194 protein-coding genes, 2 pseudogenes and 3 riboswitches (1 of these 199 running past the window's edge) are annotated in these 190,529 nt (G+C 70.4%); of the genes and pseudogenes, 67 read left to right on the forward strand and 129 right to left on the reverse strand.

Annotated features, from left to right (window positions below; genetic code table 11):
• The 6 genes from dinB to ACFOY2_RS10195 all read right to left on the reverse strand — a co-directional run.
• Positions 1–706: the 5' portion of a DNA polymerase IV gene (gene dinB, locus ACFOY2_RS10170; protein WP_379527703.1), read on the reverse strand. 536 nt of this gene lie to the left of the window's left edge; 706 of the gene's 1,242 nt are visible here — the first part of the coding sequence; its start codon is at positions 704–706; its stop codon lies off the left edge, out of view.
• Positions 707–756: 50 nt separating this feature from the next.
• A complete protein-coding gene (locus ACFOY2_RS10175) occupies positions 757–1,440 on the reverse strand; it encodes a methyltransferase domain-containing protein (protein WP_379527887.1) in 684 nt (227 codons plus the stop codon).
• A gap of 238 nt (positions 1,441–1,678) precedes the next feature.
• Entirely contained in the window at positions 1,679–2,026 is a 348-nt protein-coding gene (locus ACFOY2_RS10180) for an MmcQ/YjbR family DNA-binding protein (protein ID WP_379527704.1), read from the reverse strand.
• A gap of 145 nt (positions 2,027–2,171) precedes the next feature.
• The gene (gene nusB, locus ACFOY2_RS10185; RefSeq protein WP_379527705.1) at positions 2,172–2,582 is read right to left on the reverse strand and encodes a transcription antitermination factor NusB; all 411 of its coding nucleotides are present in this window, start codon (positions 2,580–2,582) and stop codon (positions 2,172–2,174) included.
• 1 nt (position 2,583) lies between these two features.
• Entirely contained in the window at positions 2,584–3,144 is a 561-nt protein-coding gene (gene efp, locus ACFOY2_RS10190) for an elongation factor P (RefSeq protein WP_379527706.1), read from the reverse strand.
• Between the two features lie 243 nt (positions 3,145–3,387).
• Entirely contained in the window at positions 3,388–4,968 is a 1,581-nt protein-coding gene (locus tag ACFOY2_RS10195) for a serine/threonine-protein kinase (RefSeq protein ID WP_379527707.1), read from the reverse strand.
• Positions 4,969–5,112: 144 nt separating this feature from the next.
• Between ACFOY2_RS10195 and ACFOY2_RS10200 the strand changes: the two genes are divergently transcribed.
• Positions 5,113–5,718 (forward strand): DUF2975 domain-containing protein, encoded by a 606-nt coding sequence (locus ACFOY2_RS10200; RefSeq protein WP_379527708.1) that lies wholly within the window; start codon positions 5,113–5,115, stop codon positions 5,716–5,718.
• Positions 5,718–5,960: a helix-turn-helix domain-containing protein gene (locus ACFOY2_RS10205; RefSeq protein WP_379527709.1), complete on the forward strand. Its 243-nt coding sequence runs from the start codon at positions 5,718–5,720 to the stop codon at positions 5,958–5,960. The genes ACFOY2_RS10200 and ACFOY2_RS10205 overlap by 1 nt, the downstream gene beginning before the upstream one ends.
• Before the next feature lie 9 nt (positions 5,961–5,969).
• On the opposite strand, the gene ACFOY2_RS10210 is transcribed toward ACFOY2_RS10205, so the two are convergent.
• The 3 genes from ACFOY2_RS10210 to ACFOY2_RS10220 form a co-directional block, all read right to left on the reverse strand.
• A complete protein-coding gene (locus tag ACFOY2_RS10210; protein ID WP_379527710.1) occupies positions 5,970–7,253 on the reverse strand; it encodes a dicarboxylate/amino acid:cation symporter in 1,284 nt (427 codons plus the stop codon).
• A gap of 111 nt (positions 7,254–7,364) precedes the next feature.
• Positions 7,365–7,463, reverse strand: a complete 99-nt coding sequence (locus tag ACFOY2_RS10215; RefSeq protein ID WP_379527711.1) for a putative leader peptide — start codon at positions 7,461–7,463, stop codon at positions 7,365–7,367.
• A gap of 36 nt (positions 7,464–7,499) precedes the next feature.
• Entirely contained in the window at positions 7,500–8,540 is a 1,041-nt protein-coding gene (locus tag ACFOY2_RS10220; RefSeq protein ID WP_379527712.1) for an LLM class F420-dependent oxidoreductase, read from the reverse strand.
• A gap of 93 nt (positions 8,541–8,633) precedes the next feature.
• Between ACFOY2_RS10220 and ACFOY2_RS10225 the strand changes: the two genes are divergently transcribed.
• The gene (locus tag ACFOY2_RS10225; protein ID WP_379527713.1) at positions 8,634–9,521 is read left to right on the forward strand and encodes an endonuclease/exonuclease/phosphatase family protein; all 888 of its coding nucleotides are present in this window, start codon (positions 8,634–8,636) and stop codon (positions 9,519–9,521) included.
• On the opposite strand, the gene ACFOY2_RS10230 is transcribed toward ACFOY2_RS10225, so the two are convergent.
• The 34 genes from ACFOY2_RS10230 to pyrR all read right to left on the reverse strand — a co-directional run bounded on the left by ACFOY2_RS10230 (position 9,507) and on the right by pyrR (position 45,967).
• Positions 9,507–10,073, reverse strand: a complete 567-nt coding sequence (locus ACFOY2_RS10230; RefSeq protein WP_379527714.1) for a nucleotidyltransferase family protein — start codon at positions 10,071–10,073, stop codon at positions 9,507–9,509. The two genes, ACFOY2_RS10225 and ACFOY2_RS10230, sit on opposite strands and share 15 nt — an antisense overlap.
• Positions 10,070–11,161 (reverse strand): XdhC family protein, encoded by a 1,092-nt coding sequence (locus ACFOY2_RS10235; protein WP_379527715.1) that lies wholly within the window; start codon positions 11,159–11,161, stop codon positions 10,070–10,072. Before ACFOY2_RS10235 ends, ACFOY2_RS10230 begins: the two co-directional genes overlap by 4 nt.
• Complete coding sequence (locus ACFOY2_RS10240) at positions 11,154–12,233, reverse strand: vWA domain-containing protein (protein ID WP_379527716.1); 1,080 nt, start codon at positions 12,231–12,233, stop codon at positions 11,154–11,156. The genes ACFOY2_RS10235 and ACFOY2_RS10240 overlap by 8 nt, the downstream gene beginning before the upstream one ends.
• Positions 12,226–13,092, reverse strand: coding sequence for an AAA family ATPase (locus ACFOY2_RS10245; RefSeq protein WP_379527888.1), 867 nt, complete (start codon positions 13,090–13,092; stop codon positions 12,226–12,228). The genes ACFOY2_RS10240 and ACFOY2_RS10245 overlap by 8 nt, the downstream gene beginning before the upstream one ends.
• An 86-nt stretch (positions 13,093–13,178) precedes the next feature.
• Complete coding sequence (locus ACFOY2_RS10250; protein ID WP_379527717.1) at positions 13,179–13,631, reverse strand: PH domain-containing protein; 453 nt, start codon at positions 13,629–13,631, stop codon at positions 13,179–13,181.
• 19 nt (positions 13,632–13,650) lie between these two features.
• Positions 13,651–14,118, reverse strand: coding sequence for a 6,7-dimethyl-8-ribityllumazine synthase (gene ribH, locus ACFOY2_RS10255; RefSeq protein WP_357806049.1), 468 nt, complete (start codon positions 14,116–14,118; stop codon positions 13,651–13,653).
• Positions 14,115–15,332: a bifunctional 3,4-dihydroxy-2-butanone-4-phosphate synthase/GTP cyclohydrolase II gene (locus tag ACFOY2_RS10260; protein ID WP_379527718.1), complete on the reverse strand. Its 1,218-nt coding sequence runs from the start codon at positions 15,330–15,332 to the stop codon at positions 14,115–14,117. The genes ribH and ACFOY2_RS10260 overlap by 4 nt, the downstream gene beginning before the upstream one ends.
• Positions 15,329–15,988: a nicotinamide mononucleotide transporter family protein gene (locus tag ACFOY2_RS10265; RefSeq protein WP_379527719.1), complete on the reverse strand. Its 660-nt coding sequence runs from the start codon at positions 15,986–15,988 to the stop codon at positions 15,329–15,331. Before ACFOY2_RS10265 ends, ACFOY2_RS10260 begins: the two co-directional genes overlap by 4 nt.
• Positions 15,985–16,575 carry a riboflavin synthase gene (locus tag ACFOY2_RS10270; protein WP_379527720.1) on the reverse strand — a complete coding sequence of 197 codons (591 nt, stop codon included), beginning with the start codon at positions 16,573–16,575 and terminating at the stop codon, positions 15,985–15,987. Before ACFOY2_RS10270 ends, ACFOY2_RS10265 begins: the two co-directional genes overlap by 4 nt.
• A complete protein-coding gene (gene ribD / locus ACFOY2_RS10275) occupies positions 16,575–17,813 on the reverse strand; it encodes a bifunctional diaminohydroxyphosphoribosylaminopyrimidine deaminase/5-amino-6-(5-phosphoribosylamino)uracil reductase RibD (RefSeq protein WP_379527721.1) in 1,239 nt (412 codons plus the stop codon). The genes ACFOY2_RS10270 and ribD overlap by 1 nt, the downstream gene beginning before the upstream one ends.
• Before the next feature lie 110 nt (positions 17,814–17,923).
• Positions 17,924–18,054, reverse strand: a riboswitch (FMN riboswitch).
• 74 nt (positions 18,055–18,128) lie between these two features.
• Entirely contained in the window at positions 18,129–18,890 is a 762-nt protein-coding gene (locus ACFOY2_RS10280; protein WP_379527722.1) for an oxygenase MpaB family protein, read from the reverse strand.
• A 78-nt stretch (positions 18,891–18,968) separates the two neighbouring features.
• Entirely contained in the window at positions 18,969–19,625 is a 657-nt protein-coding gene (gene rpe / locus ACFOY2_RS10285) for a ribulose-phosphate 3-epimerase (RefSeq protein WP_379527723.1), read from the reverse strand.
• 12 nt (positions 19,626–19,637) lie between these two features.
• The gene (locus ACFOY2_RS10290; RefSeq protein ID WP_379527724.1) at positions 19,638–20,615 is read right to left on the reverse strand and encodes a phosphatase PAP2 family protein; all 978 of its coding nucleotides are present in this window, start codon (positions 20,613–20,615) and stop codon (positions 19,638–19,640) included.
• Between the two features lie 389 nt (positions 20,616–21,004).
• A complete protein-coding gene (locus tag ACFOY2_RS10295; RefSeq protein ID WP_379527725.1) occupies positions 21,005–22,456 on the reverse strand; it encodes an RsmB/NOP family class I SAM-dependent RNA methyltransferase in 1,452 nt (483 codons plus the stop codon).
• A gap of 15 nt (positions 22,457–22,471) precedes the next feature.
• Positions 22,472–23,140 carry a hypothetical protein gene (locus ACFOY2_RS10300; RefSeq protein WP_379527726.1) on the reverse strand — a complete coding sequence of 223 codons (669 nt, stop codon included), beginning with the start codon at positions 23,138–23,140 and terminating at the stop codon, positions 22,472–22,474.
• A 41-nt stretch (positions 23,141–23,181) separates the two neighbouring features.
• Complete coding sequence (fmt, locus tag ACFOY2_RS10305; protein WP_379527727.1) at positions 23,182–24,108, reverse strand: methionyl-tRNA formyltransferase; 927 nt, start codon at positions 24,106–24,108, stop codon at positions 23,182–23,184.
• A 4-nt stretch (positions 24,109–24,112) separates the two neighbouring features.
• The gene (def, locus tag ACFOY2_RS10310; RefSeq protein ID WP_379527728.1) at positions 24,113–24,661 is read right to left on the reverse strand and encodes a peptide deformylase; all 549 of its coding nucleotides are present in this window, start codon (positions 24,659–24,661) and stop codon (positions 24,113–24,115) included.
• 28 nt (positions 24,662–24,689) lie between these two features.
• Positions 24,690–26,024, reverse strand: a complete 1,335-nt coding sequence (locus ACFOY2_RS10315) for a hypothetical protein (RefSeq protein ID WP_379527729.1) — start codon at positions 26,022–26,024, stop codon at positions 24,690–24,692.
• 37 nt (positions 26,025–26,061) lie between these two features.
• Complete coding sequence (locus ACFOY2_RS10320; protein WP_379527730.1) at positions 26,062–27,531, reverse strand: hypothetical protein; 1,470 nt, start codon at positions 27,529–27,531, stop codon at positions 26,062–26,064.
• A 49-nt stretch (positions 27,532–27,580) separates the two neighbouring features.
• Positions 27,581–29,845: a primosomal protein N' gene (locus ACFOY2_RS10325; RefSeq protein WP_379527731.1), complete on the reverse strand. Its 2,265-nt coding sequence runs from the start codon at positions 29,843–29,845 to the stop codon at positions 27,581–27,583.
• A 281-nt stretch (positions 29,846–30,126) separates the two neighbouring features.
• Positions 30,127–31,320, reverse strand: a complete 1,194-nt coding sequence (metK, locus tag ACFOY2_RS10330) for a methionine adenosyltransferase (protein ID WP_379527732.1) — start codon at positions 31,318–31,320, stop codon at positions 30,127–30,129.
• A 128-nt stretch (positions 31,321–31,448) separates the two neighbouring features.
• Positions 31,449–31,691 carry a hypothetical protein gene (locus ACFOY2_RS10335; protein WP_379527733.1) on the reverse strand — a complete coding sequence of 81 codons (243 nt, stop codon included), beginning with the start codon at positions 31,689–31,691 and terminating at the stop codon, positions 31,449–31,451.
• Positions 31,692–32,033: 342 nt separating this feature from the next.
• Positions 32,034–33,356: a bifunctional phosphopantothenoylcysteine decarboxylase/phosphopantothenate--cysteine ligase CoaBC gene (gene coaBC / locus ACFOY2_RS10340; protein WP_379527734.1), complete on the reverse strand. Its 1,323-nt coding sequence runs from the start codon at positions 33,354–33,356 to the stop codon at positions 32,034–32,036.
• A gap of 8 nt (positions 33,357–33,364) precedes the next feature.
• On the reverse strand, positions 33,365–33,634 hold the full coding sequence (gene rpoZ / locus ACFOY2_RS10345) for a DNA-directed RNA polymerase subunit omega (protein ID WP_043638590.1): 270 nt from the start codon (positions 33,632–33,634) through the stop codon (positions 33,365–33,367).
• A 5-nt stretch (positions 33,635–33,639) separates the two neighbouring features.
• Positions 33,640–34,254, reverse strand: a complete 615-nt coding sequence (gmk, locus tag ACFOY2_RS10350) for a guanylate kinase (RefSeq protein WP_379527889.1) — start codon at positions 34,252–34,254, stop codon at positions 33,640–33,642.
• Between the two features lie 94 nt (positions 34,255–34,348).
• On the reverse strand, positions 34,349–34,672 hold the full coding sequence (mihF, locus tag ACFOY2_RS10355; protein ID WP_020541698.1) for an integration host factor, actinobacterial type: 324 nt from the start codon (positions 34,670–34,672) through the stop codon (positions 34,349–34,351).
• Positions 34,673–35,824: 1,152 nt separating this feature from the next.
• Positions 35,825–36,517: an orotidine-5'-phosphate decarboxylase gene (gene pyrF, locus ACFOY2_RS10360; protein ID WP_379527735.1), complete on the reverse strand. Its 693-nt coding sequence runs from the start codon at positions 36,515–36,517 to the stop codon at positions 35,825–35,827.
• 439 nt (positions 36,518–36,956) lie between these two features.
• The gene (locus ACFOY2_RS10365) at positions 36,957–37,934 is read right to left on the reverse strand and encodes a dihydroorotate dehydrogenase (protein WP_379527736.1); all 978 of its coding nucleotides are present in this window, start codon (positions 37,932–37,934) and stop codon (positions 36,957–36,959) included.
• Positions 37,924–38,790 carry a dihydroorotate dehydrogenase electron transfer subunit gene (locus ACFOY2_RS10370; protein WP_379527890.1) on the reverse strand — a complete coding sequence of 289 codons (867 nt, stop codon included), beginning with the start codon at positions 38,788–38,790 and terminating at the stop codon, positions 37,924–37,926. The genes ACFOY2_RS10365 and ACFOY2_RS10370 overlap by 11 nt, the downstream gene beginning before the upstream one ends.
• 24 nt (positions 38,791–38,814) lie before the next feature.
• The gene (carB, locus tag ACFOY2_RS10375; RefSeq protein ID WP_379527737.1) at positions 38,815–42,102 is read right to left on the reverse strand and encodes a carbamoyl-phosphate synthase large subunit; all 3,288 of its coding nucleotides are present in this window, start codon (positions 42,100–42,102) and stop codon (positions 38,815–38,817) included.
• Entirely contained in the window at positions 42,089–43,195 is a 1,107-nt protein-coding gene (gene carA, locus ACFOY2_RS10380) for a glutamine-hydrolyzing carbamoyl-phosphate synthase small subunit (protein WP_379527738.1), read from the reverse strand. Before carA ends, carB begins: the two co-directional genes overlap by 14 nt.
• The gene (locus ACFOY2_RS10385) at positions 43,192–44,508 is read right to left on the reverse strand and encodes a dihydroorotase (RefSeq protein ID WP_379527739.1); all 1,317 of its coding nucleotides are present in this window, start codon (positions 44,506–44,508) and stop codon (positions 43,192–43,194) included. Before ACFOY2_RS10385 ends, carA begins: the two co-directional genes overlap by 4 nt.
• A complete protein-coding gene (locus ACFOY2_RS10390) occupies positions 44,505–45,425 on the reverse strand; it encodes an aspartate carbamoyltransferase catalytic subunit (RefSeq protein WP_379527740.1) in 921 nt (306 codons plus the stop codon). Before ACFOY2_RS10390 ends, ACFOY2_RS10385 begins: the two co-directional genes overlap by 4 nt.
• The gene (gene pyrR / locus ACFOY2_RS10395) at positions 45,422–45,967 is read right to left on the reverse strand and encodes a bifunctional pyr operon transcriptional regulator/uracil phosphoribosyltransferase PyrR (protein ID WP_379527741.1); all 546 of its coding nucleotides are present in this window, start codon (positions 45,965–45,967) and stop codon (positions 45,422–45,424) included. Before pyrR ends, ACFOY2_RS10390 begins: the two co-directional genes overlap by 4 nt.
• Positions 45,968–46,215: 248 nt before the next feature.
• Here pyrR and ACFOY2_RS10400 point away from each other — a divergent pair, with 248 nt between their 5' ends.
• The 3 genes from ACFOY2_RS10400 to bldD all read left to right on the forward strand — a co-directional run bounded on the left by ACFOY2_RS10400 (position 46,216) and on the right by bldD (position 49,375).
• The gene (locus ACFOY2_RS10400) at positions 46,216–47,460 is read left to right on the forward strand and encodes an arginine deiminase (protein WP_379527742.1); all 1,245 of its coding nucleotides are present in this window, start codon (positions 46,216–46,218) and stop codon (positions 47,458–47,460) included.
• Between the two features lie 29 nt (positions 47,461–47,489).
• Positions 47,490–48,425 carry a carbamate kinase gene (gene arcC, locus ACFOY2_RS10405; protein ID WP_379527743.1) on the forward strand — a complete coding sequence of 312 codons (936 nt, stop codon included), beginning with the start codon at positions 47,490–47,492 and terminating at the stop codon, positions 48,423–48,425.
• Between the two features lie 455 nt (positions 48,426–48,880).
• Positions 48,881–49,375: a transcriptional regulator BldD gene (gene bldD, locus ACFOY2_RS10410; RefSeq protein ID WP_026214021.1), complete on the forward strand. Its 495-nt coding sequence runs from the start codon at positions 48,881–48,883 to the stop codon at positions 49,373–49,375.
• 517 nt (positions 49,376–49,892) lie between these two features.
• On the opposite strand, the gene ACFOY2_RS10415 is transcribed toward bldD, so the two are convergent.
• The 3 genes from ACFOY2_RS10415 to ACFOY2_RS10425 form a co-directional block, all read right to left on the reverse strand.
• The gene (locus ACFOY2_RS10415) at positions 49,893–50,279 is read right to left on the reverse strand and encodes an SAV_6107 family HEPN domain-containing protein (protein WP_379527744.1); all 387 of its coding nucleotides are present in this window, start codon (positions 50,277–50,279) and stop codon (positions 49,893–49,895) included.
• A gap of 569 nt (positions 50,280–50,848) precedes the next feature.
• Positions 50,849–51,040, reverse strand: a complete 192-nt coding sequence (locus tag ACFOY2_RS10420) for a ferredoxin (protein ID WP_357805982.1) — start codon at positions 51,038–51,040, stop codon at positions 50,849–50,851.
• 6 nt (positions 51,041–51,046) lie between these two features.
• A complete protein-coding gene (locus tag ACFOY2_RS10425) occupies positions 51,047–52,234 on the reverse strand; it encodes a cytochrome P450 (protein WP_379527745.1) in 1,188 nt (395 codons plus the stop codon).
• Between the two features lie 95 nt (positions 52,235–52,329).
• On the opposite strand from ACFOY2_RS10425, the gene ACFOY2_RS10430 reads away from it, so the two are divergent.
• Positions 52,330–52,947, forward strand: a complete 618-nt coding sequence (locus tag ACFOY2_RS10430; RefSeq protein WP_379527746.1) for a TetR/AcrR family transcriptional regulator — start codon at positions 52,330–52,332, stop codon at positions 52,945–52,947.
• A 62-nt stretch (positions 52,948–53,009) separates the two neighbouring features.
• The gene (locus ACFOY2_RS10435) at positions 53,010–53,555 is read left to right on the forward strand and encodes a hypothetical protein (RefSeq protein WP_379527747.1); all 546 of its coding nucleotides are present in this window, start codon (positions 53,010–53,012) and stop codon (positions 53,553–53,555) included.
• A 3-nt stretch (positions 53,556–53,558) separates the two neighbouring features.
• Here ACFOY2_RS10435 and ACFOY2_RS10440 read toward each other — a convergent pair whose 3' ends face one another.
• Both ACFOY2_RS10440 and ACFOY2_RS10445 read right to left on the reverse strand, forming a co-directional pair.
• The gene (locus tag ACFOY2_RS10440; RefSeq protein WP_379527748.1) at positions 53,559–55,184 is read right to left on the reverse strand and encodes a hypothetical protein; all 1,626 of its coding nucleotides are present in this window, start codon (positions 55,182–55,184) and stop codon (positions 53,559–53,561) included.
• 139 nt (positions 55,185–55,323) lie between these two features.
• The gene (locus tag ACFOY2_RS10445) at positions 55,324–56,154 is read right to left on the reverse strand and encodes a L,D-transpeptidase family protein (RefSeq protein WP_379527749.1); all 831 of its coding nucleotides are present in this window, start codon (positions 56,152–56,154) and stop codon (positions 55,324–55,326) included.
• A 98-nt stretch (positions 56,155–56,252) separates the two neighbouring features.
• Here ACFOY2_RS10445 and ACFOY2_RS10450 point away from each other — a divergent pair, with 98 nt between their 5' ends.
• Both ACFOY2_RS10450 and ACFOY2_RS10455 read left to right on the forward strand, forming a co-directional pair.
• The gene (locus tag ACFOY2_RS10450) at positions 56,253–56,729 is read left to right on the forward strand and encodes a YbaK/EbsC family protein (RefSeq protein WP_379527750.1); all 477 of its coding nucleotides are present in this window, start codon (positions 56,253–56,255) and stop codon (positions 56,727–56,729) included.
• Positions 56,730–56,739: 10 nt separating this feature from the next.
• Positions 56,740–57,312, forward strand: coding sequence for a GNAT family N-acetyltransferase (locus tag ACFOY2_RS10455; protein ID WP_379527751.1), 573 nt, complete (start codon positions 56,740–56,742; stop codon positions 57,310–57,312).
• A 329-nt stretch (positions 57,313–57,641) separates the two neighbouring features.
• Here ACFOY2_RS10455 and metF read toward each other — a convergent pair whose 3' ends face one another.
• Positions 57,642–58,562, reverse strand: a complete 921-nt coding sequence (metF, locus tag ACFOY2_RS10460) for a methylenetetrahydrofolate reductase [NAD(P)H] (protein ID WP_379527752.1) — start codon at positions 58,560–58,562, stop codon at positions 57,642–57,644.
• Positions 58,563–58,651: 89 nt separating this feature from the next.
• Here metF and ACFOY2_RS10465 point away from each other — a divergent pair, with 89 nt between their 5' ends.
• Complete coding sequence (locus ACFOY2_RS10465; protein WP_379527753.1) at positions 58,652–59,719, forward strand: polyprenyl synthetase family protein; 1,068 nt, start codon at positions 58,652–58,654, stop codon at positions 59,717–59,719.
• Between the two features lie 60 nt (positions 59,720–59,779).
• Here the strand turns inward: ACFOY2_RS10465 and thiE are convergent, their stop codons facing one another.
• The 3 genes from thiE to ACFOY2_RS10480 are packed head-to-tail and all read right to left on the reverse strand — an operon-like array spanning position 59,780 to position 61,967.
• Entirely contained in the window at positions 59,780–60,421 is a 642-nt protein-coding gene (thiE, locus tag ACFOY2_RS10470) for a thiamine phosphate synthase (RefSeq protein ID WP_379527754.1), read from the reverse strand.
• The gene (locus tag ACFOY2_RS10475) at positions 60,399–60,773 is read right to left on the reverse strand and encodes an Rv2175c family DNA-binding protein (protein ID WP_379527755.1); all 375 of its coding nucleotides are present in this window, start codon (positions 60,771–60,773) and stop codon (positions 60,399–60,401) included. Before ACFOY2_RS10475 ends, thiE begins: the two co-directional genes overlap by 23 nt.
• A gap of 30 nt (positions 60,774–60,803) precedes the next feature.
• The gene (locus ACFOY2_RS10480; protein WP_379527756.1) at positions 60,804–61,967 is read right to left on the reverse strand and encodes an NAD(P)/FAD-dependent oxidoreductase; all 1,164 of its coding nucleotides are present in this window, start codon (positions 61,965–61,967) and stop codon (positions 60,804–60,806) included.
• Positions 61,968–62,024: 57 nt separating this feature from the next.
• A riboswitch (TPP riboswitch) is annotated at positions 62,025–62,140 on the forward strand.
• Here ACFOY2_RS10480 and thiO point away from each other — a divergent pair.
• The 4 genes from thiO (at position 62,130) to pknB (ending at position 66,433) form a co-directional block, all read left to right on the forward strand.
• The gene (thiO, locus tag ACFOY2_RS10485) at positions 62,130–63,407 is read left to right on the forward strand and encodes a glycine oxidase ThiO (RefSeq protein WP_379527757.1); all 1,278 of its coding nucleotides are present in this window, start codon (positions 62,130–62,132) and stop codon (positions 63,405–63,407) included. (Overlaps the previous riboswitch by 11 nt.)
• On the forward strand, positions 63,404–63,604 hold the full coding sequence (thiS, locus tag ACFOY2_RS10490; protein ID WP_379527758.1) for a sulfur carrier protein ThiS: 201 nt from the start codon (positions 63,404–63,406) through the stop codon (positions 63,602–63,604). Before thiO ends, thiS begins: the two co-directional genes overlap by 4 nt.
• The gene (locus ACFOY2_RS10495) at positions 63,597–64,352 is read left to right on the forward strand and encodes a thiazole synthase (RefSeq protein WP_379527759.1); all 756 of its coding nucleotides are present in this window, start codon (positions 63,597–63,599) and stop codon (positions 64,350–64,352) included. Before thiS ends, ACFOY2_RS10495 begins: the two co-directional genes overlap by 8 nt.
• A gap of 158 nt (positions 64,353–64,510) precedes the next feature.
• Entirely contained in the window at positions 64,511–66,433 is a 1,923-nt protein-coding gene (pknB, locus tag ACFOY2_RS10500) for a Stk1 family PASTA domain-containing Ser/Thr kinase (RefSeq protein ID WP_379527760.1), read from the forward strand.
• Here pknB and alc read toward each other — a convergent pair whose 3' ends face one another.
• The 11 genes from alc to ACFOY2_RS10555 form a co-directional block, all read right to left on the reverse strand.
• Entirely contained in the window at positions 66,434–67,381 is a 948-nt protein-coding gene (gene alc, locus ACFOY2_RS10505) for an allantoicase (RefSeq protein ID WP_379527761.1), read from the reverse strand.
• A complete protein-coding gene (gene allB, locus ACFOY2_RS10510; RefSeq protein ID WP_379527762.1) occupies positions 67,382–68,692 on the reverse strand; it encodes an allantoinase AllB in 1,311 nt (436 codons plus the stop codon).
• Positions 68,689–69,825 carry a glycerate kinase gene (locus ACFOY2_RS10515; protein WP_379527763.1) on the reverse strand — a complete coding sequence of 379 codons (1,137 nt, stop codon included), beginning with the start codon at positions 69,823–69,825 and terminating at the stop codon, positions 68,689–68,691. Before ACFOY2_RS10515 ends, allB begins: the two co-directional genes overlap by 4 nt.
• A gap of 167 nt (positions 69,826–69,992) precedes the next feature.
• Complete coding sequence (locus tag ACFOY2_RS10520) at positions 69,993–70,205, reverse strand: EF-hand domain-containing protein (RefSeq protein ID WP_379527764.1); 213 nt, start codon at positions 70,203–70,205, stop codon at positions 69,993–69,995.
• Positions 70,206–70,278: 73 nt separating this feature from the next.
• Complete coding sequence (locus tag ACFOY2_RS10525) at positions 70,279–71,649, reverse strand: 8-oxoguanine deaminase (RefSeq protein ID WP_379527765.1); 1,371 nt, start codon at positions 71,647–71,649, stop codon at positions 70,279–70,281.
• Complete coding sequence (locus ACFOY2_RS10530) at positions 71,646–72,119, reverse strand: (2Fe-2S)-binding protein (protein WP_357805946.1); 474 nt, start codon at positions 72,117–72,119, stop codon at positions 71,646–71,648. Before ACFOY2_RS10530 ends, ACFOY2_RS10525 begins: the two co-directional genes overlap by 4 nt.
• A complete protein-coding gene (locus ACFOY2_RS10535) occupies positions 72,119–72,979 on the reverse strand; it encodes an FAD binding domain-containing protein (protein WP_379527766.1) in 861 nt (286 codons plus the stop codon). The genes ACFOY2_RS10530 and ACFOY2_RS10535 overlap by 1 nt, the downstream gene beginning before the upstream one ends.
• Positions 72,980–72,987: 8 nt before the next feature.
• Positions 72,988–73,848: a factor-independent urate hydroxylase gene (gene pucL / locus ACFOY2_RS10540; RefSeq protein ID WP_379527767.1), complete on the reverse strand. Its 861-nt coding sequence runs from the start codon at positions 73,846–73,848 to the stop codon at positions 72,988–72,990.
• Complete coding sequence (uraH, locus tag ACFOY2_RS10545; RefSeq protein ID WP_379527768.1) at positions 73,849–74,148, reverse strand: hydroxyisourate hydrolase; 300 nt, start codon at positions 74,146–74,148, stop codon at positions 73,849–73,851.
• Positions 74,145–74,648, reverse strand: coding sequence for a 2-oxo-4-hydroxy-4-carboxy-5-ureidoimidazoline decarboxylase (gene uraD, locus ACFOY2_RS10550; protein ID WP_379527769.1), 504 nt, complete (start codon positions 74,646–74,648; stop codon positions 74,145–74,147). Before uraD ends, uraH begins: the two co-directional genes overlap by 4 nt.
• Positions 74,649–74,748: 100 nt before the next feature.
• The gene (locus ACFOY2_RS10555; RefSeq protein WP_379527770.1) at positions 74,749–75,687 is read right to left on the reverse strand and encodes an NADP-dependent oxidoreductase; all 939 of its coding nucleotides are present in this window, start codon (positions 75,685–75,687) and stop codon (positions 74,749–74,751) included.
• Positions 75,688–75,829: 142 nt separating this feature from the next.
• Between ACFOY2_RS10555 and ACFOY2_RS10560 the strand changes: the two genes are divergently transcribed.
• A complete protein-coding gene (locus tag ACFOY2_RS10560; protein WP_379527771.1) occupies positions 75,830–76,669 on the forward strand; it encodes a deoxyribonuclease IV in 840 nt (279 codons plus the stop codon).
• A 340-nt stretch (positions 76,670–77,009) separates the two neighbouring features.
• Here ACFOY2_RS10560 and ACFOY2_RS10565 read toward each other — a convergent pair whose 3' ends face one another.
• The 5 genes from ACFOY2_RS10565 to ACFOY2_RS10585 form a co-directional block, all read right to left on the reverse strand.
• Positions 77,010–78,503 carry a sodium:solute symporter family transporter gene (locus tag ACFOY2_RS10565; protein WP_379527772.1) on the reverse strand — a complete coding sequence of 498 codons (1,494 nt, stop codon included), beginning with the start codon at positions 78,501–78,503 and terminating at the stop codon, positions 77,010–77,012.
• A gap of 28 nt (positions 78,504–78,531) precedes the next feature.
• Positions 78,532–78,831, reverse strand: coding sequence for a hypothetical protein (locus ACFOY2_RS10570; protein ID WP_379527773.1), 300 nt, complete (start codon positions 78,829–78,831; stop codon positions 78,532–78,534).
• A 244-nt stretch (positions 78,832–79,075) separates the two neighbouring features.
• Positions 79,076–79,816 carry a LytR/AlgR family response regulator transcription factor gene (locus ACFOY2_RS10575; RefSeq protein ID WP_379527774.1) on the reverse strand — a complete coding sequence of 247 codons (741 nt, stop codon included), beginning with the start codon at positions 79,814–79,816 and terminating at the stop codon, positions 79,076–79,078.
• A 66-nt stretch (positions 79,817–79,882) separates the two neighbouring features.
• Positions 79,883–81,028 carry a sensor histidine kinase gene (locus ACFOY2_RS10580; protein WP_379527775.1) on the reverse strand — a complete coding sequence of 382 codons (1,146 nt, stop codon included), beginning with the start codon at positions 81,026–81,028 and terminating at the stop codon, positions 79,883–79,885.
• Between the two features lie 55 nt (positions 81,029–81,083).
• Positions 81,084–81,716, reverse strand: coding sequence for a molybdopterin-dependent oxidoreductase (locus ACFOY2_RS10585; protein WP_379527776.1), 633 nt, complete (start codon positions 81,714–81,716; stop codon positions 81,084–81,086).
• A 130-nt stretch (positions 81,717–81,846) separates the two neighbouring features.
• Between ACFOY2_RS10585 and ACFOY2_RS10590 the strand changes: the two genes are divergently transcribed.
• Positions 81,847–82,134 (forward strand): YiaA/YiaB family inner membrane protein, encoded by a 288-nt coding sequence (locus ACFOY2_RS10590; RefSeq protein ID WP_379527777.1) that lies wholly within the window; start codon positions 81,847–81,849, stop codon positions 82,132–82,134.
• 6 nt (positions 82,135–82,140) lie between these two features.
• Here the strand turns inward: ACFOY2_RS10590 and thiI are convergent, their stop codons facing one another.
• From thiI to macS, 3 genes are all read right to left on the reverse strand, one after another.
• Positions 82,141–83,337, reverse strand: coding sequence for a tRNA uracil 4-sulfurtransferase ThiI (thiI, locus tag ACFOY2_RS10595; RefSeq protein ID WP_379527778.1), 1,197 nt, complete (start codon positions 83,335–83,337; stop codon positions 82,141–82,143).
• A 63-nt stretch (positions 83,338–83,400) separates the two neighbouring features.
• Positions 83,401–84,042 (reverse strand): response regulator, encoded by a 642-nt coding sequence (locus ACFOY2_RS10600; protein ID WP_379527779.1) that lies wholly within the window; start codon positions 84,040–84,042, stop codon positions 83,401–83,403.
• 49 nt (positions 84,043–84,091) lie between these two features.
• Entirely contained in the window at positions 84,092–85,210 is a 1,119-nt protein-coding gene (gene macS / locus ACFOY2_RS10605) for a MacS family sensor histidine kinase (RefSeq protein WP_379527780.1), read from the reverse strand.
• A 112-nt stretch (positions 85,211–85,322) separates the two neighbouring features.
• Here macS and ACFOY2_RS10610 point away from each other — a divergent pair, with 112 nt between their 5' ends.
• Both ACFOY2_RS10610 and ACFOY2_RS10615 read left to right on the forward strand, forming a co-directional pair.
• A complete protein-coding gene (locus ACFOY2_RS10610; RefSeq protein ID WP_379527781.1) occupies positions 85,323–86,168 on the forward strand; it encodes an MHYT domain-containing protein in 846 nt (281 codons plus the stop codon).
• A 138-nt stretch (positions 86,169–86,306) separates the two neighbouring features.
• Positions 86,307–87,047: an MHYT domain-containing protein gene (locus ACFOY2_RS10615; RefSeq protein ID WP_379527782.1), complete on the forward strand. Its 741-nt coding sequence runs from the start codon at positions 86,307–86,309 to the stop codon at positions 87,045–87,047.
• A 135-nt stretch (positions 87,048–87,182) separates the two neighbouring features.
• Here the strand turns inward: ACFOY2_RS10615 and ACFOY2_RS10620 are convergent, their stop codons facing one another.
• On the reverse strand, positions 87,183–88,208 hold the full coding sequence (locus tag ACFOY2_RS10620; protein ID WP_357805910.1) for a 6-phosphofructokinase: 1,026 nt from the start codon (positions 88,206–88,208) through the stop codon (positions 87,183–87,185).
• A 252-nt stretch (positions 88,209–88,460) separates the two neighbouring features.
• On the opposite strand from ACFOY2_RS10620, the gene ACFOY2_RS10625 reads away from it, so the two are divergent.
• Complete coding sequence (locus ACFOY2_RS10625; protein WP_379527783.1) at positions 88,461–89,231, forward strand: Clp protease N-terminal domain-containing protein; 771 nt, start codon at positions 88,461–88,463, stop codon at positions 89,229–89,231.
• Here the strand turns inward: ACFOY2_RS10625 and ACFOY2_RS10630 are convergent.
• Together ACFOY2_RS10630 and ACFOY2_RS10635 are read right to left on the reverse strand one after the other, a co-directional pair.
• Complete coding sequence (locus tag ACFOY2_RS10630) at positions 89,228–90,547, reverse strand: N,N-dimethylformamidase beta subunit family domain-containing protein (RefSeq protein ID WP_379527784.1); 1,320 nt, start codon at positions 90,545–90,547, stop codon at positions 89,228–89,230. The genes ACFOY2_RS10625 and ACFOY2_RS10630 overlap by 4 nt on opposite strands.
• A gap of 64 nt (positions 90,548–90,611) precedes the next feature.
• Positions 90,612–91,511 carry a lactonase family protein gene (locus tag ACFOY2_RS10635; RefSeq protein WP_379527785.1) on the reverse strand — a complete coding sequence of 300 codons (900 nt, stop codon included), beginning with the start codon at positions 91,509–91,511 and terminating at the stop codon, positions 90,612–90,614.
• A 93-nt stretch (positions 91,512–91,604) separates the two neighbouring features.
• On the opposite strand from ACFOY2_RS10635, the gene ACFOY2_RS10640 reads away from it, so the two are divergent.
• On the forward strand, positions 91,605–92,465 hold the full coding sequence (locus ACFOY2_RS10640) for a bifunctional helix-turn-helix transcriptional regulator/GNAT family N-acetyltransferase (RefSeq protein WP_379527786.1): 861 nt from the start codon (positions 91,605–91,607) through the stop codon (positions 92,463–92,465).
• On the opposite strand, the gene ACFOY2_RS10645 is transcribed toward ACFOY2_RS10640, so the two are convergent.
• Positions 92,422–94,602 (reverse strand): MMPL family transporter, encoded by a 2,181-nt coding sequence (locus ACFOY2_RS10645; protein ID WP_379527787.1) that lies wholly within the window; start codon positions 94,600–94,602, stop codon positions 92,422–92,424. The genes ACFOY2_RS10640 and ACFOY2_RS10645 overlap by 44 nt on opposite strands.
• Complete coding sequence (locus ACFOY2_RS10650) at positions 94,602–94,763, reverse strand: hypothetical protein (protein WP_379527788.1); 162 nt, start codon at positions 94,761–94,763, stop codon at positions 94,602–94,604. The genes ACFOY2_RS10645 and ACFOY2_RS10650 overlap by 1 nt, the downstream gene beginning before the upstream one ends.
• A gap of 90 nt (positions 94,764–94,853) precedes the next feature.
• On the opposite strand from ACFOY2_RS10650, the gene ACFOY2_RS10655 reads away from it, so the two are divergent.
• On the forward strand, positions 94,854–95,447 hold the full coding sequence (locus ACFOY2_RS10655; RefSeq protein ID WP_379527789.1) for a TetR/AcrR family transcriptional regulator: 594 nt from the start codon (positions 94,854–94,856) through the stop codon (positions 95,445–95,447).
• A 79-nt stretch (positions 95,448–95,526) separates the two neighbouring features.
• Here ACFOY2_RS10655 and ACFOY2_RS10660 read toward each other — a convergent pair whose 3' ends face one another.
• Together ACFOY2_RS10660 and ACFOY2_RS10665 are read right to left on the reverse strand one after the other, a co-directional pair.
• Positions 95,527–96,552, reverse strand: a complete 1,026-nt coding sequence (locus tag ACFOY2_RS10660) for an alkaline phosphatase PhoX (protein WP_357805897.1) — start codon at positions 96,550–96,552, stop codon at positions 95,527–95,529.
• 342 nt (positions 96,553–96,894) lie between these two features.
• Positions 96,895–97,362: a Dps family protein gene (locus ACFOY2_RS10665; RefSeq protein ID WP_379527790.1), complete on the reverse strand. Its 468-nt coding sequence runs from the start codon at positions 97,360–97,362 to the stop codon at positions 96,895–96,897.
• 121 nt (positions 97,363–97,483) lie between these two features.
• On the opposite strand from ACFOY2_RS10665, the gene ACFOY2_RS10670 reads away from it, so the two are divergent.
• The 3 genes from ACFOY2_RS10670 (at position 97,484) to mmuM (ending at position 101,578) form a co-directional block, all read left to right on the forward strand.
• Positions 97,484–98,278, forward strand: coding sequence for a helix-turn-helix domain-containing protein (locus tag ACFOY2_RS10670; protein WP_379527791.1), 795 nt, complete (start codon positions 97,484–97,486; stop codon positions 98,276–98,278).
• Positions 98,275–100,596 (forward strand): VIT domain-containing protein, encoded by a 2,322-nt coding sequence (locus ACFOY2_RS10675; protein ID WP_379527792.1) that lies wholly within the window; start codon positions 98,275–98,277, stop codon positions 100,594–100,596. The genes ACFOY2_RS10670 and ACFOY2_RS10675 overlap by 4 nt, the downstream gene beginning before the upstream one ends.
• Positions 100,597–100,711: 115 nt before the next feature.
• The gene (gene mmuM / locus ACFOY2_RS10680) at positions 100,712–101,578 is read left to right on the forward strand and encodes a homocysteine S-methyltransferase (protein ID WP_379527793.1); all 867 of its coding nucleotides are present in this window, start codon (positions 100,712–100,714) and stop codon (positions 101,576–101,578) included.
• Between the two features lie 127 nt (positions 101,579–101,705).
• Here the strand turns inward: mmuM and ACFOY2_RS10685 are convergent, their stop codons facing one another.
• On the reverse strand, positions 101,706–102,134 hold the full coding sequence (locus tag ACFOY2_RS10685) for a DoxX family protein (protein ID WP_379527794.1): 429 nt from the start codon (positions 102,132–102,134) through the stop codon (positions 101,706–101,708).
• A gap of 82 nt (positions 102,135–102,216) precedes the next feature.
• On the opposite strand from ACFOY2_RS10685, the gene ACFOY2_RS10690 reads away from it, so the two are divergent.
• Positions 102,217–102,675 (forward strand): MarR family winged helix-turn-helix transcriptional regulator, encoded by a 459-nt coding sequence (locus ACFOY2_RS10690; RefSeq protein WP_379527795.1) that lies wholly within the window; start codon positions 102,217–102,219, stop codon positions 102,673–102,675.
• Positions 102,676–102,687: 12 nt separating this feature from the next.
• On the opposite strand, the gene ACFOY2_RS10695 is transcribed toward ACFOY2_RS10690, so the two are convergent.
• On the reverse strand, positions 102,688–103,398 hold the full coding sequence (locus ACFOY2_RS10695) for a lysophospholipid acyltransferase family protein (protein WP_379527796.1): 711 nt from the start codon (positions 103,396–103,398) through the stop codon (positions 102,688–102,690).
• 147 nt (positions 103,399–103,545) lie between these two features.
• Here ACFOY2_RS10695 and ACFOY2_RS10700 point away from each other — a divergent pair, with 147 nt between their 5' ends.
• The gene (locus ACFOY2_RS10700; protein WP_379527797.1) at positions 103,546–104,304 is read left to right on the forward strand and encodes an alpha/beta hydrolase; all 759 of its coding nucleotides are present in this window, start codon (positions 103,546–103,548) and stop codon (positions 104,302–104,304) included.
• A 46-nt stretch (positions 104,305–104,350) separates the two neighbouring features.
• Positions 104,351–104,806 carry a hypothetical protein gene (locus ACFOY2_RS10705; RefSeq protein WP_379527798.1) on the forward strand — a complete coding sequence of 152 codons (456 nt, stop codon included), beginning with the start codon at positions 104,351–104,353 and terminating at the stop codon, positions 104,804–104,806.
• Here the strand turns inward: ACFOY2_RS10705 and ACFOY2_RS10710 are convergent.
• From ACFOY2_RS10710 to ACFOY2_RS10740, 7 genes are all read right to left on the reverse strand, one after another.
• Entirely contained in the window at positions 104,803–105,912 is a 1,110-nt protein-coding gene (locus ACFOY2_RS10710; RefSeq protein ID WP_379527799.1) for a hypothetical protein, read from the reverse strand. The genes ACFOY2_RS10705 and ACFOY2_RS10710 overlap by 4 nt on opposite strands.
• A 37-nt stretch (positions 105,913–105,949) precedes the next feature.
• Positions 105,950–106,597: an endonuclease/exonuclease/phosphatase family protein gene (locus tag ACFOY2_RS10715; protein ID WP_379527800.1), complete on the reverse strand. Its 648-nt coding sequence runs from the start codon at positions 106,595–106,597 to the stop codon at positions 105,950–105,952.
• Positions 106,598–106,641: 44 nt separating this feature from the next.
• Positions 106,642–107,574, reverse strand: coding sequence for an ROK family glucokinase (locus ACFOY2_RS10720; RefSeq protein WP_379527801.1), 933 nt, complete (start codon positions 107,572–107,574; stop codon positions 106,642–106,644).
• Positions 107,575–107,589: 15 nt separating this feature from the next.
• Complete coding sequence (locus ACFOY2_RS10725; RefSeq protein ID WP_379527802.1) at positions 107,590–107,979, reverse strand: DUF5304 family protein; 390 nt, start codon at positions 107,977–107,979, stop codon at positions 107,590–107,592.
• A 45-nt stretch (positions 107,980–108,024) separates the two neighbouring features.
• Positions 108,025–109,221, reverse strand: coding sequence for an ArsA family ATPase (locus ACFOY2_RS10730; RefSeq protein ID WP_379527803.1), 1,197 nt, complete (start codon positions 109,219–109,221; stop codon positions 108,025–108,027).
• Position 109,222: 1 nt separating this feature from the next.
• On the reverse strand, positions 109,223–109,660 hold the full coding sequence (locus ACFOY2_RS10735) for an SRPBCC family protein (RefSeq protein ID WP_379527804.1): 438 nt from the start codon (positions 109,658–109,660) through the stop codon (positions 109,223–109,225).
• Between the two features lie 72 nt (positions 109,661–109,732).
• Entirely contained in the window at positions 109,733–110,500 is a 768-nt protein-coding gene (locus tag ACFOY2_RS10740; protein ID WP_379527805.1) for a metallophosphoesterase family protein, read from the reverse strand.
• 159 nt (positions 110,501–110,659) lie between these two features.
• Between ACFOY2_RS10740 and ACFOY2_RS10745 the strand changes: the two genes are divergently transcribed.
• Together ACFOY2_RS10745 and ACFOY2_RS10750 are read left to right on the forward strand one after the other, a co-directional pair.
• The gene (locus ACFOY2_RS10745) at positions 110,660–112,393 is read left to right on the forward strand and encodes an AMP-dependent synthetase/ligase (protein WP_379527806.1); all 1,734 of its coding nucleotides are present in this window, start codon (positions 110,660–110,662) and stop codon (positions 112,391–112,393) included.
• Between the two features lie 235 nt (positions 112,394–112,628).
• Positions 112,629–113,033 (forward strand): hypothetical protein, encoded by a 405-nt coding sequence (locus ACFOY2_RS10750; protein WP_379527807.1) that lies wholly within the window; start codon positions 112,629–112,631, stop codon positions 113,031–113,033.
• A 257-nt stretch (positions 113,034–113,290) separates the two neighbouring features.
• Here the strand turns inward: ACFOY2_RS10750 and ACFOY2_RS10755 are convergent, their stop codons facing one another.
• Positions 113,291–114,061: a DeoR/GlpR family DNA-binding transcription regulator gene (locus ACFOY2_RS10755; protein WP_357805863.1), complete on the reverse strand. Its 771-nt coding sequence runs from the start codon at positions 114,059–114,061 to the stop codon at positions 113,291–113,293.
• 184 nt (positions 114,062–114,245) lie between these two features.
• On the opposite strand from ACFOY2_RS10755, the gene ACFOY2_RS10760 reads away from it, so the two are divergent.
• The 3 genes from ACFOY2_RS10760 to ACFOY2_RS10770 are packed head-to-tail and all read left to right on the forward strand — an operon-like array spanning position 114,246 to position 117,321.
• A complete protein-coding gene (locus tag ACFOY2_RS10760) occupies positions 114,246–115,532 on the forward strand; it encodes an ABC transporter substrate-binding protein (protein ID WP_379527808.1) in 1,287 nt (428 codons plus the stop codon).
• Entirely contained in the window at positions 115,532–116,407 is an 876-nt protein-coding gene (locus ACFOY2_RS10765; protein WP_379527809.1) for a carbohydrate ABC transporter permease, read from the forward strand. Before ACFOY2_RS10760 ends, ACFOY2_RS10765 begins: the two co-directional genes overlap by 1 nt.
• Positions 116,404–117,321, forward strand: a complete 918-nt coding sequence (locus tag ACFOY2_RS10770; RefSeq protein WP_379527810.1) for a carbohydrate ABC transporter permease — start codon at positions 116,404–116,406, stop codon at positions 117,319–117,321. Before ACFOY2_RS10765 ends, ACFOY2_RS10770 begins: the two co-directional genes overlap by 4 nt.
• Here ACFOY2_RS10770 and ACFOY2_RS10775 read toward each other — a convergent pair.
• The 5 genes from ACFOY2_RS10775 to ACFOY2_RS10795 form a co-directional block, all read right to left on the reverse strand.
• Positions 117,318–118,403, reverse strand: coding sequence for a glycosyltransferase family 4 protein (locus tag ACFOY2_RS10775; protein ID WP_379527811.1), 1,086 nt, complete (start codon positions 118,401–118,403; stop codon positions 117,318–117,320). The two genes, ACFOY2_RS10770 and ACFOY2_RS10775, sit on opposite strands and share 4 nt — an antisense overlap.
• On the reverse strand, positions 118,400–119,848 hold the full coding sequence (locus tag ACFOY2_RS10780) for a M48 family metallopeptidase (protein ID WP_379527812.1): 1,449 nt from the start codon (positions 119,846–119,848) through the stop codon (positions 118,400–118,402). Before ACFOY2_RS10780 ends, ACFOY2_RS10775 begins: the two co-directional genes overlap by 4 nt.
• 10 nt (positions 119,849–119,858) lie before the next feature.
• Positions 119,859–120,422 carry a hypothetical protein gene (locus tag ACFOY2_RS10785; RefSeq protein ID WP_379527813.1) on the reverse strand — a complete coding sequence of 188 codons (564 nt, stop codon included), beginning with the start codon at positions 120,420–120,422 and terminating at the stop codon, positions 119,859–119,861.
• Between the two features lie 465 nt (positions 120,423–120,887).
• Positions 120,888–121,286 carry a C40 family peptidase gene (locus ACFOY2_RS10790; RefSeq protein WP_379527814.1) on the reverse strand — a complete coding sequence of 133 codons (399 nt, stop codon included), beginning with the start codon at positions 121,284–121,286 and terminating at the stop codon, positions 120,888–120,890.
• Positions 121,287–121,485: 199 nt separating this feature from the next.
• Positions 121,486–121,650, reverse strand: a riboswitch (cyclic di-AMP (ydaO/yuaA leader).
• Positions 121,651–121,939: 289 nt separating this feature from the next.
• Positions 121,940–122,632, reverse strand: coding sequence for a class I SAM-dependent methyltransferase (locus ACFOY2_RS10795; RefSeq protein ID WP_379527815.1), 693 nt, complete (start codon positions 122,630–122,632; stop codon positions 121,940–121,942).
• Between the two features lie 71 nt (positions 122,633–122,703).
• On the opposite strand from ACFOY2_RS10795, the gene ACFOY2_RS10800 reads away from it, so the two are divergent.
• Positions 122,704–123,780 carry a LysR family transcriptional regulator gene (locus tag ACFOY2_RS10800; RefSeq protein WP_379527816.1) on the forward strand — a complete coding sequence of 359 codons (1,077 nt, stop codon included), beginning with the start codon at positions 122,704–122,706 and terminating at the stop codon, positions 123,778–123,780.
• A 234-nt stretch (positions 123,781–124,014) separates the two neighbouring features.
• Here ACFOY2_RS10800 and ACFOY2_RS10805 read toward each other — a convergent pair whose 3' ends face one another.
• Positions 124,015–125,337 carry an NYN domain-containing protein gene (locus ACFOY2_RS10805; RefSeq protein ID WP_379527817.1) on the reverse strand — a complete coding sequence of 441 codons (1,323 nt, stop codon included), beginning with the start codon at positions 125,335–125,337 and terminating at the stop codon, positions 124,015–124,017.
• 144 nt (positions 125,338–125,481) lie between these two features.
• Between ACFOY2_RS10805 and ACFOY2_RS10810 the strand changes: the two genes are divergently transcribed.
• Positions 125,482–126,543, forward strand: a complete 1,062-nt coding sequence (locus tag ACFOY2_RS10810) for a phosphotransferase family protein (RefSeq protein ID WP_379527818.1) — start codon at positions 125,482–125,484, stop codon at positions 126,541–126,543.
• Here the strand turns inward: ACFOY2_RS10810 and ACFOY2_RS10815 are convergent, their stop codons facing one another.
• A complete protein-coding gene (locus ACFOY2_RS10815) occupies positions 126,544–127,191 on the reverse strand; it encodes a response regulator (RefSeq protein ID WP_379527819.1) in 648 nt (215 codons plus the stop codon).
• Positions 127,192–127,228: 37 nt separating this feature from the next.
• A complete protein-coding gene (locus tag ACFOY2_RS10820; protein WP_379527820.1) occupies positions 127,229–128,452 on the reverse strand; it encodes a sensor histidine kinase in 1,224 nt (407 codons plus the stop codon).
• A 110-nt stretch (positions 128,453–128,562) separates the two neighbouring features.
• Here ACFOY2_RS10820 and ACFOY2_RS10825 point away from each other — a divergent pair, with 110 nt between their 5' ends.
• The 3 genes from ACFOY2_RS10825 to ACFOY2_RS10835 are packed head-to-tail and all read left to right on the forward strand — an operon-like array spanning position 128,563 to position 130,804.
• The gene (locus tag ACFOY2_RS10825; RefSeq protein WP_379527821.1) at positions 128,563–128,790 is read left to right on the forward strand and encodes a hypothetical protein; all 228 of its coding nucleotides are present in this window, start codon (positions 128,563–128,565) and stop codon (positions 128,788–128,790) included.
• Positions 128,787–129,281 carry a PH domain-containing protein gene (locus ACFOY2_RS10830; RefSeq protein ID WP_379527822.1) on the forward strand — a complete coding sequence of 165 codons (495 nt, stop codon included), beginning with the start codon at positions 128,787–128,789 and terminating at the stop codon, positions 129,279–129,281. Before ACFOY2_RS10825 ends, ACFOY2_RS10830 begins: the two co-directional genes overlap by 4 nt.
• Positions 129,278–130,804 carry a PH domain-containing protein gene (locus ACFOY2_RS10835; RefSeq protein ID WP_379527823.1) on the forward strand — a complete coding sequence of 509 codons (1,527 nt, stop codon included), beginning with the start codon at positions 129,278–129,280 and terminating at the stop codon, positions 130,802–130,804. Before ACFOY2_RS10830 ends, ACFOY2_RS10835 begins: the two co-directional genes overlap by 4 nt.
• A gap of 213 nt (positions 130,805–131,017) precedes the next feature.
• On the opposite strand, the gene ACFOY2_RS10840 is transcribed toward ACFOY2_RS10835, so the two are convergent.
• The 3 genes from ACFOY2_RS10840 to ACFOY2_RS10850 all read right to left on the reverse strand — a co-directional run bounded on the left by ACFOY2_RS10840 (position 131,018) and on the right by ACFOY2_RS10850 (position 135,596).
• The gene (locus ACFOY2_RS10840) at positions 131,018–132,571 is read right to left on the reverse strand and encodes a hypothetical protein (protein ID WP_379527824.1); all 1,554 of its coding nucleotides are present in this window, start codon (positions 132,569–132,571) and stop codon (positions 131,018–131,020) included.
• Between the two features lie 78 nt (positions 132,572–132,649).
• Positions 132,650–134,104: a serine/threonine-protein kinase gene (locus ACFOY2_RS10845; RefSeq protein ID WP_379527825.1), complete on the reverse strand. Its 1,455-nt coding sequence runs from the start codon at positions 134,102–134,104 to the stop codon at positions 132,650–132,652.
• On the reverse strand, positions 134,094–135,596 hold the full coding sequence (locus tag ACFOY2_RS10850) for a serine/threonine-protein kinase (protein ID WP_379527826.1): 1,503 nt from the start codon (positions 135,594–135,596) through the stop codon (positions 134,094–134,096). Before ACFOY2_RS10850 ends, ACFOY2_RS10845 begins: the two co-directional genes overlap by 11 nt.
• A gap of 133 nt (positions 135,597–135,729) precedes the next feature.
• Here ACFOY2_RS10850 and ACFOY2_RS10855 point away from each other — a divergent pair, with 133 nt between their 5' ends.
• Positions 135,730–137,454, forward strand: a complete 1,725-nt coding sequence (locus ACFOY2_RS10855; RefSeq protein WP_379527827.1) for a DEDD exonuclease domain-containing protein — start codon at positions 135,730–135,732, stop codon at positions 137,452–137,454.
• Positions 137,455–137,471: 17 nt separating this feature from the next.
• A complete protein-coding gene (locus ACFOY2_RS10860; RefSeq protein ID WP_357805824.1) occupies positions 137,472–137,759 on the forward strand; it encodes an Lrp/AsnC family transcriptional regulator in 288 nt (95 codons plus the stop codon).
• A 90-nt stretch (positions 137,760–137,849) separates the two neighbouring features.
• Here ACFOY2_RS10860 and qcrB read toward each other — a convergent pair whose 3' ends face one another.
• From qcrB to ctaE, 4 genes are read right to left on the reverse strand one after another with little or no spacing between them, the layout of a single operon-like run.
• Entirely contained in the window at positions 137,850–139,517 is a 1,668-nt protein-coding gene (gene qcrB / locus ACFOY2_RS10865; RefSeq protein WP_379527828.1) for a cytochrome bc1 complex cytochrome b subunit, read from the reverse strand.
• Positions 139,514–140,626: a cytochrome bc1 complex Rieske iron-sulfur subunit gene (gene qcrA / locus ACFOY2_RS10870; protein WP_379527829.1), complete on the reverse strand. Its 1,113-nt coding sequence runs from the start codon at positions 140,624–140,626 to the stop codon at positions 139,514–139,516. Before qcrA ends, qcrB begins: the two co-directional genes overlap by 4 nt.
• On the reverse strand, positions 140,623–141,435 hold the full coding sequence (gene qcrC, locus ACFOY2_RS10875) for a cytochrome bc1 complex diheme cytochrome c subunit (protein WP_379527830.1): 813 nt from the start codon (positions 141,433–141,435) through the stop codon (positions 140,623–140,625). Before qcrC ends, qcrA begins: the two co-directional genes overlap by 4 nt.
• A gap of 14 nt (positions 141,436–141,449) precedes the next feature.
• Positions 141,450–142,103, reverse strand: coding sequence for an aa3-type cytochrome oxidase subunit III (gene ctaE / locus ACFOY2_RS10880; RefSeq protein ID WP_357805819.1), 654 nt, complete (start codon positions 142,101–142,103; stop codon positions 141,450–141,452).
• Between the two features lie 208 nt (positions 142,104–142,311).
• Here ctaE and ACFOY2_RS10885 point away from each other — a divergent pair, with 208 nt between their 5' ends.
• Positions 142,312–142,710 carry a hypothetical protein gene (locus ACFOY2_RS10885; protein ID WP_379527891.1) on the forward strand — a complete coding sequence of 133 codons (399 nt, stop codon included), beginning with the start codon at positions 142,312–142,314 and terminating at the stop codon, positions 142,708–142,710.
• 7 nt (positions 142,711–142,717) lie between these two features.
• Positions 142,718–143,767: an anthranilate phosphoribosyltransferase gene (gene trpD / locus ACFOY2_RS10890; RefSeq protein ID WP_379527831.1), complete on the forward strand. Its 1,050-nt coding sequence runs from the start codon at positions 142,718–142,720 to the stop codon at positions 143,765–143,767.
• A gap of 184 nt (positions 143,768–143,951) precedes the next feature.
• Here the strand turns inward: trpD and ACFOY2_RS10895 are convergent, their stop codons facing one another.
• The 4 genes from ACFOY2_RS10895 to ctaC all read right to left on the reverse strand — a co-directional run bounded on the left by ACFOY2_RS10895 (position 143,952) and on the right by ctaC (position 148,220).
• Positions 143,952–145,148, reverse strand: a complete 1,197-nt coding sequence (locus ACFOY2_RS10895; RefSeq protein ID WP_379527832.1) for a L,D-transpeptidase — start codon at positions 145,146–145,148, stop codon at positions 143,952–143,954.
• A gap of 170 nt (positions 145,149–145,318) precedes the next feature.
• A complete protein-coding gene (locus tag ACFOY2_RS10900) occupies positions 145,319–145,732 on the reverse strand; it encodes a cytochrome c oxidase subunit 4 (RefSeq protein ID WP_357805813.1) in 414 nt (137 codons plus the stop codon).
• A complete protein-coding gene (gene ctaD / locus ACFOY2_RS10905) occupies positions 145,732–147,393 on the reverse strand; it encodes an aa3-type cytochrome oxidase subunit I (protein ID WP_379527833.1) in 1,662 nt (553 codons plus the stop codon). The genes ACFOY2_RS10900 and ctaD overlap by 1 nt, the downstream gene beginning before the upstream one ends.
• The gene (gene ctaC, locus ACFOY2_RS10910) at positions 147,390–148,220 is read right to left on the reverse strand and encodes an aa3-type cytochrome oxidase subunit II (protein WP_449290132.1); all 831 of its coding nucleotides are present in this window, start codon (positions 148,218–148,220) and stop codon (positions 147,390–147,392) included. Before ctaC ends, ctaD begins: the two co-directional genes overlap by 4 nt.
• Before the next feature lie 151 nt (positions 148,221–148,371).
• Here ctaC and ACFOY2_RS10915 point away from each other — a divergent pair, with 151 nt between their 5' ends.
• From ACFOY2_RS10915 to ACFOY2_RS10925, 3 genes are all read left to right on the forward strand, one after another.
• The gene (locus ACFOY2_RS10915; RefSeq protein ID WP_379527835.1) at positions 148,372–149,502 is read left to right on the forward strand and encodes a cysteine desulfurase family protein; all 1,131 of its coding nucleotides are present in this window, start codon (positions 148,372–148,374) and stop codon (positions 149,500–149,502) included.
• Positions 149,499–149,744, forward strand: a complete 246-nt coding sequence (locus tag ACFOY2_RS10920) for a sulfurtransferase TusA family protein (RefSeq protein WP_357805805.1) — start codon at positions 149,499–149,501, stop codon at positions 149,742–149,744. The genes ACFOY2_RS10915 and ACFOY2_RS10920 overlap by 4 nt, the downstream gene beginning before the upstream one ends.
• Before the next feature lie 62 nt (positions 149,745–149,806).
• A complete protein-coding gene (locus ACFOY2_RS10925; protein WP_357805804.1) occupies positions 149,807–150,241 on the forward strand; it encodes a CBS domain-containing protein in 435 nt (144 codons plus the stop codon).
• A 33-nt stretch (positions 150,242–150,274) separates the two neighbouring features.
• Here the strand turns inward: ACFOY2_RS10925 and ACFOY2_RS10930 are convergent, their stop codons facing one another.
• Entirely contained in the window at positions 150,275–151,261 is a 987-nt protein-coding gene (locus ACFOY2_RS10930; protein WP_379527836.1) for a carbohydrate kinase family protein, read from the reverse strand.
• Positions 151,262–151,359: 98 nt separating this feature from the next.
• Positions 151,360–151,713, reverse strand: coding sequence for an iron-sulfur cluster insertion protein ErpA (gene erpA / locus ACFOY2_RS10935; RefSeq protein ID WP_357805798.1), 354 nt, complete (start codon positions 151,711–151,713; stop codon positions 151,360–151,362).
• Positions 151,714–151,869: 156 nt separating this feature from the next.
• Here erpA and nadA point away from each other — a divergent pair, with 156 nt between their 5' ends.
• Entirely contained in the window at positions 151,870–153,027 is a 1,158-nt protein-coding gene (gene nadA / locus ACFOY2_RS10940) for a quinolinate synthase NadA (RefSeq protein ID WP_379527837.1), read from the forward strand.
• On the opposite strand, the gene ACFOY2_RS10945 is transcribed toward nadA, so the two are convergent.
• From ACFOY2_RS10945 to ACFOY2_RS10975, 7 genes are all read right to left on the reverse strand, one after another.
• Positions 153,024–153,854: an alpha/beta fold hydrolase gene (locus ACFOY2_RS10945; RefSeq protein ID WP_379527838.1), complete on the reverse strand. Its 831-nt coding sequence runs from the start codon at positions 153,852–153,854 to the stop codon at positions 153,024–153,026. The genes nadA and ACFOY2_RS10945 overlap by 4 nt on opposite strands.
• A gap of 19 nt (positions 153,855–153,873) precedes the next feature.
• Positions 153,874–154,476 (reverse strand): SIMPL domain-containing protein, encoded by a 603-nt coding sequence (locus tag ACFOY2_RS10950; RefSeq protein WP_379527839.1) that lies wholly within the window; start codon positions 154,474–154,476, stop codon positions 153,874–153,876.
• Between the two features lie 62 nt (positions 154,477–154,538).
• On the reverse strand, positions 154,539–155,891 hold the full coding sequence (locus ACFOY2_RS10955) for an alpha/beta fold hydrolase (protein WP_379527840.1): 1,353 nt from the start codon (positions 155,889–155,891) through the stop codon (positions 154,539–154,541).
• Between the two features lie 47 nt (positions 155,892–155,938).
• Positions 155,939–156,496, reverse strand: coding sequence for a PspA-associated protein PspAB (gene pspAB / locus ACFOY2_RS10960; RefSeq protein ID WP_379527841.1), 558 nt, complete (start codon positions 156,494–156,496; stop codon positions 155,939–155,941).
• Positions 156,497–156,502: 6 nt separating this feature from the next.
• Complete coding sequence (gene htpX, locus ACFOY2_RS10965; RefSeq protein WP_379527842.1) at positions 156,503–157,405, reverse strand: zinc metalloprotease HtpX; 903 nt, start codon at positions 157,403–157,405, stop codon at positions 156,503–156,505.
• 4 nt (positions 157,406–157,409) lie between these two features.
• Positions 157,410–157,688 carry a PspA-associated protein PspAA gene (pspAA, locus tag ACFOY2_RS10970; protein ID WP_379527843.1) on the reverse strand — a complete coding sequence of 93 codons (279 nt, stop codon included), beginning with the start codon at positions 157,686–157,688 and terminating at the stop codon, positions 157,410–157,412.
• A complete protein-coding gene (locus tag ACFOY2_RS10975; RefSeq protein WP_379527844.1) occupies positions 157,685–158,485 on the reverse strand; it encodes a PspA/IM30 family protein in 801 nt (266 codons plus the stop codon). Before ACFOY2_RS10975 ends, pspAA begins: the two co-directional genes overlap by 4 nt.
• Before the next feature lie 125 nt (positions 158,486–158,610).
• Here ACFOY2_RS10975 and ACFOY2_RS10980 point away from each other — a divergent pair, with 125 nt between their 5' ends.
• Positions 158,611–159,222, forward strand: coding sequence for a DUF3043 domain-containing protein (locus ACFOY2_RS10980; RefSeq protein ID WP_379527845.1), 612 nt, complete (start codon positions 158,611–158,613; stop codon positions 159,220–159,222).
• A 221-nt stretch (positions 159,223–159,443) separates the two neighbouring features.
• Here ACFOY2_RS10980 and ACFOY2_RS10985 read toward each other — a convergent pair whose 3' ends face one another.
• Positions 159,444–160,397, reverse strand: a complete 954-nt coding sequence (locus ACFOY2_RS10985; protein ID WP_379527846.1) for an SMI1/KNR4 family protein — start codon at positions 160,395–160,397, stop codon at positions 159,444–159,446.
• Between the two features lie 57 nt (positions 160,398–160,454).
• Here ACFOY2_RS10985 and ACFOY2_RS10990 point away from each other — a divergent pair, with 57 nt between their 5' ends.
• Entirely contained in the window at positions 160,455–161,453 is a 999-nt protein-coding gene (locus tag ACFOY2_RS10990) for an aldo/keto reductase family protein (RefSeq protein WP_379527847.1), read from the forward strand.
• Positions 161,454–161,516: 63 nt separating this feature from the next.
• Here ACFOY2_RS10990 and ACFOY2_RS10995 read toward each other — a convergent pair whose 3' ends face one another.
• Entirely contained in the window at positions 161,517–161,723 is a 207-nt protein-coding gene (locus tag ACFOY2_RS10995; protein ID WP_379527848.1) for a hypothetical protein, read from the reverse strand.
• A 181-nt stretch (positions 161,724–161,904) separates the two neighbouring features.
• Between ACFOY2_RS10995 and ACFOY2_RS11000 the strand changes: the two genes are divergently transcribed.
• Positions 161,905–162,960, forward strand: a complete 1,056-nt coding sequence (locus ACFOY2_RS11000; RefSeq protein ID WP_379527849.1) for a bifunctional adenosylcobinamide kinase/adenosylcobinamide-phosphate guanylyltransferase — start codon at positions 161,905–161,907, stop codon at positions 162,958–162,960.
• Between the two features lie 9 nt (positions 162,961–162,969).
• On the opposite strand, the gene ACFOY2_RS11005 is transcribed toward ACFOY2_RS11000, so the two are convergent.
• Positions 162,970–163,770: an ABC transporter ATP-binding protein gene (locus tag ACFOY2_RS11005; RefSeq protein ID WP_379527850.1), complete on the reverse strand. Its 801-nt coding sequence runs from the start codon at positions 163,768–163,770 to the stop codon at positions 162,970–162,972.
• A gap of 34 nt (positions 163,771–163,804) precedes the next feature.
• Here ACFOY2_RS11005 and ACFOY2_RS11010 point away from each other — a divergent pair, with 34 nt between their 5' ends.
• A complete protein-coding gene (locus tag ACFOY2_RS11010; protein ID WP_379527851.1) occupies positions 163,805–164,749 on the forward strand; it encodes an adenosylcobinamide-GDP ribazoletransferase in 945 nt (314 codons plus the stop codon).
• Between the two features lie 79 nt (positions 164,750–164,828).
• Here the strand turns inward: ACFOY2_RS11010 and ACFOY2_RS11015 are convergent, their stop codons facing one another.
• From ACFOY2_RS11015 to ACFOY2_RS11025, 3 genes are read right to left on the reverse strand one after another with little or no spacing between them, the layout of a single operon-like run.
• Positions 164,829–165,749, reverse strand: a complete 921-nt coding sequence (locus tag ACFOY2_RS11015; RefSeq protein WP_379527852.1) for a CPBP family intramembrane glutamic endopeptidase — start codon at positions 165,747–165,749, stop codon at positions 164,829–164,831.
• The gene (locus ACFOY2_RS11020) at positions 165,746–166,708 is read right to left on the reverse strand and encodes a hypothetical protein (protein ID WP_379527853.1); all 963 of its coding nucleotides are present in this window, start codon (positions 166,706–166,708) and stop codon (positions 165,746–165,748) included. Before ACFOY2_RS11020 ends, ACFOY2_RS11015 begins: the two co-directional genes overlap by 4 nt.
• A complete protein-coding gene (locus ACFOY2_RS11025) occupies positions 166,705–167,052 on the reverse strand; it encodes a GntR family transcriptional regulator (protein ID WP_379527854.1) in 348 nt (115 codons plus the stop codon). Before ACFOY2_RS11025 ends, ACFOY2_RS11020 begins: the two co-directional genes overlap by 4 nt.
• 97 nt (positions 167,053–167,149) lie before the next feature.
• On the opposite strand from ACFOY2_RS11025, the gene ACFOY2_RS11030 reads away from it, so the two are divergent.
• The 10 genes from ACFOY2_RS11030 to ACFOY2_RS11075 all read left to right on the forward strand — a co-directional run bounded on the left by ACFOY2_RS11030 (position 167,150) and on the right by ACFOY2_RS11075 (position 179,048).
• A complete protein-coding gene (locus tag ACFOY2_RS11030; RefSeq protein ID WP_379527855.1) occupies positions 167,150–168,619 on the forward strand; it encodes a leucyl aminopeptidase in 1,470 nt (489 codons plus the stop codon).
• A 51-nt stretch (positions 168,620–168,670) separates the two neighbouring features.
• Positions 168,671–170,035, forward strand: coding sequence for a dihydrolipoyl dehydrogenase (lpdA, locus tag ACFOY2_RS11035; RefSeq protein WP_379527856.1), 1,365 nt, complete (start codon positions 168,671–168,673; stop codon positions 170,033–170,035).
• 37 nt (positions 170,036–170,072) lie between these two features.
• Complete coding sequence (gene sucB / locus ACFOY2_RS11040; RefSeq protein WP_379527857.1) at positions 170,073–171,518, forward strand: 2-oxoglutarate dehydrogenase, E2 component, dihydrolipoamide succinyltransferase; 1,446 nt, start codon at positions 170,073–170,075, stop codon at positions 171,516–171,518.
• 126 nt (positions 171,519–171,644) lie between these two features.
• Entirely contained in the window at positions 171,645–172,538 is an 894-nt protein-coding gene (locus ACFOY2_RS11045; protein WP_379527858.1) for a TIGR01777 family oxidoreductase, read from the forward strand.
• 103 nt (positions 172,539–172,641) lie between these two features.
• A complete protein-coding gene (locus tag ACFOY2_RS11050; protein WP_379527859.1) occupies positions 172,642–173,379 on the forward strand; it encodes a Type 1 glutamine amidotransferase-like domain-containing protein in 738 nt (245 codons plus the stop codon).
• 37 nt (positions 173,380–173,416) lie between these two features.
• On the forward strand, positions 173,417–174,112 hold the full coding sequence (gene lipB, locus ACFOY2_RS11055; RefSeq protein WP_379527860.1) for a lipoyl(octanoyl) transferase LipB: 696 nt from the start codon (positions 173,417–173,419) through the stop codon (positions 174,110–174,112).
• A 75-nt stretch (positions 174,113–174,187) separates the two neighbouring features.
• Entirely contained in the window at positions 174,188–175,117 is a 930-nt protein-coding gene (gene lipA / locus ACFOY2_RS11060) for a lipoyl synthase (protein WP_379527861.1), read from the forward strand.
• A gap of 82 nt (positions 175,118–175,199) precedes the next feature.
• Positions 175,200–177,536 carry a beta-glucosidase family protein gene (locus tag ACFOY2_RS11065; RefSeq protein WP_379527862.1) on the forward strand — a complete coding sequence of 779 codons (2,337 nt, stop codon included), beginning with the start codon at positions 175,200–175,202 and terminating at the stop codon, positions 177,534–177,536.
• A 67-nt stretch (positions 177,537–177,603) separates the two neighbouring features.
• The gene (locus ACFOY2_RS11070) at positions 177,604–178,284 is read left to right on the forward strand and encodes a DUF4191 domain-containing protein (RefSeq protein ID WP_379527863.1); all 681 of its coding nucleotides are present in this window, start codon (positions 177,604–177,606) and stop codon (positions 178,282–178,284) included.
• Positions 178,284–179,048, forward strand: a complete 765-nt coding sequence (locus ACFOY2_RS11075; RefSeq protein ID WP_379527864.1) for a class I SAM-dependent methyltransferase — start codon at positions 178,284–178,286, stop codon at positions 179,046–179,048. The genes ACFOY2_RS11070 and ACFOY2_RS11075 overlap by 1 nt, the downstream gene beginning before the upstream one ends.
• Here the strand turns inward: ACFOY2_RS11075 and ACFOY2_RS11080 are convergent.
• The 3 genes from ACFOY2_RS11080 to ACFOY2_RS11090 are packed head-to-tail and all read right to left on the reverse strand — an operon-like array spanning position 179,029 to position 181,106.
• A complete protein-coding gene (locus tag ACFOY2_RS11080) occupies positions 179,029–179,967 on the reverse strand; it encodes a hypothetical protein (RefSeq protein ID WP_379527865.1) in 939 nt (312 codons plus the stop codon). The two genes, ACFOY2_RS11075 and ACFOY2_RS11080, sit on opposite strands and share 20 nt — an antisense overlap.
• Positions 179,964–180,605 carry a TetR/AcrR family transcriptional regulator gene (locus tag ACFOY2_RS11085; protein WP_379527866.1) on the reverse strand — a complete coding sequence of 214 codons (642 nt, stop codon included), beginning with the start codon at positions 180,603–180,605 and terminating at the stop codon, positions 179,964–179,966. Before ACFOY2_RS11085 ends, ACFOY2_RS11080 begins: the two co-directional genes overlap by 4 nt.
• A 39-nt stretch (positions 180,606–180,644) precedes the next feature.
• A complete protein-coding gene (locus ACFOY2_RS11090; RefSeq protein ID WP_379527867.1) occupies positions 180,645–181,106 on the reverse strand; it encodes an RDD family protein in 462 nt (153 codons plus the stop codon).
• 77 nt (positions 181,107–181,183) lie between these two features.
• Between ACFOY2_RS11090 and ACFOY2_RS11095 the strand changes: the two genes are divergently transcribed.
• Together ACFOY2_RS11095 and glnA are read left to right on the forward strand one after the other, a co-directional pair.
• Entirely contained in the window at positions 181,184–182,194 is a 1,011-nt protein-coding gene (locus ACFOY2_RS11095; RefSeq protein ID WP_379527868.1) for a hypothetical protein, read from the forward strand.
• A gap of 126 nt (positions 182,195–182,320) precedes the next feature.
• The gene (glnA, locus tag ACFOY2_RS11100; RefSeq protein WP_379527869.1) at positions 182,321–183,745 is read left to right on the forward strand and encodes a type I glutamate--ammonia ligase; all 1,425 of its coding nucleotides are present in this window, start codon (positions 182,321–182,323) and stop codon (positions 183,743–183,745) included.
• 325 nt (positions 183,746–184,070) lie between these two features.
• Here the strand turns inward: glnA and ACFOY2_RS11105 are convergent, their stop codons facing one another.
• The 3 genes and pseudogenes from ACFOY2_RS11105 to ACFOY2_RS11115 form a co-directional block, all read right to left on the reverse strand.
• The gene (locus ACFOY2_RS11105; protein WP_379527870.1) at positions 184,071–185,009 is read right to left on the reverse strand and encodes an RNA ligase family protein; all 939 of its coding nucleotides are present in this window, start codon (positions 185,007–185,009) and stop codon (positions 184,071–184,073) included.
• 67 nt (positions 185,010–185,076) lie between these two features.
• Positions 185,077–185,443: pseudogene (locus ACFOY2_RS11110) on the reverse strand (IS30 family transposase); the annotation flags it as partial.
• A 170-nt stretch (positions 185,444–185,613) separates the two neighbouring features.
• Positions 185,614–185,898: pseudogene (locus ACFOY2_RS11115) on the reverse strand (hypothetical protein); the annotation flags it as partial.
• A gap of 183 nt (positions 185,899–186,081) precedes the next feature.
• Here ACFOY2_RS11115 and ACFOY2_RS11120 point away from each other — a divergent pair.
• The 3 genes from ACFOY2_RS11120 (at position 186,082) to ACFOY2_RS11130 (ending at position 187,083) form a co-directional block, all read left to right on the forward strand.
• Positions 186,082–186,534: a hypothetical protein gene (locus tag ACFOY2_RS11120; RefSeq protein WP_379527871.1), complete on the forward strand. Its 453-nt coding sequence runs from the start codon at positions 186,082–186,084 to the stop codon at positions 186,532–186,534.
• A gap of 73 nt (positions 186,535–186,607) precedes the next feature.
• On the forward strand, positions 186,608–186,880 hold the full coding sequence (locus tag ACFOY2_RS11125) for a hypothetical protein (protein ID WP_379527872.1): 273 nt from the start codon (positions 186,608–186,610) through the stop codon (positions 186,878–186,880).
• Complete coding sequence (locus ACFOY2_RS11130; RefSeq protein ID WP_379527873.1) at positions 186,835–187,083, forward strand: hypothetical protein; 249 nt, start codon at positions 186,835–186,837, stop codon at positions 187,081–187,083. The genes ACFOY2_RS11125 and ACFOY2_RS11130 overlap by 46 nt, the downstream gene beginning before the upstream one ends.
• A gap of 102 nt (positions 187,084–187,185) precedes the next feature.
• Here ACFOY2_RS11130 and ACFOY2_RS11135 read toward each other — a convergent pair whose 3' ends face one another.
• Complete coding sequence (locus ACFOY2_RS11135) at positions 187,186–187,980, reverse strand: YwqG family protein (protein WP_379527874.1); 795 nt, start codon at positions 187,978–187,980, stop codon at positions 187,186–187,188.
• A 455-nt stretch (positions 187,981–188,435) separates the two neighbouring features.
• Between ACFOY2_RS11135 and ACFOY2_RS11140 the strand changes: the two genes are divergently transcribed.
• Both ACFOY2_RS11140 and ACFOY2_RS11145 read left to right on the forward strand, forming a co-directional pair.
• A complete protein-coding gene (locus tag ACFOY2_RS11140) occupies positions 188,436–188,936 on the forward strand; it encodes a SigE family RNA polymerase sigma factor (protein WP_379527875.1) in 501 nt (166 codons plus the stop codon).
• Position 188,937: 1 nt separating this feature from the next.
• On the forward strand, positions 188,938–189,810 hold the full coding sequence (locus ACFOY2_RS11145; RefSeq protein ID WP_379527876.1) for a hypothetical protein: 873 nt from the start codon (positions 188,938–188,940) through the stop codon (positions 189,808–189,810).
• Positions 189,811–190,529 lie beyond the last annotated feature (719 nt).

A 190,529-nucleotide genomic window follows, 5' to 3' on the forward strand; every position in this document is an offset into this window, starting at 1 on the left:
GCCCGAGCTCGCGCTGCAGCGTCGTGGCAGGCACCCTGGCCAGGTCTCCGACGGTACGGATGCCGAGCCGTACGAGGGACTGCTCGGTACGCTCGCCGACCCCCCACAGCGCCGACACCGGCAGCGGATGGAGGAAGTCGACGACCTGGTCGGCGGGCACCACGAGCAGGCCGTCGGGCTTGCACTGCTTGGATGCCAGTTTTGCCACGAATTTGCTGCTGGCCACGCCGACGGAGCACGTGATGCCGTAACGGTCGAGGACCTGCTCCCTGATCAAGGCGGCGACGGCGGCGGGCGGGCCGAGCCTGCGCCTGGCGCCGCCGACGTCGAGGAACGCCTCGTCGGAGGCGATGGGCTCGACCAGCGGGGTGATCGTGTGGAAGATCTCCATGACGCCCTTGGAGACCTCTGAGTACTTGCCGTGGCTGGGCGGGATGATCTCGGCCTGCGGGCAGAGCCTGCGCGCCCTGCTCATCGGCATCGCCGAGTGCACGCCGAAGGCCCTGGCCTCGTAGGTGGCGCTGAGCACGACGCCGCGGCCCGCGGGCGAGCCCACGATCACCGGCCGGCCGCGCAGCTCGGGACGGTCGAGCAGCTCGACGCTGGCGTAGAAGGCGTCCATGTCGACGTGGAGGATCGGGCAGCCGCTGTCATCGACCCCGGTACGCGGAGCGGGGCCGATGCCGGTGATCTGCTTGCGAGACACGCAGCCGATTCTATCCGAACAGGGGTTCTATACCCAGGGGGACGGCCACCTCAGCTCCTGTGCCCGAGGACGTGGAGCTGCGTGGCGATGTCGCGCAGCACGGGGTGGGTCGCGGCGACCTGTTCGAGCGCCACCATGGCCTCGGCGGCGCCGGGCTCCCCGTCGACGAGCCTGCTCGGCACCAGGTCGGCGAAGACCCGCACACCGTGGACGGCGCCGATGGCGAACCCGGTCGCCGACAGCAGCTCGACGAGCGTCTCGGCGGCGAAACGCCGCGGCGTGGGGTCGCGATCGCCCCAGGTGCCGCCGGGGTCGTCCAGGACGGCCCTGGCCTCGTCGAAGTGGCCGATGAGCGCGCGGTGGATGGCGCTGGCGACCGGGTTGGCGGCCAGCACGCTCACCGCGCCGCCCCTGCGCAGCACCCCCGCGACGGCGGTCAGCGCGCTGATCGGGTCTTCGACGTATTCGAGCACGCTGTGGCAGAGCACCAGGTCGGCGCTGTCGCGGCTGAGCAGCTCGCCCAGGTCGGCGGCGTCGCCCTGCAGACCCCGGACGGCCACCCCCTGCTCCTTGGCGCGGCGCTCCAGCGCGGCCAGCGAGTCGGGGCTCGGATCGACGACGGTGACGTTGTGGCCCAGCAGGGCCAGCGGCACGGCGAACCCGCCGGTACCGCCGCCGGCGTCGACGATGTCGATCGCCTCGCGGCCGGTCACCGCCGTCCGCTCGGCCAGCATGGCCCGCAACGCGTCCCAGACCACGGCGGTCCGCACCGCCGGGGCCCTCGTGACGCCTTCAGCACGCAACGTCGGCTCGCCTCCCTCTGTCTCGCGAACGCGCACCTCGCGAACGGCTCTGTCCGCGAGTTCGCGCGCGGCCTTCGCCGACGCCCCACCGCGGACGGCCCCAGCCTACGCCGTGCGCGTCGCCGCCCGCCTCCCCACCGGCCAGAACGCTCGAAACCCTGCCCGGCGCTCAGCCCGTCCGGTCCTCGAACGCGGCCGCCAGCCTCTTCGGCGCACGCAGCAGCCACGCGTCCGTGAGCAACTCGCCCATCTCCCGGGCGTCCACCGCCCCGAACCGCACCAGCACGATGGCGTGCCCGTCGTAATGCGGGGTGGTGAAGAACGCGCCGGGCTCGGCCGCGATCAGCTCGGCTTTCTCCTCTTCGCCGGCCACCGGCAGCACCAGCACGTCGCCCTCCTCACGAACCCGGGCGAACCACTTGTTTCGCACGTAGAAGGCGGGCGTGCCGTACATGGTCTTCTCGCTCGTCTCGGGCAGCCTCAGCGCGATCTCGCGCACGTCGTCCTCGGTCACCATGCACACGATGCTCACACGAAACGGCGCGTGCATGAAAAGGGGCGCGTCGCGGCTGGTGACGCGCCACTTCTCCAAGGGCGAGATGCGCCTCGCGATGATTGGAACGTACCCCGAACAGGCGGTGCCGCCCCTCCAAAAAGGGTGTCTAAAGGGTGAGGCTTGGCTTGAGTTGCTTGAAGCGGGCCAGCAGGCCGTTGATGAACTGGGGAGACTCGTCGGTCGACAGCTCTCCCGCCAGGTGCACCCACTCGCTGATGACCACGCCCTCAGGCACGTCGGGTATCCACAGCAGCTCGTAGGTGCCGCCACGCAGCAGATTACGGTCGACCGCGGGCATGCGGTCGAGCGTCCACCCCTCGGCGTAGGTGGTGATCAGCTCATCGATGCGCGCGTGGTGCCTGGCGACGCCCTCGACGAGGGTCGAGGTGTACTCGTTGACCGGCGGCTCCCGCCGCTCCACGCGCTCGGCGAGGATCTTCAGCGGATCCTCGCCGCGCAACTCGGCCTCGAAGAGAATGTCGAGCGCCCGCCTGCGTGCTTTGCCGCGTGCCGACACCTCAGGCCCGGCCGAGGTATTCGCCGCTGCGGGTGTCGACCTTGACCTTCTCGCCGGTGGTGATGAACAGCGGGACCTTGATCTCGGCGCCGGTCTCCAGCGTGGCGGGCTTGGTGCCGCCGGTGGAGCGGTCGCCCTGCAGGCCGGGCTCGGTGATGGAGATGGTCAGCTCGACGGCGGCGGGCAGGTCGACGTAGAGCGCGGAGCCCTCGTTGAACGCCACCGTGGCCAGGGTGTTCTCCAGCATGTAGTTGGCGGCGGTGCCGACCGTGCCCGCGGGCACGTTGACCATGTCGTAGGTCTCGGTGTCCATGAACACGAAGTCGTCGCCGTCCTTGTAGGAGAACTGCATCTCGCGCTTGTCGACGTTGGCCACGTCGACCTTGACGCCGGCGTTGAAGGTCTTGTCGACGACCTTGCCCGACAGGACGTTCTTGAGCTTGGTGCGCACGAACGCGCCGCCCTTGCCGGGCTTGACGTGCTGGAACTCGACCACGCTCCAGAGCTCACCGCCGTCGAGCTTCAGCACGATGCCGTTCTTGAGGTCGTTGGTCGTCGCCACTCGTTCTTCTCCCGCGTGCGGCCGCTCTAAAGGGCGAGCAGCTCCTTGGTCGTCTTCGTGAGAGTTCCGGCCCGCGCTCACGTGTCACGAGGATGCCCTCGATGCCTCCGCCGCGTGTCAGCGCCGCGGACCCGCCCCGGCCCGGCTGTCAACCCCCAGGCTCAACGGTGATCGGAACTCGATCCTCTAGTCTACCGGTCCGCGAGGGGCTCAGGAACGGCACCGCGCGGATCTCCCGGCCGCCTAATCGTCGTCGCCCCAATCCCCCTTCTTACCCGGCCCCGCGGGCATGCCGGACGGGAGCCGCCAGTCGCCCATCATCTCGGCCAGCGGCCCGGTGCTGCCCATGTCGCCCTTCTCCTGCGCCTTGCGCAGGTCGCGGTAGACGCCGGAGATCTCCTTGATCGTCGAGTCGACCTCCCCTTCCTGGAACTTCCTGCCGGCCTTCCTGATCTTGTCGCGCGCCTTGGCGGCCACCGACGGGTTGATCTGCCCCATGCTCTGCTGGTACGTCAGCGCCGCGTCGAACTGCTCCAGCCACCTGCCCCACCCGCCGGTCGGGACCGCCTCGCCGAGCAGGGTGCCCTTGGGGGCGGCCGTCTCGCGCAGCAACGTCGGGTCGGGCCCGGTGGTGACCGCGGTCTCCGGAGAGGTCTCGATCAGGGAGGGCGGCGAGGGCGAGACGGCGAAGGACGTCGTGTCCAAGGGCGTCGGCGTGGGCGCGGCCGCGCGCTCGTCACCCGCGCCCGCCATCAGCACCATGCCCACGGTCACCGCCGCGATGACCGCCACGGCCGCGCCGAGCTGCAGGAACAGCTTGCGGTTGGAGGAGGCCGCCGGCTCGATGTCGCCCGCCTGGTAGATCGCGGTGTCACCGGCCCGCGCGCCCCCACCGGGCCCGCCGAGCGGCAGCACCTCGGTCGCCCCGCGCCCGCCACCGGGCCCACCACCGGGCCCGGCCGGGAAGTGACCGGCCTGAGAGGGCCTGGCCTGGGTGGGGCCGGTCGGCGCGGTCGAGAGGCCGCCGTCCCGCAGGGAGACGCCCGTCACGGGCGCGGCGGCCGGGTTGGCGCGGGGCCTGGCGATGGCCGCCAGCGACCGCCTGATCGCCTCGCCGCTGGCCGGCCGCTTGGCGGGAGCCTCGGAGATCATGGCCAGCACCAGCCGGTCCAGCTCCGGCGACACCTCGGGCCTGAACGCGCTGGGCGGCGCGGGCGCCGAACCCTGCTCGCCGTCGAAGGGCAGCCGCCCGGTGAGCAGCTCGTAGCAGACGCATCCCAGCGAATAGAGATCCCCGGACGCCTCGGCGGCCCCTCCGGCGGCCCGTTCCGGCGCCGCGTACCGTCCGTCGCCCGACGGCGCGCTGCGCGCGTCCATCCCGAACCCGACGACCTTGAGCACCCCGCTGCCCGCCCGCCGGAAACTGTCGGGGTCCACCCGTCCGTGCACGATCCCGGCGCGGTGGGCCGCGTCGAGGCCCGCGGCCGCCTGGCCGACGAGGTCGCAGATCTCCACGACGTTCATGGGCCCCTGCGCGGCGGCCCGTTCCTCGCCGAGGCTGAGCCCCGTCAGGTGCTCCATCACCAGGAACGGCGCCCCGTCCTGCTCACCGACGTCCAGGACCATGGCCACGTTCGGGTGGATCACCCGGGCCACGGCCTGGGCGTGCTGCCTGAGCACCTCCCGGGTGGCGGCCCCCGCGGCCTTCGCGCCGAGCACCTTCACGGCCACGACCCAGTCGGCCCGTGTGTCGTACCCCCGCCACACCTCGCCCATCGGCCCGGCGCCGATGCGCTCGTCGAGCCGGTACCGGTCTGCGACCAAGGACGGCGTCGTGTCGGACATATCCCCGCCAATTACTCGAAGTCACGATTCCGACCCACCATAGGGCCCCGCGGCCCCCGGTCGCCCGCCATCCCGCACAGCCGGCGCTGGACATAACGACTTTCGTTATTTACGATTATCGATATGCGAACACCATGGATCACCAGACTCGAAATCCTGCTGAGCATCGCGCTCGTCCTCGGCTGCCTGGGCGCCCTGGGCGGTTTGCTGATGAGCGTCGTGATCGCCTTCTTCGACGTGCCCAACGGCATCGGCATCCCGCTGCGCGTCTTCGACGTGCCGACGGGAGGCATGGCCGCGGACGGGGCGCTGATCGACAGCGCGAGCGCCGAGGTGACGATCCGCCCCGGCGGCGCCGCGCCGCTTGCGGCCCTGCTCTTCCTGCTGATGTGGGCGCCGGCCACGGCGACGGGCCTGATGGCGCTGTTCACGCTGGTCCGCGCGCTGCACAGGGCGCGCCTTGGCGACAGGGCGCTGTTCTCGGCCGCGACGGCGGGCGATCTGCGCTGGCTCGGCTGGATTCTGATCGGGGGCTCGCTCGCGTCGGCCGCGATCGGGATGGTCGCGGAGGCCATACTCTCCTCCATGCTGCTGACCACGAGCTACCCCATCTACATGCCGCCGGGCACGCTGCTCTGGGCCGCCGTCGCGGGGGTCGCCGCGCTGAGCGTGTCGGAGATCGTCCGCCGGGGCGTCGCCCTGCTCGAAGAGGTCGAGGCCACCATCTGATGGCGGAGCACGGCATCCGGGTGCGGCTGGACGAGCTGCTCCTGGAGCGCGGGATGACGCTCACCGAGCTGTCGCACCGCGTGGAGATCACCGTGGTCAACCTGTCGATCCTGAAGAACGGGCACGCCAAGGCGATCCGCTTCTCGACTCTGTCGCGCCTGTGCGAGGCGCTGGGCTGCCAACCGGGCGACCTGCTGGCCTATGAGCAGGTCGCCCAGGAAACGCCCGATCCGGCCGGGTAGGCCGCCCGCTCAGGCGGGGACGGGCGCGGGACGTACGGCGGGGGCGTCGTCGAGCGACTGGGGCGGCGCGTCGAAGACGGCCTCGTCCAGGCGGCCCTCCGAGCGCGCCACCAGGACGGGCACCACCATCTGGCCTGTCACGTTGGTCGCGGTGCGGATCATGTCCAGGATGGGGTCGATCGCCAGCAACAGCCCGACGCCCTCAAGGGGCAGCCCCAGCGTGCTGAGCGTGAGCGTCAGCATGACGACCGCGCCGGTCAGGCCGGCCGTGGCCGCCGAGCCGACCACCGAGACGAACGCGATCAGCAGGTAGTCGCCGACCCCGAGCTGGACGCCGAACACCTGGGCCACGAAGATCGCGGCCAGCGCCGGGTAGACGGAGGCGCAGCCGTCCATCTTGGTCGTGGCCCCGAACGGCACCGCGAAGGAGGCGTAGTCGCGGTCCACGCCGTTGCGCTCGATCGTCACCCGCTGCGTCAGCGGCAGGGTGCCGACCGACGAGCGCGAGACGAAGGCCAGCTCGATCGCCGGCCAGGCGTTGCGGTAGAACGTGACGGGGTTGACCTTGCCCCAGACCGCCAGCAGCGTCGGGTAGACGGCCAGCAGCACGATGAGGCAGCCGGCGTAGACGCCGGCGCTGAGCTTGGCCAGCGGGGCCAGCAGGTCCCAGCCGTAGGTGGAGACGGCCTTGCCGATCAGGCCGGCCGTGCCGATGGGCGCCAGCCTGATGACCCACCACAATGCCTTCTGGACCAGCTCCAGGACGGAACGGGCGAGGTTCAGGAACGGCTCGGCCTTCTCGCCCACCGCCAGCGCCGCGGCGCCGAGGACGACCCCCAGGAAGACGATCTGGAGGACGTTCACCTCGGTGAAGGCGGTGACGACGTTCGCGGGCAGGATGCCGGTGACGAAGTCGAGCCAGGTGCCGGCGCCCTCGGTGTCGACGGCCTTGGCCGCGCCGGTGTCGAGGGTGACGCCCTGGCCGGGGTTGATGATCAGGCCGAGCCCGATGGCGAACGCCACGGAGACGAAGGCGGTGACGAGGAACCACAGCAGCGTCTTGGAGGCGAGCCTGGCTGCGCCGTTGACGTTGCGCAGGTTGGCCACGCTGACCAGCACGGCGGTGAACACCAGGGGCGGCACGGCGAGTTTGAGCAGTTGGACGAAGAGCTGGCCGACGCGGGTCAGCGTCTCGGCCAGCCAGGCCACGTCCCAGATCTTGGCGACGAACCCGAGCGCGATGCCGGCGGCGAGCCCGAGCAGCAGTTGCAGGGAGAACGAGAATCTCTTCACGAGGAGGAAGCTCCGATTTCACGGCATGCGTGACCGGCCCGGGGCCTTGGAGGCTCCCGGGATGCGGTACGGGGCACGCCTGAGTGAGGGGTGGACGGACGCGGGCGGTGGTCAGCGACAGAGCGATCCGTGCAAGCGGCACAGATCGATGTGCAGCCGCTCAACGAGCCACACGAACACCGGAGAAAACCTCACGAGCTCCAACAACACCCGTCAAACCGGGCGCATTTCACCAAAGGGCGTGATCTAGGCCACTATGTCCTTGATCTTCTCGATGAGCCGGACGCGCTCCTCGTGCGTCCTGGCGATGGGCGTCACGTTCAGCGTGCTCACCCCCGACTCCCGCAGCGCCCGCACGCGGTCGCGGACGAACCCCTCGCTGCCGACCAGCGACATCTTCTCCAGCAACTCGGCGGGGACCAGCGCCGCCGCCTCCTCCTTCTTGCCCTCCAGGTAGAGGTCCTGGATCCGCTCGGCCTCCTTCTCATAGCCGTAGCGCCTGGCCAGGTTGTTGTAGAAGTTCTTGCCCTTGGCGCCCATGCCGCCGATGTACAGGGCCGCCATCGGCCGCCCGAGCTCCAGCAGCCCCGCCACGTCGTCGCCGATCGCCAGCGTCGCCTGCGCGATCACGTCGAGCTCGCCCAGCTCGGGGTCGCGCTTGGCGCGGCCGGCCGCCAGCGAGGCGCCCCACACGTCGGCGGCCTTCTCCGGGACGTAGAAGATGGGCTGCCAGCCCTCGGCCAGCTCGGCGGCCAGCTCGACGTTCTTGGGGCCGATGGCGGCGACCACGATCGGGATGCGGGAGCGGACGGGATGGTTGATGATCTTCAAGGGCTTGCCGAGCCCGGTGCCCTGCTCCGGCGGGAGCGGCACCGTGTAGTGGCGGCCCTCGTGCCGCAGGCGCTCACGCCGCCACACCGTGCGGCAGATCTCGATGACCTCCCGCATGCGGCCGAGCGGCGCGGTGTACGGCACCCCGTGGAATCCCTCGATCACCTGCGGCCCCGAAGCGCCGAGGCCGAGCGTGAAACGCCCGTCGGAGACGTAGTCCATGCCCGCCGCCGTCATCGCCAGCAGCGCCGGCGTGCGCGAGTAGATCGGCAGGATGCCCGAGGCGATCTCGAGCCGCTCGGTCTTGGCCGCGAGGTAGCCCATCTGGCTCACCGCGTCGAAGCTGTAGGCCTCGGGGACGAAGACGATGTCCAGCCCGGCCTTCTCGTAGTCGCCCAGCTCAGCCGCGGCTCCCTTGAAGTCGCCCGAATAGTTGAGTGCCATCCCGATGCGCATGCCTGGCTCCCGCTCAACCGAATGATGTTCCGTTCGAATGCCGACAGGTTATCGCGTCGGCGTGTCGGGCCATGAGCCGCTAGCCTGGGGCAGGTGCTGAGTCGGGTCGTCGTCATCGTGTCCGTCGTCGTGGCCGCGGGCCTGGCGGGGCACCAACTGGTCCCGGCGTTCGGCGGGTTCACTCCGGTGATGGAGAGCCTGCTGCCGTGGGCGGGGCTGCTCGTCCCGGTGCTGCTGCTGGGCGCCGCGCTGGCACGTTCCACCGTCGCCGCCGTCGCGGCGCTGGTGCCCGGCGTGGTGTGGGCGCTCATGTTCGGCTCCATCATGTTCCGCCAGCCGCCCGGCGGCCCCAGCGACCTGGCCGTCGGCACGGTCAACGTGGGCGTGCGCAACAGCGCGTCCGGCGAGGCGGTGCGGCAGATCGCCAAAGACCTCGACCTGCTGGCCGCCCAAGAGCTGACCAGCGGCGGGCCCGCGGCCAAACAGCTCAACAAGATGTTCAAGTACCACTACCCGGTCAGCACGGTCGGCCTGTGGAGCCGCTACCCGATCAGCCAGACCCAGCCGCTCGACGTCGGCATGGGCTGGCCGAGGGCGCTGCGCGCGGTGATCAACACGCCCAAGGGCAAGGTGACCGTCTACGTCATGCACCTGGCCTCCGCCAGGCCGGGCCACACGACCTCGCGCGACGCCTCGCTCGCGCAGGCGCGCAAGCTCATCGACGACGACTCCAGCAAGCGCATCCTGCTGCTCGGCGACCTCAACACCGCCACGACCGACCGGGGCATGCAGGGGCTGACCCCGCCGTTGACCGACGCGCAGAGCGTGGCGGGCGACGGGTTCGGGTTCACCTGGCCGTCGGAGTTCCCGGTCACCCGTCCCGACCACATCCTGTACAAGGGCATGACGGCGACCAAGGCGGGCGTGGCCCCCGCGACCGGCAGCGACCACCGGGCGGCCATCGCCTCACTCCGGCTGTAGCAGCGCGAGGTCCTCGGGCGTGTCGATGTCGGCGGGGTCGCCGAACTCGTCGCACGGCACCTCGGTGACCAGCTCGCGATGCGCCTTCAGGTACGGCCGCGCGCCGACGTCGCCCACGGCCAGCTCGCTCACCCCGGCGAAGTGCTCGCGGGCGATCAGCACGGGGTTCCTGCGCCGCCCGCCGTAGGTGGCGACCGCCAGCCCGCCGTCCGCCGCGATCAGGGCCCGCACCGCGCCCGGCCTGATCAGCGGCTGGTCGACCAGCGCGACGACCACGCACTCCGCCTCCTCCGGCAGCGCCCGCAGGCCGACGCGCAGGGACGAGCCCATGCCGGAGGCCCAGTCGGGGTTGCGCACGCTCACGGCCCCGCGCACCTGGACGGTGGCCGCGCCCAGCACGACGACGACGGGGTGACAACCGCCGTCCTCCAGCAGCCGCACGCCGCGGTCGACGAGCCGCTCGCCCTCGTACTCGAGCAGGGCCTTGGGCGTGCCCAACCGGCTGCCCCGCCCCGCGGCCAGCAGCAGCCCCGCCACCCGTGCGCCCCTCATGGCGCCTCGTGGTGGATGCGGCCCTCGGTGCTGGACAGCGGCCGGCCCGTGCCGCCCCAGCGGAGCTGGATCAGCTCGGCGGCGATCGACACAGCCGTCTCCTCGGGGGTGCGCGCGCCGAGGTCGAGTCCGATGGGCGAGCGCAGCCTGGACAGCTCGGCCTCGGTGAGCCCGGCCTCGCGCAAGCGCGCCATGCGATCGTCGTGGGTGCGGCGCGAGCCCATGGCGCCCACGTAGCCGGCCTCGGTGCGCAGGGCCACCTCCAGCAGCGGCACGTCGAACTTGGGGTCGTGGGTGAGCACGCAGATCACCGTACGCTCGTCCACCTGAACGGAGGCCAGATAGTTGTGAGGCCACTTGACCACCACCTCGTCGGCGTCGGGGAAACGCTTGGAGGTGGCGAAGACCGGCCGAGCGTCGCAGACCGTGACGTGATAGCCCAGGAACTTGCCCACCCTGGCCACGGCGGCGGCGAAGTCGATCGCGCCGAAGACCAGCATGCGCGGCGGCGGCGCGAACGACTGCACGAACACCGCCAGGTCGTCCAGCCGCCGCTCCCCCTGGCCGCCGTAGTGCCTGATGCCGGTCAGGCCCTGGGCGAGCATGCCGCGCGCGTCGTCGTCGACGGCCTCGTCGAGGCGGTCGAGGCCGAGACCGCCGGACGAGCGGTCCTGCCAGATGATCCTGCGGGTGCCGACCTCGCCGGGCCCCGAGATGATGGTGGCGACCGCGACCGGCTCGTGGGCCTCCACGGAGGCCGCGATCTCCCCCAGTTCGGGGAAGGTCTCGATCGAGATCGGCTCGACGAGGATGTCGATGATGCCGCCGCAGGTGAGGCCGACGGCGAAGGCGTCGTCGTCGCTGACGCCGTACCTCTGCAGGACGGGCGTGCCGACCTCGGCGGCCAGCTCGAACACCGCACCCTCGACGCACCCGCCCGACACGCTGCCGACCACCTCGTCGCCGTGCACCGCCATGGCCGCGCCCGGCGGCCGGGGCGCGCTGCTCCACGTGCCGACGACCGTCGCCAGCCCGAACCTGAGCCCGGACCTCCACCAGCGCATGATCTCCGGCAGCACGTCACGCATGGGCGAGCCTTTCGCTGAGTTGCTCGTAAGCGGCCAGGCTGTGCCCGGCCACCAGGTCGTCAAGGTAGGGCAGGGCGGCCCGCATACCTCCCGTGAGGGGCTGATAATCCTCATACCCCTTGTGCGGGTTGACCCAGATCACCCGGTGCGCCTGCCTGGCGAGCCTGGCCATCTGCGTGCCCAGGAGCGCTGGATCGCCGCGTTCCCACCCGTCAGAGGCGATCACCGCGATCACCCCTCTGGCGCTGTAACGGGCCAGATATTCCTTGAGTTCCTCGCCCAGCCTGGTGCCGCCGCTCCAGTCGGGCACGGCCTTGGACACCTCGTTCAGCGCGGTGCCGGGGTCTCTGTGCCGCAGCTCGGCCGTGATCGGGGTGAGCCGGGTGCCGACCGAGAACACCCTGGTGGCTCTGGGCTCGCTCCTGACCAGCGCGTGGGCGAAGCGCAGGAGCGTCTCGGCGTAAGGGGCCATCGAGCCGCTGACGTCCACGAACAGCACGACCATGCGCGGCCTGGTGGTGTGCCTGCGGCGCCGCAGGCGGGCGACCTCGCCCTTCCTGAGCGCCTCACGGATGGTGCGGCGCTGGTCCAGCACGCCCCTGTGGGCGCTCTCGAACCGGCGCGAACGGCGCCGCGCCCGGCCGCCGCTCAGCATGGCCAGCATCCGGTGCACCTCGGCCCGCTCGGCCTCGCTCAGCGTGGCCACGTCGCGGTGCCGCAGCACCTCGGCCCGGCTGGCCGTGGCGGGGGCGGCCGTCCCGTCGTCCTGACCGCTCCCGTCGTCCTCGCGATCGTCGGCGGCCAGGTGCCGGGTGAGGCTCGTGGTGCTCCTGCGGGTCTCGGCCGCCCGCCGGCCGCCGAAGAACGCGGCGAAGCACCGGTCGTAGCGCGGCAGGTCGTCCGGTGTGGCGCACAGCGTCAGCCGTCCGGCCCAGTAGACGCCGCCCGGGTCGGTGACGTCGAGGTGGTCCAGCGCCTTGAGCAGGTTCTGGGTGCGCTCGTGGTCGGCCGCGACGCCCGCCGCCCGCAACGTCCTGGCGAACCCCGTCATGGTGGCGGCCAGCTCATCCATGCGTCAGCAGTCCGTTGCCCAGCACGGTCGCCACGTCCTCGCGGTACTTCAGCGCCGCCCCCAGCGTGGCCGCGGCCCGGCCGGGGTCGAGCTCCTTGGCGCCCAGCGTCAGCAGCGCCTCCGTCCAGTCGAGCGTCTCGGCCACGCCGGGCGGCTTGACCAGATCGGCCCGCCGCAGCCGCTCGGCCGCCCGCGCCACCTGCGTGGCCAGCGTCTCGGTGCAGCCGGGCAGGCGGCGCAGCAGGATGGCGACCTCGCGCTCGAAGCTCGGGTGCTCCAGCCAGTGGTACAGGCAGCGCCGCTTGAGCGCGTCGTGCACCTCCCGCGTGCGGTTGGAGGTCACCACGACCACCGGCGGCGTGGCCGCCCTGACGGTGCCCAGCTCGGGGATCGAGATCGTGAAGTCGGACAGCACCTCCAGCAGGAACGCCTCGAACTCGTCGTCGGCCCGGTCGATCTCATCCACCAGCAGCACGCTGGGCTGGGTCTCGACGGCCTTCAGCAGCGGCCTGGCGATCAGGAAACGCCGGTCGTAGATCTCCCCTTCGAGCCTGCTCACGTCGGTGATCCCGGCGGCCTCGGCGGCTTTGAGGTGCAGGAGCTGGCGGGCGAAGTCCCAGTCGTACAGGGCCTGGGCCGCATCGAGCCCCTCGTAGCACTGGAGCCTGATCAGCGGCGCTTCGAGCAGCGCCGCCAGGGTCTTGGCCAGCTCGGTCTTCCCGACCCCCGCCTCCCCTTCCAGGAACAGCGGCCGCCCCATCTTCAACGCCAGGAAGGCGGCCGTGGCCAGCCCTTCGTCGGCCAGGTAGGCGTGCCGGTCGAGGAGCTCGATGAGCTTGTCGGGCGACTCGATGTCCATTGCCTTGATTGTCCGCCGCAGCACGCTACCCAGGTTACGTCGATACCCGGTTCGACGACATTCTCCCTCCGCCGACCGTTCTTCGGCTAATCCTCGCGGGCTTCCCCGCGTTCCCTGATCAACGCGGCCAGTTCGGCCGTGGCCTGGCGTGCGCGGGGCTTCTCCGAGCCCTGGATCCCCATGGCCCCGATGGTGCGGCCGTCCGAGAAGTCGATCTTCGGCCACGGGTCTCCGACCAGCAGCGTGACGTCGAGGATCTCCGGCCAGGTGTAGCGGTGGGTGCGGACGGCGTTGACGATCGTGATGCCCTCATCGTCGGCCTCCACCCGCACCCGTCCCAGCAGATGCAGCACGAACGCCACCGCGCACCCGAACAGCACGATCGCCACCCGGTCCGGCAGTTTGAACGGCTCGGAGATGAAGATCGCCATGACCACCGCCCCCGCCACGATCAGTACGGCGAAGCCGTAAGGGACGATCCTTCCCCGGCGCGGACGCCAGGTGACGGGCAAGGGCGGAGGCGTTACGGGCACTGGCACGAAGGAAACCTACATCAGGTCACTGGAGGTTCCTCAGGAGGAGTGCGGTCTCGAGCGCGGCGATGGCTGATTCATACCCCTTGTCCTCTTTGCTGCCGGGTAGGCCCGACCTGTCGAGTGCCTGGTCGAGGGTCTCACAGGTGAGCACGCCGTTCCCGACCGGCGTCTCCTCGTCCAGGGCGATCCGCGTCAGGCCGGAGGTGACCGAGTCGCAGACGTAGTCGAAATGGGCAGTCTCGCCCTTGATGACCGCGCCGAGCGCCACCACCGCGTCGTGGCGGCGGGCCAGCGCCTGGGCGACCACGGGGATCTCCAGCGAGCCGGGCACGCGTACCACCGTCGCCGTGGCACCGCTGTCGTCGCACGCCTGCACGGCCCGCGACACCAACTGGTCGGTGATCTTGGCGTGCCAGCTGGCCGCCACCACCCCGACCGTCAGCCCCGACGCGTCGGGCGCGGCGACGCCCGGCCGTCCTTCCCCGCTCATGACGCCTCCGAGATGTCGTGGCCGAGCCGGTCGCGCTTGGCCCTCAGGTAACGCTCGTTGTGGGGGTTCATGGCCACGGGCATGGGCTCGCGGCCGAGAACCTTGATGCCGTAGCCGTCCATGCCCTTGAGCTTGGCCGGGTTGTTGGTGAGCAGCCGCACGGACCTGACGCCGAGGTCGGCCAGGATCTGCCCCGCGTTGGAGAACTCCCGCGCGTCGATCGGCAGCCCCAGCTCCACGTTGGCGTCGACGGTGTCGCTGCCGTTGTCCTGCAGGCTGTAGGCCCTGAGCTTGGCCAGCAGCCCGATGCCCCGGCCCTCGTGGCCGCGCAGGTAGACGACCACGCCGCGGCCCTCCTTGGCGATGGCCGACATGGCGCTGTCGAGCTGAACCCCGCAGTCGCAGCGCAGCGAGCCGAACACGTCTCCCGTCAGGCATTCGGAGTGGGCCCTGACCAGGACGTTCTCGCCGTCGGACAGGTCGCCGAAGACGAGCGCGACGTGCTCGCCGCCGTCCAGCGCGCTGGCGTAGCCGAAGGCCCGCCACATCCCGTACACATTCGGCACCCGTGTCTCGGCGACCCTGGTGACCATGCTCTCGGCTCTGCGGCGATAGTCGACGAGCTGCTCGATGGAGACCAGCGCCAGGTCGTGCTCGTCGGCGAAGCGGCGCAGCTCGGGCAGCCTGGCCATGGTGCCGTCGTCGTTGACGACCTCGGCCAGCACCCCCGCGGCAGGCAGCCCGGCGAGCCTGGCCAGGTCGACGGCCGCCTCCGTGTGGCCGCGTCTGGCCAGCACACCGCCCTCGCGGTAACGCAGCGGCAAGATGTGCCCGGGGCGTACCAGCTCGTCGGGCTCGGTGGCGGAGTCGGCGAGCGTGCGGATCGTCTGGGCCCGGTCGGCGGCCGAAATGCCGGTGGTGACGCCGTCGCGGGCGTCGACGGTGATCGTGTACGCCGTGCGCAGACGTTCCTTGTTGTGCGCCACCATGAGCGGCAGCCCGAGCCGGTCGAGCTCCTTGCCCTCCATGGGCACGCAGATCATCCCGCTGGAGTGCCTGATCGTGAACGCGCACAGATCAGGTGTGGCCTTGGCCGCGGCGAAGATGAGGTCGCCCTCGTTCTCGCGGTTCTCATCGTCGACGACCACGACGGCCTTGCCGTCGCGGATGTCCTCTATCGCCCGCTCGATCGGGTCGAGCTTGATCTCGTTCATTGCGCCACCGCCACACTCAGGCTGGCGGAACGGTACTCCCGCAGCCACTTCACGAATCCGATCAACACCAGCACGAAGAAGATCCCGTAAACGGCCCCGGAGACGACCAGGCCCGAACTGAACGCCAGCGGCACCCCGACCAGGTCCACCGCCACCCACACGATCCAGAAGTCCACCAGCGCCCTGCCCTGCGCCCAGGTCGCCGCCGCGCTGCCGACGAAGATGTAGGCGTCGGCGGCCACCAGGAAGGCGCCCTCAGGCAGCGGCACCGCAGCGCCCCACGACAGGCCCGTCACGAAGAACAGCAGCCCGACCACGACGGTGCCCACCAGCATGACGCCGATCAGCACGCACCGCTCCCACCACTGGGCCGGGCGGACGGCCAGTCGCTCGCCGTTCTGGGTGCCGCGCCGCCACGCCCACCAGCCATAGATCGCCAGGCCCGCGAACAACGCCTGCTTGAGCGCGTTGCCGGTGATGTGGGCGTTGATCGAGGCGACGAACAGCAGCGCCGACCCGGCGAACTGCACCGGCCACGTCCACATCGACTTGCCCATGGCGAGCAGGACCGTGGACAGGGCGGCGAGGTTGCCGACCAGGTCCGTCCAGAGCACGTGTGTGCCGAATACCTCGAATCCGGCATCCGCCCAGTTCACTGCCTGACCACCAGCCTCTCCACGTACTTCGCGATCACGTCGACCTCGATGTTCACCACGTCGCCCACCTGGCGATCGCCCATCGTGGTCAGCTTCAGCGTGGTCGGGATGAAGCTCACGCCGAAGCTTTCGTCGTCAACCGTCGTGACCGTCAGGCTGATTCCGTCGATCGCGATCGAGCCCTTCTCCGCGACGTACCGGCTGAGGGAGCCGGGCAGCGAGAAGCGCACGTCGTCCCAGCTCTCGCCGGGTTCCCTGGACAGCACCACGGCCGTGCCGTCCACGTGGCCCTGCACGATGTGGCCGCCGAGGCGCTGGTCCGCGCGCACGGCCCGCTCCAGGTTCACGGGGGATCCCTCGGTGAGCCCGCCGAGGGAGCTGCGGTCGAGCGACTCCTTGATCACGTCAACGGTGAACACCTCGCCCTTGACCTCCACGACCGTGAGGCACACGCCGTTGACCGCGATGGAGTCGCCGTGCCCCGCGTCGGAGGTGACGACCGGGCCGCGCACCGACAGCAGGGCTCCGCCGCCCGCCTGTTCGATGGCCACCACTTCGCCCTTTTCCTCAATGATTCCGGTGAACATCACTTCTCCCTGCCTGGTTGGGTGGTGGGCCGGGCGATCAGCCGTACATCCGGCCCGATGGGGGCAATCTCGTCGAACGTCATTCGGTGGATCTGGCCGATCGTCCGCACCCCGGCCGCGCCCAGCGCCGCCCGGCCCGAGCCGAGCACCGCGGGGGCCAGGTAGGCGACCACGCGGTCGACCAGGCCCTGCCCGATGAAGGAGCCGGCGAGCGTGGGGCCGCCCTCCAGGAACACGCTGACGACCTCGCGTGCCGCCAGCTCCCGCAGGAGGGCGCGCAGGTCCAGGCCGCCGCCTTCGTGGCGGGGCAGGCGCAGGAGATCGGCTTTGAGATCGGTCCGCACGTCTTCCGCAATGGCGATGAGGGCGGGGGCGCGGTCGTCGAGGACTTTGGCGGACTGGGGGGTACGGGCCTCGGTGTCGATCACCACCCGTACCGGGGCGCCCCTCCGGACGTCGCGCCCCTCCGCCTTGTCCCCTCCCGTCCGATGGCCGACGCCCACACCGTGCCGCCGCGCCTCGGCTCCCGTGTCATCACCTGACCCGGCCCCACCGAGGCGACCTGCGCCGCCCTGCGACTCCAGGCCGGGCTCCCGGGGGTGAGCAGCGGCAGCGGGGCGGGCCGTCAGGCTGGGGTCGTCGGCGAGGACGGTGCCGATGCCCGCCACGATCGCGTCGGCACGGGCCCGCAGCCGATGCACGTCCCCCCTGGCCTCGGCCGAGGTGATCCACTGGCTGGTCCCGTCCTCGGCGGCCGACCGGCCGTCAAGCGTGGCGGCGAACTTCCAGGTCACGTGCGAACGCCCGAGCCGCACGTAGGTGAGCCACTCCTCGTTGACCCGCTCGGCCGCGTCCCGCAGCACCCCGGAGGTGACGGCCACCCCGTGGGCGCGCAGCCGCGCGGCCCCGCCGGCCGCCTTCGGGTTGGGGTCGGGCACCGCGATCACGACCCGCGCGATCCCGGCACGCAGCAGCGCCTCGCTGCAGGGCCCCGTGCGCCCGGTGTGGTCGCAGGGTTCGAGGGTCACGTACGCGGTGCCGCCCCGCGCCCGCTCCCCCGCCTGCGCCAGTGCCACGACCTCGGCGTGTGGTCCGCCCGCGTACGCGTGGAAGCCCTCGCCCGCCAGACGTCCGCCGGCGTCCAGGACGACGCAGCCCACGACGGGGTTGGGGCTGGTGGTGCCGTGGCCGAGCCCGGCCAGCTCGACGGCGCGCGCCATGTGCGCGGGTATCTCCACCCCGGGTCTCCTACTCGCCAGTAGCTCCAAGCCACGGCGGGCCCCGGGGGACTTCTCCATGGTGCCGGCATATGCACCACAGAAGGCGCCCGGCTGTGATGCCGGACACCTCGCGTGCTACCTCCCATCCGGACTTTAACCGTCGGTCCCGGAATTTCACCGAGTCAACCGGCCGATGGCATCGGCCGGGTCGCGGACTATCACCGCCGGTTCGGACTTTCACCGACCCCGGAGCACGCTTGCTCTTCCGTTACCAGTGTGCCATGCCGCTGTCGGGGCACGCGACCACCCCACCCAATTTGACCAAGCGCTCGTTCAAGCGGCCATGAGCTTGTGCGCGCGGCGCGCCGCCGGGGCGTAGCGGACCTGGGCGGGAACCAGCCCGATCCCGGTGTGCAGGGTACGCAGCGTCGCGGTCGCCCACAGGTCGCCGACCGGTGTGGCGGGCAGACCATACAGCCGCCTCGCCCAGCGCGGCAGCGTGGCGAAGGCCAGCAGCGTCAGCGCGGGCAGCGCCGGCTTGAGCGGGGTCAGCAGGCGCGGCAGCGGGGCGTTCAGCGACAGGCGCAGCGGATGGGCGGCCTCGGGGACGAAGCGGAGCCCGGGGCGTTCCGCGTCGATGTAGTCGCGCAACTCCGCCACCGAGCCCGGGACCTCCTCCGCCCTCAGCCCCACCACCTCGGCGGCCCGCCGCCACTCCGCGACGAACGCATCGGCCTCGTCGTCGGTCAGTCGCACCCCGGCCCTGCGGGCGACGGACAGGTAGGAGTCGACCTCGCCGACGTGAACCCAGCGCAGCGAGGCCGGGTCGTCGAGCCGGAAGGTGCGGCCGGTGTCGGGGTCGTGGGCGGTCAGGTTCGCGTGGATCTTGCGTACGCGGCGGCCCGCCCGCTCGACCTCCTCGTCGGTCCCGTACGTGCGCACGCGGACGAACTCCGTCGTCCGCACGAAACGCGACCAGGCCTCGTGCGGATCCATGAGCGCGGAGTTCTGCAGCACACCGCGCATCGCCCGTGGGTGCAGCCCCTGCATCAGCAGCGCCCGAATACCGCCCACCAGCAGGATCGGCTCACCCATGACCCGCCACGTCACCGAACGGGGCCCGAAGATCCCATGGTCGCCCATAAGTAAATGGTTACCCGGGTAAAGGGTGATTCATACCCGTTCGGCGGCGGCGCGCAGGGCGCTGACGGCGGCCACCGGGTCGGAGGCGCCGTAGACCGCGCTGCCCGCCACGAACACATCGGCCCCCGCCTCCGCGCAGCGCCCGATGGTGTCGAGGTCGACTCCCCCGTCGACCTGCAGCCGGACCCGGCCGCCATGCCGCTCGATCAGCGCCCGCGCCCGCCGGATCTTCGGCAGCACCCCGTCGAGGAACTTCTGCCCGCCGAACCCCGGCTCCACGGTCATCAGCAGCAGCATGTCGACCTCGGCCAGCAGGTCTTCGTACGGCTCGACGGCCGTGGCCGGGTTGAGCGCGAGCCCCGCCCTGGCGCCGAGCGAGCGGATCTCGCGCAGCGTGCGGATCGGCGCCCTGGCCGCCTCGGCGTGAATGCTCACGCTGCCCGCCCCCGCCTCCGCGTACTGCGGCGCCCACCGGTCGGGGTCGGCGATCATGAGGTGGCAGTCGAGCGGCGTGGCGGTCGCCTTGCGCAGCGCCTCGACCACGGGCAGCCCCAGGGTGAGGTTGGGCACGAAGTGGTAGTCCATGACGTCGACGTGCAGCCAGTCGGCGTTGGGCACGGCGGCGGCCTCGTCGGCGAGCCTGGCGAAGTCGGCGGCGAGGATGCTGGGCGAGATCTGTACGGCCATGATTGGTCAAGTCTAGTGAACGGCCCGCACCTTCCCCGCCCGGGACATCAGCCCGAGCCTGATGAACGCCAGTGGCGCGCCGAGCTGCACCCACAGGGCCAGCAGCGCGTACCCGACGTACCTGACGACGGGGGTCTGCGGCAGCACTTCGCGCTGGGCGTACCAGATGGCCAGGGCCACCGCCATCCCCAGCAGCCAGCGCACGGCGCGCACGCCACGCGGCCCGCCCGCCTCGAACCATCCGAGCCGATACATCACCGACGTCCCCGCCAGGGTGCCCATCAGCACCCCGGCCGAGGCGACGACCGTATCCAGGCTCTCGGGCGCGATCGTGCCCGCCGCGCGCCAGGCCTCCGGCACCGACCATCCCGCGTACGGGGCGTTGGCCAGCACGGCGGCCGCCACCACCGCGCCGGAGACCGCCGCCGAGGCGGCGAACTGCGCCCACAACGGCTGCCCCCGCCACCACTCGGTGACCGGGCGTTCCAGCTTCGCGGACAGGGCAAGCACGGCCAGACCGAGCAGCACCCCGGCCACCACGTCGGAGATGAAGTGCACGCCCAGGTACACGCGGCTGAGGCACACCAGCGCGACCAGGCCCGCCGCCGCCCACCACACCCACCGCCGTCCCGCCGTCATCGCCAGCCGCCCCAGCCCCACGGTGCTGTTCTGGGCGTGTCCCGACGGAAGCCCGAAGGACCGCTCATGCGAGAACGGGCGGATGCCGGCGTCGATCCAGTACGGCCTGGGCTGGTGCGCGGCCAGCTTGGCGATCGTGTTGACGGCGGCCGACATCAGAACCGTGAGGCCAAGGCGCAGGCCGAGGGCGGGGTTGACGCACCAGTACAGGAAAGGCAGGCACAGGAGGAAGAAGGTGTCCGTTCCGAACACCGACACCAGCTCCATCACCGGCCGGACGGCGTCGGGCCACTGCTGGAGCCAGATGACAGGCCCGAGCTCCGCCAGATGCAGTTGATCCAGAAAATCCACGTTCGTGATCGGATCACATCTACGGCCTAAGGAGAAACCACCACCACGTCAGGCACCGTCACTTGGCCGTCGCAGCACGCCCCTCGGCGGCCAGGCACCCTCAGCCGTCCTGACCCATACCCGCACCCCTGGCGTCGTAGCGGGTACATCCACCCCACCACCGCTCAGCCACCGAAACACCCCTGGCGTCATAGCGGGCCCTCCACCCCACCGACGTACGCGCACCTCCACCGCAGTATCCCCTTCGCCCACGGACGTGCGCTGGCGGCGCGACAGGCGGAGCACGCCAAGGAGCACCCGTCCCGCCGCCGTCACTCAACCCTTCGCCATGCCGGGGTCAAGAGCCCTTGAAACCGTCGCCCCTGATCGCGGTGGCAAAGGCCCCGGCATCAGGGGCGTTTGCGGAGCAGGGCCAGGAACATGGCGTCGGTGCCGTGCCGGTGCGGCCAGAACTGGGCGTGCGGACCGTCTCCCAGACCGTCCACCTCGGGCAGGAAGGCACGGGCGTCGAGTTGCTCGGCATCGTCGCGCCGCCTGAGGACATCATCGACCACGACCCGGGTCTCGGCCAGGTGGGGCGAGCAGGTCACGTACGCCACCACACCGCCAGGACGCACCGCGTCGAGCGCCGTGCCGAGCAGCCGCCGCTGAAGCTTGCCCAGTTCGGCGATGCCCGAGGGGTCGCGCCGCCACCGTGCCTCAGGCCGCCGTCGCAGCGCCCCGAGCCCGGTGCAGGGTGCGTCGAGCATGACCCGGTCGAACACGCCAGGCCGCCACGCGGGCTCGATGCCGTCGGCCGTGACCACCGACGCGTCCCTGGTGGTCTGCCAGACCAGCCGAGCCCGGTGGTACTGAACGTCGGCGGCCACCAGCCTGGCCCCACCGGGAAAGCAAGCCCCCGGCTCGGCCCCGGCCGTTGGCTCGGCCAGATCGCCGTACGTGGCGATGGCGTCGAGCAGCCCCGCCTTGCCGCCGGGCCCTGCGCACATGTCGAGCCACAGCTCGTCGTCTGCGGGCCGGTCGACCGGCACCCGGGTCAGGGCGAGCGCGACGAGCTGACTGGCTTCGTCCTGGACGGCGGCGCGTGTCTCGGCCACGGCCGCGATCTGCCCGGGGTCACCCTCGCGCAGGTAGGCGGCATACGGCGAGTAGCGCGCGGGGTCGGCCCCCGCCTCTTCGAGCTCGCCCACCGAACTGCGCCCCGGCCTGGCGACCAACGTCACCAGAGGCCGGGCGTTGTCGGCGTCGAGCAGATCGGCCAGATCGTCCGACCCGCCCAGAGCGTCGCGGAAGGCCGAGACGATCCACCGGGGATGCCCGTGGGCGATGGCGAGGTGGCCGACGGGATCGTCGGCCGGGTCGGGCGCCACGATGGGCACCCACTCCTCGATCGTCCTGGACCCGATCCTGCGCAGCACCGCGTTCACGAACTTGGCCGCGCCCGCGCCGATGCGCAGACGTACGAGATCGACGGTGGTGCCGACGGCCGCGTGCGGCGGAACGCGCATGCGCAGGAGCTGGTGCGCCCCGAGCCGCAGGGCGTCACGCACGTCGGGATCCGGCGTACGGTCACTGCACATCTCGATCACCGCGTCGTAGGTGCCGAGCCCGCGCAGCGTCCCGTACGCGAGCTCGGTCGCCAGTGCGGCATCACGTCCTGTAATACCGCGCTCGCGCAGGAGACGTGGCAGGAGCAAGTTGGCGTACGCGTCACGCTCGTCGACCGCCCGCACGACGTCGAAGGCCGCGTTGCGTGCCTGGTCGCGCGTCGGTTTACCTGGCCTGCGCGTACGGCTTCCGCCGCCCCTGCCTCCGGCTTCCTGGTCCCCCCTCGTTTTCATCCCCTCAAACTTTCCTTATGCCTTGGCAGGCAACCTTTCGAGCACCTCACCGAGCAGCGCGGTCACGTTGACCATGCCGGTGTTGAGCTCCTTGACGCCGGTCGAGAGTCCCCTGACCTCGGTATTGACCCCGGCGATGTCCGACTTCACCTCAGTGATGTCCGACTTGATCTCGGCGACATCGGTCTTGAGCACCGCGACGTCCGTCTTGAGCACCGCGACGTCTGCCTCGACTACAGCTACGCGACCGTCCAGGACGACCACCTTGTCGTCCAGAGCAGCGACCCGACCGTCCAGGACGACCACCTTGTCGTCCAGAGCAGCGACCCGACCGTCCAGGACGACCACCTTGTCGTCCAGGGTGGTGACCCGGCCGTCCAGGGCGACGACCTTGTCGTCCAGGGAGGCCATCTTGTTGTCCAGGGTGGTGACCCGGCCGTCGAGGACGTCCAGCTTCTGCCCGAGCTGCACGGTGACGCCCAGAGCCTTGTCGCTCTTGATCTCGATCCGCGACGCCTTCCCCTCCAGCTTCCCGTTCGACCCGATCAGGCGACGAGTCCAGTGGGTGATCTCGCGAATGTCGTCTTGGATCTTGCAGATGGCCATGAACGTGACGTTCTGATCCTCGCGGAGGTTGTCCATCCGCGAGACGATCGCTTGGGCATCAGTTTGTGTTTTAGTCATGGCGCCAATGTTACCGGCCGCGACATGATCGACACGCTCAGTCATTTGAAGTTCTCTTTGCCCTCTGGGCGAACGCCTCGGGCCCACTCCACGGCCCCCATCAACCGCTTGCCCTGGGGCTGCACCTCGCCCAGCTCGACCGCGTCGGTGGCCGTCCCGACCAGCACCGACGTCTTCGTGGCGGCGATCTCGCCGGGCGCGAGCCGCTCCCCTGAGCGGACGCGCACAGGGCCGAGCTTGATCCGCTGCCCGCGGAACTCGGCCCACGCCCCCGGGTTGGGCGTGCAGCCGCGGATCAGCCGGTCGATGTGCATGGCCGGGGCGGCCCAGTCGACGCGGGCGTCGAGAACGTTGATCTTGGGGGCGATGCTCACCCCGTCGGCGGGCTGCGGCCGGGCCTCCAGTGTGCCGTCCTCGACGCCGTCGAGGGTGGCGGCCAGCAGCCCCGCGCCCGACACCGACAGCCGCTCCAGCAGCGACCCGCTGGTGTCGGACGGGCGGATCTCCTCGGTGACCACGCCGTAGACGGGCCCGGCGTCGAGCTCTTTGACGATCTGGAACGTCGTCGCCCCGGTGATCTCGTCGCCGTGCAGGATCGAGTGCTGCACGGGAGCCGCGCCGCGCCAGGCGGGCAGGATCGAGAAGTGCAGGTTGATCCAGCCCTGCCGGGGCACGTCGAGCGCGGACTGCGGCAGCAGCGCGCCGTAGGCGACCACGGGGCAGCAGTCGGGCTCCAGGGCGCGCAGCCGGTCGAGGAAGGCCGGATCGCCGGCCTTGAGCGGGCGGAGCACCTCGATGCCCGCCTCCTCCGCGAGCTCGGCGACCGGCGAGGGGTGAACCTTGCGGCCCCGCCCTGACTGGGCGTCGGGGCGGGTGACGACCGCCACCACGTCGTGCCGCGGCGAGTCGATCAGCGTCCGCAGCGACGGCAGAGCCGTCTCGGGTGTGCCCGCGAAGACCAGACGCATGCTCTCAGATCGCCCTTCCGCCGGTGACGTGCGGCGAGACCTTGATCACGGGGGCGGCCAGGCCGCTCCATTCGGCCTCGCGGACGGCTTTCATGGCGAGCTTGCGCTGCTTGGGGTCCATCCGGTCGATGAACAGGATGCCGTCGAGGTGGTCGGTCTCGTGCTGGAAGCAGCGGGCCATCAGGTCGGTGCCCTCGAGCGTGACCGGCTCGCCGTGCAGGTCGAAGCCCTTGGCGACGGCGCGGATGGCGCGCGGCGTCGGGAACGACAGCCCGGGGAACGACAGGCAGCCCTCCTCGCCCTCCTCGTCGAGATCGGAGGACAGGTCGAGGTCGGGGTTGATGAGGTGGCCGAGCTGCTCGTCGACGTAGTAGGTGAACACCCGCAGCCCGACGCCGATCTGGGGCGCCGCCAGACCCGCGCCCGGGGCGTCCATCATCGTGTCGGTGAGGTCCTTGACCAGCTTGCGGAGCTCCTTGTCGAAATCGACGACCGGGGCCGCCGGGGTGCGCAGCACCGGGTCTCCGAACAGCCGGATCGACTGGATCGCCAAGGGGGTCACTCCGTTTCTCTGGTGTGGATCAACCCAGTTTAGTGCTCTCCAGCGACCGCGCCTTCATTGCCGCTTTGCGCGCCGCCTTGACCACGGCCCGGTCGTCGTGGGCGGTGGCGAGCATGTCGAGCACGGCGATCGTGTCGGGGTGGTCGACCGCGGGCATCTCGCCGACCAGTTTGATCAGGTCTTCCCCCGGCTCGGGCGTGTCGAGGCGGCCGGTGGCGGGGCCGGACAGGTGCATGAGGGCCGCCAGGGAGTCGACGGCGATCCAGGTGTGGTCCTGCGGGCTGAGCGCGGGGGCCTCGAGGTCGCGGATGTGCAGCCAGGAGGCGGCGTAGCGGCGCATCAGCGGGTGCCCGAGCGCCTGCCGGACGGGTGCCTCGGCCTCCGGCCCGAGCTCTTCGAGGATGGCGCCGACCGCGCCGCGCTGGCCTGCGGTGCCGGAGGCGGCGATCTCGACCAGGTCGCGGGCGGCCGACTCGGGCGGGCGGCGTTCGAGCCACCCGGCGACGGCGCTCTGCGTGGCGGCGCCCTTGACCAGGGCCTCCACCAGCTCGGCCGCCGACAGGTCGGCGAACACCTCCACCTCCGCCGCCGTCGGCGCGTCATGCCCCTCGCGCAGCAGATCACGCCGGATGGCCCAGACGCCGAGCGGGGTCAGCGCGGTGCGGCCCGCGGCGGTCTGCTCGACCAGGCCGCAGTACGCCAGCAGCGCGAGCGCGTCGAGGAGTTCGGCCGGCAACGCGGCGGCGAGCCTGCGCATCTCGATGGGGCCGGGCGCGCAGGCGACCTCGTGGGACTGGAGGATGCCGCGGGCGAGGTTGGCGGTGGCGACGCCGGAGCGCACGGAGTAGATCGTCGCCAGCATCTCGGCCAGGTGGTCGTCGACCACGGCGGAGCCCGTCAGGCCCTCGTCGGCGCGGTCGAGGACGTCCATGACCACGCCGTCCCAGAACTCCAGCGTGGCCTCCACGGTGAGCTGCATCGACAGCGGCCCCCTTGAGGCCCGGCCGCCGACGATCTGCACCAGCGCCGTGTTGACGGCGACGATCCAGATCAACCGGAGCCGGCTCTCGGCAAGGCCAAGCGTCTCGGCCGCGGCGCGCACGTCGGCCTCGCTCAGGTGCCCGTCGGGGCCCACCTGGCGGGCGCCTGTCCAGGCGGTGAGCCTGATGGCGTCGGCGACGAGCGGCACCGTGGGGACCGCCGCGGCGAGCTCGGCGTCTCCCGCCAGCAGGACCGGCGGGAACGTCAGCGCCTCGTGCTCCACGGGAGTCTCCTGCGGGGGCCGTGGAGGCACGACTGCCTGCTCATCGATCAGCTTGCGCAGCTCGGCGAGGTCGAAGACGTTGTTGGCCACTCACGAAACTTACTGCACACCGGTCCCATGAGCGTACTCAACGGATGGCTCTGGAACGGGCTTTGAACGCGGCCTTGCGCGCCGCCTTGGCGACCGTGTCGTCGGGGATGGAGCGTCCGAGCAGTTCGAGGACCTCGACGACGTCGGGATGGTCGACCCGCCACATTTCCTCGATCATGTGGGCGGGCGGGCCGGAGGCCGCCATGTTCTCGGCGAAGATCTCGGGGTCCTCCTCGGCCGCGGGCATGGCCAGGGCGAGCATGTCGACGCTGACCCAGAGCAGCTCGTCCTGGGTGAGCGGCGGCGCGGGCAGCTTCCTGGCGGCCAGCCAGTGGATGACGTGCGGCCGCAGCTCCTGGTCGTCGAGGTGGTCGCGGACCTGCGGCTCGGCCTCGGCGCCGAGGCGGTCGACGATGGTGATCGCGATGCCGCGGGCCACGGCGGGCGCGCCGGAGGCGGCGGCCAGCAGTTCGCCCGCGGCCTCGCCCGGCGTCCTGCCGGTCAGCCAGCCGTTGATGTCCTGCTCGGCGAGCTCGCTGGGCACGCCTTCGAGCAGCCCTTCGATGAGGCCGAGCGCGTCGGCCTCGGCCAGGTCGGGCGCCTCGGGGGCGTCGATGCCGAGGGAGAGGTAGTGTTCGCGCAGGGCCCAAACCGCCAGGGGCGTGAGCTCGGCGGTGTCGCCGGTGACCGTGACCAGGCCGCACCAGGTCAGCCGGTCGAGCACGGCGGCCAGGTCGATCTCGTCCTCGTCGGCGACCTCGTCGAGGTAGTCGCCGATGACGCTGAGCGGCACCCGCACCTGCAGCCGGTAGAGCATGTCGAACAGGTCGTAGAGGGCCTCGTCGAGCGCGGGAGAGCCGGTGACGGGCTCGCCGGGATCGTGTTCGAGTATGCGGGCCACGGCCCGCGCCCACGCGGGCAGCGGCTCGGCGTCGCCGGGCAGCGGGCGCTCCGACAACATCGGGACGGTCGCCAGCGCGGCGATCAGCTCCTGGTCGGGGGCCAGCCTGGCGGCGGGCAGCGGAGTGCAGCCCGGGCAGTCGCAGGGCGCCTCGCCCAGGTCGGGCATCTCGCCGGAGGGGATGGCGATCGACTGCTCCAGCGACTCGGGGCCGATGGAGCTGAACAAGCTCTTGGCCATGCCGAAGTTGGAGGTGTCGGCGAGCGCCTCGGTCATGCGCGGCTCGATGTCGTCGAGCCTGACGCGCATCAGCGCCGCCGTCGACTCGGGCACCGCGCCCGCCTCACTGAGGTAGTCGACCAGGGTTCGGGCGCCGGCGACGGTCTCCGGCGCGCTCTCCGGCGGCGCGATGACCTTGCGCGGGTAGATGGACAGCAACAGCTCGTCAAAGGTCTCCGGGGTGAAATCACCCAGTTCATTGACGTTGAGGTAGTCACTGGCGTAGTCGCAGAGCAGGCGGACCTCGTCCGCGTCGACTTCGACTTCCCGCATGCGACCCCAAGCACGCAGGTCGTCGATGGCCTGGTTCACCCATTCGATCGACACAGGGGCACGCTAACGGCTGGCCCACGGATGAGCGAATCGGGGAAACGGCTTAAATCAGGTCGAGTGGGTCGACACTCACCCTCACGACATCCGGCGTCTTACGCGCCGCACGCACCCCACTGGCCCCTTTGAGCGCGGCTGACAGAGCGGCCCCTCCTGCGCGGCGCACCCGGATCATGGCGCGTTCCTGACCGGACTCGTCCACGGGGACGGGGCCGAGAACCTGCGCGTCGGCCGGGAGGCGTACCTCGTCGAGCATCTGCCTGACCGCGGTGGCCGCGCCGGTGAGCGTCGCCATCCGCACCGCGGGCGGGAACCCGAGCTCGGCGCGGTCGCCCAGCTCGCGCTCGGCGTGCGTGATGGGATCCCACCTCAGCAGCGCCTGCACGGCCGGCAGCCCGGCATCTCCGAGCACCACCAACTCGGCGGCGGGGCGGAGGAGGGCGGCGGCGTTCATCCAGCGGCGCACGGTCTCCTCGGCGGCGCGCAGGTCGGCCCTGCCGAGCAGCGCCCACCCGTCCAGCAGCACGGCCGCCGCGTACCCGTCCTGCGCGACCGGCTCGGCGCCGGGGGTCGCGACGACGAGCGCGCGGGTGGCCGGCACGGTGGTCAGCACGCCGTCGCGGCCGGAGGTGCGCACCGGCACCGAGGGGAAGGCCCTGCCGAGTTCCTCGGCCGTCCGGCGGGCGCCCGTGACCACGGCACGCAGCCTGGGGCTCCCGCAGGAGGGGCAGCGCCAGTCGGCGTCCACCCGGCCGCACCAGCGGCAGTAGGGGGCCGCGTGGCCGCCTCTGAGCGCCAGCGGGCCGTGACAGGCCAGCCCGGCGCCCACCGGGAGCGCCGATTCGCCGTTGTGGGGGATCGTGCGGGTAGGGGGCAGGACGCAGCGGGCCGGAGTACGGCAGTGGTGGCAGGCCAGCGCGGGCAGGTAGCCGCGTCTGGGGACCTGGACGAGCACGGGGCCCCGCTCCAGCCCGTGACGCAGCGCCCGCCAGGCGATGCTGGGCAGCCGCGCCTGCCGGGCGGCCTGGTCCTTGGCCAGCTCGGCGTCCTCGCCCGCGGGGCGCACCCGGGGAGCCAGGCCCCTGATCAGCGTGCGGGCGGCCACGATCGGCCTGGCCCACTGACTGGCGACGAGCTGAGTGGCCTCGGCCGTCCGCGCGTATCCGCCGATCAGCATCGCCGCGCCCGTCCTGTGGGCGCGCAGCCCGAGAACCTCACGGGCGTGCGGGTACGGCGCCAGGCGTTCGGCGTGCAGGTCGTCGCCGTCGTCCCAGATGGCCACCAGGCCGATACCGGTCACGGGGGCGAACATGGCGGCCCTGGTGCCCACGACGGCCCTCACCTGGCCTCTCAGGACCTGCAGCCAGCGCCTGTAACGCTCGGCAGGGCCCAGATCGGCGGTGAGCGCCACGTGCCTGCCCTCGCCCAGCACCCGCAGGAACTCGCCGTCGGCCAGCGCCACGTCCTTGCCGTCGGGGACCACGACGACCGCTCCCCTGCCGCCGTCCAGCGTCGCCCGCACCACCTCCGCCATCGCCCCCGCCCAGCCTCTGGCGCCGGGCAGGGCCGACCAGACTGCGCGGGGGGCGCGGCCGTCGCGCAGGGCCTCCAGGAAGGAGGGGCCGGTGGGGTAGGCGTCCCAGGCGCTGTCCTGGCGCTGGAGGGCCGGCGTCTGCGCGGGAACGCCCGGCTCACGCGCCCCTCGCGCCGAAGGGCCGGGCTCGGGCCGCGCCTCCGGGACGTCCGGCTCCGGCCGGGTCGCCGCGACATGGGGTTCCCCGGACGCGCCTCGCGTCTCCGGGACATCGGGCTCGCCGGGTTCGGAGCGTGTCGGCGCCGTGGCGGCCGGCTGGTTTTCCTCAGGCGCCTTGGGGGTCTCCGACTCGGCCTTGGCGTGGCGGGGCGGGATGGCCAGGCGCAGGACGTCGGTCAGGGTGCCCGCGTACCGGTCGGCGACTGCCCTGGCCAGCCCCGCGATCTCCGGCGTGAGCACCCGTTCCGGGGACACCACCCGCTCGAGAGGCATCAGCTTGCCCCCGTGGTCGCTCTCGTCGGCCCGCTCCAGCAGGAATCCGTCCACGAGCTTGCCCGCGAACCGCACCCGCACCCGCACCCCCGGCTCGGCCGTCTCGTGCATGGAGGCGGGCACCAGGTAGTCGAACGGCCGATCCAGGTGCGGCAGCGGGCTGTCCACCACGACCTTCGCGACGGGCCGCTCGGGAGCGGGAACCGGCGCCCCCTTGGTGTCCTTCGACGACGCTGGGGGCCGCACGGCGTCGAGCGGCAGAAGGGCGTCGTCGGAGTCGGTCACGCACAACGTCTACCAGACCTCATCCCCGGAAACGCCCACCGCCGGAGAGACCCAGAACCCCAACCTCGACAGCACACCGCACGGCCACCGAATGGGCAGCACAACCACACGCTCCGAACGGCCACACCGACGGCCGGCGGACTCCGCCACCGATCGGCTCACGCTCAAGGCCGCGAAAACCACCCAGAGCACGGCACCAGCGCCACGGACGATAGCGCTGTCAGGGCACAGCGAAGACAGACCGGGCGGAGGCGGAATCGTCACCCCCGCCCGGGATCAGATCACAGCCCCGCGGCGGTCCTCAGGGACTCGGCGCGGTCCGTCGACTCCCAGGAGAAGCCCTCGCGGCCGAAGTGCCCGTACGCGGCCGTCTCCGAGTAGATCGGGCGCAGCAGGTCGAGGTCGCGGATGATGGCGGCAGGACGCAGGTCGAACACCTGGAGCACGGCGGTCTGGATCTGCTCGACCGGCAGCTTCTCGGTGCCGAAGCACTCCACGAACAGGCCGACCGGCTGAGCCTTGCCGATCGCGTACGCCACCTGCACCTCGCACCGATCGGCGAGCCCGGCGGCCACGACGTTCTTGGCGACCCAGCGCATCGCGTAGGCGGCCGAGCGGTCGACCTTGGACGGGTCCTTGCCGGAGAACGCGCCGCCACCGTGGCGGGCCATGCCGCCGTAGGTGTCGATGATGATCTTGCGCCCGGTGAGGCCGGCGTCGCCCATCGGGCCGCCGATCTCGAAGCGGCCGGTCGGGTTGACCAGCAGGCGGTAGCCCTCGATGTCGAGGTCGAGGCCGAGGTCGGCGAGCACCGGGTCGACCACGTGCTCCTTGATGTCGGGCGTCAGCATTTCCTTGAGGTCGATCTCGGCGGCGTGCTGCGTCGAGACGACCACGGTGTCGAGACGGACGGGCGTGTCGCCGTCGTACTCGATCGTGACCTGGGTCTTGCCGTCGGGACGCAGGTAGGGCACCGCGCCGGACTTGCGCGCCTCGGACAGGCGCTGGGCCAGCCGGTGGGCGAGCGTGATCGGCAGCGGCATCAGTTCGGGCGTCTCGCGGCAGGCGTAGCCGAACATGAGGCCCTGGTCACCGGCGCCCTGGCGGTCGAGCTCGTCGCCGTCACCGCCGACGCGGTGCTCGTAGGCGTCGTCGACGCCCTGGGCGATGTCGGGCGACTGCGCGCCGATGGACACCGACACGCCGCAGGAGGCGCCGTCGAAGCCCTTGTGGGAGGCGTCGTAGCCGATCTCCAGGATCTTCTCCCGGATGACGCCGGGGATGTCGACGTAGGTCTCGGTCGTGACCTCGCCTGCGACGTGAACCTGGCCGGTAGTGATCATCGTCTCGACGGCGACCCGGCTCCTGGGGTCGTCCTTGAGCATGGCGTCGAGAATCGCGTCACTGATCTGGTCGGCGATCTTGTCCGGGTGGCCCTCGGTGACCGACTCGGAGGTGAACAGGCGACGTGACAACTCAGTGGCTCCTCATGCAGCGGCTGCTGACGGATTTAAGGCCCGGGACGGATGGGCGTGTCCGGGCCTCGCCGAAGTCTAGCCCTACACGACGCCAGGTCGCGAAACTGTCCACTATCTGACTCCCATCACAGATCCGGCAGGGGATCGGGTGGCAGCGTCTCCGGCGCGAAGATCTCCGCGTCGGCGGCCGCGACCACGGCGGCGTACTCCTCATCGAACTCGAACACCATCTCACCCAGTTCGATGACCCGCCCGGGCATGATCGGCCCGAGCCGGGTGTGTCGCGGGAACGCCGCGACCACAGAAACCGGACGATCACTCCTGAGCGTTCTGGTGGCCAGCACCGATATAGACATGTCGGTGACCACGACGAGGAAGCTCCCCGTATCCGTCGGCCCCGCGGACGATGCGGGAAAGACGTAGTGAATCTCCCCTTGGTCGCCTAGCACTGTTCTACAACGATCTCGGACGGCAGAACCCACCGGCATCCCATCCCCCTTTGCCCCCAAGTATCCGCAGGCGTCCGGGGTGTAGCAACAGGTGATTGGGTAATCCGTCTTGCATAGTTTGTACGGTGCAGGGTTTTTAAGACCAAATTTCCCCATCGGTACGTTTTTGCGCGCCTTGTATGGGTATTCAGGTCGGCCGCTTCGACGAAGATCTGCCTGTCCCCACCTGGCCCGGTCGGTCGACGGGCGGGCACTCGCCGCTCAGGACAGGCGGGCGGCCACCAGGTCCCACACGGCGTCGGCGACGTCCTCCTTGGGCCCGAGCGGCACCTCCACCGGATCTCCGCCCGCCACCAGCACCGTCGCCGCGTTGTCGGGCGTCCCGAAGGCGCGCCCCTCCCCCACCTGGTTGACGACCAGGAGATCGCAGCCCTTGCGGGCCAGCTTGGCCTGCCCGTTGGCGAGCACGTCGTGCGTCTCGGCCGCGAACCCGACGATCACCTTCGGGGACGCCCCGCTTCGGGACCCCCGCCCCGAGGCGCTCCCAGACTCCACCACCGGGCCACCCGCGGCACCGGTGTCCGCTGAACCACCGCTCTCCGCAAACCCCGAAGCCGACCCAAAGGCGGCTTGGCGGCGGGCGCCGAGTTCGGCGAGGATGTCGGGATTTTTCGTCAAATAGATGGGATCGGGCTCCCCATCCGTCTTCTTGATCTTCGCCTCGTGCCGCGTCTCGGGCCGGAAGTCGGCCACGGCCGCGGCCATGACCACCACGTCGGCCCCCTCGGAGGCGTCGAGCACCGCCTCGCGCAGCTCGGTCGCCGACTCCACCCGCACCACCGTCACCCCGGCGGGATCGGGCAACGCCACGTTCGCCGCCACGAGGGTCACCTCGGCGCCCCTGGCGACGGCCGTGCGAGCCAGGGCATACCCCTGCAGTCCTGATGAACGATTGCCGATGTAGCGAACCGGATCGATCGCCTCGCGCGTGCCCCCGGCGGAGACGACGATCTTCTGTCCGGCCAGGTCGCGCGGGCGGCCCCGCAGCACGCGCAGGCAGACCTGGAAGATCTCGGCGGGATCGGGCAGGCGTCCGGGGCCGGTGTCGGCGCCGGTGAGCCGCCCGACGGCGGGATCGATCACGACGGCGCCCCGCGAGCGCAGCGTCGCGACGTTGGCCCGGGTGGCCGGGTGCTGCCACATCTCGGTGTGCATCGCCGGCGCGAACACGACCGGGCAGGTGGCGGTGAGCAGCGTGTTGGTCAGCAGGTCGCCGGCCAGCCCGTGGGCCGCCTTGGCCAGCAGGTCAGCGGTCGCCGGCGCCACCACGACGAGATCGGCCCGCTTGCCGATCCGCACGTGGGGCACCTCGTGCACGTCGTCCCACACCTCGGCCGCCACGGGATTGCCCGAAAGGGCGGCCCAGGTGGGCGCGCCCACGAACTTCAGGGCTTCGCGGGTCGGGACGACCCGCACCTCGTGTCCGGACTCGGTGAACAGCCGCAGCAGCTCGCACGCCTTGTACGCGGCGATGCCCCCGCTGACGCCCAGGACGATGTTCTGTCCGCTGCGCGTTGGCGTCATCGAAGGGGTCAGACCGCGCCTTCGATGGGCTCGGCGTTGAGCAGGCCCTCGGAGACCTCGCGCAGCGCGATGGACAGCGGCTTCTCCTGAGCATGCGTCTCGACCAGCGGCCCGACGTACTCCAGCAGGCCCTCGCCGAGCTGGGAGTAGTAGGCGTTGATCTGGCGGGCGCGCTTGGCACCCATGATCACCAGGGAGTATTTGCTGTCGACGATGTCGAGCAGCGCGTCGATCGGCGGGTTGGTGATGCCCTCCGCGGCCGGGGTGGTGCCTGCCACGATTGTCAGACCTCTCGGTTGGTGGTTGTCTTGACCCCCTGAGGGTCAGTCATCAAGGCTATCAGCCGCCGGCACACATCATCGACGCTCGTGTTCACGAGTGTGAGATCGAACTCCGACTCCGCGGCCATTTCGATCCGCCCCGCCTCCAGGCGGCGCGCGATGACGTCCTCCGGCTCGGTGCCTCGGCCGCGCAACCGCTTCTCCAGCTCCTCCCACGTGGGCGGGGCCAGGAACACCAGCAGCGCCTCCGGCATGCTCCGCCGCACCTGCCTCGCGCCTTCGAGGTCGATCTCCAGCAAGGTGGGGACGCCCGCGGCGAGCTTTCGCAGTACGGGCTCACGCGGCGTGCCGTAGCGGTTGCCCGCGAACTCCGCCCACTCCAGCAACTCGCCCGACTCGACCAGCCGGTCGAACTCGTCGCCGTCGACGAAGAAGTAGTGGACCCCGTTCACCTCACCGGGCCGGGGCCTCCTGGTGGTCACCGAGACCGACAGCCACACCTCGGGGTGCGCACGTCGGAGCTCGGCGACAACCGTGGACTTACCGACGCCCGACGGCCCAGAAAGGACCGTCAGGCGCCGTTCGCTCAGGGGCAGCAAGTCGACCTCCACTCCCAGTCCGACCGCCTCGTGGGCACTGACTTCGCCGGACCAGGACCTGTCGGTCACTTTCTACCCCCTGTTGAACCTGCGCTTTCTTGTGGAACAGAGATTAGCTCTCGTTGCCACCGAACTCGCGCTCGAGGGAAGCCCTCTGGTTCGCGCCGAGACCCCGCACGCGGCGGGACTCGGCAATGGCGAGCCGCTCCATGAGCTGCTTGGCGCGGACCTTGCCGACACCAGGGAGCGATTCCAACAAGGCCGACACCTTCATCTTGCCGATGACGTCGTCGGTCTGCCCATCCTTGAGCACCTCAGCCAGAGAAACCGCGCCATGCTTAAGCCGGTTCTTGACCTCGGCACGCTCTTTACGGGCCTTGGCAGCCTTCTCCAGGGCTGCGGCGCGCTGCTCAGGGGTCAGTGGAGGAAGAGCCACGCCGGGTCACCTCGAATTTCTGTCGATGTACTCGGACGGGAAGGGAAACTAGCTGGTCATCGCCCCCTAAGCAACGTCAAAGGCAGTTTCTCTGCCCACAAAATCCACTTCATCACTCTCCGTGATCGTAAAATCACATTGTGCTGATCAAATCGCCCTCACTTCCCGGTTCGCTCGTCGGGCCGCGTCGGTGTCGCGAAACGCAATGAAGATCACATTCGGCTCACGCACTCATGTCCGAAAACCCATCCACACCAGGGCCGAAACCCATAACCGGGATGACGTGCAACCTCCCGTCCGGATGCATTACGATCTTGTGAGTGGGGTCCGGCGCGACGGGGGATCCGGCGACTCCCCGTCACGGCCCTCCGCATCGCACCCACGACGGGGAGTGACAATCGGGGCGGTACTCACACCCCGCTCCGGCGATACGGCCTGTCAATGGCGCCTTCAGCCAATGGCAGGCACAAAGGGGACATGGCCGACAATTCGCCACGCCTCCGGTAAAGCATGCGCTCGTCACGGCGAGCGCCCCGTGAGCCTTCACAACCGGCCATGACAGACGGAAAGCAGCGTCGGCGCGTGCGGGCAAGTCGGCTTGCCGTAAAGAATGGCTTCCCACCGGCACGCCGGGAAAGGCCCGCACGACCGGAGAGCCCATTTGGCGGGGCGAAGGGTTTTCTCCAGGGAAAGGCCGCACCAACGCAAAGACACACCCGGACGACGCACGGGCACTGGAGCCCCACGACAACACCGCAGGCAGCCGCACGTCGGCACGGCAAGACCCAGAAGCACCACACCCGGCAAAACGTCGCCCAGACGGACGCGGAGACGCGACACACCGCAGACGGACGGGCCAGACGCGGCGCGGACACGAAGACACGGTCGACGGCGAGCAGAGGCGCGGAGACGCGACACGCCGCAGACAGACGCGGCGCGGACGCCGAGACGCCGCAGGAACACCGCCCAGACGGGCACTCACTCACCTAGACGAGTGCCTCAGAGGCGCGACAGACATCAAGCGGACACCCGGCGGCGACACGACATAGCGAGGCGACGCGGCGGAGGCTGGGGCGAACAGAGGCTGGTCAGGTGGCACGGCGGAGGCGAACAGGCTGGTCAGGTGGCACGGCGGGGGCGAACAGAAGCTGGTCAGGTGGCACGGCGGAGGGAGGCGGCGATGGCGGCGGCCGCTGCGCCCGGGTCTGCGGCGTCCGTGATGGGCCGGCCGATCACCAGCAGGTCCGCCCCGTCGGCCAGCGCCTGTTCGGGGGTGGCCACCCGCGCCTGGTCCTGCGTGGCGGCCCCCGTGGGTCGCACGCCCGGCGTGATCAGCGTGATCCCGTCCCCCACCTCGGCGCGCACGGCTGAGACCTCGTGGGGCGAGCACACCAGCGCCGTGGCCCCCGACTCCACCGACAGGGCCGCCAGGCGGCGTACGGCGTCGTCGGCGGGCCCCATGAGCCCGATGCGGCCCAGGTCGTCCTCGGTCAGCGAGGTGAGGATCGTCACGGCGGCGATCATGGTGTTGGGCGCGGCCTCCACTGCCGCGCGGATCATGGCGGGCCCTCCGGCGGCGTGCACCGTGAGGATCGCGGGACGCAGGCGGGCCACCGCACGGGAGGCGCCGGCGACGGTGTTCGGGATGTCGTGCAGCTTGAGGTCGAGGAACACCTGCACGCCGCTGGCTCCCCGCACGGAGGCGATCACGTCGGGGCCGTAGCGCATGTAGAGCTCCAGGCCCACCTTGACCGTGCTGACATGGGGCGTCACCAGGGCCGCCCAGTGCGCGGCGGTCTCCAGGTCGGGGGCGTCGAGAGCGACGGCGATGGGTGCGGGGGTCAAGGCGTGCTCTCCTGAATTTCGAAGGCCGCGTCGAGAACGACGGCGGTGGGTGCGGGTGTCACGGGGGCTTCGGACGCGCGCGCCGGGATGGGCACGGAACTCGAAGCGGGTCCTGAAGCGGGCGCCCGAGAGGGCCCGGCGTTCAGGGCGGTCGCAGGCGGAAAGACCATTCCAAGAGCTGAGCCGAACGCTGACGCCGGGACGGGCCCAGAGGCCGGGACGAAAGCGGGCGTCCATGCGGCGGCCGGGGCCTGGACGAAAGCGGGCCCCCGGACGACAACGGGGACCGGGACAAGAACGGGGGCCGAAGCGAGAGCGGGGGCCGAAGCGAGAGCGGACGCCGAGGCAAGAGCGGACGCCGAGGCGAAAGCGGGCGCCGGGGCGAGCCGGGGGACGGAGACGAACGCCCGCGCGGGCCGAGTGGCGGGGACGGGTGCGGTCACGGGGTGCTTTCCTCGGTGTCGACGAGAAGGTGCCGGGGGGCGCTTCCCGGCGGCCGGTGGGCCAGGCCGACGGCGTCGGCCAGCCGCTGGAGGCCGCGGGCCCTCAGCAGGTCTTCGAGCTCGCGTTCGATGCGCAGGCAGGCGTACGGGTCGTGGAAGAGCGCGGTGCCGACCCCGACCACGCAGGCTCCGGCCAGGACGAGCTGGAAGGCGTCCCGGCCCGTCATGACCCCGCCCATGCCGATCAGGGGCACCCCGGGCAGGGCCGCGTGGACCTGCCAGACGCACCGCACGGCCAGCGGCAGGATCGCGGGCCCCGACAGCCCTCCGGTCACGGCGGCCAGCGAGGGGCGCAGCGCCTCGGTGTCGATGGCCATCCCCAGCGGGTTGTTGATCATGGACAGGGCGTCGGCTCCGGCGTCCACGCAGGCCCGCGCGACCGAGACGATGTCGGCCACGTCGGGGGCGAGCTTGGCGACCACCGGCACGTCGTAGCGCATGATGGAGCGGACCGAGGCGATGACCTCGGCGGCGGCCGAGCCTTCACGGGCGAAGACGCGTCCTCTGTCTTCCATGTTCGGGCAGGAGAGGTTGACCTCCAGCGCCGTCACCCCGGGCGCGTCGGCGAGCCGGCGGGCGAGTTCGGAGTATTCGGCGACGGTGCCCCCGCCGATCGAGACGATGGTCTTGATGCCGCGCTGGGCCAGCCAGGGCAGCTCCCGTTCCAGGAACGCCTCGATACCCGGCCCTTGCAGTCCGACGGCGTTCAGCATCCCCGAGGGGGTCTCGGCCATGCGGGGTGTGGGCCGCCCGGCCCGGGGCGCCATGGTGATCGAACGGGTGGTCAGCGCCCCGAGCCGGTGCAGGTCGAAGAACTGGGCGAGTTCGCGTCCTGAGGAGGCGCATCCGGCGGCTGTGGTGATCGGGTTCGCGAGCTCCACATGCGCCAGAAATGTCCGCATATCAACTGACATGTCGTGCACCGCCCCCGGGGGCGCCGAGCGCGTCGAACGGGATCGTTCCCACGTCCTCGAAGCGCACCCGCTCCCCCCGGAACACCGGCCCCTCAGCGCACGCCCTGACCATCCTGGTCGCCCCGTCGTCACCGATGACGGGCAGCACGCACGTCATGCACACCCCGATCCCGCAGGCCATCGACTCCTCGACCGCCACCTGGACCGGGATGTCGAACTCCATCGCCACCGCCGTCACCGCCCGCAGCGTCGCCATGGGCGCGCAGGCGTAGACGGCGTCGGCCCGCGTGTCGGCGATCACCGAGGGCAGCGCGTCGGTGACCTTTCCGCGCAGCCCGAGCGAGCCGTCCTCGGTGGTGAGCGTCGTGGTCTCGGCCATCCTGCGCGCCCGCATCGCCCCGAAGACCCGCTCCGCCCCGGCCCCGCCGAGCACGAAGTCGACCCGGCAGCCCCGCGCCAGCAGCGCGTCGGCCAGCGGGAACAGCACGGCGGAGCCGTACTCGGAGCCGACCAGCACGCAGTGGGCGGGGTCGCGTGGCAGCGGGAAGGGCCTGCCGAGCGGCCCGACCAGGTCGAGCGTGTCACGGGCGCGCCGCTCGGCCAGCCAGGCCGTGCCGGGCCCCCGGGTGGTGAAGACCAGTTCGACCGTGCCTCCGTAGTCGGACTTGACGTCGTGGATGGTCAGCGCGCGGCGCGTCACCATCGACGTGTGGGCCCCGCCGACCGCCACGGAGACGAAGTGACCGGGGCGGTAGCGCTCGGCTATGCCGGGCGCCACCACCGTCAGCGCATGGTAGGCGTCGACCCGGCGCGTCGTCAGCACCGTGCCCGTCACCTGCACCGGAGTGCCGGCCAGTCGTCTTCACCTCCCGCGCCGGGGTCAGCCCCGGAGTGCCTGTGCGTGCTCCTGCAGTGACCGTACGCCGACATCGCCGCGCACGATCGCCTGGATGCCCGCCGCCGCCGCGGCGAGCCCTGAGACCGTGGTGATGCACGGGATGCCGCGCAGTACCGCGGCGGTGCGGATGTCGTAGCCGTCGAGCCGGGGGCCCGACTGCCCCGGGCCGCCGAAGGGCGTGTTGACGATCAGGTCGACCTCACCGTCGAGAATGGCCTGCACACTCGTGGGCTCACCTCCGGGACCCGTCCCCTCGCTGTGCTTTCGCACGATCTTGGCATGGACGCCGTTACGGCGCAGCACCTCGGCGGTACCCTCTGTGGCCAAGATCTCGAAGCCGAGATCGGCCAGCGCCTTCACAGGGAAGATCATGGCACGCTTGTCCCTGTTGGCCACGGATACGAACGCGCGTCCCTTGGTCGGAAGTTCTCCGTAGGCACCCGCCTGCGACTTGGCGAAGGCGATCCCGAAGAACTCGTCGATGCCCATGACCTCGCCCGTGGAGCGCATCTCCGGCCCGAGCACGGTGTCCACGCCCCTGAACCGGTTGAACGGCAGCACCGCCTCCTTGACCGCGATGGAGGCCTCCAGCGGCAGCGTGCCGCCGTCGCCGTCGGCGGGCAGCATGCCCTCCTGCCGCAGCGAGGCGATGGACGCGCCGAGCATCACCCGGGCCGCCGCCTTGGCCAGCGGCACCGCGGTCGCCTTCGACACGAACGGCACCGTGCGGCTGGCGCGCGGGTTGGCCTCCAGGACGTAAAGGACGCCGGCCGACATCGCGTACTGAACGTTCAGCAGCCCGCGCACGCCCACCCCGTGGGCGATGGCGTGGGTGGCGGCGCGGATGCGCGTGATGTCGTTGCCGCCGAGCGTGATGGGCGGCAGCGCGCACGCCGAGTCGCCGGAGTGGATCCCGGCCTCCTCGATGTGCTCCATGACGCCGCCCAGGTAGAGCTCCTCGCCGTCGTAGAGGGCGTCCACGTCGATCTCGATGGCCTCGTCGAGGAACTTGTCGACCAGCACCGGGTGGCCGCCCTCCTGGGCCGCCATGTAGGTGGTGAGCGTGCTGTCGTCGTAGACGATGGCCATGCCGGCCCCGCCGAGCACGTAGGAGGGCCGTACGAGCACGGGGTAGCCGATCTCCTCGGCGATCTCCAGGGCCTCCGACACGGTCAGCGCGGTGCCGTGTTTGGGCGCGGGCAGGCCCGCCTCGGCCAGCACCCGCCCGAACGCGCCGCGCTCCTCGGCCAGGTGGATCGACTCGGGCGTGGTGCCCACCACGGGCACCCCCGCATCCTTGAGCGCCTGCGCGAGGCCGAGCGGCGTCTGGCCGCCGAGCTGCACGATCACGCCCGCGACCGGGCCGGTCTCCTGCTCGGCGTGCACGACCTCCAGGACGTCCTCCAGGGTGAGCGGCTCGAAGTAGAGCCGGTCGGAGGTGTCGTAGTCGGTCGAGACGGTCTCGGGGTTGCAGTTGACCATGACGGTCTCGAACCCGGCCCTGGCCAGCTCGAACGAGGCGTGCACGCAGGCGTAGTCGAACTCGATGCCCTGCCCGATGCGGTTGGGCCCGGAACCGAGGATGATCACCTTCTGGCGGTCGCCGTAGGGGACCTCGTTCTCCTCGTCGTAGGTCGAGTAGAGGTAGGGCGTCTTGGCGGCGAACTCGGCGGCGCAGGTGTCGACGGTGTTGTAGACGGGGCGCAGCCCGAGCGCGTGGCGCAGGTCGCGGACCCTGGCCTCGTCGATGCCGCGGATCTCGCCGATCTGCACGTCGCTGAACCCGTGGCGCTTGGCCCGCTGGAGCACCTCGGCGGTCAGCTCGGGCGCCTCGGCGACCGCGCCGGCCTCCTCGTGCAGCAGGTGGAGCTGGTCGAGGAACCACGGGTCGACGCTGGTCGCCTCGAACAGCTCCTCGACGGTCGCACCGGCCCTCATGGCCTGCTGCATCGTGTACAGCCGCCCGTCGTGCGGCGTCCTGCAGGCTTCGAGCAGCTCGGCCTTGTCGCCCGGCTCGCCCGCCCAGCTGAAGGAGGAGTCCTTCTTCTCCAGCGAGCGCAGCGCCTTCTGCAGCGCCTCGGGGAAGGAGCGGCCGATGGCCATGGCCTCGCCCACCGACTTCATGTGGGTGGTGAGCGTCTGGTCGGCGCCCCTGAACTTCTCGAAGGCGAAGCGCGGCACCTTCACCACGATGTAGTCGAGCGTCGGCTCGAAGGAGGCCGGGGTCTGTTTGGTGATGTCGTTGGGGATCTCGTCGAGCGTGTAGCCGATGGCCAGCTTGGCGGCGATCTTCGCGATCGGGAACCCGGTCGCCTTGGACGCCAGCGCCGACGAGCGCGACACGCGCGGGTTCATCTCGATGACGATCATGCGCCCGGTGCGCGGGTCGACCGCGAACTGGATGTTGCAGCCGCCGGTGTCGACGCCGACCTCGCGGATGACGGCGATGGCGACGTCGCGCATGTTCTGGTATTCGCGGTCGGTCAGGGTCAGCGCGGGCGCGACGGTGACGCTGTCGCCTGTGTGGACGCCCATCGGGTCGATGTTCTCGATGGAGCAGACGATGACCACGTTGTCATGCTTGTCGCGCATGACTTCAAGTTCGTACTCCTTCCAGCCGAGGATCGACTCCTCCAGGAGCACCTCGGTGGTCGGAGAGGCGTCGAGCCCCGCGCCGGCGATGCGCCGCAGGTCGCGCTCGTCATAGGCGAACCCGGAGCCGGCGCCGCCCATGGTGAACGAGGGCCGGACCACCAGCGGGTAGCCCAGCTCGCCGGCGGCGGCCAGGCAGTCGTCCATCGAGTGGCAGATGAGGGACTTGGCCGACTCGGCGTTCAGCCCGTGCTCGCGGGCGACCTTGGCGACGATCTGCTTGAACCGCTCGCGGTTCTCCCCCGCCTGGATCGCCTCGAAGTCGGCGCCGACCAGTTCGACCTCGTACTTGTCCAGCACGCCGGACTCGTGCAGCGCGACCGCGGTGTTGAGCGCGGTCTGGCCGCCCAGCGTCGGCAGGAGCGCGTCGGGGCGCTCCTTGGCGATGATCTTCTCGACGAACTCGGGGGTGATCGGCTCGACGTAGGTGGCGTCGGCGAACTCGGGGTCCGTCATGATCGTCGCCGGGTTGCTGTTGACGAGGATCACGCGGAACCCTTCGGCCCGCAGCACCCGGCACGCCTGGGTGCCGGAGTAGTCGAACTCGCACGCCTGGCCGATCACGATCGGCCCCGAGCCGATCACCAGGACCGACCTGATGTCCTCACGCTTGGGCACGGCTCATGACCTCACAGAACTCGTCAAAGAGATAGGCGGCATCATGGGGCCCCGCGGCGGCCTCCGGGTGGTACTGGACGCTGAAGGCGCGCCCGTCGAGCAGGCGCAGCCCTTCCACGCAGCGGTCGTTGAGGTTGACGTGGCTGACCTCGGCCTGTCCGTACGGGGTGTCGAACGGCCCGTCGAGCGGCGCCTCGACCGCGAACCCGTGGTTGTGCGCCGAGATCTCGACCTTGCCCGTGCGCACGTCCTGGACCGGCTGGTTGACCCCGCGGTGGCCGTAGCGCAGCTTGTAGGTGGAAAGGCCCAGGGCCCGCCCGAAGAGCTGGTTGCCGAAGCAGATGCCGAAGAACGGCACCCGGGCCTCCAGCACCTTGCGCAGGGCCGTGACGTCGGCCGTGGCGGGGTCGCCAGGGCCGTTGGACAGGAACACGCCGTCGGGCTCGACGGCCATGATCTGCTCGTAGGTGGCGTCGGCGGGCAGGACGTGCACCTCGCAGCCGCGTTCGGCCATCCGGTGCGGCGTCATGCCCTTGATGCCGAGGTCCACGGCCGCGACCGTGAACCGCTTGGCCCCGATCGCCGGCACCACGTAGGGCTCGGTCGTGGCCACCTCGGCGGACAGGTCGGCGCCCTGCATGCGGGGCGCGCTGCGGACCCGCTCGACGAGTTCCTCGACGCTCTCGGTCGGCGCGCTGAAGATGCCGGCGCGCATGGCGCCGCGCTCGCGCAGGTGGCGGGTGAGCGCGCGGGTGCCGGCGATGGCGATGCCGACGACCCCCTGCTCCTTGAGGTAGTCCTCGAGCGAGCGGTTGGCCCGCCAGTTGGAGACGATCCTTGAGGGCTCGCGCACGACGTAGCCCGCGACCCAGACCCGCGAGGACTCGGGGTCCTCGTCGTTGACGCCGGTGTTGCCGATGTGGGGCGCCGTCATGGCGACGATCTGCCGGTGGTAGGAGGGGTCGGTGAGGGTCTCCTGGTAGCCGGTCATGCCGGTGTTGAAGACCATCTCGCCGAACGTCTCGCCGTCGGCGCCGTATGGATTGCCGTGGAAGACTCGGCCGTCTTCCAGGACGAGCACCGCTGTGTTCAAGCCAGCTTCCCTTCGAGAACGGTCGGCCTGCCGCGCAGGAACGTGGCCACCACCCGGCCCGGCAGCGTCATCCCCTCGTAGGGGGTGTTCCTGCTCTTGGAGGCGAAGGCGGACGGGTCGACCTCGGTACGGGCGGACGGGTCGTACAGCGTGATGTTGGCCGGTGCGCCCACCTCCAGCGGCTGCCCCTGACCGGCCAGGCGGCCGATGCGGGCGGGCGCCACGGACATGCGCTGGGCGAGGCCCGCCCAGTCGAGCAGGCCGGTCTCGACCATCGCCTCCTGCACCACGCTGAGTGCGGTCTCCAGGCCGACCATGCCCATGGCCGCGGCCGACCACTCGGTCTCCTTGTCCTCGACCGGGTGGGGGGCGTGGTCGGTGGCGACGATGTCGATCGTGCCGTCGGCCAGCGCGGTGCGCAGGGCCTGGACGTCGGCCTCGGTGCGCAGGGGCGGGTTGACCTTGTAGATGGGGTTGTAGGCGCCCACCGGGGAGTCCTCGACGAGGGCGTCGGTGAGCAGCAGGTGGTGCGGGGTGACCTCGGCGGTGATGTTCCAGCCCTTGGACTTGGCCCAGCGCAGGATCTCCACCGAGCCCGCCGTGGAGACGTGGCAGACGTGCAGCCTGGAGCCGACGTGCGCGGCCAGGAGGCAGTCTCTGGCGATGATCGCCTCCTCGGCGACCGCGGGCCAGCCGGTCAGGCCGAGCCTGCCGGAGACGACGCCCTCGTTCATCTGGGCGCCGCCGGTGAGCCTGGGCTCCTGGGCATGCTGGGCGATGACGCCGTCGAACGCCTTGACGTACTCCAGGGCGCGGCGCATCAGCACGGCGTCGTCGACGCATTTGCCGTCGTCGGAGAAGACGCGCACGCGGGCGGCCGAGTCGGCCATCGCGCCCAGTTCGGCCAGTTGCCTGCCCTCCAGGCCGACGGTCACGGCGCCGACCGGGTGCACGTCGCAGTGGGCGAACTCGCGGCCGAGCCGCCACACCTGCTCCACCACCCCGGCGGTGTCGGCGACGGGCGAGGTGTTGGCCATGGCGTGCACGGCGGTGTAGCCGCCGCGGGCCGCGGACTGGGTGCCGGTCTGGACGGTCTCGGCGTCCTCTCTGCCGGGCTCGCGCAGGTGCGTGTGCAGGTCCACGAGGCCGGGCAGCGCGATCGCCCCCTGACCGTCGAGCACGAGATCGTCCTCGGGGTGCGCCTGCGAGCCCGCGCTCTGGGGGTCGGCGGGGGTGATCGCGGCGATCACCCCGTGCGAGACCCGGATGTCGACGGGCTCCCCGCCGAGAATCCTGACATTTCGAATAATCACGTGGTGGTCTCTCCCCCGAGCAGCAGGTAAAGAACGGCCATGCGGATGGTCACACCGTTGGCGACCTGCTCGACGATCGTGGACCGAGCCGAGTCGGCCACCTCGGCCGCGATCTCCATCCCCCGGTTCATCGGCCCGGGATGCATCACGATCGCGTCGTCGGGCATCTTCGCGAAGCGATCGCGGTCGAGCCCGTACCGGCGCGAGTACTCGCGCTCGCTCGGGAAGTAGGCGGCGCCCATCCGCTCCTTCTGCACCCGCAGCATCATCACCACGTCGGACTTGGGCAGCACCGCGTCGAGGTCGTAGGAGACCTCGCACGGCCAGGTGCCCACGGAGACGGGCAGCAGCGTGGGCGGGGCGACCAGCGTCACCTCGGCGCCCAGCGTGTCCAGCAGCAGCACGTTGGAGCGGGCGACCCTGCTGTGCAGGACGTCGCCGACGATGGTGACCTTGCGCCCTTCGAGGCTGCCCAGGCGGCGCCGCATGGAGAAGGCGTCGAGCAGCGCCTGCGTGGGGTGCTCGTGGGTGCCGTCGCCGGCGTTGACGACGCTGCCGTGCACCCAGGTGGCCAGGCGGTGCGGCGCGCCGGAGGCGCCGTGGCGGATCACGACCGCGTCGGCGCCCATGGCCTCCAGGGTGAGCGCGGTGTCCTTGAGCGACTCGCCCTTGGACACGCTCGACCCCTTGGCCGAGAAGTTGATCACATCGGCGGACAGCCGCTTGGCCGCCGCCTCGAACGAGATGCGCGTGCGGGTGGAGTCCTCGAAGAACAGGTTGACCACCGTGCGGCCGCGCAGCGTGGGCAGCTTCTTGATGGAACGTTCCGAGACCCTGGCCAACTCCTCGGCGGTGTCGAGAATGAGGAGCGCGTCGTCCTTGGCGAGATCGCCGGCGGAGATCAGGTGCCGGTTCACTTGGCGTCCCCCTTCATGAGCAGCACGGCGTCGCGACCGTCGATCTCCCGCAGATAGACCTTGACCTTCTCGCTCTTGGCCGTGGGAAGGTTCTTGCCGACGTAGTCGGCGCGGATGGGCAGCTCGCGGTGGCCACGGTCGACCAGCGTGGCGAGCTGCACCGCGGTGGGCCTGCCGAGATCGTTGAGCGCGTCGAGCGCGGCGCGGACGGTGCGGCCCGAGTACAGGACGTCGTCGACGAGCACGACGACCCTGCCGTCGATGCCGTCGGACGGCAACTCGGTGCGGCCGAGCGGGCGTACGGGGCCCCTGCGCAGGTCGTCGCGGTACATGGTGATGTCGATCGAGCCGACGGGGATCTTGACGCCCTCGAACTGCTCGATGCGCTCGCCGAGCCGGTGGGCCAGCGTCGCGCCGCGGGTGGGGATGCCGAGCAGGACGACGTCGTCGGCGCCCTTGGTACGCTCGAGAATCTCGTGCGCGATCCTGGTCAGCGCACGGTGGATGTCCGGGGCCTCAAGCACGGCCCTGGATTCGGACATGGCGAATCTCACCACCTTTCCCGCCTCACGGGACGGGTCTTAAAAGGGTGTTGGTCGGGACACACAGTACCAGGGCCTACCAGGAACAACACGAGTGGCTCCGCGTGGCGCTCCAGGGTTCTTGATCGGGTAATTTCCCGTTCCGCCCCCGTGTCAAGGCGTCCGAGGCGGGGCACGTCATCGACGTTCGGCCTGCGACTTGTCCCCGGCCCGCGTGCTATCCGCCGTTTCGAGGGGATAAAGCGACGATGACGTTCCATGTCGACTCCGAGGTCGGACGGCTGCGCCAGGTGCTGCTGCACAAGCCCGAGTTGTCCCTCAAGCGGCTGACCCCGACCAACAAGGACGAATTCCTCTTCGACGACGTCTTGTGGGTGCAACGGGCGGTGGAGGAGCACGAGGCGTTCCAGCGCGTGCTCCGCCAGCACGGCATCATCGTGCACCTGCTGTCGGACCTGCTTGAAGAGACGGTCGCCATCCCCGAGGCGCGCAAGCACATCCTGGACGCGGTCGTCGACGAGCGCTGGCTGGGCCCCGGGGCCATCGACGACATCCGCAACACCCTCGACGGCATGGACTCCGCGGCGCTGTCGATCTACCTGACGGGCGGCATCACCAAGCGCGAGATGGTGGCGATGGGCTGCGACCCCAACTCGGTGACCTTCCACACCACGCCTCTCGACGGGTTCGTCCTGCCGCCGCTGCCCAACCACCTGTTCACCCGCGACACCTCCTGCTGGATCTACAACGGCGTGTCGATCAACGCGATGAAGAAGAGGGCCCGCATGCGAGAGACGGTCAACATGGAGGCCGTCTACATGTATCACCCGAAGTTCGCCGACGGCTTCAACCGGCCGGGCCAGGGCGGCTACCACTGCTGGATGCCGGGCCAGTCGGTGGCCCCTGCCACCATCGAGGGCGGCGACGTGCTGGTGATCGGCCGGGGCGCGGTGCTGATCGGGATGAGCGAGCGCACGCAGCCGCAGGCGGTCGAGATGCTCGCGCAGCGGCTGTTCAGGGCCGGGGCGGCGCGGCGGATCGTGGCGCTGGACATGCCGAAGGCGCGGGCGTTCATGCATCTCGACACGGTGATGACCATGCTGGACACCGAGGTTTTCACCAAATACGCGGGCCTGGGCATGCTGCCGGCGTACACGATCGAGCCGGGCCGCACGGACAAGGAGCTCCTGGTCACCGACCACCCGCCGCAGGACATGCACAAAGCCATCGCCCACGCCCTTGACCTGCCCGATATCACGGTCCTGACGCCCACCCAGGACGTCTACGCGGCCGCGCGCGAGCAGTGGGACGACGGATGCAACGGCCTGGCGCTGGAGCCCGGCCTGGTCGTCGCCTACGAGCGCAACACCACCACCAACAACTACCTGCGCGACAACGGCATCGAGGTCATCACGATCCCGGGCAGCGAACTCGGCAGGGGACGCGGCGGGCCGCGGTGCATGAGCTGCCCGCTCGAACGAGAGGGCCTGTAAGGGCTCCGGGAACCGGCTGGGAGGCTGACATGCGGGTGATCGTCGCGCTGGGCGGCAACGCGGTACTCAAGCGCGGGCAGCGGCTGGACGTCGACGTCCAGCTCCGCAACGTCCGCGCGGTCGCCATCACCCTCGCCCGTCTCGCCCGCGACCACGAGCTGATCATCACCCATGGCAACGGCCCGCAGGTCGGCATGCTGGCCGTGCAGAGCGCCGCGGATCCCGAGCTGGGCGGGCCGTATCCGTTCGACACGCTCGGCGCCCAGACGCAGGGCATGATCGGTTACTGGCTCCAGCAGGCGCTGCAGAACGCGCTGCCGGGCCGGCAGGTCATCGCCATCGTCACGCAGACGCTCGTGACGGCCGTGGACCCGGCATTCGAGGCGCCGGCCAAGTTCGTCGGCCGGGTTTACGAGCGGGAGGAGGCGCAGAAGCTGGCCGGCGAGTACGGCTGGACGGTCAGGCAGGACGGCCCCCACTGGCGGCGGGTCGTCCCCTCCCCCGCCCCTCAGCGGGTCGTCGAGACCCGGCTGATCCGCAAGATGGTCCGCGAGGGCGTGGTCGTGATCTGCGCGGGCGGGGGCGGCGTCCCGGTCGTCCGCGACGAGCACGGCCGGCTGGCCGGTGTCGAGGCGGTCGTCGACAAGGACCTCACCGCCTCGATGCTGGCCGAGGCGCTGGAGTGCGACGCGTTCCTGATCCTGACCGACGTGCCGCGCGTCATGCGCGACTTCGGCACCCCGCGCCAGACGGAGATCGCCCACACCACGCCGCACGAGCTGCGCGCACTGGACTTCCCCGCGGGGTCGATGGGGCCGAAGGTGGAGGCGGTGTGCAGGTTCGTGGAGACGACGGGCGACATGGCCGCCATCGGCCGCCTGGACGAGGCCGAGCGCGTACTCCACGGCTCCGCGGGCACGATCGTGACACCCAACGGCAGGTGGCCGCTGACGAGCACGCTGTAGATGCGCCGTTCGCCCCCTCGGCGCTCCCCCGGCGAGATGATCATATGCGCTTCCAGCACCGCGGGGCCACTCAGGGGTGTTCCCCGGTGACATCTTGATCAAGATCGCACGGGCGGCGATCTTTCCTGTCATGATTCTCATCAGGCAGACCTGATCGGGAAGAATCCCTCGTCAAACTATGACGAAGTACTGTTATCAGTGGGACATGAGGGGCTTTTGCGGCGATCCCTGCCGGACCGGATTCGGCATCTTTTTTCCAATCAGCTTGACCTTAGGCGTCCACCCCTTTACCGTCACTGTGCGTAACCACACCTCGCGGCGTTCTGGGGTAAACCCAGGGCCATGGCTACCGTTGGTGCCGAGCTCGGCACCTAACCCCCCGGTGGTCCGGGCATACGCCGCAAGGGAGCACAATCTACTGAGAGCGATACATACGAGAGCCGGGGGGCCACACGATGCCGTCTGAGTACGCAAAGTCGCTGGGTGCACGACTCCGCGCCATCCGCACCCAGCAGGGCCTGTCCCTGCATGGAGTCGAAGAGAAGTCGCGCGGCAGGTGGAAAGCCGTGGTCGTCGGCTCCTATGAGCGTGGCGACCGAGCGGTGACCGTGCAGAAGCTTGCCGAGCTTGCCGACTTCTACGGGGTGCCCGTATCCGAGCTGCTGCCGGGCGGAGCCGCCCCCAGCCCGCTCGGGCCGACACCCAAGCTTGTGATCGACCTGGAGCGCCTGGCCACGCTGCCGAAGGAGAAGGCGGGGGCCCTGGCCCGCTACGCCGCCACCATCCAGAGCCAGCGCGGCGACTACAACGGCAAGGTCCTGTCGATCCGCCAGGAGGACCTGCGCTCGCTTGCCGTGATCTACGACAAGTCGCCGAGCGAACTGACCGAGGAGCTCATCAGCTGGGGCGTCCTCGACGCCGAGGCCCGCAGGGCCGTCGAGTCGTTCTGAACCCTCGTCACCGAGGTCCCGCCGGTTTGACGTGACCCGGCCTGCGTCCTCGCTCGCCGGGCCCCGTTCCCTCGGCCCGCCCACCCGGCGGGACCTGCCCGCTCCCGGCCGTCTCCAAGCTCGACCCCGGCCGGGACCGGGCGCCTGCACGTTTCCGTCCGGAGCTCCAAGACCGCCCGCGTCGGAGCCGAGGCCCCTCCCCTGGACCTGAGCATCCGCGCCGTGTGTTTCAGCCCTCCGGAATGCGGGATTTGGGCTCCGATTCCCAAGGCGCGACCTTGCGGCGTCCCGACCACCGCTACGGCCCCGAGAACCCGCTCTGGGGCAGCCTCCCGTCGAGAGGCGTGGCTTGTCGCCCGCTTGGCCTGGAAAACGGCCTGCCGCGGGATTGGGGAGGCCGCGGCGGGCGCGACCTTCTTGTCGCCCCCGTCCAGGGCATCGTCGTCGATCCACCGTTGAACGGGCAGCCTCATGCCTCGGGCCGCGCCCGGGGAGGAGAGGGCGCGGGGATCAGGGGTCAGCCCGCCAGCGGGACGTTCACCGGGAGCTGGGACTGAGCCGGGATCCCGAGGAGGTCTTCGATCGTGGAGACGAACGTCTCCGCCTCGGCCAGGATCTCTTCGGCGTCGGCCTTGCTGACCCCGCGGACCATGCCCGCCTCCGCGGCGGCGCGCTTGGCGGCGCTCACCGAGAAGTAGGCGGCCCACTCGGCCAGGTGGGGCTCGGCCTCGGGCAGCAGCTCCCACGCGCTACGCAGGCGGCGCCTGCGGCCCTCCATGGGGCGCGGGCGGGCGGCCAGGATCGCCGCCGCCGCCCGAAGGGCCGCCAGATGCGCTGCCACATATCGGGATGCCGGGGTGCGGGCGTTCGCCGCCTCCGCCAGGCAGGAGCGTGAATCGGTCAAGTGTGCCCGAACCGCAGGCGACAGCCGGGGCCCGGGCGTTTCTCTAGGCCGTGGTGCCATCTCTTGCGCGCCTCCTTGGAGTCGTGGGCGGCAGCCGGCGTCTCCGCCGGTGGAGCCAACACTCGCAGACGCCACCGACATTTCCGCCGGGCTGGCCGGACGAGGAGCTTCCCCTCACCCCGTCCGGCCAGGACATGCCCACTCGTCTCCGCCGACGACGAGGACGTGTCCTTCGCCCGTGGACCTGGCCGCGGGGCTCGCTTGGGGAAGCGAATGGCCCGCGACCAGGTCCTTGGTGACGCTGAGCCGCGAGCCTCACCGTCACTACGTCGAACATAATTTCGATCAGGATCGGTGTCAACTACTTCCACGAACATAGGTTCGATGACCATGAGAACGAGCGAGCCCGAGAAGGCGAGCCGTGGCGCCAAGGCGGGGCAGAGTGCCGCAGAGGGCCGGCGGCGCGGGGTTGCGGCCGTATGGGCCGGCAGAGGCCGTCGCCGCCGAGTACGGGTGCGGCGACGGCCGGTGTTCACAGGGCTGTCAAGGCGCGCTACGGCGAGCGTTCGTCACGAGACGGAAAGGGCCCCTGACGGGCACAGGGTCACGGCGCGGCGGACCGCGTCCTCGAGCTCCGCAGGAGGCACCTCCTGCAGGAGCACGACCGTGCCCTCATCCTCGCTCTGGTCGAACACTTTCGGCACCGTCAGCGCGCACATGCCCGCTCCGATGCACACCGATGTATCTGCCTTGATTTCCATGGTGACCTACCAAGTGACAGGGAGGCGATGCACCCCGTAAGCGGCCGCGTCCGTGCGCATCGGCACCTCCTCGGGTGTTACGGCCAAGCGTAGGCCAGGAAAGCGGCGCAGCAGCGCAGGGAGGGCGATGCGCATTTCGACGCGGGCGAGCTGCTGGCCCAGGCACTGGTGGATGCCGTGGCCGAAGCTGATGTGCCCGCTCGTCGGCCTGGTGACGTCGAGGCGGTCGCCGTCGGGGAAACGGGAGGAGTCGCGGTTGACGGCGGGCACGTTGACGGCGACCGTCTCGCCGGCCTTGACGAGGGTGCCCTCGATCTCGATGTCCTCCAGCGCGGTGCGGGCCGGGCCGAGGTGGATGATCGAAAGGTAACGCAGCAGTTCCTCGATGCCGTTGTCCACCACGGACGGGTCGTCGCGCAGGGCGGCGAGCTGGCCGGGGTTGGTCAGCAGCGCGTACGTCCCCAGTCCCAGCATGTTGGCGGTCGTCTCGTGCCCGGCGATCAACAGCAGGAACGCGATGGTGGTGAGCTCCTCGTCGGTGAGCTCGCCGGTCTCGATGAGCCCGCTGATCAGGTCGTCGGCGGGCTCCTCGCGCTGGCGCAGGACGAGGTCGAGCAGGAACGCCGCGATCCGCCCCATCGCCGCATCCACGTCGGCGCGGCCGGTCTCCAGGTTGGCCAGCGCCTTGGAGTCGTCCTGGAACTGGGCGCGGTCCTCGTAAGGAACCCCGAGCAGTTCGCAGATGACCAGCGAGGGAATGGGCAGCGCGAACTCCTGGACGAGGTCCAGCGGGCCGCCGGCGGCGGCCATGGCGTCCAGGTGCTCGTCCGTGATCTCCGCGATCCTGGGGGTGAGCAGCTTCATTCTGCGCACGGTGAACTGCCCGGTGAGCAGCTTGCGGTAGCGCGAGTGCTCCGGCGCGTCCATCCGCAGGAACATCCCGGGCGGCACGGCCATGGGCATGCCGGACTGATTCCTCTTGAGCGGGATCAGCGGGTGCATGTGCTCCGGCCGGGCGCTGAAGCGGTCATGGGCCAGCACCGCGCGGGCGGCGGCGTGGCCGGTCACCAGCCAGCCCTGGTGGCCGTCGGCGTAGGTCAGGCGGTGTATGGCGCCCTGTTGTCGCAGGTGCGTGACCTCGTCGGGAGGGTCGAACGGGCGCTGCCTGGCCATGGGATAGGTCAGTTCGGACATGTCGCGGCTCCTTTCCGAGCTGATCCCATAAAATCTCATTCATTGCAATTTTTCAACAAGCGCAAAACTCGTCTCGGTGCGATATAGTGCCGGGCATGGTGGGACTGCGGGAGCGCAAGAAGCAGCGCACGCGCCAGGCGCTGGTCGAGGCTGCGCTCAAGCTGTTCGACGAGAAGGGGTATGAGGAGACCACGCTGGCGGAGATCGCGGCGGCGGCCGACGTGTCGACGCGCACGTTCTTCAGCTACTTCGCCGGCAAGGAGGACGTGATCTTCGGCGACCTCAAGGGCTGGCTGGACGCGGCCATCGCCGAGTGGGCGGTCCTGGCCCCCGATGAGTCGCCCGCCGACCTGCTCCTGCGGATGATCGACGAGAGCCACGAGCGGCTCGCCGTGCACAACGAGGTCACGGCCAAGGACGCGGCGCTCCTGACGCGGCTCGTCATGTCGGAGCCCGCGTTGCAGGCCAAGGCGCTGCACCTGCTGTTCGACAGCCAGCTCACGCTCGCGCGGGGGCTGCACGAGGCGTACGCGGGCGAGCTGGACCTGATCGACGCGGCCGCGGCGGTGGGCGCGGTCGTCGGCGCGGCCAAGCTGGCCGCCTTCGCCAGCCTGGACGGCGACCCGTCGCCGGAGGAGGTCAGGCGGGCGGCCCGCCGCGCCGCCGAGCTCGCGGCGTCCGGTCTGCGCACCCTCGGCCGTCAGCCGTCCTGACGGGTTGGCGGACGGGGCGCCGCTTTTGAGAAACTGGCTGCCTTGAGGCGAAGGGAGCGCGGATGGCGGGCAACGGCCGACGATGGCCGATCGGACTCATCCTGCTGGTGTTGGGGCCTGTCCTGACGGCGGTGTACGCGGGCGTCAACCACGTGGCCATCCGCATGGCCTCCAAGGCGCAGGTCACGGGGCCCGAATGGCAGGGCGGCCGGGGCCGGGTCGGGGCCGATGGACTGACCTCAATGGGCGTGGACGCCTGGCGGCTGACCTGGTGGATCGCGGCGTTCGCCGGCGTCCTGGCGGTGGCGTTCGTCGTCATCGGCCTGCTGCTGCGCCGTCGTTCCCGGGGCCGCACGGTCCTGCTCGTCTTATCGGGCGTGCTCATCGTGCCGTACGCGTTCGCGTTCTTCGTCGCGCTGTACAACCCCATGCGGCTCCTGGCGGGGCTGTACGACCAGGCCGACTTCGAGAACGGCATACCCTCGTGGCAGTCGGGCACGGCGCTCCTGCTACTCGCCGCCGGCTTGTCCCAGGCGATCGGGCTGTCGATGGCGGCCGGGGAAGGCAAGCGCGCCCGGCAAGCGGCCGACGCGCCGCCGGCCCCGTGACCGTCACGGGCAGTTCGGGTTCGACCAGGTCGTCCAGCCCTGCGCGGCGCCGCCCTCGCCGGTCGCCACCCAGCCGGGCGGCGGGGCCGCGTCCGGAGGGACGACGGCGGTGCAGGCGTCCTGCGGCGGCGAGCCGTCGAAGCGGCGGAGCTCGGTCCACCAGATCCGGTACGACAGCGGCACCCAGACGTTCCACTTGACCCGCTTGTCCAGCGCCACCGCCTGCCCAGGACGCGGGGCGGGCAGCCAGTCCCGGCCACCCGACGGCGGGCTGGGCGCCAGGTGGGCGGTGAAGGCGATGTTGATCAGCGCCAGCCCGCCCGCGACCAGGAGCCGCGCCCGGCCCGCGGTGAGGAAGGCGGCGGCGACCAGACAGGCCAGCAGGATCAGCGCGCACAGGGACGTGCGGACCATGTCGAGCTTGTCCGGCACACCCGTGAGAAAGATCACTTCGGGGAAGTCGAAGGCGATGAAGCCGTAGCGGTCCAGCCGGTCGCCCGCGTACCACGCGGCCACGCCGCCCGTCACGGCCAGCAGCCCCGTGGCGGCCGCCGCGTACCTGAGCACCGCCGGGCGTCCGACGCGGATCAGGGCGAGCGCGCCGGCCAGTGTCCAGGCCACCGCGACGCAGGCCAGGTAGCGGCCGTAGACGTAGTTGCCGACCCGGTGCTCGTCGGGCAGGGCGGCCGAGGAGGCGTAGGCGATGCCCAGGGTCGTCACCAGCAGGATCCCGGCCAGTACGCGGTGCGCGAACGGCGCGGCCCGCCGCATGAGCAGCACGACGGCCCCCGCCATCCCGACGCCCGCCAGCCCCCATGTGCCCACGATCAGGTACCAGAGCTGCCCGGCCGCACCCGACAGCGCCCACGCCTGCCCGTCGGCGCTCGTGAGCCGCGACACCAGCATGCCCGTCAGGTCGCGTGCCCCACTCGGATACAGCGCGGCCGACAGCGCCCCGTTGAGCACCTTGCCCACCGCGAGCGTCGCGCCCGCCGCCAGCAGCGCCCCCGCCGCCGCCCGCGGCGGCACCCGCCGGAACACCACCGCGACGGTCAGCGCGAACACCGCCAGGACGACCATCCCCCGCAGGTGCACCCCCATCGCGAACCCCGAGATCGCCCCCGCGGCCACCGCGGCCCTGACGGATCCGCGCGCGACGAAATCGTGCGTGGCGACCAGCCAGCCCAGCACGAGCGCGGGCAGGATCGCGTCGGCCAGTGCCAGCCCCGAGAACAGCAGCAACGCCGGCGACAGCCCGGCCACGAACGCCAGCACCAGCGACGCCCTGCCACCCAGCCCCATGCGCCGCAGCAGCAGGTACGCCAGCGGGAACGCCCCGGCCGCCGCCATCGACCCCACGACGACCACCAGCCGGTAGGCCGTCACCGGGTCCGCGACGAACCAGAAGATCGGGACGAGCACGGAGGCGTACCCGGCCTGGTAGAAGGTCGAGCCGCTCAGGTCCGCGCCCGGACCGCCGGCCAGCCAGCGGGCGGCGAGGAGGTAGCCGGTCTCGTCCGGGTTCGCGACGGGCCCCGTGTGGTACCGGTACAACCACAGCCGCAGCGCCACCTGCGCGATCCAGCCCGCTGCCAGCACCCAGCCCAGCCGCGACCGGCTTCTTCGCACCTGCCGGACGGGCGCTCGATCTGTACACGCCGTTGTCATGGGATCCCCCCTGAATGTCAGGAGGGATCCCAGCAAGAGATCGATAACCCGGCCGTCACCACATCCGGTTATGCGGAGGTTATGCCGGGCTTGGGATCATTCAGACGCGCTTGAACTTGCCCCGTACGTGCACCGGCACGCCCTTGCCCAGCATCCCCGGCAGCACCTGGGCCACGTTCATCGGCATTCGCACGCATCCGTGCGAAGCCGGATACAGCGGCACCGACAACGCCCCGTGGAAGGCGATCCCGCCGTTGAAGAAGATCGGGTTGTACAGCTCGCCCAGGTAGGACTTGTGCCAGCCGCTGGCCCGCCACGTCGTCTTGTAGTTGCCCGTCGGCGTGCTCGCGGATCCGCAGAACCGCTGCCGCTTGCCCTGCCACGTGGCCGTCTCGCAGTAGGGGACGTTGCTGCCGGACGACACGTGGGTGATCAGCTTGGCCTGCCCGTCGACGTACAGGACCATGATCTGCTTGGTGAGATTGACCTCGGCCCGCGTGGCTTTGCCGTTCTTGACCAGCACCTTGGGGGCCTGCGGACTCTCCAGCGCGTCCCACGTGCGACTGGCGATGGTGCTGCTCGGTTTGATGCCGTTGACCTTCTGGAACGCCCACACGGCCGTCAGCGTCGTGCCGCCGTAGCGGCCGTCGGCCTTGCCCGGCCGGTAGCCGAGTTCGGTCAGGCGCCGCTGCACCCACTGGACGGACTTGCCCTTGGTCCCGAGCTTGAGCGTCTTGCGCGGCGCCACGACAGGGTCGGCCGTGACGGCCGGGCCGGCCAGCGCGCCGGCGGCGGCCGGCCTTTCCGAGGCCGCTAACGCCTTGCCAGGTGACCAGGACGGTGTACGTTGCGTTGCCTGAGTGCCGCACCCCGAGACGACGACGGCTCCCGCCGTCAGGAGAGCGGCTATCGCGGGCAGTCGAGCCCCCACCCGTACCACTTCACATACCTCCCAAATTTAGATCAGAGGACCTTACACTACTCACCGTAAACCAGTAATCACCGGGTCAATCTGTTTAGATTGTCGTCATGTCTGAGAAGTTGCCGGCCAACGCCGTCGTCGTGGAGTCAGCGCTGCGTGAGCTGGGCGCGACCGGCGAGATCGTGGTGCTGCCGGAGAAGGCGCCCACTGCCGCCACCGCCGCGGCCCAGGTCGGGTGCGAGGTCGGGGCCATCGCCAACAGCCTGGTCTTCGACGCCGACGGCGAGCCGCTGCTCGTACTGACGAGCGGGGCGCACCGCGTGAACGTCGAACTCGTCGCCCGCACCGCGGGCGTGGGACGGGTACGCCGGGCCACACCGGAGTTCGTCAGGGCGGCCACCGGCCAGCCGATCGGGGGCGTGGCCCCGGTCGGACACCCCGCACCGCTGCGGACCCTGGTCGACAACTGGCTGAGCAAGCACGAGGTGGTGTGGGCGGCGGGAGGGCATCCGCTGACGGTGTTCCCGACGACGTTCGACGAGCTCGTCCGGATCACCGGGGGCACCCCTGTGGACGTCGAGTAGGGTGCGACGGGTGATCGAGTTTCGCGGGGCGGGTCCCGCCGAGTTCATCGAGCGCCTAGACACGGTGATCGACATATACACGGCAGCCATGAACCCGCCCCGGGATCAGATCACCGGCCGCAAGACCATCATGCGAAACCACGGGACATATCCCCATTTTCAGTGCTATTTCGCTGAATTGCGCGATATATCCCCCGCGACCGGCCGCCCGGAACCCCGCATCGTCGGTTTCGCCTACGGTTTCCGCGGCGCCCCCGGCCAGTGGTGGCACGACGTGGTCAGCCGAGCCCTCACCGAACGCCTGGGCCAGCAGGCCGCCGACGCCTGGCTCGGGTACGCCTTCGAACTGGCCGAGATCCACGTCCACCCCGACCACCAGGGCAAGGGCGTCGGCCGCGCCATGATCAGAACACTCTGCGCGGGCCGCGGGGAACGCTCGGCCGTCCTGTCGACGCACGACCAGCCCACGGCCGCCCGCCACCTTTATGCCAGCATGGGCTTCACGGACCTGCTGACGAAATTCGTCTTCCCCGGCGGCTACGAGAACTACGCGATCGCGGGCCGCCCGCTCCCCTTGACCTGAGCGTTACACCTGATGAAAACGTGACTCCTGGGTTTGCCGAGGATGACTCCGGGCACCATTCCTGACAGAAAGTAACCGCACCTTTACCCGTCGGCTACTATCCCCCGGCCCGTCACCCGCCCGGTCCCCCTGCGAGCGGGTGACGGGCCTCTTCATCATCAACCCCTTCAAAATCATCATTTTGTACGGCAGGCCAACGGCACCCACCCACCGGCCAGAGCTGGGGGCCTCCAGGGAGACGGTGTCTGACCCGCACGAGTCCGGCACCGTTACGGCGGAACATGGGCCCGCCAAGTGGTTCACAACAGCCCTGGGCGGGGGGGATTAGATCATGCGGACATTGGGACGGCATCGAGGCGTTGGAAGACCTCGCGGCTGGCGCTGGAGCGGTTGAAGGTGATGAAGTGGATGCCCGGCGCGCCCTCGTCGAGCAGGCGCTGGCACAGCTCCGCGCCGTGGTCGATGCCCAGCCGCCGCACCGCCGCCGGGTCATCGGCGACGGCCTCGAAGCGCGCCGCCACGTCCGGCGGGAACGGCGCCCCCGACAGTTGTTCGGACCGCGCGATCGTGCTCATCTGCGTGACCGGCATGATGCACGGGATGATCGGCGTCTCGCACCCCTGCGCCGCCACCCGATCACGCAGCCGGAGATAGTCCTCGGCACGGAAGAACATCTGGGTGATCGCGTAGTCGGCCCCCGCCCGGCACTTCTGGACGAAGTATTCGGTGTCGGACTCGATGGACGGCGAACGAGGGTGCTTGTAGGGGAAGGCGGCCACGCCGACGCAGAAGTCGCCCGCCTGCCGGATCAGCCGCACCAGCTCCTCGGCGTAGAGCACGCCCTCGGGGTGCTGCACCCACTCGGCGCCCGGGTCGCCGGGCGGGTCGCCGCGCACGGCCAGGATGTTGCGCACCCCGGCGTCGGCGAAACGCCCCACGAGGTGGCGCAGCTCGCGGACCGAGTGGTCGACCGCGGTGAAATGCGCCACAGGGGTGAGGGTCGTGTCGTGGGCGAGCCGCTCGACGATGTCGACCGTGCGGTCGCGGGTGGAGCCGCCGGCGCCGTACGTCACCGACACGAACGTCGGCCGCAGCGACTCCAGCTCCCTGATCGCCCGCCAGAGCTGCCGCTCGCCTTCGTCGGTCTTCGGCGGGAAGAACTCGAAGGAGAACGACCTGCCCCCGGAGGCGAGCATGTCGCGGACGGTGGGAACACGATCGGGCCGGATGGAGGGTCGACCAAGCGCCATGGGTGCAAGGTTACAGGTTCATTGCCGCGACGAGCCGCCCAGTCGAACCGCAGATCCGATCTCGCCCACCCGCCCACTAGTCTCAAGACATGACCACTGACGCCGCCGGTCTGAACACGCTGCGCACGCACGTGGAGCGCGCGCTCGGAGAGTTCGTCGACCGGCAACTGCCCGCCTCCGGCGATCTCGAGCTAGAGCCGCTGCGCACGGCGGCCGACGAACTGTTGTCCGGCGGCAAGCGGCTGCGGCCCGCGTTCTGCTACTGGGGCTGGCGCGGCGCGGGCGGCACGGACGTTCCCGAGATCTTCACCGCGGCAGCCTCGCTGGAGCTGCTGCAGGCCAGCGCGCTCGTGCACGACGACGTGATGGACAGGAGCGATCTGCGCAGGGGCATGCCGGCCGCGCACCGCCGTTTCCAGGCGCTGCACGAGAAGTCGTCCTGGCACGGTTCGGCGGAGCAGTTCGGCGAGGGCGCGGCGATCCTGCTGGGCAACCTGCTGCTGATCTGGTCGGGCGAGATGTGGCGCACCAGCGGCCTGCCGCCCGAGTCGCTGGAGGCGGCCCAGGCCGTCCACGACCACATGCGCACGGAACTGATGTGCGGGCAGTACCTCGACCTGCTGGAGCAGGCGCACGGCGAGAACACGTTCGAATCCGCGCTGCGGGTGGCGCTGTTCAAGAGCGGCAAGTACTCGGTGGAGCAGCCGCTCAGGCTCGGCCTGGTGCTGGCCTCGGGGAAGCTCGCGCCGTGGATGGACGAGCTGTGCACCGGATACGGGCGGCGGGTGGGGATCGCCTTCCAGCTCCGGGACGACATCCTGGGCGTGTTCGGCGACCCGGCGCAGACGGGCAAACCCGCGGGCGACGATCTGCGGGAGGGCAAGCGGACGATGCTCGTGGCCCGAGCGCTGGCCGCCGCCTCCCCCGAGGACGCGCAGACCGTTCGGCGCCTGCTCGGGGATCCGGCGCTGGATGAGCGCGGGATCGAGACGCTGCGGCGGATCATCGACGGCAGCGGGGCGCTGCGGGAGTGCGAGGAGCTCATCGGCGACTACCTCGGCCAGGCGCTGGCCGCGCTGGAGGAGGCTCCGGTGACGGACGGCGCGCGGGCGGCGTTGACGGAGCTGGCCATCGCGGCGACGTCCCGCACGACCTGACCGGCGAGGCGCTCGCCGTCCAGCCGAACACCTCGAACGGGCGTTCGGCTGGACGTTCGATCAGCCGGACGCCTGGAGGCGCTTGGCGAATTCGGCCGCCGCCGCCCCCGGGTCCTCGGCATCCGTGACAGCCCGCACCACCACGACCCGCCGCACCCCGTGCGAGATGACCTCGTCGAGGTTGTCCAGGTCGATACCGCCGATCCCGAACCACGGCCGCGACGTCGCCAGGGACGCCGCGTGCCGCAGCAGCGGCGGCCCGGGGGCGGGACGGCCCGGCTTGGTGGGCGTGGGCCAGATGGGGCCGCAACAGAAGTAGTCGACGCCCTCCTCCACGGCCGCGGCGGAAGCCTCGGCGGCGGAGTGGGTGGACCTGCCGATGACGATGTCGTCGCCGAGTATCTCTCGCGCGACCGTCACAGGAAGGTCGTCCTGCCCCAGGTGGAGCACGTCGGGCCGGGCGGCGTAGGCGATGTCCGCCCGGTCGTTGACGGCCAGGAGTTTGCCGTGCCGGTCACAGGCGTCGCGGAAGACTTCGAGGAGGGCGAGTTCGTCGCGAGCCTCCAGGCCCTTCTCCCGCAGTTGGATGATGTCCACACCGCCGGCCAGCACCGCGTCGAGGAACTCTGCCAGATCGCCGCGGTCGCGGCGGCCGTCTGTGCAGAGGTAGAGGCGGGCCTCAGAAAGCGAGGGCTTGGGCACGCCGCTTCACCTCGGTGTGACGGCCGGCCCTGATCGCCTCGATGGGCGAGCCGGGCAGGGAGTCATCTGGGGTGAAGAGCCAGCGCAGCGACTCGACGTCGTCGTAGCCGGCGTCGAGGAGCACGGTCAGCGTGCCCGGCAGGCCCTTCATCACGTCCTTCCCGTCCAGGAACACCGCGGGCACCTGTGGCCCGCCGCGCTCCCGGCGCACGCCTAGAAGCTTGTGGTCCTTGAGGAGTTGCTTGGCCCGGCCCAGCGGAAGCTCGAGGCGCGTGGCCACTTCGGGGAGAGTCAGCCACTCGTCTACGAGCCGCTCGGTCTCCCGGTCGATCTGTGCAACAGAAAGCGTCACGAAACCACAACTACCACATGCCGTGCTTGCTCAAACAACACAATCCCGTAGGGGGACATCTGGATCTACCAGGCGTTCCGTGTCGAGACGGTGTCCGGCGTCGATGATTTTACGCCCCTGGACGAGGTCTCGCGGCCGATCGACGGCGAGCACGGCGGCGAGGGTGTCGCCCGCTGTCAGCCAGACGGCCGACCACTTGCCGTCGAGGTCGCCTCGGTAGAGGAGGCGCTCGCCCGCCGGGTGGTGGCCGGCGTACTGGAGCATGTGCCCGAACTGCTCCGACCAGAAGTACGGGACCGGGTCGTAGACGGCCTCCTCGCCCATCAGGGTGGCGGCGGCGACCTCGGGGGCGTTGATCGCGGTGTCCCAGTGTTCGACCCTCAGCCGGGTCTGCCAGCGGCGCGACCACCACGCGGCGCAGTCGCCGACGGCGACGGTGTCGGGCAGGGAGGCGCGCAGGTGTTCGTCGGTGACGACGCCGTTGTGGAGGTCGACGTCGGCGCCGGCCAGCCATTCGACCGCCGGGCGTACTCCGATGCCGGTCACGACCACGTGAGCGTCGACGAACTCGCCCCCCACCAGCCGCACGCCGCCCTCGTCCACGGAGTCGACCATGGTGTCGAGCCGCAGGTCGATGCCGTCGTACCAGCGCTCGGTGCGGGCGCCGATCTCGGTGCCGACGGCGGTGGCCAGCGGCGCGGAACCGGCCTCGATCACCGTCACCTCGCACCCGGCGCGGCGGGCCGCGGTGGCGACCTCCGCGCCGATCCACCCGGCGCCGATGATCGCGACGCGGGCGCCGGGCACGAGCATGGCCCTGAGCTCGTGCGCGTCGTCGAGGGTGCGCAGCACGTGCTGCGGGCCGTCGCCGGGGAGCATGATCGGCTCGGCGCCGGTGGCGATGACCAGGCCGTCGTAGCCGAGTTCGCCTTCGGTCGTCTCCACGACGCCCTTGCGCAGCGACTTGGCGCTGACGCCCGCCCAGAAGTCCACGTCGAGGGCGGCCAGGTCGGTGTCGACGAAGCTGTTGTCGGCGTTGCCGAGCAGCACCGCCTTGGACAGCGGCGGACGGTCGTAGGGCCGATGGCGTTCCTGGCCGATCAGGGTGATCCGGCCGCCGAATCCGCGTGCGCGCAGGGCCTCCACCGTGCGCACACCGGCCAGGCCCGCTCCTACCACCACGACATGGTTCACGATGATGACCATAACCGGGCTCGTGCGCCGGCGTGACACCGAGGCCGTAGGCTGTGGATGTAGACGCGCGGGAGTCCGGCCGTAACCGGGCTGAGAGGAAGGCTTGACGGGCCTTCGACCGCAAGACACCTGATCCGGATCATGCCGGCGAAGGGAGCGCAGGTGGATGTGATCGTGGGCGGCGGGGTCGTCGGGCTCTGCGTCGCCTGGCGGGCGGCCCGTGCGGGGCTTGCCGTCACCGTCGTCGATCCGGCCCCGGGCTCGGGGGCCTCTCACGCGGCGGCCGGGATGCTGGCCCCGGTGAGCGAGGTCGCCTACACCGAGGGGCCGTTGCTGCGGCTGGGGGTGGCCTCGCTGAGCCGCTGGCCGGCCTTCGCCGCCGAACTGGCCGCCGAGAGCGGCCATGAGCTCGATCTGCGTACGGACGGGACACTCGACGTCGCCTTCGGGGCCGACGACCTGGCCGTGCTGGACGAGTTGGCCACGTACATGGACAAGCTCGACCTGCCGGTCGAGCGGCTGACCGGGCGCCAGTGCCGCCGTCTGGAGCCGATGCTGGCGCCCTCGGTGCGCGGGGGGTTGCTGGCTCCCGGCGACGCCTGGGTCGATCCTCGGCGCGTGACGGCGGCGCTGCTCGCGGCGCTGGAGCGGCTGGGCGTGCCGGTGGTGCGGGCGCGCGTGCGCGAACTGCTGCGCTCCGGCGGGCGGGTCGCCGGGGTGCGTCTGGAGGACGGCGGGCGGCTGCCGGCCGACCGCGTGGTCGTGGCGGCCGGGGTGTCGAGCGCCGAGCTGGCCGGGGTTCCTGTGCGGCCGGTCAAGGGGCAGATCATGCGGTTGCGTTCGCCTGGGCCGCTGCTGTCCCGCTGCGTGCGCGGCACTGTGCACGGCACGCCCGTCTACCTCGTTCCGCGCGGCGACGGAGAGCTCGTGGTGGGGGCCACGCAGGAGGAGCTGGGGTTCGACACCAGGGTGACGGCGGGCGGCCTGTATGAGCTGCTGCGGGACGCCAGGGAGCTGGTCCCGGGGGTCACCGAGCTCGAACTGTCCGACGTCGTGGCGGGGCTACGGCCGGGGACGCCGGACAACCTGCCGCTCATCGGCCCCACCAGAACACCGGGCCTCACCCTGGCCACGGGGCACTTCCGGGCCGGCGTGCTGCTGGCCCCGCTGACGGCGGACCTCCTCATGGCCGAGCACATCGGGGACGACGGCGGCCCGGTCGAAGGCACGGGCCCAGGGGAGCGCGCGGGCCCGATGGGCGTCGGGGGCCCGGGAGACGGCGCAGGCCCCGGAGATTTTCGAGGCCATGAAGACGACCGAGGCCCCGGGAACGGCGCAGGCCCTCAACGCCACGAGGGCCTGCGCGATAGTGGCCATAGGGCGGAGTTGAGGGAGTTGGCGGTGTTGTGCTCGCCGGAGAGATTTCGGGAAATTTCATGATTGTGACGATCAACGGGGCCGCGCACGAGGTGGCCGACGGCACCACCGTGGCGCAGGCCGTACGCACATTGACCACGGCCTCCACCGGGGTCGCCGTGGCCGTGAACGACGAGGTGGTCACGCGCAGTTCGTGGGAGACGACGGCGCTCAGCGACAGCGACCGCATGGAGGTGCTGACGGCGGTGCAAGGTGGATGATCTGATCATCGCCGGTGACAAGTTCTCGTCCCGGCTCATCATGGGCACAGGAGGAGCGCCCTCGCTGGAGGTGCTCGACCAGGCGCTGGTCGCGTCCGGGACCGAGATGACCACCGTGGCCATGCGGCGGCTCGACCCCGGCGCCCGCGGTTCCGTCCTCGACGTGCTGCGCGAACGCGACATCAAGGTGCTCCCCAACACGGCCGGCTGCTTCACGGCGGGCGAGGCCGTGCTGACGGCGCGGCTGGCCAGGGAGGCGCTCGGCACGAACTGGGTCAAGCTCGAAGTCATCGCCGACGAACGCACCCTGCTGCCCGACCCGATCGAGACCTTCGACGCGGCCGAGCGGCTGGTGGCCGACGGGTTCGTGGTGCTGCCCTACATCGGCGACGACCCGGCGCTGGCCCGGCGGCTGGAGCAGGCGGGGTGCGCGGCCGTGATGCCTCTGGGGGCGCCGATCGGGTCGGGGCTGGGGATCCGCAACCCGCACAACATCGAGCTGATCGTGGAGGCGGCCTCCGTCCCGGTGATCCTGGACGCGGGCATCGGCACGGCCAGTGACGCGGCCCTGGCCATGGAGCTGGGCTGCGACGCCGTCCTGCTGGCCACGGCGGTCACGCGGGCGCAGCGGCCCGACCTCATGGCGACGGCCATGAAGGGCGCCGTGACGGCGGGCCGCCTGGCGCGCCTGGCCGGCCGCATCCCCCGCCGCCGCTACGCCGAAGCCTCCTCCCCCATGACCCCCTGACACCCGCTCCTCGTGGCGCGAGCGACCCCAGAGCCCAGGGGCGCAGGTGAGGCTGTGTCCGCTTCACGATGAGCTGGGCCGTTCCGAGAAGCACGGCTCAGCATCGGTTTCGGGCGGTCGGGCCCTGCCAGTGGCAAAACGCCCGTAAACTCAGCCGGGTGGAAAGGACGACTGCGGACCCCTTGGTCGGGCGGCTCCTCGATGGGCGCTACCGCATCGAGAGCCGTATCGCCGGGGGCGGCATGGCGACCGTCTACCTCGCGCTGGACATCCGGCTCGACCGGACGGTGGCGCTGAAGGTCATGCACCGCTCCCTCGCCGACGACCCCGCGTTCGTCAGGAGGTTCATCGGCGAGGCCAAGTCGGTCGCCAGCCTCTCTCACCCCAACGTGGTGCACGTCTTCGACCAGGGCACCGACAACGACGTGGTCTACCTGTCGATGGAGTACGTGCCCGGCAGGACGCTCCGCGACATCCTGCGCGAGCGCGGCAGGCTGCCCGCCCGCGAGGCGCTGGAGCTCATGATCCCGGTGCTCGCCGCCCTGGGCGCGGCCCATCAGGCCGGGATGGTGCACCGCGACGTGAAGCCCGAGAACGTCCTGATGACCGACGACGGCCGGGTCAAGGTCGTCGACTTCGGCCTGGCCAGGGCGATCGAGGCGACGAACCAGACGCGTACCGGCGTGATGATCGGCACGATCGGCTACATGGCGCCCGAGCAGGTCACGCTCGGGGCGGCCGACGTGCGCAGCGACGTCTACGCGGCCGGGATCATGCTGTTCGAGCTGGTGACGGGCCAGCAGCCGTATGACGGGCAGACGCCGATGGCGGTGGCCTACCGGCACGTCCACGACACCGTGCCCGCCCCGTCGTCGGTGGCCCACGACGTGCCGCCGCTGATCGACACGCTGGTGGCGCACGCGACGGCCCGCGAGCCCGACGACCGTCCGGCCGACGCGACGGCGATGCTGGTCGCGGCCGTGGACGCGCATCGCATGTTGCCGCGGACGACGAACCCGCCGACGGGCCGCCACTCCCGGGCCCACCCGAGCGGGGCCGCCTCGATGCCCATGGGCGGCTCGGTGCCGCAAGGCGCCTCGATGCCGCAGGCCGCGCCCGCCCACACGCTGATCCAGCCGAGGGCGGAGGTGCCCGCCAGAAGAAACGGGTTCAAGCCCAACTGGTTCCTGGTGGTCCTGGCGGCCGTGATGGTGGTCGCGGTCGGGCTGACGGGCTGGTTCTTCTCCCGGCCCGAGTACGTCGCCGTCCCCGACCTGATCGGCAAGAACCTCGCCCTGGCCGAGCAGAACGCCGACGGGCTCGGGCTCATGGTCAAGAAGGTCGAGGGCCAGTACGACGAGGACGTCGCCGAGGGCCTCGTCCTGTCAACCGACCCGGTCGCCAAGGCCGAGGTGGAGAAGGGCACCACGATCACGCTGGTGCCCTCGCTCGGCCCCAAGCGCGTGGTGGTGCCCAAGACGGCGGGCATGACGGGCGACGACGCGCGGGCCGCGATCGCGGGCGCCGGGCTGACCGTGGGCGCGGTCAGGCGCCTGGCCAACCCGCAGGTCGAGCGCGACAAGGTCATCCGCACCTCGCCGCAGGTGGGCGAGAAGGTGAAGGAAGGCTCGAAGGTCAACATCTACGTCAGCGCCGGGCTGACCATGCCCGACGTGGCCGGCATGCCGAAGGACGAGGCCGCCCGCTTCCTGGGCGAGCAGGGCTTCCCCGTGCAGGTCAACGAGGTGGACGACGACGCCGAGCCGTGCACGGTCATCGCCCAGTCGCCGAAGGCGAAGTCCGAGGTGAACAGTGGCACGCCGACCATGATCACGGTGGCCCGCTGCGCGACGGACTTCTGGAACTGGTTCCGCGGCGACAACGAGGCCCGCGACGACCAGCAGTTCAGCCTGGTGCCCGGGGTGATCGGCAAGAACGTGAACGACGCCAAGCGCGACTTGGAGGCGCTGGGGTTCAAGGTGAAGGTGCACCGCCTGGGCAACGGGGGCGTGGTGCGCTTCCAGCGCCCGCTGCCCAACAGCGAGCGCCCGCCCGGCACCGAGGTGTTCCTCTGGCAGTGATCAGGGTGTCAGGTGCCCGTGGAGCCGGACTCTGGCCAGGCCGCCGTCGGGGTGGATGTCGACCCGGACGTGCGTGACCGGCTCCGTGTCCGCCAGCCGGAAACGGTGGGGTGTGTCGGGCTGGAGCCTGGTCCTGGGCAGCAGTTCGATCTCGCGGGTGCCGTCGATGCCCGTCAGCGCGACCGCTGCCGGGGCGTTGAACAGCAGGTTCGTGGTGTCAATCTCGGCCAGCGCGATCACCCCTCGGCCCGCCAGCCTGATGACGAGCCAGTCGTTGCCCTCGTCCCTGCGCCGCGCGGTCTCCCAGCCCTCCGCCTGGTGGCGGGCCAGTCCGGGGGCGATGACGTTGTTGGGGGCGGAATAGAACTCGTTGGAGCAGGCGGTGACGAGGGCGCCGTTGGCGAGCGCGGCCAGGTCGAGGCCGAGCCCTTCGTGGACCGACAGGTCGGGGCGGGCCTGTCCGTGCACGCGCAGGCGGGCGACGCCGCCGTCGGGGAAGATGTTCAGGCGTACGTGGGTGTAGCGGGCGTCGTCGGTCACGGCGAAATGGTGTTCGGCGTCGCCTGTGAGCTCGGCCGCGGGAACGATCTCCGTCCACTCGGCGGCCAGCACCTCCTCCGGTGACGGGTGGCCGTCCACGTGGGCGGCCTCGACGGAGGCGCGCGGCGGGTAGTTGCCCTTGAACCAGGCCGTGTCGATGACCACGCCGCGGATCACGCCGGGGATCCCGAGCCGGACCATCGCCCAGTCGTGGCCGGGCGAGCGTCTGCGGCGGGTCTCCCAGCCGTCGTACACCTGCCCCTTGTTGCCGAACGTCTCCGCCTGGAAGCCGGGGCGTCCCGGTCTGATCAGGCTCTCCTTTTCGGCGAACGACTCGTCGCTGGCCAGCACGACGCAGCCGCCGAGGGTGCGCAGGGCGAGGTCGGGCAGGGCGGTGAAGCGGGACATCTACTGCTCTCCCAACAGGAATCGTCCGTGCGGGACGCCGTCCACGGGCCGGCCGCGCAGCCAGGTGGTCAGGACGGTCCCCTTGAGCGTGCAACCGTGATAGGGGGTGACGGGGTTCTTGTGGTGGAGGAGGGAGGCGTCGACCGGGTTGTCGGCAGCGGGGTCGAAGGCCACGAGATCGGCATCATTGCCGGGCTTTATCCCGCCTTTTCCCGAAATATTGGCGAACGTTGCCGGATTTGTGGACATCCAGCGAACCACGTCCCCCAGGCTGTGCCCCCGCCGTGCGGCCTCCGTCCAGACCGCCGGCAGGCCGAGTTGCAGCGAGGCGATGCCGCCCCAGGCGGCGGCGAAGTCGGGCACCTTGAGATCGGCCGTGGCCGGCGAGTGGTCCGACACGACGCAGCTCAGCACGCCTCTGGCCAGCCCGTCCCAGAGCAGGTCGCGGTTGGCCGCGCCCCTGATGGGCGGGCAGCACTTGAAGGAGGTGGCCCCCTCGGGCACCCGTTCGGCCGTCAGCGTCAGGTAGTGCGGGCACGTCTCGGCCGTCACGGCCACGCCCCGCGCCCGCGCCGCCTCCAGCACCTCCAGGCAGGAGGCGCTGGAGACGTGCAGGATGTGCACCCGCGCGCCGGTCTCCTCGGCCAGCCGGACGACCTCCGCGACGGCGCTGCGCTCCGACTCCCCAGGCCGCGAGTCCAGAAACTCCTGGTAGGTCGGGCCGCCTGGCTCCGTGAGCAGCGCCGGGTCCTCGGCGTGCACGACCACGACCCCGCCGAACCCGGCGACCTCCTCCAGCGCGAGCCGCAGCTCGGCAGGCCCCAGCGGCGGGAACTCCGCCACCCCTGACGGCGACATGAAGCACTTGAACCCGAACACGCCCCGCTCCCGCAGCGGCGCCAGGTCCTTGACGTTGCCCGGCACGGCCCCGCCCCAGAACCCGACGTCCACGTGGCACTGGCCCTCGGCGGCGCGCAGCTTGGTCTCGAAGGCGGCCACGTTCACGGTCGGCGGGAGCGAGTTGAGCGGCATGTCCAGGATCGTCGTGACGCCTCCGGCCGCCGCCGCCCTGGTCGCCGAGTCGAACCCCTCCCAGTGGGTCCGGCCCGGCTCGTTGACGTGCACGTGCGTGTCGACCAGGCCGGGGAGCAGGGCCAGGTCGCGCAGGTCGATGTCCTCGGCGGCGTCGAGGGGCGCGGCGTGGTCGTACAGGGCCGTGATCTTCCCGTCCCGTACGGCGACCGCCGCCGCCCGCTCGCCCTCCGGCGTGATCGTCCTGCGGGACCTGACGACCAGGTCGAATCCGGTCATCCCGCGCTCTCGGGGAGCTGCTCCGCGGCCACCCGGGCGGCCAGGCGTTCGAGCAGGGGCCCGGCCTCGGCCATGCAGCGGGCCGGGTCGGGCTCCAGGTCGCTCAGCGCGTACGCGGCCCTGATGCCGGCGGCCCGCAGTTCGGCGTCGCCCAGCGTGCGGCGACCGCAGACGGCCACCACCGGGACGCCCGCCCCGGCCGCCGCCTGGGCCACGCCGATCGGCGCCTTGCCGCGCAGCGACTGCTCGTCGAGCGAGCCCTCACCCGTGATCACCAGCCGTGCGCCCGTCACGTGCTCGCCGAACCCGAGCAGGTCGAGCAGGTAGCCGATGCCGGGCCGGAGCTCGGCGTGCAGGAACGCCAGCGCCGCGAACCCGACTCCGCCGGCCGCCCCCGCGCCCGGCGCCCCTGCCACGCCCATCGCCCGGGGGGTGTCGTCGTGCTCGACGGCGCCCATGAGGCCGTGGGTGGCGGTGGCGACGGCGGCCAGGCGGGACAGCGCGGACTCCAGCGCCTTGACGTCCTCGGGCGTGGCGCCCTTCTGCGGCCCGTAGACGGCGGCGGCGCCGTGTGGGCCGAGCAGGGGGTTGTCGACGTCGCTCGCCACCACGAACTCAACCCCAGAAACATCCATAAATCCGGACATGTCAATGCGGGACAGCGCCTTCAGCGCGGCACCACCCCGCACCAGCTCGTTCCCGTCCTCGTCCAGCAGCCGGGCCCCGAGCGCCTGAGCCATCCCGGCTCCCCCATCGGTGCACGCGCTCCCGCCCAGGCCCAGCACCACCCGCTTGGCCCCACGGCGCACCGCGTCGGCGATCAGCTCGCCGGTGCCGAAACTGGTCGCCGTCAACGGCTCGTGCCCGCCGGGAAGCCGGCGCAGCCCGGACGCCTCGGCCAGCTCGACCACGGCCGTGCCCGCCTGCCAGGCGTAGGAGGCCGGGACGCGCTCGCCCGTCGGCCCGGTAACCTCGATCGTGACCCGGCCGAACCCGCAGGCCACGGCGGCGTCCACGGTGCCGTCGCCGCCGTCGGCGACAGGCAGCTCCACGGTCGGCACCCCGAGCCCCGCCGACACCCGTGAGGCCACCTCCGCCGCCGTCAGCGACCCCTTGAACTTGTCAGGGGCCACCAGAACATGCTGAACCACTACGAACTCCCACACGATGGTGAACAATGTCCTGACGCGCCTTCCTGCCCGGTGCGAGCGGGCAGGAAGGCGTGCCTCATCATCCTGACATTGAGGGGCCCCGGCGAACCACGCCGGTAGACCGCTCGTGAGGTCGCGGGAAGAAGCGGCTAGGACAGCACCCGGATGAACTCCTCCAGCGAGTACCGGCCGTCCTGGTCGAAGTCGGCCTCCTGGCTCATCGCCCCCAGCGCCTCGGCGGGGAGGTCGGGGAAGTGCCGCTTCAGCTCGATCTCGCTGATGTAGCCGTCGCCGTCGGTGTCGATCGCGGCGAAGGCGCTCTTGAGCTCCGCCAGCCGCCGGTCTGAGAGTTCCGCCGACACGAGAGAACCACCTTCCTGGTCGTTTCCGGACATTATCCACCCTGCGGAACGACGACCTCATTGGGGTGCGACGCTAGACGACGCCGGCCCCGCGCTCGCGTGCCAGCCTCGTCAGCCGGCGACGGGCCTCGGCGCCCGCGCGGCCGGCGGCGTCCTGGGAGACGGTCTTCAGCTCCCCGTCCTCGACCACGCTGCGCCCGCCGACCAGCAGCCGGGCCAGGGGCGGTGGGGGGCCGAACACCAGCGCGCACACCGGGTCGGCCACGGCGGAGGTGAAGGGGCCGTCGATCCGCCACAGGGCGATGTCGGCGAGCTTGCCGGGTTCGAGGGAGCCGAGTTCGTTCTCGCGGCCGAGGTTGCGGGCCCCGCCGAGGGTGGCGATCTCGAGCGCCCTGCGGGCCGGCAGGGCCTCGGGGCCGTAGCGGGCGCGCTGGAAGAGCAGGGCCTGCCGCATCTCCCCGGCCAGTGACGTCAGCTCGGAGGAGGCGCTGCCGTCCACACCGAGGCCGACGTTCGCGCCGCGGCGCAGCATCTCCGAGACCCTGGCGATGCCCGCGCCGAGCCGCCCGTTGGAGGAGGGGCAGTGGGCGGAGCCGGTGCCGGTGGCGGCGAGCTTGCCGATGTCGGAGTCGCTGAGGTGCACGGCGTGCGCGAACCACACGTCGGGCCCGAGCCAGCCCAGTTTGTCCATGTAGTCGACGGGCCGCAGCCCGAACTGGGCCAGGCAGTGCTCGTCCTCGTCGAGGGTCTCGGCGACGTGCGTGTGCAGGCGTGCCCCTTTGGCCCTGGCCAGGGCGGCGGCCTGGGTCATGAGTTCGCCGCTGGCCGAGAACGGCGAGCACGGCGCGACCACGACGCGCACCATCGAGGAGAAGGACGGGTCGTGGTAGGCGTCGATCGCCTCGGCCGTGGCGGCCAGGATGTCGTCCAGCTCCTCGACCACCTCGTCGGGCGGCAGCCCGCCGGACGAGGCGCCCCGGTCCATGGAGCCGCGCGCGGGGTGGAAGCGGATGCCCACCTCGCGGGCGGCCTCGATCTCGGCGGCGAGCAGGTCGCCCCTGCCTTTGGGGAAGACGTAGTGGTGGTCGCTGGAGGTGGTGCAGCCCGACAGCGCCAGCCAGCTCAGCCCGGCCCCGGCCGCGCCCTTGACGACGTCGGCGTCCATGGCGGCCCACACCGGGTAGAGCGCCACGAGCCATTCGAACAGCGTGGCGTCCTGGGCGAGCCCCTGCGAGGCCCACTGGTACAGGTGGTGGTGGGTGTTGACCAGCCCGGGGGTGGCCAGGCAGCCGGAACCGTCGATGCGGACCGCGCCGGGCACGTCGGGCGCGGGACCGGCGGCCACCGCGACGATCCGATCCCTCTCAATCCTGATATATCCGGATTCGATCTCTTGGCCGACGACCGGGGCGACGTGAACGTCGTGGATCACGATCGTGCTCAACGCGACTCCGCCTTCCTGGCCGCGGCCAGCCGTACCGCGTCGAGAATCTTCTCGTAGCCCGTGCAGCGGCACAGGTTGCCCGCCAGCGCCTCCCTGATCTCCGCGTCAGACGGCCGCTCCACGCGTTCGAGCAGGTCGTGGGCCTGCACCAGCAGGCCGGGCGTGCAGAAGCCGCACTGTACCGCGCCGCACTCCACGAACGCCTCCTGCACCGGATCGAGCCGGTCGCCCTCGGCCAGCCCCTCGACGGTGCGGATCTGCCGCCCCTCGGCCTGGCCCGCCGCGACCAGGCACGCGCAGACCGGCACGCCGTCGAGGTAGACCGTGCACGAGCCGCATTCCCCCTGCTCGCAGGCGTTCTTGGAGCCGGGCAGGCCGAGGCGCTCGCGCAGCACGTACAGCAGGCTCTCGCCCTCCCAGACGTCGTCGGCGCGCTCCTCGCGGCCGTTGACCGTGAACGTGACGCGCATCAGGCGGCCCTCCTTCCCAGGTGGTCGTTCCACGCCCAGGTGAGCGTGCGGCGGGCCATCACGCCGATGGCGTGCACCCGGTAGGAGGCGGTGCCGCGCACGTCGTCGATGGGCGCCGCGGCGGACGCGCACAACTCGCCGAAGCGCCGCAGCAGCGCGGGGTCGAGCGGGGCGTCCCAGTCGAGCTCGCGTGCCAGCAGGTCCTCGGCCGCAAGGGCCCGGCGCGGCGTGGGCGCGGCGGAACCGATCCCCGTGCCGACCCGCCGCTCCCCCGGATGCAGGGCGATCGCGAACGAGCACACCGCGATCACCATGGCGTTGCGGGTGCCGACCTTGGAGAAGTACTGCGGCCCCGTGGCCGGCGGGACGCGCACGGCCCTGATCAGCTCGTCCGGCTCCAGGGCGCTGCGCTTGACCCCCAGGTAGAAGTCGGCGGCGGGGATCATCCGCACGCCGCGCTCGCGCGACTCCACCTCGACCACCGCGCCGGCGGCCAGCAGCGGCGGATGGCTGTCGCCGGCGGGCGAGGCCGCGCCCAGATTCCCGCCGACGGATCCGCGGTTGCGGATCTGCGGCGAGCCGACCGTCCGCGCGGCCTGGGCGAGCGCCGGCAGCGGCCCGCCCAGTTCCTCGATGACCGTCGTGTACGGCACCGCGGCCCCCACCCGGCACACCTGGCCCGCCATGCTCCACTCGTGCAGTTCGGCCACCCTGTTGAGGTCGAGCAGCGCGGCGGGCCTGCGCACGTCGAAGTTGATCTCGACCATCACGTCGGTGCCGCCCTGGATGGGCACCGCGTCGGGCCGGTCCGCCTTGGCGGCCAGCGCCTCTTCCCACGTCGTGGGCCGCAAGAAATCCATCGTCGCGCTCACTCCCAGGCGAATCCGGCGTCGGGCGCGTCCTCGCGCAGCACGCCGCCCTCGATGAGACCATAGGGGCGGTCGGCGGCGTGGAAGACCTCGTTGTCGTTGTCCAGGCCGAACGGCGACAGGTCCACCGCGAAGTGGTGCTTGTTCGGCAAAGTGAGCCTGACCTCGCAGATCTCGGGGCAGGTGGTCAGGGCGCGCTCGCCCATGGCGTACAGGGTCTGCTGCAGCGACAGGCTGTGCGTGCCGGCGAACGCCTCCAGCAGGGCGCCGCGCACCTGCTCGTACGACTTGGCGTAGGAGGGGGTCTGGCCGGTGTGCCGCCAGCGGGCCGCGACGGCGGTGGCCAGGACGCGGTCGTCGGTCGGCTGGAGCGTCGTGTACGGATCCACGATGTAGCCGTGGAACTCCGACCCGGTCGAGTTCAGCACGACCAGGTCCTTCAGCCCCGACACCACCGTGGTGCGGCCGTCCCTGTCGTGGTGGACGACGCACGTGCGCACCTCGCCGCCGTCGCGGACGAACGAGTGCGGCCCCCGGCGGTTCCACGCGTACTCCTCGACCTCCACCCTGGCGTGGTGGACGGTCGGCCGCGTCTCGACGAAGTGCCTGGCCAGCAGGAGGGCGAACGTCTCGATCTCGGCCACGCCGTGCTCGCGGGCGAAGGCGAACACGGTGTTCTTCTGCGAGTCGGTCGGCAGGACGGCGGCGTTGTCTCCGCTCAGGTGGGCGGCCTCCATGTCGCCGGACAGCGCGGTGCTGACGTTGACGTCCTTGATGTGGTGCACCGGGCCGTCTTTGACGACGCGGACGAGCCTGGTCTCCGCCTTGCCGTAACGGTTGGCCCCGAGCTTGACGGTCATCTAGCTCCCTCGGTACGTGGAGTAGGCGTACGGGCTGAGCAGCAGCGGAACGTGGTAGTGCCCGCCGGGGTCGGTCACGGTGAAGGTGATGACGACCTCGGGGTAGAAGGTGTCCTTCAGGTAGGCGCCGGTGTCGAAGACGACGCGGTGGACGCCGGCGCCCGGGGTCCAGCCCTTGATGCGGCCGTCGTCGTCGGTGCGCCCCTCGGCGACGACCCGGCCGTCGTGTTCGAGCCGTACCCGCAGGCCCTCGGCCGGCCGTCCGGTGACCGCGTCCAGCACGTGCGTGGAGAAGCTCATCTCCCCTCCTCCATGAGCTTGACCAGCCGCAGCCGGGTGATCGCGGCCAATTCTCCGCGCACCACGTTCCGCTCGGCCGCCTCGTCGTTGCCCAGTCGCCCGCGCAGCATGGCCAGCATCTCCGTGCCGCTGAGCCCGCTGGCGCACACCAGGTACACGTGCCCGAACCGCTCCTCGTAGGCGCGGTTGCCCTCGGCGAGCGCCGCGCGGACCTCGTCCTCCACCCCGGACTGCTCCTGCCGCGACCACGCGGCCTCCCGGCCGCCGCCGGCCCGCTCCCCGATGCGCGGATGCGCGCCGAGCGCCTCCAGCACCTCACCCCACCCCAGCCGCCGCACGGCCCTGCCGGCAGCGTCCAGCAGCCCCTCCACCTCCGCGAACGGCCGCAGGGCCGCCACGCCGGCGGCGAAGGCCCGCGAGGCGCAGCACCTGAGCAACTCCGCCTCGGCGTCGGGTCTCGGGCGGGCGTTGAAGGCCGCCAGATTGGATGTTTCGGACATATCAGAAGTACACACATGTCCTTCGTGCCCGGTCCATCCGCGAGAACTCCGAACTCCGGGGGCGGGCGGCCCACGATTTTCGTGTCATGCTCCAACGGGGTCAGATCGTGAAGACGGTCTTTCCCCGGGCGCCGCCCCTGGTCAGGTCGCGCAGGGCGGCGGGCGCCCGCTCCAGGGGGACCAGCGACTCGACGATCACACGCAGGGCGCCGCTGTCGATGGTGTCGGCCAGGGTCGTCAGGATCGGGCGGGTGACGTGGTTGACGACGTTCACGCCGCGCAGGCTGCGCGCCGCCAGCGCCTGCGGGTCGAGGGCGTGGATGGCGCTGCAGATGACGCCGCCGGGACGGAGCAGGTCGGCCATGGCGTCGATCGCGTCCGGCGGGGTGACCAGGTCGAGCACGACGTCGACGCCCTCGGGGTGGGCCGCGTGCACCTGGTCGGTCACGGAGCCCTTGGCGCGCTCGACGATTTCCCCGGCCCCGAGTTCACGCATGAGGTCGGCGGCGTCGCGGGCGGCGGTGGCGATGACGCGGGCGCCGCGCAGGGCCGCGAGCTGGACGGCCGACTGGCCCACGCCGCCCGTCGCGCCGACGATCAGGACCGTCTGGCCGTCCTGCGGGCGGGCGGCCTCGATCAGGTCGAGGGCGGTCACGGTGGCGGTGGGGACGGCGGCGGCCTGGTCGAAGGTCATGCCCTTGGGCATGCGGGCCACGGGGCCGTCCTGGGCCACGACCCCGTACTCGGCGTAGGCCCCCAGGCCGCGATCGGGGTGGGTGAAGCGGCCGTACACCTCCTCGCCCGGGCGGAAGCCGGTCACCTCCGGGCCGATGGCCGCCACAACCCCGGCCCCGTCCTGGCCCATGATCAGGGGGAAGCTGGGCGACAGGCGCATCGCGCCGCTCGCGATCTTGCTGTCGATCGGGTTGTAGGCGGCCGCGCGCAGCCGCACCAGCAACTCCCCCGGGCGCGGCTCAGGCCGGGGCGCCTCGATGAGTTCCGGGTCGGCCCCGAAGCCGGAAATGGCGATCGCGCGCATCCGCCCGTCCCCCTCGTGTGAGCTGCGTCGATGACGAGGTAGGCCTTCCCTCGGCCCGGCGCGGGGCCACCTGACTTGAAGCAAGCTTTGAACGCAGGACGCGGCGGAAGTGTCGGCCGCCCCGCCTAAACTGAGAGCCATCATGACCCCTACATCCCTCATCGGCGGACACGTGTCCGTGGCGGGCGGCCTGGCGACGGGCGGCCTCAAGTACATGGCCGAGATCGGCGCCGAGATGATCCAGGTGTTCGTCACCAACCCGCGCGGCTGGGCGCTCACGGAGGGCAAGCCCGACGAGGACGCCAAGCTGGCCGCCTCGGGCGTGGAGACGTTCGCCCACGTGCCCTATCTGGCCAACTTCGGCTCGCCCAGCCCCGAGACGCTGGCCAACTCCATCGCGATCGTCCGCCACACGCTGCGGCGCGGCGTGGCGATCGGCGCCAAGGGGGTCGTGGTGCACACGGGCTCGGCGGTGACGCAGTCGCGCGACGACGCGCTGCGCCAGGTGCGCGAAAACCTGCTGCCGCTGCTCGACGAGATCCCCGACGGCGGGCCCGATCTGCTGCTTGAGCCGATGGCGGGGCAGGGCGCGATGTTGTGCGCCACCGTCCAGGACCTTGAGCCCTATCTGGCGGCCCTGGAGTGGCATCCGAGGGCAGGGATCTGTCTCGACACCTGCCACGCCTTCGCCGCCGGTCACGACCTCGCGGCCGAGGGCGGGGTGCGGGAGACCTTCGACGCCCTGCACGCGATCGCGCCGGGGCGGCTCAAGCTGATCCACGCCAACGACTCAAAAGACGTGTGCGGCGCCAAGAAGGACCGCCACGAGAACATCGGGGCCGGCCACATCGGCGCCCAGCCGTTCGCCGACCTCATGCGGCATCCGGCGGTGGCGGGTGTGCCGATCTGCATCGAGACGCCGGGCAAGGCCCCCAAGCACGCCGAGGACATCACCCAGCTGAAGAAGCTGCGCGAAGGCTGATGCCAAGGGGCTGACGACAAGGGGCAGGGGCGCCCGCCTGCGCGATCCGACCGCCCCCGAGGGCCGGATCGCGGGGCCGGCTCTGCCGGCCTCAGCGGGCGCCCCTTCACATGTCGGCATGGCGGGCCCTACCCCCCGGTCAAGGGCCCGACAGCCGTGGCGACCTGTGCGGTCGCCGTGAGGCCGGCGCATCAGACCTGCTCCGGGCCGTGCGGCCCGCCCCCCGATGCGCCGGTAGTGGCTCTCCGATGCCGAAACACTACGGTCGCGATCTTGCGGGAGAAACCCTCTTCAAGTACAGCTCGTCGAACGGTCCGTAGTCAGCGATATACGGAGAGTGCTAATGCGACGAGTGGTTGCCGGGAAGCGACGAGCGGTAGGTTCCGGGGTTCGACAGGTGCTCGGGCAGGTGCATCCTGGCCATCATCCGCCCCACGCCACGGGGGATCCGACCCGGTGTGACCAGGGAAGTCGCCACCATCGAGGCGAAGGCGACGGGCACGGCGACGGGCACGGGGTTGGAGGTGAGCGCGCCCATTTTCACGCCCGCCTGTTCGCAGGCGACGAGCGCCGCCGTCACTCCCCCGCCCAGCGCGAACCCGGCCGCCGCTCCCACGTCCGTCAGCCGCCGCCACCAGATCCCGAGCACGAGCAGCGGGCAGAAGGTCGCGGCTGAAAGGCTGAAGCCGAGCAGGACGAGCGCCACCGACGCCCTCGGCGCGGTGCCGGCGGTCAGGGCCAGCGCCGCCAGCAGGACCACGGCCACGCCCAGGCGGAAGGAGCCGCCGCCCGCCCTGGTCAGGCAGGCCGACATCGCGCCGCCGACAGCCACCAGCACGCCCCCCGTGGTGGCCAGGAAGGCCGCGAACGCTCCGGCGGCCAGCACCCCGGTGAGCGCCTCCCCCGCAGTCCCCGGGAGCATCCTGGCGGGCAGCAGCAGCACGACCTCGTCCGCCGCCGCGCCGGACACGTGCGCCTGCCCCAGGATCCCGTACAGCGGCGGCACGAGGCAGAAGACGGCCAGCATGACCTGGGTCGCCACGATGGACCGCCTGGCGCTGCGCCCGTCCCTGTTGGTGTAGAGGCGCACGATCACGTGCGGCAGTCCCATGGTGCCCAGCGCGCAGGCCAGCAGCACGCTCAGCACCCCGGGCAGCGACGGGTCGCCGGCCCCCGCCGTCCCGCCCTCCCCGGCCCGGTAGACCCCTTCGAACCAGGCCAGCGGCCGCGAGCCGGACGTCCACCAGCAGACCGCCCCGACGCCCAGGAACACGATCAGCTTCAGCCAGAACTGCGCGGCCTGCACGCTGGTCACGCTCCCGAGGCCGCCCGCCAGGGCCACGGCCAGCGCCGCCCCCGCCACGGCCGCCCAGCCCAGCCAGGGCGGCAGGCCGGTCAGCAGCCGCACCGCGACCCCGGCCGCGTGAAGCTGCGCCACCAGGAACGTCAGCCCGATGACGAGCACGAAGCAGGTGGTGAAGCGGCGCAGCCGGGCCGACCTGAGCCGCCACTCCGCGAAGTCGGGCAGCGTGTACGTGCCCGCCCGCCGCAACGGCGCGACCACGAGGGCGAGGATGACGACGAACCCGGCGGAGGCCCCCATGGGGTACCACACCATCGGCCCGCCACGGGTGGCGATGAGCCCGGCCGCGCCCAGGCAGGCGGCGGCCGAGGTGAACTCCGAGGTGATCGCGGCGCCGTTCCACCAGGCGGGCACGACCCTGGCCGCGACGTAGAAGTCGGAGGCGCCGCTGGAGCGGCGTGGTCGCGCGGCGCCCACCATGACGCCCAGAACCAGCACGAAGGCGATCCCGGTCAGCACCGCGACGTTCATCCGGCCGGCCACCCCGGCCGAGGCGCGCTCATGTCTCCAGCCGCTCCGCCCGCCGCAGGTGCAGCACGGCCAGCCCCACCCAGGCGCCCTGCACGCCCAGCGACAGCGCCGCCCAGGCCCAGGGGACGGGCGCCCAGGCGGCGGCCACGGGCACGCCCACCAGCAGCCCGGCGACGGCGCCCACCGTCAGCAGCGCCTGCCGTGACTGCCGCCCGACGATCGCCGGCACGTCGGGCACGCCCCCGTCCGGGTCGAACCGGTCGCGGGCCCGCCCGAGCGCGGCCGGGCTGCGAGAGACCACCACCCGGCGCTCCGGGTGCGCACTCACGAGCCCTCCTCCGTCGGCCTCATGATTCCCTGCTCACTGATGACCTCGACAAGCTCGGTCATGAACCCTCCTCCGTCGGGCCCATGTTCCCCTGCTCACCGATGACCTCGACAAGCTCGCTCATGAACCCTCCTCCGTCGGGCCCATGTTCCCCTGCTCACCGATGACCTCGACAAGCTCGCTCATGAACCCTCCTCCGTCGGGCCCATGTTCCCCTGCTCACCGATGACCTCGACAAGCTCGGTCAAGAGATCACGTCCCTGTGCTGGAGTACGAGCTGCTCGCGCACCTGTCTGCTGTGCCGGCGGCTGACCTGCAGGGTTTCCGTGCCGACCGTGACCGTCACCCGCCCGCCCTCGAACCGCAGCTCGCTGACGTGCCGCCCCGCCACCAGCGTGCTGCGGTGGATCCTGATGAATCCGGCCGCCGACCAGCGCCGCTCCAGCGCCGCCAGCGACATGCGCACCAGGTAGCTGCCGTCGACGGTGTGCAGCCGCACGTAGTCGCCCTTGGCCTCGGCGTACCAGACGGCCTGCTGCGGCACGAACCGGGTGCGCCCGCCCAGCTCGACCGGGATGACGTCGTCGTGTCCCGGCTCGGGGGTGGGCGCGGTGGCGACCTCAAGCCGGCGTACGGCCTCCGACAGGCGTTCGGCCCTGACCGGTTTGAGCAGGTAGTCGACCGCCTCCAGCTCGAACGCCTGCACCGCGCACTCCTCGTGGGCCGTCACGAACACCAGCCTGGGCGGGGCGGGGAAGCCGCCGACCAGCCTGGCCAGGTCGAGCCCGTCCAGGCCGGGCATCCTGACGTCGAGGAACACCCCGTCGAGCCGCTCGCCCCCGCCGATCATCTGGACCATGTCCTGCAGGGCCGTGACGCCGTCGGCGGCGGTGGTGACGTGTTCGATCCGTTCGTCCTGGCGCAACAGGTAGGCGAGCTCCTCCAGAGCGGGCACCTCGTCGTCGACGGCCAAGACTCTCAGCATGTTCACCACGCTGCCGCATGAAGGCAAAGGTCACAAGCGACACGCCAGCAGAGCGTAAGGACATGACTACAATGAGATGAGTTGGGTCTTGGGCACGCGCAGCCGCACCTTGGTGCCGGCGCCGAGCGCGGTCTCGACCACCAGCCCGTAGCCGTCGCCGTAGATCTGGCGCATCCTCAGGTCCACGTTCGCCAGGCCGATGCCGCTGCCTTCGCGGGCGGGGTCCTCGTCGAGCATGCGGCGGGCGCACTCCGGGTCCATGCCCGTGCCGTCGTCCTCGACCGTGATGTGCGCCTCGGGTCCGGCGTCGCGGACGACGACCCGCACCTCGCCGGTGTCGCCCCGGCCGCGCATGCCGTGCTTGATGGCGTTCTCGACCAGGGGTTGCAGGCACAGGAACGGCACGGGCACGGGCAGCACCTCGGGCGCCACCTGCACGCTGAAGCGCAGCTTGTCGCCGAAGCGGGCCCGCTCCAGCAGCAGGTAGCGGTCGACGCAGGTCAGCTCGTCGGCCAGGGTGGTGAAGTCGTGGGCCCTGCGCAGGGCGTAGCGGGAGAAGTCGGCGAAGTCGAGCAGGAGTTCGCGGGCGCGGCCCGGGTTCGTGCGGACGAAGGAGGCGATCGTGGTCAGCGCGTTGTAGACGAAGTGCGGCGAGATCTGCGCCCGCAGCGCGCGCATCTCGGCCTCCAGGGCGCGCCGCCGCAGGGAGTCGAGGCCGGCCAGTTCGAGCTGGCCGGAGACCCACCTGGCGACCTCGGTGACGGTGCGCACCAGGGCGGCGCTCACCTTGTCGTCGAAGGCCGCCAGCGCCCCGACGACCGTGCCGTCCACGATCAGGGGCACCACGACCGCCCCGCGCGGCTCGCCCGCGAACACCTGCGTCCGCCCTGCCGACAGCGCCGCGCGGGCGTAGGCGAGCACTTCTTCCGCGCGCGGCCCGGCCCAGGCCAGCGCGGCGTCGGTCGAGGTGATCGCGACTGCCTGGGTGCCGAGCAGCGCGTGCAGATGCCGTACGGCCTTGCGGGCGGAGTCGCGGGTGAGCCCGCCGCGCAGGGCCGGGGCGGCCATCGCGGCCAGGTGCAGGGTGGTGAACGCCGCCTCGTCCGCCCGGTGGTCTTCGCTCACCCCGTCGCGGCACCACGGAGCCCGGGAGACCCAGAAGCCGAGAAGGAAGGTCAGAAGGGGCAGCACCACGCACACGGTGGTCAGCATGCGGGCAACCGTAGCGGGCGGCGGACCGTGTTCGGGGGAAGACCCGCCGTAAGGCCTAGGCAGGGCCCTCGCCGGGTTCTTCCTGGTAGGAGTAGCGCTGTTCGCGCCAGGGGTCGGCGATGTTGTGGTAGCCGCGTTCCTCCCAGAAGCCCCGGCGGTCTTCGAGGAGGTATTCGATGGCGCGGACCCATTTGACGCTCTTCCACGCGTACAGGTGGGGCACCACGATGCGCACGGGGAAGCCGCGGTCGGGGCTGAGCGGCTTCTCGTCGAGCTCCATGGCGAACAGCGTGTCGGGCGCGAGGAAGTCGGACATGCGCAGGTTGGCGCCGTAGCCGTACTCGGCCCAGATCATCACGTGGTGCACGCCGGGGTCGGGCGGGGCCGCCTCCATGATCGTGGCGGGGGTGACGCCGCGCCACTCGTTGCCCATGAGGGAGAACTTGGTGACGCAGTGGAAGTCGGCCAGGCACGTCGTGCGGGGCAGCCGCTCGAACTCGGGCCAGGCCAGGCAGTGTTCCTCGCCCGAGGCGGTGGCCCCGAACACGCGGAAGTCCCAGCTCTCGGGTTTGAACTGGGGGACTCTGCCGTAGTGGATCACAGGTCGGCCGCGCGGGACGTACTGGCCTGGAGGCAGGCGCGGCTCCTCCACGATCACTCCCCTCACGGTTGTCGCGTCTTGGGCCATCCTGCCACCGGATCTCCGGCGCCTTGCGGGCGGGTACGGCCCGCCCGCGCCGACGCGCGGTTGCTACTCAGCGGTAACTTGAGTATCCGGCCTCATGCGGCGGCCCATCGCCCGGACCGACGATGGCCGCATGACAAAAACCATTCAACCCACGCAGACCACCGCGTACTACGTACAGGCCGTCCTGTCGTTCGTCGTCTCGCTGTCCGCCGTGGCCATCGCGCTGTTCTATCTGCCCACCGCCGGGTGGATCAGGGCGTTCCTCGGGCTCGGGCTGCTGTACGTCGTCACCTCGACCATCACGCTGTGCAAGGTCGTGCGCGACCGGCAGGAGCTGGCCGAGGTCAGCAACCGCGTCGACCAGGCCAGGCTGGACAAGCTGCTGGCCGAGCACGACCCGTTCAAGGTCGACGCCTGACCTCGGCTAGAGCGTGTACTCCTGGATCGAGTCGGCGAGTTGCACGCACAGCTCCTCGGCGTCGAGCCGCTTCTCGATCTGCTTCAGATCCTCGATCTTGGCCCGGGTCTCGGCTCGCTTGGGGGCGAGCAGGGTGCAGCAGTCTTCGTCGGGCAGCTCCGAGATCTCCAGCGTGCCGATGCGCCGGGCCTCGGCCATGATCTCGGTCTTGTCCCAGCCCACCAGCGGGCGCAGGATCGGCAGCTCCACCGCGTTGTCCTGGGCGGTGATGTTGGCCAGGGTCTGCGAGGAGACCTGGCCGAGCGCGTCGCCGGTGATCAGCGCGGAGGCGCGGATGCGGTGGGCGACCTCCTCGGCCGTCTTGAGCATGAGCCGCCGCTGCGCGATCACGGCCAGGCGGTCCTGGCCCGAGTTGCGGATCGACTGCTGCGCCTTGCCGAACGGCACCACCCACAGCCGCGACCTGCCCTGGAACCTGTCGAGCTTCCTGACCAGCGCGTAGGCCTTGTAGATCGACTCGGAGGTGGTGAACGGGATGCCGGAGAAGTGCAGGAAGTCGACGTGCAGGCCGCGCCGCATCATCCGGTAGGCCGCCACCGGCGAGTCGATCCCGCCCGACATCAGCACCAGCGCCCGGCCGCTGCTGCCGACCGGCAAGCCGCCCTGGCCGGGGATGCCGCCGGTGAAGACGAACACCTCGTCCCTGTCGACCTCGATGGAGACCGTCAGCTCGGGGTTCTTCAGGTCGACCGGCAGGCCGTACTCGTCGTTGATGGCGCCGCCCACGAGCCGGTCGAGCTCGTTGGAGCGCAGCGGGAAGCGCTTGTCGCGACGGCGCGAGCGCACCGCGAACCGGGCGCCGCGCTTGGCCTCCTCGCTCTCGCCGACCAGTTCGAGACCGGCCTTGAGCACGGTGTCGGGGTCTTTGGCGACCCGCCAGGCCCGGTGGATCCAGACCAGGCCGGGCACGTCGGCGACCCGCTGGGCCACGGCCTCGGCCTGCTCGGCGGTGGCGCCCTGGGGCAGGAAGATCGCGATCACGCCGTGCCGCTTGCGCACGTCGACCTTGAGGTCGACCGTCTGGAGCGCCTCACGGATGTTGCTGATCAGGCGGCGTTCGAACAGCTCGCGGTTCTTGCCCTTGAGGACGATCTCGCCCAGCTTGAGCAGAACGCACGGCTCGCCCAGGGCGGACATCGTCATGGTGGAACCTCCGGGAAGACAGGGAAAACGCGACGTTGTGGGCAACGTTGCGATCCCTCGAGTTTAGTCCGCGTCCAGCCCTCGCTCGATCGCATATCGGACCAGCTCCACCCGGTTGTGGAGCTGGAGCTTGCCGAGGGTGTTCTGCACGTGGTTCTGCACGGTCCTGTGGGAGAGCACGAGACGTTCGGCGATCTGCCTGTACGACAGGCCCTTGGCCACCAGTCTGAGCACCTCCGTCTCGCGGTCGGTCAGTCGCGGGCCTTCGACGGGCGCCGGTTGCGCCGCCAGCCGCCGGTACTCGCCCAGCACGAGCCCGGCCAGGCCCGGGGTGAACACGGCGTCGCCGTCCGCGGTGCGGCGTACCGCCTCCAGGAACTCCTCCCTGCTGGCCGACTTCACCAAATACCCGGACGCGCCCGCCTTGACCGCTTCCAGCACGTCCTCCTGCTCGGCGCTGGCCGACAACACCAGCACCCGGGGCGGGGACGCCGCGGCGGCCATCCCGGCCGCCACCTCCGCACCCGACATGTCGGGCAGCCTCAGGTCGAGCACCACGACGTCGGGCCGCACCGCCCCGGCCGCCCTGATCGCCTGCCCGCCCTCGCCGACGGTGGCCACGACCTCGTAACCGGCCTCGGTCAAGTCCCGCGCCACGCCGTCACGCCACATGGGATGATCGTCCACCACCATGACCCGCACCATGCCGCCACTGTACGGCGCTCCCCCCTTCGAGCGGGCACTGCGACCGGGGTTACGTGGGGAGGGTGATCTCGATCTCGGTGCCCTGGCCGGGGATGCTGACGATGGAGACTTCGCCGCCCAATTCGGCCACGCGGCCGCGGATGGATCGGGCCACCCCCATGCGGCCGTCGGCGAGCGCCTCGTCCAGGCGTCCGTCCGGGATGCCCGGTCCGTCGTCGCGGATGCTGACGGTCACGGTCCCCTCCCCCGACTCCGCCAGCACCCAGGCCCGCGCCTCGGGCCCGCAGTGCGCGCGTACGTTGTCCAGGGCCGCGCCCACCGCCGCCGACGCCCCCTGGGCGACCTCCAGGGGCAGCACCAGCGGCGTCGCCGGCGTCGAGACCATCACCTCGGAAGAGCCGTGACGCAGCAGGAGCGGGCGCAGATCCGCCGCGCCCTTCGCGGAAGAAACCGCCTGCCTTGAAGGAGGGGTTCCCAGGATGAGCTGGCGCAGGGCGGCCTCTTGGGCGCCGGCCAGGCGTCCGAGCTCGGCGGCCTCCCCGCCGATCTCGCGCCCGCGCCGCCGCACCATGGCCAGCACCTGCAGCACCGAGTCGTGGATGTCCCTGGCCAGCCGCTCCCGCTCGCGCTGGGCGGCCTCCATCTCGGCGGCCAGCTGCATGCGCTCCTCCGCCTGTTTGGCCAGCCGGGCCACGTGGCCGACCACGACGCCTGTCAGGAAGAGCAGGACCGCCCCGTTGATGAGGACGGGATCGTCACCGGCGCGCGCCCGCAGCCATAAGTCACCGGCCGAAACGCCGGCCGCCGCGACGGCCCCCGCGCGCCTGCCCCCGTACACGGCCCAGGCCAGCACGGGCCCGGCCACCCATGTCGCGGGGACCGGCATGACGCCCTCCGCCCCCTGCCTGACCCCTTCGACGTACGGGGTGGTCAGCAGGCACGCCAGCGCGACGAGCAGGTCGATGCCCAGCAGCGGCCACCGGCGCAGCGACGCGGCCGCGTAGGCGAACGTCGCCCCCGCCGTCCACAGCGCCATCACGCCGATCACCAGCCAGCCGAGGACCGGCTCCTCGTACCCCCTGTGCTGGGCCATCAGCACGGCCGCGTACACGAGCGAGGCGACGCGGAAGACCGCGATCGCCCGCCAGAAGGGCCCTTCGATACCCATGAGTCCTTCTCATGTTTCCGACACGCAAGTTTACAGATATTTGCAGTATCCAAGCGAAAGGGACATCCGAGATGGCACAATCCGGAGACCCCTAAATGCAAGGAACCGATAGATGACCGCTGTCAATCATTTCACTTACGGTCTGCTCACGCCGTTGCTCGCCTACGTGATGTCGTGCATCGGCTCCATGCTCGGGCTGCGGCTCACCGCACAGGCGCATGCCTCGCGTGGCGGGGCCCGGGTGCGGTGGCTGCTCGGCGCGGCCATCTCCATCGGCGGCACCGGCATCTGGGTCATGCACTTCATCGCCATGATGGGCTTCCAGGTGGACGGCACCCAGATCAAGTACGACGTGTGGCTCACGGCGGCCTCCGCCCTGGTGGCCATCGTGGTCGTGGGCGCCGGCCTGTTCCTGGTCTCGCACGGGGGCGGCCGCGTCCTGGCCCTGCTCGGCGGCGGCCTGCTCACGGGGCTCGGCGTGGCCTCGATGCACTACCTGGGCATGTACGCGATGAACATGTCCGCGCACGTCTCCTACGACCGAATCACCGTGGCGGCCTCCGTTGCCATCGCCGTGGTCGCGGCGACGGTCGCGCTGTGGTTCACGATGCGGGTCAAGAAGACCGTCTGGATCACCGGCGCCGCCCTCGTCATGGGCGTGGCCGTGTCCGGAATGCACTACACCGGCATGTACGCCATGCACGTCACCGTCGACTCCAAGCCCGGCGTCCTGCACGGGGCCGACGCCCTCGACTTCCTCGTGCCCCTCATGACCGTGATCAGCCTGATCACGCTGACCATGCTCCTCATGGTGATCCTGTCCCCGTCGGAGGAGGAACTGCACGAGGACGCCGAACTCGTCGCCAAGCTCGAACTGCGCCGCCGCACCCAGCAGCAGGAGCAACTCACCTATCCCGCCCCGGCGCAGCAGCAGCCGATGCAGGCACGCAGAAGGTAGTTGCGCGAGCGACAAATCCCCGTTCATACTCCCTTATCGGTGCGTCGGGATGATGGGTGGGGCATGTCGCCGATTGACCATTTTTCGTATGGGCTCATAACGCCTGTTCTCGCCTACGTCATGTCCAGCGTCGGCTCCATGCTCGGGCTCCTGCTGGCCTCCCGCGCACGCCTGGTCGGCGGCCGTGAGGGCAGGTTCTGGCTGGTCGGCGCGGCGATCGCGATCGGCGGCACGGGCATCTGGACGATGCACTTCATCGCCATGACGGGCTTCTCCGTCACCGGCTCGGCGATCCGGTACGACGTGCCGCTCACGGCCGCCTCCGCGATCATCGCGATCGTCTTCGTGGCCATCGGCCTGTTCGTGGCCTCCCACGGCGGCGACCGCCTGGGCTACCTGCTCGGCGGCGGCATCCTGACGGGCTCGGGCGTGGCGGCCATGCACTACCTCGGCATGGCCGCCATGAACATGCCCGGCCAGGCCGTCTTCGACCCCGTGCTGGTCTCGCTGTCGGTGCTGATCGCGGTGGCGGCGGCCACGGTGGCGCTCTGGTTCGCGCTGCGGGTCAGCGGCGCGCTCAGGATCGGCGGAGCGGCGCTGGTCATGGGCGTGGCGGTCTCCGGCATGCACTACACGGGGATGTTCTCGATGTCGGTGCGTCCGCACGCGCACATGGGGCCCTTGACGGGCGCCAGGCCCATCGACTTCCTGCTGCCGCTGATCGTCGGCATCAGCGTGATCACCGTCGGGCTGCTGCTCGCCGTCGTCCTGTCGCCGTCGGAGAAGGAACTGCGCAGCGAGGCGGAGTTCAAACGGCGGGAGCGCGGACGCGACGAGGGCGTGCCAGAAGTGGATCTCTTCGGCACGCCCCGGCGATGAGCTATGTCCTGGGTACGGCCCACGCCGCGTAGTGGGCCGCCGACTCGCAGCGGCGTAAGCCGTACCCTGAGCGGGTTGTAGCGGAAACCCCGCTGACTCAGAAGGTACGGCCCGCCGCTTGCAAGCCGCTTTCACTCAGCCGAAGAACACCTCGGCCTCGGAGTAGCGCGAGACCGGCACGGTCTTCAGCTCGGCGGTGGCCTCATCCAGCCCGACGCGGATGATGTCGGTGGCGCGCAGCGCGACCATCTTGCCGTAGTCGCCCTCGTGGGCCGCGTCGATGGCCTGCAGCCCGAACCTGGTGGCCAGCACCCGGTCGTAGGCCGTCGGGGTGCCGCCGCGCTGGATGTGGCCGAGCACGGTCGTGCGGGCCTCCTTGCCGGTGCGCTTCTCGATCTCCTTGGCCAGCATCTCGCCGATGCCGCCGAGCCGTACGTGGCCGAAGGCGTCGAGTTCGCCCGCCTGCAGCTCCATCTGGCCCTCTATCGGGTGCGCGCCTTCGGCGACCACGACGATCGGCGAGTAGCGGGTGCGGAAGCGGGACTCGACGTACTCGCAGACCCGTTCGATGTCGAACGGCTTCTCCGGGATGAGGATCACGTTCGCGCCGGCCGCCATGCCCGCGTGCAGGGCGATCCAGCCCGCGTGCCGGCCCATGACCTCGCAGATGAGCGCCCGGTGGTGGGACTCGGCGGTGGTGTGCAGCCGGTCGATGGCCTCCATCGCGATGTTGACGGCCGTGTCGAAGCCGAAGGTGTAGTCGGTGCCCGACAGGTCGTTGTCGATGGTCTTGGGCACGCCCACGACGTTCACGCCGCGGTCGTAGAGCTGCTTGGCCACGCCGAGCGTGTCCTCGCCGCCGATGGCGATCAGGGCGTCCACGCCGGTGGTGGCGAGGTTCTCCTTGATCCGGTCGACGCCGCCCTCGATCTTGATCGGGTTGGTGCGGGAGGAGCCCAGAATGGTCCCGCCCCGTGGCAGGATGCCGCGTACGGCCTGGATGTCGAGCGGCATCGTGTCGCCTTCGAGTGGGCCGCGCCAGCCGTCGCGGTAGCCCACGAACTCGTGACCGTAGACGCTCACCCCCTTCCGCACCACGGCCCTGATCACGGCGTTGAGACCGGGGCAGTCGCCGCCCCCGGTCAACACTCCTATACGCATGGCGGGTTCCTCCCGACGGGGTTCACGAACCAGAATCGCATTGTGCCCGTCGGCGCGGGCAGTGGTCTAGACCAAACGCAAGAGTGCGCACCTTAAACCCCTATGGGGAGACGATTTCGTGAGCGTGCTGGCCACCACAACTAGGGTGACCGCCCTCATAGTTACCGAAAACGGGCAGATCATGCCCGACAGCTACGAAGCTCCGTCAACCTAGGGTTGACGCATGCGCGCCGTCAACCTATGGTTGACGATATGGACACCGTCGTTCGTCTTGACGAACTCATCACCGCGATCAAAGTCCGGCACCCGGAGGGCGACCCGCTCGGCGAGTTGTCCGACGCCGTGACGCTGGGCGAGTACATCGGCGAGGTGGCCGACCACCTGATCGGCCACTTCGTCGACCAGGCCAGGCGCTCCGGCGCCTCCTGGACCGACATCGGGCGCAGCATGGGCGTCAGCAAACAGGCCGCGCAGAAGCGGTTCGTCCCCAAGGAGGGCGGCGGCTCCGGCCCCCTGGCCGACGACCTGCCCAACTACCGCCGCTACACCAAGAGGGCACGCGGTGCCGTGCTCAAGGCCCGGGAGGCCGCGCAGGCGTCCGGGCACGACGTCATCGAGGTCGGACACCTGGTTCTGGGCCTGCTGGGCGAGCCCGAGGGGCTGGCGGCCAGGGCGATGGTGACACTCGGGGCGTCGCCGGAGGCGTCCGAGGCCGCCGTGCTGGCCACGCTCGGCCCGGCGGACACACCGGCCTCCTCCGAGCCCCCTCAGACCCCGTCCGCGCCTCCTCAGGGGCCGCGGTTCTCCGCGCAGAGCAGGAAGGTGCTGGACCTGGCGCCGCGCGAGGCGCTGCTGCTCGACCACAACTTCGTGGGCACCGAGCACGTCCTGCTCGGCGTCCTGTCGCTGGAGAACGAGCCCGTCGTGCGATCGCTGGCGGCCCTGGGGGTGACCAGGAAGCCGGCCGAGCAGGAGATCATGCGGCTCATCGGGGAGTTGCTGACCGCGCGGGACGGCTCCTAGGGACGCCCCGCCGGGCCCTCGGCGAACCTGGTCAGCAGGTTGATCGTCGATCGGCGGGTGAAGGCGGCGGCGGCCTCGTTCACCCCGTGGCCGCACCGCCTTCCTCGCATCGCGCACACCCAGCGCATCGTCCCCGAGGCGAACACCCCCGCCCCGCCCGGCGCCGTGTAGTAGGTGCTGTGACTGACGGTGGCCCGGCCGCCGCACGTGAGCGGCGACTCGGCCAGCACCTGGACGTTGTCCGGGGAGCCCTGCGACACCTTGTCCGTCTCCACGCCGAGCATGCCGGGGAAGTTCCGCCCCCGGGTGCCGGCGAAGATCCAGTGGCCGGGCCTGCTCACCCGGTAGGCGCCCTCGGCGGGGAAGCAGTCGTACATCTGCCCCACCAGTTCGCTCTCCGGCCGCGAGGCCCGCCACAGCTCGCACAGGCGCACCTTGTCGCAGGCGAGTGTCCTGCCGTGCATGGCGACGCGCCAGTAGACCGCGTTGGCGCCGAGGAAGGCCAGGTTCACGCCGTGGTCCCTGGCCTCGGTGACGACCGTGCGCATGCCGGGCGACCAGTACTCGTCGTGGCCGAGCGAGACCACCGCGCGGGCGCCGTCGAGCGCGCCCGGCGTGAGGTCGAGGTTGGTCAGGTACGCCAGCGGCACGCCGCTCTGCTCGGCCACGGCCAGGGCGTCCTTCTCGAAGGCGAGGAAGAGCCGGGCTCCGGCGCCGTCGTAGGGGCGGTCGAAGGTGACGGCCCTGGAGCGGTCGTCGTACCCGCCGGGGCCCTTGTAGAGGCTGTGGCCGCCCCACAGGTTGTAGGCCTGCCAGGTGGTGACCGCGTTCACGATCACCACGCGGCCCCGGGTGGAGGCCGAGCGGACGGTGACGGGCACGTAGCGCTGGGCGCCGGAGGAGGCGTCGAGTCTGACCAGGTACGCGCCCTCCCGCCAGCCGGTGGTGTCGACGGTCAGCGACCTGGACCAGTGGGTGGCGGTCACGGTGCCGTCCACGACCCTGGCCGGCGCCTGGCGCACGCCCCTGACCTGGGCGGACTCCCACACTTTGGCTGGGTTCGCGCCCATGCGGAAGGCGCTGGCGGAAAAGCGCGGCGCGGTCGTCGAGACGTGCAGCCCGAACCGCCCTCCCGGCAGGACGCTCACCTCGTCGGCGTAGCCCTCGATCTCGTGTTCGGCGCCGTGCCGGGTGATGCGCCACGATTCCTGCACGTCCATGACCGGCGACGGCGCCGGAGCGACGGCCGCCGGCCGGGGCGGTTCGGGGGGCGGCGCGGCGGTGCAGCCGGCCGCCAGCAGGACGAGAACAACCAAGATCCTCAGCACAGGCCCATGGTCACGACCGGGCGGGGCGCGGGGCCGCGACTTGGCCAACTCCTTACATGATCAGCACGCAGGCCGGGCTTTCCACCTCATACACCTGGCCGGTGGGCTCGGGGACGCCGTCCTTGAGCGCGAAGACGGCCACGCCGCCCGAGTACTGGTTCGCCACGTACATGCGGTCGCCGTCGATCGCGAAGTGCCGGGGCCAGTCGCCGCCCGACGGCACCTCGGCCACCGGCGACAGGTCGTCGGCGCGCAACACGCCGATCGTGTCGGGGCCGCGGTTGGCGACATAGACGAAGTCGCCGTGCAGCTCCAGGTGGGAGGGCTGGTTCTTGTCCCCGGAACGGGAGGCGGGCACGATCGTGTGCCGGTCGCCGTCGATGACGGTGACGGTGCCGGCGAGTTCGCCCGCCACGTACAGGCGTGATCCGGCGAAGGCGAAGTGACGCGGGCCGGTGCCGGGAGCCAGCGTGATCGGCTCCAGCGGGGCGCCGTCGTAGGTGTAGCGGCGGATCTCGTCGGTGCCCAGGTCGGAGACGTGCAGGATGTCGTCGTGGAAGACGGCCTGGTGGGCGTGCGGGCCCTTCTGGCGCTCGGGGTCGGGGCCCGAGCCCTCGTGACGCAGCACGATCGGCTCTCCGGTGAACGCGCCGCGCCCGTCGAGCCGGCACAGCAGGGCGGTGCCGTCGCCGTAGTTGGCCGCCGCGAGCAGGGTCCCCGTGGGGTCCACGGCCACGTGGCAGGGGCTGTCGCCCTCGCTGGGCCGCTCGTCCAGCGGGCGCGGCGCGTCCCCGGTCTCGAAGGCGGTGAGCCAGCCGCGCTCCAGCTCGCCCACCGCGTACAGCACGGGCAGGGCGGGGTGGGCGGCAAGGAACGACGGCGAGGCCACTCTGGTCAGACCGCCGCCGATCGTGACGATGCCGGGGCCGTAGCCGCCTATGGAGATTTTCACAACACGTCCTTCGCATGGTTGACTATGGCAATGAATTCGTTGACTGAATCAAGGGTCTCTGAGGTCAGAGCCTTCAACCGGTTCTATACGAAGGTGATCGGCGCGCTCCAGACCGGCCTGCTCGACTCGCCGTACTCGCTGACCGAGGCGCGGGTGCTGTTCGAGCTCGCCCAGAGCGGGCTCATGGAGACCGGCGAGCTGCGCGGGCTGCTCGGCCTCGACGCGGGCTACCTCAGCAGGATCATGACCAGGTTCGAGGGCGACGGGCTGATCACGCGCGAACGGTCGGCGTCGGACGCGCGCAAGCAGATCGTCCGGCTCACGCCCGCCGGCGCGCAGATCTTCGCCGACCTCGACCGGCGCTCCGGGCAGGAGATCGAGCGGCTGCTGGCCGCTCTGCCGGACGAAGACCAGAAGCGCCTGGTCTCCGGCATGGCGACGATCAGGGCGCTGCTCGGCCCCCCGGAACGGCGCGAGCCGTACGTGATCAGGCCCCCGCGCCCCGGCGACCTGGGCTGGGTGGCCTACCGGCACGGCGTCCTGTACGGCGCCGAGTACGGCTGGGGCACCGACTTCGAGCAGCTCGTGGCCAGGATCGTCGGCGATCTCGACCTCTCGCGGGACGCCGGGTGGATCGCCGAGGTCGACGGGCAGCGGGCCGGATGCGTGTTCTGCGTGCGGGTCGACCACAAGACGGCCAAGCTGCGGATGCTGCTGGTCGAGCCGTCCGCCCGAGGGCTGGGCATCGGTCGGGCGCTGGTGCGGGAGTGCCTGCGGCACGCCAGGTCGCAGGGCTGCGAACGGATCACGTTGTGGACGCGCGACTGCCTGGTGAGCGCGCGGCGTCTCTACCAGGCAGCCGGGTTCGAGCTGGAGTCACAGGAGAAGGGGGTGGACAACGGCGTCGAGGTCACCGAGGAGCTGTGGTCGCTCGACCTGAAGGCCACCAGTTGAGCGGGCCCGCCAGGCGCATCAGGCTCGGCACCAGCACCGCCCTGATCACGGTCGCGTCCACCAGCACCGCCACGGCCATGCCGACGCCCAGCATCTGCACGAACGCCACCTGGGCCGAGGCGTAGGCGGCGAAGGTGAGCGCCAGGATCCCGCCCGCGGCGGTGATCAGCGGCGCGCCGCGCTGCAGCCCGGTGGCCACGGCCTCCTCCGTGTCGCCCGTCCTGTCGTACTCCTCCTTGATCCGTGACAGCAGGAACACCTCGTAGTCCATGGACAACCCGTAGGCGATGCAGAGCATCAGGATCGGGATGCTCGGATCGAGCGTGCCCGTGGGGGTGAAGCCGAGCAGGCCGGACAGGTTGCCGTCCTGGAAGATCCAGACGATGGCGCCGAACATGACGCCGAGGCTGAGGACGTTCAACAGGGTCGCCTTCAGCGGGATGATCAGGCTGCGCGTCATGAGGAACAGGACGGCGAAGCTCACGCCCAGCATGAGCGCCAGCACCAGCGGCAGGCGGTCCACGACCGAGGCGCGGTAGTCCGACAGCTCCGCGGGGTAGCCGCCGACCAGCACCTCGAAGGGCGGCTCGACCGAGCGGACGGACTCCACCAGGCGTACGGGGTCGTCGGACAGGGCCTCGGCCGACGGCACCACCGACAGCCAGGTGCCCCGGCCCTGCGCCTGGAACCGGGCCTGGTCGCCGTCGCCGACCCGGCGGCCGTCGGCGAAGGAACCGGAGGCGGAGTCGACCTGGGCCACACCGGGGAGTTGCGACAGGGCCGTGGCGTACGACGACACGTCGCCCGTCGTGGCCTTCGCCGAGATCACCTGGATGGCGTCGGTCTCCTCCGCGGGGAACGACTGCCGGATGATCTCCTGGGTCTGCCGCGCGGACGCCTCGGGGGGCAGGATGCGGTCGTCGGCCGCGCCGAAACGCAGGCCGAGGAAGGGCGAGGCCAGCAGCAGGAGCACGGCCGTGGCCAGGCCGCCGAACACCAGCGGGCGGCGCATCACCCGCACGGCCAGCCCGTGCCAGAAGCCGGAGTCCCGCTCGGGCCTGACCCGCCTGGGCAGCATGGAGCCGCCGACGGTCGCCAGGACGGCGGGCAGCACCAGCACCGCCGCGACGAGCCCGCCGATGACGACGGCGATGCCCGCGTAGGCGAAAGAGCGCAGGAAGTCGAACGGCAGCGCGAACAGCACCGCCAGGGATGTGGCCACGGTGAGCCCGCTGAACAGCACGGTCCTGCCGGCGTGTTCGACGGCCCCGGCGACCGCGCTCGCCCGGTCCTTGCCCTTGCGCGTCTCTTCGCGGAAACGCTGGATGACGAACAGGCAGTAGTCGATGCCGAGCCCGAGGCCCATGGCCAGAGTGAGGTTCAGGGCGAAGGTGGAGATGTCGGCGAACAGCAGGACGCCCCGCAGCAGGGCCAGCCCGATCGCCATCGCGAACAGGCCGGCCAGGATCGGCACCAGAGCCGCCATGACCCGCCGCTGGTAGAGCCAGAGCAGCACGAACGCCAGCGGGAAGATGACCAGTTCGGCGCGGACGAAGTCCTGCCTGGCCAGCGGCACCGTCTCACGGAAGACCTCCTCCCCTCCCCCGGAGCGCACCTGGAGCAGGTCAGAGCCCTTGGTGATCTCCGGCACGAGCGTGGGCAGGATCTGGGCGCGCACGTGGTCGGCGTCGCCCGGGATGCGCACGACGATCAGCGCGTGCCGGCCGTCCTGGCTGCGCAGCGTGGCGGGCTTGCCGCGGGTCCAGTACGAGGCGGCCTCGGCGACGCCCTCCCCGCGTCCGACCCGCTCGGTCAGCTGCCTGCCCTCGGCCTCGACCGCCGGGTCGTCCACCGTGCCGTTCCTGGCGGTCACCAGGAAGATCATGTCGGGGCTGCCCGTGCCGAAGCGTTCGACCAGCTCGGCCTGCGCCCTGTCGGACTCCGAGCCCGGCGCCTCGAACCTGGCCAGCGACAGCCCCGACACGGCCCCCGCCGCGAGCACCGCCGCCACGATCAGGCCGAGCAGGGACAGAGAGAGCACGAGCCTGCGGCGGCGGACCAGGAGGAAGCCCAGCCTGCGCAGCGGCGGCTCGGCAGCGGCCTGGCGGCGGGGCCTGGCCCGCGTGTCCACCGCCATCACGGACGCGGTCCCAGCGCCTCGAGGCGAGAACGCTCGCGGATGCCTGCGGAGTCCGGGTCGCGGACGGTGGCGACCGCGCGATCGCCCCTCCTCGCCGGCGTGAGCGCCGTCAGCGGGCCGAACTCGCCGTCGCACCACGCGACCAGCACGGTTGTCATGGGGCCTCCCCGAAGAAACTCGGTAAACTACTCGTGTTTTCTGCACCCAGAAATACAAGTAAAAGCTCGCATTTGTCAACGAGGAGACCCATGGCTGAACGCACGGTCCGTCGGCAGGCGCGCGGCCTCAAGCGCATGGCCGAGATCCTCGACGCCGCCGAGTCGGTGATCGCCGAGGTCGGTTACCCGGACATGACGACGAACCAGGTCGCCGCGCGCGCCGGAATGTCGCCCGGGTCGCTGTACCAGTTCTTCCGCAACAAGGAGGAGATCCTGGACGGGCTGGTGTCCCGCTACACCGACGAGCGCCAGGAGTTCTGGGCCGCCCAGCTCGCCGCCGTCTCCCCGAAGGTCCCGCTGGAGGCGCTGGTCGGGCAGTTCGTGGACGAGAGCGTGCGCTTCAAGAGCGCCTCGCCGGCGTACTGGTCGCTGCTGTACGGCACCGCCACCGGCGATCAACTCGTCGCGGCCTCGCAGCGGCTGCACGACGACATCGCCCGCCAGGTCGCCGCCATGCTCCGCCGCCGCTCCCCCGACCTGCCGGAGGAGCGGGCACTGCTCACCGGCACGATGGCGCTGGCCATGGTGAAGGCGGTCATGCCGATGATCACCACGACGACGTCTGAACGCGGCGCCGAACTGGTCGCGGAACTGAAGCTCATGCTGGTGCGCTACCTGAGCTGAAGCTTGTGCCGGTGCGCCACCTCAGCGCGAGCTCGTGTCAGTGCGCTCCCTCAGGTGAAGCTCGTGCCGGTACGCCGCCTCAGCCGTGCCGGAAAGGGCCCGCCACCTCGAACGTGTGCCCCTCCGTGCGGCCGCGCCTGGCCGAGAAGTAGAGCCGTTCGCCGCCGGGCGAGAACGCCAGCCCCGTCAGCTCGGCCCCGTCGTGCCCTTCGAGCCTGAGGAACGGGGTGACCGCCCGGTCCGGCGCGATGACGTCGATCTCCGTCGTCTCCCTGGCGACGTAGAGGTCGCCCGAGGGCGCGGCGGTGATGGCGCGCACACCCGCGCACAGACGGTCGAGCGTGGAGGTCTGCGCGTCGTAGGCCCACAGGCCCGTATCGCCCTTGGTCGTGAAGTAGCAGACCCCGCCGACGTAGTGGCAGCCGTCGCCGCCGTCGAAGTGGCGGGCGTCCTCGACCTGGTGGCGGGACGCCTTGAGCAGCGCCGCAGGCGAGGGCACCTGCTGCCACTGGCCCGAGGCGCACAACACCTCCAGCGTGCCCTCGGTCAGGTCGCCCCAGTCGCTGGGCCTGAACCGGTAGAAGCAGCCGTCGGTCTCGTCCTCGGTCATGTAGATCACGTGCCGCTCCGGGTCGCAGGCGGCGGCCTCGTGCTTGAAGCGGCCCATGGCCAGGCGGGGACGGGCCGCGCGGGCGCCGTACGGGTCGCACTCGAAGACGCGGCCCCGGTGGCCGAGCTCGCACGACAACCACGTGTGCCACGGCGTGGCGCCGCCCGCGCAGTTGAGGTCGGTGCCCGACAGGATCCTGTAGGCGTCGGCGACGCTGCCGTCGGCGTGGAAACGCAGGGCCGAGGCACCCCCGAGCAGGGGCAGCTCGGAATTGGACACGTAGATCCAGCCGGCGCCGTCGGGGAAACAGGCGCCGCCGTCAGGAGCGGAGTGCCAGGTCAGCCCGGCCACCTTACGGCCGGAGCGGGCCACCACCCTGCCGGTGAAACCCGCGGGCAGCGCGAGACCGTCGTCGCCCGCCAGGCCGAGCGGTCCGTACGGGCTGGTGCCGCCCGCCAAGAGCGGGCCCGTGCGGAGGAGAGTCTTCTGGGACATCGTGGGGCCTCCCTCTAGGTGCCACGCTAGTGGACCGCACCGACATGAATGGCAAGGACTCGCGACATCAAATTCTGCGCAAACCCAGTGACCGCGCTACCCGAGTGTCACGTTCCGTACGTCTGACGCGGCTACAAGCCTCCTCCGACTCGTGGCCGGGTACGCGCCGCAACCTCGGCCTGGACGAGGTCACATGGGATTGCCGGGTCGACGCCCGCACGGCGGAGCGGCCCACCTGGGCCACCGGTTACGGAACTCGGCCTAGCGCCGCAAACGCTCCCCGTAGACGCCACCGCCGCGGACACCACGTCGCCTCGTTGGCGTCGTCGTCCTTCGTGGACGTCAGCGCTGGGCCTGGAACATCCAGTGCTGCTTGTCGATGTCCTGGGCCACGGAGATGAGCAGGTCCTGGCTGGCCGGGTCGACGTCGCCCGTGGCCCGGATGCGCTCGTACATGCGCTTGCTGATGCCGTCCAGCGTGTCCGTGATCGTGGCGATCACCTTGCCGTCCTCCAGCCATCCGCCCTCCGGCTGGGGAAGCTTGGTGGCCTTGGCGATCGTGGCGGCGCGGCCGTCCGGGTTGACGCCGAGGGCGACGGAACGTTCGGCGATCGTGTCCATGTGGCTTCTGGCGAGGTCGGTCAGCTCGTCCAGTTGGAGGTGGATCGGGCGGAAGTGGGCGCCGACCAGGTTCCAGTGTGCCTGCTTGGCCACCAGGGACAGATCGACGAGATCGACCAGGGCGCCCTGCAGGGCGTTCGCGACGGTGTTCTTGGCGTCTCCCGAAAGCGGACCGGTGATGGCTGCCATGGGTGATTCCTCCCTGTCCGTCAGGTTTTTTCCGGTTATTTGCAACAGCGTCCCCGTGCCCATTCATCCGGGCTTCTAACACACGTTGACAGTGTAATAATGACAGTGTCATTGTGAAGGTATGAGCGACACCTGGACCATCGGTGAGCTGGCCGAGCACGCGGCCCGCGCGCTGCGTGCCGGTGCGCCCGAGAGCAGCGCGCACCCGACCGTCAACGGCCGGGTGCGCGACGTGCCCGGAGAACGGCTGATCAGGTGGTACACGACCATCGGTCTGGTTGACCCGCCCCTGACGCGGCGCGGCCGGATCGCCCGCTACGGCCGGCGGCACCTGCTGCAACTGGTGGCCATCAAGCGACTGCAGGCGGCTGGGCACTCGATCGCCCAAATCCAGGCGGCACTGACGGGCGCAACCGACCGAATACTGGAGTCAGCGGCCCACCTGGGCAACCACACTCATCGAGACGACGGCCCTCGCCCGGACACGCCGACCCATCCGGACAACCGGGCTCGACCGGACGACGGAGCCCATCTGGGCAGTGGGGCGGGGCCGGACGATGGGACCCGTCTGAACAGCGGGGCTCGGCTGGGCGAGACGGCCCCGTTGGAGGAGACCACCCGGCTGGCCGACGCGGCGCCCGAAGGCCCGGCACGCGGGCGGTTCTGGACCGAGCGGCCGGGCGGTGGCGCCGCACACGAGGCCGACGGGTATCACCCCGAAGGGCAGCCTGGCACCGTCGGAGGGCTCGGACCCCGGGCGGAAGAAGCCGGTGGCGTGGTCGCGGGGGTGCGGCTGGGAGCCGGGGTCAGGCTCGTGCTGGACGGGGCCAGAGCCCTGTCCGAGGAGGACGTTCAGGCGGTGCTGGCGGCGGCGGGCCCGCTGCTCGCGGTGCTCGAAGAGAGGGAGCTGACATGAAGATCACTTCGCTGGAGCCCGCACGGTGCCTGCCGGTGCCGGACGCCGGGTTCGGCGCGCTGCGGACCGAACGCGGCAACCTGCCGCTCGAAAGCGTCGACGTGACCGCCGACATCTCGGGGCTCATCGCCGGGGTCGAGGTCACGCAGGGGTTCAGCAACCCGTTCGACGTCACGCTGGAGGCCACCTACCTCTTCCCGCTGCCTGACAGGGCCGCGGTGACGGCGTTCAGGATGGAGGCCGACGACCGGGTGATCGAGGGCGTGCTGAAGGAGCGCGCCCAGGCCAGGGCCGACTACGACCAGGCGCTGCGCGAGGGCAGGCGGGCGGCGATCGCGGAAGAGGACCGGCCGGACGTGTTCACGATCAGGGTGGGCAACATCCTGCCCGGCGAGCGGGTCTCGGTGAAGCTGAGCATGAGCCAGCCGCTCCCGTACGAGGACGGCGCGGCGACGTTCAGGTTCCCCCTGGTCGTGGCGCCGCGCTACATCCCGGGCCAGCCCATCGACGGACGGCCGGCCGGGGACGGCACGGCGCCCGACACCGACGCCGTGCCCGACGCCTCCAGGATCAGCCCGCCCGTCCTGCTGCCCGGTTTCCCCAACCCGGTGCGGTTGTCGCTGAGCGCGAGGGTCGACGCCGCGGGGCTGGAGCTGCGTGAGCTGGCCTCCAGCCTGCACGTGGTGGAGGAGGAGGGCCACACGGTACGCCTGCGTCCCGGTGAGCGCCTCGACCGCGACTTCATCCTGCGCATGTCGTTCGACGCCTCGACGGCGTTGCAGCTCGACGGCCGGGGCACGTTCGCGCTCATCGTCGTCCCGCCGCCGCTCCAGGCCACGCGCACGCCACGCGACCTGGTGCTGCTGCTCGACCGTTCCGGCAGCATGGGCGGCTGGAAGATGGTGGCCGCGCGCAGGGCCGCAGCACGCATCGTCGACACGCTGACGGCTCGGGACAGGTTCGCGGTGCTGGCCTTCGACTCGGTGGTGGAGCCGGCGTTCGAGGGCCTCGTGGAGGCGTCCGACCGCAACAGGTACCGCGCCGTCGAGCATCTGGCCCGCGTCGACGCCCGAGGCGGCACCGAGATGCTGGAGCCGCTGCGCCAGGCCATCGCCCTCCTCGGCGGGCGGACGGAACGCGAGCGGGTGGTGGTGCTGGTCACCGACGGCCAGGTCGGCAACGAGGACCAGATCCTGGAGCAGGCGGGCGGCGCGCTGTCGGCAATGCGCGTGCACGCGGTCGGCATCGACCGGGCCGTGAACGCCGGCTTCCTGGGCCGGCTGGCGGGGCTCGGCGCGGGCCGCTGCGAGCTGGTGGAGTCGGAGGACCGGCTGGACGCCGCCATGGAGCAGATCCACCGCAGGATCGGCGCGCCCCTGGTGACGGACCTGTCGCTCAAGGGCCTCGACGTCGAGCCCGGCACGGTCACCCACCTCGGCTCGATCTTCCCCGGCGTGCCGCTGCGCGCGTACGGGCGCTACCGCGAGGGCTCGTCGGTGACCGTGCGCGGCCTGGCCTCGGGAGCGCCGTGGGAGGAGCAGGTCGCGGGCGTGAACGTGGACAATCCTGCCGTCCGTGCCGTCTGGGCCCGCGCGCACCTGCGTGAGCTGGAGGACCGTTACGCCATGGGCGAGCACGACCTGGAGGAGCGGATCGTGCGCACGTCCCTGGAGTACGGCGTGCTCTGCCGCTTCACCGCGTACGTGGCCGTGGACACCAGGAAGGTCGCCGACGGCGGCCCCGAGCACCGGGTCATCCAGCCGGTGGAGCCGCCGAGCGGCTGGGAGCTGCCGCAGAGCCCGATGGCGGGCGGGTTCACGGCGCACGCGATGATGGCCGCGGGGCCCGCGTCCACACACCGGATGCGGTTGAGCGCGCCCGGCCTCAACTCCGACGCGCCCGACTTCCTGGGGCGCGGGGGCGCGGAGAGCTTCGCCGGACAGCCGCCGATGCCCGCTCCCTCGGTTCCCGCGGGCGGGATGCGGGGCAGAGGGGCGTTCGCGCCGAGGCCCGCGCACCGGCTGGAGTCGATCCGGCCGCAACTGGTGGCCGAGCTCGACAGGCTCAAGGCAATGCCCGCGTCCGACCTGCTGTACCTGGCCGACCTGGGCTCGCGGCTGGCGGCGCTGGCGGCCTACCTGGGCGGGAACGAGGAACTGGCGGCGCTGGCCCGCGAGCTGGAGTCGGCCGAACTGCCGGGCGCGGACGCGCAGGCCCTGCACGATCGCGCCGTGGAGGTCCTGACCGCCCTCGTCGGCGGCCCGTCCTCGCCGGCCGATGGCGGAGGCCGCCGCGGCCCGTTCTGGAAGCGCACCTGATTCGCCCGTTCGGGGCGGTGGGGCGGCTGCGGCGCCGGTGAGCAGGGGGGGTCGGCGCCACGGCCTTCCCCGCCGTTCCGGGCCGCCCGATTCAGTGCCCCCCTATTCTGGATGGGTGACCGCACTTGTTCTGGACGGTGGCCTGGCCACCCGGCTCGAAAGCCTCGGCGCCGACCTGAGCGACGAGCTGTGGTCGGCGCGGCTGCTGCTGGAGGAGCCCGAGGTGATCCGGCGGGCCCACGCCGACTACTTCGCCGCGGGGGCCGACGTCGCCACGACGGCCGGCTACCAGGCCACCATCCCCGGTTTCGTCCGGCGCGGGCTCGACGCGGGCGAGGCGGAACGGCTGATCAGGCGGTCGGTGGAGCTGGCCGCGCAGGCCCGCGACGAGGCCGGACGCGGGCTGGTGGCGGCCTCGGTCGGCCCGTACGGCGCCTACCTGGCCAACGGCGCCGAGTACACCGGCGACTACGACCTCGACGAGGACGGCCTGTTCGCCTGGCACCTGCCGCGCTGGGAGATCCTCGCCTCGACCGGCGCCGACCTGCTGGCCTGCGAGACCATCCCGTCTTATGCGGAGGCGCGGGCGCTGGCCAGGCTGCTGCGGCACACCCCGGGGGTCAAGGCGTGGGTGAGTTTCTCCTGCCGCGACGGCGAGCGGCTCAACGACGGCACCCCGATCGGGCGGGCGGCGGCGCTGTTCGGCGGGAGCGCGCAGGTGGTGGCCGTCGGCGTCAACTGCACCCCGCCGCGCCACATCCCGTCGCTGATCTCCCGCCTGTCGGGCGGGGCGCCCGTGGTGGTCTACCCGAACTCGGGCGAGACCTGGGACGCCGGTCACCGGCGCTGGCTGGGGCTGGCGGACCCGGTGGAGTTCGGCCAGGCCGCCAAGGAGTGGCGGCAGGCGGGGGCGTCGATGATCGGCGGCTGTTGCCGTACGACTCCCGAACACATCCGGCAGATCCGCGCCCACCTGTCCTGAGCCGGGGCACGAAAACGACGCGGACCCCAGCGCGGAGGGCGCGCGGGGTCCGCGGGGACCACGACGGGAACGGGCAGGCGCGGCCGGCCTCAGGGGGCCACCGCTCGCGCGCGGTCGGAGCGCAGGGTCAGATGGTCGCCGGCGCCACGCCGCGACGGCGAGCCAGCACGCTGTCGAGCGCGTACGCGCCCCCGCCGGTGAACCCGACGGCCAGGCTGGCGGCGGCCAGCGCCAGGACGAACTCGTAGCCGCCCTCGGCCGCGCCGAAGCCGCTGCCGCCGTGGACGAACACGATCGCGCCGATCATGTTCAGGGCCAGCAGCATGCCCACGAGCGGCAACGCCGCACCCACGATCAGCGCCAGCCCGCCGACGACTTCCAGCACCGCCACCGCCGGCGCGGCCACACCGGCCAGCGGGATGCCCACCGACTCGAAGAACTTGGTCGTGCCCGCGATGCCCATCGTCGCGAACTTCTGGTAGCCGTGCACGAGGAAGACCACGCCTATGGCAATTCTCGCGAGCAGCAGGACGATCGGACGCGCCTGGTCCACCATGCGATCTCCTTGGGAGTCGTTCACATTTGAACAACAACCTTAGCCGGAAAGTACAAATCTGAACAACGCATACACTGTGTCGATGAAAAACCCGCGATGGCTTGACGCGACGGAGATGGCGGCGTGGCGTGCCTTCCTGTCGACTTCTCACCTGCTCGAACGGCGCATAGAGGAGCAGCTCAAGGCCGCGGCAGGGCTGACCCACCCCCAGTACGAGATCCTCGTGCGGCTGGCCGACGCCCCCGAGCGGCAGATGCGCATGACGGAGCTGGCCAGAGGCGTCGTGGTGTCGAAGAGCGCGCTGACGTACCAGATCACCCAGCTTGAGAAGGCGGGCCTGGTCAGGCGTGCCCACTGCCCCGGCGACGACCGCGGCGTGCTGGCGGTGCTCACCGACGAGGGCGTGCGCTGCCTGGAGCGGGTGGCGCCGGGCCACCTGGAGGTCGTGCGCGCGTTCCTGATCGACCGCCTCAGCCGCGCGGAGCTGCGGGCGATGACCAGCGCCATGCGCAAGACCGAAGCCGCCTTACGGGCGAGGTGAAGCGGCCTGAGCTCAGTTCTTGGCGGCGGCCGAGGCGCGGGCGGCCCGCTCCATCTCGACCTTGGCGCTGGCGGCGTACTTGTCGACGTACTCCTGCCCTGACAGCTCCATCAACGCGTACATGATCTCGTCGGTCACGGCCCGCAGGACCAGGCGGTCGTCCTCCATCCCGTAGTAGCGGGAGAAGTCGAGCGGCTTGCCGAACCTGACGCCGGGCTTGATGCCGAGCTTGGGCAGCGGACGCCCCGGCGGCATCATCTCGTAGGTGTTGACCATGGCCCACGGGATGACCGGCACCCGCGACTCCAGGGCCAGCCGGGCCACACCGGTCTTGCCCTTGTAGAGGCGGCCGTCGGGTGAACGGGTGCCCTCGGGGTAGATGCCCAGGATGTGGCCCTCACGCAGGATGCGCAGCCCGGTGCGCAGCGCCGCCTCGCTGGCCTTGCCGCCCGAGCGGTCGATCGGCACGGTGCCGACCCCGCTGAAGAACAGCCGGGTGAAGAAGCCCTTCACGCCTCGGCCGGTGAAGTAGTCGGCCTTGCCCAGCGAGATGACCTTGCGGCGGATCTGGAGCGGGCCGAAGAAGTGGTCGGCGAAGGACAGATGGTTGCCGGCCAGGATCGCCGCCCCCTGTTTGGGTACGTTTTCCGCGCCCTCCGTCCATGGCCTGAACACAAGGCGGAGGAACGGGCCCAAGATGGCCTTGACCACCCAGTAGAACACCCCGGTACCTCTTCTCCAGCACGTTGTCGGCAAGCAGAGTCATCTTCCCATCTCGAAAGCCATGCTCCTACACCAGCTCTCGCACAAACACCCTAGAACGTGCGACGATCGGGCAGTTCCGGGATGAAATTCCGTCAAGGAGCTGTTATGCCGCTCATGCCAGGCGCAGAGCCTTACCACCACGAAGCAGGCCAGATCGGTGTTCTGCTCTGCCACGGATTCACCGGCTCGCCGCAGTCGATGCGGCCGTGGGCCGAATTCCTGGCCGGACACGGGGTGAGCGTTTCGCTGCCCCGCCAGCCGGGGCACGGCACCCGTTGGCAGGAAATGAACAGAACCCGCTGGGAGGACTGGTACGCCGAGGTGGAGAAGGCGTTCGCGGTCCTCCAGGGCCGCTGCGCGGAGGTGTTCGTGGCCGGGCTGTCGCTGGGCGGCTGCCTCGCGCTGCGGCTGGCCGAGGTGCACGGCAGGGCGATCAGCGGCGTCGTGGCGGTCAACCCGTCGATCACGAACGACGTGCCGCTGATGAGGCTGGCGCCGCTGCTGAAATGGTTCGTGCCGTCGGTGCCCGGCGTCGCGAACGACGTCAAGAAGCCCGGCGTCACCGAGCTGGCCTACTCGCGCACCCCGGTGAAGGCGGCGGCCTCGCTGCCGAGCCTGTGGTCGCTGGTGCAGGCCGACCTGGCGAAACTGAAACAACCGCTGCTGGTCTACCACAGCCTGGAGGACCACGTGGTGAAACCGACGAGTGTGGCGATCATCCGCAGGAGGGTCCCGCAGGCCACGATCGAGGAGCTTACCGATAGCTACCATGTTGCGACGCTGGACAACGATGCCCACAGGATCTTTGCCGGGAGCCTCGACTTCATCCGGACACATGCCTCGGTACCCTTGCAGAGGGACTGATCGCACCCAGGGGGAAGTCGCGATCGCTGTGGAGAGGCCCATCTAGGTGACGCCCCAGAGTGACGAGGACGAGGTCTGGCGGCAGATCGTCGCGTCCTTCAACGACACCGCCGAGCGCGACTCGGCCGACCAGCCCTGGCCGGACAGCGAGAACATCCCGGTCGAGCCGACCCGCCGGGTGGTCAAACCCTCGGAGGAACTTGAGGACGACCTCGACGACCCCGAGGGCAAGCACGACGACGAGGACGAGGACGAAGGGCACTTCCAGCCGCCCCCGCCGCCTCCCCTGCCCAAACTGGACCTGGCGACCAAACTGGCGTGGGTGGCGCTGTTCGGCGGGCCCGCCTACCTGCTGGTGGCCGCGATGGCGAGCTGGCACATGGAGGGGTGGGCGCTGTTCACGGCCGTGGCGGCCTTCATCGGGGGGTTCGTGGCGCTGGTGGTGCGCATGGGCGACGGCCCGCCCAACGACTCGGGCTGGGACGACGGGGCCGTGCTCTAGGACTTCGTCGTGGTGGTCCTGGGGGCGAACGATTCGACGACGTCGGTGTAGCGGTCGCGGGTGTCGACCGCGTGCCCGACGGCCCAGACCGTGCTCTTGCCCGCCAGGTAGGCCACGGCCTGCAGGCGCACGCTGCTCCTGCCCTTCTTGGCGGCGCCGCGGATGGCCTGGCACTCGCCCTTCTCGCAGCGCAGCATGTACGGCTCGGCGGCCCGCGCCGGGTCGTAGCCCGCTATCCAGTAGCGGCCCTTGCCGTCGCCGGTGACGCCGTAGAGTCTGGCCTCGGAGTCGGGCAGCGGCTGCTCGCGCCAGCGTTTGCCGTTCCAGGTGAGCACGAGCGGTGAGACCTGGCCGGGGCCTCGGTAGACGCCGCCGACGGCCATCGCCCGCTTGGCGTTGTCGACCTGGACGTCGCGCAGGTAGCCGCCGGGGATCGAGGGCAGCGGCATGGACTTCCACGAGCCGCCGGAGGAGTGGACGATCAGCGGCTCGGTGCCGGTGTCGCCGACGGCGAAGCCGCCCGCCACCGCGTAGAGCGCCCCCTTCTCCTTGGTCTCCTGCACCGTCCAGGAGTTGCCCTGGCCGGTGAGGATGAGCCCGCGCTTCTCGCGGCTGCCGACCGCCACGACCCGGCCCGACTTGGCGTCGACGCCGCCGAGCCAGTCGCCGGCGCGCAGGCCCTGCGGCCTGACCCGGTCGAAGCCGGCCGTGTCGCCGTGGGCCAGGTAGGGCAGGCCGTCGTGCCCGTCGCCGACCGCCCACACGTCGGAGGAGGTGACGGCGGCCAGGCCGCGCAGGTTTCCCGCCGCCGTGGCGTCGCGCACCGGCACCTCGGCCCAGGCGCTGCCGTTCCAGTGGCGGATGGTGCCGCGGTTCTTCCAGACGTCCCAGATCTCCTGCTGGCCCACGGCCCACACGTCGTTGGGCGAGATCGCGAGCACGTCGGAGAGCGACCCGTCGGCCTGAAGGCGCACGCTGGTCGACTGCTGCCACGCCTCGATCGCGGCAGGGCGGGGATCGGCATGCGCGGCGGGCGTGGCCTGGGTCGAGGCCACGGACGTCGCCAAGATCAAGGAGAGCGCACGCCGCTGAGAGCGACGGGTCATGTACAAATGCTACGGGTTGGAGAGCCCCGGTTGCCCGTTAGACCCCAACTCGCAATTCGGCCACCACGGGCAAATGGTCGCTTGCCTCGGTCAGATCGGCCATCGGGGCGTCCACTCCCCCGCACGACACGACACGCGCCTCGCGCGCGGCGAACACCCCGTCGATGCGCGCGGCGGGCCGCCGGGCGGGAAAGGTGAGCCCGTCGCCCATGGGCGCCGCGGCGTGGCAGTCGGTCAGGCGCCCGGCGAGGAAGCGCCAGGCCGGCTGGTGGGGTTGTTCGTTGATGTCGCCGCCGAGCACGGCCGTCGCGCGAAAGCGGCGGGCCACGCCCTCGATCAGCGCCATGGCCTCGGCCGCGTGATGGAGCCTGGCCGGCTCGTGCAGGTCGAGGTGGAGCGAGCCGACGGCCAGCCGCCTCCCCTCGGCCTCGACGACGGCGATCGCCAGCGCGCGCCGCTCCAGGGCGAGGAAGGGGCGCAGCACGTGGTGCTCGGCGTGCAGCACGCCGACGCGCGGCGCGGTGAAGACGGCCACCCCTCCGCGTCTGCCGGGGGTGGCCACGCGCAGGCCGGCGGAGGCGGCCAGCCGGGCCCGTCTGGCGCGCCAGCCGTACGATCTGGGCGCCTCCTGCAGGCACAGCACGTCGGCGCGCAGGGCGGTGATGACCCTGACCAGCGCGGGCACGCTGTCGCGCAGGCCGTGGGCGTTGTAGCTCGCGACCCTGATCGTCAGCGCTGCCTGGCCAGGTCCGCGGCGCCCACGAGGCCCGCGGAAGCGCCCAGCTCGGCCAGCCGGATCTCGGCCAGCGGCCGGTGGCCGCGGCCGGTGAGCCGCTTGGCGAAGGTCTCGCGGGCCCGGTCGATGAACAGGTCGGCGGCGCGTGAGACGCCGCCGCCGATGATGAAGCAGCCGGGGTCGAGGATGGCGGCCATGTCGGCCATGCCCTGGCCCAGCCAGTCGGCCAGGCTGGCGAACGCCTCCAGCGAGGCGTCGTCGCCGAGCCGCGCGGCCTCGGTCACCTCCTCGCCCTCGATCTTGCCTCCGGCCAGCCCGAGCAGGATCTCCGCCCGCTCGGGCCCGGCCTCCGCGATCTCCCTGGCGTCCTTGACGAGGGCCTGGCCGCTGGCGTACTGCTCCCAGCAGCCGACGTTGCCGCAGCCGCACTGCCGCCCTCCGGGGACGACCTGCATGTGGCCCAGCTCGGCGCCCATGCCCCAGCGGCCTCGGAAGAGGGCGCCGTCGAAGACCAGTCCGCCGCCGATGCCGGTGCCGAGCGTGACGCAGACCACGTGGGACTGGCCCCTGCCGGCACCGAACCTGGTCTCGCCCCAGGCCATGGCGTTGGCGTCGTTCTCGATCACCACGGGCAGGCCGACCAAAGCGCTGATCTTCTTCTGCAGCGGCTCCTCGCGCCAGGCCAGGTTGGGGGCGAAGCGCACCATCGAGCGGCTCTCGTCGACGAACCCGGCCGCGCCGACCCCGACGGCCTCGATCTGCCTGCCCTCGGACAGCTCGCGAACGACGTCGGCCACCGTCTCGGCCACCACCTCGGGGCGGTCGGCGGCGGTGGGCCTGAGCGTGTGTTCGACGATCTTTCCCGCGTCGTCGACCACACCCGCGGCGACCTTGGTCCCGCCGATGTCGACACCGATCGTGAGCATGCCCCTGTCGTCTCCCTATCCCAGATCTATGTGTTCGACGTCGTCGCGGCGATCGCGGCTGTCACGCGGCCCGCGGGGGGCGGGCTTGCTCAGCGCGTCGACGGCGCCGCGGAAGGCGGCGAACAGCTCGCCGCCCGCGGCCATCAGGTGTCCCGTCACGTCGGAATCGGACTCGCGCTGCGCCGCGATCGCCCGGCAGAACGGGCAGGCGCGGCAGATGTACTCGTCGTGGGGTTCGGACACGGCCTCCTCCCACACATCGCGTTCTCTTCGCCCGCCTCCGGTGAAGGAGTTGAACACGCTCCTGCCCATTTGGCGGGTGGCCCGCCCCTGGATCGACTCCAGCAGCTTGCGCGCCTCGTCGGCGACGGTGCCGATGGGGTCTCTGTCGTTGTTCTCGGTCATGTGGCCCTCCCTGACTTCGTGGGGTCGCTCATCCTCCTCAACTCATCAGGGCTCGGATTCGCTCCCCGAGCTGAACGGTAGTGCGGAATCGGCCTCGTGTGGCTCGACGAACCTGACGCTGAGCACTCCGTCGCGGAGCGCGGCACCGCTGATCTTCCTGCGGGCCAGCGCCGCGGGCAACGCCAGCACCCTGCGGTACGGCCCGGCCGTGACGATCAGCTCCTCGCCCTTGCGGGCCAGATCGACGTCGCCGCGCTCGGCGCCGGGCAGGTCGAGCGTCAGCTCGTCGGCGCTCAGCCGCAGCGGCGGCGGGGCGGTGGGGGCGGCGAACGGGTCGGATCCCGCGTACATGGCCGCGCCCAGCTCGGCCAGCGCGTCCTTGCCGATGGGCTCGCCCGGCAGGTAGGGGACGACGTGGATGGGCAGCGGCGCGAACGACTGCTCGGCCTCGGCCAGCAGCCGCGACTGCGCCGCCACCCACTGGGCGCGCCACTCGTCGGCGCCCTCGGAGGGGAAGACCCGGTTGGCGATGACGCCGTCGACGCGGTAGCCGTACAGGTTGAGCGAGGTGAGGGTGCGCCTGGCCTCGGCCAGCACCACGGACTCCGGCGTCAGGACCAGCCGCACGGAGGCGTGGGAGCCGGTGAGCAGCTCGCGCACCTCCATCAGGCCGCGGTGGAAGCGCTCCACGGCGCTCATGACCTCATCGCCCGGCGCGCTGACGTGGGCGAGGCCGCGCACGAACGGCGAGACGAGCTTGACGATCCTGCGGCCGAGCGGCATGAGCCTGGTGACGTGCCAGTCGAGCGCCTCGGGCAGGGCCAGCAGGCGCAGCGTCTCGGCGGTGGGCGCGCAGTCGACCACGATCACGTCCCAGCGGCCCTCGCGGGCATGATCGCGCAGCTCCAGCAGGGCGATGACCTCTTCCGCGCCGGGAAGGACGGTGATCTCCTCGGAGGTGATCTCGTCGAGGCCGAGCTCGACGAGCACGCCCTTGGCGTACTCCTGCAGTTCGCCCCAGTGGCGCTCCAGCGTCTTCTGGGTGTCGACCTGGTGCAGGTGGAGGCCGGGCGCGACCTCGCCGGGCTCGACGCCGAGCGCGTCGGCCAGCGAGTGCGCGGTGTCGGTCGAGACGATCAGCGTCTTGAGGCCGCGGCCGGCCGCGAGCGTGGCGGTCGCGGCGGCGGCCGTGGTCTTGCCGACGCCGCCCTTGCCGGTGAAGAGCAGAACCCTCGGGTGCAACTCAGCGGCCCTCGACGCGCTTCTTGAGACCCTTGAGCGCGGTGTCCACGATCACCCGTTCCGCCTTGCGCTTGACCATTCCGATCATGGGCACGCTCAGGTCGACGACCAGCTCGTACGTCACGTCGGTGCCCCTGCCCGTGTCGGACAGCAGGTAACTTCCGCGCAGGTCGGAGACCATCTTGCCGGGCTCGACGACCTGCCAGCTCACCGCCTGTTCGCCCTGCCAGGCGTAGCCGAGGGTGTAGGTGTCGCTGATCATCCCGGCGTCGAGGACGAACCGCACCCGATGCGGTCTGTCGTCCTCGCCCGTGGCGAGCACCTCGGCGCTCTTGATCGATCCGGCCCACTCGGGGTAGGCGGGGAAGTCCGCTATGACCGCCATGACGTCGGAGCGCGGCGCGCCGACGGAGATGGTCGAAGTGGTGCGATCAGCCATGCGATCCACCGTAGTGCAGAATCGGCCGCTTGCGGTGGACGCTGCCCGCGGTGCACCGCCATATCGGGCAGGTCACCATTCGAGGACGAACGGAACGCCCCTTCCCCGGAAGTGCCCCACGTTCACACACTCGGTGCGGCCGATACGGGTGCGCTCGCGCAGGGGGTTGTGCACGTGGCCGAACAGGGCGTAGCGCGGCTGGGTGCGCATGATCGCCTGCAGCGTGGCCTCGCTGCCGCGTTCGAAGCGCCGGGCGACCACGTCGTAGAGCAGCTCGGGGACGGCCGGCGGGATGTGGCAGCACAGCACGTCGACCTCACCGAGGGCCTCGACCTTGGCCGCGTACTCCTCCTCGCCGATCTCGTACGGGGTGCGGTAGGGCGTCTTGAGCCCGCCGCCGACGAACCCGAACCGCAGGCCCCCGATCTCCGCCACCTCCCCGTCGAGCACCCGGTGGCCGGGCCTGAGGTAGTCGGCCCACAGGCGCGGCAGATCGACGTTGCCGTAGGTGAGGTAGGCGGGGGTGGGCATGGCGGCGAACAGGGTCTCGTACTGGGCGCGGACGTTGCGTTCGATGTGCTCGCGCGGGTCGCCGTCGAGCGTGGACCACAGCCGCGCCGACATGGCCCTGGCCTCGTCGAACCGCTTGGCCGTGCGCAGCCCGATGAACTCGGCGGCCCGCTCGGGGCCGAACAGGTCGGCGAAGATACCCTGCGCGTGGTCGTCGTAGTCGACGAAGAGGATCAGGTCGCCCAGGCAGACCAGCGCGTCGGCACCGTCGCCGGCCCTGGCCAGCGCGTCCGCCCTGCCGTGCACGTCGCTCACCACGTGGACCCTCATGAGGGGAATCCTAGGCGCACCCGTCGTCGCGGACGCGTGCCCAGGGGTTTCGGCTGCTAGCGTGATGAACGTCCCCTTGGTAACGCCTCTGTGACAGATCTACCCGCCCGTAACGTGAGCCGGTAACGTCCAGGCGGTCCCCGAAGAGGAGTTGTGAACGTGCGCGAGTACAGCGTTCCCGTGCTGGTCGACGTGCCCGCCTCCGCGAGCCTGACCGACACGGTCTTCGAGCGAGCCGAGCGGGAGCCCGGTGTCGTGGTCATGCGCCGCAAGGTCGGCGGCGGCTGGCCGGCCGTCACCGCCTCCGAGTTCCGCGACCAGGTGGTCGAGGTGGCCAAGGGGCTGATCGCGGCGGGGATCGAGCACGGCGACAGGGTCGCCCTGATGTCGCGCACGCGCTACGAGTGGACGCTGGTCGACTACGCCATCTGGTCCGTCGGCGCGGTCACCGTGCCGATCTACGAGACCTCGTCGGTCGAGCAGGTCCGGTGGATCCTGTCCGACAGCGAGGCCAAGGCGGTCTTCGTCGAGCAGGACTCGCACGAGGAGACCGTCCGCGAGGCGGCGCCCGATCTCGAGACGGTCTGGCGGGTCGACGCCAGGCCGCCGGCCGCTGAGGTCACCGCCGCGGACGTGGACGAGCGCAGGGCCCGGGTCGTCTCCTCCGACCTGGCCACCGTCGTCTACACCTCGGGCACCACGGGCCGGCCCAAGGGCTGCCTCATCACCCACGACAACCTGCTGTTCACCGCACTCAACGTGCTGCGGGGGCCGCTGGAGCCGCTGTTCGGCCGCAAGGACCCGGCGGCGCTGCTGTTCCTGCCGCTGGCGCACATCTTCGCGCGGATGATCCAGGTGGTGCTGGTCGAGGCGGGCGCGATCATGGCGCACACGCCCAATATGAAGAACGTCGCCCCCGACCTGCAGGACTTCAAGCCCACGTTCCTGCTGGGCGTGCCGCGCGTGTTCGAGAAGGTCTACAACGGGGCCGAGCAGAAGGCCATCTCCGGCGGCAAGGGCAAGATCTTCGCGCGGGCCGTGGACGTGGCGGTGGCCTGGAGCAGGGCCGAGAGCTCGGGCGGGGCGCCGCTCGGGCTGCGGCTCCAGCGGGCGCTCTTCGACCGGCTGGTCTACTCCAAGCTGCGGGCGGCCACGGGCGGGCGCCTGTCGGCGGCGGTGTGCGGCGGCTCGGCGCTGGGCGAGCGGCTCGGCCACTTCTTCAAGGGCGTCGGCATCGAGGTCTTCGAGGGGTACGGCCTGACCGAGACCTCGGCCCCCTGCTCGGTCAACATGCCGGGCGCCAACAAGATCGGCACTGTCGGCAAGCCGCTGCCCGGAGTCACCCTGCGCATCGGCGACGAAGGCGAGATCCTCGCCAAGGGCCGCAACGTCTTCCCCGGCTACTGGAAGAACGACGCCGGCACCGCCGAGGTCATCGACGCGGACGGCTGGTTCCACACCGGCGACCTGGGCGAACTTGACTCTGACGGCTACCTGCGGATCACCGGGCGCAAGAAGGAGATCCTGGTCACGGCGGCCGGCAAGAACGTCGCTCCCGCGCCGCTGGAGGACGCGCTGCGGGCCCACCCGCTCATCTCCCAGGCCATGGTCGTCGGCGACGGGCGGCCCTTCGTGGCGGCCCTCATCACGCTCGACCCCGAAGCGCTGCCCTCCGGCGAGTCGCGGACGGACCCGACGGTGCTGGCCCAGATCCAGGAGGCGGTCGATCGGGCCAACCTGTCGGTGTCGAGGCCCGAGCAGATCAAGAAGTTCACGATCCTGGACGGGGACATCACCGAGGAGAGCGGTCACCTGACGCCGACGCTGAAGGTCAAGCGCGGGATCGTGATGAAGGACTTCGCCAAGGAGATCGACGAGTTGTACGGCGGCTGAGCCCGGTCGCGCTGAATGTGGTGACGAGTTCAGATTTTGGGCCCAAATAATCGTCGCAATAAATAAATACGGATCAGTCCCAATTTTGCCACCCACGCACCCCCTGAACAGGGGAATCTCCATTCGATTCCGGCTTGATAGCCATGATCCAAGGAGTATTCTCATGGCAAACAAGCGGGACCGGAGATCCTTCACATCCCCGGTCCCTTACCGCCCTACGGTAGGGGAGATACACATGGGTATCAAGGAACTGGCCTGTCAGTTCGGCACGGCGATCGAAAATGAGGTGATCCAAATCCGGGCGGACCACGTGGAAATGGGAGAGAAGCTCACACAGCGCATCAACGGCGTAGCCAACCGCGTCAAGACCCTCGACGACAAGGTCACCGCGCTCGACGCCAAGTTCGACGCCAAGTTCGAGATTCTGCAGGCGAGCCAGAAGGCCATGGAGGCCAAGCAGGACGCCATGCAGGCGAACCAGGACGCCATGCAAGCGAACCAGGACGCCATGCAGGCGAAGCAGGACGCCATGCAAGCGAACCAGGACGCCATGCAAGCGAGCCTGAAGACGGTGCAGACGTCCCAGGTCGAGATGATGAAGATTCTCGTCGCCATCCAGCAGAAGCTGGAAGCCGCCTAACCAGGCTGCAGAAAGGGCGGGCCCGCGCGTGCGGGCCCGCCCTTCTCATGTCCGCCACCGCTCGACGGCCCGACCCGGAGGGGACGTCCTCCTGGTAGTCGCCGGCCTGCAGACGGAACATCCGGGCGTACAGCCCCTCCGAAGCCGTCAACTCGTCGTGCCCGCCCAGTTCGCCGATCACCCCGTCTTCCAGCGCCGCGATCAGGTCCGCCTCCCGCACGGCGTTGAGCCGATGGGAGATCAGCAGGCTCCTCCGGTCAGCCCGGCTCGGCGATGAGGAGTTCGCCGACGTGGTCGGCGAGGGTGTCCCTGGCGGGTTGCGGCAGCCCCGGGTCGGAGACGACGACGTCGGCCTCGCCCAGTTCGGCGATGGTGCTGATGCCGACCGTGCCCCACTTGCTGTGGTCGGCGGGCACGACGAGCCTGCTCGCGGCTTCCACCAGGGCGCGGTCGGTCTCGGCCTCCATCATGTTCGGGGTGGTGAAGCCGGCCCTGAGCGTCATGCCGTGCACGCCGAGGAAGAGCAGGTCCACGTTGAGCTGCCGGATCGCGGCCACGGCAACCGGGCCGACGAGCGCGTCGGAGGGCGTGCGCACGCCGCCGGTCAGCACGACGGTCTGGTCGTGGCGGCCGGAGCGCTGGAAGACGTCGGCGATGCGGACGGAGTTCGTCACGACGGTCAGGGCGGGGGTGGCGGTCAGGTGGTGGGCGAGCGTCCAGGTGGTGGTGCCGGCCGACAGGGCCACCGCGGTGCCGGGGCGTACCAGGGCGGCGGCCAGGCGGGCGATGGCGTGCTTCTCGCGCTCCTGGCGGACGGCTTTCACGGCGAAGCCCGGCTCGTCGGTGGAGCCGATGGTGGTGGCGCCGCCGTGCACCTTGGCCAGCAGGCCGCGTTCGGCCAGCATTTCCAGGTCGCGGCGGATGGTGATGTCGGAGACGCCGAACGCCCGTACGAGTTCGATCACTCGGACGCCGCCGTTCTGTCTGACCAGATCGAGAATCGCCTGCTGACGCTGTGGGGCGAGCATCGCATCACCAGATCCCAACAGGTTCCGACACCCATTCGTTCGCATCATGACATGACCACGGCGCGGCGACTGTGTCTAATTCGTCATGAATCCGGGCGTTGACAGTCCAAAATGTTGGCTTTTCGATGAATGAAGATGAGCGAACTCGGGGGAATCTGAAGGGTCCGGCAAGGAGGAACCCACCATGGACCAACGACTGCCGCTCTCCCGCCGTAATCTCCTGCTCGGCGCCGCCGCGTTCGGCGTCCCCGCCGTCCTCGCCGGTTGCGGGTCGGGCACGCCCTCGCCCGCTCCCGGCGGCACGGCCTCCGGCAATCTGGGCACGGTCACCATCGGCTCGAACGCCTCCGACGAGATCCCGAAGAAGGTCCTCGACACCGTCACCAAGGCCTTCACCCAGGCCACCGTCAAGATCAACACGGTGGACCACAACACGTTCCAGGAGAACATCAACCGCTACCTCAAGGGCACGCCGGACGACGTGTTCACGTGGTTCGCGGGCAACCGCATGCAGTTCTTCGCCGAGCAGGGGCTGGCCACCGACATCTCCGACGTGTGGCAGGAGATCGGGGGCGACTACACGCAGGCGTTCAAGGACCAGTCGACCGGCACCGACGGCAAGCAGTACTTCGTGCCGTCCACCTACTATCCGTGGGCGGTCTTCTACCGCAAGAGCGTCTGGAAGGAGAAGGGGTACGAGCCCCCTGCCACGCTGGACGAGTTGACCGCCGTGGCCAAGAGGATGAAGGCCGACGGGCTGATCCCGATCGCGTTCGCCGACAAGGACGGCTGGCCGGCGATGGGCACCTTCGACATCCTCAACATGCGGATCAACGGCTACGACTTCCACATCTCGCTCATGGGCGGCAAGGAGTCGTGGACGGACCCGAAGGTCAGGCAGGTGTTCGACACCTGGCGGGGGCTGATGGAGTACCACCAGCCGGCGGCGCTGGGCCGCACGTGGCAGGAGGCAGGGCAGTCGCTGGCGCAGAAGAAGACCGGCATGTACGTGCTCGGCATGTTCGTCGCCCAGCAGTTCCCCGAGGCCGACCTGGACGACCTCGACTTCTTCACCTTCCCCGAGATCAACCCGGCCTTCGGCACCGACTCGATCGACGCCCCCATCGACGGCTACATGGTCTCGGCCAAGGCCAAGAACGTGGAGGGCGCCAAGGCGCTGCTCAAGCACTTCGCGCAGGCCTCGTCGCAGAACATCGCCACCAAGCTGGACCCGGGCATGCTGGCCTCCAGTTCCAAGGCCGACACCTCCGGCTACAGCGCCCTGCAGAAGCGCGGCGCGGAGCTGGTGTCGAAGGCCACGCACATCGCGCAGTTCCTCGACCGCGACACGCGGCCCGACTTCGCCTCGACCGTGATGATCCCGTCGCTGCAGTCGTTCGTCAGCGAACCGAACGAGATCGACTCGCTGCTGACGAGCATCGAGAAGCAGAAGGCGAACATCTTCCGTTGATGGCCGTCAAGACCCGTCGCTACTCCGCCCGCGACGTGACCATCCTGGTCATCGGGCTGGGGGTGGCCATCGTCGTCAACGTGGGCCTCATCTGGGGGCCCACGCTGGCATCCATCGGGCTGTCGGGCACCGACTGGAACGGCATCGGGCCGATCGAGTGGGTGGGCGGGCAGAACTACCACGACCTGGCCACCGAGTATCCGCCGTTCTGGTCGGCGGTCCGCAACAACGTGTTGTGGCTGGCTTTCCTCGGGCTGGTCGCGACGCCGTTCGGGCTGTTCTGCGCGGTGCTGCTGGACCGGCGGCTGCGGTTGTCGCGCTTCTACCAGAGCGCGCTCTACATGCCCGTCGTACTATCGCTGGCCGTAGTCGGGTTCATCGCGCAGCTCGTCTACTCCTCCGACTACGGCGTGCTGAACGCGGTGACCGGGCTGACCGTGGACTGGCTGGGCGACAGCTCGATCAACATCTGGGTGGTCATGGTCGCGGCCGGGTGGCGGCACGTCGGCTACGTCATGATCATCTATTTGGCGGGGCTGAAGGCGGTCGATCCAGCGCTGAAGGAGGCGGCGGCCATCGACGGGGCCAGCGAGCGGCAGGCGTTCTTCCGCGTGGTCTTCCCGACGCTGCGGCCCGTCAACGTGATCGTGCTGGTGATCACGATCATCGAGGCGCTGCGGGCCTTCGACATCGTCTACGCCATCAACAAGGGCAGGAACGGGCTCGAACTGCTGTCCGTGCTGGTCACCGAGAACATCGTGGGCGAGGCGAGCAGGATCGGGTTCGGCTCGGCGATCGCGGTGATCCTGCTGGCGATCTCGCTGGGGTTCATCGTGACGTACCTGTCGCAACTGTTTCGAGGGGAGGAACGATGACGCTCACCGCACCGGCCTCCGCGCCGCCCGCGCAGGCGCCGGGCGCGCCGCGGAAGCGTCCGCTGCGCCCGGTGCGCGTCCTGCTGCACGTCTTCCTGACGCTGGTGGCGCTGGGCTGGCTGCTGCCGCTCGTGCTCGCCGTGTACGCCTCGCTGCGGCCGTACGAGGAGACCGCCCGTCTGGGGTACCTCTCCCTGCCGGAACGTCTCACGCTCGACTACTACGGTCAGGCGTGGAGCCAGGCCGAGCTGCCGCACTACTATCTGAACACGTTGATCATCGTCATCCCCGGCGTGCTGCTGACACTGGCGCTGGCCTCGTTCACGGCGTTCGCGATCGCGCGGCTGCGCATCCCGGGCCGCAAGGCGCTGCTGATCGTGTTCACGGCGGGCAACCTGCTGCCGCCCCAGGTGCTCATCACCCCGCTCTACACCCTCTACACGCTCATCCCCCTGCCCGCCTGGTTGTCGGACTCTCAGTCGCTCTACGACTCCTACCTGGGGCTCATCCTCATCCACGTGGCCTTCCAGTTCGGCTTCTGCGTCTTCGTCATGGCCAACTTCATGCGCACGATCCCCGAGGAGATCAACGAGGCGGCGCTGGTGGACGGGGCCGGGGTGTGGAAGCGCTACTGGCGGCTGACGCTGCCGCTGTGCAGGCCGGTGCTGGCGGCGCTGTCGACGCTGCAGTTCACGTGGATGTACAACGACTTCCTGTGGGCGCTGGTGCTGATGTCGTCGGGCGACAAACTGCCGGTCACCTCGGCGCTGAACAACCTGCGCGGCCAGTTCTTCACCGACTACAACCTGCTGGCCGCAGGGTCGATGCTGGTGGCGCTGCCGACGCTGATCGTCTTCCAGCTCCTGCACAAGCAGTTCGTCGCCGGTCTGACGCTGGGTTCGACGAAGGGCTAGAGCAGGTTGTGGAAGCGGGCGGCGACGTGCTCCCAGGCCCATTCGCGGGCGATCCAGTCGCGGCCGCCCGCGCCCATCTTGCGCGCCTTCTCCGGGTCGGCGAGCAGTTCGACGATGGCCTGGGCGAGCTCCTCCACGTCCCCGCCGTCCACCACCAGCCCGGTCTCGCCTGGCCGGACGGCGTCGGGGGCGCCGCCCGACCTGCCCGCCACCACCGGCAGCCCGCTGGCGGACGCCTCCAGGAACACGATCCCGAGCCCTTCCACGTCCACCCCCTTCCATCGGGTACGGCACGGCATCGCGAACACCTCGGCCGCCGCGTAGTAGCCCGGCAGGCCGGCCGCCGGCACCGTGCCGGTGAACCTGATCGAGTCGTGGCCGGCCGCCAGCCTCTCCAGCCTGCGCCGGTAGGGCCCGCCGCCGACCAGCAGCAGCACGGCGTCCGGCACCGCTCGCAGCACCCGGGGCCAGGCCCTGATGAGCTGGTCCTGGCCCTTGCGCGGCACCAGCCGCGACACGCAGGCGACGACCGGCCTGCCCGGCAGCCCCAGCTCGGCCTTGGCGGCGTCCGGCCGGAACTGGGCCACGTCCACGCCGGGCGCGAGCCGCAGGAGCTTGTGCGGCGGGATGACGGCGGCCAGCCGCGTCCGCGTGTACTCGCCCAGATACGTCACCACGTCGGCGTGCGCGCCGATCCTGCGCAGCACCGCGCGGAAGCCGGGCGCGCTCGCCCACGACGCCTCGTGGCCGTGGGTGAGCATCACCATCCGCCGCGCGCCCGCCGCGCGCAGGCGGGGCGCGAGCAGGCCGAGCGGCGCCGCCGCCCCGAACACCACGGTGTCCGCGCGGTGCTCGGCCACGAGCCCGGCCGCCGTGCGCGCGACGGCCGGGGTGGGCAGCATGAGCCGCGTCGGATGCCGCACGATGCGGAACGGCTGGCGCCGGTCGAACTCGTCGCAGCCCGGCCAGGCCGGGGCGTAGACCGCCACACCCGGCGTGCGCAGCGCGAGCCCGTGCACGAACGACTGGATGCCGCCCGGCCTGGGCGGGAAGTCGTTCGTGACGAAGAGCACGTTGGTCACGGCTCGGGTACGCCGTTCAGCTTGGCCCACGAGCGTGCCATGGCGATGCGCTCGGGGCTGGACGGATGGGAGGCATAGAGCACATATTCCACCTCATCCGGCGACAAGTCGGAAATATTGGTGACTGCCAGGCGTTTCTGCATCGCGACGAACGTGGCCGGGTCCCTGGTGAGGTCGAGGGCGTGCAGGTCGGCCCTGGCCTCGATGTTGCGGCTGATCAGGTTCTGGGCGGGGCCCAGGAGGAGCGAGCCGAACGTCATCAGGCCCATGACCGCGCCGACCGCGCGGGGGTCGGTGATGGAGGTGACGCCGGTGCGCCGCCGTACCGCTCCGAACACCACGAACAGCGCGATCGCGCCGAACGCGGCGCCCAGGGCGCCGACGAGCGTGCCGTACAGGACGTCGTTGTCCTTGGCGTGGCCGAGCTCGTGGGCCACGACCAGCTCGACCTCCTGCTGCGGGGCCTTGAGCAGCGTGTCGTAGACGACGATGCGGCGCGTGGCGCCGAAGCCGGACACGTACGCGTTGAGCGCCGTCGTCCTGCGTGAGGCGTCGGCGACCAGCACGTCCTCGACCGGCACACCGTCACGTTCCGCCATGGCCAGCAGGTTCGTGCGCAGCGGGCCCTGCCGCATCGTGGTGAAGTCGTTGAACAGCGGCTCGAACACCACCGGGTAGATGAACGAGGTCGCCACCGTCAGCACGAACGCGCCGATCGCCGCCGGGATCCACCAGCGCCTGACCTTGCGGGCCAGCGCCACGAGCGCGAGCAGCATGACGGCGAGCAGGAACGCCTCCACGCCCAGGTTCTTCAGCCTGTCGCCGGTCCAGCTCCCCCAGTCCTGGATGGACAGGCCGTAGTCGCGCAGGATGGTCTCGAACCAGATGCCCAGCGGCCACCTGACCGCCTCGACGATCGCGGTGATGACGACGACGCCGAGCATCACCCGTACCCACCAGGGGCCTTTGAGGCGGCCCAGCACCTTCGCACCGAACGGGGTGGCCACCAGCAGGCCGGCGAAGATGATCGTGAGGCCCAGCGACAGGTAGCTCGGCAGGCTCGTGGCCGCGTCGAACGCCTGCGCCCTGGCGATCTGGGCGGCGGTGAAGTCGCGCGCCGGATCGGGCGGGCCCGACGCCAGCACCCTCCATGGGGTGGTGAAGCCCGCCACGGCCACGATGACCAGGCCGAGCAGCACCAGCGCGATCCCGGCCTGGCGCCGCAACCGGCTCTCGCCGCTGCCGTCGGCCGCCGGGCGGCCCTTGGCGTCCTCGCCGTCCTGGCCGTCGATCCGTTCCTCCACGCGCACACCGCCTTCCACGGCCGTCCCCGATCGAATCCCGTCATCCGGGTGTGTCATCGGAACGGTGGGTTCGTCGGCGGCCGTCGCGGCCTCGCCGTCACCCGCCTGCGACGCGTCGTCGGTGTCTCGCCGTTCGCTCATCTGCCTCCCCTTACCCGAGCTGCTCCCGCACGTAGTCGCGCCACCGTGCCGTCAGTGTGGCGACGGAGAGCCCCAGCGCGGCGAGTGCCTGATCTACGCCGACCGCCCTGGCATCACGGTAGAGCCTCACCAGGGTCCCCTCACCGAAGCGGTGAGCCAGGAAGCGACACGCCATCCATGCCTCCTGGTACGCCCGCGCGAGCCGCACGGGGTCACGCCCGTCAGCCGCAAAAGCAGCAGGTCCGGGCAATTCTCTCGGCAGCCGCCCGCTCCGCACCTCGGCGGCCAGCTCTGCGGCGGCCACCTTCACCGGCAACCCGGACTCGCGATAACCGACGTAGTCGGCCACCCCTTCGTAGAGCCAGACCGGAAGCCGTTCGGTGCCGGCCACGACATGGGTCAGCTCATGAGCGAGCACGACGTCCTTCCCGACGGAGCTGAGCCGGCCGAAGTACTCGGGCACGACGATCACCCGCCCGCCGTCGGCCACCGCGGCCAGCCCGTCGACCCGCCCCACCCCCGCCAGCCCTGCCGCCTCCTCGGCGGAGGCCGGAACCACGACGACCGCGCGCACGGGACCACCGAACACCGCGGCAACCCGCCGCCCGGCCAAATCGGCCCGCCGCGCCAAATCATCAAGCGAACCACGCCGCCGCCCAACGACAACGGAATTCCGGCCACGGACAACAACATGACCATCGCCCCGAAGACCACCCACTTCGGCAGGAAGAACCGGGGATTCAGGAATCGGGGAACCCGCGGGAACGACGAGAAGCAGGAGGCAGACCACCGCCGCTCGTCGACTCACCTGCTCGGACACGCTGCCCGATCGTAGTCGGCCCACGGTGGTGAACCACCTGAATGGCCGACATCCGCGGCGTGACGGCGGGCCATGCGTGCGGGTCAGACGGCGTCCCCCTGGAGGCCCTGAGGCACGTACGGGGGGTGGCGTGCCGTCGGCCTGCCGTACAAGAAGGAAAAGCTCTTGAAGAGAAGAAAAGCCCCACCCGAGCGGGGGAGAATGCTCGGGTGGGGGCCTTCAGACGCCTGGGCGGACGGCGCCGACGAAAGATGACTTGCGCCAGCCGCCCAATTTGTCGATGCGTACCCGTTCGCCCGTCCGCGGCGAATGGATCATTTTGCCCTTGCCAACGTACATGCCCACATGGCCGAGCCCGCTGAAGAACATCAGGTCGCCCGGGCGGAGGTTCCGCCAGGAGACCTTGGTTCTGATACGGGCGAACTGGCTGTTCGTCACGCGCGGGAGCTTCACTCCAGCCTTCTTCCAGGCGAACTGGACGAGACCGGAGCAATCAAACGAACCAGGTCCTGTGCCTCCGAAACGGTACGGATCACCGAGCTGGTCCTTGGCCACGGCGACGGCCTTGCGTGCCTTGACCTTCTGGCGAGCGATCTTGGCCGCCTTCTGCGCTGCCACCGTGGCCGTCCTCGAGGTGGTGGCGGTCTTGACCGCCCCCGCCGTCGAGGTTCCGGCCGAATCGCTCCTCGTCGCCGCCTGAGCCGTGGGGGCGTGGAGGACCAGACCTCCGGCCGCCACGGTCATGGTGAGCGCTACGCCGCTCAGGGCAAAGCGGGACAGACGGGGGTTCTGCAGGGTTTTAGACAGGATTTCTCCTCATGTCTTCCACGAACGCCTACCGGGTTAGCTGACGGATTCGGGCCTGGAAGTCGCCCTACGGCGCGGTGTTCGCGCCGATTCACCCCTGATCCCTGGGGAAATCGGGATCGCTGGGTCCCCGGCTCCGTGCCTCCTGGCTGCACGGATTCGGCAGGTCAGCCCGCTGATCGAGGGTGCTACTCCTGGGATGTTCAGCGGGTGACCGGCGGATCTTTATCTGTCTCGCATCGGGGGACCGATGCCGGCTCGCGGCGTCATGGCTTGTCGCCGCGACGCCAGAAGCTACGCCGACGGGTCACGAATCGGCAAAGCGGGACACGTCTTGTCAAGATCAGATAAAGGGTGGAGTCAGATGGGAAATCCCTGCTGGAGCCCCAGGCTCCGTTATGGAAATGTGACCCTACTCACACTTCCGCCAGAGGGGGCATGTCAGGTCCTTTTTGCCCCTTTTGTCACACTTGTCGCGCCACCAACCTGAACCCCGTGGGCGGGAGCGTTCCCGAGGCGATTCGCCCGCGTTCGATGCGCCAGAGGCCGTTCACAAGCTCAGTGCTGCCATTTGTCAGCTTTCCCGCGATATATCGCGACAAGTACGGTTCTCGCCGTAGGTCTGCTCCTTCGAACCGATCCTTGATCGCGGCCAGCATGTCGGCGGCCGGAGTGTGATCCACGTGCGCCTCCCGCCACCGGGCGACGGGGTCGTCCACGGCCTCGCCAGGAAAATCCGCCAGTCCGGCGGCGGCCAGCAACGATCCCACATCGTAGAACCACGCGGCCGCCGCCGAGTCCGCCCAGTCCCACGCGAACTCGTCCACCGCCAGCGTCCCACCCCTCTTGAGCAGGGCGGACACGCCTTCCAGCACGGCGTCCAGCGGGTGCATGTGATGCAGTGACAGCGACATGACGATCGCGTCGAAAGGCGCGTCATAGTAGTGGGCAAGATCGGCCTGCCGTGCGGGCACCCCCGCCGCCCTGGCCGCCTCCACCGCCTGCGCCGAGACGTCGATCGCCGTCACGTCATGGCCGCGTCTCAGCAGCTCGGCGGCCAGTTCGCCGCGCCCGCACCCGGCGTCGAGCACCCGCAGCGGCCCGCCGGGCAGAGCCTCGTCCAGCCAGGCGGACTGGTGGTTGTCCATCGTCTCCATGCGATCGAGGATGGCCGGATGGAGGTATGAGCACCACTGCGGGTTCGGCATGCCATCCATAAGCTGAACGCATGCTTGAAGTGTGGTCTTTGAGGGTGTTGGTGGAAGTGGGGCGGCTGGGGTCGTTCTCGGCCGCGGCGCAGGAACTGTCGATGACGCAGCCGGCCGTCTCACGCCAGATCGCCGCACTGGAGCGGCACACCGGCGTGCGGCTGTTCGAACGGCTGCCGCGCGGCGTGCGGCCCACGGACGCCGGCACGGCCGCGCTGGAGCAGGCCGGGGAGGTGCTGCGGGGGATGCGGCTGTTCGAGACCCGGCTGCGGGCCTTCGCCACGGCCTCGGCCGGGCGGGTCCGGGTCTCGGCCTTCCCCAGCGCGGCCACCCGCTACCTCCCCGAGCGCTTCCGCGCCTTCACCGCCCGCCATCCCGCGGTGGAACTGTCGCTGAGGGTGTGGTCCGGGGAGCACGACCCGTGCGCGGCCGTCCTGGACGGAGAGGTCGACGTGGCACTCCTGACCTCCTGGGACGTGGCGGGGGCAGGAGCCGTCACGCTGACACCGCTGTGCGAGGACGAACTCTTCGTGGCGCTGCCGGCCGGACACCACCTGGCCGGCGAAAACAGGACGGCCGAAAGGGACAGGGCGGCCGAAGGGAATTCGCCGGCGGGGGAAGATCCGGTGACCGACGATGCCCTGGGCCCAATGGCCGGAGGGCACTCGGTGGCGGGAGAAGACCAAGCGGCCCAGCGAAACCCGGGAGCGGGAAAGGACCCGGAGGTCGTCAGGGACCGGCCGGTGGGAGGGGATCGGGTGCGGCTGCGGGATCTCGCGGGGGACCCGTGGATCGACGGCACCCACCCGGACTGCCTCGGCCCCATTTCGGCGCTCACGGGAGCGTTGGGAGGTCCGCCCAGGATCAGCCACGTCTGCGATGACTGGACCGGGCGTCAGGGTCTGGTGGCCGCAGGGGTTGGGGTGATGCTCTATCCGTCGATCGCGGGCGTCTCAACCGTCCGGCCGGACATCCGCCTCCTGCGTCCCTCCCCTCCGCTCCCGCCTCGCCGCATCCTCGCCGCCACCTTCCCCGCCGACAGCCGCCCACCTGCCGTCTCCGCCTTCCTGACCTTCTTGACACCTCCGGCAACCTGACCCCACACCCAGCCCGCTCTGAAACGCCCTGCCGCAAGCGCTCCGCCGCACGCCGGCCCGGCATCCGAAAACGCGGGACCGTCCGTAGCGCTACCGATCGTGGCGAAGGACCTAAAGGCCAGCCGAAAAGCCGTCGGCCCCATGGTGGGAAGCCCAGGTCGTAGGGGTGACCGAAAAGCCGAGTGGGGGCAACCGAAAGAGAGCGTCAGGGGTAAAACCCCCTCAGAGCAATTCCTAGGCCCTGCCGAGCCTGCGCAACAGCAGGCCGGACGGAACGGGTCTGGCTCCCATCCGCCGTACGGACTCGGCCACCTCGCGATCGGACGACACCACCGCGATGGCCCTGCCGGGCGGCTCAGCCCTGACGAGCTGCCGGATGAGGTCGTCGGCTATCTCCCCCGGCTCGCTGAACAGCACCCGCACCCCGCGGGGCGCCACCACCTGCACCGGGGCGTTCAGTTCGGCGCCGTCGAACACCACGGTCACCTCGACCCTGGTCTGCGCCACCAGCCCACCGAGCCCGGTCATCAGCCGGGTGCGCTGGTCGGCCAGCGTGAGCGTGCCGTAGCCGGTCTTGGTGACGTTGTAGCCGTCGATGATCAGGTGGACCTGCGGCAGCGCGAGGAGCTGGTCGAGGAGCTGCGGGTCGTCGTCGGCGAGCGCTCGCGCGGGCACCCCGCGCACGCCCGGCCGTTCGCCGGTGACCGCGGCGACCGAGTCGGCAGGGCGGCTGATCATCGTGGGGAGGGCAAGCTCTCTGCGCAGCCCCGCGGAGGCGTCCTGCAGCGCGTCGAGCAGCACCCTGATGCGGGCGTCCTCGATGCTCCTGCCCTCGCGGGCGGCCTGGCGCGAGGCCTGGAGCTGTTTCTCCACATCGGCCAGCCGCTCACGCAGCCGCCGCAGCTCGGCCTCCCCCGCGCTGCCCGCGGCCGAGGCGGCCGAACGGGCCTCGTCGGCGGTGCGCTCCATCTCCTCGGCACGCCGGGCCGCGGCCTTGGCGCGTTCGCGGGCCTCGTGGAGCTTGCGGCGAAGGTCGGAGTTCTCGGCTCGGGCGGTCTTGATCTGCTCCCGCAGCCGCTCGCCCTCCTCCTTGGCGGCGTTCTTCTGCGCGGCGAGCTGTTCGCGCAGCCGAGTCACCACCTCCTCGCGCTCGGACCCCTCGGCGGCGACCGCCGACTGCTCCAGGTCCATACGGGCCGCCTCGATCATCTCGGCCCAGCCCGGCGGCCTGGTGAGGTAGGCGGCCGCGGCCACGAGGACGGGGTCGGCTGCCGGGGGGACGTTCCCCTCGGCCAGCGACGCGACCAGCTCGGGCCATCCGGCGGCCACCGACTCGGCGACCAGTTCGCGAAATTTCTTGTCGTTCTCGAGTTGGGCGGCGATCGGCGCGCTGCCGAGTTTGGCCCGTTTGCGCGGGTCGAACTTGGCGATGCCGCGCAGTGGCGGCGGCACGGAGACAGCGGGCATCGTCCCGAGGACCTGGGCGGCCAGGTCGACGACGTTGAGCCGCACCTGTTCAGGAAGCGGGCGAGACAGGCCTTCACCCGCTGAACTCATCCCACTTGTCCCTTCGTGACATGCCCTTTCAGACAAGGGTACGGCTGTCGCGTACCTGACCGTAACGGCCGCCTGGAACTAGACAAGCGCTTGCTCGGCGATATACGACTGTGCCGGGGCACGCGTTCACCCGGGAGGCCCACCGTGACGGACGAACTGCGCACCTCCACCCGCGACCTCGTAGAACTGCGGGAAAGGCTGACCGCCTGGCTCAGCGGCAGGGTCGGCGAGCCCGCTGAGGTGTCCGAAGTGCGCAGGCCGTCCGCCAACGGGTTGTCAAGCGAGACACTGTTTTTCACCGCCACGTGGAGTGACGGGAGAACGCGCTGCGTAGCAAGGCTCGCACCTGCGGCGGAAGCGGTTCCGGTGTTTCCGTCCTACGATCTGCGGACACAGTTCGAGACCATGCGGCTGGCCAGGGAAAAAGCTGGGATCCCAGCGCCCAGGGCCCTCTGGTTCGAGCCCGATCCCGGACATCTCGGAACGCCGTTCTTCGTCATGGAGCGCCACGACGGCGACGTGCCGCCGGATCTCATGCCGTACACGTTCGAGGGCTGGCTGCACGACGCGGCGTCGCAGGACCGGCGCAGGCTGCAGGACGCCAGCGTGGGCATCATCGCGGCCCTGCACCAGGCGGCCTTCACGGCGCGGGAGCTGGCGCCGTACGGGAGCGGCGGGCTGCGGGCGCACGTGGACGGCCAGCGCGCCTACTACGCCTGGGCGCTCGGGAAAATACGCGTCCCCGTCCTGGAGCGGGCCTTCGACTGGCTGGAGGCGCACTGGCCGCGCGATCCCGGGCCCGACGTCCTGTGCTGGGGCGACGCCAGGATCGGGAACCTGATGTTCGAAGACTTCACGCCGGTCGCGGTGCTCGACTGGGAGATGGCCGCGCTGGGCCCGCGCGAGCTCGACCTCTCCTGGATGATCTTCCTGCACCGCTTCTTCCACGACATCGCGGTCGCCCTGGGCCTTCGCGGCATGCCCGACTTCATGCGCCGCGACGACGTCTGCCGGAAATATCGGGAACTGACCGGGTATGAGCCGCGCGACATGGACTTCTACGAGATGTACGCCGCCCTGCGCCACGGCGTCATCATGGCCAGGGTCTGGCTGCGCCGGATCCACTTCGGCGAGCAGCCCATGCCCGACGACCCCGACGACCTGGTGCTGCACCGCACCACCATCGAGGAACTGCTGACAGGCTGACTACGAGCCGGCGTCGTAGACGAGCAGCGCGACCTGAACGCGGTTGTTGAGGCCGAGCTTGGTCAGGATCCGCGACACGTGCGCCTTGACCGTCGGCACGCTCATGTACAGCGTCCGCCCGATCTCGGCGTTCGACTTGCCCTGCCCCACGGCCAGCGCCACCTCCCGCTCGCGCTCGCTGAGGCGGCTGAGCAGCTTCGCCGCCCGTTGCGTGCGCTCCCCCGCCCCGCCGTCGGAGACGTGCGTGATGAGCTGCCGCGTCACGACCGGCGACAGGATCGGCTCGCCCGCGGCCACCTTCCTGATCGCCTGCACCAGGTCGCCCGGCGCGATGTCCTTCAGCAGGAACCCGGCCGCGCCCGCGCGCAGCGCCCGCAGCACCTGCGCGTCGGCGTGGAAGGTCGTCAGCACGATCACCTCGGGCGGCGTGGCCGTGCGCCGCAGCGCCTCGGTGGCGGTGAGCCCGTCGACGCCGGGCATGCGGATGTCCATCAGGACCACGTCGGGACGGTGCTCGGCCGCCTTCTGCGCCACCTCGGACCCGTCGCCCGCCTCGCCGACGATCTCGAGGTCGCCGGCGCCGCCCAGGATCATCGACAGCCCGGCGCGTACCATCGCGTCGTCGTCGACGATCAGCACCTTGATCATGAGACCTCCTTCGTCGTCCTCATGATTCCTTGCTCGCTCATGAGCCCTCCCGAGTCGTCTCCACAGGCCACGGTAGCCAGGCGCGCACCACGAACTCCCCTGCCGGAGTCGCGCCGTGTTCGAGCCGCCCGCCCGCCAGCTCCGCGCGTTCTGTGAGCCCGATGAGCCCGGCGCCCGCGCCGGGGATGCGCGGCGCGTGGCGCGTGGCCAGCGGGTTGCGCACCTCCGCCGACAGCCCCTTGCCGCGCTCCCCGTCGACGGCGACCTCCACGGGCGCTCCGCCCGCGTGTTTGCGCGCGTTGGTGAGCGCTTCCTGGACGATGCGGTAGAGGTTGCGGCCGAGCCCCTCCGGCGCGTCCTCGGCCCGCAGGTCGAGCCGGACGTCCATGCCCGCCTGCCGGCACTCCTCCACCAGCGCCGGCAGGTCGGCGAGCGTCGGCTGCGGCCGGTCGGGCACCGGGTCCTCCTCGCCTGAGCCGGTGTGGCGCAGCACGCCGATCACCTCGCGCAGGTCCTGCAGCGCCTGGTGGGCGTTGGTCCTGATGGCCCCGGCGGTCCTGGCGATCTCGTCGGGGGGCGCGTCCGAGCGGAACTCCAGCGCGCCCGCGTGCAGGCTGAGCATCGAGATGCGGTGGGCGAGCACGTCGTGCATCTCCCTGGCGATGCGCTCGCGTTCGAGCCGCTTGGCGTCCTCGGCCGCGGTCGCGGCCTGCTGCCTGAGCGACCAGACGAGCTGCCGCCTGGCCCGGATGACGATGCCCCACGCGAACGCGGTCAGCACGATGGCCGACGTGAGCACCGCCGCCGCCCCTGGGCTCATGTCGTCGGGCGGTCTGAGCATGATGTACGGAGCCAGCGTCACCAGGGACAGCAGCACGACCGGCCCGGAGATCTTGAACGGCCGGTGGACTGCCACGGTGAACAGCGCCACCACCGACGCCCCGCCCACCAGCTCCAGGAAGGCCGAGAACACGGCGGTCACCACCGCAAGCCCAACCGGCCACCGACGCCTGAGCCACACGCCGATGCACGCCAGCGCCCCCATGACCTGTTCCAGGGCGATCAGCGGCTCGGGTTCGTCCTGGATCTCCGGCAGGGTCACCAGGGTGAGGCCGCTGGCCAGCAGGAACATGACGATGTCGACGATCCAGTCGCGGGTCGAGCGGTGCACCCGGCGTCCGTCGCGGCCGTCTCCGAGCAGCACCGACGGCAGCGCCCACCGGTATTCGCCCGTGGCGCCCTCTCCCCGCGGTCGTGTCACGTTCACCGAGGTTAAGCCCTGCCGGGGGCGCGGCGACACCGACCAAAGTCGGTGTCGCCGCAGACCTAGGGCCGACGCGGGCGCGGGGCCCGTCCCGCCACTGTGGAGTCATGAAAGAGCTCGTCAAGGTGCTCGGCTGGCTGGTGCTCCTGCAGGGAGTGGCCGGCCTGGTGAACACCCTGCTCGGATGGTGGCGGTGGGCGCATGACCTGCTCCTGGTCAACCTCCTGCCGTTCCTGGATGGCTATGAGGTGTTCGCGGCCATCGTGATGATCGTGCTGGGCTGGGTGCTGATCGGCATGGCCGGGTCGCTGGGCAGGACGGAGGAGGAGCAGTGAACGCGACCACCGGGTTGCGCCCGCCGCGCAACCAGGCCGACCCGAGGGCGGTCCCGTGGTGGACGGTCCAGTGGCTGATCCTGATGGTGCCGGTGGCCGCCGCGGCGGTGGCGGCGTACTGGATCCTCACCGAGCGGCCGGTCCTGCTGGGCGCGGGGGTGGCGGTGTTCGCCGCGGGGTGTGTGGCGCTCGCGCTGGTCGCGCCCAGGGCCTACTACCGGGTGGAGCGGTGGGAGGTCACCGACCAGGCCGTCTACACGCGCAAGGGGTGGCTGACGCACACCTGGAAGGTGGCCCCGATGTCGCGGATCCAGCGGGTCGACACCGCGCGGGGGCCGGTGCAGCGGCTGTTCGGGCTGGCCGACGTCACGGTGACCACCGCTTCGTCCGCGGGGGCGATCAAGATCGAGGCGCTGGATCACGAGCTGGCGGCCGAGCTGGCCGAACGCCTGACCGCGATCACACAGGCGACGCCAGGGGACGCGACGTGAGCGGCCCGCCCTCGGCCGAGGAGGTCGGGGACGCCGGCTGGGCCCCGCTGTCCGGCCGCAGCCTGTGGGCCTCCGGGGTCAAGTCGCTGGTGATCGTGGCCGGCGCGGTGGCCGGGCTGCTGCGCCTCCTGCTGGGCGGTGACTGGCCGGTGGGCGGGATCGTCGCCGCCTGCGCGGGGGCCGCGGTGCTGATCGTGGCGGCCATGCTGGCCTATGACGGGGCCAGGCTCCGTACGACGCGCTGGCGCCTGACCCGGGAACGCCTGGAGCTGCGTTCCGGCATCACCGTCCGTCAGCATCGCTCGATCCCGCGCGACCGGGTGCGCAGCGTGGACCTGCGGGCCGATCCGGTGTGCAGGGCGTTCGGGCTGACCGTGGTCAAAATCGGCACGGGCGAGCACGCGGGCGAGGGCGACGAGCTGGTTCTCGACCCCCTGTCCAAGCACGAGGCCGAGGCGCTGCGCCGCACGCTGCTGCGACAGGAGCACGAGCGCGCCGCGCCGCAGGACGGGCCGCTGGCCGAGCTGCGCTGGTCGTGGATCAGGTACGCCCCGCTGTCGGTGTGGACGTTCACCGGTGCCGCGCTGCTGCTCGGCGGGGTCTACAAGGTGCTCGGCTCCTTCGGGCTCAAAGGGCTGGCCGGCCGGGCGGCGAGCGGCCTGTGGGACTGGGTGACGGCGCAGCCGCTGGTCGCGATCCCGCTGCTGCTGGCCGTGAACGCGGTCGCCGGCGCGCTCGGCGCGGCCCTGCTGTTCGCCGAGTCGTGGGCCCGCTACCGGCTCGAACGCGAGCCCGGCCGGCTCCGGCTGCGGCGCGGCCTGCTGACGGTCCGTTCGCTGACGCTGGAGGAGCGCAGGCTGCGCGGGGTCGAGCTCAGCGAGCCGCTGCTGCTGAGGATGGGCGGAGGGGCGCGCGTCAAGACCGTCGCCACCGGGCTCGGCAAGGCGGGCGAGCACGAGACCGAGGACGTGGCCGCGCTCACCCCGCCGGTCCCCCGCGCCCTGGCCGCGCAGGTCGCCGCCAGGATCGCCGGGGTCTCCCCCGCCGTCTTCGCCGGGTTGGCGCCGCATCCGCGCGCGGCCGGGAGACGGCGGATCGTGCGGGCGCTGGCGACGTTCGCGGTGCTGAGCGCGGCGACCGCGCTCGCGACGCTGCTGCTGCCCGTGCCCTGGCTCTGGCTGATCCCCGCGGTGGCGCTGCCTGCCGGGCTCTGGGCGGCCGTGGCGGGCGCGGCGAGCCTCGGGCACGCGCTGGGCGAGCGTCATCTCCTCGCCAGGAGGGGCGCGGTGGCGCGGCGGACGATCGCGCTGGAGCGCCGGGGCATCTCGGGCTGGACGTTCAGCGAGTCGTACTTCCAGCGCCGCTCCGGCCTGCTGACCGTCTCGGCCGCCACCGCCGCGGGCAAGGGCCGCTACGACGTGGTGGACGTGGGCCGCGGTGACGGGCTCGACCTGGCCGCGCGGGCCGTGCCGGGGCTGCTGGAGCCGTTCCTGGTCCGCGATGGGATGCCCGCACGGCAATGAGCCGCGGGATCCCCCGTGGCTTGCCCATGCCCCTGTACTGGACAAACATGATCTCGCGGCTCAATGTCGTACAAGACCCACGGTATTTGCCCCGCTTGCAGCCGGGTTGCAGCCGCGTTAACCGCCGACCGGGGTGACCAGCCAGGATGACGGTCCGCACACGCGTGGCGGCGGCGCAGGAGAGCCTCCGACGCCGCCGCCACGCGTGTGCCTCTAACTGCCGGCCGGCTGCTTGCCGAGCTGGGCCATGAACGCCTTCGCCGCCGTCATGACGCCGTCCACCGCTTCCTTCTCGGCCATGAACTCGACCTTCGGCGAGTTGGTCGGCTCGTCCTCGGGCCGCTGGTGGCCGGAGAAGTCGACGCTGACGACGACCGGGCCCTCGCGCATCAGCACCGAGGCGCTGGAGGCCGACACCTCGCCGTGCCTGGACCGTACGAACTGCTGGTAGGCCTGGTCGCCCAGACCCTTGACGTCCACCAGTCCGCCCCAGGTCATGCCGCCGATCGATGAGTCCGCGGTGTTCTTGTCGCGGCCGTACTCGCTGGCGTAGTACGCCTTGGCGGCGGGCTCGTCGGCCGCGCCCGCCCGGTTGGCGAAGCGGTGGACCGTGATCAGCACGCTGCGGATCTTCTTCTTGCCCTCGCCGCCCGGCAGCTCGAGGTTGAGCCAGCGGCACTCGGTCTGGCTGTCGGGGCCGTCCTCCATGCCGCGCGCTCGCGTGGTGGGCTCGGGCACCAGCCGCGTGGCCACATCGGTGATGGCGCCGCACTCTGCGGGGAAGGCGGCCAGCGCGGTCGGCGACGGCGTCGGCCTGGCGCTCGGCGAGAGCGTGGCCGTCGAGGAGGGCGGCTGGGCCAGGACGCCGGGGTAGCGCGCCTGCCAGGCGGCCACGCCCTTGGCGAACTGGCCCGCCAGCGAGCCGGCCTCGCGCAGCGCGTTCTCCTCCGTGACCGACTGCATGCTCTCGTTGGACAGGATCTGGGCGTCCTTGCGCTGCTGGCCCGCCTGGTACTTGATCTCGATCGTCATGTCGCCGACCCGGGCGACGGCCTTGCCGAAGGCGTACCACAGCAGCTTGCCGTCGCGGCGCCAGGTGTACTGGGCGAACGCGCCTTCGCCGACGCCCTGGACGTCCTTGACCGGGGAGATGTACTCCTTCTCGTCGGGGTCGAGCGAGGGCTTGGCGGTCGCGCCGTACTTGCCGCTGCGGTAGTCGCTCTCGAAGGAGTTCTGCGCCACCGCCCTGCCGGTCTTGGGCCCGTCGCCCTTGTGCTGGGAGATCTTCACGTCGACTTCCCTGGACCGCCAGAACTCGCCGAATGAGATGCGCTGGTTCGTCCAGTTGCATCTGAAGTCGACCGTGTAGTCGCCGTCCCTGGCCGAGTTGGACACAGTCGCGTCCGGCACCAGCCGGTCGGCCTCCTCCCGGGGCAGCATGGCGCACACGTCGGGGCCCGTGGCCTTGGCGGCCGCGGGCGGGGACGAGCGCTCGCCGCTCGGCCCGGACGCGGGCGGCGCGCCGGAGCCCGAGACCCCGCCGAAGACGAGGTAGGCTCCCACGCCGCCGGCCGCGACCAGCACGACCAGGGCGGCGGCCAGCGTGGGCAGCACCCACGCGGGACGCCCGGGCCGAGGCGGCATGCCGGGCGCCAGGCCGGAAGGCAGGGTCGGCGGCTGGGCAGGCGGCTTCATCGGTGGCTCGAACTGCCTGCCCGGCACCCGGTAAGGGTTGGTCGGCGGCTCGTACTCGCTACCGGGATTCACGGGGACTCCTGGGGTTGCCCTGACTTGCGGGAAAACATGCTAGTCACACCCCTTGCAAGGTGCTTGCAGCGCGATAGATCAATTTGACCTGGACAGCGCCTGGGAGACCAGGCGGGCGACCGCTTCGGCAGGCGCCTTGTCCTCGGGAGCCGAGGCCGGCACGTCCTCACGGCGCCAGATCACCTCGCCGAGCAGATTACTTGTCCGGAACAGCAGGATGCTGTCGGAAGTTCCGGTTTCGTTGGAGTTCAGGTAGAACCTGAAGGCGTTCTGGACGATCGCCGACTCCCCCACTCCGTCGACGTCGCCGACCTTGCCGCGCGCGTCGCGCGACACCGCGCCCTCGGCCGCGCCGCGGGTGCTCTTCTCGCTGGTGAAGCGACGCTCCGCCACCTGGGGGCCGCTGAGGTCGCCGTTGGGCTTCTCCGCCCAGACGCGGACGACGAGGCGGCGGTTCTGCCCCTGGTCGCGGATGATCCACTGGCACTCGCCCGGCCTGGACCGGCCGCTGTCCGGGTCAGGCCGGCCCTTCATGAGCCGGGCGGCGTCGGCGTCGCCGAGCAGTTCGCACGGGTCGGGCGCCGTGACGAACCTGCCCGTCTCCGGCCCGCCACGCAGCGCGCCCGCCGCGTACCAGCCGCCCGCGCCCAGCGCCACGACGGCGGCCAGCACGGCGGGCAGCAGCCACCGGCGCTTCCCCGTGGCGGAACGCGGCACGGGAGCGCCGCCGGCCAGGCCGGTCAGCACCTGGCGGACCTGGGAGGCCGTGGGCCGGACCGCGGGGTCCTTGGCGAGCATGGCCACCAGCAGACCGCCGAGCTCGCGGCCCGCCCTGGCCGGGAACGGCGGCTCGTGCAGCAGCACCGCCGCCACCACCGCCGCGGACAACTCCCGCTCGAACGGCGCTCTGCCCTCCACGGCGGTGTAGAGGCTGGCGCCGAGCGACCACAGGTCGGAGGCCGGTCCTGAGGGCTGCTCGTTGAGCCGCTCCGGGGCCATGTAGCCGGGCGAGCCCGCGCCGGCGAACTTGTGGCCGCCGCCCACCGGCACCGCGATGCCGAAGTCGGTGAGCATGGCCGAGCCGTCGGCCTCGAGCAGGATGTTGGCCGGCTTGACGTCGTGGTGGAGCATGCCGTGCGTGTGGGCGACCTCCAGCGCCGACAGCACGCGCAGCCCGACCGCCGCCACGAACGCGGGCGGCAGCGGCCCCTGCTCCCTGATGACCTTGTCGAGCGAACGGCCGGAGACGATGTCCATGATGATCCACGGCTGGTCGCCTTCGAGGACGACGTCGTGGACCACGACGATGGCCGGGTCACGCAGCCGGCCCGCGGACCTGGCCTCGTGGATGGCCCGGTCGGCGAACTCCGCCCGCTCGCGCGGGGTCAGCCCTTCCGGCACCCGCACCTGCTTGACCGCGACCTGCCGGTCGAGGATCTCGTCGATCGCCCGCCACACGGTGCCGGCGCCACCCTGTCCGAGCCGCTCGATCAGCCGGTAACGGCCTGCCAGGAGGTAGAGGTCACCCGGCATCGCGCAACGCCTGTACGCTCGCCTGAGCCGCTCTCAGGGCCGACTGCCTGATGTCCTCGTCGGTCGGCCTCTCCGCGAGGGTGGAGTATTCGACGCCGACCACCAGATTGGCCAGCCGGTAGTAGACGTGGGCGGAGTGGATGCGGCCCGTCGGGCCCTTCAGCTCGAAGCCGAACGCCTCCTCACCGACGCCGGCGACCGGGTGCACCGGGGTGCGGGTGGCCTTCCTCTTGTCCTTCACGCCGATCTCCGGCCAGGTCCACGTGAGCTCGTCGTACTTGTTCCACCAGCGCTTCTGGCTTTCGAGGAGCGCGTGAGCGGAGACCGGCGTCATGGACCACGGATCGACGGTGTCGGAGTCCTTCTGCACCTGCAGGCCGATGCCGGTGCCCTGGATCGGCCAGCCGCACTTGGGGCCCTCGTCGTCGGCGTCGGGCTGCCCCTTGGGCGGATTCTGCGTACGCAGCAGCCTGCCGGCCTCCTCCGCGCTGATCAGCGTGCACACGTCCATGGGCGCCGTGAACGCCGCCGGCGTCCCCGCGCTCTGGCCGCGCAGCACGAAGAAGACCGCAACCGCGGCGACCACGACCACCGCCGTGGCCGCGGCGACCCACACGACGACCCTGCCGCGCCCGGGCACCCGGCTCGGGGCGGTCACGTCCTGGCTGATCTGCAGCCTCGGCGCCGGCCCGCCCGAGGCCACCTGCCGCAGCGCCTGCACGACCATGCGCGGATCGGGACGGGCTGCGGGCCGGCCAGCCATCATCGCCGACAGCAGCGGCCCCAGCGGCCCCGAGGCGACCGGCACGGGCTGCGTCAGCGTGGCGCGCACCCGCTGGGCCGCCGAGCCCGAGTAGGCGGGGGCGCCGGTCAGCGCGACGTAGATCGTGGCGCCGAGCGACCACAGGTCGCTGGCCGGCCCGCCGGGGTGGCCTTCGAGCCGCTCCGGCGCGATGAAACCGGGCGAGCCGATCATCAGGCCCTGCTCGGTGAGCGTCGCCTGGCCCTCCTGCCTGGCGATGCCGAAGTCGGTGAGCACGACCCGGCCGCTCTCGGTCAAAAAGATGTTGCCCGGCTTGACGTCGCGGTGCTGCATCCCCTGCGCGTGGGCGACCGACAGCGCCTCCAGCACGTCGGCGCCGACCTTGGCGGCGTGGGCGGGCGGCAGGGGCCCGAAGTCGCGCACGGTCTCGGCCAGCGTGCGGCCCCGCAGCAGCTCCATCACCAGCCACGGACGGTCCTGCTCGACGACCACGTCGTGCAGCGCCACGATGCCGGGGTGGCGCAGCCGCGCGGTGGCCTGCGCCTCGCGCACCGCCCTGGTCACCGAGTCGGCACGCTCCTTGGGCGACATGCCCTCGGGCAGTGTGAGCTCCTTGACCGCGACCTCGCGGTCGAGCATCTCGTCCCTGGCCAGCCACACTTTCCCCATGCCACCGGCACCCAGAGGGCGCAGGAGCGCGTAGCGGCCGGCGAGTCTTCCCGAGGACATAAGGGAGAGGGTAGCCAGTATTGGGGCATCCGCTAAACAGATCCCCATCGACCGGCATGGCCCGCGCCGACGCGTTCCCGTCGGGCGGGGGATCTTGCGTTCCTGTCGGTCACCCTCTCTATGGTCTTGGTTCGTGGATCCGGTTCAAGGCACTCTCGACGAGCTCGGCACGCCGCTGAGCGACGTCACGTTCGTCGTGTTCGACCTCGAGACGACCGGAGGCGCGCCCGCGGAGGACGCGATCACCGAGATCGGCGCGGTCAAGGTGCGGGCGGGCGAGGTGCTCGGCGAGTTCTCCACGCTGGTCGACCCCGGGGGGCCGATACCGCCGTTCATCTCCGTGCTGACCGGCATCACCGACGCCATGGTCGTGGCCGCGCCCCGCATCGAGGCGGTGCTGCCGAGCTTCCTGGAGTTCATCCGCGGCGCCACGCTGGTGGCCCACAACGCGAGCTTCGACACGCGCTTCGTCAAGGCCGCCTGCGCGGGCCTCGGCTATCCCCCGCCGTCCAACCCCGTCGTCGACACCGTCGACCTGGCCCGCCGCGTGCTGACCCGCGACGAGATCCCCAACGCCAAGCTGTCGACGCTGGCCAGGTTCTTCCGCAGCCCCACCGAGCCGTGCCACCGTGCCCTGCAGGACGCCAGGGCCACCGTCGACGTGCTCCACGGGCTCATCGAGCGGGCCGGGTCCTTCCAGGTCCACACGCTCGAAGAGCTCAAGTCGTTCGTCCGCGCCCCCACGCCCGAGCAGCAGGCCAAGCGCCATCTGGCCGATTCCGTGCCGCACGCCCCCGGCGTCTACCTCTTCGAGGACGAACGCGGCGAGGTCCTCTACATCGGCAAGAGCACCAACCTGCGCAACCGCGTGCGCTCCTACTTCACCGCCGGCGAGACCCGCCCGCGCATCCGCGAGATGATCGGCATCGCCGAGCGGGTGCGCCACATCGTCTGCTCGACCTCCTTGGAGGCCGAGGTCAGGGAGCTGCGCCTGATCGGCGGCGCCAAGCCCCGCTACAACCGCCGCTCCCGCTTCCCCGAGAAGGTCGTCTGGCTCAAGCTCACGACCGACCTCTTCCCCCGGCTGTCGATCGTGCGCGAGGTCAAGGACGACGGCGCCACCTACCTGGGCCCCTTCGCCAGCGCCCGCATGGCCGACGACGCCCGCATCGCCCTGCACGAGGCCGTCCCGCTGCGCCAGTGCACCCAGCCGATCACGCTGCGCACCCGGCGCGCGGCCTGCGTCCTGCGCGAGATGGGCCGCTGCGGAGCGCCGTGCGAGGGCGGGGAGAGCCAGGAGGAGTACGCCGTCCACGTCGAAAGCGCCCGCCGCGCCATGACGCTCGACGCCGGGCTCGTCTTCTCCGCCGTGTCGGCCCGCATGGAGCGGCTGTCGGTCGAGCAGCGCTACGAGGAGGCCTCCGTCGACCGCGACAGGCTGGCCGCCTTCGTCCGCGCGGCGGCCCGCATGCAGCGGCTGAGCGCCATCACGCGCATCCCGCAGCTCGTCGCGGCCAGCCCGGCGTTCGGGGGCGGCTGGGACATCCACGTCGTCCGGTACGGCCGGCTCGCGGCGGCCGGGGTCATGCGCAAGGGCACCCACCCGACCCCTTTCGTGGCCTCGCTGACCGCCACCGCCGAGGTCGTCCTGCCCGGTCCAGGCCCGGTGCACGCGGCCAGCGCGGAGGAGACCGAGTGCATCCTGCGCTGGCTGGAGTCGCCGGGGGTGCGGCTGGTGGAGGTCGACGGCGAATGGAGCCTGCCCGCCCAGGGGGCCGCCCGGCACAAGGCCAGGATCGACCTGGCATACCGGCACCTCGATCGGTCGCGCGGTCGGGAGGGGCGACCTTTGAGGTGAAACGATAGAGTTGCTCCATGGTCACGGCTATCGTCCACATCAATACCGAGGTAGACCGGATCCCGGAGGTCGCCCAGACGATCGCCGAGATCGACGGTGTCAGCGAGGTCTACTCCATAACCGGCGAGTACGACCTGCTGGCCATGGTGCGGGTGGCCGCCTACGAGGAGGTCGCCGAGGTGGTCCCCGGGCGGATCAACAAGGTGGCCGGGGTGCTGCACACCGAGACTCACATCGCCTTCCGCGCCTACTCCAAGCACGACCTGGACGCGGCCTTCTCCATCGGCTTCCCCGAAGCCGACTGACCCCGCCCCTCCATTCGAGGCGGCGCGTCCCGCGCGACGCCGACGGGCCCGGACGAGAGATTCTCGTCCGGGCCCGTGTCGCGTCAGGGGTCAGTGCCTGAGGCTGCCGCGGTCCTCACCGCCGCCGGAGCCGATCGCGGCCGGCTCCTCCTCGTCGTGCCCGTGCCCGTGCTCGCTCTCCAGCGGGATCTTCTCCCCGCCGTAGGCCTTCGACATACGCGCGCGCAGCTTGCCGAGCGGCCCGCGCATGCCCTTCGGCGGGATGCCCTCGGTGTCCTCGGCGACCGGCAACATCGCCACCGGCTCCTTGCCCTTGACGTGGGCCTGGATGTCCTCCGCCGGCGGCGTGTGGACCTCGATGTACTCGCCGTGCGGCAGCCGCTTGATCACACCGGACTCCACACCGTGCCCGGTGACCGCCGCGTCGGAACGCTGCAGGCCGAGACAGATGCGGTAGGTGATCATGTAGGCCAGCGCCGGAGCGGCGAAGACCAGCACGCGGCCGGCGTACGTCGTCCAGTTGAGGCTGATGTGGAAGAACGCCGAGATCTCGTCGTTGGCGCCCAGCAGCCACAGCACGCCGTAGAACGCGATGGCCGACATGCCGATCGAGGTGCGGTGCGGGTTGTTGCGCGGCCGGTCGGCGACGTGGTGCTCGCGGTGGTCGCCCGTCACCCAGCGTTCGATGAACGGGTAGAGCGCCAGCCCGGTCATGATGATGCCCATCGGCACCAGGGCCGGGATGATGACGCTCAGCGGCAGCGTGCCCGCATGGGAGGCGCCGAAGAGGTTGATCTCCCACGCCGGCATGAGGCGCAGCGCGCCTTCGAGGAAGCCCATGTAGAAGTCGGGCTGCGAACCCGCCGACACGTCGGCCGGGGTGTAGGGGCCGAACAGCCAGATCGGGTTGATCTGGGTGAACGTCGCCAGGCCCGAGACCACGGCCAGCGTGAACAGGAAGTAGGCGCCCGCCTTGGCCATGAAGGCCGGGTAGAACGGCGCGCCCACCACGTTCTTGTTGCTGCGTGCCTTGCCGGGCATCTGGGTGTGCTTCTGCACCCACATGAGCACCATGTGGGCCGTCACGAGCGCCAGGATGATGCCCGGGATGAGCAGGATGTGCAGCGCGTAGAACCGGGAGACGACATCCTCACCCGGATATTCGCCGCCGAACAGGAAGAACGTGATGTACGTACCGACCAGCGGCAGCGAGATCGCCACGCCCTCGGTGATCCGCAGACCGGCGCCGGACAGCAGGTCGTCGGGGAGGGAGTAGCCGGTCAGACCCTCGGCCAGCGCCAGCGTCAGCAGCAGCACGCCGATGATCCAGTTGAGCTCGCGCGGCTTGCGGTAGGCGCCGGTGAAGAACACGCGCAGCGCGTGGACCATCATGCCGGCCACGAAGAGCAGGGCCGCCCAGTGGTGCATCTGCCGCATCAGCAGTCCACCCCGGACGTCGAAGCTGATCTCCAGCGACGACGCGTAGGCCTGCGACATCATGACGCCCCGCAGCGGCGCGTACGAGCCGTCGTAGACGACCTCGGCCATGCTGGGCTTGAACCAGAACGTCAGGAACGTACCGGTCAGCAGCAGGATGATGAACGAGTAGAGCGCGATCTCCCCCAGCAGGAACGACCAGTGGTCGGGGAAGATCTTGCGCATGTTGCGCTTGAGGAAGCTGGCCCCGCCCAGGCGCTCATCGAGGAAGTTCGAGGGCCCGGCGATGCCCTTGGGCACCGTGTTCAGCTCGGCGCTCATGCCTGGCCTCCCTTCTGCCTCGCCTCGGCCTCGGCGTCGCCGCGCTCCCAGTAGCTGGGCCCGACGGGCACGTTGAAGTCTCCCTGGGCGATGAGGAAGCCCTCGGCGTCGACCGTGATCGGCAGCTGCGGCAGCGGCCGCGCGGCCGGGCCGAAGATGACCTTCGCGCCGTCGGCGGCGTCGAACGTCGACTGATGGCAGGGGCAGAGGATGTGGTGGGTGTTCTGCTCGTACAGGGCCGCGGGGCAGCCCACGTGGGTGCAGATCTTGGAGTAGGCGACGATGCCGTCGTGGATCCAGTTCTGCCTGACGCCGCTCTTGATCTCCTCGGGGCGGAACTTGATCAGGATCAGCGTGGCCTTGGCCAGGGCGTTGAGGTCGTGCTGGTAGCCCTCGGGGACGACCGACAGGATGCCGCCGGGCGAGTTGAAGTCGGCGGCGCGGATCGGCTGGCCCGTGCCCTCGACGACGAGCCTGAGCGGCTTGCCCTCCTTGGTCTTCTCACCCCAGACCGTGTGGCGCAGCGTCTTGTTGAACTGGGAGGCCGGCATCTTGCTGTTGTCCAGGTCGCGCAGCAGCACCACCGGGACCAGGCCCAGCGGCGCGGCGGCCAGCAGCAGCGTGCGGCGCAACAGCTTGCGCTTGACGAAGCCGCTCTCGTTGGCGCCGTCGACGAACGTGTCGGCGACGACCTCGCGGTCCTCCTCGGCGGAGGCCATCGGGTGGCGCTCCTGGACCAGGGAGTACTTCGGCATGATCTGGCGCACCCAGATCACGATGCCGGCCGCGAGCCCGAGGATCGCGACCGTCAGCGAGGTGCCCAACGCGAGGTTGGACGTGCCGGTGGCCTCCGGGCTGCCCACCTGGAAGACCACGTAGGAGATGATGAACGCGATGGCCGCGAGGAACGTGATCGTGAAGCAGAGCGCCACGATCTTCTCCGCCTTGCGGGCCTTCGCCTCGTCCGGGAACGTGACGCCCGGCACCTCGCGCTCGGCCTCGGGGGTTTCCGCGGTGCCGAGCATCGAGGTGCCCGGCGCGGGGGTGCCGATGACGCGCTTGGGGACGCGCTCGTCCGGCTGCTCGATCTCGTGCTCGTTGTCTGTCATGGCTTGTGTCGCTTCTTCGCGGTGATCCAGATGGCGGCGAGGGCGAGGGCGCCGATGCCCACGATCCACGCCACGAGGCCTTCGGTGACCGGGCCGATGCGCCCGAGGGCGAAACCTCCCGGGTCGCGCTGCTCGCGCACCTGCGTGATGTAGGCGATCATGCTGCGCTTCTCTTCCGGCGTGATCGTCGAGTCGTTGAAGACCGGCATCGCCTGCGGGCCCGTGACCATCGCCTCGTAGATCTGCGTCGGGGTCGCCTCATTGAGGTTGGGGGCGTACTTGCCCTGGGTGAGGGCGCCACCGGCGCCGACCCAGTTGTGGCACTGGATGCAGTTGGCGCGGAAGAGCTCGCCGCCCTTGCCGGCGTCGCCGAGCTTGGGGTCGACCTGCTCGGCGCCCGGCACCTGCGGGCCGCCGCCGAGCGACTGCACGTAGGCGGCGATCTGCCTGGTGGTCGTCTCGTTGACCCAGTGGGGCAGAGGCTTGCGGGGAGCCTGCGGTCCGGGGTTGGACGCGGGCATGCGGCCGGTGCTCATCTGGAAGTCGACTGCGGCGGCTCCGACACCGATGAGCGTGGGGGCCGTGCCGGTCCTGCCCTCGGCGTTCATGCCGTGGCAGCTCGCGCAGTGCTTGACGAACAAGCTCTTGCCTGCGGCCACGTCGTCGACCTTGCCTGCCGCCAACGCGGCGTCGGCAGGCTTGCCCGCCTGGACAAAGGCCGCGTATGCCGTCCCGACCAGCGCCAACGCCAAAATCAGGACGGCATATCTCGCGAGGGGATGCCGCCTCCAAGCGGTGATCCTAGTCACAGAGATCCCGTTCCTTAACGAATGATGTAAATGGTCGCGAAAAGACCAATCCAGACGACGTCAACGAAGTGCCAGTAGTAGGACACGACGATCGCGCTGGTGGCCTGCTCATGCGTGAAGCGCTTCGCGGCGTACGTGCGTCCCAGCATGAACAGGAACGCGATCAGGCCACCGGTCACGTGCAGGCCGTGGAAGCCCGTCGTCAGGTAGAACACCGAAGTGTAGGCGTTAGCGGACAAGGTCGCGCCCTCTGACGCCAGCTCAATGTACTCGTACAGCTGCCCGGCCACGAAGACCGCGCCCATGATGAAGCTGACGATGTACCAGAAGCGGAGCTTGCCGACCTGCCCCTTCTCCGCGGCCCACACGCCGAGCTGGCACGTCACACTCGACAGAACCAGGATGATCGTGTTGGCCGTCGCGAACGGGATGTTCAGGTGAGCGCCTTCTGCGAGCTCCATGCCCGCTTTCTGCAGCGAGGGACCCCATTCGAGGCCCTTGCCGATGCTCACCGACCGGATGGTGAAGTACATCGCGAACAGCGCCGCGAAGAACATGAGCTCGGAGGACAGCCAGACGATCGTACCGACGCTGACCAGATTGGGTCTGCGGTACGACTGTGCTGTCGTCGTCGAAGTTATTGCGGATGCTGTCGCCACGGGCAGCATTATTGCGGCTCCGGTGGTCGGTCCGGCGCACGACCCCCCGTTAGGAGGCGCGAACCACGTACCAACCTGGGATAATCAGCACAAAACGCCCCGCAGGCCCGGCGGCCTGGGTTTGCACGCCGACGCACCGGTACGATCCATTGTGACAATACCGCTACGACCGATAGTGAGCGCGACAGTGACGTCCTCTGGGAGCACCGACGACACGATGAGGGTCCTCGTCTACAGCGACGACGCCGCCACCAGGGCCGAGGTGATCCAGGCCATCGGCAGGCGCCCGGCGGCCGACGTGCCCTTCGTCGAGATCGTGGAGTGCGCCACCGAGCCCAAGGTGCACCAGTGGCTGGGCTCGGGCGACATCGACGTGGCCGTCCTCGACGGCGAGACGCAGCCCGCGGGCGGCATGGGCGTCTCCCGCCAGGCCAAGGACGAGGTCTACGACTGCCCTCCCGTCTGCCTGATCATCGCCAGGCGCGACGACCGCTGGCTGGCCGACTGGTCCAAGGCCGACGCCGTCGTCTCCCAGCCCCTTGAGCCCATCGTCGTGGCCGACACCGTGGCCGACCTGATGCGCCGCCGCTCCGCCACCCGTCTCAACGCCAAGTAGGTGCCCCATGGACTCCCGGACGACCTGGCCTGCCCTGCTTTCCGCTCTCCTGTCCGGAGAGCACCTGACCTCTGACGAGACGGCCTGGGCGATGCGGGAGATCATGTCCGGCTCCGCCACCCCGGCCCAGATCGCGGGCTTCGCGATCGCCCTGCGGGCCAAGGGCGAGACGGTGGCCGAGGTCGTCGGGCTGGCTCGGACGATGCTGGAGCTGGCCACGCCGCTGAGCGTCGACGGCCCGGTCGTCGACATCGTGGGCACCGGCGGCGACCGCGCCCACACCGTGAACGTCTCCACGATGGCCGCCGTCGTGGCCGCCGCGGCGGGCGCCCGCGTCGTCAAGCACGGCAACCGCGCCGCCTCCTCCTCATGCGGGGCCGCCGACGTCCTCGAGCACCTGGGCATCCGCCTCGACCTCACGCCCGCGCAGACGGCCCAGGTGGCCCACGAGGCGGGCATCGCGTTCTGCTTCGCCCCCGTCTACCACCCCGCGCTGCGCTTCGCCGGGCCGCCGCGCAAGGAGATCGGCGTCCCCACGGTCTTCAACTTCCTCGGCCCGCTCACCAACCCCGCCCGCCCCTCGGCCCAGGCCATCGGCGTCTTCGACGCCCGGATGCTGCCCGTCCTGGCGGGCGTCTTCGCAGAACGCGGCGTGTCCGCCCTGGTCTTCCGCGGCGACGACGGGCTCGACGAGCTGACCATCGCCACCACCTCGACCGTCTGGGTCGTCAAGGACGGCACCGCCACGCAGACCACCTTCGACCCGTCCCGCCTCGGCATCCCCCGCGCCGACGTGGGCGCGCTGCGGGGCGGCGACGTGGCGTTCAACGCCCAGGCGGTGCACGACCTGGTGGGCGGCAAGACGGGTCCCGTACGCGACGCCGTCCTGCTCAACGCGGCCGCGGCCCTGGTGGCCCTCGACGGACTCGGCGACGATCTCGACTCGGCCATGGCCGACGCGTACGCGCGGGCGGCCCAGGCGATCGACTCGGGCGCGGCCTCGGCCACCCTCGACCGCTGGATCCGAACCAGCGCCGCCTTCACCCCGGCCTCCTGACCCCAAGCACCCCGGAGCCGAACGCCTACGGCTCCGGGTCATGCGGCCGCGACCAGGTCAGGGCGACGTACGGCCAGGAAGCCAACGGGCGTTGTGAAGGCCCGAGTCCCTTGGCGGCGGTCGAGGAGCCGGGGTACGAGGAGGGGCGAGCGGGCGTGGTAAAGGCCCGGGCCCGCCGTTCCTGTCAGAAGGTGATCGTGGGGCCGTCCTTCAGCGAGCTCCACTTGAGCCACTGCTTCCAGTCCTCCTGCCAGTGCCCCCACCCGTTGGTGGGCTCCAGCTTCCGCGGCGACCCCGTGATGATGATCGGATCCCCGATCAGGGTGTTCTTGATGAACCAGACGGCGTTCTCCGGGCTGATGTTCACGCATCCGTGGCTGACGTTGGAGTTCCCCTGCGATCCCACCGACCACGGCGCGCTGTGCACGTACTCGCCGCTGTTGGAGATCCGCACGGTGTTGTAGACGGTCAGCTGGTAGTACCCGGCAGAGCCCGGCCCGATCCCCGGGGAGGTCATGACGGTGACGGGCTCGCGCGACATCGCCAGGTGGACGCCCGAGGTCGTGTAGTACTTCCACTGCCCGCCCTGCCCGGCGCTCATCGGCATGGTGCGGATCTTCTTGCCGTCCCGCCGCACCGTGAGCACGTGGTTGTCGGTGCTGCCCTTGGTGATCTGCGAGCGGCCGATCTTGAAGTCGAGCTTGACGTCGCGCTTGCCGAACATCTGCGGCCCCCCGCGTACGCCGGCCAGCTTGGCCTCCAGGCGGACGTTGGTGTGCGCAGGCCAGTACTCCAGCGGCCGGAAGTCGACGTGCGTGTCGTCGAACCAGTGCCAGGCCCCCTCGACCGGCCTGGAGCTGCGGATGATGAGGTTGCGCTCCACGGACACCCGGTCGGCGATCGGGTTGTCGAAGGTGATCATGACGGGCATGCCGACCCCGACGGTGAGGCCGGTGTCGTCCTTGTTCGGGGTGACCGTCTTGATGTCGAAGGTCTTGCCGCCCTTGACCGTGGAGAACGTGCTGCTCCGCTCCCCCTCTTTGCCCTCGGGGTTCACGGAGACGGCCGTGACCTTGTACACGGTGCCGGGCCTGGCGGTGCCCAGGCTGCGCCAGCGGGTGCCGTCCTCGCTCAGCACGCCCTTCAGCGGGCCGGACTTGCCCCCGTCCACCCGTACGCTCTTGAGCGTGCCCCCCTGGGCCGCCACGACCAGGGGCTGGTCCGTGGGCACGTTTGCGGTCTTGTCGGCCGGAGAGAACGACACAGAGGCTTCTGGCGCCTTCTGGCCGACCATCGCCACCCCGTCGGGGTCCTCCGCCGAGCACGCCGTCAGCAGTGCCAAGGCCAGCAGACCGGCCGATCCATACGCAACACGCCCCACGTGTGACTCCCTAAACAGTCGTGCCTATAGCGGCAGTCCGCATAGCAGACTTCTCATTACTACCCTGAGTGATCGAATCACCACATCGGAGCACTGGTAAAGAACACCAAAAAGCGGACGCCCTCTCCCAAGGGAGAGGACGCCCGCCTCAGAGCTTCGGGTACGTGGCCTCAGTGTGAGAAGTGGCCCCGGTAGTACTGGAAGACGAACCCGATCATGGACATGATCACCAGGAAGACGCCGATCAGGAACATCCAGAAGCCGATCACGAACCCGGCGAAGGCGAAGGCCGCCGCCAGGCACACGAACAGCGGCCACCAGCTGCTCGGGGGGAAGAACCCGAGCTCGCCCGCGCCGTCACTGATGTCGGCCTGCTTGTTGTCCTCCGGCTGCTCGCCGATGCGCCGCGCGGTGAACATCAGGTAGTAGCCCACCATGAACGCGAAGCCGACCGAGATGGCCATGGCCGTGGTGCCGACAGGCTCGCCTTCGCCCGTCGCCGACTTGGTCCAGAACCAGTAGGCGACGTCTACACCGGCGAAGAACAGGCCACAAGCGAGGAAGAGCCAACCCTGGACCTTCATCAGGCCTCAACCTCCTGCGCCGACTTGGCGGAGACGTGCGGATAGTGCAGGTCGAACGCGGGTCGTTCGGACCTGATGCGCGGCAGCGAGGTGAAGTTGTGCCGCGGCGGCGGGCAGGAGGTCGCCCATTCGAGCGAGCCGCCGTAGCCCCAGGGGTCGTCGACGGTGACCTTGGGCGCGCTGCGCCAGGTCTTCCAGACGTTGTAGAAGAACGGCAGCGTCGAGGCGCCCAGCAGGAACGCGCCCACCGACGAGATCATGTTGAGGTCGGTGAAGCCGTCGGCCGCGCTGTAGTCGGCGTAGCGACGCGGGAAGCCGAGCATGCCCAGCCAGTGCTGGATGAGGAAGGTGGCGTGGAAGCCGATGAACAGCAGCCAGAAGTGCACCTTGCCCAGCTTGTCGTCGAGCATCTTGCCGGTGAACTTGGGCCACCAGAAGTAGAAGCCCGCGAACATGGCGAACACGACGGTGCCGAAGACCACGTAGTGGAAGTGGGCGACGACGAAGTAGGTGTCGCTGATGTGGAAGTCGAGCGGCGGCGAGGCCAGGATGACGCCCGTCAGACCGCCCAGGAGGAAGGTGATGAGGAAGCCGACGGAGAACAACATCGGCGACTCGAAGGACAGGTGACCGCGCCACATCGTGCCGATCCAGTTGAAGAACTTCACGCCCGTCGGCACCGCGATGAGGAACGTCATGAACGAGAAGAACGGCAACAGCACCTGCCCGGTCGGGAACATGTGGTGCGCCCAGACCGTGATGGACAGACCGGCGATCGAGATCGTCGCGGCCACGAGGCTGATGTAACCGAAGATCGGCTTGCGGCTGAAGACCGGCAGGATCTCGGTCACGATGCCGAAGAACGGCAGCGCGATGATGTAGACCTCGGGATGGCCGAAGAACCAGAACAGGTGCTGCCACAACAGCGCCCCGCCGTTGTCCGGAGAGAAGATGTGGGTGCCGAGCTTGCGGTCGGCCTCCAGGGCCAGCAGCGCGGCGGCCAGCACCGGGAAGGCCATCAGCACGAGCATGCTGGTCAGCAGGACGTTCCAGGTGAAGATCGGCATGCGGAACATGGTCATGCCGGGGGCGCGCATGCAGACGATCGTGGTGATGAAGTTGACGGAGCCGAGGATCGTGCCGAGGCCCGACAGGGCCAGACCCATGATCCACAGGTCGCTGCCGATGCCGGGCGAGCTGATCGCGCTCGACAGCGGCGTGTAGGCGAACCAGCCGAAGGAGGCCGCCCCGCCGGGGGTGAAGAAGCCGGAGACGGCGATGATGCTGCCGAACAGGTAGAGCCAGTAGCTGACCATGTTCAGGCGGGGGAACGCCACGTCGGGGGCGCCGATCTGCAGCGGCATCAGCTCGTTGGCGAAGCCGGCGAACAGCGGCGTCGCGAACATCAGCAGCATGATCGTGCCGTGCATGGTGAACAGCTGGTTGAACTGCTCGTTCGTGGTGATCTGCAGCCCCGGCTGCGCGAGCTCGGCCCGCATGATCAACGCCATCACGCCGCCGATGAGGAAGAAGGCGAACGACGTGATCAGGTACAGGTGCCCGATGATCTTGTGATCGGTCGTGGACAGCCACTTGGCGAGGATCTGCCCCTTGGTGGTGGGCGCGATCGGCGTCCTGATTGGTTCTTGGATGGCGGTCACTGGGCACTCCCAGCCTGTTGGGTCGCGATGTACTGGTCGAACTCAGCCTGCGGAACGAGCTTCACCGAGAACAGCATCCTGCTGTGGTCGACGCCACACAGCTCGGCGCAGCGGCCGGCGAAGACGCCTCGCTTGTCCAGCGTCGTGATCTCGAACTTGCGACCCGGGTTGCCCTCGGGGATGCCGGGGATGACGTCGCGCTTGAACAGGAACTCCGGCACCCAGAACGAGTGGATGACGTCGTCGGTCGACAGGTCGAACTCGACCTTGGAGTTCGCCGGCAGAACCAACTGGGGGCCCTGGTTGTAGTCGTGCACCGGCACGCCGGCGACCGGCTGGAGCGTCTGGCCCTTGTAGGTGGTGGTGAAGCGCCAGCTCCACTGGAACGCCTCGACCTTGACCTTGACGGGGGCGTCGCCGCTCACACGGGCGAGCGTCTCGCTGTCGCGGGCGGTGAAGAAGAAGAACACCGACACCATGACCAGCGGGATCACCGTGTAGAGGATCTCGATGGGCAGGTTGTAGCGCACCTGCGGAGGAAGCTCCGCCTTGGCCCTGCGCTTACGGTGGAAGATCGAGGCCCACACGATCAGGACGATGACGACTGCGCCCGTGGCGAGTGCGGCGATCCAGGCCCCGTTCCACAGACTCTGGACCACGCCACCCTGCTCGGTGATGTGGTCGGGAAGAAGGCCACGAGACCAGTTGGCCTCGGGGACGTCATTAGCACACGCCGTAGCAGTGGCCAGCAGCAACGCCAAAGCGGCGGTGCGTGGCACCCTGCGCCGGGCCAACGAACGCCGCGTCGTACGGCGAGTCGGACTCACGGATCGCCTACCCCACAGATGAAGCCCAAGAGTCTTTCCCTTGGGCGCTCGTATTTCCAGATGCACAGCTGATTGCAGACACATTAGCGTGCATGGGCCTCGCCCTCCCGCGCGACCCCTGTATGCCGTCGGAAGTGGGACGATAAGTCTCGTGGCGTATTTCGACGCGGCTTCGAGCGAGCCGCTCCACCCCCAGGCACGCGAGGCGCTTCTGGCGGCTGTCGACGTCGGCTGGGCCGACCCCGCGAGACTTTACGGCCAGGCCCGCCGCGCGCACCTGCTGCTCGAGCAGGCCCGCACGGAGGTGGCCGAGGTGCTCGGCGCACGGCCGGACGAGGTGTCGTTCACCTCTTCCGGCACGCAGGCCGTACATCTCGGCGTCCTCGGCACCCTACACGGCAGAAGGAGGGTCGGGCGTCATCTGGTCACGAGCGCGGTCGAGCACTCCAGCGTCCTGCACGCCGGCGGCGTGCACGAACGCGACGGCGGCTCGGTGGAGACGGTGGGCGTGGACATTACGGGGCGAGTCGATCTCGACCAGTTCGCGCAGGCTGTGGCCGGGCCGGGCACCGCGCTGGCCTGCCTGCAGAGCGCCAACCACGAGGTCGGCACCCTGCAGCCGGTGGCGCAGGCGGCCGCCGAGTGCCGCAAGCACGGCGTCCCGCTGCTGGTGGACGCGGCGCAGACGGCGGGCAGGACGCCTGTCCCGCCGGGCTGGTCGGTGCTGACGGCCAGCGCGCACAAATGGGGCGGGCCCGCGGGGGTGGGCGTGCTGGTGGTGCGCAAGGGAACGCGGTTCCGCTCGTTCCTGCCCGAGGACGAGCGCGAGCGGCGGCGGGTGCCGGGGTTCGAGAACGTCCCCGCGATCGTGGCCGCGGCGGCGGCCCTGCGCGCGATGGCCGCGGAGGCGCACGAGCAGGCGCGGCTTTCCGAGCTCGTCACCAGGATCAGGGACACGGTGCCGAAGGTGGTGCCCGATGTCGAGGTCATCGGCGATCCCGATGACCGGGCGCCTCACATCGTGACCTTTTCGTGCCTGTACGTCGACGGCGAGGCGCTGCTGACCGAGCTCGACAAGGCCGGATTCGCCGTATCGTCCGGAAGTTCGTGCACCGCTAGTACGCTTCGTCCATCGCACGTCCTCGAAGCGATGGGCGTGCTCACGCATGGGAATGTCCGGGTGTCGCTGCCCAGGGGCGCCTCCGCGGCCGAGGTCGACAGGTTTCTCGCGGTGCTGCCCGATCTGGTGCGCCGCATCCGCCAGGACGCAGGAGTCGCATGACCGAGGTTACCCAGCCGGCTTTGACGATCGACGCGCTCGGCAAGAAGTGCCCGATCCCGATCATCATGCTGGCCGCGCAGATCAACGACGTTCCGCTCAACGCCGTGATCGCGGTGCTCGCGGACGATCCGGCGGCGTACACGGACGTGCCCGCGTGGTGCAGGCTGAAGTCGCATCGGCATGTGGGCTCGTACGAGCTGCCCGACGGCGGGTGGGCGATCCACGTCAGGCGAAACTACTGACTCCCCCTGAAGTGGGTAGGGGCTCCGCGAAGGAGGAATTTCTGGACTTTCGGGGGAAAGCCATGACCAGCGGACATCCACACGAGACCGCACGCGACCTGATGAGCTCGGGAACCGAGTGCGTCAGCTCGCACGAGACGCTCGACCGGGCCGCGCAGATGATGCGCACCATGAACGTGGGCGCACTGCCCGTGTGCGGGCCAGACGACCGCCTGGCGGGCATCATCACCGACCGCGACATCGTCGTGAAGTGCGTGGCGGCCGGGCACGACCCCGCGAAGGTGACGGCGGGAGAGCTGGCCACCGGGCTGGTCTGGGTGCCGGCCGACGCCACCGTCGAGGAGGCGCTGGAGCGCATGGAGAAGCACCAGATCAAGCGCCTGCCGGTGATCGACAACCACCGGCTCGTCGGCATGATCAGCGAGGCCGACCTGGCCAAGCACCTGCCGGACGACCAGCTCGCCGAATTCGTGCACCGCGTCTACGCCAGGGGCTGAGAGCACGGCCCTCAGCCCCTGGGCCGGCGAAACCTAGGGGTGATAGCAGTTGATGTGCTCGGCGATCTCCGCGGCCGCCTCGGCGCCATAGGCCGCGGAGAACCGCTCGAGGAAGACCCGCTGCCCCAGCTCGTACTCCTGCCCGCCCACGCGCTCCAGCACGTGCGTGGCGGTCAGGTTGCCGATCTGGCCGCAGCGCTCCAGCGGCAGGTCCCAGGCCAGGCCCGACAGGAACCCGGCGCGGAAGGCGTCGCCGACGCCGGTGGGGTCGGCCTTGCCGCGTTCGGGGGCGGGGCCGACCTGGATGGACGGCTCGCCCTTGCGGTCGATGACGGCGCCCTTGGGCCCGAGCGTGGTGATCCGGACGCCGACCCTGTCCAGGATCTCGGCGTCGGACCAGCCGGTCTTCTGCTCGATGAGGCCCTTCTCGTAGTCGTTGGAGAACAGGTAGGCGGCGCCGTCGACGAGCTGGCGGATCTGCTCGTCCTCCATGCGCGCGAGCTGCTGGGAGATGTCGGCCGCGAACGGGACGCCGCGCCGGCGGCACTCGTCGGTGTGGCGCAGCATGGCGTCGGGGTCGTTGGGGCTGATGAGCACCAGGTCGAGGCCGCCCACGCGGTCGGCGACGGGCAGCAGCTCGATCTGCCGCGCCTCGGCCATGGCGCCGGTGTAGAACGAGGCGATCTGGTTGTGCTGCTCGTCGGTGGTGCACAGGAAGCGGGCGGTGTGCTGGGTCTGCGAGACGTGCACGGACTCACAGTCGACACCGTGGCGCTCCAGCCACGAACGGTAGTCGGCGAAGTCGTCGCCGACGGCTCCCACGAGGATCGGCTTCAGACCCAGGCACGCCATGCCGAAGGCGATGTTCGCGGCGCAGCCACCGCGACGGATCTGCAGGTCGTCGACCAGGAACGAGAGTGACACCCGGTCGAGCTGCTCGGCGATCAGTTGATCGCCGAAGCTGCCCGGGAAGGTCATCAGGTGGTCTGTCGCGATGGAGCCGGTTACGGCGATGCGCACGGGATTCTTCTTCCTCGTTGTCAGCAGGCCAATGAGCCCCACGAGAATACGCGAAGGTCCCGCGCGCACAAAGGCGAGCGGGACCCGGCGGCCACCGGCTAGTTGAAGGAGTCACCACAGGCGCAGGAGCCCGTGGCGTTGGGGTTGTCGATGGTGAAACCCTGCTTCTCGATCGTGTCGACGAAGTCGATGGTGGCGCCCATCAGGTAGGGGGCGCTCATGCGGTCGGTGACCACGCCCACGCCGCCGAAGTCGGTGACCACGTCGCCGTCCATCGAACGGTCGTCGAAGAAGAGCTGGTAGCGCAGGCCGGAGCAGCCGCCCGGCTGCACGGCGACCCGAAGCTGCAGGCCCTCCTCGCCCTGCTGCTCGAGCAGGCTCTTGACCTTCGCGGCGGCCGCGTCGCTCAGGACCAGGCCCTGCGTCGTGGTCTCGCTGCTCTCAACCGTCATCTGCTGACTCCCTAACCGGCTGTCTGTTTCCGACGTCCTATCAATGACGCTACCAACACCTGCGGCATGCCACACATTCCCGGGTCGTCTCCCCCAGGAATAAACCGGTTTGTCCGTGTGTCATGATGAGTATCGTCAAACCGACGATAAGGGGGTATGGCCATGGCCACCCAGACTGGGCTGCCACTCTTCGTCCTCGGCCAGGGGGCCGATCCGCACTCCGAGAAGGGCGTCGAGTGCCCCGGCGAGCTGCCGCCCGCCTCCGACCCCGCCCTCGTGGAGCGGGCGCGCAGGGCCAAGGAGGCGCTCGGCGACCGGCTGTTCGTGCTGGGCCACCACTACCAGCGCGACGAGGTCATCCAGTTCGCCGACGTGACGGGCGACTCCTTCAAGCTGGCCCGTCAGGCGGCGGCCAGGCCGGAGGCGGAGTTCATCGTCTTCTGCGGCGTGCATTTCATGGCCGAGTCCGCCGACATCCTCACTGGCGACCCCCAGAAGGTGATATTGCCGGACATGGCGGCGGGGTGTTCGATGGCCGACATGGCCACGTTCGACCAGGTCGAGGAGTGCTGGGAGGCCCTGGAGGACGCCGGGCTCGCCGATCAGGTGATTCCGGTCACGTACATGAACTCCAGCGCCGACATCAAGGCCTTCTGCGGCAGGAACGACGGCGCCGTCTGCACCTCCTCCAACGCCCGCCGCGCCCTGGACTGGGCCTTCTCCCGAGGCGGCAAGGTCCTGTTCCTGCCCGACCAGCACCTGGGCCGCAACACGGCGGTGCTGGAGATGGGCATGTCGCTGGAGGACTGCGTCGTCTGGAACCCCCACCGCCCCAACGGGGGTCTCACGCGGGAGCAGCTCGAGCGGGCCAGGATGATCCTCTGGCGCGGCCACTGCTCGGTGCACGGCCGCTTCACGGCCGAGTCCGTCGACGACGTACGCGCCCGCATCCCCGGCGTGAACGTGCTGGTGCATCCGGAGTGCCGCCACGAGGTGGTGCTCAAGGCCGACCACGTGGGCTCGACCGAGCACATCATCGAGACGTTGCAGGCCGCCCCCGCAGGGTCGAGCTGGGCGATCGGCACGGAACTGAACCTGGTCAAGCGGCTGGCGCGGACGTTCCCCGACAAGAGCATCTCGTTCCTGGACAAGACGGTCTGCTACTGCTCGACGATGAACCGCATCGACCTTCCGCACCTGGTGTGGGCGCTGGAGTCGCTGGTGCTGGGGGACGTGGTGAACCAGATCACGGTGGACGAGGACACCGCCCACTGGGCCAAGGTCGCCCTGGACCGCATGCTCGCCCTCCCCTAGGAGCTCAGGAAGGCGCCGACCGCCGTACGGAAGCCCTCGGGATCCTCGGTCCAGGGCAGGTGCCCCGCGCCCGGCAGGACCACGCGCCGGGCGTGGGGCAGGGCGCGTTCGAGAGAGTCGACCGAGCTGCGGGGCCTGATGTCGTGCTCCCCGTCGACGATCAGCACGGGGACGCGCAGCTCCTCGCACCTGTCCCGCAGCGCCGCGGTGCCCCATTCGCGCTTGTCCTCGGCGTTGATGGCGGCGTTGCAGGCGAAGTTGACCTCGAGCCAGGGCGTGGCCATGCGCTCGGCGTGCTGCCTGGCCCGGCTCGGGTCGGCGAAGTCGGCCGACCACTGCAGCACCGAGAACTCGCGGTCTTGCGCAGGAGTGCGCTCGCGGCGGCCCTTCAGCTCCTCCCAGCGCGCCACGTCGCCGCCCAGCGCGGACCGCAGGTTACGAGAGTAGCCGGCGTTCCAGGTGGTGCCGGGGTCGATGCCGGTGCCAGAGACGTACACCAGGCCGAGAACCCGCCGGGGGTGGTCCAGGGCGTAGCGCAGGCCGAGCTGGGCGCCCCAGGAGTGGCCGAGCAGCACCATGTCCTCCAGCCCGAAATGCCGGCGGACGGCTTCGAGGTCGGCCACGGTCCTGGCCATGGAGTAGGGGCCGCTGCGCTGCGAGCGGCCGCAGCCGCGCTGGTCCCACCGGTGCACGGTGGCCAGGCCGGTCAGCAGGGCCGCCACGTCGTCGAGGGTGTCCCACAGGCCGGGGCCGCCGTGGCAGAAGACCACGGGGCGGCCCGCGCCGGAGCGCGAGGCCCACAACCGGACGCCGTCCTCCGTGGTCACGTTCTCGTCCAAGCGCCGCCTACCCGAAGTCGTAGCCGACCCGCACGAGGACCGTGAGGGACTGTCGTCCGGGGCTGATCGAGGCGTCGGCCTCCGCCGCCGCGAAGGTCGCCCTCATCGGCTGGGGGCCGCCCTGCCTGACCTCCTCGCTCACCGACACCACCCGGCCGAGCGGGCGTCCTGAGAGCTCGGCGAACTGGGCCGCCTTGGCGGCGGCGTCCCTGAACGCCTTGGTCCTGGCCTCCTTCAGGGCACCGGAGGGGTCTGAGACCTCGAAGGCCACGCCGTTGAGCCTGGCCTCCTCGCCGATCCCGGCGACCGTGTCGATCACGTGGTCGGCCCCGGACAGCTCGCGGACGACGACCTCCACGCCCTGGGCGGCCCGGTAGGCGGCCACCTTCGGGTAGACCTCGTACTCGGGGCCCAGGGACAACTCCACCGTGCGGACGTCCTGCGCCGCGATCCCCACCTGGCGCAGGGCCTCCGCGAGGCGGGAGGCGGCGGCTCTGACGGCCGTGAACGCCTCCGCCGCGGACGCCCTGCGGACCTCGACACCGGCGTTCAGCCGCAGGGTGTCGGGTGCGGCCAGGACGGAGCCCTCGCCGATGACGGTGATGTCCACGCCGGGCCTTCCTCTCGGATGCGCTGCCGTCTCGATCCTAGATCAGCCTTCTCCCGATACGGCTAGACCGCGGCGGCGACCGCCTCCGGGTCCGTGCTCTGCACCTGGCGCCCGGCTTGCGGCAGGCGGACGAGCCTGGCCCCGAGATCCCCTGCGAGCCGCTCCCGGCAGGCGCCCTTCTCGCCCGAGCTGATCACCGTGACCTGCGCCTGGGGGAAGGGCGTGCCCTCCCTGAGCCGGCCCAGGTCGGCGGCCATGTCGCGGCGGGCCAGCCACTCCCCCACGGCCGCGGCCGGCACCTTGCCCAAGCGGTAGATGCCGTACGGGTCGGGCCCGCCCGTCACGAGCCGGTGCACGGCGGGCCCGGCCAGGCGGGCCACGGCGGTGGCGCCCCAGGTGCCGCCCAGGGCGGGCAGCCACTGTCCGGCGGACCTGGCCAGGGCGAGCGGGCGGCGCTCCGCGGCGCAGACGGGGTTGACCAGGACGAGTTTGGCCACGCAGAGCGGGTGCAGCCGGGCGAACGCCTCGGCGTGCCAGCAGGCCACCCCGTGGGCGACCACGGTGACCCTGTCCGGGTGCGCGGGGGCCAGGGCGGCCAGGCGGGCGGCCTCGGCGTACAGGGTGGGCGGGGCGGTCGAGCCGGGGCTGAGGCCGAGCCCTGGACGGTCGAAGCGGACGACGCGGTGAGTCCTGGACAACGACCTGGCGACCGCGTCCCAGTGGAACCAGGCGCCCGCGGTTCCCGACGTGATGAGCACCGTGGGCCCCCTGCCCTGCTCGACCACGTGGGGCACGCCGTCCCCCCGGGAGTGGTCGCCGTCGTCGACGAGCAGCCGCAGCGCGACGTACACCAGCCAGACCGCGATCATCGTGAGCTGCGCCCGGTGCGCGATCCCCGCCCCGTGGCCGGCCGCGAGGGCGGCCATGGTGAGCGTGGTGGCCACCACGCTCAGCCCGGTGAACAGCCACGACACCCACGATCGCCAGCGCGCGCTGAGCAGCGTCATGGCGGCCAGGACCGCGGCCGTGGCGAGCATCCCCGCCAGCGTGTGCACGTGGTGCCCGAAGGAGAGGTCGCGGTCGGGGCAGACCGGGTCGCTCAGCGTCGCGCAGTCCAGCGGGAACAGTCCGGTCACGATCGTGAACAGCCCGAATCCGGTCAGCGCCAGCCAGCCCTGCCACTCGCGCGCCACCCTCGGCACGAGCGCCACGCCGAGCGCGCAGGCCAGCCCAGACAGCCCGTCGCTGACCCTGAACAGGCGCGTCCACGGCTGGTCGCGGGCGGCCAGCTCGCTGACGAACCCGTCGGTCCTGTCGACCGCCGGCGTGGTGAACTGGCCGGTGATCCACGCGCTGGCCAGCACGGCGGCCACGATGAACGCCGAAGCCGCGAACACGTACAATCTTCGCTCCACGTGATCATTAGATCACCCACAGCTATCGACCGTTATGTCGCCCCTGCTCAGAGCCCCGGAGCCCCCCAAACAGGGAACCATCTGGACAGGTCGGACTCCAGCGGCAGCTCGCCGTCCAGCGTGCCTCTGGACTGGAGTTCGAGCGCGTTGTCGCGCCGCTGCCCCCGCAGGGGCGCGAACGGGTAGAACGTGCCCCGCTTGTACAGGTAGACGACGGCCAGCCGCCGGGAGTCCTCACCGGCGAACGACACCAGCGAGCACAACAGCGACGGCCCGAACCCCGCCGACTCCAGCGTGGAGTTGACCGCGTGCAGCTCGGTGACCAGGTCGCTGAGCGCGTCGGGCGCGCGGCGCACCAGCAGCCACGTGTAGCCGTACTCGTCGCGGGACTCCTCGACGCGGTCGCCGAGCAGCGCCTTGGCGTCCTGCTCCGCCGAGGCGAACGCACCGCCTTCGGCCGCGCGGAAGGCCACCGAGCCGAGACCCGTGGGCGTGAGCCCGGTCGCGGCCTGCAGCGTCACGGCCGCGGACGGCAGCGCGAACAGCGCATCCAGGTCGGGTTCAACCGGTTTTGACCGGCCGAGGAGGGAATCGAGCCAGCCCATCTGAGTTCAGCCCCTTCCCAGCTGACGGGAGATGTTCGCGAGTTGTTCGAGCCGCCGCTCCAGCGGCGGGTGCGTGGAGAACAGGTTGGCCAGCGTGTCGCCCTTGGCCAGCGCGGGAGCGAAGTAGAAGGCGTTGAACGGCTCCGCCTCGCGCAGGTCTCTCGTCGGGATCCTGGCCATCTCGCCGCTGACCTTGACCAGCGCGCTGGCCAGGGTCGAGGGCCGCTGCGTGAGCAGCGCGCCCGCCCGGTCGGCGGCCAGTTCGCGATAGCGCGACAGGGCGCGGGTGAGCAGGAAGCTGATGGCGTACACGATGACCGAGACGAGCAGGATCACCAGCCCGACGGGCAGGCCGCCCTGGCCGTTGCCGCTGCGCCGGCCGCCGAGCCCCGTGTAGAGCGCGAACCTGGTCATGAGCCCCGCCACGATGCCCAGGAACGAGGCGATCGTCATGACGGCGACGTCGCGGTGGGCGACGTGGGACAGCTCGTGGGCGAGCACGCCCTCGAGTTCTTCCGGCTCCAACCGGCGCAGAATGCCGGTCGTCACGCACACGACGGATTTCTTCTGGTTACGGCCGGTGGCGAAGGCGTTGGGGACGTCGGAATCCGCGATCGCCACCCGCGGCTTGGGCATGTCGGCCAGCGCGCACAGCCGGTCGATCAGGCCGTGCAGCTCAGGGGCCTCCTGCGGCGAGACCTCCCGTCCGCCCATCGCGAACAAGGCGATGCGGTCGGACAGGAAGTACTGCACGAACAGCAGGCCCCCCGCCAGTACCAGCACGGTCAGCGCCTGGACGCCCACAGCGATCAGGACGCCGACGAACACCACGTAGAGCAGCCCGAGCAGGAACATCGTCACGACCATGCGGGCGGTGAGCCCGCGATCGGACGCGAACCGCGTGCTCACGGGATCAGCCCGGGATGAGGCCTTGGTCGCCCAGCATCTCCCGGACCTCCTCGATCGAGGCGTCCGCGGGGGGAAGGATCAGCTCTGACGGCTCAAGGCTGTCGTCGGGAAGCGCCTTGCCCACTTGGCGCACCTTGTCCAGCAACGCGTGCAGCTTGACGCGGAAGGCCCCCTCGTCGTCGACCTCGATGGCCGCTTCGAGCTCGCTGTCGAGCTCGTTGAGCACCGAGATGTCGTCGGCCGAGATCTCGATCTGGCCCTCGCCCATGATCCTGACAATCATGCGCCCTCCCCAGGCTGACGGAGCTGCTGGGTCTGGCCCTGCTGCTGTGGTTGCGACTGCGGCGGACCCTGCTCGATGGCGCTCTTCGGCGCAGGCCCCTGGCCCAGCTCGGCCTTCATCTTGGCCAGCTCCAGCTCGACGTCCATGCCGCCGCCCATGCGGTCGAGCTCGCGCTGGATGTCGTCGCCGCGGCTGCCGCTGACGTCGTCGAGCGCGCCGCTGGCCAGCAGCTCGTCGATCGCGCCCGCGCGGGCCTGCATCTGCGCCGTCTTGTCCTCGGCCCGCTGGATCGCCAGGCCGACGTCGCCCATCTCTTCGGAGATGCCGGAGAACGCCTCGTTGATGCGGGTCTGCGCCTCGGCCGCGGTGTAGGTGGCCTTGATCGTCTCCTTCTTCGTACGGAAGGAGTCGACCTTGGCCTGCAGCCGCTGGGAAGCCGTGGTCAGCTTCTCCTCCTCGGCCTGCAGGTTGTCATGCTGGGTCTTGAGGTCGGCCATCTGCGTCTGCAGGTTGGAGCGCCGCTGCAGCGCCTCACGGGCGAGGTCTTCACGCCCGACCGACAGCGCCTTGCGCCCCTGCTCCTCAAGCCGCTTCGACTGGCTCTCCAGACCGTTGATCTGGAGCTCCACCCTTTTGCGCGATGTGGCGACGTCGGCCACTCCTCGACGCACCTTCTGCAGCAACTCGAGCTGTCGCTGGTAGGAGTAGTCAAGGGTCTCGCGCGGATCCTCCATCTTGTCCAAGGCCTTGTTGGCCTTGGACTTGAAGATCATCGAAAGTCTCTTCATCACGCTCATGCGCGTCGGCCGTCCCCTTCTAGGTCGTGCTGGTGTTCACCCAATGCAGCGCAGCCGCCTTGGGATTACCCTACGCATAACGCACGGGGGCGTCACTAAGTTGCAGTCCAGGTAGGGTTGACGTCGTGTTGCGACGCCGTTCCCAAACTTCCGTGGACGACACCCCCGTCCCCGTTGACGATCCTAAGCCCCAGGGTAAAGGTCGTCCCACACCCAAGCGCCGGGATGCCGAGGGCAGGCGGCGCCAGCCCGTCTCCGCGCCGAAAGATCGCAAAGAGGCCTACCGGCAGATGCGGGCCAAGCAGGCCGCAGAGCGCGACAAGGCCAGACAGGGCATGCTCGCAGGTGACGAGCGGTATTTTCCTGCCCGCGACAAGGGTCCAGCGCGCAAGTTCGCGCGTGATTGGGTCGACTCGCGGCGGCTGCCGAGCCAGTATTTCCTGCCGTTCTCGCTACTGATTCTGCTGGCGACCTGGGTTCCGTGGCCCATGGCGATCCGCGCCCAGATACTCGCCTACGTCATCACGATCGGGTGGCCGATCATGATGATCGGCGTGCTCTTCACCTCCGTGTACGTGTCGTGGAAGGTGAAGAAGCTGGTGGGCGAGAAGATGCCCGGCGAGAGCGTCAGGGGCGTGGGCTTCTACGCGGCCATGCGGGCGCTGCAGATCCGCAAGCTGCGCTTCCCGCCGCCGCTGGTGCAGGTGGGCGGCAAGCCGGTTCCCCCCAAAAAGTGACCAGATTTTTCCGAAATTTCGGTCAGTCGACCGTCGTGGCGGGCGGGGCCACCGCCCCGCGCCCGTCCTGACGCGACCCTCAGGGCGCTTCCCGCGCCACCTCCTCGTACAACCCCCGCGCCTGTCTCCTCACCCCTCAGAGCGCTTCTCGCGTCCCTCAGGGATGCTCCTCGCGCTCTCCTGGGACTCCAAGTTCCTCAGGACCGCGGCTCCAGGGTGCCTCAAGGTGCTTTCACCCACTCCAGTGAGCCGTTCTGGACGGCGGGCCGCCGCCCATAGACCGGGCCGCCCCGTTCCAGGCCGTCCGCGACGTCACGCAGCATCGCGTGGTACGACCTCGGCCCCACCGTGCCCTGGTCGCCGCCCGCGAAGGGCGCCCCTCGCACGCCGCCGTCCGGGTCGGCCTCCATCGTGTCGCCGAAGGGGATGATCCGGCCGGGACCGCCGTCGCGGGCGCAGCCGGCCCGCCATTCGTCTCGGATCCGCCGTATGTCCCACAACTCGGCGCCCGCCACGGTGAACCGCCCCTGGCCTGAGACGCCGTTGTGGCGCAGCAGCGAGGCCCGCAGGTCGTCCGGGAACGACAGGCCCATCTGGGCTTCGGCGATCGCGATCGTCCTGGCCCTGGCCGGGCGGGCGAGCGTGGTGTGGGTGCGGGGCGCGTTCGCCCGCAGCCAGCGCTCGATCCGCCGCCACTGACGGTCCACGGCGGCCTGGACCCGCGGGCTGATCGGCCGTTCCGTCACCTGGCCCGTCCGCGTGCACGCGCCGGTGGGACCGGCGGCAGGCGTCGGTGTGGACTCGCCGGTGGGAGCGGGCGTGCCGCCGAACCCCGTGGGGACGGCCGTGGCGACGGGACCCGTGGGGACGGCCATCGCCTGCGCGCTCTCCTGGGCCCTCAGTTCGGCCGTGAGGGCGTCCTGCTCGGCCTGGTATGCCCGATATTGCGCAGCCCCGGCTTCCTGGCTCTCCGTGGGGATCACGGCCACCGCCAGCACCACGGCCACCACCGCCGCGATGGCGGCCCACACCAGCCCCATCGGGCCGCCCCATGAGGTCCTGGGCGGTGGCGGGGGCGCGGGCTCCTTCTCGGGCATGCGGGCGCGACGGCGTAGCCGTACCACGATCGCGGTCACGATGGCCGCCGTCAGCGCCAGCCGTACGAGCTTCAGCACGTCGCGCACCCTATCCCGAAACGAATCACCCCATCGTCCAGGATTAAGGTCGAACCCATGGAATTCCGACACCTTGGTCACAGCGGTCTCATAGTCAGCGAGATCAGCTACGGCAACTGGCTCACCCATGGCTCCCAAGTCGAGGAGGACGCCGCCAAGCAGTGCGTGGCGGCGGCGCTCGACGAGGGCATCACCACGTTCGACACCGCGGACGTCTACGCGGGCACGAAAGCCGAAGAGGTGCTCGGCCGGGCCCTCAAGGGCGTGCGCAGGGAGTCGCTGGAGATCTTCACGAAGGTCTTCTGGCCGACCGGGCCCGGCAAGAACGACCGCGGCCTGTCGCGCAAGCACATCACCGAGGCGATCCACGGCTCGCTGCGCCGCCTGCAGACCGACTACGTCGACCTGTACCAGGCACACCGCTTCGACAACGAGACGCCGCTGGAGGAGACGCTCAAGACGTTCGACGACCTCGTACGCCAGGGCAAGGTCCTCTACATCGGCGTCAGCGAGTGGACCGCCGACCAGATCGCCAGGGCACTGAAGATCGCGGACGAGATGGGCTTCGACCGCATCGTGTCCAGCCAGCCCCAGTACTCCATGTTGTGGCGGGTCATCGAGTCCGAGGTCGTGCCGCTGAGCGAGAAGGAGGGCATCGGCCAGATCGTCTGGTCCCCGATCGGCCAGGGCGTGCTCACCGGCAAGTACCTGCCGGGGCAGCAGCCGCCCGAGGGTTCGCGGGCGACCGACAAGGGCGGCAGCGCCATGATCGCCCGGTTCATGCGGGACGACGTGCTCACCCGCGTCCAGGAGCTCAAGCCCGTCGCCTCCGACCTCGGACTGAGCATGGCGCAACTGGCGATCGCCTGGGTCCTGCAGAACCAGAACGTCTCCAGCGCCATCGTCGGCGCCAGCCGTCCCGAGCAGGTGCGCGACAACGTGAAGGCGGCGGGCGTCAAGCTCGACGAGAGCGTGATGGGGCGGATCGACGAGATCCTCGGCGACATCGTCGAGCGCGACCCGGCCAAGACGGTGAGCCCGGCCACCCGGCCGTGACCGCCTGACCAAAAACCCCTTGAGCATCAAGAACGCTCAAGGGGTTTTTCCATCACCCGACACTCACTCCGGACGCAATGACAATCCCGCGTATTCGACGCGGTCCTCATCGAGCAAGGCCACCCGCTCGACTCCCGACTCGAGCAGGTCACGCCAGTTCTCGCCAAGCCAGGACTCCGCATCCGCCTGGCTCGGAAAAACTTCTCGCGGCAAAGGGCGATCGGTCACCTCACCACCATTTGCATTCTCATAACGCCACCGCCATGTCATGCCATACGCTCCTTTTCCGCGGGTTCGCCGGCGCACCCTCCGGCGGCACTGGAACCCTACTCCCGAGCTCGGAGGTCAATCGATTCCGCGCGCATGTCGTGTTGCCGCGCGCTCTCCAGAACTCCGTGGGACTGTTCCACCCGCCTCGCACCGAGCGTGACCGTTTTGTACGCTCGGCGCGGTGAAGGTCCTTCTCTCCGGTACGGCGGGCGGCGCGGGCTGGCCCGAACCCGGCTGCGGCTGCGCGTCGTGCGCCCGGCTGCCCTCGGGTCATCGGCGTCCGTTCGAGCTGGTCGTGGACGGCCTGGTGCGCTTCCCCTTCTCCGGCCTCCCCGACGGGTACGCGGCCCGCGCCGACGGGCTGGGGCTGACGTGCCCCGACGGATCCACCCTGCTCTGCCTGCCCTCGGGGCGGGCCGTTCCCGACGGCGGGCCACGCTACGACGTCGTGCTGATCGACCTCCTGGATCGCCCTGAGCGCCTTGGGGAGCTGCGGCGAGCGGGGCTGGCCGACGACCGGAGCCTGGTGGTGGCCGTCGGGATGGACCACCGGGTCCGGTCGGAGGAGGAACTGACCAGGCGGCTGCGGCTGTGGGGAGCCATGGCGGTCCCCGACGGGACGGAACTGGAACCGCCCCCTGGCGGCCCTTGGCCCACGAGGACCGGCCCATCACCAGTCGCCGAGAACAGAGGCGTGGCGCGGGGCGTTCTCAACGGGACGGGGCGGCGGGCGTTGTTGCTGGGCGGGTCACGGTCGGGGAAGTCGGCCGAGGCGGAGTTGCGGCTGGCGGCGGAGCCGCAGGTCACCTACGTCGCCACCGGGCCGGACGGGGCGGATGACGCCGAGTGGGCGCGGCGGGTGCGGGCGCACCGGCGGCGACGGCCCGCGCACTGGGACACCGTGGAGAGCACCGACCTGGCCGGGGTCATCCGCGACGCCACCACGCCGCTGCTGATCGACGGGCTCGGGACGTGGCTGGCGGCCGTGTTCGACGAGCACGGGGCCTGGGAGGGCGACCGCGCGCCGGTGACCGCCCGCTGCGACGAACTGGTGGCGGCCTGGCGTCAGGCGCCGGAGCGGATCGTGGCGGTGTCCGACGAGGTCGGCATGGGCGTGGTGCCCGCGACCGCCAGCGGACGGGCGTTCAGGGACGCGCTCGGGCGGCTCAACGAACGCCTCGCCGCCGAGTCCGAGTACGTGGCGCTGGTGGTCGCGGGACGCCTGCTCGAACTCTGACCGGTCACCTCAGGGGCGGACGGCTCTGGCGTACCAGCGGCCTTCGAGCCGGTCCACCTGCAGGGGGCGGCCGAAGCAGTCGGAGAGGTTGGGCGAGGTGAGGACCTCGTTGACCGGGCCGGCGGCCAGCACTCTGGCGTCGCGCATCAGCATGGCGTGCGAGGTCGTCGCCGGCACCTCCTCCAGGTGGTGGGTCACCGTCACGGTGGTGAGCACGGGCCTGGTGGTGGCGAGATCCTCGACGGCGGTGATGAGGTCTTCACGGGAGGGCAGGTCGAGTCCGGCGAACGGTTCGTCGAGCAGCAGCACCGCCGGGTCCGCCATGAGCGCCCTGGCCACCCTGATCCGGGCCCGTTCCCCCTGCGAGCACACGCGGAACGGCCGGTCGGCCAGGTCCTTGCAGCCGAGGTCGGCGAGCAGCCGGTGGGCGCGCTCGCGCTCGAGGTCGCCGTACTTGTCCCAGAGGGGAACGCTCGTGCCGGTGTGCCCGGTGAGCACCACGGTGTGGGCGGTCGCGCCCTCCTGCTCCATCAGTTCCTCGTCGATCAGCCGCTGGCTGGCCGCGACCAGGCCGATGTGGCGGCGCAGCTCCCGCACGTCGACGCGCCCGAGCTGGTGGCCGAGCACCTTGACCGCGCCTTCGCTGGGGTGCCGTACGGCCCCGGCCAGCGACAGCAGCGTCGTCTTGCCCGCGCCGTTGGGGCCGAGGATCACCCAGTGGTCGCCGTAGTCCACCTGCCAGTCGATGCTGTCGAGCAGCGACTTGCCGACGACCCGGACACCTACGCCTTCGAGTTCAAGCACGTGCATCCCGCCACACTAGTGCGCCCTAGGATCGTCCGTTATGCCTCTCATGCACGGCGTGCGGTTGGCTGTCGGCACGCTCAGTATCTTCCCGGTGCGGGTCGAGCAGGTGGACCGGCAGGTCGCGGGGCGGGCGATGATGCTGGCCCCGGTGGTCGGGCTGGCGCTGGGCCTGGTCGCCGGGCTGCCGCTGTCGCTGCCCGTGCCGCCGTTGCTGGGGGCGGGGCTGGCGGCCGGGCTGCTGGCGGTGCTGACCCGGGGGCTGCACCTGGACGGGCTGGCCGATCTGGCGGACGGGCTGGGGAGCCGCCGTCCCGCCGCCGAAGCCCTCGACATCATGAAAAAGTCGGACATCGGGCCGTTCGGTGTGATGGCGCTCGTGTTCACGCTGCTCATCCAGGTGGCCGCGCTGACCGAGGCCGGGTACGCGGGGCTGGTCACGGCCTGCGTGGCCGGTCGCCTGGCGGTGACCTGGGCCTGCCGCGAAGGGGTGCCCTCCGCGCGCCCCGAGGGGCTGGGGGCGATGGTCGCGGGCACCGTACGCCGCGTCGTCCCGTGGCTCGTCACCCTGGCCGCGCTGGTGACGGCGGCGGCCATCGGCCTGTTCAGCGCCCCGGGGACCGGGATCTGGGCCGCGGGGACGCCCACGGCCCCGGAGATCGCGCCGCAGACGGCGGAGGCCGTGTTCGGCGGCCAGTGGCCGTGCCCCGGTGCCTTCACCACGAGCTTCGGCGGGTCTTGTGAGGACGAGTCGCAGCGCGAGCTGACCGCGGTGTACGCGGCCTCCGATGAGCCGGCGGCGAGCGGGCTCGGCCTGTCAGAAGTGGTCGCCCTCCCGGCCGCGCTGCTCGCCGGCCTGGCCGCCGCCCTGCTGACGCTGCGGCACGCCAGGCGGCGGCTCGGCGGGATCACCGGGGACGTCCTGGGCGCCCTCGTGGAGACCGCCACGGCCACCACCCTGGTCGTGGCGGTCGTGCTCGGCTGATCACCCAGGGGCCGAACACCCGGGAACCTCGCGCCGTACTCGACCAGACCCGGCCGAACCCCAGGAACCCGGGCCGTACTCAACTGGGCCCGGCCGAAGGTTCCAGGGCCGCCCCGGCGGCCGGCTGCGGCGGCCGGATCGGGAAGAAGCGGAGCAGGGCCGTGCCGAGCAGCGCCATCAGGACCCAGCCCACCAGCCCGGTCACGCCGGCCAGCGCCTCGTTCGGCGGTTTGGCGGCGTCCCCGAACTGCAGGGCCAGGCCGGCGACGGCGTTCAGCGAGGCGTGGGCGACGACGGCGGGCCAGACGCTGCCCGTGCGCAGCCGCAACCAGCCGAAGATCACCCCGGCCAGCACGCAGAAGCCGATGAAGACCAGCGCCGCCCATGACCCGAGCCGGGGGTAGTTGTAGCCGAGCAGCGTGAGCGGCGCGTGCCACAGGCCCCAGATGACGCCGGACAGCAGGAGGGCGGCGACGGTGCCGTTGGTGGACATGAGCCTGGGCAGCAGCCAGCCGCGCCAGCCCCACTCCTCCCCCAGCACCGGGATCGCGTTGATCACGGGCCCCATGACGACGGCCAGCACGACCTGCGTCACGGCCACGGTGCCGAGGTCGGCGGGGGCCTCCACTCCCTGGGCCCGTAGCGCGGCCCGCATGAGGCTGAGCTGGTCGAGGTCCACCGACAGCAGCCCGACGGCGGCGCTGACCCCGATCGCCAGGAACACCATCAGCGGCACCCCGAGCCAGGCGCCCAGCAGGAGCAGGAGGGTGCGCCGCCGATTGTCGCCGAACGTCAGCCCCGTCTGCCTGGCCCACTCGCGCCATGGCGTCCGCGTGGCCGCCCACACGCCGAGCACGCCCACGGTGGGTGTGAACATCATCAGCATCGCCAGCCCCAGCATCGACGGCGAGCCCAGCCCGCCGCCGAACCACAGGGGCAGCACCGCCGCCCACGACAACCCGAAGGCCAGGACGATGAAGATGAGAAGAGGTCTTTTCACAGTTCTGCTCGCTCCGTGATGAGGGCGTTGATGAGGGACGCGCCGCGTTCCGCGTCGTCGATGCTGATCGCGAGCTGCCCGCCGGAGTGGTAGCGCACGACCAGGCATTCTCCGCCGCGCAGCATGATGGTGGCGCTGCCGGGCAGCCCGCGCAGGCCCCAGCCTCCGACCTGGGCCGGTGAGCGCTCCTCCGCCCAGGCCAGCTCGATCCGTGACAGCGGGATCCTGCGGGCGGGCCAGCCGAGCGGCCCGAATCCGATGACCAGGCTGTCGCCGCTGACCGTGACGGTGAGCGACATGCCGGCCAGGCCGACCACGGTGATGATGACGAACCCCGGCAGGAGCGTCACCAGCGGGCCGGAGACCGTGCCGACCAGGAAGAGCGCGCCGGTGACCGCCAGGGCCGCCAGTCCCGCGAGGGCGGCCACCACCGCGAGGACGCTCACGACGTGGCTGACCCAGACCGTGCGCTGACCGGGTCGCAGGCGCATGCGGGGCGGCGCGAGGTCCTGGCCGGGCGGTTCGTCGGGCGCGCCTCTGCCGAGGTATCCGGCGAGCACGGCCGCGCCCAGCGTGGCGAGGAGCATCACGACGACCTGCCAGCCGCTCAACCGGGCGCCGCTCCAGTCGGACAGGTCGAGGTTGGCGGCCAGCGTCTGGGCGTTCACGCCCGTGAGCATCACGCCGAGCGCGAACAGGCAGCCCCACCAGAGCATGCGGCCCTGACGGCGGGCGATCGCCCGCCCGGCCATGGCCACCATGACCAGCCAGGGCACCGCCCACAGCAGGACGACCATGAGCAGGTAGGAGGTGAACGGCATCGACCTGTCCGGCATGCTGCCGGGCCCCCAGTGCGTGGCCAGGGGTTCGGGCAGCCGGTCGCGCAGCGCCAAAGGGGGCACGAGCAGCACAGCGGTGACGGCTAGTCCCCACCCGATGGCGACGACTCGGGGTTTCATGGCAGTTCCTCCAGGATGGTGATGACGTCGTCGCGGCCGTACCCGAGCCTTCTGGCCTCATCCAGCAGCTCGCGCGCCCGCTGGGCGAGCAGGGCGCGGCCGTCCGCGCGGCCGGCCACGCTGACCCCGCGCCCCCGCCTGAACTCCAGCAGGCCCTCGTCACGCAGCTCGCGCAGCGCCCGCAGCACGGTGTTGGGGTTGATGCCGAGCGCCTGGGCCAGGTCGCGGGCCGGCGGCAACCGGTCCCCCTGCCGGTAGGAGCCCTCGCCGATGGCACGGCGGATCGCGCCGGCCACCTGCTCGTGCAGGGGCCGCGCGTCGTTGAGATCCAGCGTCAGCAACATGATGCTAATGACACTAGCATCATTCTTCAGAGCAGGCGATTGGTAGGATGAACCCCTGTTTGTGAGTACACAGAAGACCTGGATAGCATCGGTTTACGTGACCACTGTGCGGCTGAACTCAGCAGATCCAGTCTCCATCGACACCGACGCCTTGATCGTCGGCTTCAGGTCAGGCCAGGAAGGGCCACGCGCCGCCACGGGCGCCGAGACACTCGACGCGGCCTTCGGCGGCAAGCTGTCCGCCTCCCTCGCGGCGGTCGCCTTCTCCGGTAAGGCCGGAGAAGTGGCCAAGCTGCCCACGTTCGGCGCCATCGCCGCCCCGCTGCTGGTCGCGGTCGGCCTCGGCGACTCCACCGACCTCGAAGGCCTGCGCAGGGCCGCGGGCGCCGCCGTGCGCTCACTCGCCGGCACCGCCCGCGCCGCGCTCGCCCTGCCCGCCGACAGCCCGCAGGAGGCCGAGGCCGTCGCCCTCGGCGGGCTGCTGGGCGCCTACGCCTTCTCCCGCTATCGCACGAACGGCGAGCAGAAGGCGCCGGTGTCCGAGCTCACGGTGGTCTCCGGCCAGCCCGAGAACGTCGCCGCGCGCGCCGGCGTGCTGGCCGAGGCCGTCACGCTGGTGCGCGACCTGGTCAACACGCCTCCCTCCGACCTGTGGCCGGCCAAGTTCGCGGAGATCGCCGAGCAGGTGGGCGTCAAGGCGGGGCTGAGCGTCGAGGTGCTCGACGACAAGCAGCTCAAGGACGGCGGCTACGGCGGCCTCATCGGCGTCGGCCAGGGCTCGGCCAACCCGCCGCGCCTGGTGCGCCTGTCCTACAGCCACCCCGAGGCCGCCAAGACGCTGGCGTTCGTGGGCAAGGGCATCACGTTCGACTCCGGCGGCCTGTCGCTCAAGCCGTCGGCCTCCATGGACTGGATGAAGTCCGACATGGGCGGCGCGGGCGCGGTGTTCGGCGCGCTGGTCGGCATCGCCAGGCTCGGCCTGCCGGTGAACGCCGTCGGCTACCTCTGCCTGGCCGAGAACCTGCCGAGCGGCACCGCCCAGCGTCCCTCCGACGTCCTGCACAGCTACAGCGGCAAGACCGTCGAGGTGCTCGACACCGACGCCGAGGGCCGCCTGGTGCTGATGGACGGCATCGCCAGGGCCGCCGAGGACAACCCCGACGTGATCGTCGACGTGGCCACCCTCACCGGCGCGCAGATCGTCGCGCTCGGCTGGCGCACGGCCGGCGTCATGTCCAACGACGACGCCGTCAGGGAACTGGTCGTCGAGGTCGCGGGGACGGCCGGCGAGGGCGCCTGGGGCATGCCGCTGCCGGAAGAGCTGCGCAAGGGCCTCGATTCGCCCATCGCCGACATCGCCAACCTCCAGCCGGAGCGCTGGGGCAGCATGCTGGCCGCGGGCATCTTCCTGAAGGAGTTCGTGCCCGACGGGGTGCGCTGGGCCCACATCGACATGGCCGGGCCCGCCTTCAACAAGGGCGAGCCGCACGGTTACACCCCCAAGGGTGGCACCGGCGCGATCACCCGCACCCTGATCGGACTCGCGGAGCGGCACGCGAGCATCTGAAACAAATGAAAAGATGACGGCATCACGAACACCCCGACAAGGAGCCTTCCTGTGGCCTTTGACATCGTCGTCCTAGGTGGCGGCAGCGGCGGTTACGCCTGCGCGCTTCGGGCGGCTGAGCTGGGCAAGTCGGTCGCCCTGATCGAGAAGGACAAGATCGGCGGCACCTGCCTCCACAGGGGATGCATCCCCACGAAGGCTCTGCTGCACTCGGCCGAGGTCGCCGACGAGACCCGCGAGAGCGAGGCCTACGGCGTCAAGGCGCGCTTCGACGGCATCGACGTCCAGGGCGTCCACCAGTTCAAGGACAAGATCATCACGCGGGCCTGGAAGGGCGTGCAGGGCCTGCTGAAGTCCGCGGGCGTGACGATCGTCGAGGGCGAGGGCCGGCTGGTCGGCGCCGGCAAGGTCCAGGTGGGCTCCGACGTCTACGAGGGGCGCAACCTCGTCCTGGCCACGGGCTCGGCGCCCAAGACGCTGCCCGGCCTGGAGATCGACGGCCGCCGGGTGATCACCAGCGAGCACGTGCTGACGATGGACCGCGTGCCCGCTTCGGTGATCGTGCTGGGCGGCGGTGTGATCGGCGTCGAGCTGGCCAGCGTCTACCGCTCCTTCGGCGCCGAGGTCACGATCGTCGAGGCGCTGCCGCATCTGGTTCCCACCGAGGAGGAGTCCAGCTCCAAGCTGCTTGAGCGGGCCTTCCGCCGCCGCGGCATCAAGTACGAGCTCGGCGTCTTCTTCGACAGCGCCAAGACCACGGAAACCGGCGTGGTCGTCACCCTGGCCAACGGCAAGACCCTCGACGCCGAGATCCTGCTCGTCGCGGTCGGCCGCGGGGCCGTCTCCTCGGGCATGGGCTTCGAGGAGCAGGGCATCGCCATCGAGCGCGGCGCGGTCGTGGTCGACGAGCACTGCCAGACCTCTGTGCCCGGCGTGTACGCCATCGGCGACCTGATCCCGACGCTCCAGCTCGCGCACGCGGGCTTCGCGGAGGGCATCATGGTGGCCGAGCACATCGCCGGCCTCAATCCGCCGCCGATCGACTACGCGGGTGTGCCGCGCATCACCTACTCTGACCCTGAGGTGGCTTCTGTCGGCATCACCTCGGCGCAGGCGGCCGAGCGCGGCATCGAGATCGTCGAGCAGGTCTACGACCTGGCGGGCAATCCCAAGAGCCAGATCCTGGGCACCGCGGGCGCCGTGAAGGTGATCGCTCAGAAGGACGGCCCCGTGGTGGGTGTCCACATGGTCGGCCGGCGCATCGGCGAGCTCGTCACCGAAGGCCAGCTCATCTACAACTGGGAGGCGCTGCCCGCAGAGGTCGCCCAGCTCATCCACGCACACCCGACCCAGTCCGAGGCCATGGGTGAGGCGATGCTGGCTCTGGCCGGCAAGCCGCTGCACGTTCACAACTAGTCAAGCCCTCGAGATCAGAACGCGAGAGAAGATAACGATGCCGGTCTCCGTACAGATGCCCCAGCTCGGCGAGAGCGTGACCGAGGGCACGGTAACCCGTTGGCTGAAGAAGGAGGGCGAGCGCGTCGAAGCCGACGAGCCGCTCCTCGAGGTGTCTACCGACAAGGTCGACACCGAGATCCCGTCGCCGTCCGCGGGTGTCCTCACCAAGATCGTCGTGGCTGAGGACGAGACGGTCGAGGTCGGAGCCGAGCTCGCCATCATCGACGAGAACGGCCAGCCCGGCGCCACCGCCAAGGCCCCGGAGGCGGCGCCCGCGCCGGCCCCGCAGCCCGAGCCCGCGCCTGAGCCCGCCCCCGCGCCTACGGTCTCCTCCATCCCGCAGCCGGCTCCGCCGGCTCCGGCTCCCGCGCCCGCCCCGGCCCCTGCTCCGGCCCCTCAGGTCGCTCCCCCGGCGCAGCCGGTCGCCCAGCCCGCTCCCGCGGCGCCGTCGGGTGACAGCCCCTACGTGACGCCGCTGGTGCGCAAGCTCGCCAACGAGCACGGGGTCAACCTCGACTCGATCAACGGCACCGGCGTAGGCGGCCGCATCCGCAAGCAGGATGTGCTGGAGGCGGCCAAGGCCCAGCGCGAGCAGGCCGCCGCGGCCCCGGCGCCCGCCCCCGCCCAGCCCGCTCCCGCTGCCGCCGCTCCCACCCCTGCCGCCGCCGCCCAGGCCCCGGTCACCGCGGCTCCCGAGCCGGTGGAGGTCGACACGACGCTGCGCGGCCGTACGGAGAAGATGACGCGCCTGCGTCAGACCATCTCCAAGCGCATGGTCGAGTCGCTGCAGACGGCGGCGCAGCTCACCTCCGTCGTCGAGGTCGACGTGACGAAGATCGCGCGTCTGCGCGCGAAGGCGAAGGACGACTTCTTCCGCCGCGAGGGCGTGAAGCTGACCTTCACCCCGTTCTTCGCGATGGCCACGGTCGAGGCGCTCAAGCAGCACCCGAAGCTCAACGCCACGATCAACAACGAGACCAACGAGGTCACCTACTTCGACGTCGAGAACCTCGGCCTCGCGGTCGACACCGAGCGCGGCCTGCTCGCGGCGGTCGTCAAGAACGCCGGCGACCTCAACCTGGCCGGCATCGCCCGCAAGATCACCGACCTCGCTGAGCGCACCCGCAACAACCAGATCACGCCCGACGAGATCACCGGCGGCACCTTCACGCTGACCAACACCGGCAGCCGTGGGGCGCTGTTCGACACCCCGATCCTCAACCAGCCGCAGGTCGGCATGCTCGCCACCGGCGCCGTCGTCAAGCGGCCCGTGGTGATCGACGGGCCTGAGGGCGAGGTCATCGCGGTGCGGTCGATGATGTACCTGGCGCTGACGTACGACCACCGGCTCGTCGACGGCGCCGACGCGGCTCGCTTCCTGACGACGATCAAGCGTCGTCTGGAGGAGGGGCGTTTCGAGGCGCAGCTCGGGCTCGCGTAAGACCCGCTCTGAGCGGTTTTCCGGCCGGGTGGCCCGCAAAGGGGCCGCCCGGCCGTTCGCGTCCCGCAGGCGCGGGGCGGCGCGCCCGGAAGGGCTCGAAGGGGTGCGCGGGCGTACTGTGGACGCATGACGATCATCGTGACTGGGGCGTCCGGCTTGCTGGGGTCGGCGCTGGTCGAGGCGCTGCGGGCCGACGGGCAGGAGGTCGTCCGGCTCGTACGGCGTGAGCCGCGCGCCGCCGACGAGGCGCATTGGGATCCGGCCGGCCAGGAGATCGACGTGGCCGCGCTGCGGGGCGCGCAGGGCGTGGTGCACCTGGCGGGCGCGTCGATCGGCGACAAGCGGTGGAGCGAGGCGTACAAGCGCGAACTCGTGGACACCCGCGTCAACGGGACGCGGGTGCTGGTGGACGCGCTGCGCGAGCTGGATTCCCCGCCCGAGGTGCTGGTGTCGGCCTCCGGTGTGGACTTCTACGGCGACACGGGCGACCAGGTGATCGACGAGAGCCAGGGCAAGGGCTCGGGGTTCCTGGCGGATCTGTGCGAACGCTGGGAGGGCGAGGCCCGGCGGGCGGGTGAGGCGGGGATCAGGACCGTCCAGCTTCGGACGGGGCTGGCGCTCAGCGGGCGCGGCGGCGCGCTCGGGCGGATGCTGCCGCTGTTCAGGATGGGGCTGGGGGCGCCCCTTGGGTCGGGAAAGCAGTACTGGTCGTGGATTTCGGCGGACGACTGGGCGGGCGCCGTACTACATGTGTTGAAAAATCGGGACATTTCTGGGCCGGTGAATCTCACCTCCCCCACCCCGATCACCAACGCGGAATTCACCCGCAAACTCGGAAAGGCCGTGGGCAAATCCACGATGCCGATGCCGGTTCCTGCGTTCGCGCTGACCATCGGCCTCGGCGAGTTCGCCAAGGAAGCACTGCTGCCCAGCCACCGGATCACGCCGAAGAAGCTGACCGACACCGGCTACCGTTTCGCCCATAACAGTCTCGATGACGCACTGAGCGCCGTACTCTAGAGTGCTCCCCGCTCTTCTGCCGGACGCAGATGGGCGACAATATTGACTGGACGTCATTCCCCTCGTAAACACTCGCCGTCGTTTCCATGCCCAAGGAGATCGCATGAGCCGGTCAGGACAGTCTCACATCCTCGCCATCGGAGGCGGATCGTTCCGCCAGAGCAGGCGCCACAGCTTCATCGAGGCCAGCCCGCTGCTGCGCTACGGCCTCGACCTGACCGGGCAGGACCGGCCGAAGCTCGGCCTGGTCGCCACGGCCGTCGGCGACGCCTCTGACTGGATCCTGAAGATGTACGGCGCCTTCGCCGGCTGGGACGTCGAGTTGAGCCATCTGACGGTGTTCCCGATGCCCAACGTCGAGGATCCCCGGGCGTGGATGCTGGAGCAGGACATGATCTATGTCAGCGGTGGCAGCGTGGCCAATCTGATGGCGTTGTGGCGGCTGCACGGGCTGGACGAGGCGTTCGAGGAGGCCTGGCGGGCCGGGGTGGTGCTGGCGGGGCAGAGCGCGGGCGCCCTGTGCTGGCACGTCGGCGGCAACACCGACTCCTTCGGCCCCGACCTTCGGGTGTGGGCCGACGGCCTGGGCCTGCTGCCCTACTCGTGCGGCGTGCACTACAACTCCGACTCGCAGCGCCGTCCGCTGCTGCAGAAGTCGGTGGCCGAAGGCGAACTGCCGGGCGGCTACGCCGCCGACGAGGGCGTGGGGCTCCATTACGTCGGAACGGAGTTCATCCAGGCGGTGACGGTCGATCCAGGCGGCTACGCGTACAAGGTGGATCACGACGGTGCCGACGGTGTCAAAGAGGTAAGGATCGACCCACGGTTGCTGACCCCCTGATTACTCTTCAGGGGTGAGGCACCGGCACAATGGGCTCATGCGCCCCATGCACGGGGACGATCCCCGCACTCTCGCCATCGTCCGGCTCGGCGTCGACGTCCCCTACGAGCAGGCCTGGTCGCTGCAGCGCTGGGTGCACGGCAAGCGGGTCGCGGGAGAACTGGGCGAGACCGTCCTGATCCTCGAGCACGCCCCCGTCTACACCGCGGGCAAGCGCACCGCCCCGCACGAACGCCCGTCCGACGGCACCCCCGTCGTCGACGTCGATCGGGGCGGGCGCCTGACCTGGCACGGCCCGGGGCAGCTCGTCGCCTACCCGATCGTGGCCGTCACCGACGTGACCGCGTACGCCTGCCGCCTGGAGGAGGCGATGATCCAGGTCTGCGCCGACTTCGGCGTCACGGCCAGGCGGGCGCGCGGCCGAGGCGGTGTGTGGGCGGCCGGCGACGCCAGCCTGGGCCTGCCCGACCGCCAGCTCGGCGCGGTGGGCCTGCGCGTGGCGCGCGGCGTCACCATGCACGGCTTCGCCCTCAACTGCGCCAACGACCCGCGCTGGTTCAACCGCATCGCGCCGTGCGGGCTCCCCGACGTGGGCGTCTCGTCGCTGTCGGCGGAGACGGGGCGGCGCATCGTGGTCGAGGAGGTCATGCCGATCGCGGAGAAGCGGCTGGCGGAGGCCCTCGGCCTGGAGCCGTTCGACCTCCACGAGGAGGATCTGCTGCGCGGCCGGTAACCGAATCGGGTTCGGCCTCATCATCTGATGGGCCCCCGGAACCGGCCGCTTCCCCGGCGGACGTAAGCTGAGGACGTGACCGTTGCTCCTGAAGGCCGAAAGCTCCTCCGCCTGGAGGTGCGCAACGCCGAAACCCCTATCGAGCGCAAGCCCCCGTGGATCAAGACCAAGCTGAGGACGGGCCCCGAGTACACCGAGCTGAAATCGCTGGTGCGCCGGGAGGGCCTGCACACGGTCTGTGAAGAGGCGGGCTGTCCCAATATCTACGAGTGCTGGGAAGATCGCGAGGCGACCTTCCTCATCGGCGGCGAGCAGTGCACGCGCCGCTGCGACTTCTGCCTGATCGACACGGGCAAGCCCAAAGACTACGACCGTGACGAGCCGCGCCGGGTGGCCGAGTCCGTCCAGCAGATGGGCCTGAAGTACGCGACCGTGACCGGCGTGGCTCGCGACGACCTGCCCGACGGCGGGGCCTGGCTGTATGCCGAGACCGCCCGCCAGATCCACGGGCTGCTGCCCGGGTGCGGGGTCGAGCTGCTGGTTCCCGACTTCAACGGCGACCGCGACCAGCTCGAAGAGGTCTTCTCCAGTAAGCCCGAGGTGTTCGCCCACAACATCGAGACGGTGCCGCGGATCTTCAAGCGCATCCGGCCCGCGTTCCGCTACGAGCGGTCGCTGGCCGTGATCACGATGGCCAGGGAGGCCGGGCTGGTCACCAAGTCCAACCTGATCCTGGGGATGGGCGAGACGCGCGAGGAGATCGTCGAGGCCATGCGCGACCTCCACGAGGCCGGCACCGACCTGCTGACGATCACCCAGTATCTGCGGCCGACGCCGCGCCACCACCCGATCGACCGGTGGGTCAAGCCGGAGGAGTTCGTGGAGCTGCAGGCAGAGGCCGAGGCCATCGGGTTCGCCGGCGTGCTGTCGGGTCCGCTGGTCCGCTCGTCCTACCGGGCGGGACGCCTCTACAAGCAGGCGATCGAGGCACGTCAGACCGCGTGACAAGGAGCCCCGGGGTGCTTGCCCGCCCTGGGGCTTTCTCGTGCGCCCGCCAAAGTGGGAAGCAGGTGGGAAGACTGTGGTCGTGGACTATGACGATCTGATCGACCGCCTCGGCCTCGCCGCCAAGATCCGCCTGCTCACCGGCGCCGACATGTGGTCGCTGCCCCCGCTGCCCGAGATCGGCCTGGAGCGGCTCGTGATGAGCGACGGCCCCATCGGCGTGCGCGGCGAGCAGTGGAGCTCGGCCGATCCCTCGATCGCCCTGCCGAGCCCCTCCGCGATGGCCGCGACGTGGGACGTGGAGCTGATCAGGCGGGCCGGGCTGCTGCTCGCCCAGGAGGCCCGCCGCAAGGGCGTGCACGTGCTGCTCGCCCCCACGCTCAACCTGCACCGCTCCCCGCTCGGCGGCCGGCACTTCGAGTGCTTCTCCGAAGATCCGCATCTGGCGGGCGAGATCGGCGCCGCCTACGTCGAGGGCGTCCAGGAGGGCGGCGTGGCCACCACGCCCAAGCACTTCGTGGCCAACGACTTCGAGACCGACCGCTTCACCGTGGACGTCCGGGTGAGCGAGCGGGCGCTGCGCGAGGTCTATCTGCGGCCGTTCGAGCGGGTCGTCGGGGCGGGCGCGTGGGGCGTCATGACCGCCTACAACGCCGTGAACGGCACCACCATGACCGAGCACGCCGACTTGGTGAACGGCGTGCTGAAGGGCGAGTGGGGGTTCGACGGGTTCGTGGTGTCCGACTGGACGGCCGTCCGCACGACCGAGGCCGCCGCCATGGGCGGCACCGACGTGGCCATGCCCGGCCCGGCGAGCCCGTGGGGCGAGCGCCTGGAGGCGGCGGTGCGGGAGGGGCGGGTGCCCGAGTCGATGATCGACGACCGCGTCCGCCGCATCCTGCGCCTGGCCGAGCGCGTCGGCGCCCTCGGCGGCGACCGGCGTCCCGCCCCGCCGCCGATCGACGGGGTGGCGCTGGCCCGCGAGGTGGCCACGCGCGGCTTCACCCTGCTGGCCAACGACGGCGTGCTGCCCCTGCGGGAGGCCGGGACGATCGCCGTGATCGGCTCGGCCGCCGCCGAGGCCCGCGTGATGGGCGGCGGCAGCGCCCAGGTCTTCCCCGACAGGGTCGTCTCCCCGCTGCGGGGGCTGGGCGAGCGGGCCGAGGTCCGCTACGCCCTCGGCACCGACCCACGCGTCCGCCTGGCGCCGATCGCCCGGCCTGCCAGGGCCGAGTTCCTCGACGGGCAGGGCCGCGTGCTGGCCGAGCGGGCGCTGGCGGGCACCGAGGCCCGCTGGCTCGGGCAGCTCCCGCCCGGCGTGGACGGCGACCGGCTCAAGGCGGTGCGATTGAGCACGGCGTACACGCCCGAGGTGTCGGGCGGGCACGAGCTGTCGGTGGCCGGGGTGGGCGCCTTCACCCTCACCGTGGACGGCGGGATCGTCTTCGACGAGATCGTCGAGCCGGAGGGCGGCGACCCTGCGGCGGCCTTCCTGTCGCCGCCTGAGCGGCGGGTGGGCGTGCCGATGACGGCCGGCCGGACGTATGAGCTGGCCGTGACGCACCCGGCGGGCATGTTCGGCGGCATGCCGTTCGTGTCGTTCACGCTGGGCCACGCCGACCCGACGCCGGGCGAGGAGGAGCTGATCGCGCGGGCCGTGAGCGCGGCGGCGGACAGCGATGTGGCGGTGGTCGTGGTCGGCACCACGCCCGAGGTGGAGAGCGAGGGCTTCGACCGGACCGGCCTCGGGCTGCCGGGGCGCCAGGACGAGCTGGTGCGCGCGGTCGCGGCGGCCAACCCGCGCACCGTGGTGGTGGTCAACGCGGGCTCGCCGGTCGAGCTGCCGTGGGCCGGCGACGTGGCGGCCGTGCTGCTCACCTGGTTCCCCGGGCAGGAGGCGGGTGCGGCGCTGGCCGACGTGCTGTTCGGGGACACCGAGCCAGGCGGGCGGCTGCCGACGACGTGGCCGGGGAGGCTGGAGGACGCGCCCGTGGTGAACGTGACGCCCGTGGACGGGGCGGTGGCGTACGAGGAGGAGGTGTTCGTCGGCTACCGGGCGTGGGAACGGTCGGGGCGCGCGCCCGCGTACTGGTTCGGGCACGGCCTGGGGTACACGACCTGGTCGTATGACTCCATCGCGGCCGAGGGCACCACGGTGAGCGTGGCCGTCACCAACACCGGGGCTCGCCCGGGACGCGAGGTCGTCCAGCTCTACGTCGCCGACGGGGCCGATCGGCGGCTGGCCGGGTTCGACGTGGTCGAGGCCGATCCGGGGCAGACCGTGATCGCGACGGTCTTCCTGGACGAGCGGGCCTTCCAGACCTGGTCGGGCGGCTGGCGCACGGTGCGGGGCGAGCACACGCTGGAGGCGTCCCACCACGTGGCCGACCCGCGCCTGTCGATCATCGTGAAGATCTAGTCACAAGGGGCGAAATGGCCGGGCCGCGTTTTCCATACTGCGGCAGTTGGTTTGTATCCTTCTGAGCATGGCAAAGTCCGAGGAACCAGAGAAGCCGGGGCGCCTCAAGCAGCTCCGCATGATCGCGCAGATCATCAAGCAGGCCAACCCCAAGGGGATGCCGATCGTCTTCCTTTCGGCGGTCGGCACGCTGGCTGTGGTCGTCGTGATCGGCCTGGTCACGGACTACTTGTGGTATTCGGTGTTCATCGGCATCCTGGCCGCGTTCACGGTGGGGTTGGTGGTCTTCGGGCAGCTCGCCCAGCGGGCCCAGTACTCGATCCTGCACGGCCAGACGGGCGCGGCGGCGGCGGTGCTGCAGGGCATGCGGGGCAACTGGCAGGTCACCCCGGCCATCGCGGTCAACCGCGACCAGGACCTGGTGCATCTCATCGTCGGCCATCCGGGCGTGGTGCTGGTGTCGGAAGGGCCGGGCAACCGGGTGGCCAAAATGCTGGCGGCCGAGAAGAAGCGGGTCGCGCGGGTGGTGCTGGGCGTCGAGATCTACGACGTGCAGTGCGGTGACGGCGAGGGGCAGGTGCCGCTCGGCAAGCTGCAGCGCCACATCATGAAACTGCCGCGCAACCTGAAGAAGCCGTCGGTCAACGAGGTGAAAGACCGCCTGCGTTCGCTGCCGAAGAACATGCCGATGCCCAAGGGCCCGATGCCCAAGGGCGCGCGCATGCCGCGCGGCCCCAAGATGCGCTAGTGCCGTCTCTGTCCTCCCGGGCCAACCGGGGCTGGTGGGACGACAACGCCGACGACTACCAGGTCGAGCACGGCGAGTTCCTGCGTGACACCGGGTTCATCTGGTGTCCTGAGGGTCTGGACGAGGCCGACGCGCACCTCCTCGGCGAGGTGCGCGGGCGGCGCGTGCTGGAGATCGGCTGCGGTGCGGCGCAGTGCGCCCGGTGGCTGGCCGGCCAGGGGGCGGAGGTGGCGGCGTTCGACGTCTCGCACCGCCAGCTCCGCCACTCCCGGCGCATCGACGAGGCCACCGGGAGTCGGGTTCCCGTGGTGCAGGCCGACGCCGAGGCGCTGCCGTTCGCCGAGGCGGTCTTCGACCTGGCCTGTTCGGCGTTCGGGGCGCTGCCGTTCGTGGCCGACCCGCTCGCCGTCCTGCGCGAGGTGCGCAGGGTGCTGCGGCCGGGCGGCCGGTTCGTGTTCTCGGTGAGCCATCCGATCCGATGGGCGTTCCCCGACGATCCGGGGCCGCACGGGCTCACCTCTGATCGGTCCTACTTCGACCGGTCACCGTATGAGGAGCGCGACGAGGACGGCGCCCTGACCTACGTCGAGCACCACCGGACGATGGCCGACTGGGTCAACCTGGTGGCGGCCTCGGGGCTGAGGCTGACGGGGCTGCTGGAGCCCGAGTGGCCGGAGGGGCACCAGCGGGTGTGGGGCGGCTGGAGCCCGCTGCGCGGCCGCCACATCCCGGGCACGGCCGTCTTCAGCTGCGCGAATTCCTAGCCGCCATGGTGTGGAAGATCTCCTTGGGCTCCCACGTGGTGTCGTCGAGCATCTTGACCACGCCGTAGGAGCCGAGGTCGGCCGCGCCGGTGCGGGTGTAGCCGGCGAAGGTGAACCAGAGCGCGGTCTCGACGCCCTCGGCCTCGAAGATGTCCATCAGCTCGGTGTAGTAGCGGACCTGCTCGCCCTCGTCGCGCACGGCGTCGCCGGGAACGATCCAAGCCGAGCCGCCGCGGTCCGCGGCCCCCGCGTAGGCGCAGGTGCCGAACTCGGTGACGGCGACGGGCTTGCCGTGCTTGAAGTGGGCGCGCAGCTCGTCCGCGAAGTCGTGGGCGTTGTAGGCGGCGCGGTAGGCGTCGATGCCGGCCACGTCGAACGGCGACCAGTCCATCTGCTCCCACGGCGCCGAGGCGTAGCTGAGCCGGCCGCCGAACAGCGGGCGCACGGTCTCGGCCACCCGCGCCATGGAGGCGTTGAAGCGCGGCATGATCTCCATCAGGGACGTCCACCAGGCGATGTCGGCGGTCGTCATCCGCTGGAGCCGGTCGCCGTAGGTGTCGCCCTCGATGTAGCCCTTGCCGAACGCGGTGATCTCGCAGCCCGTGACGAGCACGACCTCGGCGCCGTCGCGGCGCAGGGATTCGGCGCGCCCGGCGGCGTCGGCGAACAGGTCGAGCATCTCGTCCTCGGTGAGGTCGACGGGGAACGGCGCGAACCAGATCTCCAGGCCCTCGGCCGCGGCCCGCTCGGCGGCCACGGTGAGCCGCTCCGGGTTCCCGCCCGAGATCCTGACGGACTGGCAGTGCAGGTCGCGGGCGATCACGCGCATCTCGCGGGCGACGACGTCGGGGTCGAACGTCTTGCGTGAGAGGCCGTCACCCGGCAGGAACCCCGTGTCGTAGTTGATGCCATTTTTCATGATTTATGCCCTTCAAGCGATGAGAAGCCGTGCTCCAGAAGGTCGAAGGCCAGCTCGACCTCGTCCGCGAGGGGGCGCGCCGCCTCCTCCAGTGGCACCCCCGTGGAGAGCCGGTGGAAGAAGACCTCCTGCAGCGTGGTGATGGTGGCGGTGATCTGCCCGGCCATGAGCTGGGCGGCCAGGCCGAGCCCGGGCATGGCCTCGGAGAGCGCGGCGGCCAGCTCGTAACGCTGGCCCATGTGCGTCTGGTGGACCCCCGCGAGCAGGGCCGGGCTTGCCGAGATCACCCGGACCCTGGTGAGCATGCCTTCGACGTCCATCTCGCCGTCGTCCTGCCGGGACATCCCCCGGAAGTGCGCGCGCAGGGCGTCGAGCGGCGTCTGCCCCTCTTCGCGCCCGGCCACCACGGCGGCCGTGTCGTCCTTGACCGCGTCGAGAACCAGGCAGTCTTTGGTCGGGAAGTAGTTGAACAGCGTCACCTTGGCGACCCCGGCCGCCTCGGCGATCTCGTTGACGGTCACGGCCTCGTAGCCGCGCTCGTCGAACAGCCGCAGCGCCACCTCGGAGATCCGCTGCCGCGTCCGCTCCTTCTTCTGCTCCCTGAGCCCCGCCATCATCATGCGGACAGCGTAAACCATACCGAGTACATTTTTGAACCCGGTATGGTTTTTAACTGACTACATGCGGACGACCATCGTGTTGGAGGAACGGTCGTGCAGGCCGCGGTGGTCGCGATCCCAGACGAGGGCGGGCACGACCAGCCCGAGCAGCACGGTGCGGACCAGCACCGGCAGCCAGCGCGGGTTGCCGCCGTCCATCGCCGCGACCCTGACGCCCATCAGCCGGTGGCCGAACGTCTGGCCCATGGACCCGACCAGGATCAGGTACTGCAGGGCGAACACGGCGACGGGCGCCCACGGCGACTCGGCGGGGTTCGTCCGCAGGACCAACTGCACGACGACCCAGGTGCAGATCATCCAGTCGATCACCAGGGCGCCGATCCTGCGGCCCCAACCGGCGATCGATCCGCTGCCCTCCTCGGGCAGGCCCAGGCGCTGGCCCGGGTATCCGAGATCGACCCCGGCGGCCCGGAGCCCGCCCAGCCAGGTCTGCGTCCACCGAGGCTCGTTCCCGCTCATGCCCTCAACGGTATCCGGCCGGTGAGCCGGTCGGCTTCGTGACCCAACCGCGTCGCAAGGCGGCCATCATGTACGCCATGCCACACGGGGATGACCTTGACGCACAGTTCAACGAACTGGTCTCGCAGATCGGCACGGAAGAGCAGCGCAGAATGCGGGCCGCCGCCAGAAAGGGGGCACGGCAGCAGCAGGCCGAATGGGCCTTAGCCGGGCCACGACGGCGGGTGGGCCGGGGGTGGCTGGCGATGGCCGGGATCACGGTGGTGATCGTGGCCGCGGGGGTCGTCGTCACGTTCAGGCCCGACCTGCTCACCCCGTCGAGCCCGGCCATCAAGGACGCCGCGCCGATGGCCGAGAGCCCGCTCCCGGCACAGACGAGGCTGGCGGTCGCCAGCCCGCGACCCGTCGCGGGGCCCTTCGACGGGTCGCCGGCGGCGGAGTACGCGCAGGGGCGCGACGGGATCTCGATCCCCCAGGCCAAGGCCCTGGGCGAGCTGTCGAAGAAGGACGTGGCCGCCGGGCTGGAGCGGGCCCGCGACCTGCTGGCGGCGGCCTACCTCGACCGTCAGACGCTCATGGGCGGCGAGCCCGACGCCTTCGCCGAGGCCCTGTCCGCCGAGCAGCGATCATGGTTCCGCGAGGGCGAGCGGAACACCAGGCCGTGGGTGCTGAGCTTCGCGCCCAAGACGGTGGAGCTGGCGACCGACGTGATCAAGGTGAAGGGCAGCTCAAAGCTGTCGGCCTACCGGGAGGACGGGATCAGCGGCGCCAAGCTGGAGACCAACCACCTGATCGTGTACGCGATCCAGCGGCCTGGCCGGCCGGACACCTTGGTGCGTTTCGTCAAGCACCACCGCGGCACCGTCCTCATCTACCGCGACGAACAGGGCCTGGTCACCTGGATCCGCGATTGGAACAGCGACTCGACCCCGGTCGACTGCGAGGCGAAGGAGGACGGGTACGAGCACCCCGCGTTCCCCGGCTCCGACCCCGGCGGCGAACGCCCCGTAACGGGCGAGATCGCCGACCCCTACGACCTCAACGAACCCCAGCTCAAGGGCGAGTGCGCCAGCGCCAAGCGGACATGACCCGCCCTTGGTGTGATCTTGAATGACCCTGACCCTGCGTAACATGTGCGAAACAATCGAGACACCGTACGGAAACCGCCACGCCCTAGCGTCGCAATGATGGCCAGTCCCCAGGGAGGTTCGAGAGTGTTCAACTCCGCCGACGACGTCCTGAAGTTCATCAGTGACGAAGGGGTGCAGTTCGTCGATGTCAGGTTCACCGACCTGCCGGGGACGACTCACCACTTCACCTTCCCGGTAGAGAACTTCAGCGCGAGCGTCTTCACCGACGGACTCATGTTCGACGGCTCGTCGATCCGCGGATTCCAGGCGATCCACGAGTCCGACATGCTCCTGCTGCCCGACCCGACCAGCGCCGTGCTCGACCCGTTCCGCCAGCACAAGACGCTGAACATCAACTTCTTCGTGCACGACCCGCTGACGGGCGAGGCCTACAGCCGCGACCCGCGCAACGTCGCCCGCAAGGCCGAAGAGTTCCTGCGGGGCACCGGCATCGCCGACACGGTCTACTTCGGGCCCGAGGCCGAGTTCTACATCTTCGACGATGTGCGCTTCGAGACCAAGCAGAACGCCGGCTACTACTACATCGACTCCATCGAGGGCGCCTGGAACACCGGCAAGGCCACCGAGGGCGGCAACCTCGGCTACAAGCCGCGCTACAAGGGCGGCTACTTCCCGGTCCCGCCGATGGACCACTTCACCGACCTGCGCTCCGAGATGGTGCGCAACCTCATCGAGTGCGGCATCGACGTCGAGATGCAGCACCACGAGGTGGGCACGGCCGGCCAGGCCGAGATCGACTTCAAGTTCGGCACGCTGCTCAAGACGGCCGACCAGTTGATGCTCTACAAGTACGTCATCAAGAGCACGGCCCTGGAGTACGGCCACACGGTGACGTTCATGCCCAAGCCCATCTTCGGCGACAACGGCTCCGGCATGCACTGCCACCAGTCGCTGTGGAAGGACGGCTCGCCGCTCTTCTACGACGAGGTCGGCTACGCGGGCCTGTCCGACACGGCCCGCTACTACATCGGCGGCCTGCTCAAGCACGCCCCGTCGCTGCTGGCCTTCACCAACCCGACGGTCAACTCCTACCACCGTCTGGTCCCCGGCTACGAGGCCCCGGTCAACCTGGTCTACTCGCAGCGCAACCGGTCGGCCTGCGTCCGCATCCCGATCACCGGCTCCAACCCGAAGGCCAAGCGCATCGAGTTCCGGGTGCCCGACCCGTCCTGCAACCCGTACTTCGCCTTCTCGGCGATGCTGATGGCGGGCATCGACGGCATCCGCAACAAGATCGAGCCGCCGGAGCCCGTCGACAAGGACCTCTACGAGCTGCCGCCCGAGGAGGCCCGCAACATCCCGCAGGTGCCCGGCTCGCTCACCGACGTGCTCAACGCGCTGGAGAACGACCACGACTACCTGCTCGAGGGCGGGGTGTTCACGCCCGACCTGATCGAGACGTGGATCGCCTACAAGCGGGAGAACGAGGTCGACCCGATCCGGCTGCGGCCGCACCCGCACGAGTTCGAGCTCTACTACGACGTGTGACGGCGGGGTTTTCCGACCTCGGCGATCTTCTTGAGAACCGGGCCCTGAGCTGGGAAAACGTTGTCGTCACTTGTCGTTACTGAGCAACCTCAGAGGTAACAGAAGGGCCCGGCGCCATGATCGGCGTATTCCAGGGGTCGTCGCAACACGTTGATCACCTACTGGTAGCTAGGAGAACAGCAAGACGCTCGGCTGGGGGTATCCAGTCGAGCGTCTTCGCCTAAGGCAGTCACGACGCGATGGTGTGGGTGAAAGCCTTGTCATCGGGCAAACCGTGGCTTGCCGCTGATCGACCTTGTAGCTGCTGGGTTCGGCGCAGCTGTTCTCACTCGTGGCGCATCGCTTGGATGACCTTGCGCAGGTGCGTGTGCAGTTCGTCTTCTTCGCCATCGCCAAGGGCGGCCATGGCGGCGGGGAAGGCGTCGGTAAGGTCGACCATGACGTCGAGCACGACCTCGTCCATGAACTCGCTGAAGGACTCGGGTCCTGTCTTGGACCGCGCGCTGTCCAGCCGTGGTTTGTTCACCAGGGCCTGGGCGAGTCGGCGTAAGTCGTTGAAGGCAAGCTGTGTGTGCTGGTTCCAGGGCTGGCTTTCGTCGAAGCGTTGCTCGTCGAACTCTTCGATCTTCATCTTGATGATCGGGCGCTGTTCCGCCGTCGCCGAGATGTCCGGACGCATGACGATCCCTTCCGCGAAGTTTCCCGGAATGTCTGGCAGGCCGTGCAGGCGTGGCACTCGTGTGGGAAACCGCAGTGGCAGGGCGTCGAGCTCGTGTCTGGGGGCCCTGCCGAGCATGGGCACTACGTCGAGTCCGGCAGCCGCCGCCACGGCTGCCACGTCGGTGTAGGGCAGCAGGAGGCCGGCGTCGTCGGGATGGTCGTGCCGGAGCACATCAAAGAGCGCGAAGCGCAGGCCCGGGCTGTACCAAACCCCGGTCTGCACCGCGCTGACCCCGGGCATCGGCTCAACGTCGGTATGTGGATAGTGGCCGCCGTGCAACTCTCCATAGATACGCACGACCTTGCCGCCCAAAGACAATGCCGCCCTGGCCGCTTGTTCCAGTTCGCCGCGCAGCAGTTGCCAGCCGAAGAATGCCTCCTCTCTGCGCAGCCATGCCTTGCGTTTACCGATGCGGAGTTCCCGGCCGTCGTAGGCGATGACCAGCTGCGCTCCGTGGATCTTCTCAGTCGCGATCCAGATGCCGTTGGCGGCGACGGCGGCGCTCGAGGCAACGGGGATCTTGGGGAAAGGCACATGACGCATGGCAGAAGTCTCGATGTCCGCACAACGTCCCCAAAACTGTTTTTCGCCCCGGACGGCCAAAGTGGGACTAGGTGCTTGCGGCGAGCAGCATAGCGAGAAGCTCTGCTGGGGTGTCCCAGTCGAGCGTTTTGCGTGGTCTGGCATTCAGCTCGGCGGCGACGGCGTCGAGCTGCTCACGTGTGTGAACCGATAGGTCGGTGCTCTTGGGGAAGTATTGGCGGAGCAGGCCGTTGGTGTTTTCGTTGGAGCCTCGCTGCCATGGGCTGGCCGGGTCGCAGAAGTAGACCGGGATGTCGGTTGTGAGGGTGAAGGCGCCGTGGGAGCCCATTTCTGATCCCTGGTCCCAGGTGAGGGATCGCAGCAGGTGGGGTGGCAGGGGCCGTGACGGTCTGGGTGAGGGCTTCGCGCATCCGTTCGGCGCTGCGGCCGTGCGGCCGAACTCGCGCGCGATCTCCCGGATCGACGCCTTCTCCCGCACCCGGTCGGTGATGTGGATCCGCTCGGTCTCGTTCAGGTAGCGGCCACGCACGTCTGGGGGCGTCGCCGATGTGATCGGTAGCGCCCCCACGTTCTTGCCGGTCGGATTGCGTCCGTTACGCCATCGTCGTCCGGTCCGGGAGTTGATGCCGACGATCCGGCATGCCTCCTCGTTACTCAAGCCCTGCTGCACGAGCCGCAAGTATGCCGCCCGCTCACGGGAAAGAGCCCTGCGCCCCCGAGTACTGTCGACGACGCGTGAAGTCCATCGCATCCCCTCAACTGGGATGTTGCGACGACTACTCGAAGAGAAGATCCGGCGTCGGGCCCTTCTGCGCTGGCGTAGACGGTCGTCAGAGGCACCGCCAAGCGCTCCGCAAGACCCTCCGGGCTGCCACCGGTCCCCCCCCATGGAACTGTTTGTCAGACGAGCACGCCGTGATCACCGGGAAGCCCTCCGCCGCATGGGTCTCGCCGGATGATCAGGCAGTTCCCGGTGCGTTAAGGATCATGACCCATTCCGGACATCCCAAATTGGTGATCGAAATCTACGGTCCTGAGTCACCAGCCACGATCACTCTCGGAGGAGATCTCTGTGAAGTTTGCCAAGATCGGCATCACTGCTGCGGCTCTGGTGGGTGCCAGCATCGCTCCGCTCACCCTCACCGCCAGCCCCGCCAATGCCGCCACCTGCAGCGGCTCGCTGATCAACACCATCGCCGTGAAGAACGGCAGCACGACCTACGGCACACTGAAGCTCTACTACAACTCCTCCTCGGGCAACAACTGCGCCCGGCTCGACCGCGTGGTGAACTACGGGACCCAGAAGGGCATGATCCTCTCCTTGTACGCCTGCGGCAGCGGCTGGTCCGTGAGCAAGTGCCACCAGGACTACTACGACATCGACCAGGACAGCGGCCAGTTCGGCCAGTACGCCGGACCGGTGACGGTCTACGGCAAGGGCCGCTGCATCCAGGTCCAGGCGAACGTTCAGGCCGCGAACAACTCGTGGGCCAACTACAACAGCCCCGTCTTCCACTGCGGCTGACCAGGCATCAGCCGTGCCCGCTGACGCGCGTTCCGCATGCGTGCCGCGCGTCAGCGGGCTCCTGTCAGCTCAAGTGACGCCAGAAGAGCGGCTGGTTGTCGCCTTGGCCACCGTCTACGAGATGCGCGCGAGCGCCATTCGCCATCTGACCCTTGACGACATCGACCTGCCCAGGCGGCAGATCCGGCTCAGCGGTCATCACAAGAAGCTGTCCGAGTTCGCGCACCGCGCCCTCGTCGGCTGGTTGCATGATCGCCAACGCAGGTGGCCGCATGCGCCCAACCGCCATGTTCTGATCTCGTGGAAGTCCGCTGCCGGCACCGAGCCGTTAACGACTACCACCTGACCTGGCACCTGCTGCTTCTCGGCGTCCAGCTTGAGCAGATCCGCGGTGACCGTGTCCTCCAGGAAGCACTCGTGGTCAACGCGGATCCGTTGCACCTGGAGCTGGTCTTCAACCTCAGTCCGCAGACCGCCATCGAGGACGCGGACATCGCCCGAAGCCTGCTGGAGCGCCCTATCGAGACTGGTAGAGCCGAGCTCACCTGACTTGATCAGGCTGTCGAAGCTCCTGTTGAGCGCGACGAAATGGGGTCCTGACTCGCTTTCGATGATCAGCTACTCAGGGTGATGCCGAGTCTGGACGGGACGTCAGTGGCCTTGGACGTCGAAGACGGCCTTGGAGAAGTCGCGGGCAGCGAGGTGGTCCCGGCGTATGCCCCAGATGATGTGCGCCCCGTCGCCCCAGATCATGTGGTCCGTCTCGTCCAGTTGCAGGAGCAGCACCCACTGACGGGCTTCGGCATAGAACGACTCCTCGCCGTACCAGCCCGCACCCTGACGTTCGGCGGCAACGGCCTCGAACGGCGACTGCAGAACCATGGCGTGGCCGCCGACCTGGTGCCGTGAGCCATGGTGGCGATGCTCATACTCGCCGACCACTTCCATGAATTCTCGTCCGGCCGACACATGCCTCCACACCGCCGCAACCACCGCCGAGTCGCCGCCAAAGGCTTCAGCTAGCTCCGGCTGGACATTGTCCGGCCAGGTGAGCACGGTTCGCGCGGTAAGCAACTCCTCCGGATGAGCCCAGCCTTCGGACTGCCGAAGCGTGGGCGTCCCAGCAGGCACATAGATCACGGCATCGCCGTCACCCTCGAACTCGACGAAGAACAGCAGCGCGCCATCCTCGGGTAGCTCGATGTCGACCTCATACGTGGCCAGTCGCGCGCAGTCGAGGGTGGCGACGAGCGACAGCGGACGCGAACTCGGGCCGACAGGCCAAGGCGCACCTTCCGGTAGGTCCGCAGCTCCGCCCAGTCGCCCAACCACCGGCTGGTGATCCTGAGCGATCGACAGCTGGACCGCCGGACGCAACAGCGCGAGCAGTCGGTCGGCGGTGTCGGCGGGCAGATGGGCTCGGGCGAGGTCGGCGAAGTTCGTCATGCCCGGGGATCATGCCACGGTGCACCGACGTTTAGTCCCCTTGAGGATGTTTCGTCCGCCCTGCATCAGGCTGGGACAGCGGGGCTCCTGGCGCGCTTCTCAGCTGTTTCGCGCGTAACGGACTCACGCTGGCCCAGCGGCATGCTCGTCGCAGCAACGCGCCTTACGCACTCGTCGCTCAACACCGTGGAGGCCGTGTTGAGCTGAACTCAACCTGATCCTGATCACGAGCTGTCGAAACCCCGTGGCCCCTCATCCATCATGAAGACCTTCATTCACGCTGAACCCGCGGGGAACGCACGGGCACGTTATTACGAATGCGAGGTAACGATCTCGGTGGGCAACGCGTTCTCCGCGAAAACGCAGCTCGATGGTCATCCAGGTGAACCGCTGGCATCACACCATAGATTCACGGGCCCGCCCGCATCTAAGTGGGTGAGACCCGAGGAGAACCTTTGCACCCCGACCAGCAGCGAGACTTCACCGAGTTCGTCACCACCCGCTCCGACAGTCTGATCAGGCTCGCCTACCTCTTGACCAATGATCAGCACGCCGCCGAGGACCTGCTCCAGACGGCACTGGCCAAGACTGCCGGACACTGGCGGCGAATCCGCGACAGTCCGGAGGCGTACGTGCGCCAGGTCATGTACCACGAACAGGTCGGTCGCTGGCGAAGTTCGCGCTGGTCCCGCGAACGGCTGGTCCTGTCGCCTCCTGACCGGGCCACGAATGACCGGACTCACGAGGTCGAGACGCGCATCACCCTGGCCCAGGCGTTACGAATCCTGCCGGCGCGTAAAAGGGCGGTCCTGGTGCTTCGTTACTACGAAGACCTCTCGGAGTCCGAGGTCGCCAAGATCATGGGCTGTTCGATAGGGACCGTACGTAGCCAGACCCACCAGGCCATCGCCCGGTTGCGCGAACTGATCGGCAAGACCATCACGTTGGAGGCCTGAGATGACTATCGACGAACAGCAGATATCTGCGGAACTGCGACTGATGGCGGACGAGGCCAGGCCCATTGACGCGCTCGCCTACGCCAGACAGGCACGGATCGGCTCCCTGCGGCGTCGGCGCATGGCATTGTCAGTCGCCGGGCTGGCCGCAGCTGCTTCGGTGATCGCCTCTGTGGTCGTAATGACTTCCGGAGGCTCCGGCCAGGTCACCGCGGCGGAGGTGGAACGCCTGCCGGACAACACCCCTCAACAGTTGCAGACCGTGCGAGAGTGCATGCCCAAGGGAGGTCCGGTGCACAACATGGACGGTAACCGGCGCCTCCCCGAATACGGCGCTGTCAAGGACTTCCGGCTGCTGGTGGAGTACCGGGACACGGGCGGGTCGACCGCTCTGGTCGGCAGCCAGTCCGGCTTTGTCCTGTGCACGCCGACCACGCAGAAGGATTTCGCGGAGCTAGCGGTCTTCACCTACTGGGGGTTCAAGGCTCCAGGGAACATGACCGGCTTCTCTGGCGCCCTTCAAGTGGACGCCCACACCTCGCATACCCACTCGTATGCGGTGGGGCCGGAGCGGATCCAGAAGGACGACACATACCGGGTCATCGTTGGCCGGGTCAAAGCGGACGTGCGACGGGTCGAGATCGACTGGGCGGACGGGCGGCGTACCGATGCGCGCGTGGCCAACGGCTTCTTCATCGCCCGGGTGCCGGGGAGATCGGTCCCGGACCCCGCTGGTGGCAAGGACGCGCTTGGCAAGCCCTTCACCATCCTGGATTCGCCACCGGTCACGGTGACCGCCTATGGCCCGCAGGCCCAAATCCTCGAGCAGGACAAGGACGTGGCGTTCGGACCATTGGGCCGGAAAAGCGACTGACCTGGCACCGCTGAGCGTCCCAGGTGCGGTGGGTGATAGGTCCCGCAGCCCGACCTGACCGCCGACTACCGAGGCCACTGGGAGGTGGGCGGCGTCTACCGCAAGGGCCACACGCCGAAGGACCTCTGGCCCCTCATGCGGGCAACCCAGCACGAGGGCCGCCGCCGGGCGCTCATCACCAACGCCCCAGTGCCTCCTGTCCTGGTAGAACAGCTCCCCAACGCCCTATGGAGGGCGGCGGAGTGACGAGACGACATGGCCGAGAACGCCGGGCACACCCCCCGGCATCAGAAGAGATCCGCCTCACGAAAGAGCAACGCCATGACGGCTGAACCAGCCATCACCACCCCCGCACCCGCACTGGAGCCCGTGTGGTTCCTCGAACTGGAGCTCACCAACCGCTGCCAGCTCAGGTGCCGCCGCTGCTACTCCCAGTCGGGCCCCACGAAGGGACACGGCGCCATGACCCGCGCTGACCGGGAACGGTTGCTCGACACCGCCCCTGCCGCCGGTATCACCAGAGTCCAGTTCTTGAAGCGCTCCCCACGACTAATGTCGGGGGATTCCAGCCAGCTCAGGCTCCGTCTGTGCGGTGGCCTGGGCTGCTGTTGCTTGGCGGTTTGCCTTGCGGCCCACGCGGTTGCGTGGTTTGCGCGCCCCAGCTCGCACACCCGGACTGGGCTGCACGAACTCCGCCCTCCCGGCGGTGAGGATGTTCT

The organism is Nonomuraea purpurea (genome assembly GCF_042650645.1).
GTDB lineage: Bacteria > Actinomycetota > Actinomycetes > Streptosporangiales > Streptosporangiaceae > Nonomuraea > Nonomuraea purpurea.

Coding starts and splice junctions, on each gene's coding strand:
- ACFOY2_RS10590 (WP_379527777.1), top strand. CDS start 81,847: ATGACAAAAACCATTCAACCCACGCAGACCACCGCGTACTACGTACAG.
- ACFOY2_RS10765 (WP_379527809.1), top strand. CDS start 115,532: ATGGCCGTCAAGACCCGTCGCTACTCCGCCCGCGACGTGACCATCCTG.
- ACFOY2_RS10815 (WP_379527819.1), bottom strand. CDS start 127,191: ATGATCAAGGTGCTGATCGTCGACGACGACGCGATGGTACGCGCCGGG.
- metF (WP_379527752.1), bottom strand. CDS start 58,562: ATGGCGCTTGGTCGACCCTCCATCCGGCCCGATCGTGTTCCCACCGTC.
- ACFOY2_RS10615 (WP_379527782.1), top strand. CDS start 86,307: ATGCTCGGGCTCCTGCTGGCCTCCCGCGCACGCCTGGTCGGCGGCCGT.
- ACFOY2_RS10270 (WP_379527720.1), bottom strand. CDS start 16,575: ATGTTCACCGGAATCATTGAGGAAAAGGGCGAAGTGGTGGCCATCGAA.
- ACFOY2_RS10205 (WP_379527709.1), top strand. CDS start 5,718: ATGGCGGAGCACGGCATCCGGGTGCGGCTGGACGAGCTGCTCCTGGAG.
- ACFOY2_RS10245 (WP_379527888.1), bottom strand. CDS start 13,092: ATGGACATCGAGTCGCCCGACAAGCTCATCGAGCTCCTCGACCGGCAC.
- rpe (WP_379527723.1), bottom strand. CDS start 19,625: ATGGCCGTACAGATCTCGCCCAGCATCCTCGCCGCCGACTTCGCCAGG.
- ACFOY2_RS10240 (WP_379527716.1), bottom strand. CDS start 12,233: ATGGATGAGCTGGCCGCCACCATGACGGGGTTCGCCAGGACGTTGCGG.
- ACFOY2_RS10845 (WP_379527825.1), bottom strand. CDS start 134,104: ATGCCGGGTGACCTCTACCTCCTGGCAGGCCGTTACCGGCTGATCGAG.
- ACFOY2_RS10300 (WP_379527726.1), bottom strand. CDS start 23,140: ATGACTAAAACACAAACTGATGCCCAAGCGATCGTCTCGCGGATGGAC.
- ribH (WP_357806049.1), bottom strand. CDS start 14,118: ATGAGCGGGGAAGGACGGCCGGGCGTCGCCGCGCCCGACGCGTCGGGG.
- lipB (WP_379527860.1), top strand. CDS start 173,417: ATGCGCCCCATGCACGGGGACGATCCCCGCACTCTCGCCATCGTCCGG.
- ACFOY2_RS10795 (WP_379527815.1), bottom strand. CDS start 122,632: ATGGAGACGATGGACAACCACCAGTCCGCCTGGCTGGACGAGGCTCTG.
- ACFOY2_RS10990 (WP_379527847.1), top strand. CDS start 160,455: ATGGAATTCCGACACCTTGGTCACAGCGGTCTCATAGTCAGCGAGATC.
- ACFOY2_RS10235 (WP_379527715.1), bottom strand. CDS start 11,161: ATGCGTGACGTGCTGCCGGAGATCATGCGCTGGTGGAGGTCCGGGCTC.
- ACFOY2_RS10725 (WP_379527802.1), bottom strand. CDS start 107,979: ATGACCGAGAACAACGACAGAGACCCCATCGGCACCGTCGCCGACGAG.
- nadA (WP_379527837.1), top strand. CDS start 151,870: ATGGCCATGGCCACCCAGACTGGGCTGCCACTCTTCGTCCTCGGCCAG.
- ACFOY2_RS11020 (WP_379527853.1), bottom strand. CDS start 166,708: ATGAAACCCCGAGTCGTCGCCATCGGGTGGGGACTAGCCGTCACCGCT.
- ACFOY2_RS10280 (WP_379527722.1), bottom strand. CDS start 18,890: ATGGGTGAGCCGATCCTGCTGGTGGGCGGTATTCGGGCGCTGCTGATG.
- ACFOY2_RS10610 (WP_379527781.1), top strand. CDS start 85,323: ATGACCGCTGTCAATCATTTCACTTACGGTCTGCTCACGCCGTTGCTC.
- ACFOY2_RS10600 (WP_379527779.1), bottom strand. CDS start 84,042: ATGGTGCGGGTCATGGTGGTGGACGATCATCCCATGTGGCGTGACGGC.
- ACFOY2_RS11085 (WP_379527866.1), bottom strand. CDS start 180,605: ATGGTTTACGCTGTCCGCATGATGATGGCGGGGCTCAGGGAGCAGAAG.
- ACFOY2_RS10200 (WP_379527708.1), top strand. CDS start 5,113: ATGCGAACACCATGGATCACCAGACTCGAAATCCTGCTGAGCATCGCG.
- ACFOY2_RS10260 (WP_379527718.1), bottom strand. CDS start 15,332: ATGAACGAGATCAAGCTCGACCCGATCGAGCGGGCGATAGAGGACATC.
- ACFOY2_RS10700 (WP_379527797.1), top strand. CDS start 103,546: ATGCCGCTCATGCCAGGCGCAGAGCCTTACCACCACGAAGCAGGCCAG.
- ACFOY2_RS11045 (WP_379527858.1), top strand. CDS start 171,645: ATGACGATCATCGTGACTGGGGCGTCCGGCTTGCTGGGGTCGGCGCTG.
- ACFOY2_RS10675 (WP_379527792.1), top strand. CDS start 98,275: ATGAAGATCACTTCGCTGGAGCCCGCACGGTGCCTGCCGGTGCCGGAC.
- ACFOY2_RS10655 (WP_379527789.1), top strand. CDS start 94,854: ATGGCTGAACGCACGGTCCGTCGGCAGGCGCGCGGCCTCAAGCGCATG.
- ACFOY2_RS10720 (WP_379527801.1), bottom strand. CDS start 107,574: ATGCTCACGATCGGTGTCGACATCGGCGGGACCAAGGTCGCCGCGGGT.
- ACFOY2_RS10770 (WP_379527810.1), top strand. CDS start 116,404: ATGACGCTCACCGCACCGGCCTCCGCGCCGCCCGCGCAGGCGCCGGGC.
- fmt (WP_379527727.1), bottom strand. CDS start 24,108: ATGCGTCTGGTCTTCGCGGGCACACCCGAGACGGCTCTGCCGTCGCTG.
- ACFOY2_RS10560 (WP_379527771.1), top strand. CDS start 75,830: ATGACCCCTACATCCCTCATCGGCGGACACGTGTCCGTGGCGGGCGGC.
- ACFOY2_RS10740 (WP_379527805.1), bottom strand. CDS start 110,500: ATGAGGGTCCACGTGGTGAGCGACGTGCACGGCAGGGCGGACGCGCTG.
- ACFOY2_RS11095 (WP_379527868.1), top strand. CDS start 181,184: ATGCCACACGGGGATGACCTTGACGCACAGTTCAACGAACTGGTCTCG.
- pspAB (WP_379527841.1), bottom strand. CDS start 156,496: ATGGGCTGGCTCGATTCCCTCCTCGGCCGGTCAAAACCGGTTGAACCC.
- ACFOY2_RS10220 (WP_379527712.1), bottom strand. CDS start 8,540: ATGCGCATCGGGATGGCACTCAACTATTCGGGCGACTTCAAGGGAGCC.
- ctaE (WP_357805819.1), bottom strand. CDS start 142,103: ATGCTGCCCGTGGCGACAGCATCCGCAATAACTTCGACGACGACAGCA.
- ACFOY2_RS10585 (WP_379527776.1), bottom strand. CDS start 81,716: ATGGCCCAAGACGCGACAACCGTGAGGGGAGTGATCGTGGAGGAGCCG.
- ACFOY2_RS10685 (WP_379527794.1), bottom strand. CDS start 102,134: ATGGTGGACCAGGCGCGTCCGATCGTCCTGCTGCTCGCGAGAATTGCC.
- ACFOY2_RS10690 (WP_379527795.1), top strand. CDS start 102,217: ATGAAAAACCCGCGATGGCTTGACGCGACGGAGATGGCGGCGTGGCGT.
- uraD (WP_379527769.1), bottom strand. CDS start 74,648: ATGTCCGAAACATCCAATCTGGCGGCCTTCAACGCCCGCCCGAGACCC.
- ACFOY2_RS10175 (WP_379527887.1), bottom strand. CDS start 1,440: ATGCTGGCCGAGCGGACGGCGGTGACCGGCCGCGAGGCGATCGACATC.
- ACFOY2_RS10825 (WP_379527821.1), top strand. CDS start 128,563: ATGAAAGAGCTCGTCAAGGTGCTCGGCTGGCTGGTGCTCCTGCAGGGA.
- bldD (WP_026214021.1), top strand. CDS start 48,881: ATGCCGTCTGAGTACGCAAAGTCGCTGGGTGCACGACTCCGCGCCATC.
- sucB (WP_379527857.1), top strand. CDS start 170,073: ATGCCGGTCTCCGTACAGATGCCCCAGCTCGGCGAGAGCGTGACCGAG.
- ACFOY2_RS10530 (WP_357805946.1), bottom strand. CDS start 72,119: ATGCGCGTCACGTTCACGGTCAACGGCCGCGAGGAGCGCGCCGACGAC.
- ACFOY2_RS10420 (WP_357805982.1), bottom strand. CDS start 51,040: ATGGAAATCAAGGCAGATACATCGGTGTGCATCGGAGCGGGCATGTGC.
- ACFOY2_RS10645 (WP_379527787.1), bottom strand. CDS start 94,602: ATGGCGGTGGACACGCGGGCCAGGCCCCGCCGCCAGGCCGCTGCCGAG.
- ACFOY2_RS10755 (WP_357805863.1), bottom strand. CDS start 114,061: ATGCTCGCCCCACAGCGTCAGCAGGCGATTCTCGATCTGGTCAGACAG.
- ACFOY2_RS10760 (WP_379527808.1), top strand. CDS start 114,246: ATGGACCAACGACTGCCGCTCTCCCGCCGTAATCTCCTGCTCGGCGCC.
- ACFOY2_RS10435 (WP_379527747.1), top strand. CDS start 53,010: ATGGCGGGCAACGGCCGACGATGGCCGATCGGACTCATCCTGCTGGTG.
- allB (WP_379527762.1), bottom strand. CDS start 68,692: ATGACCGGATTCGACCTGGTCGTCAGGTCCCGCAGGACGATCACGCCG.
- ACFOY2_RS11070 (WP_379527863.1), top strand. CDS start 177,604: ATGGCAAAGTCCGAGGAACCAGAGAAGCCGGGGCGCCTCAAGCAGCTC.
- ACFOY2_RS10580 (WP_379527775.1), bottom strand. CDS start 81,028: ATGCTGACCACCGTGTGCGTGGTGCTGCCCCTTCTGACCTTCCTTCTC.
- thiS (WP_379527758.1), top strand. CDS start 63,404: ATGATTGTGACGATCAACGGGGCCGCGCACGAGGTGGCCGACGGCACC.
- ACFOY2_RS11005 (WP_379527850.1), bottom strand. CDS start 163,770: ATGCACGTGCTTGAACTCGAAGGCGTAGGTGTCCGGGTCGTCGGCAAG.
- ACFOY2_RS11025 (WP_379527854.1), bottom strand. CDS start 167,052: ATGTTGCTGACGCTGGATCTCAACGACGCGCGGCCCCTGCACGAGCAG.
- pspAA (WP_379527843.1), bottom strand. CDS start 157,688: ATGATTGTCAGGATCATGGGCGAGGGCCAGATCGAGATCTCGGCCGAC.
- ACFOY2_RS10850 (WP_379527826.1), bottom strand. CDS start 135,596: ATGTCCTCGGGAAGACTCGCCGGCCGCTACGCGCTCCTGCGCCCTCTG.
- ACFOY2_RS10575 (WP_379527774.1), bottom strand. CDS start 79,816: ATGCTGAGAGTCTTGGCCGTCGACGACGAGGTGCCCGCTCTGGAGGAG.
- ACFOY2_RS10885 (WP_379527891.1), top strand. CDS start 142,312: ATGAGGGTCCTCGTCTACAGCGACGACGCCGCCACCAGGGCCGAGGTG.
- ACFOY2_RS10365 (WP_379527736.1), bottom strand. CDS start 37,934: ATGTCAGTTGATATGCGGACATTTCTGGCGCATGTGGAGCTCGCGAAC.
- ACFOY2_RS11080 (WP_379527865.1), bottom strand. CDS start 179,967: ATGAAAAATGGCATCAACTACGACACGGGGTTCCTGCCGGGTGACGGC.
- ACFOY2_RS11090 (WP_379527867.1), bottom strand. CDS start 181,106: ATGAGCGGGAACGAGCCTCGGTGGACGCAGACCTGGCTGGGCGGGCTC.
- ACFOY2_RS10555 (WP_379527770.1), bottom strand. CDS start 75,687: ATGCGCGCGATCGCCATTTCCGGCTTCGGGGCCGACCCGGAACTCATC.
- ACFOY2_RS11135 (WP_379527874.1), bottom strand. CDS start 187,980: ATGACGAACTTCGCCGACCTCGCCCGAGCCCATCTGCCCGCCGACACC.
- ACFOY2_RS11010 (WP_379527851.1), top strand. CDS start 163,805: ATGCCTCTCATGCACGGCGTGCGGTTGGCTGTCGGCACGCTCAGTATC.
- ACFOY2_RS11050 (WP_379527859.1), top strand. CDS start 172,642: ATGAGCCGGTCAGGACAGTCTCACATCCTCGCCATCGGAGGCGGATCG.
- thiI (WP_379527778.1), bottom strand. CDS start 83,337: ATGACGATGTCCGCCCTGGGCGAGCCGTGCGTTCTGCTCAAGCTGGGC.
- ACFOY2_RS10805 (WP_379527817.1), bottom strand. CDS start 125,337: ATGAGTTCAGCGGGTGAAGGCCTGTCTCGCCCGCTTCCTGAACAGGTG.
- ACFOY2_RS10900 (WP_357805813.1), bottom strand. CDS start 145,732: ATGAAGGTCCAGGGTTGGCTCTTCCTCGCTTGTGGCCTGTTCTTCGCC.
- trpD (WP_379527831.1), top strand. CDS start 142,718: ATGGACTCCCGGACGACCTGGCCTGCCCTGCTTTCCGCTCTCCTGTCC.
- qcrA (WP_379527829.1), bottom strand. CDS start 140,626: ATGACAGACAACGAGCACGAGATCGAGCAGCCGGACGAGCGCGTCCCC.
- ACFOY2_RS10860 (WP_357805824.1), top strand. CDS start 137,472: ATGGTCACGGCTATCGTCCACATCAATACCGAGGTAGACCGGATCCCG.
- ACFOY2_RS10650 (WP_379527788.1), bottom strand. CDS start 94,763: ATGACAACCGTGCTGGTCGCGTGGTGCGACGGCGAGTTCGGCCCGCTG.
- ACFOY2_RS10295 (WP_379527725.1), bottom strand. CDS start 22,456: ATGAAAACGAGGGGGGACCAGGAAGCCGGAGGCAGGGGCGGCGGAAGC.
- ACFOY2_RS10660 (WP_357805897.1), bottom strand. CDS start 96,552: ATGTCCCAGAAGACTCTCCTCCGCACGGGCCCGCTCTTGGCGGGCGGC.
- ACFOY2_RS10565 (WP_379527772.1), bottom strand. CDS start 78,503: ATGAACGTCGCGGTGCTGACCGGGATCGCCTTCGTGCTGGTTCTGGGC.
- ACFOY2_RS10620 (WP_357805910.1), bottom strand. CDS start 88,208: ATGCGTATAGGAGTGTTGACCGGGGGCGGCGACTGCCCCGGTCTCAAC.
- alc (WP_379527761.1), bottom strand. CDS start 67,381: ATGTCCCGCTTCACCGCCCTGCCCGACCTCGCCCTGCGCACCCTCGGC.
- ACFOY2_RS10800 (WP_379527816.1), top strand. CDS start 122,704: ATGCTTGAAGTGTGGTCTTTGAGGGTGTTGGTGGAAGTGGGGCGGCTG.
- erpA (WP_357805798.1), bottom strand. CDS start 151,713: ATGACGGTTGAGAGCAGCGAGACCACGACGCAGGGCCTGGTCCTGAGC.
- uraH (WP_379527768.1), bottom strand. CDS start 74,148: ATGAGCTTCTCCACGCACGTGCTGGACGCGGTCACCGGACGGCCGGCC.
- ACFOY2_RS10710 (WP_379527799.1), bottom strand. CDS start 105,912: ATGACCCGTCGCTCTCAGCGGCGTGCGCTCTCCTTGATCTTGGCGACG.
- ACFOY2_RS10180 (WP_379527704.1), bottom strand. CDS start 2,026: ATGGTGACCGAGGACGACGTGCGCGAGATCGCGCTGAGGCTGCCCGAG.
- macS (WP_379527780.1), bottom strand. CDS start 85,210: ATGGGTATCGAAGGGCCCTTCTGGCGGGCGATCGCGGTCTTCCGCGTC.
- ACFOY2_RS10925 (WP_357805804.1), top strand. CDS start 149,807: ATGACCAGCGGACATCCACACGAGACCGCACGCGACCTGATGAGCTCG.
- ACFOY2_RS10665 (WP_379527790.1), bottom strand. CDS start 97,362: ATGGCAGCCATCACCGGTCCGCTTTCGGGAGACGCCAAGAACACCGTC.
- arcC (WP_379527743.1), top strand. CDS start 47,490: ATGCGGGTGATCGTCGCGCTGGGCGGCAACGCGGTACTCAAGCGCGGG.
- ACFOY2_RS11145 (WP_379527876.1), top strand. CDS start 188,938: ATGACTATCGACGAACAGCAGATATCTGCGGAACTGCGACTGATGGCG.
- qcrB (WP_379527828.1), bottom strand. CDS start 139,517: ATGAGCGCCGAGCTGAACACGGTGCCCAAGGGCATCGCCGGGCCCTCG.
- ACFOY2_RS10995 (WP_379527848.1), bottom strand. CDS start 161,723: ATGACATGGCGGTGGCGTTATGAGAATGCAAATGGTGGTGAGGTGACC.
- pucL (WP_379527767.1), bottom strand. CDS start 73,848: ATGACCGTCAAGCTCGGGGCCAACCGTTACGGCAAGGCGGAGACCAGG.
- ACFOY2_RS10425 (WP_379527745.1), bottom strand. CDS start 52,234: ATGTCCGAACTGACCTATCCCATGGCCAGGCAGCGCCCGTTCGACCCT.
- ACFOY2_RS11105 (WP_379527870.1), bottom strand. CDS start 185,009: ATGCGTCATGTGCCTTTCCCCAAGATCCCCGTTGCCTCGAGCGCCGCC.
- ACFOY2_RS10400 (WP_379527742.1), top strand. CDS start 46,216: ATGACGTTCCATGTCGACTCCGAGGTCGGACGGCTGCGCCAGGTGCTG.
- ACFOY2_RS10670 (WP_379527791.1), top strand. CDS start 97,484: ATGAGCGACACCTGGACCATCGGTGAGCTGGCCGAGCACGCGGCCCGC.
- ACFOY2_RS10920 (WP_357805805.1), top strand. CDS start 149,499: ATGACCGAGGTTACCCAGCCGGCTTTGACGATCGACGCGCTCGGCAAG.
- ACFOY2_RS10975 (WP_379527844.1), bottom strand. CDS start 158,485: ATGAGCGTGATGAAGAGACTTTCGATGATCTTCAAGTCCAAGGCCAAC.
- ACFOY2_RS10450 (WP_379527750.1), top strand. CDS start 56,253: ATGTCTGAGAAGTTGCCGGCCAACGCCGTCGTCGTGGAGTCAGCGCTG.
- coaBC (WP_379527734.1), bottom strand. CDS start 33,356: ATGACGCCAACGCGCAGCGGACAGAACATCGTCCTGGGCGTCAGCGGG.
- ACFOY2_RS10230 (WP_379527714.1), bottom strand. CDS start 10,073: ATGAGGGGCGCACGGGTGGCGGGGCTGCTGCTGGCCGCGGGGCGGGGC.
- ACFOY2_RS10465 (WP_379527753.1), top strand. CDS start 58,652: ATGACCACTGACGCCGCCGGTCTGAACACGCTGCGCACGCACGTGGAG.
- ACFOY2_RS10430 (WP_379527746.1), top strand. CDS start 52,330: ATGGTGGGACTGCGGGAGCGCAAGAAGCAGCGCACGCGCCAGGCGCTG.
- ACFOY2_RS10750 (WP_379527807.1), top strand. CDS start 112,629: ATGGGTATCAAGGAACTGGCCTGTCAGTTCGGCACGGCGATCGAAAAT.
- pyrR (WP_379527741.1), bottom strand. CDS start 45,967: ATGTCCGAATCCAGGGCCGTGCTTGAGGCCCCGGACATCCACCGTGCG.
- ACFOY2_RS10780 (WP_379527812.1), bottom strand. CDS start 119,848: ATGAGCGAACGGCGAGACACCGACGACGCGTCGCAGGCGGGTGACGGC.
- ACFOY2_RS10535 (WP_379527766.1), bottom strand. CDS start 72,979: ATGGATTTCTTGCGGCCCACGACGTGGGAAGAGGCGCTGGCCGCCAAG.
- ACFOY2_RS10735 (WP_379527804.1), bottom strand. CDS start 109,660: ATGGCTGATCGCACCACTTCGACCATCTCCGTCGGCGCGCCGCGCTCC.
- ACFOY2_RS10625 (WP_379527783.1), top strand. CDS start 88,461: ATGGACACCGTCGTTCGTCTTGACGAACTCATCACCGCGATCAAAGTC.